A 230686-nucleotide genomic window follows, 5' to 3' on the forward strand; every position below is an offset into this window, starting at 1 on the left:
TTGGACCGTCGGTCGTAGTAACCGTAGTGCAGCTTGTTGCCATAACGGTAAACGGTTTTCAGTTCCGGCTCCGGCTTCAGTTCCTGCTCATAACTCTCCACTTTGTCCTGCAATGCCAGCTGCTCTTTATCAGTACCACTGTTTACCTTTGTCAGGTTATCAGCATCCAGCACTGCCCTGAAGTATGTGCTAATGCCAGGGCCTGCCGGTTGTGTGCTTCCCTGGTTGTAAGGGTCGTAAAAATAGCGGCTGTAATACGGTGAGTTCAGGTAATAGCTCGGAATATTATAAGCCGGTACCCAACGCCCTGGTATCATCATCAGGCCTCTGGAGGTCTGCACATAACGATCTGGTGTGCGCACCAGGCGGTTCCTGTCCTGGTCAAAGCTTCTGCGCTCTTCCGGCGCACTGTAAGAGCCTATGGTAAGCTGCAGGGTGCTATCGGCAAAAGTATCCACTGTAATGGCCGGCACACCGCTTGCCAGGTTCTTCATCACTTTAGAGGTTTTCTCTATCACGGTATTATCCGGAGAGAACAACGCTCTTGCACCGCGCTGGTAAACTGGCGAAGATTTGATGGCAATTTCTTCGTCACCGCTGTACTTATACTCCTTTATTGGCTTCAGAGTAGCGAAATCATAGGCTGTCAGTTTAAACTGATCTTTCTCCAGGTTTACTCTGAATAAAGTATTGTTATACAGGAAGGAGTTGAAGCTTGGCGCATTATGTTGATCGATAGCAGGAAGCGTACGGTACTGGGTCTGGCCTGAATTCCAGTCCAGCGTCAGGATCTCGGTAGTCGTCTCATCACTGTCTTTACCTTTCAGGTAAAAGCCATCAAATATCATATGGATCTTGTCGCCGCGCGAGTAGATCTTGCTGCGATGATAGCCTGTAAAAACATTATGCTGCATATCCGGATGCACATAGATCATATCAGACTCACGAGCATAACGTTCGCGTGTCCGTGGCATCTGATCCGAAGTGAATACTTTGTGCTCCAGGTGCGCCACATTCTCATCGGAGTCGCGGTACAGGTGCATGTTACCGTCTTTATCGGTGTAGAGCATATAGAAGTGTTCTTTGTCACCAAAGCCACCTACAAAGTTCATGTTTCGCTCCACGTCTATCTGCACATCCTGTATACTTCGGAAAGCACCTGTTCTGCGGTTAATGGCAAAAGGACGCAGGTACTCGCGGCGGCCATTCACGTAGCGGCTGTAAAACACAAATTCGTCATCGGTCACACGGGTGCCGAGCAACTGTGGTTCATCGCTAAAACGGTAAGGGATCTGGTGTCGGGCAATTTGCTTTCCATCCGGAGAGAGCATGGCAAAGTTCAGTTCTCCTTTCTGATAGAAATAAATCACCACGTTGCCATCATCATCAGCGAGCGTGACTAAGTCCTCGGCGCGGTTCATGGGCAACTCTATATGGGCAAACTCCTGCTGGGCATTTGCAGCAAACGCCGATAAGCCAACCAGGAGCATACTTAAGATTAATTTACGCATAGTATTAAGAGGTTGAGAATTATACTTTTAAGATGCAAAAATTTGGCCAAAGTATAGAAAAACCCTGTAAAATGTATGAAGAAATTAGTTATGCAAATATTAGCAATCAACTTATAAAACTATAATCAAAAAGCTTGATGGACAGGGACTTTAAAAATTTTTGAAAATAAAAAGCCCGGCCATACCTGGCCGGGCTTTTTATAAAGTATAAATCTTGCCTAAAACTCTGCGCTTTGCGGCGTTCTCGGGAACGGGATCACATCGCGGATGTTGCCCATACCGGTTACGAACTGCACCACACGCTCAAAGCCAAGGCCAAAGCCTGCGTGCGGACAGCCACCAAAACGGCGTGTATCCAGGAACCACCACATGTCCTCCGGGTTAATGCCTACTGCCTTCATGCGTTCTACCAGCAGGTCCATACGCTCCTCGCGCTGTGAGCCTCCTACGATCTCACCAATGCCCGGTGCCAGAATATCCATGGCGGCTACGGTTTTGCCGTCGTCGTTCATGCGCATGTAAAAGGCCTTTATATCTTTCGGGTAATCCGTCACGATCACCGGTTTTTTAAAGTGCTTCTCTACCAGGTAACGTTCGTGCTCACTCTGTAAATCAATACCCCACTTCACGTCGTACTGGAATTTCTTCTTCTTGTAGTGGTTCGAGTTGAGCAGGATGTCGATGGCCTCGGTGTAAGTGATGCGCTCAAATTCATTGTTTACCACCGACTCCAGCTTTTCGATCAGGGTCATTTCCTGGCGCTCGGTCTGCGGCTTGCTCTTATCTTCTTCCGCCTGGCGCTGCGCTAAGAACTCCAGGTCTTCGCGGTTATTTTCCAGCGCATAACGAATAATATACTTTATAAACTCTTCGGCCAGGTCAGCGTTCATCTTCAGGTCGTAAAACGCCATCTCCGGCTCTATCATCCAGAACTCTGCCAGGTGGCGAGTTGTGTTGGAGTTCTCGGCACGGAACGTAGGCCCGAAAGTATAGATATCGCTGAAAGCCATGGCTGCAACCTCGCCTTCCATTTGTCCGGAAACCGTCAGGTTGGTAGAGCGGCCAAAGAAATCCTCTTCAAAATTGATGTGCCCTTCTTCGGTACGTGGCAGGTTGTCCAGGTCCAGTGTTGTTACCCGGAACATTTCGCCGGCACCCTCCGCGTCTGAAGCCGTTATGATTGGCGTGTGCATGTATACAAAGCCTTTCTCGTTGAAGAACTTATGCACGGCAAACGATAACGCATTGCGAACACGGAACACAGCGCCAAAGGTGTTGGTACGGAAGCGCAGGTGTGCGATCTCACGTAAAAACTCCAGCGAGTGTGCCTTCTTCTGCAGCGGGTATGTTTCCGGGTCAGCTTTGCCCAGCACTTCTATGTTTGTAGCCTGTATTTCGTAGGCTTGCCCTTTGCCCTGCGATGCTACCAACTTACCGGTAACAGCAATAGCAGCGCCGGTCGTTACATCCTTCAGTGTCTCTTCGCTGAATTTTTCAGCCTCGGCCACTACCTGCAAATTATTTATCGTAGAACCGTCGTTCACGGCGATAAAATTCACAAACTTATTCCCGCGCTTTGTGCGCACCCAGCCTTTCAGCAGAACCTCTTGGTCTACCTCGGCGCCCTGTAGCAGATCTTTTACTTTTGTGCGTTGCATGTGTAATGGTTATTAAAGAGTATCAGGATACAAGTAGCAAGATGCAAGACTAAATTTACGATCTTATTTTATTCCTCAAACAGTTCAGCAGCTGAACCTGTACGGAGTTGTAAATGATTGCTTCAGGGGGCCTTTTTATAGCTTTTTTTGCCTCTAAAGCTCTTTGTCTTATGTCTTTGATCTTGTATCTCCTGCAAAATCCCTCAAAGTAACGATATTTTAACCTTTTTTGTAAATGCGAGTAAAATTATCCTAAATTTGGAAGTGCACTGAACCGCACTTATTTTTCTATAAAACTATGCAGCGACTCGATTTAAGACAACTTTTATCCCAGAAGCTATCGCCGCAGCAGATACAATTTATCAAGCTGCTGCAGATACCTACTGCTGAGTTGGAGATGCGCATAAAAGAAGAGCTGGAAATTAACCCTGCCCTGGAGGAGGGCCGCGAAGAGCCCGCCGAAGAATACAGCGACACCGACGACTACGAGGATGATTATGGCAAGGAGGAAGAGGTAGACATTAACGACTACCTGAACGATGATGAAATAAGCGGCTACAAGATGCAGGGCGATAGAGGCGGAGACGAAGAAGACCGTGAGATGCCCATTGCCATGACCTCCACGCTTACTGATTCGCTGATGGACCAGCTCGGGTTCCTGGACCTGGATGACAAGCAGTTTGCTATTGGCATGCAGCTGATAGGAAGTATAGACCATGACGGGTACATCCGCCGTGACTTAAGCTCTATTGCCAACGACCTGGCCTTCTCACAAAACATAGAGACCACAGAAGAGGAGATCGAGCAGGTATTGCACATGATCCAGACCTTTGACCCCGCCGGTATTGGTGCCCGCGACCTGCCGGAGTGCCTCTTGTTGCAACTGGTGCGCCGGGAGCAGGACGAAACCACTATACTGGCAGAGCGCATCATAAACGAAGCCTTTGATGAGTTTACCAAAAAGCACTATCAGAAGATCCAGAGTAAATTCAATATCACCGAGGATGAACTGAAGAAGGCAGTAGACCAGATTATTAGACTAAACCCAAAGCCAGGTGGTGCCGGTGCCAGCATGACGCGCATCCAGTACATCATCCCGGACTTTATACTTACCAACGACAACGGGCAGTTGCAACTTTCGCTCAACTCCCGCAACGCGCCTGATCTGCGCATCAGCCGCTCTTATGCCGACATGTTTGATGCTTATGATAAATCAGACAAAAAGGACAAGAAACTGAAGGAAACGGTTACGTTTGTGAAGCAGAAACTGGATGCGGCTAAGTGGTTCATCGATGCCATCCGCCAACGCCAGAACACGCTGCTGCGAACCATGGAGGCGATCATCAAATACCAGCATGATTTCTTTCTGGAAGGAGATGAAAGTGAGCTGCGCCCGATGATCCTGAAAGACATTGCCGAGGAGATCGGGATGGATATCAGTACTATCAGCCGGGTAGCCAACAGCAAAGCCGTGCAGACGGAGTTTGGTATCTACCCGCTCAAGTATTTCTTCTCAGAAGGTATTGCCACAGACTCTGGGGAGGATGCGAGTAGCCGCGAAGTGAAGCATATCCTGAAAGAGATCATCGAAAATGAGAGCAAACGCAAGCCGCTTTCTGATGAAAAGATAGAGAAGCTGCTAAACGAGAAAGGTTATAATATTGCCCGCCGGACAGTAGCTAAGTATAGAGAGCAGCTGAATATACCCGTGGCCCGTTTACGTAAAGAGCTCTAGCTTAACAAAAAAGTAAGCAGCTATGCACGTTTTCGGTGATAAAAACCTGTAAGGAAAAATGGCCGACTTTTGGCGCTGTTATTATCTAACCCCTTAACACTTAAAATTGAACCGTTCTCTGGCAAAGGTGCTTTCAGTGGCTTTTCACCCGCTACTCCTGCCTACTTACCTTTTTGCGTTTATACTCTACTACATGCCGGCCTCTATGCTCACATTTCCGATGCAGAGCCGTTGGGTGGTGTTGGGAATGGTTTTCCTGTCAACTTTTATAGTGCCGGGCATCGGGGCTTATACCATGGTGCGCACGGGGCGCCTGGACTCCCTGGAGATGTACCGGCGTGAGCAGCGCAATATGCCACTGCTTTTTACAGGCGTTTGTTATACTGTTACCGCGTACCTGTTTTACAGCGAAGAGGTGTTTGATGCGATCTTTTATTTTGTAATGGGCATCATCGCCGCATCGGTGTTTATTACCTACCTGGTGTCGCTGTTCTGGAAGATAAGCGCCCACAGTGTAGGTATGGGAGGCGCTTTGGGAATACTGGTAGGATTAAACATGATCGTGCCCGATGCAGGGCTGTTTCTGCCAATAGCTGTTGCTGTTGTATTAACGGGAGCAGTTCTGTCTGCCAGGCTGGCGCTGCACGCACACACGCCCGAGCAAGTTTATGCAGGCTTTGGCTGCGGCCTGATGCTGGCGCTTGTAACCACTTTTGTAGCGCTGTAAAACCTGAGTATTCAAAAAGCTGCTCTTGCCAAAAGCAACTGATTTCTTAACTTTACTTTATTCAAACAAATAACGCAATATGACCTACGAGTGCTTATTATATGATGTGCAGGATGGCGTAGCTACCATCACGCTAAACAGACCAGATGTTTTTAATGCATTTAACGATCAGCAAAGCTACGACCTGCAGGATGCGTTAAAGCAGGTTAATCGCGATGAGAATGTGCGCGTGGTAGTGCTAACGGGTGCGGGCAAGGCCTTCTGTTCTGGCCAGGACCTGAAAGCAATTGCCAGTGCCAGCAAACGTGACTTGTCTGAGTCGCTGGAGAAGCGTTATAACCCGATTATTCGTGCCATGCGCAACCTGCCTAAGCCTATCATCTGTAAATTGAATGGTGTGGCTGCAGGGGCTGGCTGTTCGTTGGCGCTAGCCTGTGATATGGTGGTAGCATCTACGGCTGCAAGTATGATAGAAGTGTTTGTGAATGTGGGGCTGGTGCTTGATTCTGGATCCTCATATTTTCTGCCACGTGTAGTAGGGTCCTTAAAAGCATTTGAACTAAGCACACTGGGTTCTAAGGTGTCGGCTGACGAAGCGCTGCAATTAGGGATGGTAAACAGGGTAGTGGCTCCTGAAGAACTGGATAGCACGGTAGCTGACCTGGCTGCGCGTTATGCGTCTGGCCCAACAAAAGCAATTGGCCTGATGAAGAAAATGTTGAACAAGTCATTCAATTCCAGCCTGGACGAGATGCTGGATTATGAAGCGCACTGCCAGAAGATAGCCGGAAATTCAGAGGATTATAAAGAAGGGGTTACTGCTTTTAACGAGAAGCGTAAACCGCAGTTTAAAGGAGCATAAGACTTTCAGATTTTCATATGATAAAAAAAGGCCAGCCATTTCGCTGGCTTTTTTTATGCTAAAAATTTCAGATTCTACACTTACTTATAAGAGGCTTATACACCTTAAGTAAAACGATCTGATAGCTGTTTGTGATTTGAATCAGTATTTTAACATATTAAAAGTCAGTTTTTTAACTACAAAAATGTCATTATGAAAAGCAGCTTTATAAAATCGCTTTTAGTACTTATCGCTTCTCTTGTCATCATGCCGCATATTAGTGCTGCCCAGGAAGACTGCAGTGATTATATGCTGCTTAATAACAACGCGCAGTACGAGATCATAACCTATAACAACAAGGACAAACTGGAAAGCCGTGCCATGTACCATGTTAAAAATGTAAACAGCAAAAACGGCGCAATTGAGGCGACAATACAGACCAAAGTGTTTGATAAAAGGGATGAAGTAGTATCAGAAGGCGAGTTTATAGTTGGCTGCGAGAAAGGAACGATCTGGATGGACATGCGCTCACTAATGACCCCCGGTATGATGGAAGCTTATCAGAACATGGAGGTGAGTATGGAGGGAGACAAAATGCTGTATCCTGGTAATATGGCAGTCGGGCAGAAGCTGGAGGATGGTACCATGACCATAAAAGTGAAAGACCAAAGCAGTGGCCGTAACATGAGCACGATCACCATGAATGTTGTTGACCGTAAAGTGGAGGGTAAGGAAAAGGTACAGGTACCTGCCGGCACTTACGACAGTTTTAAGATCAGCCAGAATACGGAAATGGAGAACCAGGCAATGGGTATAAAAATGCCTGGCATGCGCATGCAGACCATAGAGTATTATGTGCCTAAGATCGGGATGGTCCGGTCTGAAACTTACCGGAACGGAAAGCTAATGTCGTATAGTGTGCTAAGCAAAATCTCTAAGTGATCTATAAAGGTATTAAAAGCATGAAGGGCCACCATTGATATGGTGGCCCTTCATGCTTTTGACTTTAAGATTTTAATGCAACTGTATGGTCTTTGTTCTTTTGCCGTTGATGGTTACTTCTGCAATATCATCGCAAGGCTCTCCACCTGTTGGGTCGTAATTAAGCTTCAGGGTATTCCCGTTCTCATTTTTAATAACGATTATACCTGAAACAAAATGACGCGCACAACCTGCTGCCATAACTCTTTTTAAAGGCTGCTCTGTTACTGTAGTATAAGCTACACCCCTGCGGTTAACACCTGTTGCTCTCCCGCTAAACAAAAATACATCATCAGAAAGTTGAGGCGTATCTCTGCCGGCTACTCGTTCAATGGTACGTTCGGCAGCCCAGGAAATTGTGCCACCCGGAGTCACAACGCTGGCATCGCGCACAACAACGGTTTTGTTGTGCCGGCTGGTGTAAGTTACAATGCGTGTGCCTGTGTGGCGCATGTCATTCACATAGTAATCTACAAGCGTAGTAGTTACGCGCGCGCCAGCAACACTGGGCTTCGCCTCAAAAACGGATACGATCTTTCCCCGACGGGTTTTTCCGTCGTTGCAAAGACAGTTGGTCGTACCAAAGTCTATTGTCATGGTGTGTGTATCGGTGTTGTAAGAGCGTGTGGCGCAGCTAGGCAAGCTTTCAGGGGCAGCTACACGACCGTTTAACTGAGGCTCCGTGTTTACCATGTCTTCCACAAACCCGTCAACATTACTCATTTCAAGGTCAGCAATAGCATTTGCCTCTGCTGACTCTACATCCACAGACTCCTGCACTTCTTCTTTCTGACAGGCAGTAAAAGCCAGTGCACTGCCTAGCAGTAGCACAAACGGCAATTGTTTTGATAAATGGATTTTCATGAAGTTGACTATTAAGTTTAAATGCCCTTTAGAGTAACACTTATAAAAAAGGTTTAACGCTATATATATAAATTATTTTTACAGCCTCTAAAAAGAATAACCCACGGCCAGCTTCAATTGTGGTAGCGGTACCCAGGACAAGATGGAGTCATTATCTTCCATAAACTTATGCCCGATAATATTATTGTCCAGCAGTTCTCCAGCACCAGTAGCCTTGGCATATTTTATCCTGCCTCCAAGGGAGCCGGCTATTTCAAGTGTTATATGGTTGCTTACTAAAAACTGACGTCCGGCCTGGTAGCTTAGGTCTAAAGCATGTTGATACAACCGGCCTATGTTCCTGGAGGAATCATCCTCGCGCAGCGCATCTTTTTCAAACACCAGAAACCTGTATCCGAAAAGTGGACCATGGGAGAAGCCAAAAGGCGCTTTGTTTTTCTTTGAAGTATAATGGCGCTGGCTCATTCTTATACTTACACCTTTCACGTTTTTCCCGTCAAATGCAAGAAAACCACCATCGCCTTTCAGGTAGGCCTTGTACACATAGCCAATGCCATACTCATTGCTAACCTGGGGGGCGCGTACTTTTTCATAAGAGAAACGCACTTCACCTATTAGCAGGGGCTGCAACTTGTAAGTAAAATCATGCGATTTATCTATGAGCGTGTCGATTGCGGCATCATCCAGGGTATAGTCCTGTGCCTTTAATTGTCCGGCGCACAGTAGGAGTAGGGAGAATAACAGGGTTAGCTTTATTCTGCTTTTTAATTTTTTCATGAAAGGGTAGAGCTTATATAGTATGGATAAATAGCCTTATGCTGAAAGCTACTAAAAGGTTATAAAATTTGTTTGTCATGTGCTTGAGGAGCAGTATCTTCTGTGGTAAAAAGTGCAAAAAAAGAGCTTTTATTAAACCCGCGGCTGCTTTTAGAACTTGCCTGATTGTAGGGCGTATACCTATTCAGTTTGAAAATAAACAATTTAATTTAAACTTGATAGAGCTATGAAAAAAGTATTGTTAAAAGGAATGGTCCTGGGAGGCTTAATATTTGGTGTGGCGGCCTGTAATCAGGAGAGTGGCGCTGTGGAAGAAGCACAGGAAACCAATGAAGAAATGGCCGAAGACACAGGCATGGAAGATCGGATGACAGACATGTCGGAATTTATGACCAAGGCAGCCTCAGGAGGAATGATGGAGGTTGAGTTGGGTAAGCTGGCCCAGGAGAAAGGGCAGATGCAAGAGGTAAAAGACTTCGGGCAGATGATGGTAACAGATCATAGCGCTGCGAATGAAAAGCTGAAGGCGCTCGCAGCTCAAAAAAATATAGTACTCCCTGATAGCATGGGGGAAGAACATATGGATCATGTGCAGGAGCTGCGCAATATGACTGGAGCAGATTTTGACAAAGCATACATAAGCCTGATGGTGGATGACCACCAAAAAGACATTGACATGTTTGAGGATGCTGCCAATGACCTGGAAGATCCGGAAGTAAAATCATTTGCCAGCAATACTGTGCCAACCCTGCGCAAACACCTTGACAGAGCAAAAGAAGTAAAGAACATGGTAGATAAGAAGATGTAACATTTAATTTTTCTTTTAAAACATATAAAAGCATCTGTAAGTAACTATACTTGCAGATGCTTTTGTTTTAATCCCAGATAACCATGAAAAGAACTATACTTACTTACCTTGCTTCAGCGGCTTTGCTTTTTGCCACAGCCTGCGACTCAAACGACAGTATTGAAATAGCAAGTGAGAAAAGCGTACAACAGTACGAGGCTGCGGGCGTGCAGAACATGAAAAACGATGCATTGTTCGCAGCAGAGGCAGCAAGCTCTAATATGCTGCAAATACAGCTTTCTGAGGCCGCTCTAGAAAGAGGCGTTAGCCCTGAAGTGAAAGATTTTGCCCAGGAGATGGTAAAAGATCACCGGCAGATGATGGACGAGCTGCAGGATTTAGCCAGTAAAACCCAACTTGTACTGCCTGAAACCTTAGGGAACGCCCACCAGAAGGTGTATACCGAAATTACCGATAAACAAGGTATTGCCTTTGATGTAGCCTATATCAGGGAGATGGTTGACCAGCACAAAAATCTGCTGGACCGCTATGAGGACATTTCAGAGAACGGTAACAGCATGGAGTTGAAGCAGTTTGCCTCCAAGCAGCTGCCGATCATAAGGCAACACCTGGAGATGGCAGAGAGAATGGAAGAGAAAATTGACTAAAAAAGAGACTGTAAAATAAACTGTGTCAAAGGATTAGGAGTATTACCTTTAACACAGTTGACATGGAAGAAAAAAACGAGCTGGATCTGGAAAAGATCAAGCGCCAGTTCCTGGAAGAGTTTAGGAGCGGCAAACCCACCTTTGGCAAAGACGGCGCCTTAGGCCCTCTGTTAAAACATTTCTTAGAAGCCGCTTTGGACGCGGAGATGGACCTGCACTTGGACGCTGAGCAGCGCCAGCAAGGCAACCGCCGCAACGGCAAAGTATCAAAGCAAGTTCGCACCTCAGATGGAATGATTGAAGTAGAATCATCCCGCGATCGCTCGGCAAGCTTTGAGCCGCAGATCATCCGCAAACGGGAGACGGTGCTGGCCGAGAACCTGGAGCCCCGCATTTTGAGTATGTACGGTTTGGGCATGAGCCTTCGGGACATCTCTTCGCATCTGAAGGAGATGTATGACATGGACATCTCCCACGACACCTTAGCCGCCCTCACCGAGAAGATCGTGCCCCAGGTCAAGGAATGGCAGGCCCGGCCATTGGATGGGCTCTACTGCATTGTCTGGCTAGACGCCATGCACTACAAGGTCAGACAGGAAGGGCGCACCATCTCTAAAGCTGTCTACAATATTCTGGGCATTGACCGCCACGGCCACAAAGAGCTGCTGGGCGTGTATGTATCCGAAAGCGAAGGGGCTACTTTCTGGCTCTCGGTACTTACCGATCTGCAGCAGCGGGGCGTGGAAGATATGCTCATCGCCTGCATTGACAACCTCAAGGGCTTTGCCGAGGCCATCACAAGTGTTTTCCCCCAGACCGAGGTGCAGAGCTGTATCGTGCACCAGATCCGCAACAGCATCAAGTATGTGGGCTCTAAGGACCAGAAAGAATTCATCAGAGACTTAAAGCCCGTGTACCGGGCAGAAACAAAGGAATTGGCCGAGCTGCGGCTATTGGAGTTGGAGGAGAAGTGGGGTAAAAAGTACCCCAAGGTGCTCGAGAGCTGGCAGCGAAACTGGGACAAACTGAGCACGTACTTTAAGTACACCGAGCCGATCAGAAGGCTGATCTATACCACAAACACGATTGAAGGCTTTCACCGCCAGGTCAGGAAGGTGACCAAGACCAAAGGAGCTTTCTCAACGGATATGGCTTTGCTAAAACTGATTTACCTGTCTCACCAGAACATCAGCAAAAAATGGGTCATGCCGCTAAGCAACTGGAGCCAGACGGCCCAGCAACTCTCTATCTGGTTTGGGGACAGAATGCAGCTGGACTTGAAGTGAGACGCACTTTAAAAGTTTGGCCCTGTTGCTGTAAGGATTCACACCAGTACACCAACAGGGCCAATAAATGAAAATATGGAAATGACACAGTTTAAATTACACTCCCCTAAAAAATGAGAGGCCCCTGCTAAACATTAGCAGGGGCCTCTCATTTTTAATCGATCCTATTACACTTCTTCAGCAGGAGTGCTGGCTTCGCGGTAATGGCTGGTCTTAAGTTCTTCTTTCAGGAAGTGTGCCGTATAGCCTTTACCCGCCTTCACTAACTCTTCGGGAGTACCTTTGGCTACAATTGCGCCGCCGCCTTCACCGCCTTCAGGGCCGATATCGATGATATGGTCTGCCACCTTGATCAGGTCGAGGTTGTGTTCGATGATCAGCACTGTATTACCCTTGTCTGTTAGCTTGTGCAGGACGTCTGTCAGGTGCTCAATGTCCTGGAAATGCAGACCTGTCGTAGGCTCATCCAAAATATAAAGTGTCTGGCCTGTATCCTTCTTGGATAGTTCAGTTGCCAGCTTTACACGCTGTGCCTCACCACCCGATAAAGTAGTGGCCTGCTGGCCAAGGGTGATATAGCCTAAACCAACATCATTCAGCGTCTGTATCTTGCGCAGGATGCGTGGCTGACTCTCAAAGAAGTCTACTGCCTGCTCTACGGTCATGTCCAGCACGTCGGTAATGCTCTTGCCCTTGAAGCGTACTTCCAGGGTTTCGCGGTTGTAGCGCTTGCCTTTACACACTTCGCATGGCACGTATACATCCGGCAGAAAGTTCATCTCAATTGTGCGCATCCCGGCTCCCTGGCAAGCTTCGCAACGTCCACCCTTTACGTTAAAAGAGAAGCGCCCTGGCGAATACCCCCGGATCTTGGCTTCCGGCAGTTGCGCAAACAAGCTGCGGATATCCGTGAACACACCTGTATAAGTAGCAGGGTTGGAGCGGGGCGTACGACCAATCGGCGACTGGTCCACCTCAATTACTTTATCAATATACTCCAGGCCTTCTATACTTTTGTATGGAAGAGGCTCGCGCTTTGCCCTGAAAAAATGTGTGTTCAGAATCGGGTAAAGCGTATCGTGTATCAACGATGATTTTCCGCTGCCGGAAACACCTGTTACGCAGATCATTTTACCAAGCGGAAGCTCGAGCGTTACGTTTTTCAGGTTATGGCCGGTAGCCCCTTTTAAGCGCAACTTCTCACCAGTACCCGGGCGTTTAACACGTGGCACTGCTATGCCTCTGCGGTTACTCAGGAAGTCGGCAGTGGTAGTGCCTGCATGCATCATCTCTTCTGGCGTACCGGCAGTTACTACCTGGCCGCCATGGATGCCAGCCCCAGGCCCGATGTCCACTACGTAATCCGCTTGCATGATCATATCCTTGTCGTGCTCCACCACAATAATGGAGTTGCCCAGGTCCCGGAGGTCCTTCAGGGCATTTATCAGGCGTTCGTTATCGCGCTGGTGCAGGCCTATACTGGGTTCATCCATAATATAGAGCACACCCACCAGTTGCGTACCGATCTGGGTTGCCAAACGGATTCGCTGGCTTTCGCCACCTGATAAGGTACGCACAGGCCTGTGCAGGCTCAGGTAATCCAGCCCCACATCCAGTAAAAAGCCAATACGCTTGCGTATCTCTTTCAGCAGCTCCCGGGCAATCACATTCTGGCGCTCGCTTATCCGGTCTTCCAGCCCTTCAAACCAATTGGCCAGCCTGGTAATATCCAGTGTGGAAAGCTCACCTATGTTCTTGCCGTCAATCTTAAAATGAAGCGACTCTTTCTTCAGCCTATAGCCGTTGCATTCAGGGCAGGTATTGGTTTGGGTAAAGTCCTCTACCCAAGAGCGGATGTTGTCTGAATCAGACTCCATCTGATTTTTCAGAAAGTTGATGATGCCCTCAAACTCAACTACATAATTGCCCTTCTTGGTGTTCACCTCCAGGTCTTCTTCCAGGCCATAAAGCAACACCTTCAGCACATCTTCCGGTAAGTCTTTTATCGGTGTAGAAACCGAAACTTTAAAATGCTTGAACAGGGCCTCGATCTGCTTAAAAATCCAGATATCGCGATACTCGCCCAGGGGGGCAATGCCACCGCGGCGTATGCTCAGGCTCTTATCCGGAATAACCGATTCTTCTGTGATCTCCTGTATCTCGCCTAAGCCGTTACATACCGGGCAGGCACCATAAGGGGAGTTGAAAGAAAAGGAGTTAGGAGCAGGGTCGTCGTAGGCAATACCGGTAGCAGGGTCCATGAGGTGACGTGAGAAGAAGTGCGTCTTATCGGTATCCATATCCAATATCAACACCGTGCCCTTACCATGCGTCAGCGCATTTTGTACGGAGCTTGATAAACGGAACCGGTCTTCTTCCTTCACCACGATCTTATCGATCACGATCTCAATGTCGTGGATCTTATAGCGGTCTACCTGCATTTTTGGTGCGATCTCTACCAGTTCTCCGTCTACACGGGCCCGGATAAAGCCCATCTTGCGGATCTGCTGGAACAGTTCGCGGTAGTGCCCTTTACGGCCTTTCACTACTGGTGCCAGCACCACAATACGCTTGCCGTCAAAGTTTTCCAGCATGTGATTCACGATCTGTTCATCGCTCTGGCGCACCATTTTATCGCCGGTCACATAACTGAAGGCTTCGGCGGTACGCGCCCAAAGCAGGCGCATAAAGTCGTATATCTCCGTTATAGTGCCCACCGTTGAGCGCGGGTTGCGGCTGGTGGTTTTCTGCTCAATAGAAATCACAGGCGAAAGCCCTTCGATCTTGTCTACATCCGGGCGCTCCAGGCCACCCATAAACGAGCGGGCATAAGCCGAGAAGGTCTCCATGTAGCGGCGCTGCCCTTCGGCATAGATGGTATCAAAGGCCAACGAGGATTTACCCGAGCCGCTAATACCGGTAAAAACTACCAGCTTATAGCGGGGCAGTTTTATTGAAATGTTCTTGAGGTTATGTTCGCGGGCACCGTATACTTCAATCTGCTGCGCATCGCCGTTTAATGCCGTGATCTGAGAGTTGGTTGCTGTGCCTGTTAAAGCAGTTGGTTGCTCTTGGTTGAAATCCATTCAGGATAATTGGTTTTAAATCGCAATTTACAAAATAATAAGCGCTTGGCACGGCCAAACGTTAACCCTTCTTAACAGAAAATGGTAGTAATTGGTTTAGCCTGAAGAAAGTTTGTTGTAAGGGTTTAATCTGCGTTGCCATAACCGGCAACTTCTCTTTCGTGCAGTTCGGCATGCTGCTGACTGGTGTGCTTGATATCCTCGCGCTGCTGCTTGATATACTTCTGCTTTTGCAGGTACCTGTAAACACTGTAACCGGTCAGTGCCAGTCCTGCAGGCATCAGTATATAGCCAATTATTTCAATGTACAGGTGCTGAGACAGTTTAATGGCGGCAAAGCCACCGCCTATTATTGCGATAGCCGTGCGCAGGTAGGCCATCAGGGTGCGTTCGTTGGCAAAAATAGTGCGCTGTACGGACATCTGGTCGCGTATCTCTGCATTCTTCTTCTCCTGTATCTTTAGTTTCTTCTTGAGCTTTTTGATTTTTTCCTGCTCCTCATTGACCATGGCTTTGTGTTTGGTAGTTGTACGGATTAGACGAATGAAGAATAATATGAATAAAGGTGCTACGCTGCTCAGGTGAAGAAAAGCAGTTAAGCTTTGCCGTTGCCACCGGAGTCTCTGCTGTGTATCTTATCGTGTTCATGGCTGGTTGGGCAGTAGTTTTGATGGTGGCCCTCAATCAGCTTTTGCTTATTCCTGTACCTTATAAAACTATAAACGGCCAAAATTACTCCTATAGGTAAAAGCGTAATACCTGTTAGTTTGAGATAAAGATCGTTGGAAAATTTAATAGCAGCTAATCCACCGGCAATAACAGTTACAGCCGTGCGCAGGTAGGCCATTAGGGTGCGTTCGTTGGCAAAAATAGTGCGCTGTACGGACATCTGGTCGCGTATCTCTGCATTCTTCTTCTCCTGTACCTTTAGTTTCTTCTTGAGCTTCCGTATTTTTTCTTGTTCTTCACTGAGCATGGCTGAGTATTTGAAAAATATACGAACCTAATCAGTGTAAGTATACTTTTAGCTAAACAGGATGGGGCTAAAAGATCACTTACAACAAGCCTTTATAACTCCTGCCAGTTCTCCTAAGCTACCTCCTCAGTTCATAGCAGTAATAGAGTAGCACAAGCCGTTAGCTCCATCGTTGGCATTGTTTGTCTCAAATGCATTCATGATGCTATTCAAATCAATCCCCGTACTACCGAAGTATCAGATATTAGTTTGCTTTTGGCCATGTGCCTGTGCAAAAAGAGAAAGCAAAGTATAGAGAATAGAAAAGCCCCTGCCTGTGGTGGCAAGGGCTTAGATTTGTATTCATAACATGTTGAACTACCTCAGGCTGATGCCCTGCATATCCTCGAACCGGCCCATAATACCCCAGCCGTTGGCCTTGGATGCTAAGGCTATCAATACTGTGTTCTTGCCCTTTTTGAGTGGCAGGTAAATGGCGTTGGTGCGCAGGGTTTTATCAATCTCACCCCGGAAGATCATGTTCTTAGCCCTAAAGCTGTTGTTGCCGAAGTAGATAGGCTGTCCGTTTATGAGTACGTGCGCTTTGTTACTGTATTCGAAGTACAGTTTCTTTGTCTGTTCCTTTTCTGAGTTCAGCTCCAGTTTTACCCACACCATGTCGTCGGAATTATTCTCGAATGCCTCGGCCTCCTGTTTGCTGCGGTATTGGGCAATATTCAGCAAGCCTTGCGCATCCGTAGGCAGGGTGTCCCAGTTCAACTGCTGAAGCTTTGGCCATACTTCTGTTTGCATGTCTTTTGCCGGAAACGCCTGCGATACCTGCCACTTTAGGATAGTATTTGGCGGCACGTCTAAACGAATGGTTTGGCTGGGAGCCGTAGAAGAGTCCAGGGGGGTGTAGTTAAAGTTGCTAAAGTAGGCACCGTTTAAAGTCCAGAGGCCAAACTTGCCACCTTTGCTGCCAAGGCCCAGGTTGGGTATTACCATGGCCGGAACTTCAGAATAATCCAGGTATACTTTTGCCAATGCGCCACGCACTTCTACCTTCAGGTGTATCCACTCGCCAGGCCTGAACACCTGCCTGGACTGGTGCTCCGCGTAGAGTTGCCAGGAGCTGCTGCCGTTAAACACAGGAGTGTACTGCAGCGCATCAGGCTGCCCGGACTTGCCCTGCCGGATGTAAATTTCTTCGTAGTTGTTTTTGCCATCGTGGCGGAAAATGATGCCTGCCAAGCCGCGCGTCGGGTCCGGTGCGATATCTACCTCCAGAATCCCATCCTGCATTTCAGCCTCTCTGTATAGCAGATGGCCACGCTGCAGGTACAAGCTTTCCTGCCCCAGGTACCTTTCAACTTTTGTTTTCTCTCCGTCTTCTACCCAATTGCCTGACCTGAAAGAGAATTTTCCTTCGCTGGCCAGGGCGGCTGCGCCAAAGGCCATGCTCCACAAGAATAAGAACAGCTTTTTCATAGTTATACTTTGTACTGATGTTAATGATCGCAGCTATGTTTCAAACTGCACAGTACAAAGTACGGCTATCGTGTGGTGCGGCAACAGGTCGTTTTCTTGGCAGTTGTGGTCATTTTATGTGCTCGTTGCGGTAAGACTGAGGCGACTGGCCTAGCTGCGAACGGAAAAAGCGGTTGAAGTTAGCTGTGTCAGAGAAGTTGAGACTATAGGCGATCTCGGCTACGGTTTTAGGCGAGTAAAGCAGCTGGCGCTTTGCTTCCAGTATCAGGCGGTTTCTGATAAGGGTAGAGGCTGTGGCGCCGAAATAGCGTTGGGTAATACTGTTGAGGTGTGCGGGAGTAATGTGCAGCAGTTCAGCATACTCCTGCACCTGGTGCTTTTGCATGTAATGCTGCTCCAGTAGTTTTCTGAAAGTATAAATGGTATGATTGCCCTCCGTATCGGAGTTGGTGCCGTGTTGTTGGGCATAGAGGCGGTTAAGGCGAATAAGCAACTGGTACAGCAGCGCGCGCAGCATGTGCGGACTATCATTCTGCAGTTGCTTAAACTCCTGCTCAAGCGCCTGCACCGTTTGCAGGTGCTGTTCAAAGTCTGCTGCAGGTGCCAGTACTCCTGAAGGGCTGGAGGCATTGTTAAAGAACTGAAAGCGGCTCAGGAAAAGGGGATCGTTGAAAAAGGTGGTGATAAAGCCTTCCTCAAAAAACAACGTATAACCTGCCACCTCACTTTCTGTTTTCCATTGCCGTACCTGCCCCGGCGAGGTGAATAAGATTCTTCCTGGCTCCAGCGGGTAAGCGACTCCATCCAGGCTAAAAGTGCCACTGCCTCTTTCCAGAAACATAATGTCGTAGAAAGAGAGTACGTGGGGTGTATCAGAAAGCACGAAGTTCTGTAGCGACTCCATCCGGCCCACATCCAGTAATAGCTCTGTGCCATACTTATTCCGCAGAAAATCGAAGTGCTGCACGTTTTGCTTAGGCATGGGTGGGTAGTTGTGAATGAGATAATGCTGTCATACTTTCTTAGCAAATATAGCACAAAAGCAAAAAGCCCGCTGTGGTTGCAGCGGGCTTTTGTACATGTATAAAGCTTCTTTTCTTAGAAGTTCGGAGACAGCAGGTATTTGCTGTAGAAATCATCGATTACTTTTACGGCTTCTGTGGCGTCGTCCACGATGTGGATCAGGTCCATGTCTTCTGCACTGATATTGTTCTCTACGTTCAGCATCACATCCTCGATCCACTTGAAGAGACCCTCCCAGTAAGAACGGCCAACCAGTACGATCGGGAATGCACCGATCTTCTTGGTCTGGATCAGTGTGATCGCCTCGAACAGCTCATCCAGCGTGCCGAAGCCACCTGGCATAACCACGAAACCCTGTGCATACTTTACGAACATCACCTTGCGAACAAAGAAATAATCGAAATTGATCAGCTTATCAGAGTCGATGTAAATATTGTTGAACTGCTCGAAAGGCAAATGGATGTTAAGGCCTACAGACTTGCCACCCTCTGAGTGTGCGCCTTTGTTACCTGCTTCCATAATGCCCGGACCGCCACCAGTAATTACACCATAGCCATGGCGCACCAGCTTTGCCGCGATCTCTTCGGCCATTACATAGTACTTGTGCGAGTTTTTGGTACGTGCAGACCCGAATACAGAAACACAAGGGCCGATCTTGGCCAGTTTCTCAAATCCTTCCACAAATTCCGACATCACCTTAAAAATCTGCCAGGAGTCGGCTATCTTGATCTCGTTCCAGTCTTTGTCTACAAAGGCCTGGCGGATTTTTTTATCCTCTGGTGAGGCAGGGGCGGCAGTTGTCTGGCCGCTTTCACGTAAGTCGGTTACAGATCTTGCTTTATTTTCATTCACATCCGGCTTCAGGATCGTTTGTCCGCTGCCAGAGTTAAGCTCTTGGTCGTGTAGCTTCGTTTTGCTCGTTTTTCTAAGCTTTGTCATAAAATTTTCTTCATCTTCATCACAGAGGCACTTGCCTCTGGGCGCCATATCGTCAGGCGCACGTCATCTCAATAAATTTAAAAAATATAAGAGGCGCTTTGCATCGTTTTGAGGAAGCCTTGCAAAGCGCTCAACTTGTAAATATAGTTATTTGGAGCGGATCGCAATAACAGGATCTAAATTAGAGGCTAAAACTGCAGGAATAATTCCGGAAAGCATTCCTATCACGGCCGATACGCCAAGCCCAAGTATAATGTTACCTACCGACAGAGACACTTTCATCATGTCCTGGGGGATAAGCGTGAGCAGGAACACCAGCAAAATGCCTATGCCTCCGCCAATTAGGCTCAGGAAAACAGACTCGAACAGGAACTGGAAAAGGATAAAATAATTTTTTGCGCCCAATGATTTCTGGATGCCGATGATGTTTGTCCGTTCTTTAACCGACACGAACATAATGTTTGCGATACCAAAGCCGCCAACAAGTATGGCAAAGCCGCCAATAACCCAGCCGGCCAAACCCACTACCTCAAAGAAACCTCCGATAGCCTGGGTGGCCATTTCAGGGCGGTTCAGTGCAAAGTTATCCTCATCGCGTGGCCGCAGTCCTCTGATGTTGCGCATTAAACCACGGATCTCATACTCCAACTCCAGCAAGCCCTGGTCCTCCTCGCGGCCTTTTACCGCGATCGTGGAGCCTATACCATCCGGGCCTACATCAAACATTTTGGCAAAGGTGCCGTAAGGAACTACTCCCATCTGGTCAAAATTCGGAAGCCCGAACAAACTTTCGCCCTGCTTCTCCATCACCCCGATCACCATTAACTTCTGGCCGGCCACTTTTACTTCCTGGCCCAGCGGCTCAGTAAAAGGGAAAAGCGCTTCAGCCATTTCATGGCCTATGATCACTACATTTCGTGCGGCATCTACTTCCTGAGGTACAAAATAGCGGCCTTTTTCAACCGGAACTTCAGCTACTTTATTGTATTCATAAGTAACACCGATCAGACCTGCTTTTGAAAAGCTGTTGCTGCCCTGCTTAAAAGTATTATTGCCTTTATCTGCAAAAATAGCGGTGCCGGCATCATTTGTAAGGTTACGATCCAGCAACCTGAACTCACGCATATTAGGCTCTGGTCTCTGAAAATATTTCCACCAGGGGTAGTTACCGCCAAATGCCCATGGCCACTTCTGTACATAAATTACTTTGTCGCCAATAAAACTCATGCTGTCGCGCACATTTCGCTCCAGTGAGTCAACCAGCGTAAAGACAGATATAATGGCAAAAATACCAATCGTTACACCTAACAAAGAGAGAATGGTGCGGAGCAGATTAGCACGAAGTGCCTGCCATGCGAACCTAAAACTTTCTGCTATTAAGCGCAGGTATATCATAGTTGTTAATTAAATAGGATATCAAAGACGAAGTAATTTGCTTAAAAGTAAGAATATTTCGGGCAAACTGAGTAAATTTGCGGTCTGATTTTTTGTTTTTAAGTAAATAGATAATATAAAACCCTGTGAGTGGTTTCCCGACCTCTTTTACCGAAAAACAAAAACAGCAATAGACGCCAAATACCGTAATATTTGATTTATGAAATTATCTGAATTTAAATTCGAGCTTCCGGAAGAACTTTTAGCCACACACCCCTCTGAGAACCGTGATGAGTCCCGGATGATGGTACTGCACCGAGAAACAGGTAAAATTGAGCACCGTGTGTTCAAGGATATCCTGGAGTATTTTGATGACGGCGATGTGATGGTGGTAAACGATACTAAGGTTTTCCCTGCCCGCCTTTATGGCAACAAAGAGAAAACCGGTGCTAAGATCGAAGTATTCCTGTTGCGTGAGCTGAACAAAGATATACACTTGTGGGATGTGCTGGTAGATCCGGCCCGTAAGATACGTGTAGGTAACAAGTTATACTTCGGTGACAGTGACCTGGTAGCTGAAGTAATTGATAACACTACTTCCCGTGGCCGTACCATTAAATTCTTGTTTGATGGCACTGATGAGGAGTTCTACAAAACAATAAACGATCTGGGCGAAACGCCATTGCCAAAGTATATCAAGCGTGAGGCAGAGCCGGAAGACAGAGAGCGTTACCAGACAGTGTATGCAAAGAACGTAGGGGCTGTGGCAGCACCAACGGCAGGCTTGCACTTCACGAAAGAGGTAATGAAGCGCCTGGAGATTAAGGGTGTGGATGTAACGCCAATCACACTGCACGTTGGCTTAGGTACTTTCCGCCCGGTAGATGTGGAAGACCTGACCAAGCATAAGATGGACTCTGAGAACTTTATGGTTCCTGCGGAGACTGCAGAGATGGTGAACAGTGCACTTGACAAGAAAAAGCGTGTATGTGCTATCGGAACCACTACTATGCGTGCCCTGGAGTCGTCTGTGTCAGCTAATGGCCGTCTGAAGGCAAACGAAGGCTGGACGGATCGTTTCATTTTCCCTCCGTATGATTTTAAAATTGCCAATGCGCTGGTGACTAACTTCCACATGCCGGAAAGCACCTTGCTAATGATGGCAGCTGCCTTTGGTGGTTATGACCTGGTAATGAAAGCTTACGAAGAGGCTGTTAAAGAGAAATACCGCTTCTTTAGCTACGGCGACGTAATGCTGATCCTGTAAGGTTAAAAGATAACACTGATATTAAAATGCCCCGACCATTCAGGTTGGGGCATTTTATTTTAACTTTGTGCTATGGCTCAACTCCCTGAATACGCAATTATTGTGGCCGGCGGCTCCGGTAGCCGAATGCAGCACAGCCAGCCTAAACAATTTATAGAGGTGGCCGGCAAACCTATTCTGATGCACACTATTGAGCGCTTCCATAAGTACAATGCCGGCATCAGGCTAATTGTAGTTTTGCCTCAGGAGCAGTTAACTACCTGGCGTGAGTTGTGCAAAAAGCACAGCTTTAAATTGTTTCATATGACGGTTCCAGGCGGAACAACACGTTTCGGTTCTGTAAAAAATGGTTTAGGCGCTGTAATGGGAGAGGGGCTTGTGGCTGTTCATGATGGTGTGAGGCCATTTGTGGCGGCTGAGACGATAAAAGCTGCCTTTAAAGCTGCTGCTGAACATGGAAGCGCGGTAGTAGCCGTATCGCCTAAAGATTCTATTCGGGAGCTAACGGAGGAGGGGAGCCGTGCAGTACCAAGAACGAAATATAAACTGGTACAGACACCACAGTGCTTCCAGGCAAGTATTCTTCGCAAAGCTTACGAGCAGCCGGAGCAGGAACATTTCACCGACGATGCTTCTGTGGTGGAAAGTGTAGGCGAACGAATCACGCTGGTAGAAGGCAGCTATCGGAACATCAAAATAACCACCCCCGAAGATCTTATACTTGCTGAGGCCTTTGCTAACACTGATCCTGATAAGCTATAGCACCGGCTGTCGGCCTGTTTCCAGAAAAGCCTGGTTCGCCTGCACCGTTTCTGCCGTAATAGGTTCTAAAACAGGCTCAGGTTTAGAAAGGTTAAGGAGGTATCCCTGCAGTGGCATCAGGTTATAGAGGTCATGCGTGATACAAAGTACTGTTTTGCCTTTTTCAATTGCCCAATCCTGCAGCAGGCTAAATACTTTGTTTTTGTAGTACACATCCAGTTGCTGCGTAGGTTCATCCAGCATTACAATATCAGCATCCTGCAGCATAAGTTGCGCAAGCCACACCAGTTGTTGCTCGCCACCAGAGAGAGTTGTAAAGTCATGATCGATGAGATGAGAAAGCTGCAGTTGCTCCAGCACCTGTGCCGCCTGCTCGTAATCTGCAGCGCCATAATCATCAAAAAAGCGCTTTTTCCGGAATAGACCCATCACCACCAGGTCGTGCACCTTTATCGGGAAGTTAATGATGTTCTTTTGCGGGAGGTACGAGAGAATCCCTTTTTCGGCAGGGTTGGCAAGGTGTTTCAGGTCCTGCCCCTGCACCAGCAGCTGCCCTTTATAAGCAATCTTTTGCTGAAAGGCTTTAAAGAACGTAGTTTTCCCAGCGCCATTATGGCCGATAATGGCAAAAAATGCAGGGGAAGGAATAGAAAAAGAAAGGTTGCGAATCAGGACCCTTTGGCCATAACCCGCAACCAAGTTCTTTACTTCAACGATCAAAGTCAGGTAAATTAAAAATTAGAAAACCAAAATTAGAAATGTGAGGAATAAGTCCATAAGCAATTTCTAACTTCTATTTCATAGTTTCTAATTCTTCTTAGTACTCGTCTTCGTTGAACATGAAATCCTCTTTTGTAGGATAGTCAGGCCAGATTTCTTCGATGTTCTCGTAAGGTTGTCCGTCGTCCTCAAGGGCTTGCAGGTTTTCTACAACTTCCATTGGGGCACCAGAGCGGATTGAAAAATCGATCAGCTCATCTTTAGTGGCTGGCCAGGGTGCATCCTCCAGGTATGAAGCTAATTCAAGTGTCCAGTACATAGTATTTTCTCCTTTAACTTATTGGCTAATTCAAATAGTTTGCAAAAGTATGAATAAATATAAAAACAAAAATTTTTGGCAATAAAAAATTGCTTTTTTTGTCTGTTTTTACCAACACAACGCAAATAAATAACAAATGTTCAAAATGGATAAACTTTTTTCATACAATTTTTAAGCCTCAATAACAGTAGCTGCAGGCGCATTTAAAAAGGCTAGCATAAAAAAGCGCCGGAAGTTAAACTTCCGGCGCCTGGTATTATAAAATATGACCAATATTGGCTGTTGCTTATTTGCTGATGGCACTTAACTGCCCTTTAAACATCTCAATCAGTTCTTTTTTAGTGTTGATCTTGCGGTTAAAGTTACGGATCTTGCCTTGGAGCATGCTACGGAAAGAATCACTGCCCGGGGAGTCGCTTAATTTACCAAGATTGCTTTCCAGCACCTCCAGCTCGCTTTTATCTGATTTTATGAAATCTTTTAGGGCGCTGATGCGGGCCTGCAAGCCATCCTCTTCCGATGGCACTTCGCCGGCTGCCTGCTGGCGCTTTCGGATATAATGTTCCAGGCTGCTCATCTCAAACACTTTGTCGCAGCCTTTAATAAAGCGCTCCCAGATCATGTCTGATACAGAAGGGTGCACAGGGCCAACTTTTTTCCATTCTGCCTGCAATTCCTTTGCACGCCGTACGGCATCGCCCAAGCTGTTTTGCTGTAGCAGCCTTTCAGCTTCGCTGGCCAGCTCTTTCTTGCGCTCAAAATTCTGCTCGTAATACTTCTCCTTCGACTCAGCCTTTTCGTTATTGATCTTTTGCTTCAGGCGGTCAAAAAAGTGGTTATGTGCGCGGCGGAACTCAGACCAAAGGTTGGTGGTAGTTTTGCGTGGCAGGTTGCCGCCCACTTCTTTCCACTGCTGCTGTAACTGCTTCAGCTTGGCAGTGGTTTCTTCCCAGTCTTCGGAGTTCTGCAGGGCTATAGACTTTTGTATAAGCTCTCTGTACCGCTCATACGTGCGGTTGAGCATGCGCTTCTTATCTTCGAAGTAGTTCTTCTTACGCTCAAAGAATTTGTCGATAGCTGCTCTGAAACGCTCTTCGATCTCGTCTGTAAGTTCTTTTTCAATAGGGCCGGTTTTTATCCAAGTAGAACGAAGCTCCTTTAGCATCTCGGTTGCTTCTTTCCATTCAATGCTTTCGCTGTGCGCTTCTGCCTGCCTTACCAGCTCGACTTTAATAGAGAGGTTCTTTTCGCGGTTTTGTTTGATCGTTTCGTTGATCTCTTCCTCAGCCTTGGTAAGCTGATGGTAGATTTTCTCAAAATCGCCTAAAGCATCGTAGTTGCCTACCTGCTCTTTCATGTGCAGCACCTTCATCAAAAAGGAGCCCTTGTTCTCAGAGGTTGCGATACGTTCTAACAGGTTATTTACTTTATCCTGGAACATTTCGAAACGCTTAGCAAAATATACCAGCGAATCATCTTCAGATTCTTTCACATCACCTACCTGTCTGGCAGGGTAGTTCATGAAGGGCTTCAGCCACACTTGCTGGTCCTGAATAAAGCCATACTTCTTGGCTTCTTCAAATAGGTCGTTGTTTTCCATGTTAATGGATCGGGTTTTGCGTCGAAAAATAGGGTAAGGCGATCATTTTAAAACTAACTTTAGCATACGCAGGTTCGTTTGTAGCGTTTGCACTTGCTCCATTCAATGAAAGGTAGAGCAGGGCAGCATACCCCTGAACATGGTGCTAAAGTAAGTCTGGACACACTTTACCCATACAGTTTTTTACAAGTTTAATGATTTCAAAGCAATTTTGTGAACCGTAAACACATGATTTTTTGCGATATTTGTAATTCATTCTAAAATAATTAGAGATAAGATAACCTGTGTACGCTGTCAGGCCCATCGGCTCGGAGTGGTAGTACAGGTTATAAGCATATATAATCGGAAAATTTTAATCTGAAGCATGAGTAACGAAACGATCATTTTCTCGATGGCTGGGGTAAGCAAAATTTACCCTCCCCAAAAACAAGTACTTAAAAATATTTACCTGTCTTTTTTCTATGGTGCCAAGATCGGCGTTCTGGGTCTTAACGGTTCCGGTAAGTCAAGCTTGCTCAAGATCATTGCAGGTGTAGATAAGCAAATTCAAGGCGAAGTGGTTTGGTCGCCGGGTTACTCTGTCGGGTACCTGGAGCAGGAGCCGCAGCTTGACCCTACCAAAACAGTTAGAGAGGTAGTGGAAGAAGGTGTGAGCGAGGTGGTGGCTTTGTTGAAGGAGTTTGACGAGATCAACATGAAGTTTGCAGAAGAAATGACAGACGATGAGATGAACAAGCTTATCGAGCGCCAGGGCGTGGTGCAGGAACAGCTGGATCACCATAATGCCTGGGAACTGGATAATCGTCTGGAGCGCGCTATGGATGCTTTGCGCACACCGCCCGAAGATGCTATCATCGGTAACCTGTCGGGTGGCGAGAAGCGCCGTGTGGCGCTTTGCCGCCTGTTGCTGCAGGAGCCGGACGTGTTGTTGCTGGATGAGCCTACCAACCACCTGGATGCAGAATCGGTAGACTGGCTGGAGCAGCACCTGCAGCACTACAAGGGTACTGTAATTGCCGTTACCCACGACCGTTACTTCCTGGATAATGTGGCTGGCTGGATCTTAGAACTTGACCGCGGCGAAGGTATTCCGTGGAAAGGGAACTACAGCAGCTGGTTAGAGCAGAAAGCTGACCGCCTGGCTAAAGAAGAGAAGACAGAGAGCAAGCGCCAGAAAACGTTACAGCGTGAGTTGGAGTGGGTTAAAATGGCGCCTAAAGCCCGTCATGCCAAATCTAAGGCGCGTATCAGCCAGTATGACAAGCTGGCCAGCGAAGATGCAGGCAAGAAAGAAGAGAAGCTGGAGCTGTTCATACCTGACGGGCCCCGCCTGGGCACACAGGTAGTAGAGGCACACCATGTAAGCAAAGCTTATGGCGATAAATTGCTTTTCGACGACTTAAACTTTTCACTACCTCAGGGTGGTATTGTAGGTATCATCGGCCCGAACGGTGCCGGTAAAACTACTTTATTTAAACTAATAACCGGGCAGGAGAAGCCAGATGCAGGTGAGTTTATAGTTGGTTCTACAGTGCAGATCTCGTATGTGGACCAGGAGCACGCCAACCTTGATCCTACCAAATCGGTGTTTGAGGTTATTTCAGGTGGCACAGAGCACATGATGATGGCTGGCCGACAGGTGGTATCCCGTGCTTATGTAAGTAAGTTCAACTTTTCGGGCGGCGACCAGGAGAAGAAGGTGGAGAAATTGTCGGGTGGTGAGCGTAACCGCGTGCACCTGGCCATGACGCTGAAAGAAGGCGGTAACCTGCTGTTACTCGATGAGCCTACCAACGACCTGGACGTAAACGCGATCCGTGCGCTGGAAGATGCCCTGGAAAACTTTGCCGGTTGCGCCGTGATCATTTCACACGACCGTTGGTTCCTGGACCGTATCTGTACCCACATCCTTGCTTTTGAAGGAGAGTCGCAGGTGTATTGGTTCGAGGGTAACTATACTGACTACGAAGAGAACAAGAAGAAACGCATGGGCGATGTTGAGCCTAAGCGTATCCGGTATAAGAAGCTGGTATAGTTTCAAAATAGCAATACCTGTTATCAGGAGTTTTCCTGATAACAGGTTCTAAAAAGCATAAAAGGCCGCACCAGTTAAGGTGCGGCCTTTTATGTTGTACACAGCCTTTGAGCTGCCACATGTCAGGGGTCGGGCGTACTTATGGGGTACATGAGATGAAAAATAATGGTCAGTTCATCTTTAACTTCCAAACCAAAAATAGATGGTCTCTTGATAGCATAATCCTCTAGCTTTATGATAAACTGGCCGTCTACCAACCTGTTGTTTTCTACCTGCTTTTGCTCTGCTGTCAGTTCTATCTCTTTGGTGATGCCATGGAAAGTAAGTTTACCCTCGATCTTTAATTGATTACCGGAGCTGGTAATGCGGGAGCTTTCAAACTGTATGTCCGGGTATTTCGCGGCCTCAGTTACTTTCCGCATACTTTTGTCGCGCGTTCTGTTGCCGCTGTCAAAGCTTTTTACTGGTACAGTAACACGCCCCGACACAATTTCTTTAGTGCTAGGATTAAGGATGATGCTGCTTTCAACTGCTTCACTAACCCCTTCCACTGTGTGAAATGGATGCTCCAGCACATACGTGATACTGCTCTTTGTCCTGATGTTTCGGACATCAGTTTGTGTAGCAGGGACTGCGGTTGTGGTGCTCATGTACATCAAAGCAATAAATCCGGCCCAGAAGCAAGTTTCAAAGTATAGCAGAAGCATACTAATATATACTCTTGCGCACGCAAAAAGTATCATTCTAAATTTAACCGGGCCAGGTTAGCGCATTAGCTAAGCAGGTGTTGTTTTATAAGAGGAGGAAGGGAGGGTGATGAAGCAAAATAAGGGTGATTGTTAAACCAAACTAATATAAAATTGCAGTCGTATACTACTAATAGCTAGATACTTAATGCCAAAGGGTTGATTTTTCATAACGTTTTAAAGTTTAAAGACATGAAAAAAATTTACCCCAGTAGCGAGGCTGTAGCCTATTGGATAATCGCAGCCTATTTTGCCCTTGTGAGTGCAGTTGCAGTAATAGCAACTTAAGTTAAATCAAAACCTCCCGGATAAGGTATTAGCCATACTTGGCAAACTTTATCCGGGAGGTTTTAAATTTTAGTTATAGTTGCAGGTCCTGCTTTACCTTTTCAAATTTTAACTCATCGAAGTGGAAGTCAGGATTATCTGAGTCGAGTCTCATTTGTGAAATGTTCCCATCTTCTCCTGCTATAAATCTAACATTGGTAGGGTGCAACAGTGCATAATCATTCTTCCAGTCCAGATTAAAGATATCGTGTTGCCAAAAAGTCAAGGTTCCTCCCAGGGTAGGTGCCGGTACAAGCTGTAATTCCAGTTTCCCGTTTCTTAACGTGACTGTGGCATCGCCATAAAGCTCGCTGTGGTAAGTGCCGGCATAGTCTGCCAGTGCACGGTCAGGTTGGTTTCTGGTCTTTTTCTCCTTTTCTTTCTTTGCCAGCTTAGGGGCGGCATCTTCCTGTTCTTTTTTAGCTTTTGCAATAGCATCAAGGGTAAACTGGCTCCAGTCACGGCCATTCTGCACATCCATAAACTGATCAATGGTGTAGTTGGCAATCGGGGCCATTATGCTGCTCATGCTGTTGGTAAGTATCACTACTCCCAGGTTTTCCTCAGGCACCAGCACTGTACGGCTGTTCATGCCTTCGTGGCCACCACCATGGTATACAAGCTTTCGCCCTTCATAATCGCTTACAAACCAGCCCAGGCCAGCGGCAGTAAAGTGTGTGGAAGGAGTAATTTCTTCAGCTTTTACAGAGATCGGAAATGGGTTATGCGCTGTCCACATGTTGCGGCTGGCAGCTTCGCTAAATATCTTTTTACCTTTATATGTGCCGTGGTTCAGTTGCAGGCGCATCCACTGTGCCTGCTGGCTAACGCTGGTAAATATACCTGCTGCCGGATTCCAGCTGTCCCAGGCGGTAAGGGTAGTGGCGTATGGTTTACCATTTTCATCAAAACCGTGTGGAGAGGCTACATTATTTATGCCCTTCAGCTCATTTACAGAAGTATAAGTGCGGTTCATGCCAAGGGGCTGCAGGAAAGTCTCCTTGATATAGTTTTCCCACGTTTTGCCGGTAACGTTTTCAATCACCTTGCCGGCAGTTATAAACATCAGGTTTGAGTAGCCATAGCCATCACGGAACCCGTAAGCCGGCTCCAGGTAGCGCATACGCTTGATGATCTCTTCGCGGCTGTAGGTGGTGTTGTACCACAACAGGTCCCCGCTGAAGGTTTGGAGCCCAACCCGGTGACTGAGCAGGTCCTCTATGGTCAGGTTCTCAGTTACAAACGGGTCGTAAAGCTGCAGATAAGGCACGTATTGTTTTACCTTGTCGGTCCATTTTATTTTACCGGCATCTACCAGTGTGGCAAGTGCAGCTGCTGTATAAGCTTTGGTGTTGGAGGCAATACCAAAAAGTGTGTTGGCATCTACTTTTCCGCCTGCTTTATTGTCCAGTACGCCGTAACCTTTAGCAAAAACAACAGAGTCATCTTTAACAATAGCTATGGCCATGCCCGGTACATTCCAATCTTTTAATGCCTTCTGGTAATAGGCATCCAGTTTGGAAATATCAACCCCGGATTTTGTTTGAGACTGTGCCTGAGAGGTGAAAAGCACAGTTAGGAGCAGCGCCAGCAGGAGCTGTAGCCGCAGGAATGACGTGTTTTTATTCATTTTTTAAGAAATAGCATTTTGATGATGCAGCAATATACTTATTTTTAACCTGACAGGGAAGCGCTGCCCACAGTACATCTCACTATACTTTTGTATCTTGCTGTACCTGAAAAAGCCTATGAAAAAGATGTGGAGGCGAAAAATAGACCCCGGTTTAGGGGAAGAGTTTAGCAGCCTGAACAAACGGCTGCTAAACAAGAATGGAACGTTCAATATTGTAAAGCGCGGCATCGAACCACGGCTTTATGATATATACCAGTACCTGAGCAACGTTTCTTTGGAACGACTTGCCTTGTTCATACTTGGGTTTTACCTCCTGATCAATCTTGTATTCGGGGTGCTGTACTTATTGTGCGGAGTTGAAAACCTGCATGGGGCAGATCCGAACCTTCCTCCCTTCCTGAACGCGTTCTTTTTTAGTGTCCAGACTTTTACCACAGTAGGGTATGGAGTGCTATCGCCGCATGGGATGGCTATGAACTTTATCGTGACGCTGGAGTCGCTTCTTGGTTGGGTCGGCTTTGCGATCATTACCGGAGTAGTGTTCAGCCGTTTCTCTAAGCCTAATGTACGTATCCTGTATAGCAACAACGCATTGATAACCCCCGTTGATGGTGGCCATGTTCTACAGTTCCGGCTAGCTAATAAGCGGAACAACATGCTGATGGAGATGGAGGCGAAGGTGCTACTGATGGTGCAGGACGTAACGTATGAGCGCAACTACTATCACCTGAAACTGGAGCAGGCCTCACAGCATTTCTTCCCGCTTAGCTGGACGATTGAGCACCGGATCGATAAGGATAGTCCGCTCTACAACGTAACACCAGCGCAGCTGAGAGAGCAGCGGGCCGAGGTGCTCGTACTGATCAAAGGCTACGACGAAGCATTCGGGCATCACATCAATTCCCGGTTTTCTTACCGCTACGATGAATTACTCTGGGGCGCCCGGTTTAAGAGAGCATACGATACAGATGAATCCGGGGAGGTAGTATTTAACCTACTTAAGCTGCATGAAACGGAGCAAGTAGAGGGGGAGCCAGCTACATGAGCATTGCTTACCTCCAGCATCATGCAATAGATAAAATCCAATGGGATGCATTGATCACGCAGTCGCCGGAGGGGCAAGTGTATGCTTTGTCGTGGTACCTGGATGTGGTGTCGCCGGCTTGGGAGGCAGTGGTGCAGTTAGATGAGGAAGGAAAGTATAGGATAGTGATGCCTGTGCCGTGGCTCAAGAAACTAGGTGTACGCTATATACAGCAGCCCCTGTTCTGCCAGCAGTTAGGCGTTTACAGCATCAACGGAAGTATAGCAGAAGCCGTATATAACAGTTTTATAAAGGAGCTGGAGCATCGGTTTCGCTACGTTACGGGCTACCAGTTTAACACCAGCAATAAGTTGCCGGCAGCACCACAGCAGGAGCATACTTTTACACTTTACCTGCATCTGAACAAACCCTACGAGCAGTTGCAGCAGCGTTATACCCGCGACAGAAAGCAAAACCTGAAGAGGGCACAGAAGGCAGGGCTGCGGATTATAGAAAGCGAAGATATGGAGCCACTGATAACCTTTTTCAGAACAGAAACTGCTGGCCGGATCTATGGTGGCGTTTCGGAAGAAGCTTACGCTCAGCTTCGGGAGCTGTATGCAGCGCTTAAAACAAGAGGGCTTGCAAGGCTCTACTATACACTTGATCAGCAAGAACGAAAGAATGCAGGCTGCCTTTTTATAATATGGCGAAACAGGATCGTGTATATCTTTAATGCTGCAGCTGGGCACGGGCGAAAACAGAATGGCCGGACACTTATGCTGGACCATGTGATCAGGGAGTACTCTAACCAAGAGTTTATACTTGATTTTGAAAGCCCCGATGAATCTGAGCCGGACATAGTAAATTTCTACAGAAGTTTTGGCGCTGAGGCCATGCCTATACCTGTGTTAAAGTATAACCACTTACCCCAAAGTATAAAGCTGGTGCGGGAGGTTAGGATGAGGCTGGTACAGAGGTTGAAAGGCAAGTAAATTCGGGCTCTTACAGATCACCTTCCTCGCGTGGTTTATGCGGTCCTGTTTCGTACGCTTTCTTTTCCATCTCAAGGCGGTGCAATTCTTCCGGCGACAATGTGCTGGAAAGAGTGCCCAGGTTAGGCTGGCCCGCATCTACCCAGGCGGTGTACCAGTAACTGGCCGTGGCAAGAATGGCTGTGCGCATCTGCCGCTCCACCTGTCCCCTTAACCTGTTGCTATAAGCCTGCGAGAAGTCACGTGAATAGACACGGGTGGTCAAGTTGTTTCGCACCTCAAAGCCATACTTCTTTTCCTCGTCAAACCCCAGGGTTAGCTCTCGCTCAAAGTATAAAACTGAGTCGAGACCCAGATGAGAATCCGTTACCAGTTGCCATGCCTTTAGCTGTGGGTGCTCCAGGTACTGCGCCTGGCCAACAAAGAAATCATAGTGATCGGAGAAGAGCTCCGGCAGCCGGGTTTCCCAGAAGGCGTGTATGCCGCGCTGGCCGGTTAGCTGTCCGTTGTAGTTCTGGGTAGTGTGTAGCGGCACGCAGGCATCTGCTATATAATGGCCGATCTCGGTGCTAAGGCGCAGGATTTTATCCAGGTTCCGTTCTTTAAAGGCCTGCGTGAGCTGATACTTCATAAAGTTGATATGCCAGGGCACGATGCCATAAGCCATCAGTGTATCTTCAGTATACTGCTCTACCGCCTGCTGCCAGAACCGGGGCAGTTTATACAACGCGCTGTCGCCGTACACGTCCAGATCGATGTAATGACGCGGGGCCTCGTTGGCTACGGCATAGCGGCGCTTGTCCGGGTTAACAGCATTCTCGGTGATGTAGCGGATGTGCTTTTTATAGAATCCCACCATCTCGGGAGGCAAGGCAAACACAGCCAGCCTGTTAATGCGCTGATGCGCAAAGAAGCCCCAGCTGTATCCGCAGAATGGAAGCAGAAGGAAGATCAGAAAGAGTACAACGCTGCGCGATTTAGCCATACAGCGGTGTACGTGTTTTGAAAGCCGGTGATTATATCAAGGCTTTATTAGGAAGAGCATTCCTAAAACAGGTCGGCTAAAGGAGGTATAAGCGCAGGGTTAGAAATTCATAAGGAGAGGGAAATGAAATTGTAAAACCTTCGTATATCGTTATCTTTGTATACCATTGTCTCCATTTTTAATAAGCTATAACTACTCGGATGGATACCCTTGATTTCTTCAATAATGTACCGGAAAACATCGTCATCATATCACCGGAGCATAAAATACTGGCAGCAACAAACGCTTACCTGAAAACAACCGGCCGTAAACGTGAAGATATAATCGGCTTGATATTCCTGCTGGAGGCTTTCCCGAACGAAGAGGTGCCTTACGAAGAAAACCCGGTGAAGATATCCATAGACAAAGCCATCCAAACAAAGCAGGTAGATTACCTGGATGTGATTCGCTACGATATAGCAAAGCCGGCAGAAGAGGGAGGAGGCTTCAGTGAACGTTACTGGGAAGCTTCCCATACGCCGGTTTTGGATGAAAAAGGCAATGTGAAGTATGTTATTCAGAATACGCACGATGTAACAGAAAGGGAGAGGGCAAGAATGGCGCAGGCAATCACCGAGGAGAAATTTAAGTTCCTGACAGATGCCGTTCCGCAGCTGATATTCATGCTGGATGCTGAGGGTAATGTTACGTACCTGAACAAGCGCTGGACAGACTATACAGGTCTGCCAGTGGAAGAGGCGCTGCGGGATGCGGGATGGGAGCATGTTATTCACCCGGATGATCTGCCTGTTGTAAAGCGGAAAATGGGTGAGATGATCCCCAAAGGGGAAGAGTACCAGTTAGAGGTGCGTATCCGGAATAAGTATGGTATGTACAGGTGGTTCCTTACTAAAGGCCTCCCGCTAAAGGATAAAGATGGCAATGTGATCCTGTGGGTGGGTAGCTCTTCGGATATCCAGGATGCCAAACAGCTGGCGGAGGAGTTGCTGGAAAGTAATGAGCACATGTCAGTGTTAGCAGACCAGGTGCAGCAGGCCTATAGCAAGGCTGAGGCAGAGCGCCGCACACTGGAACGTTTAATTATGAAAGCTCCTGTTTTCTTCTGTATCCTGAAGGGGCCTGAGCATCGCTTTGAGTTAGTAAATGATAAGTATAAGCAACTGCTGCCGCAAAAGGAGTTACTTGGTAAAACCGTTGCGGAAGTGCTGCCGGAGATAATTGAGCAGGGCTTTCTGAAAACTTTGGATGAAGTGTATACCACGGGAAAAGAGTTTGTGGCTGAAGGTATACCCGTTAAGCTAGACCGCTTTAACACAGGAGAACTAGAGGAGATGCACCTCACCTTTATCTACCAAGCAATTTATGATGAGCAGCAGCAGATTAATGGCATTATGGTCTGCGGGTATGACTTAACTGGTATGTCCGAAAATAAGAATGCCTAATCCCTATCATCAAAAGCTAAGTTATTAAGCCCCCCTTAATTAGATAATGAACCAAGCCCAGGTAGATTTCCAGCAACTTCGGATTAAACATATCCTGTTTAAGTCAAAGGTGCGGTCTGTGCTCTACGGAGGGGAAAAAGATGAGACTTTTTTCTCACGTAGCGGGCCAGTGAATGCATGGTTCAGCTTGATAGGCAGAAGCAGGTATGGCAGCATATCTGAGATGCAGGAGCTTGCACGGGTGCAACAGGACTTGGATTCTACTGCCGACCAATTGTTTCGCCTTTACAAGAACGGACATATTGAGCAGGCCATGGCAGGGCTACAGCAACTAGAAGAACGGTCTGGCAAGTTCCTGGAGCTCTTAGGTAAGTTGGAGGAGAAGGCATCAGCACATGGGGAGTTGTAGCGGCCAGTTACACGTTTTTAAAATCAAACATTCATACAGCAACACTTATTCTGGGGCACCTGCTATTACAACTGTTTTGATGGATCACGGGTATTCACACTTATTAAGCTGAAGCGTGAAGTAATCTGATTCTGAAAAAACAATGGCATGAGCAAAAAGTCTGAGGCGATGAGTTTTAATGCCACCTGGTCTATGGCTGTGGGTGGCATGGTGGGAGGAGGTATTTTTTCTGTGCTGGGTGTGGTGATCGAAACTGCTGGCCAGTGGGCCTGGCTAAGTTTTACCATTGCCGGACTCATTGCTTTGATCTCTGCGCATAGTTACAGCCAACTATCTCTTAAGTACGAGCAAAGCGGCGGGGCTTTTACCTTTCTGAATGACATCAACCACGAAGGTTTAGCAGGCAGTTTATCCTGGGTGCTGATCTTAGGTTATATCCTGACCATTTCAGTTTACGCATTTACTTTTGGCCACTATGTAGCCCATGTGTTTAACATGGGAAACTGGTTGCCGAGGGTGCTTGCATTTTCCATCATTGCTGCGCTTACTTTTGTTAACCTCAGAGGAGTGGGAGATGCTTCTAAGGTAGAGATCATTACTGTTTGGGGAAAGCTGTTCGTGCTCCTGGGCCTGGCATTGTTCGGGATAGTGCAGTGGAGCCCGGAGCAGTTATCGGCAGGTGTTTCAGAAAAACCCTGGTATACGGCGATCATTGGGGCAGCTACTATCTTTATGGCCTACGAGGGCTTTCAGCTGCTGTCGTATGATTATGATGACATTAACAATCCGAAGAAGACCTTGCCCAAGGCTACCATTTCAGCAGTGATCGCGGTTATCTTTATTTATATTCTAGTTGCTTTGGGTGCTGCTATGTTGGTGGGTGCAGGAACAATTGTAGCGCAAAAAGAAGTCGCCTTGTCAGTTGCCGGTAAGCAGGCTCTGGGCACTGCAGGCTTGGTGCTGGTTACAATTGCAGCCGCCTTTTCTACGGGCTCAGCCATTAATGCCACACTGTTCTCCACGGGCAGGCTCATGGAAACAGTTGCCAAAAAGAAAGACCTGCCTCCGTCATTAGCCAAAGAGAATAAGTCGCACATCCCTTATTACGCCATTATGATCATTGCAGGGCTTGCCGCAGCACTGGCTGCTGTCGGTTCGCTGGGCACCTTGGTTGATGCAGCCAGCCTGATCTTTCTGATCACATTCGGGACTGTTAACTTTATAGCTTACCAGCAAAAAGTAAAGTATAGGTTAGTTTGCCTTGCCGGCACTTTCGGATGTATGATTGCCATCGTGTTATCGGCTTACAAGCAAGTGCAGACAAAGCCGATACCGCTGGCTGTTATTGTGGCACTCATCCTGATAGCGGTAGTAGGGCGACCTTACATCTTAAAAAAGATGAACCGTTGAGCCGGGTACCATTACCTATTCCTGCTGTGGCTTTGCTCAATTAACGTCTCTTAGAGGAAGACAACAACACAAAAACATTAATTGCTCCGGCAGGCAGTGTTGCCGGTGAGTTAATGTATAGGCAGCTTTTCTTGGAGTACCGTCGGGAGTTCCATATCCGGCATACTACCCAGCAGCGACAGGGCATGCTTTGCCAGTTCTCTTGGTATTTGGCCGGTTAAGTGTTTGAACCTGCCGCCGTTATCCGGGAACACATCAAAAATGCCATACTCGTTGTTGTCTAGCTTTATGGCAAACCAGGCTGTTGTGTCAGGTTCGTTTCGTGCCAGTGCCTCTGCCTCGGCTAAGAACCGTTCTACTTCCTGGTTGTGCCCCTCCTTTGCCTTAAAGGTCAGCAAGACAGCTTTGGTGTCTGGTTGTGGGGTTACGGTAGTAGGGAGCTTTCTTGCAAAAACATCCAGCCGCTGAATTTTTGGAGGTTCTGAAAACAATGTGTTGATCTGCTGCGTGAGTATTTTTGCCACCGAGCCTTGCAAATGCTCTTCCCGTGCTTCTTCCGTTTCAAACACATCAAAGATGCCATACTCTGATTTCCCGAATCGGATAGCAAACCAGGCAATTGTATTTACCTCCTGCTGAATCATTGGGAGGGCTGACCGGAAAAATGTTTCCACTTCGGCATCCTTACCTGACTTTACTTCAAGTCTAACCAGTAAACCTTTACTTACCATAGCTAATCTCTTTTGATGTGTTATACAATTCTTCCCGCCTGCAGGGGGTATTTAGGTATCGGTTTTGTAAACGGCATGCTTCTTAATTAGTTATGGATGAAAACAGGCGCTAAAGGTAAAGGTTGATATTTCAGACTTAGCTTGAAGTATAGGTGTATAATATTTAGCCCTGCTGAAGTATAATTTTTTAGTGCTGAAATCAGTTATCATATAGTTAGAAAGCTATACTTACTATGAAACTAAAATTCTGGAAGAAAGAAGCTGTAAAAAAGAAGAGCGTTGCCCGTGAGTGGGGTGATGCTGTTATGTTCGCAGTGGTGGCAGCTACTATTATCCGATGGGCAACTTTTGAGGCCTACGCCATCCCGACATCTTCTATGGAGAAGTCGTTGCTGGTAGGCGATTACCTGTTTGTGAGTAAGCTTCATTACGGGCCGCGCACGCCAAGTACCCCGCTGCAGTTGCCACTTACACACCAAACCATCTGGGGTACTGATATAGCTTCTTATTCCGATGCTATTCGGCTTCCTTCTTTTCGTTTTCCCGGTTTTTCAGAGGTAAAACACAACGATGCGGTGGTGTTTCACTATCCTGCTGAAGATAATCACCCGACTGACCTGAAGACATATTATATCAAGCGTTGCGTAGGCTTGGCAGGAGATACGCTTAAGATCCGGGAAGGACAAGTATACATCAACGGCAAAGTAGCCGAGAACCCGAGGGAGAGGCAATTTGAATATTTCGTTTCAACGGACAGGGTGCTGAATAATGATTTTTTTAAGCAGCGCGATATTACAGAAGCCTATGGTGCACAAGGGGGCTATGTTGTTTTTACGTCACCGGCAAAAGCGAAGCAACTGGCAGCACTGGAGTTTATAAATGAGGTAGCATTAAGCAAGCATGAACCCGGAGTAGCGGAGGCAGATGTTTTTCCGCAGGCCCCGACAGTGTATAAATGGAACCGGGACAACTACGGCCCGCTGTACATTCCTAAGCAAGGAGCAACTGTTGCTATTAATGCAAAAACACTTCCGCTTTACAAACGGCTTATACTTGCTTATGAGCACAACGAAAATGCGGCAGTGCACGACGGCAAGTTGTTTATTGATGGTAAAGAGGTTAACAAATATACTTTTAAACAAGACTACTATTTTATGATGGGGGATAACCGCCATAATTCACTGGACTCCCGCTACTGGGGTTTTGTGCCTGAAGACCATATGGTAGGGAAGGCGGTTTTTGTATGGATGTCTGTTGACCCGGAGGCAGGCTTGTTTGACAAGGTGCGCTGGAACAGGTTATTCAGTGTAATTGAGTGATAATGCAGGAGAGGCCTTGAACCTGTGCTTAGAAGTACTAACTTGTAAGTCTCAATTTAAACTTATCATCCTATACAAATTATGGCAACAATTTCTCCGTACCTAACCTTTAAAGGCAACTGCGAAGAGGCTTTCAACTTTTACAGATCTGTTTTTGGCGGCGACTTTCCTTATGTAGGTCGTTTTAAAGATATGCCTTCCGAAACACCAATCCCTGAAGCTGAAGGAAATAAAATAATGCACATTTCTTTACCTATCAGCAAAGAGACTGTTCTGATGGGAAGCGACTCTTCGGAGGCGTTTGGTCATGCAACAGTAATCGGGAACAACTTTTCAATCTCGATCAATGCTGAAAGCGAAGAAGAGGCAACTAAACTGTTCAATGGACTTTCGGAGGGAGGCAAAGTAACGATGCCGTTAAATAAGACCTTTTGGGGAGCCTTGTTCGGTATGTTCACTGATAAATATGATATTCAGTGGATGGTTAACTTCGATTACGAACAGAAACACTAATAAAGTTAAAAAGGCCTGCTACACTCTGTAGCAGGCCTTTTTAACTTTAAAGAAATAAGATAAGGCTTAGCGCTTCTTTGCCAGAGCCGGGAATTTCATTTTATAATCGGCATCTACTTCGCCTTTAGATATCTTGTTTAGCTTATTCTTGATCAGGCGCTTTTTCAGCCCGTTCAGGTGGTCCGTGAAAAGTATACCTTCAATGTGGTCGTACTCGTGCTGGATCACACGGGCAGTCATGCCATCGTAGGTATCTTCATGCTCATTCCACTCTTCATCAAAGTATCGGATAACGATGCGCTCCGGGCGATAAACTACTTCACGTACACCAGGTATACTTAGGCAGCCTTCCTCAAAACCCCACTCTTCACCGGTTTCGTCGATGATCTCCGGGTTGATAAATGCTTTCTTCACACCCTTGCCTTCATCGCCCTCATCCATCATTGGTTCGGAATCAATAACAAACAGCCGGATGCTCTTGCTGATTTGCGGAGCTGCCAGACCAACGCCGTGGGCATGGTACATGGTGGCAAACATATCATCGATCAGTTCCTGCAGGTTCGGGTAGTCCTGCGGAATGTCCTGCGCTTCTTCTTTTAAAACTGGATCGCCGTACGCGGTAATCGGGTAAATCATATAGTTCTGCTTTCTAAATACGATTGTAAAATGATGGCTGCGCTCACCCGGTCAACAGTGGCTTTATCCTGGCGGTCTTTCTTTTTTAGTCCACCGGCCAGCATGGCAGCCTGTGCCATTTTAGAGGTAAAGCGCTCATCCACTAAGTGCACCGGAATACCGGGGAATGCCTTTTGCAGGGTACGATGGAAACCCACCACATGCTGCGTTGCCTGGGTATCCTCCCCTGACAGGCGGCGCGGCATACCCAGCACAAATGCCTCTACGGGTTCACGTTGCACATAGTCCTTCAGGTATGCTAACACATCTTTGGCATGAACGGTTTCTAAAGGGTTCGCGATTATCTGCAGCACATCTGTTGCTGCCAGCCCCACGCGCTTCGTACCGTAATCTATTGCTACTATCCTGCCCATTGTATTTGCATTGCACTACAAAGGTAGGAATTTTAATTGTTGGTTGATAATAGCTTCTTCCACAGTCAAGCCTTACAGCTGAAACTGAAGCGTTACATAATAATTGCGTGCATCCGAAGGGATAATGCCCGGCCCCGGATAGCCAGTGGCGCGGCGGGTAAAATAGTGGTTGTCCGTTAGGTTATTGATGCCCGATTCCAGTGTGAAGCGCTTATAAGTATAGCTGCCGGAAAGGTCCATTACCCAATATGCAGGAATCTGGCCTACCACAGCGGTTGGCTCTGACAACGAATTAGGAGCATCGGTGTATTGCGCTGCAGTGTAAGCGTACTGGTAGGCCAGCTTAAAGCTTTTACGCTTGAACGACAGACCAGCTTTGGCGATAACCGATGGTGCCAACTCTACTTCCTTACCGTTGATGTCGCTCAAAGGGCTGCTGTATTTAGTGTTTACTAAAGTAACATTAGAGAATGCCGAAAGGCTGGTTGGGTGATCTGCGCCAAAGTATAGCTTGAGCAGGTCCGCTTCTATAAAGGTTTCAAGCCCATAGTTATGCGAGTCTCCTACATTGGTACGAATGCGTTGCAATGTGCCAGGCGGGGTAAAAAAGTTGATGCGGTCTTTATAAGCCAGGTAAAAAATGCTGGCATCGTAGTTAAGTAAACCGCTTATGTTGCCTCTGAAACCGATATCTGTGCTGTACCCGGACTCATCGCTCAGGTTCTGGTCTACGGTCTGGTTTGGGTTGATCACGCGCATATCGTTAAAGTTGATGGCGCGGTAATTCTGTGAGAAGTTGGCATAAACCTCCATCTGTAAACTTGGCTTATAGCTTAGTCCCAGGCCCAGGAGCAACACGTTCCGTGAGCTTTCACGTTCTTCCGGCACCACCTCATCCCAGATAATATTGCCTGCCTGGTCAGCTTTAACATTACGATAGCTGCCGTCTGCGTTGGTATTGATCCACTCATAGCGCACACCCGGTGTAAGGCTAAGTGTAGGAGTGATGTTAAAAATGTTCTCGGCAAACAAGGCTATGTTGCGGCTCAGATAATCATAGCTTGATGAGTTAGGAGCACCCGTTTCAGAATAAAAATGGAAATCTGCATCTGCTGCGACGGAGCCATCTCCCTGTTTCTGGTCAGTAAAGCCACGGTAGTAGCGGGTACCCACAAGCAGTGTAGAAAAGGAGTTGCCCAGGTCGTAGCGGTGTATCAATCTGGTTTCGTTACCTATGTTTCTGAACTGGTCCTGCAGCAGGGTGCGGGGCTGAGTAAGGTCGTCTGGGCGGTTGATCTTACCCATATACCCCAAGGCATCGCGTTGCGCCAGCAAACCAAAATTGCGGATATTGAGTTTGGTGCGTTCACTGAAGCGGTAATCCAGTGTCAGGGCCATCAGGTTCCAGTTTACTTTAAACCAGTTCCGGTCACGCACCGACTGGCGTGGATCTGCATTGAAAGCCACATCTGTTAAGCCGCCCGGCTGCTGTGCCAGGTAATCCATGTAAGTATAATTAAAGCCTATTTCCAGCTTGTCAGTTGGTTTATAGTGCAGTGAACCAAAAGCAGTGTGTGCATCAAAGCCGGAGTTATCGCGCCAGCCATCGCCCCGCTTATACTGGTAAAAGCCATAGTAGTGCATTTTACCTTTGCTACCGCCAATGCTGTTAAAGGAGTTGAACAAACCCCAGGAACCCGCTGTCTGGCGTGTAGTCAGTTCAAAAGGCTTGTCTTCCGGACCTTCCTTCATCACGAAGTTGATCATGCCACCAAACTGTGTGCCGTACTGCAGGGAAGCCGCTCCCCGTACTACCTCAATTCTATCTAAAGCCTCAGTAGGAGGGGTGTAGTAGCTTTCAGGGTATCCAAGGGCATCAGCCGAAATATCGTAGCCGTTCTGGCGTGTGTTAAAATTAGAAGTGCGGTTCGGGCTCAGGCCACGGCCTCCGATGCCGAGTTGCAGACCTGCGCCATCGCTTTCCCAGATGTTCAGGCCGGCCACTTTGGCGAATACCTGGCGGCTGTTGTTGGTAGCTTTATTAGCGGTGATGTCGCTCAGCACTACCACTTCACTTTTCTTGCCTTCATAAATAGCAGCACCCTCTACGGAATTTAGCCTGGTGATGCCAAAAGTTTTCTCACGCTCTCCCTTCACGTTCACCTCTTTTAGCTTTCCTTCCAGTGGCTTCAGGCTAAAGTCAAGTACTACATTAGCATTGCTGATGGTTACTTGCTGCGTGGCAGAGCCTAAGCCTACGCTATAGGCGGTGAGGGTATAGGTGCCTGGCGTCAGGTTGCTGATCTGGTAGAGCCCTTTCACATCGGCCTGATGTAAGCTGCCTGAGTTAACAAGCAACACCTCAGCCTGTGGTACAGGTTGCCCCGAGGTTGCATTTGTTATTTTGCCAGAGATAGAAAATGTCTGTGCCAGCACGATGTGCAGGCTGCAAAAGGAAAGTATGATAGTGAGTATACAGCGATGCATCTGTTCTTATTTCTGCCCTACAGCATCCTGCTGCAGTGTTTGTTCATCAAAAGGTAATATCCAGCTTTTTGGCAGGAAGCTGTCTTCTTCGTTGGCCAGGTTAACACCCGGATCTATTAAAAGCCTGCTGCCACGGCCATTCATACTTACATAAACCTCTGCACGTACCTCCGGATCCGGAATGCCTTTACTTTTAAAATCTTCCCGGAGGATATGTGCAAACTGCAACAACATGTCTGGTTGTGTCGCTACCTGCTTCTCCTGGTTTACCGTCAGGTAGGCGCGGTTATTGATCTCTGTTTCTCCTCCGGAGCGCGGGTCACGAATATAAAAGAAAGCAGTGCCTGTTTTCTCCATCAGCATCACGCGCCACGAGAACCGATATCCCTGCTCGGTCCAGAAAAGCTTATCGGGATAAAGTATAAAACGCCAGGGCACCAGCACCTGGAGTATAAAATGCAGTGCCAGCAGGTTAAGGAGTATGGGCTGTGCCGAAACATTTGCCTGCTTCGTGAAAGTTGGCAAACGAGCTCCCGCAGTACTTCTGAACCAGGAAATAACACGCTCGTGGAACTGCTCTGAAAAGAAGATTAACGTGCTCACCATCATAATGTAGGGGAACATGCCGATCTGGAACAGCACAGCCGTGAGCACATGGAAAACCACTACAGTTGCATAAGCCAGCAGACGACTTTTTCGCCAGCTCAGGAAAAATGGAATGGTAAGATCATAAAAGGCTCCGAACCAGCAGAAGAGGTAGGCTACCCATACTTTATCTAGCAGGGGGCCGATGAGCGGCAGGTGCGTGTGTGCCGGTAGCCAATACCGCAGCGGCATCGCCTCCAGCAACCAGTCAGGGTTAAGCTTGGCTACACCTGCATAAAAGTATACCAGCCCCAGTTGCAGCTGAAAGATCAATACCGTCCAGCGTGGTACGTGGCTTACCCAGGTATCCGGCTTCCGCAGTACGTCCAGCGAGAAATGGCGCTGCGCCGGCACCAGTAGCATCAGGAAGGCGACTACACTTACAAAATAATAGTGGTTTAGGTAATTGGTCTTGTCGATCAGCTCTACATAGGTAAAGCTTAGAAAGAACAGGACTGCCGACCAGCGGTAGAACAGCCCCAGCATAATGCCCAGGGCCGAGAGCGCCATCAGGCTGAAGAGCGCATACATGCCTGCTTCGCCCAACGGCTGCACCCACTCAAAGCCATAGTACGGGAAGTATACTTTAGGTAGCACATAGAGCTCCCTTACCCAGCCTTTCAGCATAAAGCGTAAAATGCTAGCCAGCATCATGCCACCGAAAATAACCCGGAACACCGCCAGCGGTGCTGCGGAGACAGGAGCGGTTAAGTATGGCTTCAGCTTCTGGAGCATGATGTGCTGCGTGATTAATTATTAATCGCCGTCGTTATCGGAGTAGGTAATCGTTACACCCAGCGCAGCGGGCATGTCGGTTTTGGTAAGCACGATAAGCTTCTGAAGCTCATCATAAACCTTCGCCACGGCTTGTGGCTGCGTGTTTACAGCCGCTGATAGCGGACCTTGTACGGCATCGACAGCGGCCAGTGCAGCGTCAAACTGTGCCTCAATGGCCTCTGACAATGCAACTCCGTTATATTGGGCATTCACATGGTCCAAGTAATCATCTAAGCCCGGGCCGTTGGCTCCGGAGGCAGACAAGCCCATAAACGCCGCCTTCTCGGCAAGGATCGCTTGTTTTAGCAGTTCCAGCGATGATTGGCTATAGTAAGCCTCTACCTTTTCCGGAAAGGGGCTTCCCCCTGCAAAACGGCCGCTCGGAATACCCACCTTTGCACCTTTAGTAACATCAATATCAGAGTTCAACTCATTTACGAGGTTACCCACAGCACTACCCACGGCTGTTCCGGCAGCTTCCTTAAATGTTTTTGTATAGTTGCCGGTTGTCCAGCCAGTGTAAGTTGCATCAGCGCGCTGACTTACCAGGTTGGCAATATCCTGGAGGTACTTTTTGCGGTTTGCTGCATTCGGAGCAGTAGTATAAAGTGCTACCACCTCGGCATCGGAGGCTTTTGTGTAAAGCAGGTAATCCAAAGCCGGAAAACCCTTCGCAGACATATTTGCAGTTGCCTGAAAATCGTATGAGCCGGACGAGATGTTGCTCTCGATCTGGCTAGTGGTAGTCGGGAAAATGTTTAGGTTGCTGCGCAGCATTTGCTCATCGGCTGGGCCGAATTCATACACACTTACCTGCTGCCATGCTTTATAGGCGTCCAGGTACTCTTTGCGTACGGTTGCCAATGTGGTAGTACTTGGGTTTGCAGTAAAAGCGGTAACAGCAGTGGCCATTTCAGCCGTTTCAGTTTTAAATTTCTGATATGCCGGCACGATCAGGTTCTCGGCATAGTTGGTCAGCATGGTCTGGCGGTCGTAATCGGTGTTAGGGCCAGAGTCGTTATCAGAGCCACAGCTGCTCAGCAGGGATACCCCGGCCAGTATAGCTAATGAGTAATTTCTAAACGCTTTCATCCAGTACTTTTTTTAACGCGAAAGGCAGCAGCTGGACATTTGACTATCGCAGCTGCTGCTCTCTAATTTAAAACACTTATTTTATCAGCTTTTACAGCTGGCCTTTTATAGCATCCATATTATAGGCGCTACTTAAAATATCAATGGCAGCTGCAATATCAGTTCCGGTAGTATTGTAAAGGTTAGTGCCGATCTTTGCCAGGAACTCGTTATACTTTGCAGCAGAAAGCTTGCGGTCAGTTTTGAACTGCAGGCCCATTACAAAGCCAATAGCCTCTGATAAATAGTGGCTCTTTTTAGCCTGATCTGCTACACTTTCTTTTGCTTCGTTCAGTTCATGTATGGCAGAGGCAGCTATTAAACGCTCCCATTCTGTTCTGATAGTAGCAGCGGCTGCATCTTTACCAGCCATGTCTTTAGCCGAGATGGCGGCACGGCCTTTCAGGAAGGCATCCATGATAACTTTGTTGCTGCCCAGCGCTGCATTTACCTGGTTGCTGTAGTTGGCCCAATATTTCAGGTTGTTAAGATTTGTTGGGAAATCTTTTGGTGCTCCGAAATAACCGAACGCCTCATCCCAATGGTGCTCCATGGTGGTGCCCTCGCCAGGTGTTATGGTTGTATTATCTACAGCGGGGCCTATCTTTTCTGTTGTCAGGTATCCTTCTACTGCCTGAAAGTAAAATACACCACCCATCAGGCCTTTAGAAATCACCTGGCCATACTCCAGGCCATTCGCGTCAACCAGGTAAGTTCTTGTACCATCAGCAGAGGTAAGTATGCCTGCTGTGCCGTTGGTGGCTGGTGCACCTGCTGACTGACTGGCAGCTGCTACCTTATCGAACATATTCTCGAAAGTGGCCTGAGCCGTTTCGATAGTTTTGTTCTTCAGCTGTTTAGAAGTAGCCTCATTCAGGCTAGCACTTGCAAACGGAGCATTTGCATTGGCATACATGTTTTTCATCTTCTGCGCATTCAGCACAACGCCGTTGTTTCCTGTCTTTATGTAGTTGCCAAGTTCATCCAGCATGGCAATACGTGTCTCCTGACCAGAGTAATTAACATTAGCGAAGTTATAAGTAGCAGGTACGTCGTAAGACGGAGTATCGTCTTTATCTTCAGAGCATGATGAAAAAGTAATACATGCGGCTAAACCAACAAGGGCTAAAGCTTTGTGTTTTAGTGCTGAAAGCGTCATAACGTGTATAGTTGTTTTTATTTAGACTTATTTTAAATAGTGATGCAAAGCTAAGGGACATCGGAATATTAGGCAAGCCTTATTTAAAATTATTTTAAATAAGCTGGTGTTATAGGTTAAAAGGGGTGGAAAGGTGGCCTACGGCCGCAACCTTAGCAATTTCTACTTGTATAGATGATTAACCCCACTGAAGAATTTGTTAAATTGTTGCTCCTGTTACCCAAAGTCCGGGGAAGATAGCAGGGTACTAGATTTAGATAAGATATGGATAAGATGGAGCATGGAGAAGATCGGAATAAAATCCGCAACTCTTCATTTCAAATAAGGTTGCCATTGTTTATTGCATTGGCCCTGACGGTGGGGGTACTGATTGGTGCAACTACATTTTCGCCATCCACGAATAACCCGCAGGGTACAGCCAAAAGTTACCTTAAATTCAGGGACATTCTCAGCTATATAGATCGTGAATATGTTGACACGGTTGATATTGAAGAGCTATCGGATTATGCCATATCAAAAATGCTGGAAAAGCTGGATCCGCATACCGCATATATACCCGCCGACGAAATGGAGATGGCCCGCTCATACCTGGAAGGGGACTTTGAGGGCATCGGGATTGAGTTCAATATTTTTAAGGATACCATTTATGTTGTTACTCCTTTAAGTGGAGGCCCTTCGGAGGCTGCAGGCTTACAGGCCGGCGACAAGATCATCAAAGTAGATGGGGAAACTGTAGCAGGTACAGGCATTACAAACGAAGGTGTGTTTAAGCGCTTGCGGGGCCCTAAAGGCTCTACTGTTAAGCTCGGTATCTTGCGCAAAGGCAATAAGAAACTTCTCGATTTTAAGATTCAGCGCAGCAAGATCCCGACCTATTCGGTAGATGTAAGCTATATGGTGGATAACAAGACTGGTTATATTAAAGTCAGCCGCTTTTCTGCTACCACATTCGAAGAATTTAAAGAAGCACTGACTGAGTTGCACAAGAAAGGCATGCAGCAACTTGTGCTCGACCTGCGGGGCAACCCCGGAGGATATATGGATCACGCAATACGGATGGCAGATGAGTTCATATCCGGTAATAAGATGATCGTGTATACCGACGGAAAGGGTGATAAGTATGATTCTAAAACATTTGCTCAAACCAAAGGCGAATTTGAAAGTGGCCCGTTGGTGGTGTTGCTGGACGAAGGCAGCGCCTCTGCCTCAGAAATTGTGGCAGGTGCACTCCAGGATAACGACAGGGCACTGATCGTTGGGCGTCGCTCTTTTGGCAAGGGTTTAGTGCAAATGCCTATTCCGTTGAACGACGGATCCGAATTGCGCCTTACCATCTCCCGTTACTATACTCCAAGCGGCCGCTCTATTCAAAAGCCTTATAACGGCGATGCTGAGGAATACCAGAAGGATATGCTGCACCGTTTCGAAAGCGGGGAGTATTTTCATCCGGACAGCAGCCTTTTTGTTGATTCGTTAAAGTATAAAACCCTGAAAGGGCGCCCGGTTTATGGGGGTGGGGGGATTATGCCGGATGTTTTCGTGCCACGCGATACCATGGAGTTCTCTTCTTACCTCACGCAGCTCTATAACAATAACATCATCCGGGAATATACTTTAAACTACTATCGAGATAACCGCAAGACATTGGAGAAAATGCCGTTCGATAAGTTCAGGAAGAATTTTGAGGTATCGGACAAAATGCTTCAGGATGTTGTGCAGATGGCAACAAAAGCAGGAGTCGAGTATAAGGAGGCAGAATTCAAACGCTCCAAGAACTTACTCCGGAATAATCTGAAAGCCTTTATAGCCCGTAGCATCTATGGCAATAAGGGTTTCTTCCCGGTGCTGCACGAATCGGATGAGGAGTTCCAGGAGGCCCTTAAGCAGTTTGGCAGTGCACAACGCCTGGCAAAGGGAGGTGCATAGGGCATTTAAATTTCTTGTGTAAATTGCCTGCGCAAGGGTAAGTAAACAAACCTGATTCAAAAACTAGAGCATAAGGCATGGCTTATTACTATAAGTTAGGAGAGATTCCTCATAAAAGACATACCCAGTTTCGGCAGCCGGACGGCAGCCTGTATGCTGAGCAGCTGGTGGGCACTTTAGGTTTCAGTGGCGTATCGTCGTTGCTGTACCATATTAACCCTCCCACACAGATCAGCCGCATTGGTGAGTCTAAACCGTTCGCCCCAAAAAAGGCAGAGGGTGTAAAACTGGCTCCGCACCACCTGCGCACCCTGCAGGAAAAAACAACAGGCACTGATTACCTGGATGCCCGCAAAACGATGATGTTTAACAGCGATGTGGCCATTTGTATCTGTAATCCATCAGAACGTGAAATGGATTACTCTTATAAAAACGGACAGGCAGACGAGGTGGTGTTTGTACACGATGGCACCGGCGATCTGATCACGCAGATGGGGCGCATCCCGTTTAAGCCAGGTGATTACCTGGTCATTCCACGCACAGTAATTCATAAGTTCCGCTTTGATGAGGGGGATGTACGGTTATTGATCATAGAGTCGTTTAGCCCCATAGAAACGCCGCGCCGCTACCGGAACCATTTCGGCCAGCTGCTGGAGCATTCGCCCTTTTGCGAGCGCGACATCCGTCCGCCAGTAGAACTGATCACTGAAACAGAGCGTGGAGAACACCTGGTGCTAGTGAAAAAAGAGGGAGAACTGCACCAGTTCTACTACGACTTCAGTCCTTATGATGCTGTGGGCTGGGACGGATACTTCTACCCGTATGCATTCTCTATTTATGATTTTGAACCGATAACAGGGCGCATACACCAGCCACCTCCGGTGCACCAGACATTTGAGGCTCACAACTTTGTGATCTGCTCTTTTGTGCCGCGCCTTTTTGATTATCACCCCTTATCCATACCTGCGCCTTATAACCACTCCAACGTAGACTCAGATGAAGTACTGTATTACGTGGAAGGTGATTTCATGAGTCGTAAAGGTGTTGACAGGGCCTCATTTACAGTGCACCCGGGAGGTATTCCGCATGGTCCGCACCCTGGTACGGTAGAGGCGAGTATCGGTAAAAAAGAAACGCATGAGTACGCGGTTATGATCGATACCTTTAAGCCGCTACACCTTACAGAAGAGGCTGTAGCATTAATGGATAAGAATTACCCGATGAGCTGGAACGAAAATGGAAATGACAAGGTTCGTAAAGGCGATATGTTTGATTAATACAATTATTATTCTGTAAATTGCGGCAGGAAAAGTAGTTACAATTACTTACCCTGCCGCAATTATATTTTATACGACCTTTTATAACCCTTTTTAGCACCCTTATTTTATGAAACAACTACTTTTAGCCATTGTAGTGTTGTTCTCTTTTGCCGTTACTTCTTGTAAGCAATTTGATGAACTCCTGTCTTTCCATATCGAGGAAGAGCAAACAATTGAGATTCCGGCCAGCCCGGTAATAGGGCAGGTAGTACCTGTTACGCCAATAACAGTGGACACGAACTCGAGTGAGGAATTTAAAAACAATAAAACCCGCGCCGAGTTGGTAAAAGATGTCGTACTAAATAAACTGGAGCTTAACATCACCAGCCCGCAGGGAGAGAACTTCAATTTTCTTAAGAAAGTCGAGATCTATATTTCGGCAGAAGGCAAAGGCGAAACTAAAGTAGCTTACCTGGATGAAGTACCGCAGGATGTAAGCACTATTACTCTAAAAACAACGAACTCAAAGCTTGATCAATACATTAAAGGTGATACGTACACAATCAGCACACGTGCCACACTGGCTAAGGCTGTTGCACAGAAAGTAACCATTAATGCAAAGATGCGCTTTAAAGTTACAGCAGACCCATTATAAATATGCATACACTACCGATGAGGATTTCTGAGAAGAATACATTGGAGAAAATAATTATTGTTGGCGATCGTGTGCTGATCAAACCTAAAACGGCACGCGACCAAACTAAAAGTGGCTTATACTTACCTCCTGGCGTACAGGCTAAGGAAAAGGTACAGGAAGGCTATATTATGAAAGTAGGCCCCGGCTACCCAATTCCTACCGACTATGGTTTTGATGAAGAACCGTGGGGGCAGGATGAAGAAGAGGTGCGCTACATTCCGCTGCAGGCAAAAGAGGGCGACCTGGCCATTTACCTGCAACGTGATGCAATCGAGATAAACTATCTTGGGGAGAAGTATTTTATCGTGCCACAGTCAGCAGTGTTGATGCTGGTGCGGGAGGAGGATCTCTAAAATTTCTTTATTTATCTGAAGAGCGCGGCTGATAAAGCGGCGCTCTTTTTTTGCCCGATATCGTTCAGTTAGCTGTCCGATATTGGGCACTTTATTTTTATCAAATAACAAGAATGCCTCTTTAAATCATCTGGAGGCATTTTTATTAGTTTGGCATGGCACATGTAGTAGATGAGTAAAATATTGCTTAAAAAATGCTGCTGAAGCAACCATTGCTGCTGTTGCACCATCTTTAGTTTATCTGATAAGCCTAAAGGGCTGTAGCAGCTTATTTTTATCGCACATAAACTATGAAGGAACTATTACTCCTGCTGCGTAAAACGCATCAGCCACTCGTTATTTTACTTTTCTTCGTCTCCAGCCTCTTTTCCCAGGCCTTTGCTCAGGAAAAGAACAAAGAGTATAATTATCCTCAAAAGCAGTTACAGGCGCTTCGGGTTTCAGAGGCACCTAAAATAGATGGTGTACTTGATGAAACCATTTGGCAAACTGCCGAAATAGCGACAGACTTTATTCAGAACAGACCTACTCCCGGGCCACTGGAAAAGCACAAAACAGAAGTAAGGATTTTATATGACGATGCAGCGATCTATGTAGGTGCCATTATGCACGATGTATCTAAGGATAGTATACTTATGGAGTTGGGCCGCCGGGATGACCTTGGCAACACCGATTGGTTCGGGGTTTTTCTGGATACTTACAACGATGAGATAAACGGTTTCGGATTCTTTATTACTCCTGCAGGTGTACAGTTGGATGCCCGTTATTCTTCCAACGGTGAAGATTTTAGCTGGAATGCTGTCTGGGAGAGCAGTGCCCGGCTGGAGGGTACAAACTGGGTGGCGGAACTTAAGATCCCATACTCTGCCATACGCTTCAGCAGCAAGCCCGAGCAAGTGTGGGGCCTGAATTTTATGCGCAACAGACAGTCTACGCGCAAAGGATTTTTCTGGAACTATGTAGATCCGGCAAAGAACGGCTTTGTAAACCAGTGGGGTAAGCTAACAGGGATCAAGAATGTGGAGGCTCCACTTCGTTTGTCGTTATCCCCGTATGTTTCGGCTATCTCCAATAGCTATCCTTATACCCAGGAGGGGAGTGAGGAGATAAAGTATAAGCAGGACTTTAACTTTAGCGGCGGAATGGACCTGAAGTATGGCATTAACGATGCTTTTACGCTAGACATGACGCTGGTCCCTGATTTTAGTCAGGTGCAGTCCGATAACCAGGTACTCAATCTTTCGCCTTTTGAAGTGCAGTTCAACGAAAACAGGCCGTTCTTTATGGAGGGTACAGAACTATTTAACAAAGGCGGGTTTTTCTATTCCCGGCGTATTGGCGGCAGGCCGGTAAATGCATCCATCGATACGAAGGTTAAGTATGCCGGATATGATGTGATAGAAAACCCTCGTGAAACGAAGATGATCAATGGTACAAAAGTTTCAGGACGCACACAGTCGGGCCTTGGGGTGGGCATATTTAACGCAGTGGTTGGTCGTCAGTTCGCGACTCTTGAAAACAGTGAAGGTAACCGGATAGAGGTGGAGACGCAGCCATTAACAAACTACAACATCACTGTTTTAGATCAGTCTTTAAAGAACAACTCCTACGTTACTTTGGTGAATACAAATGTGATGCGGCAGGGGAGTACCTATGATGCTAACCTGACAGGTGCTGTGTTTAGGTTTGCAAACAAAGGCAATAAGTATGCGATAAATGGTAAAGCCGCTCTCAGCCAGCGCTATTTTAGCGATAGCACCGACCTGGGCTACATGTATAGCCTTAAATTAGGTAAAGTTAGCGGCAACTTTACCTATAGCTACAGCCACACTGTAGAGTCTGATACTTATAACCCAAACGACCTGGGAATTCTGTTCACGCCTAATAGCATAGAAGAAAACCCTCATTTGCAGTATAACTTTTACAACCCATTCTGGAAACTGCTGAATTTAAATACCAATATCGGAGCCATCTACGAGCGCAGGTATAAACCTGACGCATTCCAGAATTTTCTTATTTACAGTAACGTGAACGGAACGTTTAAAAATTTCTGGAGTGCCGGCCTTTTTGTAAATATCGAGCCTGTAAAAACAAACGACTTTTTCGAGCCTCGTGTGGCTGGTTATTATTATGAGTTTCCTGTTAATAATAGTTTTGGTGCATGGGTCTCTACCGATTACCGAAAGAAGTTAGCGTTAGACTTAGAGGCAAGTTACCGAGCATTTGATGAGAATGACCGGCATAATTTTAATTTTTCTATCTCGCCACGCTACCGGGTAAATAATCAACTGTCGTTTAACTATAGCCTTAGCCGAAGCTCGAGATATGACGATATTGGATATGCTGAAAGTTTTGACCCGAATCCTGAAAATGACGATAAAACAGAACGTAGAATTATTTTAGGCAAGCGCGATGTTTTAACGACTTCCAATACCTTAACGGGTAGTTACATATTTAATAACCGGATGTCAGTTTCATTACGTGCGCGACACTATTGGTCAAGTGCAAAGTATAATAATTTCTATTGGTTAACGCCAGAGGGGCAATTGCAACCAGATGTATATCCGCAGGGGTATGATGGAAAGTTCGCTGATGCTGACCACAACATAAACTACAATGCCTTTAATGTGGATATGGTGTACTCGTGGTGGTTTGCACCAGGCAGCGAGATCAGCATTGTCTGGAAAAATGCCATACTTGAAAGCGGCAATCGAGTAGAAACGAATTATTTTGATAACGTCTCCCGTACCATTTCATCACCACAAAACAATTCGTTTTCTATAAAGATATTATATTACATCGATTACCTGACCATGAAAGAAAAGCTCAGCAAATCATAATAACGAAGAAATTAGCTATAAACAGAAAGCCCCTGCAATTGCAGGGGCTTTCTGTTTATATAAGGTACTGTTTATGTCTTTTAGTGCTGCACAAGTATTTTTTCTGAGTATAGTGTATCGCCATGGCGAACACGTAATACATACAAGCCAGAAGGGCTGGAGCTAAGGTTAATGAAGCCTTCATACTGTCCGTAGTAGCTTACTACCTTGCCATTCAGGACAGGGTGCCCCAGCATATCCACTACCTCATACTCGATATCTTCCGGCTGACTGGTTTCCAGCTCTATTCTGAAGTGACCTGTGCTTGGGTTTGGAGAAACCACCAGGGCAGTGCCCAACTCCCGTATTCCTTCTTTATAAGAGAAGCTGTATGCCATCGACATTTCAGAGATACATCCGTCCTTAAACACTACCACACTGTAAGAGCCGCTTTCTTTAGGCGCGAAAACCTGACCTGTGGCACCTTCTATTGGCAGGTTATTTTCATACCACTGGTTACCCTCAGCTGCACTGGATACAAGCGTTTGTTCCTTGCGTGAAATTACTGGTTTAGAAAGCGGAGTTCCGCCTTTTACAGCCGCTTCTACACGCGGGCTTGGACAGCCCAGTGAACGCACCTTCATATCATAGAAGTAGTAATAGTAGCTTTGAGGGGTAGTGCTGGCTGAATTTCCTGTGATCGAAACTACATTGCCAAGCTGGAAAGGATACCCTGTAACACCTGCATTATTTCTGAAGATGGTAGCTCCGTCTTCGTACGAAATAGCGATCCTGTAATTACCGGCGGCAGGCAGTTCCAGGCCCAGGTAGTAAACAGCGCCTTTATCATTAGGGTCGTTTTCCTGCACACCAGGAGCCGGAGTTGTCCTGGTAGCCGTAACGTATAATGTCCTGGAAGAAACAGGAGCTCCGTCTTCACTGAATACAGTAAAGTTGATCTTGCCACTATTGCCAATATATAGCCTGGCGCTTTCCAGCAGAACAGGAGCTTTGGTACTTATCAGCACATCCGGTGAAAACATATTGTATCCACCTCCGGAAGCAAAATCTTTATTGGCCGCACCAATTGTTCCTGAAAGATCATTAAAAGCTGCGTATAACTTGCTGCCAACCTGCCCTACCGGAACCAGTACGTTGTTACCGGCTGCTATGGGCTGGCCTCCTGTTGGGTTGTTATACCAGTATACTGTGCCGTTACCTTGTGCCGAAAGAGCATAATTAGGATCAGAGCCACACCTGAATGCAGAGGCATCTACCGGGGCTGCCTCTGGGGTACCAATGGCAAAGCCTCGGGACATCCTGTTGTTTGATTCTAACACATCGTTTGGCAGATCCGAAAGCGCAACAAGTTCATATGTAGCCCCGGACTCAGTGGCAAACGTCTCGCTTAAGATAAGCTCCACTTTTTTGAAAGGCTGTAGTTCGCCATCGTAAACAGCGTTCAGCTGTTTGATCTCCGCTCCATTTTTCAGTACCCGGACAGTAACCGGAATATTTCTTTGTGTAGCCGTTCCGAAGTTGCGTAAAGTTACCATTACACTCTGAGTAGGATTTGCGCAAAGCGAAATCCCAACAGGAGAAACGGAGACAATACCAACATCGCTGGCAGGTTTTTCAAACTGCACAAGGTAATCCTGCGTTTCGCCCCGGCTATACGTGCCACATGGAGCAACGTCTGCCGCAGTGCTTGTTTCCTGCACCACAACGCGCATTCTTACCTTATTGCCCACTGTAACTGCTGAAGGAGCTGTTATGGAAGCGTTAAACACGTCACTACCGTTTATCGGTGCCGACACGGCTACTGTTTCCCCTGCATCTTCAAAGCTGCCGTTGCCATTCCAGTCAATATACACTTTAGCTACCTTCGCTGCGTCGCCCGCACATGAACCAAGGCCAAGCGCTAAGTTTTGCGACTGCCCTATCTCATACCTGACCACATTGTTTGTGAGGTCCTGATAGGTGGTGCATCCGGTTCCAAAAGTTAGAGATGTAGCACCTAATCTAAATGAGGTTATTTTGGCTCCAGCGTCAGAAGAAGCCTTGCTTTCACAGAATGCTACACCACCAGCTCCGCTAACGATCATCGAATATAACTGTGGCCCTTTAATCAGGTTAGACTTATGGCTTACGGTTATAGTATAGCTCTCACCCGGAACAGCGTTTAAAATCTTTATCTGCTCAACGTTATCTAATTTGTTATCTCCGGTTGTAGCCGGAAGTGAAGGTTCCTCCGGGTCCAGCGTCCATGGAAGATACGTCGTGTTACCTTTTGTAACACGTATATCCAGGTCGTTTAGGAGGCGTGCCATTCTATTATTAAGTGCTGGTGACACCGGTGTTGCCTCAGGGTCTGTCCAGGAAATGGTGACAGTTAAGGGCCCAGCGCCAGATGCTCTTACTTGCTGCGTGTACACCTGCCCTTGCTCCAGGGAGTTTTCCTGGAGTAGGTTCGTGTTGTTGGTATTAGAGATGACCTCGGCTGCACGGCGGGTATTTAGCAGGCCCCACCCGAATTTATAGTCAGGCCCAACTGCTTTACCGGCTTCATCTGCCGTGTGAATCGCTAGTCCTTTTAGTGTGGCAGCACGCATTACCTGGCCATTGTGTAAGTTTGAGAAGTGCTCCTGAAGCAGCAAAAGACTACCTGCAACGTTTGGCGATGCCATGGAAGTACCGCTCAGCGAAGTATAGGCTGTGTTACTTTTATCAGAAGTAGAAAGAAGGTTAACACCATTACCTACCAGGTCTGGCTTTATTCGTCCATCATCTGTAGGGCCAAAGCTGCTGAATGCTGATATGACAACATCGGAGGTGTCTCTGTATCCTTCGGAAATAGTATTGACTGCACCCACTGTTAAGATGTTCTTTGCAGTACCGTACGTAGATATAATATCAAACCCCTTATTGTAGCTCAAGGTAGCGCTGCGGCTGGCTACCTTTGTGAACTTGCCGCTGCTGTCGCGCTGGTAATAGGGTTGGCCTTCATTAGGACCATTTTCGCTCCTGTTGTTACCCGCAGATTTTACGATGAGGTAATAGGGTGCATTGTAGGCAATTCTATCCCAGCTTGCTGCCGTTTCATTGTAATAGCCAAACTTATAATCTTCTGTTGCGCTTACATCCGTATCACCCCACCACTCCCAGAAAGGATCTTCGGCAGTACCTTTCCGGTCTGAGTTATAATGCCAGCCTGAGATAGTGCCATAGGAGTGGTTCGAAATCAGCAAATCCTTGGCAGCTGCGGCCATTTCAGCTACGTCGCCGTTAAAGTCATAGGCTATCAGGTGCTTTACCCCAAAGGCCATGCCCTTTGCAACAGGATTAACACCTTTTGCGATCATTGTGCCGGCAACGTGCGTAGAGTGCTCGCTCGTGGAAGATGGATTATCCTTTTGAAGTACGCGATCTTTCAGTTCCTGGTGCGACTCCCTTACACGACCACCATCCCATACGCCAAGCTTCTCGTTTACCGCGTTGCTTGCGCCACTTAAGTTTAAACCAAGTGAACCACCAGCCCACAATGCATCAGTAGCAGTAGTTGCAGCTGCTCTTGTGTTATTGTAGGTAATGTAGTAGATCGGCATGCCCTTTGAGTCGAGACCCTGCAAGGAGATGTGAGAGCCATCAGTAAAGGTTTTCTCAACTACCCATCCATGCTTTTTTGCCAATTGGAGTGCCTTTGAGCGGCTTGCCTTAAAGTCTTTTTCAGCAGAGGTCGCAATACGGTCCAATGCTTTTACATTCGTGCGGACCGTGGAGGCTCCGCGCTGTGCAAATGCCGTTGTTGCCGTTGCCATAGAAACAGCAACAAGCCAAAGGCTCAGTCTTCTCATAAAATGTGTAAAAAAAAGTAATAGAGTAGTAGTTTTAGTTTTTCAATATAAAACAAAATGCTGATAATGACAAAGCAGTTCAATTTGTGCCGGCTAATTTTATACTATAGGTGTTGTTATTAAGCTGGTGTAACAGGTGCAGCAGCGTAATTGGTCAATAAAAAAGCGCACCAGGGAGACTGGTACGCTTTCTGAGAAAAGGTTTTGGAGTGCTATTTTCTCAAGAATTGTGCGTATTCTTTCGCGAAATAAGAAAGTATAACATCGGCACCGGCACGTTTTATACTTAACAGGCTCTCCAGCATTGCTTTCTCGCCATCCAGCCAACCTTTTTCCGCGGCGGCCTTCACCATGGCATATTCACCGCTCACGTTGTAAGCAGCTATTGGCAGGTGTGAGTTATCGTGCAATGCCTTAATAATGTCCAGGTAAGCCAGGGCTGGTTTAACCATCAGAAAATCTGCTCCCTCTGCAATATCCAGTTCAGCCTCTATCAATGCCTCTCTACTGTTGGCTGGGTTCATCTGGTAAGTTTTTTTATCACCTTTTTTAGGGGCAGAGTCCAGGGCATCGCGGAACGGGCCATAAAAGGCGCTGGCATATTTAGCCGTATAGCTCATAATACCTACCTTATGGTAGCCATTTTCATCCAGCACACGGCGTATATGCGCCACACGACCATCCATCATATCCGATGGGCCTACTATGTCGGCTCCGGCCTGGGCTTGTGTCAGAGCCATTTTGCCCAGCACTTCCAGCGTTTCGTCGTTCAGGATCTCTCCGCCTTCTACAATGCCATCGTGGCCATCGGAGCTATAGGGGTCCATCGCAACGTCCGTCATCAATACCACCTCCGGAAAATTACGCTTCACTTCGCGGATAGCGCGTGCATACAGACCGTCAGGATTGTGACTGTCAGTGGCATATTTATCCTTGAGTTGCTCCGGGATGCTGGCAAATGGGGCAAATGCTTTTACGCCCAGGTCAACGCAGGATGCTATTTCTTCTAAAAGGGTATCGATGGAGAAGCGGTTAATGCCCGGCATAGAGGCAACCTCTACGCGCTTGTTCTGGCCTTCTATTATAAAGAGCGGGAAAATAAAGTCATTTAGTGTCAGGCTGGTTTCCTGCACCATATTTCGGATCACCTCGTTCTGGCGATTGCGTCTTGGCCTTCTGATCATACGTGAAAAATCCTTTACAAAAATTGTTCAAAATCAAGTTGCTGCAAAGGTACGGCTAAAGCAGGGGAAATAGAAAACGGAGCGGGTTTAATTGTACAGGCAAATGGTTTTGTGGAGAGCGCCTATTCAGGCAAGTCAGAATTAAATTCCTCCAGAAGTCGCAGGGCCTGCTCGCTGTCGAGGCCTGAAACGATCAGTTTTACCGGGTTAAAACCACCCGATGCTACTTGCCAGGGGGCAATGCTGCCCATGTGCTCGTTCTGCACAAACACATAGATGCCGTGGTTCTCCAGCATGTTCTTAATGATAGACGCCCGGTGGAAGTCACCGGCGAAAATTTGTACTGGTTTTGTCTCTTGCGGCATGTGTTAAAGGTAAAATATTTCAGCCTCTTTTACAGGCTTTAGCAGAATAAAAGATGGATGGCGCTTCATATAAAACAAGAAGAGGGTGAAACCACTGCCTCGCCCTCTTCTTGTAAGCATGGTGATGCCTAAAAATTCATGATCACTTCTTCAATAATATCACAGCACTCATGCAGCTGATCTTCCGTCATAACCAGCGGAGGCGCAAAGCGGATGATGTCACCATGTGTTGGTTTGGCTAGTAACCCTTTGTTCATTAGCTCAACACACACATCCCATGCCGTTTGTCCTTGGTCGTTCGGGTTGATTACGATGGCATTAAGCAATCCTCTGCCGCGCACCAATGTTACGATCTCAGGGCGCTTTTCCATCAGGCGTCGCATGCGGTCCCGGAACAGTTCGCCCAGAACACGGGCATTCTCTGTCAGATTCTCTTCTTTGATCACTTCCAGGGCAGCTATAGCTACAACGGCAGCCAAGGGGTTACCACCAAAAGTAGAGCCATGCTCGCCTGGCTGGATACAAAGCATAATGTCATCGTTTGCCAATACGCAGGATACCGGCAACACTCCACCCGACAGGGCCTTGCCTAGTATAAGGATGTCGGCGTGTACATCGTCGTATTTACTGGCCAGTATTTTGCCTGTACGTCCAATGCCTGTCTGAATTTCGTCGGCCATCAGCAACACGTCATACTCTTTGCACAAGGCATGTGCTTTTGCCAGGTAACCGTCATCTGGGACTACTACGCCGGCCTCGCCCTGTATAGGCTCCACCAGGAAACCACACACATTCGGGTTCTCTTTTAAGGCTTCCTCCAGCGCATGAATGTCATTGTAAGGGATGACCTTGTACCCTGGCATGTAAGGGCCAAAGCCCTTGGTAGAATCAGGGTCAGTAGAGAACGAGATGATTCCCGTGGTGCGGCCGTGGAAGTTATGTTCTACCACAATGATCTCTGCATTATGCGGAGCGATGCCTTTTTTCATATAGCCCCACTTGCGGGCCAGTTTGATAGCAGTTTCTACTGCCTCGGCACCGGAATTCATATACAGGGCCTTATCATAGTTAAAGTACTCGCAGATATATTTCTCTGCTATACCCAACTTGTCATTATAAAAAGCGCGGGAGGTAAGTGTTAGTTGCTTGGCCTGCTCTGTTAAAGCATGGATGATCTTTGGGTGGCAGTGGCCCTGGTTTACGGCACTGTAAGCAGACAGAAAATCGAAGTAATGTTTGCCTTCTACGTCCCAAAGGTGAACACCTTCGCCCCGGGTTAAAACCACAGGCAGTGGATGGTAGTTGTGAGCACCGAACTCGTGCTCTATATCCATAGCCTGCTGGCTCGATGTGATCGTTTGCGTACTCATAGTTTTAGTTTATCAAGTTCTGCATTTCTCTTTTAAACCAGAGAAAAAAAGTATTACAATTTCAATTCTATATTTTGTAAAAATAGTGATTTGCCCCCGACTTAAAAATCTATTCAGTAAAAAGGCTTATTCCACGTAGTTACCTGGCTTGCCTGCACCTCCTGAATACAGCCTGAAACCCTTCGGGGTCATATTCTGCATAGGTGCTTGTCATGAGGCCCATGGTGTTGTCGTCGGCCCGGAAGCCGTAGATCTCACACGCGCCGGTATCTTTTTCCGGGGCTTCTACACGGTGCCTCTCTATAAGAGTCAGCTGTTCGGGGTTTATGGGCTTATTAAGCTCAGAGCAAAACAGCTCCTCGTGCTGAATACTGAATGTATGCGTAAAGCCACGGTCTCGCATGGCACTTATTGCTTCTTTAAAGGTGTTGTATCGGGGCATAGGTACTAAAGAATAGATGGAACATTATATGCCTGTTGCCGGAGCATATACAATAGCATTGTACGGCAGCACCCCCCGGATAGGGTACAGGAGTTTTGGCAGATATGCCTCAATTCACGTAATTTGCACGAAACAAACAGAAACAGAGTGAGTCAGAAGCTAACAGAAGGGGAGGATTTTTACTTTAATGAGCAGCGGTTGATGGTGCTGACGGCCAAATACCTGCAGAAGCGGGGGTACTGCTGTAAGAATGCCTGTAAGCATTGCCCTTATGGCTTTCATGAGCAAAGGTTAAAGGCAAACCAGAAAAAGGAAGTATAAAATATGTGTTAAAAATGCGCCTTGATACAGCGGAATACACAATTTAAGGAAAAATATTTTCTATGCTTTTGAATTTCTGTATCTTTTTACAGATATTTGCACCCCTATTGAAATAATTTAGAAGAAAATACAAGATGGCACGAGTTTGCGATTTAACAGGTAAAAGACCACGCGTAGGTAACAACGTATCTCACGCTAACAATAAGACTAAGCGTAAGTTTTACCCTAACCTTCAGAAGAAGCGTTTCTACATCCCTGAAGAGGATGCTTGGGTAACGCTTAAAGTTTCTACTTCTGCAATCAGAACTATCAACAAGAATGGTATTTCTGCTGTGTTGAAGAAAGCAGTAGAGCAAGGCTACATCATGTACTAATGGCCGCAGCCCGGCTGTGCATATTGCTGCTACTGGCAACTTTTACAGTTGCCACGGCTCAGGTACGCACTAAACCGGCAAAGCCATCTGATACTTTAGATAAAACATTTCACCAGCAACGGAGAGAGCAGCTGCGCAAGCAGTTACCGCATCACTCCGTTGCTGTTTTTTTTGCCGCACCGGTACGTAACCGTGCCAACGATGTGGATTACTATTTTCACCAGGACCCTGACTTTTACTACCTGACCGGGTATGAAGAGCCAAATGCAGTTCTGGTGCTGTTTTCTGAGCCCCACAATGTTGCCGGTGAAGAGGTGAAGGAGGTTCTGTTTGTGCAGCCCAACAACCCGCGTGAAGAGCTTTGGAACGGCAAACGCCTGGGAGTAGCGGGTGCAGCACAGGAACTTGGAATGAGAGCAGAGGAGAATACTGGTTTCGCAGCCTTTACGCTTGATACCGTAGCTTTGCAGCATATCCTCTTTAAGGAACTTCCGCAAGATGTGCGCGACGATGCCTCCGATAACGCCGACCTTTACAGTCTGCTACAGCAGTTTAAGCAGAAAGTAAGTATACCTGCCAGCTTTGATCCTTCCCGCAACATGCTTTATGGCATTGTTCGTGAACAAGGTGCCGCCCAACCTGCGGAGGTGAAAAATTACCTGAACCAGATGCTGCGCTATAATCCAGGGTTGCAGCAGGATAAATACTTAAATAGCTACCTGCAGGCTGCTAATGCCACGGATCGAACAAAAGCCATTGCAGCTGTTCCTGCGAGCAAGCTGGATGCGCACACCCTTGAAAAAGCATTAACTGAGATGAGGGAGATAAAGACTCCCGAAGAACTGCAGCTGTTAAGAAAAGCTGTAAAGATCTCCTGTTTAGGGCAGGTTGAGGTGATGAAGGCTATGCGTCCGGATATGTCTGAGATGGAGCTGCAGGGGATTCATGAGTTTGTGCATAAGAAATATGGCGCACAGCATGTTGGTTATCCCTCCATTGTCGGAGCCGGAAACAATGCCTGTGTGTTGCATTACATCGAAAGCAAAAAACCAACTGTAGGCGATGACCTGGTGTTGATGGATGTAGGGGCCGAGTACAAAGGCTACACAGCCGACGTTACCCGTACCATACCGGCAAACGGCAAATTCACAAAAGAACAAAAGCAGCTATACGAACTGGTGCTAAAGGCGCAGCAAGCCGGCTTTGAGCAATGTAAAGTGGGTAACTCTTTTCAGGCTCCAGGAGTGGCAGCACAGCAAATAATTGCAGATGGCTTACTGAAGCTGGGAATTATCAAAGACAAGGCGGATGTACGGCGTTACTTCCCGCATGGTACCTCGCACTACCTGGGGTTGGATGTGCACGATGCAGGGACCTACGGTGCCTTTAAACCTAACACGGTTATTACAGTGGAGCCAGGTATCTACATACCTGAAGGAAGCCCCTGCGATAAGAAGTGGTGGGGGATAGGCATTCGTATTGAGGATGACATCCTGATCACGGAGAAAGGCTGGGAAAACCTCTCTGAACTGGCTCCGCGTACCGTGGCTGAGATCGAAAAGACGATGGCAGAGTCAAGTGCGCTGGATGATTTTAACCTTCCTAAACTGGACTAGATGCCTGTTGTTTACGCATATGTGTAAAGTTTGAGAAGCTGACGGCGATAGTTTTACAAGAAAGTTTTTACTTTGTTTGTAATTAGAGATTTAAGCTTTTATATTTGCAGTCCTAAATAAAAAATTACTGTTGAGATGGCTAAAAAAGCAAAAGGTAATAGAATCCAGGTAATCATGGAATGCACAGAGCACAAAGCGACTGGCGCACCTGGAACTTCAAGGTACATCACTACCAAAAACAGAAAGAATACTCCTGAGCGTCTAGAGCTTAAGAAGTATAATCCAGTGTTGAAAAAAGTAACTGTACATAAAGAAATTAAATAACCATGGCTAAGAAGGTAGTTGCAACCCTAAAAACCGCCACAGGTAAAGACTGGGCAAAAGTTATTAAAGCTGTTAGATCACCAAAAACTGGTGCTTACAGCTTTAAAGAAGAGATGGTACCTGTTGACAAAGTGCAGGAATACCTTAAAAAGTAATAAGCCTACTCTACTTATACATAGATAACATGAAGAAGTCCCATTAGTGGGACTTTTTTAGTATATTACCGTATCACCGAGAGTCTTCATCCTTACAAATTAAATCGGTATGGGCATTTTTGACTTTTTCAGTAAAGAGAAGAAAAAAGAGTCGCTCGACAAAGGGCTTGAGAAAACCAAGCAGAGCTTCTTTGGCCAGTTAAGCAAAGCCGTTGTTGGTAAATCCACAGTTGATGTGGATGTGCTTGATGAGCTGGAGGAAATCCTGGTGCATGCCGATGTGGGGGTGAGCACTACAGTCAAGATCATTGATCGCATAGAGAAGCGTGTGGCCCGCGACAAGTATGTAAGTACTGATGAACTGGACCGCATCCTGCGCGAGGAGATCGCTGCACTTCTGGAAGAGAACCGTGCCGGAGACGGAGCGAACTTTGAGCTGCCGGAAGGTATAAAACCTTACGTGATCATGGTGGTTGGTGTGAATGGTGTAGGCAAAACAACTACTATTGGTAAGTTGGCTGCACAGTTCCATAAAGCAGGTAAAAAGGTAGTGCTTGGCGCTGCTGATACCTTCCGTGCCGCTGCCGTAGATCAGCTGATCATCTGGGGAGAGCGCGTAGGAGTGCCTGTAGTGTCGCACGGCATGAACACCGATCCAGCCTCTGTGGCTTATGATGCAGTGAAGAAAGGCGTGGAGACAGGCGCAGATGTCGTGATCATTGATACGGCAGGACGTCTGCACAACAAAGTAGGTCTGATGAACGAGCTTTCGAAGATCAAGCGCGTGATGCAGAAAGTTACGGAGGATACGCCGCACGAGGTATTGTTGGTGCTGGATGGTAGTACAGGACAAAATGCCCTGTTACAAGCCCGTGAATTCACCAAAGCTACTGATGTTACCGCTTTGGCCATCACTAAATTAGATGGTACTGCAAAAGGCGGTGTGGTGATCGGAATATCAGATGAATTCAAAATTCCGGTAAAATACATCGGAGTTGGCGAGAAAATTGAGGACCTACAGTTATTCGACAAAAACGAATTTGTAGAGTCTTTCTTTTCACGCAAATAAATTATAAGGCCATGGACAAGTTCCTGCTTCTGCCAATGGTGTTGTTGCTTTCATTTTGCAACGGCTCCAGATCTGCTAATCAACAAACCGATCATCCCCAAAAGATGGAACAGGAGAATAAACAGCAGCAGTCAGCAGCAGGTGGTTCTGCCGATAACCAGCAAACTCCCATAGAGCAAGGTATAAAAGGCCAGGTGCTATGGTTGGCTGGTAACCAAATGCCCTCACCAGACGCACCGCCAAGCAAAGGAAGAGGAGTAGAGCGTACGCTTTACATCTATGAGCTCACTAATAGCAGCCAGGCCAAAACCACAGATGGTGTTTTTCACACCAACATTCAAACTAATTTAGTTACTCAGGTTGTTACAGATGCTAATGGCAACTTTGCTGTTAGTCTGAAGCCCGGTAAGTACAGCCTTTTCTCAAAAGAGGAAAAGGGTTTATTTGCCAGTATCTTTGATGGTGAGATGAACATCAACCCAATAGAAGTGCAGAAGGGGCAGGTAACAAATGTGGAGTTTCTGATCAATTATCAAGCAAGTTATTAATACGTGAAAGTAAGATCGCTAAAGAAGGATAAGGTAAACGTAATCACCCTGGGTTGTTCTAAAAACCTAGTGGATTCGGAAGTACTGATGGGGCAGCTGCGTGCCAATGAAATTGATGTGGCGCATGAGTCTGATAAAGATGATTCTAACATCATTGTTGTAAACACGTGTGGTTTCATCGATAATGCCAAGCAGGAGTCTATCGACACAATTCTCCGTTATGCCGATGCAAAAGAAGCCGGACAGATAGATAAACTGTATGTAACAGGTTGTCTTTCGCAACGCTACAAAGATTCTCTGGAGGCAGAGATTCCACAGGTAGATGCTTACTTCGGCACCTTGGAGCTGCCGCAGTTGCTTAAGAAACTGGAAGCTGACTACAAGCATGAGCTGATCGGGGAGCGTTTGATCACGACGCCTTCGCATTATGCTTACTTTAAGATTGCCGAGGGCTGTAACCGCCCTTGCTCTTTCTGCGCCATACCTTTGATGCGTGGTAAGCACGTAGACCGGCCTATTGAGGACCTGGTGAAAGAGGCGAAGCGACTGGCAAGTATGGGTACAAAAGAGCTGGTGCTAATTGCCCAGGATTTGACCTACTACGGCCTGCAGCACTACGGTGAGCGTAAGCTTGCTGACCTGCTTCGTAACCTGTCCGATGTAAATGGTATTGAGTGGATCAGAATGCAGTACGCTTATCCGTCGCAGTTTCCGATGGATGTATTTGATGTGATGAGCGAGCGCGAGAACATCTGTAAGTACATGGACATGCCGCTGCAGCACATCTCTGATAACATGCTGAAGACAATGCGCCGTGGTATCAGCAAGCGCCGCACCATCGAACTGGTAGATACTATTCGTCAGCGTGTGCCGGATATTGCTCTAAGAACCACCCTGATTGCGGGGCACCCAGGTGAAACAGAGCAGGATTTCCAGGAGCTGTACGATTGGGTAGAAGAGACCAGGTTTGATCGTTTAGGTATATTCACTTACTCGCACGAAGAGAACACACACTCCCATACATTAGAGGATAACGTGCCGGATGAAGTGAAGCAGGAGCGTGCCGATGCGATCATGGAGCTGCAGCAGGGAATTTCTGTAGAGCTGAATGAGGAGAAGGTAGGTAAGACCTATAAGGTGCTGTTCGACCGTAAAGAAAGCGGTTATTTTGTAGGCCGTACACAGTATGACTCTCCGGAAGTAGATAATGAAGTATTGGTGCCAGCTGACAGCAATTACGTACGCTTAGGCGATTTTGCTAACGTTAAGATCACCGACTCTTCTGACTTCGATCTTTATGGCGAGGTAGTGAGTTAAGACTCAGGAGTAAGATATAAAATACAAAAAGCGGTGTAGCAAGAGTAGTTGCTGCACCGCTTTTTTTTATGCGAAACGTGTGTCCACAGATCAAAACAGTAGAAGTCTTTTGTCTTGTTCACCGGGACTTGTGTCTCAATTCCGGTATCTTAAATTCTACTTCAGCACGTATTTGCTAAGCACCCGATACGCTTCATTAATATTATCACCTTTCCGGAAGTCCTGCTTAATGGTAGGTTCTGTTTCACCGGTTAGCCAGATCTTCAGTTCCGCATCCAGGTCGGCAATACCGGCGCTTTCTTTCGAGAACATTTTAATGCTGCCGTAAGGGATGCTCTGGTAGTCAGTTTTGGAGCCGGTAATCCCTTGCTTGTTTACCAGTATAAGGCGTTTATTCGTGAATACCAGCATGTCCCGGATCAGCTTGTATGCCCTTTCAATACGCTCATCATCGATCAGAATCGGCTGAAATTCTTTGGTTATTTTTTCGATAGACACTTCTGAAGCGTGCCCCATCATTCCGCTTAATAATCCCATAGGTTATAAGGTTGATTTATGTGTTAATAAAGTTGCGAGTCGCTGAAGTGACTCATTATATAGCTAACTCTTTCTTGATCCTTTTTTTGTCAATTTTGCCCACACTGGTCTTAGGTATCTCAGTAACAAACTTATACTGCTTAGGTACTGCATAGTGGCTTATCTTACCACTGTCGGAGAAGTGTTCCATGTGGCGGATAAGTTCTTCGGCGGTCAGGTTAGTATCGGCTTTAGGTACGATCAATGCCAGCGGGCGCTCCTGCCATTTTTGATCCGGAATTCCTACTACGGCGGTTTCCTGCACATCGGGATGCTGGGAGATCAAACTTTCTATTAACAATGAAGATATCCACTCTCCGCCAGATTTGATAACGTCCTTTTTACGATCCGTAATAGCTATTACACCGTCAGGGTCTATGGTGGCGATGTCGCCGGTATGTAGATATCCGTGCTGCCATAGTTCGCGGCTGCGTTCCTCGTCTTTATAATACCCCTGCGACAGCCATGGTGCACGAACCACAATTTCGCCTGCTGTTTTACCATCATTTGGCAAAAACTGACCCTCTTCGTTCATTAGCCGCAAGTCTACCATCTGAATAGCCCGGCCTGCTTTAACACGAAGGTCTATTTCTTGATCCCTGGTTAAGTGGCGCAGCGTATTTCTGTTGATATAGGTAAGGGATAATACAGGGCAAGTTTCAGACATGCCGTAGCCTGTAATTACCTCAATGCCTAACTCCATAGCAGCCATTGCCAAACCACGCGGTAAAGCGCTGCCGCCAATAATTACTTTCCAGTTTGTCAGGTCAGCAGACTTTGCCTGCGGGCTGTTTACCAGCATCTGCAGGATGGTAGGCACACAATGCGAAATGGTTACTTTCTCTTTGATAACTAGCCCGAGAAGCATGGCCGGTTCGTAGCGGCCCGGGTAAATCTGCTGCATCCCCAGAAAAGTGGCAAAGTATGGGAAGCCCCAGGCATGCACGTGGAACATAGGCGTGATAGGCATGTATACGTCATTAGAACCTATCTTCATGGTGTTATCCATGGCCCCTAATGCAGTGGCAAGACCAAAAGTGTGTAGTACCAGCTGGCGGTGCGAGAAGTAAACTCCTTTAGGTAAGCCTGTAGTGCCGGTGGTGTAAAAGGTAGTGGCAACAGAGTCCTCGCTAAAATCAGGATATTGGTAAGTGCTGGGCTGTTTTTGCAGTAGCTCTTCATATTCCCCATCAAGCGTCAGAGCTGTTTCTGCCGGTGTTTTAGAATCCGTTAGCAGCACTATTTTTTTCACAGTGTCCATTTTCCCCTGCAACCCCTCCAGTAGCGGGATAAAATCCTCATGGCAAAATATTACAATATCCTCTGCATGATTTATGGTGTAAAGGAGTTCCTCTGGCGATAACCTGAAGTTTATTGTATGCAGTACTGCACCCACCATAGGGATAGCGAAATAGCCTTCCAGGTAGCGGTGGCTGTCATAGTCGAGGAAGGCTACTGTCTGGCCTGCCTCCACCTGCAAATGGTTTGTGAGTAGGTTTGCCAGTTGTGCCACCCGCTTGTTCATTTCTTTATAAGTCAGGCGCACCTGGTCCCGGTACACGATCTCTCTTTCCGGTTCATATTTTAGCGGTTGCTCTAAAATGTTGCGGATAAGCAACTGGGAAGGGTACGCCGCTGGAGTGGGTTGTATGCGTCGGGTTGTGGCCATAGTTATGTTTTAAAAGATGAGAAAGCGTAAGGGGTTGTATTTCAATTTCCTCTATACCTGCTATGGTGGTGTTCAGTTGCGCGATGAACTTAAATGTATAGGGAATCCTGCTGATAGCTGTTGCAGCTTCAGGTACATTGCGCCAGTCAGGCAAAAGAATAAGGTGCCACTCATCTCGCTCCGCCTGCTTTCTATCGTATCATCTGCATAACAAAAAATAAAACCTTTACTTTGTGGCAAAGCAAACCTTTGCTGTAACACAATTCAGGTAAAACTGTTAAAAGGGCTATACCCAATGCCCGATAAGCTGATGGAAGTTTCAACAACTATGAAAATCACCAAAATAGACTACGCAACTACTGGGGCGTTCTCTCAAACTGTATCTGATTACCTCTGCCGTAGCGAAAAGCTGCGACCATTTTATAACCACTTTCCAACCTTAGATGCCTTCGAGGCTCAGCTGAAGGAGAAAAGCTTTACCACAGCGCAGCGTCAGACCTTAAGCCAGGCTTTGCAGCAGCAGTATACTTCGGTTTCGGAACTTCACCCTGCAGTACAGCAGAACCTGGCCCTGCTGAAAGAGGCAAATACCTTCACCGTTACAACAGGCCATCAGCTTAATATCTTTACCGGACCGTTATACTTTGTGTATAAGATTATCACGGCCATTAACACCTGCAGGCAGCTGAAGGAGAAGTACCCGGATCATAACTTTGTGCCGGTTTACTGGATGGCCACCGAAGATCATGATTTTGCAGAGATCAACCATTTCAATTTATTCGGGAAGAAGTATACCTGGAACACCGCGCAAGCAGGTGCTGTAGGCCGGTTTACTACAGAAGGGCTGGAGAAAGTACTGGAGGAGTTGCCGGAAGCATACCCGATTTTTGAAGATGCCTACCGTAAGAGTAACAACCTGGCAGATGCTACCCGTGCCATTACACATGCGCTTTTCGGAGAGTATGGTCTGGTGAGTGTGGATGGTGATGACGCTCTGCTGAAAAAAGCCTTCGTGCCTGTTATAGAGCGTGAACTTACGGAGCAACTATCAAACAAACTGGTAGAAGAAGCCAGTGCAGAACTGGACAAGCTGGGATATAAGCCGCAAGTATATTCTCGTGAGATCAACCTGTTTTACCTGAAGGATAACCTACGTGAGCGTATTGTACAGGAGGGGGAGAAGTATAAAGTGCTGAACACGGATATCAGCTTCAGCAAAAATGAGATTCTGAAAGAAGTAAGCGAGCATCCGGAGCGTTTCAGCCCTAATGTGATTTTAAGACCGCTATACGAAGAGATCATACTTCCCAACCTGGCATACATTGGTGGTGGGGCAGAGGTGGCCTATTGGTTCCAGCTGAAGAAGGTGTTTGAAGCTTTTGATGTAACATTCCCGGTGCTGATGCTGCGGAACTCTGCTTTGTATATTAACCGGGGCAATGCCAGCCGTATGCAAAAGCTGGGGCTACATCCGGAAGAACTTTTTCAGGATTACCAGGAACTGAAGAAGCTGCTGTCGAGCCAGATTCACGAAGAGGAGATTAGCCTGGAGACACAGCGTAAGACCGTGGCTGCTGCTTTTGCCGAAGTAGAGAAACTGGCAAAGGAGATAGACCCTACTTTGGTAAAAGCTGTAGGAGCCGAGGAGCAGAAGGCGCATAATTCGCTGCAAATGCTGGAGAAGAAAATATCCAAAGCCCGTGATAGCAAGCACGAACAAACGTTTAAGCAGCTGGAGAACCTAAAAGATAAGTTGTTTCCAAACGGAAGCCTGCAGGAACGCCAGGACAACCTGCTAACCTATAAAACCAACAACCCGGACTTTATACCTGCTTTGGTAGATGCTTTCGATCCGTTTGATCTAAAATTTACGATACTGGAGGAAGCGTAATGCAGAAGGCTGAGCTACGCAAAAAGATGCTGCAGCAACGGCGGGCCTTGCCTGCCGAAGAAGTTGCTTTGCGCAGTGAGCGAATTGCTGAACGCTTTTTCGAGAATTTCCCGTTACGGGCAGAACAAACGGTGCATGTGTTCCTGCCGATCATCAAAAACAACGAGGTAAATACCTGGCCTATTATTGAGCGCCTGCGGCTGGAGCACCCGGAGGTACGCGTGGCGGTTCCGGTTACGGATGTGGAGCAGAACATACTCACGCACCATCACCTGACAGATGAAGCGGTGCTGATCGAAAACAACTGGGGTATTCCGGAGCCGCAGAATGCGCACATCATACATGCGCAAGAGGTAGATGTGGTATTGATCCCTCTACTGGCTTTCGATAAGGCAGGGCACCGCGTAGGCTATGGCAAAGGCTTCTATGATCGCTTTCTGGCCGACTGCCGACCTGATGTGCTCAAAATAGGTTTATCCTTAGAACCACCCGTGGAAAGCATAGCAGACCCCAATCCCTTTGATGTGCCATTAAACTACGCAATTACACCAGAAGGTATTTGGCCTGAACAGCCCTCATTCTGAAGTTGAGTCCTCACAGGCTTCCTCCAGCCCTTCTTCTATGGTTTCAGTGGCTTCTTGCTGTGTATCTTCATCTGCTGTAGGCTCTACCTGCTCATACTTATTTTGCGGAGCGAAGCTTAACTTTATATAGATCGGGAAATGATCAGAGTCAATATCGCGTAGTCGTTCAATGTGCACCAGCTCGAAGTGATCAGAGTGAAAAATATGATCTAGAGGCCAGCGCAAGAGTGGGTAATTCGCGTTGAAAGTGCTAAAAAGCCCCCTGCCTATGCGCGGGTCTAATAAATGGCTTACCTCCTGGAAAAGCCTGGTAGTCCTGGACCAGGCCACATCGTTAAAGTCACCGGCAACCACTACAGGATACTTAGAGTCGGCAATGTCCCTGCCGATCATCACAATCTCAGCATCCCGCTTTCTGGAGTTAGGGTCTTCGGTGGGCACAGGCGGTTTGGGGTGCACGGCATGCAACTCTACCCAGGTTTCATTTCGGAGTTGGATAAACGTCTTAATGGAAGGAATATCACTTTCGAGTAGGTAAAGCACTCGTTTCTGGCGCAAAGGTAACTGACTGTACAAGTGCATGCCATAGGTGTTCGCAATAGGTATCTCTGCCCTGTACGGATAGTTTTTTGTAACAGGTACCAGTGCCTGCTGCCACACAGAGTCAGATTCTAATAGCAACAAAACATCGGGGTTCTTCTCTTTTGTAAGGGCAATCAGTTTATCATAGCTTTTATTGGTCATGAGTACATTAGAGACCATGATACTAAGAAAAGCTTCTTGCGTTCCATCTTGCAGCGCCTGTTTTACCTGCACCGGAGATAGAAAAGTATACGAGTAGATCTGTATGGCCTGGTATACGACTGCAATAGCAAGCCCTGAAAAAAGAGCAATGTCGCGTTTACGGGTGCGGGTGCCTAGCCATAAGTATAAGATCAGGCACAGCAAAGCCAGTGAAAAGAGCTGAACTCTGGGGTAATCAAATACCCGCACATACCACTCCTCGGCGGTTAGCAGCGGCAGGGCAGTGGCAATTATGGAGAATGTGCCAATTGCCTGTATCGTAATGATCGCTGCTTTTTTCATTTTATGTGGAATAACGTTTTGTGCAGCGGATGCTTTAAAATGGGTAAATGTTTTATTTTTTTATGTAGAAGTACGGATTTTCGGGGGTGAAGTTAAACTGCCCTTACATTTTAGGAAGTGAGCCACCTGTTCGGTTTGTTATTGCAGGTCAGGTAGCTGAATAGGAATAAATCAAAAAGCCCTTCCGTAATACCGGAAGGGCTTTTTGATTTGAAGCCGAGGCAACTACTTCTTTTTCTTAGTAGTGCTCAATGTTTTAAGGTGCTGTACCGGGCCAAACTCTGCCTGCTCCACTGTTTTTCCTTTCAGATAAATTTTACGCAACCGCACTTCTACGGGAGCCATGGTTTTAGTCATGTCAGAGGTAACTACCTTGGTGTAAAACTCTTTAGCCTGAATGCCTGTCCCGCGATCAAAAGAGTGCTTCTGCTCATTTTTGCTTATTGGCAGGCCAGGGATAACCTGGTATGTTGTGCAAACAACTTCATACTTAGGTTGAAACTGCCTGGCAATGCTCTTCCCGAATGCCTGCAGGGGGGTGAATACTGTTTTAAGCTTAGTCTTCATCAAGAATAAAATTGTAAAGGTGTTTCATGCATGTGCAAAATAATACATTATTCAGAAAGTTAAAGTTCGTTATCTAAATAAGTATATAAATGCAAGTGCAACAAGGGGATAGTTATATTTATTGTGAATCTTCAACAGGCTTTACACCCCTTGTCATTTCACGCTTGCCCGGAGGGCCGGGTAGTGCCTCTACTTCAAATCCTGCTGCTTTCAGGCTGCGCTTAAACGAGCCTTTGGCGCAATACGTCACCAGCATTCCACCGGGGCGGGTAGCTTTGTATAGCTTTGCAAACATTTCATCAGACCATAGTTCAGGCTGTTTTTCCGGAGCAAAGGCATCAAAATACACAATGTCGTAGTAAGCAGCGGGTGAGCAGAATTCCTCCAGGGTTTCGTGTATCTTCTGAAGTGTGAAATAAGGAATAATATCTACCGGCTCATTCCAGGGGGCATTATGCATCTGCTGGAACACTTCGTACAGCTCCGGATTAAGTATGGCTTTGTCAAAGCATAGTTGCATGATCACCTTCTTGTCCAGCGGGAACTTCTCCAGGGTGTCGTATTGAATGAACGCCTTTTTAGCCAATGCAAAAGGGTAAGTGAGAATAGCATTCAGGCCGGTACCAAATCCTACTTCCAGTATCTTAATGTCTTTTTTATTCTGGAGCACATTTTCCAGTCCGTGTTTGATAAAAACATGCAGCGACTCCTGCAGTGCCCCATGAACTGAATGGTAATGCTCATTAAGCTCCGGAACATAAAGGGTGTTCGATCCGTCTTTGGTCTGTCGTATTTCGAGGTGCATCTTTTTGGTATTACTTTACAAAAGTAAGCAAAGCAAAGAACAGGCTGCAACAATTAATGATTAATTGGTAATCAATAATGATTAATTATTACCTGCAATCCTTGTTTTGTAATATTGGGCTACAATCTGCAATCAATAATAAAGAAAATGGCAAGAGTTAAAGTAGATATACCCGGGCATGTACATTTTGAGGCAGTCATACCTGTACGGGTTACTGATCTTAATTACGGAAATCACCTGGGGAACGATGCCCTTCTTTCTATCATGCATGAGGCGCGTATGCAGTTACTTGCTCATTTCAGGTGGAGTGAGCTCAATCTGGCTGGTGCCAGCATGATCATGGCTGACGTAGCCATAGAGTACAAGGGCGAAGGGTTCTATGGCGATATACTGCATGTGAAACTAGCTTTTAATGACTTGAATAAGTATGGCTTTGATATAACATATCATATTACGAACCAGGATGGCAAAGAAGTAGCGCGCGCCAAGACGGGTATGCTATGTTTTAATTACAAAGAACGTAAACTAACAAGCCTGCCAGCAGAAGTAAAGGAAAAGATTGAAACTAATGCCTGATGTTTTTTGTAATTTTGCAGTATGAGTTTGATTGCAGATATAAATATCATTAATAAAAAGGACATCCGTAAGCTGACGCTGGATGATCTGAAGGCGTGGCTGGTAGAGCAGGGGGAGAAACCTTTCCGTGCCAAGCAGGTGTACGAGTGGCTCTGGAAGCACTCAGCCAGATCGTTTGCGGAGATGAATAACGTGAGCCTTGCCCTGCGCGAGAAGCTGGAGCAGCATTTCGCCATTAATGCGGTGCAGGTTGCAACTGAACAGGTCAGCAACGATGGCACCATTAAATCTGCTTTTAAACTGCACGATAATAACATTGTAGAAGGGGTGCTGATCCCGCACAATGAGCGTAAAACTGCCTGTGTATCCAGCCAGGTGGGATGCTCTCTTACCTGTAAGTTTTGTGCAACAGGCTACATGGATCGGGTGCGTAATCTGGACGCAGCTGAAATTTACGATCAGGTAGTGCGCATAAACGAGCAAAGCATCAGGCAATACGGCGAAGGCCTCACCAATATTGTTTACATGGGCATGGGAGAGCCGATGCTGAACTATGCCAACGTAATGAAAAGCATTGAGCGCATCACGGCTCATGACGGACTGGGTATGGCTGCGCGTCGTATCACGGTTAGTACGGCTGGTATCGCCAAACTTATCAAGAAGATGGCCGATGATGGCGTGAAGGCTAACCTGGCACTCTCGCTGCATGCTGCCAACGATGAGAAGCGCAACCAGATCATGCCGATAAACGAAACCAACTCATTGGAGGCCCTCACCGATGCTTTAAAGCATTACCACGAGGTAACGGGCCGCATGGTGACGTACGAATACATCGTTTTCGATAATTTTAACGATACCCTGCAGGATGCAGAGGAGTTACTGCGCTTCTCCAGGATAATCCCTTGTAAGATAAACCTGATCGAGTACAACCCGATTGAGAACGCTGATTTCCAGAATACCGACGAAGACCGTTTCCAGGACTTTATTTATTACCTGGCTGACCGGGGCTTGCAGGTAAACGTGCGCCGCAGCCGTGGTAAAGATATTGATGCCGCCTGTGGGCAGTTGGCAGTAAAAGAGAAGAAGGCGGTATAGATTTAAATGATAGTACAAGATCAATTATAAAAGCGGAAGCCCTGTCAGTTTATACCTGGCAGGGCTTTCGCTCTTATAGGTTATTCCTCTTCAAAACGTCCTTCTGAAGGTGGTCTTCCGCTTTTTTGGTCGTAAGGGTCTTCATGCACTTCGCGTTCTTCCACAAAGGTTGCGTACGGTTTAGGGTGAATTCGCTGCCCGAATTTACGCGCGAATTCCTGGGTAAACTCAGCGCCATAAAACACAATAAGCGAGGAGTAGTAGATCCAGACAAGTATAACGATGATAGAACCTGCCGCACCGTAGGCTGAACCCGGATCGCTGGTGCCTATATACCAGCTGATCAAAAACTTACCTATTGTAAACAGCAAAGCCGTTACAAAAGCCCCTACAAGTGTGTCTTTCCAACGGATAGTGGCATCTGGTAAATATTTGAAGATAAGCGTAAAAAGGATAGTTATTATGCCCACAGATACAACAAAATCTATCAGTTTGATTACCCAAACGCCAATCCCTGGCAACATGTCAGAAATATAACCGCTCATAACTGATACAGCTGCACTAACAACAAAAGACACCAACATAAGTAGGGCAATGCTTAATACGATGCCGAAAGAGAAGATGCGTTGTTTCGCCATATGCATTATGCCACTGCTAGGCTTCACCTTCAGGTTCCAGACTGTATTCAGCGACTGCTGTAGAGTTGCAAAAAATGTGGTAGAGGCAAAGATTAACGTGCCGATACCGATCCAGAGGGCAATGCCTCCTGATTCACTAACCTGAGCATTCTGGATGATGTTTTCAACTTCCTGTGCTGCACTTGGGCCAACAGCACTGGAGATCTGTTCTGATAGCTGCCCTGAAACGGCTTTCTCTCCAAACACTGCTCCTGCAATTCGTATGATAATGATCAGAAGCGGAGGGATGGAAAAGATCGCATTAAAGGCAAGCGCCGCCGCCAAACGCAGGGAGTTGTTTTCCATGAATTCACTCGCTGAGTTCTTAAGTAAAGGGAGTGTCTCTTTTATTGTATAATCAGCCATAGGCAAGTATCTTATTTTGATGTTTTTGATACGTCGTCACCTTTTTAAAGTTAATTTTTAAGGGAATATGAATATTACTGCGATGATTTTTTTATGCATTTTGGTTTTCCTACTGAGCGAAATCTCGTATAAACCATCTACCTAAAGACCATTGCATATGCTCCTTAAAAAACAATCCTTCCTTTGCCTGCTGCTTGGGCTTCTACTTTTTCCTTTAGCCCCTGTTCTGAGCCAGAAAACTACCCCAGCCAGCACTGATAAAAAAGCTGCAGAAGTGGCCCATAAAGTAATGAAAAACATGGGAGGCGAGAAAGCTTGGAACGATACCCGCTACCTGGCCTGGACCTTCAATGATCAGTATCAGATATGGGACAAGCACCAGAACCGTTTTCGTTGGGAGCAGGATAGTTTGGTAGCCATTATTGATACCCAGACTAAAAATGGCAAAGTATACGTGGATGGAAAGGAACTGTTAAACCCCGAGGAGAAACAGAAGTTGTTAGACAAGGCTTATTCGCTTTGGATAAACAATTCGTATTGGCTGGTGATGCCTTATAAATTACAGGACCCCGGGGTGAACCTGAAGTACCTGGGTCAGGAAACAACCATGGACGGTACTAAGGCAGATGTGTTGGAAATGACGTTTGAGGGAGTTGGCCTAACGCCGCAGAATAAGTATAAACTTTGGATCGATAAAGATAAAGGGTTGATTACGCAGTGGGCTTTTTTTAGAAATTACAAGGATGCCGAACCAACTTTTACCCGCCGTTGGAAAGACTACAAAAATTACGGGAAGATTAAATTAGCGGGTGACCGTAGCAATCCGAAAAGTGATTTTAAGATCAAAGATATTGCAGCGCCTGCTACTGTACCTGATGCAGTGTTTAATAGTCATAAACCAATTAGTAAGCTTTAAAAGCAAAAGAGGCTGCCAGTATCTGGCAGCCTCTTTTGCTTTTATATAGGTGTGCTACAACTTGTCGATAGTAGCCGTAAGGTTGCCCCTGGCGTTTACAACAGCTTTTATGCCTTCCGGCGTAAGGTAAATATTATCCGGCGTGATGTCTTTTATACTTCCACGCAGCAGTACTGACTCGTTAATGCGGCCCTGCTTGTCGAGGGTGGCCTGCAGCATCTTGCGGGCATTCTCAATTTCGCCTTTTACCGGAATGTTTACCTGCTGCTGAATCATGTCCTTAAACTTGTTCTTAGCTAACCAGCTGGCGGTACTCAGCAGCTTGTCCTTGGTGTCAAGGTCATAATCTACATCCTTCACCTTAATGGATGCCGTTTCCGCATCATAATAGGGGGTACCTCTAAGGTATACTTTACCCACTATCTTTTTAGTAAAGATACCGGCCTTCGTTTTGCCGTTCACATCCAGCATAAGCACCAACTGATCGCCGCCCGGCGTAACAGTTGCATCGTTTATCGTTATCTGGCTTTTGCCATCGTCAAACTTATAGGTTTGCCTGGCAATCTGATCCTGTATCATTTTGCTGGCATGCGCATAGGGGATGTTGGCTGTCATGCCTATCTGTATGTCATCAGACATGCGGCTATCTACGATCAGCTTTGGCAGGTTCTTGTTTAACTGTAACTGTGGCTTGCCGTTGGTGGTAACACTGATATAGGAGGTAATGCCAAGGCGTGTGTTTAAGGTGCCGTTCCTGGCCTGTAATGGGGCAACACGAACCTCTTTGGGTACTACTGACAACCAGGCATCCATGGCATCGTCCAGCTTTACAGGCTCCTGCACCATCTGCCACGCCTCAGATACATATTTCTTCATATCAAGGTGGTTCTGCAGCTCTTTATCCAGCTGCTTGGACAAGGTTGCCAGCTGGCTGCGCAAAGCTGGTTCCACAAAGCGGGCAAGGCCTATTTTAAGGGGGCCTAACTCCAATACAGGTTTGGTATTGCCCCACTCAAAATCACCGCTTGTTATAGTATTTATTTTGTAATCTTCTGTTAAACCGATCTTGCTTTCGGTCTTGATGATCATGTCAAAAGACGTATCCTCTGTTTTATCAATGGCTGGGCATAGCTTGCAGGGATCCCATTTCCAGCGGCCTTTGGCATAGATACGTAGTGGTACGCTAAAGTATATTTTATCTTTCTCGCCACGGATGCTCATTCTGCCATTCTTTGAAACAGTTACGGCTACATTGTCATCCTCTAAATTAGAGTCTTTGTATAAAATACCGGTTACCTCTTTGTTAAGCTTATCTTCCATGGCTGCAATAGAGATAGAAACAGGCACTGAAATAGAGGAAAGCTGCGGCTTATACATAGGTACACCAGTTGCAGAAGTGGCGGGTGCTGCCGTATTCAGTTTATCAGTGCTGGAGCAGGCTTGTATGGTAAAGGTGCTGGCAATAATAAACAACAGAAAGGCAATTAATTGGAGTGGTGATTTCTTCACGTTATAGTCTGATTTTATAAAAGCGGCGCAAGTTAAGCACCTTTTTTATTTCAGCTATAATGTGCAAGAGTTATGCCGTAAATTTCTATAAATGAGCTACTTTAACTTGAGTAGCATCGCTATAATCCCTTCTTCAGAAGAAACAATGCCGCACTCTACCAGGGTGCCGTTGCGGTAGCTCGCAAAAAAAGGTGTGCCTGTCATTTTAACTTCTCTGCTGGAAACAGGATTCTCGGAGGCGTTCATACGCACAAAGGTAATGTCGCTGTAAGCCGGGTTGGCGGAGAAGCTGGAGAAAGAGGGAGCCAGTGCTTTACACAGGTTACAGGCCTCATCCACAAACTTTACTATTACCTTTTCCTTTTCAAATATCAATTGCCTTAGCTCGTTGTCGTTAGATTCTGTTATGGTCATAAAATTGTATTCACTGCTACAGTTGATACATTCTTAGACGAAGTTTCAGGCTGATTAGTTAAAAAAAATGCCCACTGGTTTAGCTGAACCAGCGGGCATTTTTTGTGGGAAAGACTTACAGATTTAGAAAACGAATCCTATTCTCAATCCTCCGGAAGTAAAGCTGTTGAAGTTAATACTATGAGAATCTTCAAAGGTCATATCATTCTTGTAATCATCTTTATAATTAACCTCTACTTCTCCATATTTATTATAGTTTAACCTAACACCTGCTTCAAAACCAATATAAAAGTTCTTTACAACATATAGATCAATACCTGCCAGGCCATCTACTCCTACCCCTACATAGGATCTGTTGCTGCCATACTCTGAGGTAGCGCCTTTCACCTCAACATCTTCGTTTTCAAAATGCCCCTTATTAATCGTAACAGGTATGGCAAGGCCAAGGTATGGAGAAAGTCTTTTTGTGCCTGAAAAGTGCTTTTCAATACCGGGAGCAAAGCTGATGCTCAGGTAATAACTAGTTGCATCCTGAGTTGGCTTATTGTAGTTGTTGGAAGTTGGGTGGCTGTAGTTGTAGGAAGCACTTGTGCTGTAGCGGAAAGCAAGTGTTTCTGTTGAGAACTTTCGGAGTTTTAGTTGTCCAAAAGTAGAGCCATACAGGTTAAGCCCTACTTCCAGCGTCTTGTTGCCTGCAACTGGTTTTAAAATTTCCTCCGAAGCCTGTGCACTTGCTACTAGCGTAACGCAGCATGCCAGCACAGCTAAAATAAGCTTGTTTATCATTTCTTGTATGATTAGATTGTTATATAATATGCAAATATATTAACATACTTGAATATTGTATTAATAAGTATTAGAAAAGTTGAATAAAAGGACTGGCGATGCGTTTTTTGCATGTTATCAGGAATGGACAAGTATTGAGTTATTGAGTTAAGCAGTTATCAGGGAGTATAAACAGAAAAGGGTGACACAACTGTATCACCCTTTTCTGTTTATACTTTAATTTATCTACTACTGCGCCAGCGACTGCTCTTCCTTCATCTTTTTCAGGTTAAGGAGCATGTCAGCTGTCATGGCATCCAGGTTATAGGCAGGTTTCCAGCCCCAGTCTTGTTGTGCAGCACTGTCGTCAATGCTCTGTGGCCAGGAGTCAGCTATCTGCTGGCGTGAGTCCGGCTTGTACACGATCTCGAAATCAGGGATATGCTTCCGGATAGAAGCTGTGATCTCATCCGGTGAGAAGCTCATGGCGCTCAGGTTATAAGAGTCACGTACTTTTATCTGCTCAGCCGGGGCATGCACCAGGTCAAGTGTAGCTTTGATGGCATCTGGCATGTACATCATAGGCAGGTACGTATTCTCGCTCAGGAAGCATTCAAATGTTTCCCCCTCCAGGGCTTTGTGATAAATTTCAACGGCATAATCTGTGGTGCCACCGCCAGGTAAAGCTTTATAGCCGATGAGGCCAGGGTAACGCAGGCTGCGTACATCCAGGCCATACTTCTGGAAATAATATTCACACCAGCGCTCACCAGCCTGCTTACTGATACCATACACTGTATTAGGATCCATTACGGTTTGCTGAGGGGTATTCTGGCGCGGAGTGCTTGGACCAAACACTGCAATAGAACTAGGCCAGTACACACGCTCCACCTTCTGCTCCAGGGCAAGGTCAAGCACATTGAACAACCCGTCCATGTTTAATTTCCAGGCGAACTTAGGGTTCTTTTCGCCAGTGGCAGAAAGTACAGCTGCCAGGTGATAGATCTGTTTGAATTTATACTTAGAGGCCAACTCGCCCATTCCCTTCGTATCCAGCACATCGATCTTCTCGAAAGGGCCAGAGTCACGCAGGTCAGCCTGTTTTGGTGCCGCAATATCCGCCGCCACTACATTCGCTCCTCCATACATATTACGTAGCTCCAGGGTTAGTTCGGAGCCAAGCTGCCCGCAGGCACCTATCACCAATACGGTGTCAGTTGTGTTTGCCATAGTTACTTGTAATTCTTTGCACAAAGTAACCGAATTCAGTGCAATAGTGAAAGTATAACACGTAAGAATGGCAGAGAGGTGACTGTAGAAAAAGCGGGTTGTGCGTAGAAATTGAAAATACCTGCCAAAAGACAGGTATTTTACTACATTCTAACTAACCTAAACTCAGAGTTTTTTTCACTTACCTGGCAGCAAAGGTAAACCCATTTTACAGATGCTGTAACAGTACAAGCGAAGCTTAATAATTTAATAATGTTATATATGATCAGGGAATGCAGCTATCACCTTTGCTAAGGCAGTAATGAAACAGGAACAGGTTTTTCTTATCTTTGTAGAGCGCCTGACCTTGTTGAATAACCAAGATAGCTGTATTTTATTAAACCTCTTCAAAATGCTGTCGCTTGGCAGGTAAAGAAAAGACATTATGACGTACGAAGAATACTTGGTAAAGAAACGTATAGATAAAGTCGCCTTTGAGGCTGGTGACCCTGTGCGCTTTGCAGCCTGGCAGGAAATGTACGCACAAATGCATCCAAACAGCTTTTTGGTAGCTGTTAAAATGCAACTCAATAATGTGCGGCTTCGGTATCATCTGGCCGAAGAGAATATTCCAAAACCAGAACCTGCTACTGCAGCGCCACGGCCTGCCGCCAGAAGGGCTGCTGCTCCTCGTCCGGCGGCTATAGCCCCTGATACGTCAGGTGTTCCACAGGAAACGTCAGAGGAGGCTGCTGCTGCGGCTCCAAAGCCAAGGCCGGTAGTTAGACGTCCGGCTGCTGTTCAAAAACCTGCTGCTACAGAAGCGGGTAATGATAAAGCTACTGAAGAGGCCACGCCAGCAGCAGCGAAACCAAGGCCGGTAATTAAAAGGCCTGTTATCCAAAAGCCTGCTGCAAAAGAAGAAGAGTCAGCTTTAGGTACTCCAAACACGGCAGAGGAAGGGGCAAAGTTATCCAGGCCGAGACCAGTGATAAAACGCCCAGCCGCACTACAGAAACCCGAAGCAGAACAAGAACAGGTAAAGCCAGCTGTTTCTGAAGATGCCACAGCAAAACCGGTTCGCCCACGCCCTGTCATAAAACGCCCCGTTGCGTTGCAAAAGCCAGCAGAGGAAGCAGCAGCAGAAGCCGAAAACACAGCCCCTGTTTCTGAGCCGGAAAATAGTGCTGCGTCTGAGTCAAAGCCGAAACCACCACGACCAAGGCCTGTTATTAAAAGGCCTGCTGCAGCCGCACCCAAGACTGAGGAAACGAGCACAGAAGCTACAAAACCGGAACAGCACGATACAGCAAATGAGCAGGAAAAGCCTAAACCCGTTCGTCCACGTCCGATCATTCGGCGTCCGCCCCCTAAAACAGACGGCGACGAAGGGGCAGGAGTATAAATATGTAAACAACGAATAACGATACACGAAACTATGTACGAGACTTTAAAACCGGATCTGGAAAAACAGCTTGCCGAAATAAAAGAGGCGGGTTTATTTAAACAAGAGCGAATTATAACTACTCCCCAGGGAGCAGACATTGACACGACGCAGCAACCACATGTACTAAACTTCTGCGCCAATAACTACCTGGGCCTGTCGGCTCACCCACGGGTTATCGAAGCGGCCAAAGAAGCCATTGACACACATGGCTATGGCATGAGCTCGGTGCGCTTTATCTGCGGAACCCAGGACATCCACAAAGAACTGGAGCGTAAGATATCTGAGTTTTTAGGAACAGAGGATACCATACTTTACGCTGCTGCATTTGATGCAAACGGCGGTGTTTTTGAGCCTTTATTTGATGCAGATTCTGCCATTATATCTGATGCGCTAAACCACGCTTCTATTATTGATGGTGTGCGATTATGCAAAGCCCAGCGCTTCCGCTACAACCACAACGACATGGAAGACCTTGAGGCCAAGTTACAGGAGGCTGTTGATGCTAATACAAAGCACCGTATCATCGTAACCGACGGTTCTTTCTCGATGGATGGTACTATTGCACAGCTGGATAAGATTGTAGAGCTGGCAGATAAGTATAAGGCTTTGATCATGGTGGATGAGTGCCATAGCTCTGGATTCTTAGGCAAGACAGGCCGTGGTACACACGAGTACCGCAATGTAATGGGCAAGATCGACATCATTACTGGTACATTAGGGAAGGCGCTTGGAGGTGCTATGGGTGGTTTCACATCTGGCCATAAAGAGGTGATTGATATGCTGCGCCAGCGTTCTCGCCCATACTTATTCTCCAACTCTTTGGCTCCATCTATAGTAGGTGCCTCTATTGCTGTACTAGACTTGCTTAGCTCAACAACAGAACTGCGCGATAAGCTGGAATGGAACACCAAATACTTCCGTGAGAAAATCACAGAGGCTGGTTTCGATATTAAGCCAGGCGACCACCCAATTGTGCCTGTAATGCTTTACGAAGCACCGTTAGCACAAGAGTTTGCAGCCCGTATGCTTGAAAAAGGAATTTATGTAATTGGTTTCTACTATCCGGTAGTACCTAAGGGGCAAGCGCGTATTCGCGTGCAGATCTCAGCGGTGCACGACAAAGAACACTTAGATAAGTGTATTGCTGCCTTTACAGAGGTTGGCAAAGAGCTAGGTGTAATAAAGTAAAAGTTTACATTTATTGAGGTATAGTAACAGCTGCTTCCATTGGGGAAGCGGCTGTTTTTTTTAATAGGACAAAAATATTAGGAATATATATATATTATAATTGATTATTATAAACCTTATAAATTGATTAAATATGAAAACTTTTACTCAGATTTTACATTACTTAAAGAAGTTCTCAAAAGGAACATTTGCACTTCTAGTTTTGAACTTAATGTTCGGTGCTAGCTTATTTTACTAAATTCATGTGAAAAAATGGAATATGAAAGTAGCTCTTCAAAATCAGTAAATGATAAATTTATGGCTGCTTTGGATTTAAATAAGTTAACTATAGGTGATGTATCAGTTGCTAAGCAAAGCGATAGAACAATAAGTACTATGTCATATGGATCAACGGTAGATGATTCTTTAGAACCAATTTATTTGAGTTTTCCAAATGAGTTAAGCAATGAAACATATCATACATTTCAACAAACTAGTTCAATTCAAGAACTTTCTGACATAATTTATTATTCTGATGCAACTATTCAATATGAACCTACTACATTAAACTCTGATTACAGAATAGATGTACCTGTTCAGGATATAGTTAATAGCTTAAATCCATTAGTATTAGAATCAAAACAATACTTATATGCTAAAGGGTTTACAGAAAGGGATATCCAGGAGATGATCGCAGAAGAAGGTGGGACGGAACAGGATTTAATTCCATTTGTAATGTTACTAGCGGAAAATGAAAAAAATGATCTAATAGTGAAGAATAATTCAGGGATTTTCATGAATACTGTGTATGCTCGATATAATCTTACAGCTGATGACTATAGTAATTGTGCAATGGCAGCAATTGGAGCTGATGTACTATGGGCTTTAGGAGGCTCATCAGCATCAGCATGGACTATGGCAGCCATGAGAAGCGCTTTTGGCGCTGTAGCTAAAAGAATGCTTGGGCCTGTAGGTGTTGCTATTGCAGTAGTAAGCTTTGGACTTTGTTTACATGCGGCAGGATAAGTAATAGTCATATTATATTGCTAAATACTATGTTAATGTTTTATATTGCGTTGGCACCATTGTTGTTTATAACATTTTACAAGCGTATAAGGAGTTTCTTAGTTGCTGTAAAGGAGAAAAAAAAGGATAAAGTAAAAATTGAATTGTTATTTCTAAGCCTTATTATCCTTGTTAGCATTATTCTGATTGTTACTATTCAAGCAATAGAAACGTAATTTTGATGGGGAAATAGAATTTTAACAAACAAGCTGATAAAGGGCGTCCTGTAATAACATCTTAGAATAAAAATGTTTTGCGTAGCTTATAAAATTCAAAAGCCACTCCTGCTACAGGAGTGGCTTTTGAATTTTATAAATTGTAAGATTGTTTTTCTATACCTTCAGGTACTTAAAGCAAAACCAATAGGAATGGCATTGTTCGCAAAATATCCTCTTGTAATAATCTTGATACTGGCTAACTACCTGTTAGTTGTGTTTAGCATATACCACCTTATCTTCAAAACGCACTATCCCCTGATCAAACGTCTGAACTGGATGGTAATACTCTGGTTAGTGCCGGTTATCGGCCCCATTGCCTATTGGCTCTACTGGAACAGGAGTTAAGTATACCGGAGAAATACAGATAAGGAATGTACTCTCCCCGGTTAAACAGCGCTCACAGATTTTTCTGAGGCTGGTGTAACCGGGGCAGCCCGCTGATCAGTGTCGAACAGGAACTGGTTAAGTTTTACCCGCAGGTCAGAAGAAGAAAGATTGCGGTATACTTCGCCGTTACGCACCAACGCTATCTGTCCCGTTTCCTCCGACACGACCAAAACTACACTGTCTGTAATCTCTGTCAAACCAATTGCGGCACGGTGACGCAGACCCATAGAAGCAGGTATTTCCTGGTTCTCGGATACCGGGAGTATGCATCGCGCCGCTTTAATACGGTTAGCAGAAATAATGACAGCGCCATCGTGCAGCGGACTATTCTTGTTAAAGATAGAGACCAGCAGGCGTTTGGAGATAATCGCATCGATCAGGTCGCCGGACTCAGCATAGTACTTCAGCTCAGAGCTTTTTGCGAAAACGATCAGGGCACCTGTGTTTTTACCTGCCAATGATTTTGAGGCTTCTATAAAAGGGGTGAGGCTCAGTTTTTCAGACTGCTCGCGCCGCCAGGGGAAACCCCGGAAGAAACGATCGTTATTAAAGGCAGTGGTTTTGCCGATCAGCAACAGGAAACGCCTTATTTCGGGCTGGAATAAAATAATAGCCGCCAGCACACCCACGCCCATAAACTGGCCAAGTATAATGCTAAGAAGCTCCATACCCGCCGCACGTACTACCAGGTAGAGCAGGTAAATAGAGAGCAGGCCCAGGAAGATCTTCAGCGCCACACTACCGGTCAGGAGCTTGTACAGCTGGTACAAAAGCACTGTTACGAGCAGGATATCAATAATATCCAGTAGCTCAATCTCTAAAAATCCTATGCTGAATAAAAATATCAAAGTAATGTTTTCGTGTAAAGTTGTATTGTTTGCTTAGCTTCTTTTACGTCGTGAACTCTCAAAATGTCGGCACCTTTGCTTAACGCAATAGTGTTTACAGCTATTGTGCCTGTTAAGGCATCAGCCTGGTCAATGCCTAAAAACTTGTAGACCATGGATTTGCGCGAAAGCCCCGCCAGTACAGGAAGCTCTAAGATACGCAATTCATCCATACGTTTTAACAGTTCGAAATTATGGCCGATCGTTTTGGCAAAGCCGAAGCCAGGGTCAAGTATAATATCCTTCACGCCTAGCTGCTTCAGTTTGGCTACCTGACTTTGTAGTTCATCCAGCACCTCGGTCACAACATCCTCATACTTAGCCAACGTAGTCATGGTCTGAGGTGTTCCGCGCATGTGCATCAATATGTACGGTACCTGCAGCCTGGCCACTGTGGCAAACATATTCTCATCCAGGTTTCCGCCAGAAATATCGTTGATGATGGCAGCACCTGCCGCCACGGCAGCCTCAGCTACAGCTGCCCTGAAAGTATCTATAGAAAGTATGGCTTCCGGGAAAGCTGTATGAATTGCTTCGATAGCTGGTACAACGCGGTCCAGTTCCTCCTGCAAGGATACTTCTGCGGCACCCGGCCGGCTGGAGTACCCGCCAATATCAAGTATGTCGGCTCCGTCGGTTAGCATTTGCCTGGTACGCTTCAGCACCTCGTCCAAAGTGCTAAGGCGGCTGTCTGCAAAGAAAGAATCAGGGGTAACATTCAGGATGCCCATTACCTGCGGTGTGTCCAGAGAGAGGATTTTTCCGTGGCAGTTGAGTGTGGTTTTTTTCTTAAAAAGCGTATCTTTCGCTTCCAATGTTGGCATCTGAGTCAATTGTTTTTAAAATTAAAGCTAAAAAGTTGATTAGTCAAACACTCCAGGAATATAATCAGGTAGTAAACCGCTGCAAAGATACCTTTGTTAAGAAAACGAAAGATTACGGAACTGCCTGGCGTGTGCTAAGGTTGCCCTCCATCACAGACCAGATCTTTATCAAGGCGCAACGCATCCGCTCCATTCAGGAAAAGGGGAAGCAGTTGGTGGAGGATGATATTAATGGGGAATTTGTTGGCATCATAAACTACTGCGTTATCGCTTTAATGCAGTTGAACCTGCCAGCGGATGCACCACTAAGCTTGTCTGCCGACGACGTGGAGCGCGAGTACACGCATCACATAGAAGAGAACATCAAACTGCTGAATGCCAAAAATCATGATTACGGCGAGGCCTGGCGCGATATGCGGGTAAGCTCCATTACCGATATTATCCTCATGAAGCTTTACCGCACCAAGCAGATAGAGGATAACGAGGGGCAGACGCTGATTTCGGAAGGCGTTGAAGCTAATTACCGGGACATGATCAACTACGCCGTATTTGCCTTGATCAAGTCAGGCTTTGCGGAGCAGGTGAAATAGTGTATCCCGCAGGTGTACAGGTGCATTAGCTTTACGTGTAGCTGAGTGCCTGATGATGCTGTAAATTATAAATCCATAGACTTTCTCTCTCAAAATAATGAAATACATAAGCAAATTTTGCTGGCTGTTTGTGGGCGTGTTGTTCATCTTCTCAGGCCTGATCAAAATAAACGACCCGGTTGGCACTGCCATTAAGCTGGAAGAGTACTTTGAAGTATTCTCCACTGATATTGCCCCTTTCTTTAAGTCTCTGGAGCCACTGGCGCTGTTCTTTTCAATCTTTTTAAGTGCCCTTGAAATTGTGCTGGGGGTGGCGCTGCTTATCCGCTGGAAGCTGAAGGAGGTGCTGGTAGCCTTGCTGGTGATGATCGTGTTTTTCACTTTCCTTACTTTTTATTCAGCCTACTTTAACAAAGTAACAGACTGCGGCTGCTTTGGCGATGCCATCAAGCTAACTCCCTGGGAGTCGTTTACAAAAGATATTATACTGCTGGTAATGATCCTGGTACTGTTGTTTACACAGCGTTACCTGAAGCCATTTACTAAGCCTGCTATCGGTGCAGCTGTAACGGCACTTACCGCCATACTCTCAGTTGGCATTGGCTGGTATGCCTATGAGCACCTTCCGTTCATAGATTTCAGGGCATACAAAGTGGGTAACAACATTCCTGTGCTCATGAAAGCGTCGGCTCCGCTACGTTATAAGTATATCATGACGAAGGGTGGCGAAGAGCAGGAGTTTGAAGAGTACCCGACCGATCAGAGCTATACTTTCAAAGAAATGGTAGCCATAAATCCGGAAGATGGCCCTAAGATAACTGACTTTAACGTTTGGAATGACCAGGGAGACTTTACACAGGAGGTGCTGAGCGGTACCAAGCTGCTGATTATTGTGCAGAGCGTGGCCAAAGCAGACCGCGATGACCTGGGTGCTATAAATGCACTGGTGAAAGCAGCAGAGCAGCAGGGGATAACACCTTTGGTAGTTACCAGTAGCAGCGGGCAGGATTTTGAGGTATTCCGGCATGAGGCCAACCTGGCTGTCCCTTACTTTTACGGAGATGGAACAGTTCTTAAAACAATTATCCGCTCTAATCCCGGTATCCTGCTACTCCAGAACGGCACCGTAAAAGGTAAATGGCATCACAACGATACCCCTGAGATAGGAGAAGTGCAGGAGCTGTTAACAAAATAGTGATCACGATCTATTATTCAGCAGGATGAGAGTGTTTTTGATTGGCATGATGGGAAGTGGTAAAACTACTCTTGGCCGTCAATTGGCAAAACTGCTGCAGTACACTTTTGTTGACCTGGATGAGTACATCGAGCAACAAGAGAACAAAACTATTCCTCAGATCTTTCAGGAAGAAGGGCAGCAGCGGTTCCGGCAATTGGAGCGGCAGGCGCTGGAGCGCTTGGTTGCAGCGCAGGATCGGGTGGTGGTTGCGACTGGTGGAGGGGCGCCCTGCTTTTTCGATAACATCAGTTTTCTGAACCGGCATGGAGAAAATATTTTTTTAGATGTGCCACTGGACGAAATTGCTAAAAGATTGCAGCTTGCTGACCTGGAGCAAAGGCCTTTGCTTGCCGGAAAAAGTATGGTAGAGGTTAAGTTGTTTTTAGCCAAAACATTAGAAGAAAGGAAACGGTTTTACGAGCAAGCGAACTACGTTATTAGTGGCACTCACATTACACCAGTGCAGTTGCAATACTTACTCAACCATAAATAAAGCGACTCGTTATAAGTTTATACAAGGTGTTTAACTTATAGCGCCATTTAAAAAAATAAGTAGTTTTGCATCGAAAACGAGTACAGCAAAATCAACTATGAAACCTAACCACAAAGGACGTGCTCAGCTCTTCCAGAATCCGATTCTTGAGAAGATGACCAGAACGCATATTGCCCTTCCAATTTCAATTTTCCTGATCATTGCCGTTGGTCTTATTTACTATGGCCTGACGTACAGCTTTATTAATGTGCTGGAAGCCATTGGCTTCTTCTTTTTAGGCTGGGTTATCTTTACTCTGCTGGAGTATCTGGCCCACCGGTATGTTTTTCATATGGATACCGGCACGCCAACCAGAGAGCGGTTGCAGTACCTGTTCCACGGGAATCACCACGAATATCCAAAGGATAAAAAGCGCCTGGCGATGCCTCCAATCGTGAGCATCCTGTATGCTTCGGCCTTCTTCTTTATTTTTAAATTGATCTTCGGTCAGTTTGTGTTTGGGGTAGTAGCTGGCATGCTGTTCGGCTATGCCATGTATTTATTCGTGCATTATGCCGTGCATGCGTATGCACCGCCTAAAAATTTCCTGAAGCAGCTCTGGATACACCACAGCATTCATCATTACAAAGATCCTAACGTGGCATATGGCGTATCGTCGCCTCTCTGGGACTTTATACTAGGCACTATGCCGAAACGATCAAAATAGGTATAGCAGTGTTATATGAAAAAAGGAGCCGAAAGGCTCCTTTTTTCATATTTTGTACTACCTTCTGATCTTCCTGAATAGCCAGACAATTATCAGCACAACAACCACAATAATGATGAGTGCTGTCCACATACCGGCTTCAAATACATCTCCGATAAAGTCACAACTGCTAAGTGTAAATGTCAGCAGTATGATGATGGCCATTAAATAAGGTCTTATATTCTTCATAGTTTTACTTTTTAAATTGTGTGGAGTAAAAGGCGTGTCCCACGACCAGTAAGCCCGAAGGCTTCAGTCATATGACGATATTACCATGTTATTGTTACTGTGTTACGGCTGAAAAGGTTAAGCCAGGGTTTATAGGATATACAGGTTAGGGTGTTAGTCCGGAGATATTGAAAAAAGTACAACAGCGGATGTAGGGAGTACGGTGTGGTATGCAGAGGTGCTGGTACATTGTGGCGAGGCGCTATTTGAAAAAGTAGCTATAAAGCTGTATATTTAGATGGATCTATACTCCCGTTAGAGCACAAACCCTGAATGAGTATGCGTAATATTACCATCCTGGAAGACCAAGTTTATAAGGTTGACATCCATCTGGCTGAGTCTTTGATGCATGTCACCTGGAAGCAGCACATTGAAGGGGATTTGCTTCAGGAAAAGTTTCTGCAACTACTTGATATCATCAGGAGGTTTAATCCGAGAAATTGGTTTGGAGACGCAAGGGCAACACACTACATAACTATACAGGATGCAAAGTGGTTGTTGCTTAACTTTATACCTTCCCTGATAGAATCATCGGTACTCAAATATGCCCGGCTTGAATCTACAAATAGCTTAATGGTGCTTGACTCCATGAGCCTGCAGGATAAGATCAATGCGCTGCCCCAAAATAAAGCCGGATCATTTGAATTCAGATTTTTTACGGATGAGGACCAGGCGCATCAATGGCTGGCTATCTGAAAAACAAAAAATAAGAATTGCCATCTTCTTCTCCACTAAAGCGCGTGATCCAACTTTCCTTACCCGTAAGGGCATTATAGCGTATGGTTGCAATGTAAGTGGCTGCACCTAAACCCTTCCGGTAGCTCGTGCCAGTTACATAAACTCCTCCAGCATTATCTACAGCAATGGCTGTGGCTTGTGTAATTTGATACGCACGATAGCTTTTTTTCCACAATGTTTTACCTGCAGGCGAGACTTCCTGCAGGCGAGACTTTAAGTATGGTAATACTACTCATTGGCCCATCTTGATACGAGAAGGAGTGGCGGGATGTACTGGTGATGTAGCTGTTGCCTGCAGCATCCATAGCCATGGGAGTAATCATTTCGTTCTGCTTTGGTTATTGTGCAGCAGTACTGAATCTTTATTATAGCGTGTTAGAATATGGAGAGCAGAGGCAGAACAGCAGGGCTACTGGAGCCCTGGGAGTTGCAGGGTATTTTATCTGCAAGGAAAGCAAGTGATTGCAGTAACGAAGTTGCTTAGCACTAAACAAAAAAGCCACTAACGATTTGACTCGTAAGTGGCTTTTGCTCCCCCTCCTGGGCTCGAACCAGGGACCCCATGATTAACAGTCATGTGCTCTAACCGACTGAGCTAAGGAGGAATTTCGGTTAATCATCTGCGACTTTCTCGCTGATTGATGGTGCAATATTACGGCAGTTTTACTTACTACGCAAGTATGGAGCTAAAAAAATCTTTCATAAATCTGTAATTGGCTGTAAATCAAACAGAAATTTTTTAGTTATAAATATACAGCAGGGAGCCATTCAGAGATGTTTTGTACTGCTTAAGCCCATAAACTGCCGGGCCAGCCATTACGTTTCCCTGAAAATCGAACTGAGACCCGCAACACTCATCAACAACAAAGAGATTCGACTGGTCTACTTTTACCTGAGAGCAGGCGGCAGTCGGGTCATAAGGGCAGGCCCTTTCGAAGGCAGTATAGAGTCCGGCGTTCTGGCGCACTACCAGAATTCCTTTATATCCACCATTAAGATATACATACCCGCCATCCTGGCGGAGTTGCGGGTACTGGAGGCTACTGACATTTATTTGTTCGCTTACCGGTACATCAGGTATGGCTGGCCCGTTATAGGTATCCTTACAGGAGCTAACAATACTAAAAAGCACCAGAAACAGCCAGAGTCTATTCATAAGTATAAAAGCCCTTGCCTGTTTTGCGGCCATGGTGCCCGGCATCCACTTTCTGCTGTTGAATACGACTTGGTCTGAATTTAGGATCATAATGAAAAGCCTCGAACATGGAGGTTGTAACCGAGTAATTTGTGTCAACACCGATCAGGTCCATCAGTTCAAAGGGCCCCATCTTAAAGCCACTTGCCTGCATCAGTTTATCGATGGTCTCTACATCTGCCACGCCCTCTTCGAGCAGCTTTAACCCTTCTACATAGAAATGGCGCGCTACACGGTTAACGATAAAACCGGGAGAATCTTTTGCCATAACCGCTGTTTTTCCAAGCTTTTCAGCCAGCAGCTTTACGGTTTCAGCAGTTTCCGGCGATGTGGCAGCTCCAGATATTACTTCTACCAGCTTCATGATGTGGGCAGGATTAAAGAAGTGCATGCCAACCACACGTTCCGGGTTAGGCACGGAAGCCGCAATCTGGGTAATAGGGATAGACGAAGTGTTGGAGGCAAGTATGGTGTCGGGCGTATTGATGTCGGCAAGCTCTTTAAAGACGCTTTTTTTAACTTCCAAACGCTCCACAATAGCTTCGATGATAACATCGCAACTCAACTGCAGGGTTTCTCCTGTAAAAGAAAGATTGTCCAAAGCAGTTTGTTTGTCGGCCTCTGTAAGCTTGCCACGCTCAATGCCTTTTGTCAGGTTTTGGGCGATGGTTTGCTTAGCTTTCTCCAGTACCTTGTCATTGATATCGAAAAGGATAGTTTTGTACCCCGCCTGGGCACATATCTGTGCAATGCCCTGCCCCATAGTACCAGCTCCAACAACACCAATTGTTTTAATGTCCTCTAACGTCATAGCTCTAATTGTTGCTTATAAAAGAGATGAGTGAATGCTTTGCTATACTTGTACGGCAAAACATTCACTCATTCCATCTATCGTTTATTCAAAATTAAATAACCCCTTCAAACTGGCGCAGGAAGCGCACATCGTTTTCAGTGAAAAGGCGCAGATCTTTTATCTGGTATTTTAGCATAGAGATACGTTCTATACCCATACCAAAGGCAAAGCCTGAGTATACCTCCGGATCAATGCCGCTGCTCTGCAACACTGCCGGATCTACCATGCCAGAACCCCCGATCTCTACCCAACCGCTGCCTTTGCAAATGTTACAGCCTTCGCCTTTACAAATAAAGCAGGTAATGTCGATCTCCGCACTTGGCTCCGTGAAAGGGAAGAAAGAGGGGCGGAAACGTATCTGTGTGCCTTGCCCGAACATCTCTTTAGCAAAATAATAAAGCGTTTCTTTCAGGTCTTTAAAGCTCACGCCTTTGTTTACATACAAGCCCTCTACCTGGTGGAACACCATGTGTGCACGTGCTGAAATAGCCTCGTTACGGTACACCCGGCCTGGCATGATGCTGCGCAGTGGCGGCTGGTTATTCTCCATCAGTCGCACCTGCACCGTGGAAGTATGGGTACGGAGTAATTTATCTTTGTCCTCGCTCAAAAAGAAAGTATCCTGCATTTCGCGGGCAGGGTGGTTCTCCGGGAAGTTCAGGGCAGAGAAGTTGTGCCAATCATCTTCCATTTCAGGCCCTTCTGCCACATTAAAACCAATACGCTCAAAAATACGCACGATCTCACGGCGTACCAGCGAAAGCGGGTGGCGGGTGCCAAGCGTGTTTGGTACTGTGGGCAGGCTAAAGTCAAAGCTAGTGTCACCTGACGTGTCAGCAGCGCTGGCTAATTGCTCCTGCGCCTGGTCAAACCGTTCCTGGGCGCGGTTCTTTAGTGTGTTTAACTGCTGGCCTACCTCGCGGCGCTGCTCCGGGGCAACTTCTTTCAGGTTGTTAAACAGGTCAGCTATAAGGCCTTTGCGCCCAATATAGGCTATGCGGAATTGCTCCAGTTCGGCAGCGTTGGTAAGTTGCGCTGCCTCTATCTCTTGTGCTACTCTTTGTATGTTATCCACCATAATATGCAAAGATAAAATTACTACAGGAAATTAAGTATTTTTATACAGGGTAATTGGTTCGTCTCAGTTCCATTTAAATTTCCTTTCTGAACATACGCAACTTGCCAGCTTTGCAACAGGAAATTTGTTCTGGTACCTGCTAGATGCGCTTGCTATATCTTGCTGAGGAAAAGTGGGATGAGTTAAGACTGTATATGGCAATACTACTATATAGTTTGTAGGTTTACCGACCGAAACCCCTCGTTTACCGACTTCTGTTTGGGGTCAGCCTATTTGCTATAGACCTGATGTGGCTTTAGCAGTACATTTGAACAGAAATCAAATACAAAGACTATGGAAAATCAAGATCAGAACCCAAACAACAATTACGGCGGAAACTGGGAAACCCCTCGTCGTGGCAGCAACGGTAAAATTATGGGAGGGCTATTACTTATTACAATTGGCCTGGTTATACTTGCTACAAAGCTGAATTACTTCTTCCTGCCCGGGTGGGTTTTCTCCTGGCAGATGTTCTTGATCGTTTTGGGGCTTTTTATTGGCTTTCGTCACAACTTCAGAAAGCCTTCGTGGCTGGTGCTGATCATAATCGGTACGGTGTTTCTGTTAAACGATCTGATTACCGGTTTTAACATTAAGTTCTATTTCTGGCCAATATTATTGATTGGTATAGGACTATGGGTGATGCTTAAGCCAAAAGGTAACTATTATCGGCATGCCGCACCGCGCAGGCCGCGCAGAAGCATGAGCGAAGACCCGAATGAGCAGGAAGCTTCTTTCAATTTACTGGGCAATGATACTTCCACAGAAGATTATGTAGATTCTACAGCCATATTCGGAGGCGTTAAGAAGAACATTATCTCTAAAAACTTCAGGGGTGGCGAAATTGTAAGCGTTTTTGGTGGAACAGAGTTAAACTTAAGCCAGGCAGACATTCAGCAGCCTGTTGTACTGGAAACCACGCAAATATTTGGCGGCACTACACTGATCATTCCCCCTAATTGGGAGGTAAAGTCCGAGGCAGTAGCCATACTGGGCGGTATAGACGATAAACGCCCTATCTTACACGGCGGCTATGATCCTAACAAAGTGCTGATCCTGAAAGGTACCACCATGCTGGGAGGCCTTAACATCAAAAGTTACTAACGTTTAGGTGCCATATATGTCCTCTGTGCGCGTTCTGTCGATTTACCTGGCCTGGGCATTCTTATGGATGCTGGTCCAAACCACCTTGCTGTGGTGGATGGGGGTGAGTTGGGAAATGGCAGTCGCGGACGCAGTGCTCACTAACCTGTTGCTGGTAGGCAGTGGTTATGCTATGACCCGGGGGCTGCGCTACTATCAGCCAAGCGTAAGAGAAGGGGCTTTTTTATTTGGCTGGAGCCTGGCTCTGGCGGCCATTTGCGTTACCGTATTTTACTGGCTTACCGGGTGGTTATACAGCAGCAACCAAGTATACCTGGCCTTTGTGCATGCTACCCTGCCTGTGCGGCTGGTGTACGCCTGGCTGATGGTGCTGTTGATCCTGCTCTTAAGCTGGATGTGGTTTTATACGCTGGGGCGCCAGCAAGACGAAGACCGCAAAGTTGCTACCGAGAAACTAGCCCGCGAGGCAGAGCTTTATAACCTGCGCCAGCAGCTGCAGCCACACTTTCTGTTCAATAGCCTTAACTCCATCAGTGCGCTGGTGGGGGCACGGCCAGAGCAGGCCCGGAACATGATACAGCAATTGTCAGACTTTTTGAGGGGGACCCTGCGCAAAGATAATCAGCAACTGGTGCCCTTGGCAGATGAGCTTAAGCACCTGCAGCTATACCTGGACATTGAAAAAGTGCGGTTTGGGCACCGCCTGCAAACCACTGTTGATGTGCAGGATGAAACAACTGACATGCAGTTGCCAGCCCTCCTGTTGCAGCCAGTGGTGGAAAATGCCATCAAGTTTGGCCTCTATGATACTATCGGAGACACAGAGATAAGCATTACGGCAACTGCTGAAGACAACCACCTGCTGTTGCAGGTCAAAAACCCATACGACCCGGAAACCGTGCGTCCGCAACAAGGCACTGGTTTTGGCTTAAGTTCGGTGCAGCGCAGGTTATACTTGCTGTACGCACGGCAGGACCTGTTAAAAACCCGGCAGCAGGGGCATACATTTATCGCTACCATCAAAATTCCACAACAACTATGAGTAAGTGCCTGATTATCGACGATGAGCCATTGGCAAGAAGCATTGTGGCCGAATACCTGCAGCAATATCCGGATATAGAAGTGGCACAAGAGTGCGGCGATGGGTTTGAAGGTGTAAAAGCGATCATGCAGCACCACCCTGACCTGATCTTTCTGGATATACAGATGCCGAAGATAAACGGCTTTGAAATGCTGGAACTGGTTGATCAGGCACCGGCAGTTATCTTCACTACCGCTTATGATGAATATGCCATTAAGGCTTTTGAGGCCAGTGCCGTGGATTACCTGCTGAAGCCGTTCAGCAAGCAACGCTTTGACGCGGCAGTGCACAAATGGCAGGAGCAGCGTAAGGTGGCGGCGGCAGGGGAGAAGCTTCAGCAACTGGAGGAGATGCCTGCCAAGCAGCCCGAAGAGCAGGTGCGGATCGTGGTGAAAGTTGGCAACAATATCCGCATCATACCTGTTTCGGATGTGCAGTACCTCGAAGCATATGACGACTATGTGAAGATCCATACGAAAGATGGATCCTTCCTGAAGAAAAAGACCATGAGCTACTATGAAAACACCCTCGACCCCAGGCATTTCGTGCGCGTGCATCGCTCTTACATACTTGCCCTCGCCCAACTCACCCGAATAGAACCCCTGGAAAAGGATAACCACGTGGCGCTGCTGAAAAGCGGTGAACGGATTCCTTTGAGCAAAAGCGGTTACACTAAATTAAGATCTGTTTTAGGATTATAATTTTCTGTGATAAGCTTTGAGTTGCCATGCAGTTTGCCTGGCCTGAATTTCATAGCGTTTGCCTTTCATTTGAGTTTGTAACATGAAACGGGTTCACTCCGGGTAAAGCCACAGGTGAAGCCCTTATATAGCAGTTTTGTATATTATTTAGATACAGCTTGCTAGCGCTTACAATACAAGGAAAAAGGCACAAAAAAACAGCCTTGGAAACTTTGGGGATAAAAAACGTTTCCATAGTTTTGTGGTGTAATGGGTACTGAAGAAAGCACAGAAACTAAAAGTAAGATCCTGCAGGGAGCCTTTGAGCTGTTTTGCCAGCGGGGTGTAAAAAGCGTGTCGATGGATGACATTGCCCAACACTTATCCATGTCTAAAAAAACGATCTACAAGTGGTTCGACAACAAGGATAAAGTGGTGCATGGTGCCTGCAAAGGCTTTTTACATGAGGTGGAGCAGGATTGCGAATGCTCTATGACAGGGGCAAATAACGCAATTGAGGAGCTGTGGAGGCTTATGGAAATGACAAAGCGCATAGTAACCAGGGTGCACCCCTCTATTTTCCACGATGTACAGAAGTATCACGGTGATAGCTGGCAGCTCTGGGTAAACCATAAGTATGATTTTATGCTGGATAAGATTAAGCTGAACATACTCCGTGGCGTGGCCGAAGGCTTGTACAGAGGCGATCTGGATGTAGAGATAATGGCGCGTATGCGCCTGGGCATGATAGAAATGGCCTATGATAATAAACTATTTCCACCTCATGAGTTTAACCTCCAGAAAGTGCAGCTGGATATGCTGGAGCATTATATGTTGGGCATGGCTACCCTTAAAGGGCACAAAATGATCAACGAGTACAAACATATAGTTGAAGAAGAATAAACTACCTACTACTACCTTTTAAATTATGAAAAAGACAATCTGCCTGTTGGTGTCCTGCTTCATCCTGTTAGGTTTGGCAAGGGCTCAGGCACAGGACGCGCAGCCGTTTAGCCTGCAGGAAAGTATAAACTACGCACTGCAGAACCGTGCCAGCCTGAAGGCTACCCGTAACGAGGAGAAAATAGCCAAGGCAAAAGTAGGTGAGATCAGGTCCATTGGTTTGCCGCAAATAAACGGGTCGCTGGATATGGGAGATAACTTTGTGCAGCAGAAGACATTTCTGCCGTCAGAATTTTTTAATGACCCCAACGATCCGAACTCCCCTCCGCCAGGTACCTTCGTGCCGGTTACTTTTACGCCGGCCTATACCGGTACAGCTACGCTAACAGGTAGCCAGATGCTGTTTGACGGTACTTACCTGATAGGGTTAAAGGCTGCTAAGACATACACCGAACTCTCCCGCAAAAGCACCATTCAAAGCGAAATTGAGATAGCGGAGCAGGTATCAAAGGCCTATTATGGCGTGCTTGTAAACCGTGAGCGAATGGAGCTGCTAAACCAGAACCTGACAAGACTGGATACCCTGCTGAGCCAGACCAGGATCATGTTTGATAACGGCGTGGCAGAGAAGCTGGATGTGGACCGCCTGCGGGTGTCGTTAAACAACCTGAAAGTAGAAAAGCAGAAAGCACAGCGCCTGATGGACTTGAGCGAAAGCCTGTTAAAGTTCCAGATGGGCATCGAGCAGAGCCAGCCCCTGCTGTTGACAGATGATCTTGCAGAGGTTGAGGTAAGTATGGCCCAGCTTGCACCTGAGAGCTTTGACTACAACAGCCGCATCGAATACTCCCTGCTTGAAACACAGCGCGAACTGGCAGAGCTTGACCTGCGCAACAAGCGCTCCGGTTACCTGCCAAAGTTATTTCTGAATGCCCGCTATGGTTACAATGCGGCTAACAATCAGTTTAATGAGATAACTAAGCCCGGTAACTGGCTGGAGTATGGCTATGTAGGAGGGCAGCTTCAGGTGCCAATTTTTGATGGTTTGCGCAAACACTATCAAATACAGCAGGCAAAGCTGACGCTGGAGAACACCAAGTTTGGGTTTGAGTCTCTGCGCCAAAGCATAGACCTGCAAATAAAGCAGGCGTTAACGGAACTGACCAATGCCCTGGATGTGCTGGATTCGCAAAAGGAGAACCTGGACCTGGCTCAGGAGATCGCGCGAGTGGCGAAGATCAAGTTCCAGGAAGGCGTAGGCACGAACCTGGAGGTGGTTACCGCCGAGACCGATCTGCGCCAGGCCCAAACAAATTATTACGCAGCCATTTACGATACCCTGATTGCCAAAGTGAACCTGGAGAAAGCTACCGGTTCTTTACTGACTAAATAAAACTATCGAAAAACACCAATTGCTAAAACGGAAATGAAACAAATACTAGGAATATCATTTGTGGCGATCATGCTTGGTCTTGCTTCCTGCAACAGCAACGACAAGGAGGCGAAGCTTCAGGAGCTGAAAGACAAGCAGGCTTCCATTCAGGAGCAGATAGAAGAACTGGAGTCTGAGCTAAAAGCAGAAGGCAAAACAGTAGTTAAAGAGAAAAAAACGGTGCCGGTAAGCGTAGCTTCCCTGGATCAGGATACTTTCCGCCATTACCTGGAGGTACAGGGCAAAGTGGATTTTGACCAGAACGTGCTGGTAAGCGCAAAGGTACCAGGCGTACTGACAAGCGTGCGTGTTGAGCGCGGCGACCGTGTATCCAAAGGCCAGACCATGGCAACCATTGATGCGCAGGTGCTGGAGCAGAATATCGCAGAGCTGAGAACGCGCCTGGAACTGGCAAATATTGCCTTTGAGAAGCAGAAGAACCTCTGGGACCAGAAGATAGGTACGGAAATGCAGTACCTGACAGCAAAAAATAACAAAGAAGCCCTGGAGCGTAGCCTGGCTACCCTGCAGCAGCAACGCGATCAGTACAACGTGAAAGCCCCGATCAGTGGTGTGGTAGATGACGTGATCCCGAACTCCGGTGAGGCAGTAGCCCCGGGTATGGGTATTATCCGCGTGGTAAATACGCAGGGAGGCAAAATTGTGGCAGAGGTGTCAGAGGCTTACCAGGCCAAAATAAACAAAGGTGATGTAGCTGTCGTGTATTTCCCGGACCTCAAAAAAGAGGTGGAAACTACTGTGGATGTGGTTGGTAACTATATTAACCCGACAAGCCGAACCTTTACTGTTGAACTTCGCCTGAAGAACGGCAATGCTATAAACCTGCGGCCTAACATGATAGCTGTTGTCCGCATTCAGGATTATAAAAATGATGAAACCATTGTGCTTCCGATTAACCTGGTGCAGCAGGATGAAAAGGCTGAATATATATATGTCGCCCAAAAGGAGGGAAACCGTTACGTGGCAGTCAGGAAAGAGATCAAAACAGGCATGAGCTACAACGGTAAAGTGGAGGTTCTGAGTGGTTTGTCTGCAAGCGATAAGGTAATTACCGCTGGTTACCAGAATCTAAACGAGGGGCAGCCTGTTGTGTTTACAGAGGGCAATAATAGCCTGACGAATAAGTAAGAGTGCCTTTTAAAGTATAAACTATGAAACAGTTTAAGCCAACCAGTTGGTCCATCGATAATAAGACCAGTATCTATATCGTCACCATCATTATCACGCTGGCAGGTATTTTCTCTTATATAAATCTTCAGAAAGAGAATTTCCCTGATATCGTTATCCCAACGGTATTTGTAAGCACCATTTATGCGGGTACCTCTCCATCAGATATGGAGAACCTGGTAACGAGGCCTATCGAGAAGGAGATCAAAGGTATAAACGGGGTTAAAAAAGTAACTTCTAACTCCGTGCAGGATTTCTCTATGATCACAGTGGAATTCAATACCGATGTAGAAGTAGCGCAGGCAAAGCAGCAGGTGAAAGACGCTGTGGACAAGGTGCGTGTTGACCTGCCCACAGACCTGACGCAGGAGCCAAACGTGCAGGAGGTAAACTTCTCGGAGATTCCGATCATGTTTGTGAACGTGTCCGGTAACTATAGCCTTGACAGGCTGAAAAAGTATGCTGAAGACCTGCAGGACCGCATAGAGGGATACCCGGAAATTACCCGCGTAGATATTGTGGGCGCTCTGGATAAAGAGGTACAGGTAAACGTGGACCTTTATAAAATGCAGGCTGCCAAAGTAACTTTCAATGACATTGCAAATGCCATCGCCCGTGAGAACGTAACCATATCGGGTGGTAATGTTACTGTGGGTGAGGCCAAGCGCTCTGTGCGGGTAGTTGGCCAGTATGTAGACCCTAACAAGATCGGTGATATAGTGATCAAATCTTTGCCCGGTGCCAACATCCAGCTGAAAGAAATTGCCGAGGTAAAAGAAGGGTTTGAGGAGCAGGAAAGCTTTGCCCGCCTGGATAATGCCCCTGTTATTACCCTTAACGTGATCAAGCGAAGCGGCGAGAACCTGATCGAGGCATCTGACAAGATACGCGAAACCATTGATGAGATGCAGGGCACTACGCTGCCAGATGATCTGAAAATTACGGTCACAGGCGATCAGTCTAAAATGACGCGCCACACCCTGAACGATCTGATCAATACCATCATTATCGGTTTTGTGTTAGTAACGCTGGTCCTGATGTTCTTTATGGGCACCACCAATGCCATATTTGTAGGGTTATCGGTACCGATCTCAATGTTCGTGGCTTTTCTCACGTTCTCTTTCTTTGGCATATCGCTCAACATGATCGTACTGTTCGCCTTCCTGCTTGCTTTAGGTATTGTAGTGGACGATGCCATTGTGGTGATTGAGAACACGCACCGAATTTTTCATACTACTAGCTTAAGTATAACCAAGGCTGCCAAGGTGGCCGCCGGAGAGGTATTTATACCAGTGCTGGCCGGTACACTTACCACAATTGCACCCTTCTTTCCGCTGCTTTTCTGGCCGGGTATTGTTGGTAAGTTCATGCAGTACCTGCCCATCACCCTTATCGTGACGCTGGTGTCTTCGTTGTTGGTTGCTTTTATCATTAACCCGGTGTTCGCGGCGTCTTTCATGAAAAAAGATCACGACCACACAAAAGAGGTCGCAACAGGCTCAGGTAAGTTCTTCTGGATTCTGATAGCCGTAGGGTTTGGTATTGCTGTGATCGGTTACATAACGGGCTGGTATGGTACAGCTAACCTGGTGATGCTTGTGGTAGTGTTGGCGCTGCTGAACAAGTATGTATTTACGGGCATGATCAACAAGTTCCAGAACAACCTGCTCCCTCGCTTTATGACGGGCTACGAGAAAATCGTTCGTTGGATGCTGGTAGGTAAAAGGCCTGTCGGAGTGTTTCTGGGAGTGATAGGCCTATTAATTTTTTCAGTTGTTTTAACAGCCATCCGGCCGCCTAAAATGGTGTTCTTCCCATCCGGTGATCCGAACTTTGTGTATGCCTATATTAATATGCCTATCGGTACGGATCAGGCTGTAACAGACTCTGTTACGAAGATCGTAGAGAAGCGCGTTTACAATGTGATAGGAGAGAATAACCCGAATGTTGAGTCCGTGATATCTAACGTGGCGATCGGGGCCGGAGACCAAAATGAGCGCAGTACAACGCCACAATCTCACAAAGGAAAGGTTACCGTTGCCTTTGTTGAGTATAAAGACCGTCAGGACGATGTTTCTACCAGTGATTACCTCAGCCAGATAAGGGAGGCAGTGCAGGGAATACCTGGAGCTGACATTACAGTAGACAAAGAGCAGAGCGGCCCGCCTGTAGGTAAACCGATCTCTGTTGAGATAGCAGGTGAGGACTTTGAAGGACTTATCACATTGTCAAAACAGGTGGAGCAGTACATCGACCAGCAAGGGATTGGCGGCATAGAAGAGCTGCGCTCCGACCTGGAAGACAGCAAACCGGAGATCGTAGTGAACATCGACCGTGAGCGTGCTAACCGGGAGGGCATCAGCACCGGGCAAATAGGTCAGGAAGTACGGACAGCAATCTTTGGTACGGAGGCCTCCAAGTTTAAACTGGACGAAGAGGAGTACCCGATACAGGTGCGTTATGCAGAGCCTTACCGCGACAACATAGATGCGCTGATGGATATGCGCATTACGTACCGCGACATGAATTCAGGGCAGGTGCGCCAGATCCCGCTTTCGTCGGTGGCAAGTATAGATTACTCCACTACCTACGGCGGTATCAAACGAAAGAACCTGAAGCGTATGGTTACGCTGCAGTCTAACGTGCTTGATGGCTATAACCCTAATGAAGTGGTTCAGCAGATAGAGAGCGCTTTGCAGAATTTCCAGACACCGGAAGGTTACGAGGTGAGAATGGGTGGCCAGCAGGAAGAGCAGCAGGAAACGATGGTGTTCCTGATGCTTGCACTGGTAGCAGCCTTCCTGATCATCTTCCTGATATTGGTTACCCAGTTTAACTCGGTGTCGAAGCCGTTCATTATTTTATCTGAAGTCCTGTTCTCGATCATCGGTGTGCTCCTGGGCTTCTCGATATTTGGAATGGATACTTCTGTAGTAATGACAGGGGTGGGTATAGTGGCCCTTGCCGGTATTGTTGTGAAGAACGGTATCCTGATCGTAGAATTTACGGATAAGCTGCTGGAGGAGGGTATGAGCCTGAAGGAAGCGATTGTAGAGGCCGGTAAAACGCGTCTGAACCCAGTATTGCTGACGGCAACGGCTACAGTGCTTGGTCTTATTCCGCTGGCCATCGGTTTAAACCTTAACTTCTTTACCTTGTTCAAGGAGTTTAAAGCAGGTTTCTTCCTGGGCGGCGACAGTGTTGCTTTCTGGGGACCTCTGGCCTGGACGATCATATTTGGCCTGAGTTTTGCTACCCTGATTACCCTGCTGATCGTGCCGGTAATGTATTTGCTGAATGAGAAGCTTAAAGATAAATTAATCGGAAAGAAGAAGCGTGAAGCAGCAAAACTGCAGGCGCAGGAGCTTCCTGTAAACGGAAAAGTTAGAGAAGAATACACAGTTTAAATTACTATGATTGCTACAAATAACGCTATTGAGAAAGAGGTTATCCGTATCATTAGCAAAACAAAAGAGATAAAAGCGGATCGTCTTCAGGCAAGCAGGTTGCTGCAGGACTTCGGGTTCGATACTGTTGACTTAGTAGATATTATCCTGGAGCTGGAGAAAAACTTTCATATAACCATCCCGGATGAGGTTCCCATAGATACAGTAGGTGATTTTATTGACTTCGTGGCCACGCATAGCATCAGAAAGGCCAGCTAGAAGAGAAAGTAAAGTTGTATAACGTGAAAGCCCCGGAGCATGCTCCGGGGCTTTTTTATGCTTTAGTAGGTATAAGCGAATACTGAGTAAGGCTGTTTTAAGTCTGCAACTTGTGCCCGAGCATAGCAGGCTTCACCTAATAGTTGCTGACCACGTGAAGTACTAAAGTAAATCTAATGCAATAGGTTGAGTAAAGTATTTCTATAGCTTGGTGTTTAAAAAATGGAGATCCGGAAGGCCTTTAATTTTTTGTCCAGGGCTTTGGCATTGCCGCAAACGCTGTCCAGCAGTGCCCAGAAATGCGGGCCATGGTTTTTCTCTACCGTGTGGGCCAGTTCGTGCAGGATCACGTAATCGCAGAGAGCTTCAGGCAGGCGCATCAGGTGCAGGTTCAGGTTGATATTGTTCGTATGAGAACAGCTCCCCCAACGGCTCTTTGCATTCTTGATAAACACGTTCTGATATTCAAATCCAAACTTTTCAGCAAAATAAGCTACACGCTGAGGCAGGTACTGCTTAGCCTCCTTGCGGTATGCATCTTCAATGGACTGACGAATGAACTTCTGTACATCAGTGTCGCGTACCTCCTTAAAGGCAGGATAGAACACATTAATATAACCGTTCTGAATCACACAGCGCATGTTATACTGTGCATGCGTCAGCAGGCGAAGCGTGTGGTGCTTCGTCTTAAATTCAGAAGAACCATCGTACACGGTTAGCTGCTGCTCGTGCTGCTGCATGCGTGCCTGGTGCTCCTTTATCCAGTCTGTTTTGGTATAAATAAGTTGTTCTGCTTTCTCAAAGCTGATATGCGGTGGAACTGCCACCCGTATACCTTTCAAAGGCCTCACGCTAATGCTAAGACGCTTTGCTTTGTCGCTCCGCTCAATCAGAACTTTTCCGATGCCGTCGATGTGGACGTTAACAGAAGTAAGTCGTAAAAATGTTGAAGACATTTTACTTTGGCTAAAAGTTAAAATACAAAATCCTCTGGTCAAATATAAAAAATAATTTCCTTAGAAAACTATAGTAGAGAGGCCTTTTATGTTAATTTATGTAAATTTCAGTATTCGTATTGTACTATATTTTAATCTTTTAAGAGATATAGAAATGGGGTGCTGGAGGTATTGAAAGCTATAATAATACAAAAAAAGAATGCCGGCTAAACTACTTTAGCCGGCATTCTTTACTTAAAATTATTTTTAAAACTTTTACCTGATGTTACCACCGGTAGGCTGGTCATCGTGCGGGTTTTTGTGAGAACGGCTGCTATCAGTGGTCGAAGAACGTAATGTTGGCTCTTTACTGCTTGTAGCGGATCCTTTCGCATCTGTGGAATGGCCCTGAGACGAGTGGTCTTTTTTAGGGCTATCCTGCTTCTGGTTCTTAGGTTCTCCCTTCGTAGGATTAGGGTCGTTACGGTTCTTGTCGCTTACATTACGGTATTGCTCACCGGTATGCTTATCCGGAATTCTACCTGTCTTAAGGTCGCCTTTTGCATCCTGTGCAGTTTTTTCCCAATCTTTCTTATCAGTGTTTTTTCCTTTATTTGTTTCCATAGTTTATCTGTGTTTATCGTTATTTATAATTCTTTTCCAGTTTCTATCTGTACAGTTCCCTCAACCTGGTTGCTGTACTTTGGAGTGCCAAAGGAGGTATCTGCATTATGAGCGCCCTCTGTCTGTGGCTGGTGTTTCTCTGTGTCTTTCTGTTGCATCTCCCACTCCTTAAACTTATCAAGCTCTGACTTGATGCTGGTCATAAACCAGGCCAGTAAGCTGGCATCGTCCAGTAAGCCAATTACCGGAATTACGTCCGGAATCAGGTCGATCGGGGACAGAAAGTAAATGAACACGGCAATTCCACCTACAATAGTAGGGGTAGGGATTCCTTTATACTCTCCGGATGTGGCTGATTTAATCAGACGCGAAAGCAATTGCAGGTTCTCCCACACTTCGCCAGCCAGTGCACCAACGCCTTTTTTAGCCGTTGCCTTCTTAAAAGCGTCATTCAAAAGCTTTGCCACCTTCGACGGATGTTTCAGGTAAGTTTCAGCTTTTTCAAGGATCTTTTTGAAGAAAGGGCTTTGTGCAATATTTTTTCCGTCTGGTCTTTGATTCTCCATGATTGTGTACGTGCTTATACTTATTGTGTTTGGTGTACTGTTTAGCTAACCTGCTCGGGGTATTAATGTTTATACGCTAATTATGATGCAATTTGCTGAAAGTAATGCTAACCTACCTATACTTGATGCCAGTAAAATTGTTATGGTAGTGCACAAACAAAAAGCCCTGCAGCTTTTTTGCTGCAGGGCTTTTTGCTGTATAATTTATGTGCTTAGTTTACACGGCCGCCTGCATAGAAATAGTTACGATAGTAAGGTTCATTAAGAGAGCTCACCATCACACCTCCGTTCGTAGCCGAATGTATAAATTTGTTGTTTTTGAGGTAGATGCCCACATGAAAGATAGGCTGCTTAGGGCCCCTGCGGAAAAAGACAAGATCACCGGTCTGCATTTCATCTTTTTTAATATGTTGTACATCCCGGAACATCGATTTTGAGCTTCGGCTGAGGCGTATCCCATATACTTCGCGGTAAATACTGCTAACAAAGCCTGAGCAGTCGGTGCCTTTCCGCGAGCTTCTGCCATAGCGGTAGGGGGTGCCTATCCAGCGGGTTACCGTCTGGGCTAGCTGCCAGCTTTTGGGTTTGGTGAACCGCATGTTCAGCTTTTGCGAATAAAATTCTTCAGCGGCTGCTGTTGCCTCTTCTACCGGCTCGTAAAATTCCATTGCCCGCACCATGTCTTCGCCAGAGTTAATAGCGTAAGGAGTGATTTTAAAAGTGGTGGAGGCATGAGCAGGAGCTGACGACTTTGCCGGTGTTACTTCGTAAAAGTAAGATAGTGTGAGCGAGAGTATCGCAAGGGCACTAAGTACAATGGCTTTTGTCATAGGGTTTAGCTTGTTATTTGCCGGTAAAGGGCATAAACAGTGTCACCTTTGCTGCCCGGGCAGCGTAAAAAAATTGCACCAAAAGTAAGCAACTGACTAAGCTGTGTTTGGCTTTCCAGTTTTTAAGGCTGGCAAATCTACTTACAAAAGTTCAAATGGCCAAACAACGCCAAAAGCTTACCTGTCTGTAAATGTGGTACATCTGTCCGGTTAAGCATTTGTTTTCCTGGCAAAGCCGCCTGGTCAGTGGTGAACATTAAAAAAAGTACTAGCGGGCTTATGCAGCGATGAAATATAAAATTGTAGAAAAATCTTTATTTGCACGAATTGCACGGCTAGTGTTAAAGAGCAAAAACGTTGCCATGGTACTTGGCAAAACAATTCACCTGAGTGGAGTAGATCGCGGTACTTTTCTGAAAGACGAGGGTTGGGTAGCACATGAATTGTGCCACGTGAAGCAGTTTAAAGAGCACGGCTACTTCCGTTTTCTGTGGCTGTATCTGCGGGAGTCGATGCGGGTAGGTTATTATAATAATAAATATGAGGTTGAAGCCCGGCTGGAGGGCATCAAGCACCGCAGGCACATGAGCCCGGCAAAGCGTGCCGATAGTACTGTTACCCCAACTGGACTGCCTTTTCCTGCTGATGAAAAAGAAGGAGAATGACTCACCAATAATACTGTTGACCGAGACCTGTACAGAATTTTCAAATTAACAATTTAGCCCTTCGCCCGTTATTGTTAAAGCGATTTATTGTTAAACCACAAAACAAACTTAAACATGGCGCATAAACTAGACGGCAAAAAGATTGCCATACTTGTAGAAGAAGGATTTGAACAGGTGGAACTCACAAAGCCATTACAGGCTCTGAAAGACGAAGGTGCAGAGGCGCACATCATTTCACCAAATAAAAACCGAGAGATAAAAGCCTGGAACCACACTGATTGGGGAGATAAATTTGAAGTTGATAAGAAACTGAACGAGGTGAGTGCGGATGATTATAACGGCTTACTGTTACCGGGAGGCGTTATGAACCCGGATCACCTGCGTGCAAATAAAGATGCTGTTGCGTTCGTGAATAAATTCATGGAATCAGGTAAACCGGTTGCAGCTATCTGCCACGGGCCCTGGACGCTGATTGAAACTGGCAAAGTAAAGGGTAAAAAAATGACCAGCTACCATACGTTGCAAACAGACCTGAAAAATGCAGGCGCGGAATGGGTTGATCAGGAAGTAGTCGTCGACAATGGTTTGGTCACCAGCCGAAATCCTGACGATATACCGGCATTCAATAAGAAAATGATCGAAGAGTTTGCCGAGGGCAAGCATAATCGTTAACCCCGGTCTGTAACTCTAAAAAGAAAGCCGCACCAACACCTGGTGCGGCTTTCTTTTTAAAGGCCCGGTACCAGCCGGAAAAGCTGTGGTGCATTATATTCAAGCAACACCGCCAGTACCAGGTCCAGCATAAAAAGAAAAAAGCCCTGCAGCACCACTGCTTTACCCCAGCCTAACAGTTTTTCGTTTCTGACAGAGTTTTTAGAACGTTCTTTCAAGTATACTCCCAGCATCATATAACCCAGGTCCAGGCCCACGTTCAGGTATATGATTGTTTTATACCAGCTATGCAGGCGCAGACTCTCAGGTAGTGCGCGTATCAGTGCGTCGTCAGACAGAATATTATGCAATGCAATGGCTGCAATAAGTAGGTTAACCACGTTCCAGTAAAGGTTCATCTGGTAAAAGTGCTTGCTGGCCCTGGTTGAGTTTGTAAGCCTGAAACTGCCTACAAGTATATTCAGGATAGCCCATCCGCCCAGTAGTAATATACCGGTCCGGAGTATATTTTCCTGGTGTATATTAAAGGTGCTGAGGGCTTCACTTTGTGCTTGTGCAGCACTGCTTAAAAGAATTAGAAAAAGCAGACACGACAGTCTTCTCATATTCTGAATTATTTTGCTGCTGCTACCGTACTGGTGCCTGCAACATAAAAGTTTGTAATAGTTTGAATTAGGAGGTAGAAAGGCTATATATGATAGTTACTAATTAGCCTGCGGCTTTGCCACAATGTCTAAACCTATATTTACTTCGGGGTAAATAGTTTTTTCGCCCAGAGAGTTGTCGGAGCGGTATACCAATCCCCATTGAGTGCGGTCGATGTTGAAATTGGCTTTAGCCTTTATCAAGTTATTATCCATGGTTACCTTGGCCGGAAAGGAGATGCTTTTGGTTTTCCCTTTTAAGGTAAGGTTGCCCGTAACTTTGTGCGTTGGGTTTTTAACACGCAGAGCACTGTCTGGGGTTCTAATGGGTAATTCCTGTGGTTTGTTCTTGGTGCTGTCATAGGGGGCAATGCCAGTCAGTTCAAAGACTGCTGTCGGGTACACATTGGTGTCAAAAAAGTCAGGGGACTTTAAATGGTTGGTTAGTTTTGTGTTGCTGTTTACGTCGATTGTCTTGTCACTGGATTGCATATGCGTCATGTCTATAACAATGGTGCCTCCCGATATTAAGCCATTTGTCATTTGCAGCTCACCTTCCTTTATTTTGAAGTATCCGTTGTGCCTGCCGGTCATCTTAGAGCCGATCCAGGTAATCTCACTTTTTGTGGTATCTATTACAAAAGTATGGGAGGGTGTCGCCGTAATTTTTTTAACAATAGCATCTCCTACCGCTGCATTATCTGTTTTCACAGTCGTGTCGCAGGAGCTTAATACTATAAGGCAGGCAAATAGGGATAAGGTGAAGTAGTGCGCTATATGCAAATTCAGTTTGCTCATGTAAAAAGACTTAAGTTGAAGTGTAGCAGCGGATTACAGGTCTATTTGAATACGTTTTTTTAGTTAAAATGATATGACCGGCCTACCTTATGTGTTACCTTTGTAAGTAGGTATCGCTTCCACGCTTTGTTTATCTTTTGATTAACGTCAGAAACCTATGGCTAAGTATGCCTGTAGTACTTTTGGGTGTATATCCAGGTCTGCCCTTTGACCGGTATTATCAACTTTCAGCAGCTTTTCAAAACTTAAGCTGTAGCGTGCACCTGCTATAAAACGATAAACACGTACCTCAAGCCCGGCAGCTGCACCATAGTCAAAGGTGTTGTAATCTTTCAGGGCAACTTCGGTACCTTCTTCTTGTGCTGATACCATAACGTTGACCTGGGGGCCTAAATGCACACTCACATTTTTGGTAAGATTCAGGACCGCAAGTATGGGCACCTCCAGGTAATCGAACCTGAAAACGGAGTCCGCATGTTCATAACCCTTTCGGGAGTAAAGTATTTCCGGGCGTACGGCCAAATAGTTATTCAATCCGATCTGCGCAAATACTCCTGCATGAAAGCTGGTGTGGTTACTTGTCTCCCCCAGTATTGTTTTGTCGTTGCCGTAAATGTCAGAGAAATTTAATCCTGCTTTTACCCCAAGCCAGGAGTTAAGCATGCCTGCCTCCACTTGGGCTGTTGAATCGACCTCCTGTGCATGTACCGCTATTGAGCAGAGCAGCAGCAGGAGAATTATAGATATTTTTTTCATAGTTAATGGTTTGTGTCGCCGTCCGCGCCAGCTTATACCTTTTGCTTCTGTACGTTGTATGATGCTTTATACTTAGTAGGCTTGATGTAAAGTTACGTTGGTTACTTTGGGGGAGTATGCAGTGTGCACTGTGCTGTGCAATAAGGGTATACATGGTAATGGATATGTGTACTTTCGCTGAAGCCTTTACTCAAATTGGATTGGTAAATAAATTAGCAGGGATTGCTAACATAATTTGATTATTTGGCAGGGTAATATGAAAATATTAATAAAATTGAGTTTTTATAACATAAACTTAACATAGAGTAGTGGATAACTATGGGTAATCAACATGGTTATCCACATTTATCCACATCCGGAAACGTTATTATTGAGGTGCTGTGATGCCTGGGTATGAACTTATCCACCAGGGCCTGATACCCTGCTAAATTCTTTAGCTTTTGCACTGTTTCCTGACGCAGGTTTATTTCTACATTTTTGTGAAAGGGCAAGCAAACTTGTAACAGCTGTTTCTTGTTAGCTTTGTGCTATGCTTAAAATTGCCTGGTCCGAAATATTTTCTCACAGCCTGCCGGAGGGCCATCGTTTTCCGATGGCAAAGTATGACCTGCTTCCCGAACAACTCTTATATGAAGGCACTATAACAGCTGATAACTTATTTGTGCCGGAACCGCTACAGGAAAAATTTATACTTGATACCCATTGTGCTGACTATTGGCATCGGTTAAAAATGTTACAACTGACGCCATCTGAGATTCGCAAAACAGGCTTTCCATTATCTGAAGAGTTGGTAAACAGGGAGGTGGTTATAATGGACGGTACTTTACAGGCAGCCTTGTTTGCCTTGCAGTACGGCGTGGGTATGAACATAGCAGGCGGCACACATCATGCATTTACAGACAAAGGTGAAGGCTTCTGCCTGCTAAACGACATTGCCATTGCCGCAAATTACCTGCTCAACTATGAAAGTATAAACAAAGTGTTGGTCGTGGATCTGGATGTGCATCAGGGCAACGGCACTGCGCAAATATTTAAAGAAGAGCCACGTGTATTTACCTTCAGCATGCACGGCGGCCATAACTATCCTTTCCATAAAGAGAGATCCGATCTGGATGTGCCTTTGGACGAAGGCACTGACGATAAAACATACCTACAGCTTCTGAGGTACCACCTGCCGCGGCTGCTAGACCAGCACGAGCCGGAGTTTGTATTTTTTCAGTCGGGGGTGGATGTGCTGGCAACCGATAAGCTAGGCAAGCTGGGCATGAGCATAGCAGGCTGCAAAGAACGGGACCGTACTGTGTTGGAGCTTTGCCACCGGCACCACCTTCCTGTTGCCATAAGTATGGGAGGCGGCTACTCAAAACAAATTGCCCATATTGTAGAGGCGCATGCCAATACTTTTCGGCTAGCCCAGCAGCTGTGGTTTTAAGCGTTTTTGCGGAAAAAATCGTGTACGCTGAGAGGTAGTATTATAGTTTATTCCCTGGTTTTAAGTTTATCAGAATCGTCTTTGCGTCCAGGAATAATGCTGCGCAGGATGATGTAGATAACCGGGGCAAGGGCTAAAACCAGAATAATGTACAGCACGATCTTGAGCGCCTCCAGGAAAAAGGAGATGGCCACAGCCGAAATAGCGACTGAAAGTATAAATAGAAGCCAAAACCTGATATTATCTTTTTTCATATCCTTCTATACCCCAAAAATCAATTTTAGTTAAAGTTTGCTGTGCCCTACTATTCAAGTCACTTGATGTTACTGCGACATATTTTTGCCGAACACCAGCTGCCACCTGAATGCCCACATCCATTTTAGGGAGTAGTTCTGAATACCTGCCTGTGCCAGAAGTTGTTCTAATTCAACCCGCTTAAATGCTCGCCATACTGAAAGTGGGGCATCATTCTTTACGAGTCTTGAACTTGAGAAGAGAGCCGTAATATATTTGATGGAATAATATGCCAGCCAGTGCCGGTGCAGGTCGTTGATGATAATTGCCGTATGTGCTTGCCTATACAATTGCCGGAACATGCTTACTAACTGTGCATCGGTAAAGTGATGGCAAAAGAGGCTGCACACCACCACATCGTACTGCTTCGCGGCAAATGCCTCTGAAAATACATCAAACTGGCTTACGCTAATTTCTGGGTAAGCAGCGCAACGCTTACGGGCAAACTGTACCATAAAATCGTTGGCATCGATACCTTCCAGCTCTACCTTCACGTTTTTACGCCTGGCCCATTTGGTTATACTTTTAAGCGTGTCGCCGCCGCCACAACCGATATCGGCAATACGTAAGGTATGGTTTTGGGGCACATCTAACTTATCCAGCGCATCCAGTACTACGTTATACCCCCCAAGCCAGTGGTTTATAACCTCCAGCTCTTCCAGGTTCTTACGCAACTCTTCGCCTGACATTGTCAGGTCGTCCATCAGTTCGGGCTCGTTAGACCGTAGCTTTAGCATAATGCACTTTTAGCAGCATTGATTCAAGGGTTAGGCCGGGGCCGAAGGCAAAACTTAATACAGGCTCATCCTGCTCCTTTAGTGTGAGCGTATCCATCAATTCTTTTAAGACAAACAGCACCGTGGCCGATGACATATTCCCGAACTCGCGGAGCACCTGGTAAGCAAAACGGTTATCGTCGCGGGTCATGCCCAGTTCCTGTTCGATCACTTCCAGTATGCGCCTGCCTCCGGGGTGTATGGCAAACAGGTTGATCTCAGATATCTTGGTTTTAAGACCTTGTAGCAGCCTTTCGGTGAGCTCTTTTATTCCTTTCTTGATCAGGTCGGGCACGTAAGAGGAGAGGGTCATCTCGAACCCCGTATCGCCAATGTGCCAGGCCATGTCACGTTTGCCTGCCGGCGCCAGGTCGCAGTGGAAGGACTGCAGTTCCAGGCTTACTTCCTGGCAGGGTTTCCCCTGCATCAGCACGGCTGCAGCCCCATCACCAAACAGGGCATTAGAAACTAAGTGATCCTGCTCGGCATGTTTCTGAAAATGAATAGTGCATATTTCTGTGCACACCAGCATTACCTTTGCTTCTGGAGTGGCCTTACAAATAGCATCGGCTAATTTAATGGCATTGAAAGCGGCATAGCAACCCATAAAATTAACTGCCGTGCGCTGCACACACGATGACAGATTCAACCGCTCCACCAGCTCAATATCGAGGCCGGGAGCATACATGCCGGTACAACTAACAGTAATCAGGTGCGTGAGGTCTTCTAAAGGAACAGAAGAGCTTTTGAGGCAGTTTCTAACGGCATCTTCGGAGAGATCAACGGCATGTTTCCTGTAGAGCTCCATTCGTTGCTGCACCGTAGGGAATGGCTCCAGCGTAGGCGTATTGGGGTAAAATGTAAATTCTCCATTCTGCCTGGTATAGTCCTGCAGCACACTATAGCGGTTCCCGATGCCTGACACCCTGTAAAGAGCTTTCAATTTGCGAGTGTCCTGTTCATCAAATTGCAGCGCATTAGCCATGAAATCAGCTATCTGCATCTGTGGTATCTTAAAGGGTGGGTTCGCTGTGCCAATGGCGCAAATGTAGCTTTTCATGTTTGGGTCCGTTTATCGTTACCTGTTCCATATGCCCCTTGTCAGGCTCACTAAGAACAGAGGAGAGGCAGGAAGGTTATGGTAATCTATGTGCCGCACAAAGGGCAACTAGTTTGGCATAAGTACGGAAGCCATCTTATAATAGATATACACTCAAACTAAAAGCGCTTTAAAACGGGCTACCATGTGTCTGCCGCATGATGAGCCGTACAGCCGGAGGTAAAAAACGAAGTGTGTTAACAGCCAGTTCAGATAAAAGGGGGGCACCAAATAAATGCTGTACCAGGCGCCCTGTCTGCAGGCGGGACTTAAACTTTTTCTTCCAGGCAGAGCGATAGCCCAGCTCCATTGAAGCGCGGTTGCGCCCGTTCTCAAAGTATTTTACAACCTGGTCGCTGGCTATTTTACCAGCATGAATGGCCATTGCCATGCCATTGCCACACAAAGGAGTGATCATGCCCGCTGCATCACCGCACATCAGCATATGATCCTCGATGCAGGTCTTGGTGGCAAATGATATCTCATTGATCACTTCGGGTTGCGGATATAAAAATTCAGCCTCCTCAAAAATATGCCTGAGGTGCGGGTTCCGGGAAAGTATAACCTGTTCCATTTTGGGGATGCTGCCGTGTTGCCGCAGGTTTTGCCGGGTGGTAAGGTAACAGAAGCAGTAGCGCCCATTCTCCACGGCTGAAATACCCGCGTAACCATCCTTAAAGTTGTGCAGGGCAATCAGGTTAGCGGGCTGATGCTTGTAGTGGAGGTGGTATTTGACACCGATATAGGGTGAGCGTGATTTAAAAAAGGGCCTGTTCAACTGGCGGTCCAGGGCGCTGCGCTTGCCGTACGCCCCCAGCACAATGCGGGCCTGTATCCGCTCGTTGCCAGTAAGCTCTATTGTAAAGGAATCATTAGCAAAATGCACCTCCTGCACCGTTGTCTGTAACCTGAACTTAACGCCCTGTTGTGCCGCCAACTTGTACAGATAGTTGTCAAGGGTATAGCGGCTAAGGCCAAAGCCACCCAGGTCCAATTTTGTTTCCAGTACTGTACCTTTTGGTGATGACAATAGGAAACGGGAGATGCTGGCTGGTTCAAGGGCGTTGATATCAGCGCCCAGCCAACGGAGATATGGCAACACTTCGTTAGAAATATATTCACCACACACTCTATGGAAAGGGTAGTTCTTTTTCTCGATCACTGTCACGGCAATGCCTGCACGTACCAGGTTAAGGGCACTTGTAAGACCTGCCAGGCCGCCTCCAATGATAACTACATCTTCCAATTACGAATTAATACTTACGTGTATGCTTATAGTACAATAAAACCTGCAAAAAAGTGGTGAACACCCCTCTTTTATTATGTATAATACAAGAACAATTTATAGTTACAGCCGTTCTTAATAATTGGTACATCTTTTGTACCTTTGAATCAAAAGATCAGGACGTTACGATATTATATATATATGAAAAAAATTATACTTACGCTATTATCTTGTATTACAGTGCTCTTCTCCCAGGCACAGGCCAGGACTCCCGTTGCGGCCCATGTTAGCCAGGATGAAAAACTGCAGGTACAGGAACAAGGGAACGAGGAGATCGCTATTTATCCGAACCCTAGTAATGGCGTGTTTACAATTTCTGTTGCGAACCTGGATGCCAAGAAGGCAGAGTTACGCATCATAAACGTTATCGGTAACGAGATTTACCACGAAACGTTGACCCGAACCGAGGGCCAGTTCTCTAAAACCATTGACCTGAGCGGAAAAGCGAAAGGCCTGTATTATATAAAACTGGAGACTGACAGTTATAGCTCCGTAAGGAGAGTAGTGATCAAGTAAAAGTTAAAGTACATTATAAAATCAACAGGCGGCAGTTCTCTAAAGGGCTGCCGCCTGTTTTTTTTAGCAATTCTTAACATTGCCTTTATTTGCTTAAGGGGTGCACTAAAGCTGTAAGTATTATCTTTGCATTCTTTCAAAAAAACAGCCATGCTTAAAACATACCGTTCTATAAAGTTACTTTTAGGCCTGCTGCTGGTGCTTAATGCCTGCCAGCAACCTGCCACTGTTTCAACTTCTAACGCTCAGGAACCGATCACAAAACTGGCATTCGGGTCATGTAACAGGCAGGACCTGCCGCAGCCGCTTTGGTCTGTTATCAACAACAATGATCCGGATGTGTGGGTCTGGCTAGGCGATAACATTTACGGAGACTCTGATACCATGGCAGTTTTACAACGAAAGTACAACATGGTACTTCAGGAGCCGGGTTATAAGGAATTACAGGCAGACACTAAAATTATAGGCGTTTGGGATGACCATGACTATGGTAAGAACGACGCTGGCAAGGAGTTTAAAATGAAAGAGGAGAGCGAGAAGCTTTTCTGGGACTTTATCGGGGAACCAGCCAACAGCCCACGCCGGCAGCAGGAGGGCGTTTACAGTGCCCATACTTACGGCCCGGAAGGGAAACAGGTAAAAGTTATCTTGCTGGACAGCCGCTATAACCGCGATTCACTGGAGCGCATCAATGGCGTTTACCAGGTAAATGCGACAGGTGATATGCTGGGAGAGGAACAGTGGCAATGGCTGGAGAAGCAGTTGCGCGAGAGTAAGGCAGCAATCAATATTATTGGTAACGGGATACAGGTGCTGCCTGAAGAGCAGGTGTATGAGAAGTGGGGCAATTTTCCTAAGTCCAGGGAGCGCCTCTTAAAGCTGATTGCAGATTCCGGGGCTAAAGGTGTGATGCTGTTAAGCGGAGACCGGCACATTGCTGAGATATCTAAAACAAACCTGCCTGGCATGAGCTACCCCCTATACGAGATCACCAGCAGTGGTTTAACACATGTGTACAGAGGCGACAGTATAGAACCAAATAAATACAGAGTAGGTAATCTGGTGAAGCAGCTGAATTTTGGCTTACTCTATTTTAACTGGGGAAAAGAAAATACACAAGTCAGAATGGTAATAAAAGGCGAGGGTGATAAAACGTTGCTTGAAAAGACCGTAACATATTAATACATAGCTAACACCATAAAAAAAGCGACCATGCCTGAGTATGGTCGCTTTTTTTATGGCTTCATTAAACTTTTACTCTTAAGTACTGTCAAAAGATCAAAATCCTAATCAGAGAGAATATGAGAAAGAACAGTATCCTTAAAAGTTTCTTAATACTTGGCATCGGCATGATAACATCGGTTGGAGCCGTGGCACAAAACGGGCAGCAGGGGCAGATGAATCAACAGGAACGTGCAGAGCGCCAGACGGAACAACTGAAAAAGCGCCTGGCTTTAACAGACGAACAGGTGGTAAAGCTGGAGGAGATAAACAAAAATACGGCAGAAACGCTCATGAGCCTGCGCAATGATCAGAGTCTGGATCGGCAATCTAAAATGGATAGGGTGAAAACTATTCGGGATGAGCGTGAAGCAGCAATAGTGGCCTTGCTGACCGATGAGCAGAAACAGCAGTATGAGGTAATGCAGCAGAACAGGCAGGAGAAACAGGTCCAGCGCAAAGGTGGCAGACGAGGATCTAAATAAGTTTTAAATACCTTTTCACAATTGTTTGTTGATTTCGGAAACCTGTCAGGCGCAAGTTTGGTGGGTTTTCTTTTTAGCTTTTGGGCGTCAAAAAAACGTTATTGATTTTCGGGGAGTATGGTTTTAGGAACATATCCCGTCATAGACACAGTGTCTCTTCTGATCCTGGCCTTCACAAAGATGTTATGAGAAGTATCCAGCACCTGTATCTGCTGTGAGGTATCGAAACTGGCAATAGACTTGCTCTCAAAAGAAGGGCTAACGTAAAGTGCGCCACTTACCAAAGGCTTTGTAACAAGGAGTACATCGGCAGGTAAGGATACCTGCTCGCCGGTTTCGCTGGCTACAGTATGTTCTGAAGAATCCTGCTGTATTGTCTCTTGGTTTCTGTCGGTGCACGAAGCGATACCAAGAACAACGGTAAGCAGTACTATCAATACAGTATGCCTCATATGGTAGTACATATACATATTGTAGTATGTATATGCTTATAGGTTGAAAATGTTGCGTTTACCGGAATAAGTTTCTGGCTATGCTGCTAAATTTGTAGTCTTTGTGGCCCCGAGCAGAATCGAACTGCTATCTAAAGTTTAGGAAACTCCTATTCTATCCATTGAACTACAGGGCCGCTTTAAAAAGTAAGCAGGACAAATTTAAACCAAATATAATATTGTGCAAAGGTAAAAGATATCTATAAAGCGCTTTGTGATGGCCCGTAGTATAAAACAGCTATGGCAAAGGCAAATACGGTAAGCACAAGCCCCACCATAAATATAGTATATGAAATGCGCAGGATCTTATACTTCCTCCGTAGCACTTCTCCTAAATAGTAAATGTCGGTGATCATGTTGTTATACAAAGACTTTTTGTCGCGCATGATCTCGTGCATACCATGTTGGAATTCATCGAGGTGCAGGTTAGTGAAGTTTCCGAAAAACAGCAGGTTCACTTTGCGGCTGTTGATCCTGTTCTTGTTAAAAGAGAAACTGGTAATTTCAGGCTGTGCAGATATAATAGCGAAAACGATAGACCCCAGTGTAGTAAGCAACAGCATACCTATAGGAATAATAAGGGTACGATGCTGTACAAACTCAGTACCGGTGGTAGATGATTTAGCACTCAGGTAAGTGATCACAACCGACAGGATGATGGCATTTATACTGATCATCATGTTCGCTTTGTTATCTGCCATACCACTCAGGTCAAGGTGCGTACGGTAGGTGTTGCGGAACATTGTTTCGATACCTCGCTTTGGCTGTGCCAGTGTTTCGCGGTGCTTCTTATCAGATTTTTTCTTCTTCTTTACTTCCTTGTTCAGCCTTTTGCGTTGCTCCTGTATATTTAAACCTAACTGGCCGGCAAACTTGCGTTGGGCCTGGTTTGTATTAAAGGTAGTAGATAACAGGAAGTCTATCTGGAACTGGGCCCACTCGCGGTCTGTGAAAAACTTATCCTGGAATATCTCCCACTCTACGCGCAGCAGTTCTGCCGTAGCAAAAAAAGTTTCTTTGCCAATGTTAGACATATCGGCATCCACCATCAGTTCCTGCAACAAACCCTCCGGCTCTTTGTCGTGCCTGGTTGCGCTGATGATATCATTTATTCGCTGAATACGCTCTTCCGGGTACTGCTTTTCCTTAAGCCATTCCGTTGCCAGGGACATACTTTCTTCCTCATGGCCTTTATAAGCGTTAACATACCCAGTGTCATGAAACCAAGCCGCCAAAGTCAGATCCTGCTGCTCATCTTCTGGCAAATTGCTCAGCTTACCTAACTCTTCAGCTTCGGAAACAGTCTCAAAAGTGTGTTTATAGTTATGGTATACAAGCTTCTTGGAGAGTCTTTCCTTAAAGAGTTTAAAAACATACTCACTGGCCTCTGTTACAATATTTGTATCTTTCATAGTAGTCATGCCTCTGCACTGGGGAAGGGTGATTCCAACACAGTAATGTATAGGGTACAACATGTACCTACAGCTTTTGCGGTTACGTTGAAAATAGCTTTTTGTTAGTAGAATTCATTGTACCGCTAATCCGTGAATCACCTTTCCCGGTAAACAACCTAAATTAATTTCATCTCGTTTATGAATTCCAATCCTGTCGCAGCCCTGCCTTAGCATCCAGAATTACAGCCATTAAACTTTATGCTGCCAAGAGACCGGAGGCTGACGAGGCACAGCTGGATTCGGGTAAGCCATGACCTGTCAGGGCTGCTAAGCGTATGAGAGAATTATGATCAAAAGACTACTGAAAAGGCAACTGCTGCGCATCCCATTTACCTGGCAGGTGCTACTGGTTTTTATAGTAACGGGCTGTGTAACCACAGAGCCATACTTTAGTAAACGTGCCGCTGACTGGGAGCAGAAAGCTCCTGATCCGGCGAGCAAGGTACTATACACGGTATTCCTGATCGGGGATGTGGGAGCGCCGGACCTGGATGGGGAACCATCTATGATTTTGATGCGAAAGCAGATGGAAGAGGCAGGCATGGAAAGCGCTACGATCTTCTTGGGCGATAACGTTTACTACAATGGTCTTCCTCCTGCCGGAAGGTATGACCGCGAAATATCTGAGAAACGACTGAATGCGCAGTTGGATATCTTAAAAGGATACCCCGGCGAGAAATACATGATACCTGGTAACCATGACTGGAACCACAGCGGACGCGGTGGTATTGATGCGGTATTACGGGAGCAGAGGTATGTGAACGAGTACCTCACCGACGAGAATATAGTAGTAGGAGGTGACTTTTATGTGCCCGGCGATGGTTGCCCGGGCCCCTATGAAGTAAAGATCAGTGACGACCTGGTACTGATCGCTATAGATTCCGAATGGTGGCTGCACCCTTTCGACAGGCCTTATGGAGATAACAGCAGCTGTGGCTCCGCAACTGAGGTGGATGTTTTAATAGAGCTGGAAGACATTATTGAGAAAAACAGTGGCAGCGATATTTTAGTAGTTGGCCACCACCCTTTGCTTACAAGAGGTAACCATGGCGGATTTTTTACCCTGCGCGATCACCTTTTCCCATTTACGATGCTCCGCGACTGGATCTATTTTCCTTTACCGGGCATTGGCTCCATTTACCCGTTTGCCAGGAAGTATGGCGGCATTTTGCAGGACATACCACACCCGCGCTATCAGGCATACATCGAAGGCCTGACGAATATATTCAGCAAGTATGATAATGTGGTGTACGCTGCAGGGCACGAGCATGGGCTGCAGTATTTTAAGTATAACGACATCCCCCTTATTGTGAGTGGATCAGGTTGTAAAACGCAATACCTGAAGAACGGAGGCGACTACACAAATTACTTACAGTCAATAAAAGGATTTGCTAAGTTACTTTACTACGAAAATGGCGAGGTATGGACAGAGTTCTGGGTACCCGAAGGAGACGGCTCTACTGGTAAAATCGCTTATAAAACCCAGGTTTACAAGAAAAAGCCACGTAAAGAGGCGCCGCCTATAGTAGATAATACCAACTACGCCGACAGCTCTATAATGATTGCAGCTAACCCGGATTACGAGGCATCTGGTTTGCGTAAGACTTTGCTTGGAGACCATTATCGCGCTGAATGGCGCACGCCGGTAAAGGTGCCCCTGCTTGATCTCAAGAATGAGTTAGGTGGGTTAAGGCCTTACATGAAAGGCGGCGGGAAACAGACCGCTACGCTAAAAGTACGTAACCCGGATGCAAAAGAGTATGTGCTCCGTACAGTAGACAAGGACCCTACCCAGGCGTTGCCGGTATACCTGCGGGAGACCATCGCAAAGGATCTCATACAGGATCAGATCTCAGCACAACATCCTTTTGGAGCGCTTATCATTCCCAAACTGGCGGATGCAGCAGGAGTGTACCACACCAATCCGAAGCTGGTTTACATCCCTAACACGCCTTACCTGCGGCAGTATGAGGACGAGTTTGGAAACACACTGGCTTTTTTAGAAGAGGATGCGGACGAGAACCATGAGGAAATAGCCAGCCTTGGCTTTGCAAAAAACCTGGTAGGCACTGATAAGGTGCTGGAAGAACTGGAGCAGGACAATGATAATGAGGTAGATCAGCAGGAGTATGTGCGTGCGCGCCTGTTTGATATGCTGATCGGAGACTGGGACAGGCATGAAGGGCAGTGGCGCTGGGTAGAGGAGAAGAAAAAGAACGATAAGGGCAAGCTGTATACTCCCGTTCCCGAAGACAGGGATCAGGCCTTCTTTAAGATTGATGGCATTTTACCCTGGCTTGTTACACGCAAGTGGGGAGTAAGAAAAGTGCAGAACTTTGCATACGAGTACCGCGATATTGTGGGCCTTAACCTGAATGGCCTTACCCTGGATCGTACGCTCTCCTCAAGAGTTACCCGTGAGGACTGGATGCGAATTGCAGAGGATATAAAAGCAAGTATGACGGATGAGGTGATACGTGAAGCGGTGAATACCTGGCCAGAGAGCATCCGTGCTATTTCCGGAGACGAGATCATTGCCAAACTGCAGTCCAGGAGAGACAAACTGCCACAGGCCGCCAAAGAGTACTACGACTTTTTAGTACAGTATGTGGATATCTCTGGTAGTGACAAACATGAGCGGTTTGAGATAAACCGTAAGAATAACGACGAGTTAGAAGTAACAGTCTTTAAGATATCAAAAGAAGGGGAAATACTAGAGAAGATATTTAGCCGCACCTTTTATACTGATGAAACTAAGGAAGTGCGCATTTATGGAATGGATGGGCAGGATGAGTTCATCGTTACGGGTGATGTGGATGAGAGCGTTGTTGTACGCATAATCGCAGGTGGCGACAGCGATATAATTGTCGATTCGTCGCATGTGAGCGGCCTTAAGAAGCATACCATTGTGTATGACACTGAAGAAGGAAATGAGTTTAACTTCAGCTCCGAAACAAAGGATAAAACAGAGCCCTATCCGGAGGTTAACTTATACGATCGGGCGAACTATAAAATTCCCTACCTGGGGCCAAGGCTGTCAGCTGAGTATAACGTAGATGATGGCCTGTACCTGGGAGCAGGTCTGCTGCTTCGTACACACAAGTTCCGTAAAAAGCCCTATGCTGCTGAGCACCTGCTGGAAGCAAATTATGCCTTTTTAACTAATTCGTTTAACGTGCGCTATACCGGCGATGTGCGGCAGGTGTTTGAAACGTGGCACCTGGCAATGAATGCAGCCTTGCAGGGGCCGCAGTATCAGCGGAACTTCTATGGCCTGGGCAATGAAACAAAACAAGCAGCTGATCTGGATGATAGTTTTTACAGGGTAAGGTATGAGCGGGTGTCACTTAATGCATCCCTTTATAAAGATATCAGCTCTCTTGTAAAAATCGGAATTGGACCTACGTATGACCGCTTCCGGATAGATATGCCTTCTGATGATACTTATTTGCTTGAGCAGGCGAGGGAGGGTGGTCTGCGAGAGGGTACCTACAATCCTGCAACAGGAGAGTTTGAAGTACAGCATTATGCTGGCGCCGCAGCTTATGCTAACCTGATCGTGCTGGGAGGTGGCAGCACCGTTTCTAATCCTGATATCGGGATGCGCTGGTATAACCGCCTCAGTTATAATCATCAGTTGGGGGGAGAGCAGTTAAGCTATACGCATGTGAGTTCAGAATTCAGTTTCTATGTCAGCCCCAACTTTCCGTTTCAATTAACGTGGGCAGGTAGAATAGGAGGGGCTTATAATTTCGGCGACTATCGCTTTTACCAGGCAAATACTCTTGGAGGTACGGATAACCTGCGTGGTTACCGCCGCACCCGCTATGCCGGTACAGGTAGCATTTATGCCAACGGAGAAGCCCGGGTAGAGCTTTTTGACTTTAACATGTACCTGGCCCCAGGCAAATTCGGGGTATTAGGATTGTTAGATATCGGGCGCATTTACTACGAAGAAGACCCAAAACAAGCTTTCTTTCGTAGTCTACATACTGGCTATGGAGGCGGCATCTGGGTCGATGCCTTAAATAATTCCATTGTTTCTCTGACCTATGCTGTTGGCGAAACGGATAAGCTATGGATGCTTAAGTTTGGATTCTTCTTTTAACGCCGGTAAGAACTATAAATTGAATGAGCACTAAACCTACTCTGCAGGCAAAGGCCTGGAGGACAGAAAACTATGAGAAAACTAACTTTACTACTTGTATTCTGCATTTTTATTTATGAGCAGCACGCACAGGCACAGTCGCCGGAAGTGGAAACATTAGAAGAGTATGCCACACCCAATGTAAGGGGCATGGGCAAGAGCAGAGGTGTGATAGTCGGTTATGAACGCTTGCCAAATTTTGATATTGATTCAGAATCAGATGACCCGAAAATAGGAAACGGGAGTGGCCGCGTGCACCGGCATAATAAGTTCTATGTAAGGGCCTTTGCACCTGCCGTAAACAAACCACAGACAAAAGTAATAGTAGGCATAGACTACAAACTGGAGGAATTTAACTTCTCCGAAATATCACCTTCCTCCTATAGCCTGTACCGTTACCTGGAAGATAAAGACCTGAAAAGCCTTGGCTTACAAGTGGCGTACCTCCACTCCATGGATAACAGGAGATTCTACCTATTCCGAATAAAAGGGGAGCTAAACGGTGATTATACCCGCGACAATATCAGCATACCAGACTACCTGAAAGTTACCCTGGACCTTGCTTATGGCTGGAAGCGTACACCAGATTACGCGCTGGGCATAGGCCTTCAGCTTGGGTATGCGTATGGACGGCAAAGCATTTACCCGGGCATACTTTTCAATAAAACATTTAATGATAAATGGGGTGTGGAGTCCATCTTTCCTGCCAATGCCAGAGTACGTTATAATTTTGACGAAAAGACGCTGCTATATGGAGGATATCGACTGGAGGGGGCCAGCTATGATATATTCGCAAATAGCACCGCTTTACAAGAGTTTGGTGAAATTGAGTTTAGGCGCACCGACATCAAAGGCCTGTTAAGGCTGGAGCGGGAGATATACGACTTTATTTGGTTTGGAGTAGAAGGCGGCTTCCGGCAGTACTACAGGCACAGGATATTTGATGAAGTGGGCTCCCGGGATCCGTTGATAACGAATGATCTGGCTGGTGCAGGTTATGTAAACGTAGAGATCTTCCTGGTGCCTCCGCGCCGGTTTACTGAAAAAGGCAGAAAAAATAACTAGCAAAAAAAATATTAAAAGAGGCCAGCTAATTTTAGCTGGCCTCTTTTAATATCAATACTTCGTGGAGCAAGCCGGATCTGTGTCTGCGGGCACCAAACTGCGCAGGTACTCATATGCGGCGTACTGTGCCCGCACATGTGTAGGTTTTGCCGGCTCTATGTAACTGTTATCTACGTTTCTGGCTTTGGTATCGTCCTGCATCTGCAGGTCCAGTATAGTTCTGAGTTCTTTTATCAATTCTGGTTGCAGCAACGGGAATGCTACCTCCACGCGCCGGTTCAGGTTGCGTGTCATCCAATCGGCGGAGGCAACATAATACTGCTCATCTCCATTGTTATGGAAAACATATACGCGCGCGTGCTCCAGGTAACGGTCAACTATGCTGCGCACGATGATGTTCTCGCTTATGCCTTCTACCCCGGGGGTCAGGCAACATATTCCCCGAACCAGCAGATCAACCTTTACGCCTGCCTGGCTGGCTGTGTACAGCTTCTTGATCATACTTTCATCCTGCAGCGCGTTCATTTTCAGGATCATTCTGGCTGGCAGTCCTTTCTTGGCATTCTTAATTTCCCTGTCAATCATCTTCATAAAACGCTGCCGCATATTGATCGGGGCAACCAGCAGATGATCGAATTTTTTGTCAGGCTGCCTGTCAATGAAAAACTCAAACACCTGCTCCATGTCTTTAGTAAGGCGTGGGTCTGAGGTAAACAAGGCGTGATCGGCGTAAATTTTAGAGGTATCTTCGTTGTAGTTACCAGTGCTCAGATACGCGTAATTCACTAGTTTTCCGTTCTCGTTGCGGGTTATCAAACCTAGTTTGGAATGTACTTTCAGGTCTGGCAATCCAAAAATTACATTGGCACCTGCTTTTTGTAACTTGCCTGCCCAGAAAATATTAGATTCCTCATCGAAACGTGCTTTCAGTTCAACCACCACAGTTACCAGCTTACCGTTTTTAGCGGCCTTTACCAATGCCTTGGCAATGGCCGACTTGGTGGCAACCCTGTATAAAGTGGCACTCATGGCGGTAACCTTTGGGTCATCGGCAGCCTCGTTAAACAGGCGCAACACGTAATCGAACGACTGGTAAGGATAGTGCACCAGGTAATCTTTCTTCTTCATGGCAGCCAGTATACTTTTCTCCTTCTCCAGCTCAGGGTGAATAAGGGTTGGCTGCGGCGTATACTTCAGGTCGGGCAGGTTAAAGTCCGGAAACTGGAAAAAGTCCCTGAAGTTATGGTATTTGCTTCCTTCTACTAATTCTTCTTCAGTTATGGCTGTATGTGCCATCATGCGGTCCAGGAGCTCTTGTGGCGTCTCCGGGTCATACAGGAGGCGTGCGGGGTAGCCCGTTTCCCGCTTCTTCAGGCTCTTGCGTATTTTGGCCATCAGGTTGCCCGAGACTTCTTCTTCTATATCCAGTTCCGCATCCCTTGATACTTTAACCGCATGGGCATGGAAAGTAGCGTAGTCCGGAAACATGATAGGAAGACAAAAGCGTATCACATCGTCAATAAACATTACATACCGATGCCCTTTTACAGTTGGGAGTTTCACAAAGCGGCTGCCATGCTTTTTTGTTGGGATCTCCAGCATAGCGAAACGTTGTGGCTTTACGCTTTCTTTGTTCGGGTTGAGCATCTGGATGCCCAGGTACACGGTCTGGTCTTTCAGGAAAAGGTGCAGTTCGGTATCATCCAGGATAATGGGCAGCAATAGTGGAGCTACTGTTTCTCTGAAATAATTCATTACCCAGGTCTGCTGCGACTTATTTAAGTCGTTTTCAGTAAGCATGTGGATGTCGTGCTCACGCAGGTCGGCCAGTATGTTTTCCCGGAAAACCTTGCCGAACTCCTCCTGCTGGCGGCGGACTTCCTTTATCACCTGCAATAAGGTCTCGGTTGGTTCCTCGTCCAGTTTCTGGCGTGTCTTTTTCTTTAGCTTGATAAGGCGCTTCAGGGTAGCCACCCGTACTTTAAAATACTCATCAAGGTTAGACGAGAAGATCGCCATAAACTTTATGCGCTCCAGCAGAGGCACGCGTTTATCTTTTGCCTCCTGCAGTACTCTATAGTTAAAAGCAAGCCAGCTGAGCTCACGGTTCATGAGTGGGTAATCCGGAGATGCTTTCTGCTCTTTCTCTTTCTCTTTTTCCATCTTATTAATTAGTGTGCCTCCTCTGGAACGGCCTGCAAGGGTTAATTATCGTATTGGCATCGTGCACTGGAGAGGTAAAGGCACTTTACTTGTAGTTTTTAGGGAAGTCGTAAAACAACATCGTTGCTTTATCTTTACTTATATCATACCAGCTATCGCAGTCAAACTCCAGCGCAACAATACCTGCAGTAGGCAGACTGGCAACATGTTCCGGGGATAGCATGTTGGCAAAATCTGAGATGGCCTCGTTGTGGCCAACTATCATGAGGTATTGTACTTCAGATGGGGTCGATCTTACTGTTTCGAGTAAATCTTCTGTGCCTGCTCCATAAATTGCTTCTTTCACAACGATATTGTCAGGCTCATATCCCATCTCTCTGCCGGTAAGTGTGGCCGTTGATATAGCTCTGACTGCGGAGCTGGATATGATCATGTTTGGGTTTACGCCTCTGGAGGCTAACTCCTGCCCTATTAACTGTGCATCACTCCGGCCCCGTTTATTAAGCGGGCGGTCGTGGTCGCTGAGCTCTTCAAACTTCCAGCTTGATTTAGCATGTCTGAGAATATATAGCGTCTTCATATGGTTTCGGTTTTCGCAATCTCACTTTTGTTTAACGGGCAACAATAGTGGCTTTGCTAATTACTGAAACTATAGGTAATTGGTTGTGCGAACAAGGGTGAACGGGTGCTCAGTGGCAGAGAAAAGAAAAAAGGAGCCAACTGTTGCCGGCTCCTTTTTTCCTGTTAAAGTAATTTAAAATTTAAACGTTATTGGGATACCTCTCAAAATGTATGGCTGCCACTCTTTTCTGCAATTCTTCGCGCAACTCATCAATGTTCAGCTTATCTGTTGCAGAAATAAAAAGTGCAGGGGCATGTTCCTTCGCCATATAAGTTGCCTTCAGGTCCGAAATAGAAGGCCGCACATCGGCACCTTCTTCTTTAAGCTCCTGCTCGCGCTGCTCCAGGTATTGGTCAATTTTATTAAAAACCAGCAAAACAGGTTTGTCAGCAGAATTAATATCTTTCAGGGTTTCGTTAACCACAGCAATGTGGTCTTCAAAGGAGGGGTGCGATACATCTACCACATGTACCAGCAAATCGGCTTCACGTATCTCATCCAACGTTGACTTAAACGATTCGATCAGCTTGGTAGGCAGCTTACGGATAAATCCTACTGTGTCGGATAGCAGGAAAGGCACGTTATCGAACACTACCTTACGCACGGTGGCATCTACGGTAGCAAAAAGTTTGTTCTCCGCAAATACTTCCGACTTGGAAAGCAGGTTCATGATCGTGGATTTGCCTACGTTGGTATACCCAACTAAGGCAACACGCACAATACCGGCACGGGCCTTCCGCTGCTCAAAGTTCTGTTTCTCAAACTTTTTCAGGCGCTCACGCAGCAAAGAGATCTTATCACGCACAATACGTCTGTCAGTCTCAATTTCCGTTTCACCAGGACCCTTCATACCGATACCACCTTTTTGTTTGGAAAGGTGTGTCCAGAGATTGGTAAGGCGGGGTAGCAGGTATTGGTACTGCGCCATCTCCACCTGTGCGTGGGCCTGTGCGGTTTTAGCACGAAGCGCAAAAATGTCAAGTATAAGTAAGCTGCGGTCAACGATCTTCACCTGCAGTTCACGCTCAATGTTTCGTACTTGTGAGGGGCTGAGGTCATCGTCAAAGATCACCATGTCTATTTCGTGCTCCTTTACAAAAGCATTGATCTCATCTAGTTTGCCGCTTCCAACAAAAGTAGCCCTGTCTGGTTTATCCAGCTTCTGCACAAAGCGTTTTACAGTTTCTGCGCCGGCAGTTTCAGTTAAAAAAGCAAGCTCGTCGAGGTACTCGTTGGTTTGCTCATCGGTTTGGCGGTAGCCAGGTACGGCCACCAGTACAGCTGTTTCGCGTGGTTTAGCGGTGTCGTAATATTTCTTTTTACCCATTATTGATTTTTAAGAGTCATGGTATAAGCTGCAAGTGCTGCGGCTTCCTGCACGGTGCACTGGTTTCTGATGCCGGGCATCAGGCGGCATCCATTCCGGTTACATTTATACGTTCTTTCAGGCTTAAGTTACTTTTTGTTAACATAGTAGCACTAGCTAAGGCCTTTACCTCGTCAGGACCATTATAGTTAGCAAATGGCAGCAAATTGCCAGCTGTTCTGCTACTACAAGCACATGCTTTTGTAAAGCTGCAACTGTTTTTACATTCAGGGGTTTGATGCCTTGAACTTGCCTGGAAAACGTAAACGCAATTTACTTTAAATTTTCTGATGGTGGTCAATCGTGTTCAGTAACCATGCCTAAAAAGCAGTTTCTGAAACAGCTACCCAGCATTTTGCCTGCACTGTTAAGTGTTTAACGGGTTTATGGTTCTTTTTGCACAGGATTGGTTAACATAGATATTTGTTCTAAAGAATAGTACCTTTGCTGGCCGAGAAAGTAACTATGCGTATTGCCATTGTCATAAACACTTCCTGGAATATCTTTAACTTCCGGTTAAGCCTGATAAAGGCTTTACTGGCAGAGGGGCACGAGGTGGTGGCAATTGCCCCAAAGGATGCTTATTCCGGCAGACTGGTAGCTGCTGGCTGTAAGTTTGTGCCTGTCAAAATGGAGCAGGGCACAAATCCTTTCACCGATCTGCTCCTGGCATATAGGCTCTACAAAACCTATCGACGCGTAAAGCCTGCTGTGGTGCTGCACTACACAATTAAACCTAACATATACGGAGCCATTGCAGCACATTGGGCCGGTGTTCCTGCCATCAACAATGTTTCAGGGTTAGGTACAGTCTTTATTACCAAAGATTATATTTCAGCTATTGCGCTCAGGTTGTATAAGCTGTCTTTCCGGTATCCGGCAAAGGTCTTTTTCCAGAACCAGGACGATCGGAGACTTTTCCTACGAAATAAGCTAGTAAATGCAGATAAAACGGAGGTACTGCCCGGCTCCGGGATAGACCTGCAAGCGTTTGTGCCGGCAGAAAAGTTTAAGCGCAATAAACACTTTACCTTCCTGATGGTGGCGCGTGTGCTGTATGATAAGGGTGTTGTGGAGTTTGTGCAGGCAAGCAAGCTGGTGCAGGCAAAATACCCCGAAGTAAAATGCCAGTTACTGGGGCAGATAGCTGAGCGGAGCCGATCAGGTATTAAGCAGCAAAAGCTGCAGGAGTGGCTGGCTACCGGCGTGGTAGAATATTTGGGTGCCACTGATGATGTGGCCAGTGTGATAGCCGAAGCTGATTGCGTGGTGCTGCCGTCTTACCGCGAGGGTACCCCCCGGACTTTGCTGGAGGCAGCCGCAATGGCTAAGCCTATTGTAGCCACTAACGTTCCTGGCTGTCGTGAGGTGGTACAGGATGGTGTAAATGGCTTGCTTTGCAGGGTACGGAACGTGGAGGATCTGGCAGAGAAAATGCTGCAGGTACTGCAGCTAAATGAGGATGAGTTGGAGCACATGGGGCAGGCCAGCAGGCAGATAGCTGTCTCTAAATTTGATGACCGCATTGTGATAAAAGAGTACCTGCAGGCAATCGAGGATATAAGTAACCAGGTAATAGTGTAGAGGCGGGTTTTTTGATCTTCTAAAAATTTTGAAAACTTACCTCTTCCAATTAAAAAGTACAAGCCTTTTAATCAAGCAGAAGCAAACATATAAAACTTAATGGATCATAAGCTATTCCATATTGAAGGACTGATAGAGTTCTTGCCACGGGTGTTCAGAGATGACAGAGGCTACTTTTTAGAGACTTACAGCGAGAAGTGGTTTAAACCCTTCGGCATTCAACCCAACTTTGTACAGGATAACCAATCGGTGTCTCAAAAAGGAGTTTTACGCGGACTACATTTTCAGAAACCACCACATGCGCAGGGAAAGCTGGTAAGGGTAAGCAATGGCAAGGCCTTAGATGTAGCTGTGGACCTGCGTAGAAATTCCCCTACTTTCGGGCAGCATGTGGCTTGTATATTGGATGCGGAGAAGCACAACCAGTTTTATATTCCGGAAGGCTTTGCCCATGGCTTTGTGGCGCTGGAGGATAACACTACTTTTCTGTACAAGTGCACCGATTTTTATGAGCCTTCAGCAGAGGGCGGTATACTTTGGAATGATCCTGCACTTGGTATAGATTGGGGAATTGCGGAGCCGCTGGTATCGCCGAAAGATGAGGTGTTGCCGTTGCTGAAGCATTTTGATTCTCCGTTTTGATGACATTCAAACAGATGGATCAAGACAACACGACGCATCCTGAGTTTTTAAGTTCCGGAGGCAAGTTCGGAACAGGAATAGAGAATAATCATGCCGCTAGTTTAGCTCCAGCGTAACTGGTGGCTATCTGTGGTGCCAGTTTGTAACTGGCGAAAACCATAAACTAAACTTACGTCTTTACAAACTGGTTTTCATGCCAAACCACCAGTTACTGCTTCGCTAAAACTGGCGGCATTGGAGTATTTGTAATTGGCGTAATCATAAAACGAGAAAGCCAGCAAGTATAATTTGCTGGCTTTCTCGTTTTAAATTTCATGAGAAAATCATGCTTAATTAATTTAATCCTTCTTAATCTGTGGTTCAAGCAGCATTAACCACTGGTCAAGACAACATTAACTCATTCAAAATTACAGCACTTCCAGCAGCGTTTCCAGCCCCATGCCCCTGGAACCCTTTACCAGCACGTAGCTATCTAAAACCGGGTGGTCTTGTAGCCACTGCTGTAGTTCTGGCTTTGTCTCAAAGTATAAAAAGTCGCTGTTAACTTTGGCGGCATATTTCATATCCTTGCCGCAAAGCAGTACTCTGTCTATTGGCTGCGCTGCTACTACTTCGCCCAACGCTTTGTGTTCAGTAGCGCTTTCTGCACCCATTTCAAACATATCGCCCAATATAACTACCTTATGTGGGGCAGTCATACTGCCGAAGTTACGCACGGCGGCGGCCATAGAAGTAGGGTTGGCATTGTAGGCATCCAGCAATATAGTGTTGCTGCCCTTATGCACCACCTGTGAGCGGTTGTTTACCGGACTGTAGTTGGCAATGGCTTCGTTGGCTTTGGCTAGTGGTACTCCAAAGTATTTGCCGATACAGGCTGCCGCAGCCATATTCTCGTAGTTGTAGCTGCCTACCAGCTGCGTTTTTACAACATTGCCTTCTTCGTCTTTATACACCACAAATGGCGAAGCTTCCAATAATTCAGAATGGTAATAGTCGCCGGTGGCAGGGTAGGTTACTTTATTTTCAATGCGGCGGCTCATGCGCATCAAATGCTCATTGCCGGTATTCACGAACACAGTGCCTTTATAGTTATCCAGATGCACATAGATTTCGCTTTTACCTCTGGCAACACCTTCCAGGCTGCCAAATCCCTCCAGGTGCGCTTTACCTATGTTGGTGATCATACCATGTGTAGGTAAGGCAATGCTGCTGAGTAAGGCTATCTCCCCAATGTGATTAGCTCCCATCTCAATGATCGCCATCTCGTGCTCTGGGGTAATGCGCAGCAGCGTTAGCGGCACCCCGATGTGGTTGTTCAGGTTGCCCTGGGTATAGAGGGTTTTGAATTTCTGACTAAGCACCGCATAGATCAATTCCTTTGTAGTGGTCTTGCCGTTGCTGCCTGTTATTCCGATCACCGGGATGCTTAGCTGCTTGCGGTGGTGGCGGGCAAGGTCCTGCAGCGTTTGCAGCGTATCCTCAACCACAAACACATTGTCAGCAGCCATAGTCGGATCATCCACCACGGCATACTTTGCCCCTTTCTCCAGCGCTATTACAGCAAACTTCGCCCCTTTAAAATTAGGGCCGTTAAGGGCAAAAAACATACTTTGATCCTGGGTAGCGCGTGAGTCAGTACTTACATGGCGGCACTCCAGGTACTTTTGATACAGAAATTCGATGCTGTTCGGCATAAAACGCGTATTTTTATCTTGAAAAGATGTTGTTGCAATGGTAGCAATCGTTGTAGTAACAGTTCGCCATTTGGCTGGCAATATACATCCAAAACAGGAAACACGATAAACAATGCCCGGCTCTCCTGTTTATATCTGAAGTATAAAGTTTGTAACGAAAGCTATTCTACTACTCCAACGTATGAAAATAACTCTTACCCTTCTTTTTTTAGTGTTCGCTTACATCCATACGTTAGCACAGGAACCGGAGAAACTGGCTTTTCGCTATCGCCAGGATGTGCCGGTAACTGTTTCCGGGGGAGCATTAACCAACCCCTGGAGCGGAGGACTGAACACACCTCAATTTTCTACCATCGATCTGAATAAAGACGGGCAGCAGGATCTTTTTATTTTCGACAGGCAACTGAAAAAAGTTTTTACCTGGCTGGCTGTGCAGCAAAACGGACAGTGGCAGTATAGTTATGCGCCGGAATATGAAGTGTTTTTTCCGGCAGACCTGGAACATTGGGTGCTACTCCGGGATTACAACTGCGATGGACTAAAAGATATATTTACAAGCACCCCTCTCGGTATCAGGGTATTTAAGCAGGAGGCTACGGCAAATGGGCTGAAGTTTAGCGTAGATGCCGAAACACTCTTCTACAACAGTAGTAAGGTGAACATGCAAATGAACCGGGCCGATATTCCCGCCATTACAGACGTGGACGGTGACGGCGACTTAGATATACTGATAGCGGAGTTCTCGCAGGGCAAAACACTGGAACTTTACCGGAATGTGCAGGCCGAACTTGGTCTGGCTTGTGGTACGTTGCAATTTGTGCAGCAAAGCGACTGGTGGGGGCGTATTACTGAATGTGAAGGGTGCAACAGTTACCTGTTCAATGCTTTTTGTCGTGTAGCCGCGCCGCTGCATTCCGGCCATGACGGTTCTTCGCTTCTGCTGCTGGATATGGATGCCGACGGCGATAAGGAACTGATATCTGGTGGGGTACAATGCGATAATCTGATTTTAATGGAGAATGAGGGCAGTGCTGCAAATGCCGTGATGACAGGCTTTTCACCCGTATTCCCGACTGCTAGGCCTGCAACATTCAACAAATATCCTGCTGCTTACTACGAAGATGTGACTTTTGACGGAGTGCCTGATCTGCTTGTGGCACCCCAGGTAACCCAGGACATTTGGGACATTGATTTTCAGAACTCCTCCTGGCTCTATAGAAATACGGGAGCCGCCAATAATCCAGGTTTTAATTTTGTTCAGGACAACTTCCTGCAAAGCCAGATGATCGACTTAAGCGAGGGAGCTTTCCCTGCCTTTGCTGATCTTGATGCGGACGGGGACCTTGATATGCTGCTGGGAAATATTGCCTCTTATAAAAATAACAGCTATAGTGCCTCAATTAGCTTTTACCGCAACACCGGAACAATTACTTCGCCTGCGTTTGAGTTAGTGACCGACGATTACCTGGAGCTAAAGAACAAGCAGTTGTTTTGTATAAAACCAGCCTTTGCAGACCTGAATAATAATGGTACTCCTGACCTCGTCCTGACATATAAAGAACTGGGAGCGGGCACAACGCGCGTAAGTTTTATACCAAACAAAGCCGCTAAAGGGCAGGCTGCCGGGTATGATTTTGCCGAGATAAAGGTGTTACAGGCGCTACTGGATGGGGCTGCACCTGCAGTAGCTGACGTGGACGGTGACAATGATCCGGACCTGTTGGTGGGAATGGCTGATGGTAGTCTGGCTTTTTACAGAAATACCGGTACTGCAGCAGCGCCGGCTTATACGTTAGAGAACAATAGCCTGGGTGGTTTGGGTTTTAATTCGTCACGCAGAAGGTTGTTCCCAACAGTCGCTGACCTGGATGGAGAAGGCACTCCAGATCTTATCACAGTTGATGATAGTGGCATTATGCAGGTTTACCGCAATTTTACAAAACAACTTGGCAGCACATTTACAGCTGAAAGCAAGCTACTCGAAAACAAACTAACAGCAGATTTGCAGGTAACCCGGTTAGGCAAAGGGTTAAGTATAACTGTTGCGCCATTGGGAGGGGAAAATAAGCTGTTCGCGGCCATTGGCTCTCTGGGCGGAGGCCTATACTTACTGGAGCAAACAGCAGGCAACATGGCCGAAACTGTTGATCCTTCGGCCGGCCTGAAACTGGAGGTTTACCCGAATCCTGTGGCTAAAACCGGACGTAACGCTGTGTCTGTCAAAGCATCTGAGCCGGTGCAGTTAATAGCGTATGACGCTATTGGCCGGCTGGTGTACCACAGCGCAGGCAACTACAGCCGCAACCACAGTTTACCTGTTGCTACGTTCAAGGCGGGGATGTATATTATCAGGGCTACAGCTACAACTGGAGCGCAAGTTTCTGTAAAACTGGTTGTAGAGTAATGGAGTCTTTTCTTTATATCAACTTAACGCATACCAATGCCTACCAACAGCCTGTGCCGGAACGCATCAAAGCTGCTTTTCCTGGTATAGCTATACTTGACCTCGATGCACGATCCGGGGAGTTAGTGCAGCATTATGCCCTGCGTCTGCTCCGCGATTCTGAAAAGGGAGTAGTATGTATAAAAGTGGACGATAGCACGACGGATATTGCGGTTCTGATGCCTTTACTCGAGGAGCTGTTTGAAGAACATGCGCAAAGACTGGTATTGCTGCAGGGGCAGCATGCAAGGTTGCAGCGGATGTTCGGAGCAAGGCCTGACATTGAGTATGCTGTCGTGGAAGAAGATGAAGTTTTAAGAGCGGTAGAACGATTCCTGCAAAACGATTAATTTAAATAGCGCTAGCGTCCTTGCGCGCGACTAAAATCTAAAGTTTTGAGTCTAGACTAAAGAGATCGGCATCCAGATGTGCCGGGAAAGCTTCTCTAAAATCCTCCAGCTCTTTTTTGCTCAGCCTTACTGTGTGCACCCCCTCTGCCTCACTTGTCTCCAGTAAATGGAAACCCTTTGGATGGATAATCGCAGAGTCGCCGGAGTAAGGATGGTTATTGCCATCAATGCCTGTCCGGTTTACCCCAACCACATAAGCCAGGTTTTCTATAGCACGGGCCTGTAACAGAACACGCCATGGCTGACTTCGGACTTTGGGCCAGTTAGCCACATAGAGCAGCAGGTCATAGGAATTGCTGGCGTTGCGGCTCCAAACCGGAAAGCGCAGATCGTAGCATACCATCGGGCAAATTTTCCAGCCTTTCAGATCTACTATCAGCTTTTTATTTCCGGCTGTATACGTATGATGCTCTTTTGCCAGCCGGAAAAGGTGGCGCTTATCGTACGTTTCGTAGCTGCCATCGGGGCTAACCCAATACAGGCGATTATAATAGTTAGCATCCTCCCTTACTATCACACTACCAGTTAGCACAGCCTGGTGCTTTCGCGCCTCTTGTTGCATCCAGCTTAGCGTGGGCCCATCTGATTCTTCAGCCAGGTCAGGCGCATTCATGCTAAACCCGGTCGTAAACATCTCTGGCAGCACGATCAGGTCTGTTTGAGGAGCAGCTGCATTTAATTTTTCAGAGAACATACCTCTGTTCGCCTCAGCGTTTTGCCACTGAAGTTCTGTTTGTACTATGGTAATGTGTAGATCCATGCTGAGCGAAATCAATAAAGCAGAATAAGGGTTTTTTAAAAACTGACCAGGGCCTTTGTAGTATAAACGAAAGTAATTTTAACAGGAATGGGAAGAGCTAAAGCTTAGCCAGCTTTTCACCAGCTGCCCGTAGCGTAGCCTCACTTTTTGCAAAACAAAAGCGCAGGTATTTATTATCTGTTTTGTTGTGATAAAAGGCCGAAACCGGAATGGCAGCCACACCAATTTCCCTGGTCAGGCGCTTTGCAAAATCAAGGTCATATTCTTCAGAAATTGTGTCATACTTTACCAACTGGAAGTAAGTGCCTGCCGCTGGAATAACGTCAAACCTGGTATGCTTCAGCTGTTCCAAAAAGAAGTCGCGTTTCGCCTGGTAAAAGTCAGGTAGCTGTAGGTAGTGGCTTTCCTCTTCCATAAAATCTGCAATGGCGAGTTGAAGTGGGGTAACAGCACAGAACGTTATAAACTGATGCATCTTGCGCAGTTCGTTTGTAAGTGGAGCAGGCGCCACGGCATAGCCTATTTTCCAGCCGGTGGTGTGGTAGGTTTTACCAAAAGAAGAGATCACAACGCTTCGCTCGCGTAACTGTGGGTGCTGTAAGGCACTGTAATGCTGCTTCCCGTCAAACACCATGTGCTCATACACCTCATCGCTGATAACCAGGATATCGGTGCTTTCAATCAGCCTCGCAAGGGTATCCATGTCCTGCTTGGTCATGACGGCGCCGGTGGGGTTATGGGGCGTGTTGATGATGATGAGCCTGGTCCGGGATGAGATACTCTTTTTTACCAGGTCCCAGTCTACGCTAAAATCTGGTAAGGCCAGCGGAACGTAGATCGGGGAACCACCGCTTAAACGGATAGCAGGAGCGTAGGAGTCGTAGCAGGGCTCCAGCACCACTACCTCGTCTCCGGGCCTTACCACAGCTGTAATGGCTGCATATAGCGCTTCTGTTGCCCCGGATGTTACCGTGATCTCCGTGTCTTGATTAGGGCGGTAGCCATACATCTTTTCCGTTTTGAGGCTGATCTTTTCCCGTAGCTTCAGTACCCCTGGCATGGGGGCGTACTGGTTAAAACCTTCGTGCATATACTGTGTCACGAGCTGTATAAGTGGCTCCGGGCAATTAAAATCAGGAAAACCCTGGGAAAGGTTTATAGCCTGGTACTCGTTTGCGAGACCTGACATAACCGAGAAGATGCTGTTGCCAACATCAGGTAATTTGCTGTTCGGGTAGCTTATCATGTAGTATAGGGGCTGCTAAAGTTTGGAGCAACGAAAATTGCTTTTTTAAGTTTTGAAAAGCAAGTCTTTTACCAGCTGTTGCAGGGCTGGTACGGCGTCTGCCTCAAACCATGGGTTTTTCCGGAGCCAGAAATGGTTCAGGGGGGATGGGTGTGGCATGGGCATGTATTGTGGCAGGTACTCATGCCAGTGGGCCACTGTTTCAGTTAAGGTTGGCCTGGCTGACTTGCCCAGGAAATAGTTCTGGGCATACTTGCCTACCAACAGCGTGAGCTCTATGTTGGGGAGCTGACGAAGCAACTGCTGGTGCCAGTGCTGGGCACACTCCGGGCGGGGTGGCAGGTCGCCGCTTTTGCCTTTGCCCGGATAGCAGAACCCCATAGGCACGATCGCTACCTGTGAGGCATCATAAAATACCTCAGGACTTAGTGCCAACCACTGCCGCAGGCGCTTGCCGCTCTGATCGTTCCAGGGGATGCCCGTGGCGTGTACTTTGGTGCCTGGTGCCTGCCCCACAATTAGCAACCTTGCACTGGTACTGGCTGCTAATACAGGCCGCGGCCCCAGTGGCAGATTTTCTTCGCAAATGCGGCAAGCGCGGATCTGCTGCAGTAAACTTTCCAGTGCCTCCATAGTATAGCTTAGGAAACAAAGGTACAAACTTAAGCGCAGTAGTGGCAGCATCAGGTTGCCCGAAAGTGTAAGAAGAATGCAATGGTGTTTTAGGTTTTATATCGTTCTAATAGCATTGTTCTGGTGCCTGCCAGCAGCGGAGGCACAGGATTGGGGCGGGTATAAGAACAGCTTAACTGTTAAGTTCTTTGGACTTTCGCTGCACTTGAAAGAAAGCCCTTATCCCGAAATATTTCCGAACAGGCTTGATGATAAAGGGTATGCTGCTTTAAACTACGGCAGTATAATAGGTTATGAACGCTTTCTAGTACGCAATGACATTAGCGTGCGGGTAGAGCAGGGAATTTATGCTGACTGTGCCGGCAAACTAGCTGGTTTTACACACCTGGGGTGGCGCGGCACCATTTTCCGTAAAAGCCGACACTCCCTTAATGGCGGTTTTGGACCAACATTAGTATACCGGCATAGCTGGACAACAATTGAAAAGTATGAGGATGACGGTTATTTTAATAAGAGCGGCAACTGGCAGTATAAATTTTACTGGTATGGCGGAGAGTTCGAGTATAATTATCAGTTAAACAATAACACGGACCTATCTGTAAATCTTGTTCCCGGCATCCCGGAGCTAATCTCATTTGGGGTAGGTGTTCGGAAGCATTTTTAACGTTAAATCGTAGCATTAAAAAGGGCCGGAGTTTGTGCTTCGGCCCTTTTTAATGCTGTATAATACTATTCGCGATTTCGCTCATGCCAATAGGCATCTCTCGGGTCGCGTTTACGGCGTCGTGATTCGGGGTGTGGCAGAAGAGGGTCTTCGTACCAACGGTCTTCCACACGCTGGTTGCTGCTGTCAAAGTGTATGTCGCGCTGGCGCCAGACAGGCTCCTGGTAATGCTGTTGCTCCCCCTGCCTGTGTTGGTGTTGCCTGCGCTGGTTTGGTAACCATTCTTCCCGATGATACCTGCCTTGATCTTCAAAGCGGCCAACATCTCCGTGTTGCCATTCTTCCTGATGATTCAGGTGAATGTATGGGCTTGGTTCGCCCCAGCGGCTTCTGAAATCATTAAAATTATCCTCGCGCGCATGATTGGGATGTTGCTCCCGCCGGCGATGCTGTGCACGATAGTGTATATGCCTTGGGTCATGTTCGTCGTGATGCATGTTGTGGTTTTTTAGGTGAGACAATCGGTTCCTGATGGGGCGTCTATAATCTATGTACGCTCTGATAATCAGGATGTTTGGTAAGAATATAGACAAAAAAAGAATTAAAACCAAGAAAGCCGGCATAGTCTGCCGGCTTTCTTGGTCACTAACTAAAACTAATCTATTACCAAATCTACCTAATCAGGCATTTATACGACTTATCTTCGATAGCGTTGAGTTCGGTCTATATCTTTGTAGTAATCATCAGAGCCAGTGTCTGTTTCATCTGCCCAGCGAGGCCCTCCTTCGTAGCCTCTGTCAAAGTTACGGTCACGGTACGGCTCTGACCCATGGCGCTCAGCCGGATCAATTCTCTCAGCCCGCGACTCATAATGACGATGCTGCTGATATTCTGGGTCATCGGAATGCCAGATATCATTCCAGGTGTCCTTTACCTTGGTAAAAAAGCCCCGGTGGTCGTGAGATTGATTGTGTACGTCTGGAGTGTACCTGCCTTCACGGTACCAGTTATGTGATCCGCTGCCATACCGGAAGTCGTCTTCTTTATAACGGCTTCTGCTGCCAGGGCCTTCGCGCCAGATATTATTCTGGTAGTCTGTCCTGTCGGAGGTGGTCCCTTGCAGCGCCCCGCCGGGTGCGTGTGGCCTGCGCATGCTGTGTTGCTCGCTGTGCCTGTACTCATCTCCATGATCCAGGTAGCTGCGCTCGTTGCGGTAAGGGCTGTTGGGGCGACTGCCATAGTGATCTCTCAAATGGGCGTTGCGGCCCTGGGCATAGGTGCTGTTTCGATCGTGCTGATAGTTCTCACCATACTTGCGTTCGGGTGTTTCCTGGGCACCGCGTGGGCTAGGACCAGTGTGGAAGTAATTACCTTCGTCCCATTCGCGGTTATCATGGCCACGATAGCCGTAGCGTTTCTGTAGTTCTTTATCTTCCTGATGCAGTTTTCGGCCCATGCGCCAGTTCTCTTCTTCATGGCCGCTGTATCTGCCTGTCATGTTTGCCATAGTTTTATGTTTTATGGATAGTTTACAATATAAACCCGCACAGTACGGGTTTATATTTACGTTGTTGAGGGATTGATAGTTAGAGGCGACGGCAGCGGTAAAATGACAACGGCACCCCCTGTTAAAGGAAGTGCCGCAGAAATATAAGGTACGCAGTTACTTAAAAATACTCCCGCATTACGTCGCGAACGTCACCCTCGGTTAGAGGCTTGGAGTAGTGCTGGCGCACATCAGGGAACTGCTTTAGTTTTTCAAGGTCATAAAAACTGGCAGAAGAGGTTAACATTAACATTACAACCTTATCTTTATCCTGTTGGTCAAGTTGCTGATACTCCTCCAAGAACTCAAACCCATCCATTACCGACATCTTGATGTCTACAAAGATCAGATCGGGACGAGGGTACTCAGGTTCTCCTGCAAAGGCCTTGTTCAGATAATTTAATGCTTCCTCGCCGTTTGTAACTACTCTTATATCCGGCGCTACCTCCATACGGGTAAGCAGGCGGTGGTTAAGGTAGTTTGTAGTCTCATCATCATCAATGAGCAATATTGTGTTCAGCGATTTCATGGTACTATTCAGTTTAATTCTTTATCTTATTATGCTTGAAATAGAGTAAAAATGTTGTGCCTTTTCCTAAACTACTTTCCACATTAATGTAACCCCCATGGTTTGTCAGGAGCCTGTTTACAATATACAAGCCTAACCCTGATCCGTTTACATGGTTATGAAAGCGCTTGAACATCTGAAACAATTTACTCTGATGTTTGTTCATATCCAGCCCAAGTCCGTTGTCCGAAATCCTGAGCTCTACAAAGTTATCCTTTATTTTGGTGCTTATTTTTATTTGTGGCGTGCGGTCTTGTGCCCTGTACTTAATGCTGTTGCTGATAAGGTTGTAGAGCACACTTTTCAGACTGCCTTTGGTAAAGTAAACGTAAGGAGCCTCGGCAAAGTCGGTGGTAATTTGTGCATATGTTTCCGTAATCATGTTCTGCAGGCTCAGGGCCACATCCTGTACTACAGCTCTTATAGGTACTTCTTCCAGATCGCGGCGCTTTGTTTTCTGCACTTTTACCACTTCTGATAGTTCGTGGATGGTATTATGGATCTGTTGAAGCGACTTGTTAAACAGTCCTATCATTTTAGGCGCTTCAGGATCTGAAAATTCGGCGCTTTGAATAAGTTCTTCAAAGATGCCTGCCATATTAATAATGGGCAATTTCAAGTCATGCGAAGCAGTATATACAAAGCCGTCCAGGTCTTGGTTGATGTGCTCCAGTTCCAGATTCTTTTCTATAAGGCCTTCCTCTGCTCTTTTATGATCTTCTATGTCGATACAGGAGCCAACCCACTTTTCAATTCTGCCCTGTGCATCACGCAGGGCAACACCTTTGCCCAAAAACCAGCGAAAAGGACCCTGTTTGCCATTCCTGATACGGTATTCTATTTCATAATTTATACCGGAGTTCACTGATTCCATCCAGCGCTCTATGGTGCGTTGCTGGTCTTCGGGGTGTATGGCGCTTAGCCAGGAGTCAAAGCCCAGACTTTCTGCCTGCGTTAGCCCCGTGTACCTGATCCATTGCTCATTAAAATATTCAGTAATGCCCTCGGGCGTGGCAGTCCAGGTCATATGCGGCAGTGAGTCGAGTAGCTTACGCATCCAGTTTAACTGGCTTTCCCGTTCTTGCTCAATCTTCTTCTTCTCAGTTATATCCAGCATAGCGCCAACCATACGGGTGGGTTTATCAGAAGCATCCCTGATTACATAGCCCTGGTCATGTATTATCTTATAACTGCCATCGGCACATTTAAAACGGTACTCCTGCTCCCAGAATGTTTCATTGGAATTGATAAAACTATTAATACTATCCTTCACGCTGGCGGCATCTTCCGGATGTATCCGCTCGGTCCAGAATTCGATTGAGGTAGTTGACTTGTTTTCGTAGCCAAACAAGGTATAAATACCTTCATTCCACCAAAGCTTATCGTTGTGCAGGCTCCAGTCCCAGATCACGTCATTCGTTGCCATGGCAATACGCTCAAATCGTTGATTACTTTCCCGGAGTTCCTGCTCCCGTTGCTTTTGCTGCCCCAGGTCAACCATGGAGCCCAGCATGCGCTCTATGTTACCTGCTTCATCATAAAAGATGTAGCCATGATCGAGCACCTCTGCATAAGTGCCGTCTGCACGTAAAAAGCGGTACTTGCCTGTCCAGGTCCTGCCTTTCGTTTGTTTTACCAGTTCCAGGTCAGCTATGATGCGTTCATAATCTTCGGGATGAACATTTTTATCCCACTCCTCTAAACTCGTTAGTAGTTCCTGGTCAGAATAGCCGAAGTTGTTTTTATAAGAGGGACTCCAGATAAGTTGGTTCTTAGGTATGTTACACTCCCACACAACCCCGCCAATGCCTTCTGTTAGTGCACGAAAGTGGTCAACTGACTTCTCGGCTTCGCGCTCCGTGATTAGCTCTGGCGTATAGTCGCGTAATTCCTGTAGTATGTAAAGCAGGCTGCCAGTGCTGTCTAAGATTGGGGTAAGTGTGCTTTCCCAGTATTTTTCTTCTACACTGTTAACTGTTTCACCGGAATTCCTGATATCGTAACGAAGCAGAGGCCCCTGGAGAGGCTTTTTGTGCTCGATCACCCGCAAATAGGCTTCTTTTGCATTTTGAATAGCCTTTAGCTGTAGTGAATTCGGATTATCCGTGAATACATCAAATACATAACGCCCGATAATTTCTTCTCGCGTTCTTCGGACGGCTCTCAGGTAGCTGTCGCTTACTGCTAAAATGTGCAACTCAGGAGAAAACACTATACTCGGGCTATGCAAGGCCTGAAAAATGAGTTCGAAGTTGGCGACTGTATTTAAAGCGAGTGGACTTTCCATAATCAAGTAGCACCCTGACTTTTGACAGGTGCTAAGCTAATTTAGAGGATTGAAAAGGAAGGTAAGGACAAATTTTTAAAACAGCAGCAGCTATTAAAAAATTAGCGTCAGATGAAAAGCACTATCTTAAAAAAATTATTAGAAGACCAATTGGTCAGGAAATAATTTTCTGAAGCCTTAGTGCCATTTCTGCGGCTTCACGTTTGGCTTTAACAGCCTCCGTTACTTCTACTGCCGATATTAATACGCCTTCTATGTCTCCTGAATTATCCAGGATCGGCTGGTATTTAATATCGAAATATACTTTTTCAGAGTTACCGTGCTGGTGGCGGTCATATAATGTAGAATACTCATCTATCTGCACAATTTCTCCCTTGTGGTAGACCTGGTTTAGCAGGGCAATAAAACCGGACTCCTTAAACTCCGGCCACAGTTCGGCTGCGGTTTTTCCGATATAGCCACGGCTGCCATAGATGCGGTATACGCCAGGAGAAACATAGCGGCAAACGTGGTTAGGGCCTTCCAGCAAGCACATATGAGCAGGGGACAGCTTCAGGATGTTTTCCAGTTGCTGGTCTTTAAAACGGATCTTCTCTAGTATCTGCTTTTGTTCTTCTATATCTGTGTAAGTGCCTATCCAAAGTTTTACATTGCCATTCGGGTCATACATAGGCACCCCCCGTTCCAAAAAGGTGCGGTATGTGCCGTCCATAAAATCCCGGATCCGGTACTCTATTTCATACAGGTTGCCTGTGTTTATAGCCTCGTACCAGGCGGTCAGCACATCGGCTGTATCTTCGGGGTGGATAACGTTAACCCAGCCCTCAGTCTGGCCTTTTTGCATGCCCGTGTAGCTGTACCAATTATCATTAAAATAAAGCACTTTGCCTTTCGGGTCTGCAGTCCAGGCCATGTGGGGCAGGTTTTCCAACAAGTGTCTGAAGCGGGAATCGCTTTCCTTTAAATCCTCTTCCACACGCTTGCTACGCGACAGGTCAATGATGGAACCTATCGTTCGAGTGGGCTGGCCCTGGCAATTGTATATAATATAACCCTGGTCTAATACATGCGCATAGTCTCCATTCGCTTTTCTAAACCTGTATTCTCCAGTCCAGATCTTTTTGCCGGTAGAAGTAGCTTCATATATACTGCTTTGTAGTGCTTTAAAATCATCAGGGTGTACACGACTGTCCCAGGACTCACCACCTGGGCCCATCTCTTCAGGTGTATAGCCAAAGACTTCAAAAAGACCTTGGCCCCATGTTAACCTGTTATTTACCATATCGTATTCCCAGGCTACAGCATTCAGGGCACTGGTAAGCAGGTGCAGGCGTTCGGTATGGTGTTCACGGGCCTCTTCTGTTAACACCTTTTCAGTTATATCGCGTGCCTCGTGCAGCAGGTAAATAAGCTTGCCTTCTGCATCGAAGATCGGTGAGTTGGTGGGGCTCCAGTAGCGCGTTTCAAAAGCATTGCTATTACCTTCTGCTACAGGCAGGTCATAGCGAAGCACTGGCATAGTATGTGGCTTTTGTTCCTGCAACACAAAGCGTAGCGAGTGTTCGAACTCACCTGCCGAATCCAGGGTAGGCGTGGCAGGGTTATTTGGGAACACATCAAAAAAATATTTGCCCGTAATCGCTTCCCTCGTAACCATTGTTGCCTGTAAATAAGCGTCTGTGGCATCGAGAATTGTAAGGTCATGATTGAGTATCAGATACACACCCGGTAAAGCTCGGAATACAGGTCCTAATACCGATGTAGAATGTGAGATGTTTGATGGCATCAGGACACGTAGCTGAAAGGGTAAATAAAATAGGTTTAAAGCCGAAAACTAAATTAAGTAAAAATGCTTAGTCCGGCAATAAAAAGTATGGGTTAAATTATATTTTAAGGTTATAACTTTAGTTAGAGCGGTACGACTTAGGGTAAAAGTGTTAAAGGGAGTGCTTATAAAAAAGCTTTAGTTCTTATACTAATGACAAGAGCAGATAAAAAAAGAGCAGGAATTTAAATCTATTCCTGCTCTTTTTTATGAAGTAGTATGGTTGCGATATCTTAAACAGATATCGCCTCTTTTACTCCAAATCCTTCGAACACCTCTTTGGCATCAATCAGGTTCTGGATGTCTTCCACAATTACGATAAGCTTATTTTTTGCTTCTTTCAGGCGCGAACGGCGCGGATGCTGCTGCACATACTTCAGGATGTTTCCAAAGGTATCTGACTGGAAGTACTTGTCGTTGTTCTCGCTTGGCAGATAGCCTTTCAAAACTTCTTTTTTAATTGTGAGTTTCTCAAAGCCCAATTGTTGCGCCTGCCAGCGTAGCTTCACTATTTCTACGAGTTGCTGGACCTGCTCCGGCAGCGGACCGAATCTGTCTACTATACTTGTGCGGAGCTTCTCCAGTTCCTGCAGGTCTTTGGTGCTGTCGAGTTTGCTGTAGAGGTTCAGGCGTTCCGAAATATTGCTCACGTAACTCTCCGGAATCAGCACTTCCATATCTGTCTCGATATTACACTCCAGCACTGGCTCCATAAATTCTGCCAGGTTATCACCCAAAAACAAGTCCCTGAACTCAGTTTCTTTTAGCTCTTTTATGGCATCGTCGAGCACCTGGTGATACATTTCAAAGCCCAGGTCGGTGATAAAGCCGCTTTGCTCTCCACCCAGCAAGTTTCCTGCTCCACGGATATCCAGGTCGCGCATCGCGATCTTAAAGCCTTCGCCCAGATCAGAGAATTCCTCTAGTGTGCTCAGGCGTTTACGTGCATCGGAAGGTAGGCCGGCTACAGGTGGTGTTAACAGATAGCAATATGCTTTTTTGTTTGATCGCCCCACGCGGCCACGCATCTGGTGCAGGTCCGATAAACCGAACATATGGGCGCGGTTGATAATGATAGTATTGGCATTCTCGATGTCCAGGCCCGACTCAATGATGTTAGTGGACACCAGCACATCATACTCGCCATTTACGAACTTCATCATGCGCTTCTCCAGTTTCTCCGGTTCCATCTGCCCATGAGCATATGTTACCCGGGCATCCGGTACATGGCGCAGGATCATATCCGCTATGGCTTCAATGTCTTTGATCCTGTTATGCACGAAAAACACCTGGCCGCCCCGTTTCATTTCATTTACTACGGCATCCCTTATAAGGCCTTCGTCGAATACATGCAGCTCTGTTTTTACCGGCTGGCGGTTTGGCGGAGGGGTAGCAATTACAGAGAGGTCTCGTGCACCCATCAGCGAGAAGTGCAGCGTGCGCGGAATAGGCGTAGCAGTAAGCGTAAGTGTATCCACATTTATGCGCATCTCCTTCAGCTTGTCCTTTGTCTTCACCCCAAATTTTTGCTCCTCATCTATTATAAGCAGCCCAAGGTCCTTAAACTTTACATCCTTGCTCACAATGCGGTGCGTGCCTATTAATATGTCTATTTTCCCTTCGGCTACGCGTTTTAAAGTTTCTTTTGTGTCTTTTGCCGTTTTAAAGCGGTTCACATAGTCCACTGTTACCGGGAACTGCTCCAGCCTGTCGCGGAAGGTACGGTAATGCTGCATGGCCAGGATCGTGGTTGGCACTAGTATGGCCACTTGCTTTCCATCACAAGCTGCTTTAAAGGCCGCACGTATGGCTACTTCGGTTTTACCGAAACCTACATCACCGCATACCAGCCTGTCCATCGGGTGCGGCTGCTCCATGTCGGCTTTCACATCTTCCGTAGATTTAGCCTGGTCCGGGGTATCCTCATAAATAAACGACGACTCCAGCTCGGCCTGCAAAAAGCCATCCCGTGAATAAGCATAGCCTGGTGCTGCCTTGCGTTTGGCATACAGGCTAATAAGCTCGTGAGCAATATCCTTAACCTTGCTTTTAACCTTTTTCTTCTTGTTTTCCCACTCCGGCGAACCCAGTTTGCTCATGCTCGGCGGACCACCTTCTTTGCCGCTATACTTTGAGATCTTATGCAGCGAGTGAATACTAACGTACAGCAGGTCGTCGTCGCGGTATACCAAACGAATCGCCTCCTGTAAACGTCCTCCAACTTCTACCTTTTCCAGGCCGGCAAAGCGGCCGATGCCGTAATCGACGTGTGTTACATAGTCTCCGGGCTGCAGCGATCGCAGCTCTTTCAGGGTCATGGCCTTGGTTTTGGAATGCCCTTCCTTAGCCTTATGCTGATAGAACCTGTCGAACAGCTGGTGATCGGTATAGCAGGTTAATTTAAGCGTGTGGTCGATGAAGCCTTCGCGCAGGGAAACCGGCAGATGCTGGAATCTAACATCGTGGTCCAGTTCATCAAAAATGAGCGTGAGACGGTTGATCTGGCGGGGTGAGTCCGTTGCGATCACGTTAACAAAACCATCGCCCTGGTGCTCATGCAAATCTTTTACCAGCCTGTTAAAGTCTTTGTTAAACGATGGCTGGGGCTTAGCCTGCAGCTGCATAACTTCCGCAGACTTAAAGTGGAAGCGCTTGCCGATCTCTACGATAGTATATTTATCCAGCAGCTTTTTGAACTGCTTCTGCGTCTGGAACAGTTGCTCGGGGTCCGACACGATCTGCGTGCCGCCGCTGCCTGCCATCAGCTTCTCGAAGTTATGCGATGCCTTATCAAAATACTCATCGATCACATCCAGCGTCAGGCGCACATCCTTAAACCAAAGCGTTGTATTTTTAGGAAGGAAATCCAGGAAAGCCTCCCTTGTTTCCTGTAGTAGTTTTGTCTGTACGTTAGGTATGATAGAGATCGCTTTCTTCGTTTCTACCGATAGCTGTGTATCGGGGTCGAAGGTGCGTATACTCTCTATTTCATCTCCAAAAAGTTCTATACGATAGGGCAGGTCGTTGGCATAAGAATACACATCCACAATACCACCGCGCACCGCATACTGGCCTGCTTCATATACAAACTCGGTTCGCTCAAAACCATACTCAGCCAGCATTTCGCTTAAAAAGGCTGTATCTAGCTTTTCACCTACCTTGGCCCCGAGCGTGTTCTCGACAAGCGATTTTTTATTGATCACCTTCTCTGTCAACGCTTCCGGGTAGGTCACGATCAATTCACCTTTACCAGTTTTCTGGTTCAGGCGATTGAGCACCTCCGCCCGCATCAGTATGTTTGCGTTCTCGGTATCGTCGAAGCTATAAGGCCGCTTATAAGAAGTAGGGAAAAGGAGGATCTCCTTCTCTTCGCCAAGCAGGTTTTTAAGATCGGTATAGAAATAGGCAGCCTCTTCTTTATCGTGCATCACGAAGAGTTGGTGCCCGTAGTTCAGGGTATAAACTGCCGATGCCAGCACAGCATCCAGGCTGCCCGCCATCCCTTTGATCTGCAGGCGGTAAGGTTCGTCTGCCTTCAGCCGCTGGGCAATGGTCTGCACCACACCATCGAGGCGGTAAAGCTCTAAAAAATCAGTTACTTTCATTTAACTAAATAACAAAACAGCAAAGGCAGAACACAGGGCTTATATAATAAGTCGTGTTCTGCTTTTAGTTCTTCTACAAAGATACTACAAGTTAATGTTTTATCAGAACAGGATGAAGGGGGAGAAGGTTGCGGAGGGAGATATTATTGTTCAGCACTTTAGATATTGTTTCTTCGCAAACTCTAAATGAGTTTCATATGATCATGCTTTCCATAATTTTAATATTACTATTTCTTTATAAACTATTGGTTTTATAAGTCGTAAATAGGAAAACATAAGTTCTGAAGTACTTGATCTCATTTATAAGCTTACTGATTATGGATAAAAATTTTTACAAAATTGTAAGGGGTTTAATTCACCCAAAGCTTGAGTATTATTTAGAGAAGGTGGAGTTAAAATACATAGCTTCATTTGTTATAACACTCTTCTTGTGTACACAGCCCCTGCTGGCTCAGACCACTCTTGTTAAGGTGTGGGATAAGACCTACGGTGGAAGCCAGTTTGATTATCTGTCTTCCGTTATACCAACTTCAGATGGAGGCTATTTGCTGGCAGGAACAACTGAACCAGGCGTCAGCAGCGATAAAACGGAGGGCTCCCGAGGTGGGCAGGATTATTGGGTAGTAAAGCTGAACGCTGATGGCAGCAAAGCCTGGGACAAGACCTACGGAGGAAGTGGGAATGACTGGCTGGCTGCAGCAATTGCTACCTCTGATGGTGGTTACCTCATCGGGGGATACTCTTATTCCGGGAAAAGTAGTGAGAGGACCGAGCAATCCAGGGGCGATGCAGACTATTGGGTGGTGAAGCTGAACGCTGATGGAAGTCAAGATTGGGATAAAGCTTATGGAGGAGCAGCATATGATGAATTAACAGCCTTAACGGCAACCGCTGACGGAGGATATTTATTAGGGGGGCGCTCTTTGTCAGGGATAAGTGGAGAAAAGTCAGAAGCGTCCAGAGGAGGTGCTGATTACTGGTTAGTAAAGATTACTGCTGATGGCAGCAAGGTCTGGGACAAGACCTACGGAGGGGATGGAACAGACTGGCTGCATGCGCTGACAAAAACGTCTGATGGGGGGTATGTACTGGGCGGATCCTCTTCTTCAGGAGTAAGTGGGGAAAAATCAGAGGCATCTAGGGGTAACTCAGACTATTGGGTGTTGAAGCTGAATACTGACGGTAGCAAGGTATGGGATAAGACCTATGGAGGTAGCAAATTAGATGATTTCAGGGCATTAACTATTACTATGGATGGTGGATACCTACTGGCAGGTTTATCAGAATCAGGAATAAGTGGAGAAAAGACAGAGGAATCAAGGGGTGGTGAAGATAGTTGGGTAGTAAAGCTGAACGCTGATGGCAGTAAGGCCTGGGACAAGACTTACGGTGGTAGCGCCAATGACTGGTTTAGTGCTATTGTCGCGACTACCGACGGTGGCTTTTTGCTGGGAGGTGGCTCAGGTTCAGGTGCTGCCGGAGACAGAACGGAGGCCACTAAAGGAGGGTATGACAACTGGGTAATTAAATTAAATGCTGATGGCAGCAAGGCCTGGGACAAAGCTTTTGGTGGTGACGGCGATGACTGGATCGAATCTATTGCCAGCACCTCAGACGGAGGTTACATACTAGCGGGAGCATCCGACTCTGGCATAAGTGGCGATAAGTCTGAGCCTGGCAGGGGGGATAAGGATTATTGGGTGATAAAAGCGAATGTTGGCACGCTAAGCGCCGGTTCGCCCGAAAAGAACAGCCAATATCTGGAAGTATATCCAAACCCTAGTATAGGTGATGTTAACCTTGCTTTTAAAGATCTAAAAGGCAATCCGGGTACTGTACAACTAACAATTTGTAATAGCACCGGACAGGCTGTTATGCAGCAGGCTATTGCTGCACACCAGTTACAAACTGGTGTGCAGCTTTCTACAGATGGTTTGGCCAGTGGTATATACTTCCTCCGATTGCAGGTTGCAGGAAAAGAAATCACTAAAAAGCTTGTACTACAGAAATAGCAGCATAACTATTCTTTGCAGAACCTATTTTTATTAGCGGCACCCTCTGAGGCTACGGCAGCGGAACAAGGTGCCGCTGATGGTTTATAAGCAGGTATAAGAGAGTGATGTTCCTTACTCCACCGTTATACTTTCATCCATCTATACCTTGGTAGTTCTACTCTAAACGATATTTGTATAGCACAGTATACTGTTGTAGGTGGTTAAACTATAAGGGTTAGTTGCGCGCATGAGGGTTGTTGATGGCTACATAGACATTGAGAAGCTCGCCCCATTCAAATACCTGAGGGAGGCGGGGTTGCCCTTGCTTAAAGAGTCGATTGAAACGTTTCTGAATTGCAAAGTCACTTTTCTCTTAAATCCTGTTGAACAGGTCCGAACAAAATATGGAGTAACACTCTCTTCGGGCTCTGAGCAGGGCTGTTATCCCATCGATGACGATACTTTTCTTATCTATGCCAGGATACTGGATGCTGACGAGCCTATTTCCGGACTTGGTATTTTGCTAAAGGGCAAACCAATTGGCTCTTATAGAGGAATCATCCAGGTGTTGGAAAAGGCTGTTACAGATAAAATGAGCAGCAGCTATAAAAAGGACTTTACAGACTGCAGCAGCTTGTTCGGCGATGAGATAATCATTCACACAATTGCTAACTATTCTGTACAGGGGCACATTGACTATCAGGCTTTTCAGCACCTTTTGCTCTTTTTTCAAAAGCTTAAATCCACCACTTTCGAAGGTAAATCTTTTAGTACAGGGTTGGTTATCACAAAAGCACATTACACCAATACTAAACGAGGCAAAGGGGAACCACACCGCGAGATCGTTCCGCTTGCAATCACAAAGAACATTAAATCTACCCTTGAAATAGACCGGCGGTTCTGGTACCTGGTTGATGGCAAGCATACTTATTTTGTAGCTAACAAGGACCTGGAAATACAGCACATGATGGTGATGGAGCCAACAGGGCCTGAGCAGGAGTATGTAGACAGTAACGCCCTCTCCGCTACCCTGCAAACCGGCGACGTAATGTTTAGAGTGGAAAACGAGAAGCAGTTCTCTATTTTATGTTCTGATGGCGTAGAGTTTGTGTACCTGGAGAACCGCTGGCGTATCCGGGATTACAATATTATTAAGAGCTATATACACCGGGTTGTAGCAGATAAGAGGGTTGTAGACAGAATTTTATACTTTGCCTTATACTGCTCCAGAAGAGGCATAAGCGCTGTAATATGGGTACCTGAGAATATAAGTAGTATTCAGGATTTTGTTAAGCCGGAGAGCCTGCACACCTTGGTTTACCAACCGGTTTCTATAAGCGAAGTTAAATATGTGAACCAGATACTTCGGTATATTTCCAGTGATGGAGCTGCAGTGATAGACTCGAAAGGGTATCTCAGATACTTTGGCTGTATCGTGGATACCAGTAAGCTACGCGTGACCGAAATCAAAGGTACTGGCGAGGCGGCTGCCGAAGTGCTTTCCCGAAACGGTCTTTCGATCAAAATATCACATGATGGTACTATAAAGTTATTCCTGCCCGACGAAGATAAGCCTATACTAATTTAACTGATCTGCTAAAGTGTACACAAGACAGTACTTGCTACACACTTTCCGTTTTTTCAGAACTCTAACTTAAAAAGTAGCGCATTTGTATAAAAATGTTCTTTTCTTGTAAGCCTAAACCGCAATAGCAATATGAAAAAGGTTAGCTTTTATGTATCTAATCTGGTAAAGCGCGTGCTTAACTACGGTAAGTTCAAGAATGAATTCCTGAAGAGGCTGCCAAAGGAGTTTCACGGGGCAGCCAGGCTGTTGTTCTACCACACGTTTACTCCGGCTGAAAAGGAACTGGCCAGCAAGATAGAGAGCTTCCGGTCCAGAATTCCAGAACTAAGCTCAGCCAAAGAGATATACAGTTATACTTCGCCGCACTCTAACTCCTTCGCAACAGATGAGCAGGGGAATGCTTTGCCCGGTGAATATTTGGGCAGTGCTGTCGAGGCACACATGAAGACAGGTTCGTCTACGTTTAACGGCATATTGTTGCGCCGCATTGTAGAAGGGGCAGGGGTGAAGCGCATACTGGAACTGGGCACGAATACCGGCTTTTCTGGATGCTACTTTTTGTCTGTGCCAGGTACAGAACTTGTCACGATAGAAGGCTCTGATGCACTATGCGAAATTGCCAAACAGAACATGGACCGTATTTCTGATAAGCACCGCATCATGAACATGCTTTTTGATGAAGCCATTAGCAAGCTGATAGAGGAAAAAGCCACTTTCGATTGTGTGTTTATAGATGGTCAGCATGAGCAGAAGGCTACTTTGCACTATACCCAGCGTGTGTTGCCACTCCTAAAACCCGGTGCCCTGATTGTGCACGACGATATCTACTGGTCAGAGGATATGCATGCAGCTTGGGAGCAGATGGTGCAGGACCCGAAGTTCTCACAGACGGTGGACCTTTTTTATAAAGGCATTTGTGTGCTGGGGAACGGAGCAGAAAACAAAGCACATTATGACATGGGCGAATACCTGCCCAGGCCGGAAATATTCAGAAAGAACTGGTAGTTTTACTTCAAGATCACCCGGATCATGTGCGGGTCGTCCTGTAGTGTGCGGAGATTTTGTTTGAGCTGCTCCAGTTCGTTGGTCAAACCTTCTTTAGCTGATTTAAACTTCTGGTCCATTTGCCTGCCAGTACCACAAAAGCGGGTATAAAAGTCAGCATCAGGGCCTGTTATAAAGCTGTTGAGTTCTGCTTTTAACTCATCTACCTGGTCTGTCAGGATTCTTACATAATATTGCAGCTGTTCTTCGGGTAGCCTGTCAAGTTCCTGGCCCTGCTCCTGCAAAAACTCCAATTGCAACCGTAGCAGCTCAAAAAAGTCGTCGTGGTGGTAGGCTTGGGTAACGCGTTTCATGGCCTCTTCTTTCCAGGCGCGCTTGGTTTCGTCCTGCTCCTTGTCGGGGTGCAGCTGCTTGGCTAATTCGGTGTATACACGGCGGCTGGCTCTGCTGATGTTGTTAAGCTCAGCCTTTGCCTGTGCTTCCTTGGCAAGCTGTGCTTTTGTTTTGCGGTTTTTCTGGCGGTTCTGCTTTTCCTGCGCGCGCTGCTCTTCCTCGCGGTCCAACCGGGCCTGTATACGCTCAAAATCATCCAGGTCGGAATAGGCATCCTCAGCATCTGTCTCATCATCAACTATAGCGTCATCCGGAACGGTTTCAGTGTAAGCTTTTTGTTCTGAATAAGTGACAGCGGCATACCTGTCATGTAACTCCACCATGTCCTTCCGTTCATAATTTTCGATCAGGTCAAAAGTGATATTTTCAATCAGGGAGGCAAGCTTTTCTTTTTCGCGATAGCTAAAGATGGCGAGCGCATGCGCCGCATCAAGCAGATGGGCTAGCTCAACTCTCTTTTCAAGCTGCTTCTTAATAATTGGCCGTAGCTCCTTTTCGATTCGGTTTTGCGCCAGGTTTATGCTTTCCCGTCGGGTAGCCAGTTCCTTTTTCAGTTGCTCTATCTGCTCCGTTTTCAAATTGAATTCCTGCTGTAGCTTACTCAGTTGCCGGTTATCCGGTGAAGTGATCTGCGGGGTGAGAGAAGGAACGGGTTTATTGGAAGCTGACATGCAAAAAGTAAAGTATAAGAATCAAAAGAGTGCAAATAGTATAGAACACAAAAGTAGACCTTTTTGTCGGGATAGCCTTTCATGAGAGGCCATAGCCTTAAGGAAGCCAGGTTTTAGGCCTTATTATTTTTGCTGCAGCCATAAGCTATCAGAGTATAAACTGCCTGTGTAAACTTTACGACCTGGTATCTGGCTGGCTATTCTCTATGAATTTTGCTTCCACGGGAACACCATCCGGATCAATAAACTGCACTTGCTGGCGTGGATATACCGGAATGATTTTCTCGGTATACTCCGGTTTATTCACCTCCATGGTAATGCGCAGTGTAAGCTCACTTTTCCATTTACGACGCTCACGGGCGCCAACCAGGTACCGTATGGTTACATTTGTCCAGGAGTCAGCCAGTGAGATGAAAACCTGTGGCTTATCCGGTATGTGATAGTCTAAGCCGGATCGCTTAAGGAGCTTTGAGTAATTACGGGCTGGCTCCACCATGTAATTTCCCAGGAGGTCTTCCGCAACACCTTCCAACACCTGTATTGAAAGCGGTATGTCTGATTCGTTGGCAACAGCAATGGCTAACTCATCCCATACAAATGGGAAATCGCCGGTCAGGTTTGTCACTGTGCCGGTTAGTATTTCGTTGTTGGGGAAGGTAACGAGACGGCCGGTTGGCTGCTCCGCCTGTACAAAGCCGGGCTGGTACGGGTCACCTATTTCCCAGACAGTAGTGGTCAGGAAGTCGATGCGGTACACATCTCCAAACACATCCCCTACCCGGATGCGGTCTCCTACCCGGTAATAAGCTTTAAAAGAGTTCATCAACCACCCGGTAAAACTCTCAATGGGAGTCTGTAACGACCACGATAAAGCCAGACCTATTAAGCCCAATGATCCAACCAGAGCACGTATATCACCGGCAACTACGCTTATGGCAACGCCTATTGCCAACAACCACACACCAATCGAAACCAGTGAGATGATAGCACTGGAGCTTTGCCAGCGGCCTAATGTTCGGTTCAGAATCGCTTTTATTCCCTTTATCAGGAACCAGGCCAGCACAAGTGTGCCAAGTGCTATCAGCATTTTGGGAAGATTGTAAAAGAAGCTGTCCCAGAGACCCTGGAGCGCGCCTATTGCTTCGTCTGCTGCCTCTTTGCTGGATGCAATGGTAGATGTATCGGCGGCGGTGGCAGGTGCCAGGGTTGTGTCTGTGACGGCGGATGTATCTGCTGTCAGTGCTTGCAGTGAGGTGTCATTCTGGGCTACGGTAGCTTCGCTTGGGGCAAACAACAGCATGATAAACCCGGTGATGGCCACGGCCAGAATAGAGGCTTGCCTGAAGTTTTTTAGTTTGTTTTCGGCTCCTTTTACAGCATTTTCGCCGCTTACTCTTTTTCTTGGGTTTCTGATACGGCTATTCTGCCTGCCTCGGATGGGGCGCGTGTCCGGGGTGCGCTGACTGCTGCGTGTTGTTTTTGTCCTTGACCTGTTTACCCTGTTTCTGCTGTATGAAGTCATTTTAGTGAACTGTTTACATTTGAATCCCTGGCAATCCGGTTTAGCTTTTATGTCTGTTTTGCCTGCTACCACTCCTATACGCAGGAATGCATAGTTTACGGTTACAGAACCGCCTTATATAGAAAGTGTTTTGTTCTGGGGCCTCAAGCTAGAGAGGCAGGCCTGATCAGTCGTATGGCAGGAGGAATTGGTAAAATGGCAAAATTATTTAAAACTATTTAAAGATTTTGTTACTTTGGTACTTGTTGCTCTGCAAGTTATGATAAAGGGCAAAAACATACTATTGGAGTACCTAAGTCGTTTTACATCAATACTTAACCATACAAAATAGCTTATGAAAAATACACGGATTTTAAGTCTGCTCGCTATGCTGGTAATCGGCATGCTTTTTACAACAAGCGTTATGGCGCAGGATCAGGATAAGTCTAAACGCCCAAGTCCGCCTGCAAAGGCTACGGGTAAAGTAGGGGGTGCCATGGTTACAGTAGATTATAGTAGCCCTGCGGTTAAAGGCCGCACCATATGGGGAGATCTGGTGCCTTACGGAGAGGTGTGGCGTGCAGGAGCTAACGAGGCCACAACAGTTACGTTCGATAAAGATGTGATGGTAGAAGGTCAGCCATTGCCGGCAGGTACTTACAGCTTTTATACAATACCTGGCGAAGATCAGTGGACAGTGATATTTAATAAAGTGGCCAAGCAATGGGGCACAGAGTATGATAAAGGGCAGGATGCGCTTCGTGTGATGGTGAAGCCAAAAAAATCGGCTACCATGAACGAGCGCCTGAAGTATGAAGTTACCAAAGATGGCCTGGTACTGTTATGGGAGAATCTGGAAGTACCTGTAGTGGTTACTGCGAAGAAGTAGCCATCGGAATATAAATGAAAGCGGCGGTTACTGTGAAGTAACTGCCGCTTTTTTATTAGGTAAGGATAGCTAAATAAAGTAATTTTCATATATTAATGAAATTAACTAGCAATTGTACCAATCATTATTTCCTTTCGCATGTTTAAATCTGTACCCTATCACCTGAATCAAACAATTACGGACCTTCGGGCTTTTCTGAAGAACCCTGTTGACAGGGCAAATACTGCCTTAAGTACTTCAGGTAAGGTACGGGTGCTCCTGCTGGTGTTTCTCCTGGATATTGCTATTTGTATGGCACTTACCGGAGTAATAGGGCTAATCGAAACGCTGGGCTGGTACAACATGGATAATCATGCCTTAGCGGAACTGATGCGTACGATGCCGGTTTGGGGTTTTCTGCTGGCAGGTATAGTAGTTGTACCTTTTTTGGAAGAGTTCCTGTTCAGATATGGCTTACGGTTCAGTAAAGGCTACCTGGTGTTCTTCTTTGTAGCGCTGCTGCTGGTAAGTGCAGGTTACGCTTATTCCGTGCTACCACTTACCTGGGCTTTGGTGGTACTGGCAACGTTTGGTCTGTTGCTTATACTTTTCCTGAGCTATTCCTCAACTATAATCGGTGAGTTTTTGCGGCCAAGATGGGCCCGGATGTATAAGGTCATTTTTTATGTGGTCGCCCTGCTTTTTGGCTTTGTGCATCTCACAAATTTCGAGTACTCTACTACACTTCTGCTGCTGTCTCCGCTCCTGGTTGCTCCTCAACTGGTCGGTGGGTTATTATTTGGCTATATACGTGTGAGACAAGGCTTTTTCTGGGGTTATGCGCTGCATGCAGGCCATAATGCATTTTTCTTCACGATAGCCTTGCTTGCTATGAATGGAGTAGAGGAAAAGATAAACATCAGCAACGATAAGTATGCTCTGAAAGTGGAGGAGCACATGCTGAAAGCGCCAACCACTCAAACAGCTACTTATGGCCAAAATGACTCTGTTGTATCTGTTAGTTTTACAAACATGAAACTGGACGAGGTAATTGGCAACCTGCTTCGAAAAGAACAGGTGTCAGTGCAGTTTGGAGAGAATGGCCACTTGAACAGAACCATAAACCTGACCTATAAAGGGTATAACGAGGACTTTAAGCAAGGAAACAAACGCATGCTGGAGGGCCTTCAAAAGCTCTATCATTTTGATATTGCCACTTCAAGCTATGAAAAAGAAGTATGGGACATGGCCATTACGGACAGTAGTAAGTTGGACCACCATGCCGTGGCTGCCGACGGTTTGTTAAAAACTGTAGTAGAACCCAAAACCATCATCCTGGAAAATGTAACCCTCAATGACCTGCTTAAAACAGTGGGTGAGGCATATAATGTTACACTTGTAAATCAAACTGAAGACACTGATAAGTATAATTTTACATTTGCCAGGGCAGGATTTGAGCAACTAAAAGAAGAGCTAAATGCCCGTTATGGTATAAGTGTGCAGGCGCGGAGGATAATGGCTGAGCAGGCGCTCGTGACTTTTGAAAAATAAGCTGCTGCCGGTGTGTTAGCCGTAGCTTTTCGAAGATTTTAATTTTGAGGCTTTGCAATGAAGCAAGAGATAAATCGTGCGCTGATCCATATCATAGCCAGGCACAGCAATTGGAAAGCAGCTGGTATAGATGCCAGACTGCGGCAGATGGAGGTTTACCCTACCTCCCGAAACTGGGCTGCTTTTATCCGGCTGTTCCTCCTCGGGATCGGGGCCAGCTTTACCATTGCCGGCATCATCTTCTTTTTTGCCTACAACTGGGCAGACATGCACAAGTTTCTGAAGCTCGGACTCCTGGAGCTTCTGCTGTTAGCCACCACCGCAGCCGCACTTTTTACACACCTCAACCAGACAATTAAAAATGTGCTGTTAACAGCCAGCGCCATGTTGGTAGGAGTGCTTTTTGCCGTTTTCGGGCAGGTATACCAAACCGGGGCCAACGCGTTCGACTTCTTTTTCGGGTGGACCTACTGCGTGGTGCTATGGGTGCTGGTGGCAAACTTCCAGCCGCTGTGGTTTATTTTTCTGGCGCTGCTAAATACCACCTTTTGGCTGTACACGCAACAAGTAGCCACCCACTGGACATTTGCTGTGGTTTTAGATGTACTTTTTATCCTGAACGCAGCTGCTGTAATTGCGTGGGAGTTTTTAAGGGCTAATGGAAAGGTGCAGGAGCAGCACAGGTGGTTTCCCCGGATCGTGAGCCTGTTTGCGCTCATTGCGATCACAATAAGTATGATCTCCCTGCTCTTTACCGGTTTGGCAGAGGATTACGGCGCGGCCTATGTACTTGGCCTAGTCATGTATGGCAGCGCGATCTGGTACGGGCATAAAATCAGAGAGTTGTTTTACCTGTCTGCTGTTCCGTTCAGTGGCATTGCCGTTGTTACCGCAATAATAGTGAAGTTAGGTGAGAACGTGCCTGAGCTTATCCTGCTATTGGCTACGCTGTTTGTGATGGCAAGCATTACCTTGCTTATTCAGTACCTGGGCAAATTAAACCGACAATGGCATGGAAAGTACTAAAGCGCAACAAATAGAGGCGCTTCTGCACGATATTGAGCGGGAGCAGGATGGCTTTATTTACGATAGAGCTGGTATTGACCAAGAAGTGGCCCGGGATAACGGTGCAGTTGTAAAGAAGCTGCCGATAAAAGTGCTGACAATTTTAGGTGGCTTGCTGGGCACCTCTACTTTTGTTGGCTTTTTCCTTTCTGCAGGGCTTTATGAGTCTGGTTTAGGGCTGTTGCTCTTTGGCTTGGGGTTTCTGGTAGGGGCTGAGTTGCTGATCAGGTATAAGGAAGACGCTACAACAGATTCTGTGGGTGTAGCGCTTTATATCACCGGGTATGTGCTGTTGGCTATAGGAACAGGGCAATTATCTGATAGCGGAAGTATAGTTGCCTTAGTACTTGCCTGCGCATCTACGCTAGCTCTGTTACTGTCAAGGAGTGCCATAAGCGTTTTTATGGCGGTGCTGGTGCTTAATGGTAGCCTGCTCGGCCTGATCTTCCTGCAAAAGCTATACGATCTATCGCATGTGTTGCTGGTAGTTTTAGGCACCACCCTTACGTATATGAGCCTGAACGAGTCAAAGTTAGTGGCCTCATCTTCTAAGCTAAATTTAAAGTATGGGTCACTCAGGATGGGAGTTATCTTTTCTTTAGTGGCAACTTTGGGACTTTTGGTGCATCAAAAGTTTTTATCCACTTCCATAGAACATTATTGGGTATCAAGCCTGGCTTTGAGCGTTTGTCTGTTGCTGCTGGTTTACAAGGTGCTACAAGATGCGGCTCCTGCCAATTCCAAAATGCAGCTCCTTGTCCTGGTTAGCTGCTGCATTGTGCTTGCCCCGACTATATTTACACCATCGGTCCCTGGTGCACTGCTTGTTCTGCTTTCTAGTTTTTATATAGGCCACAAAACAGGTTTCTGGGTAGGATTGGTGGCGCTGGCATACTTTATTTTTATGTACTACTATGACCTGCACATGACCCTGCTTGCAAAATCAGCTGTGTTGGTGGCAAGCGGACTGTTGTTCCTGTTATGTTTTTGGGTGGTTAACAAACTTATTAGATCCTATGCTGACTAAAAGAGGCATTGTTATACTTGTAAACCTGCTGCTGGTGCTAGGCCTTTTTAACTGGTCGGTAGTAGAGAAGGAGGAAACCCTGGCCGAAGGAAAACTGGTGCTTCTGAAATTAGCTCCCGTAGATCCGCGTTCCCTGATGCAGGGCGATTACATGCAGTTGAATTATGCCATTAGCCAAACCGAAGATCCGGATAAACTTCCAGCCAAAGGGTATGCCGTCGTGAAACTGGATGAGCAGGGGGTGGCGCAACTGCTGCGATACCAGCAAGAACGAACGCCCCCGCGCCAGAGCGAACAACTGATAAAGTATAACAAAGTTGAACAGCGGGTTACCATTGGTGCAGAAGCATACTTTTTTGAGGAAGGGCAGGGGAGATTTTTTGAGCAGGCTGAATACGGAGGCCTTAAGGTAGATGATAAGGGCAACAGCATCTTGGTGGGGCTTTTTAATAAAAAGAGACAGTTAATTCAGCCCGGAAACTAATATCAAATTTTTAAATCAACATCATAAAATGAACTTAGCAGCATATTAAAATGGAGATGAGTACAGCCGTATATACTTACAATACAGGAAAATATTTCAGTTCAGCAGTCAGGGCGTTTGGGTGGATCTCCACAATTTTTGCACTACTTTTTATATGGGATGGTTCCATCACCGCCTGGCTATTTTTACCGGCCTGCCTTATCACACAATTTACCTATTATCAGTTAACATTCGACCTGCAACACATGACTTACCGCGAAGGGGGAACTCTTGCAGGAATCACCTTTGGAAAAAAAATACCATTGCAAGGCTTTGAGTTTCTGTACCTCAAAAAAAATAAGTATAGTAAAATAATGGAGTCGAGGGGCTCAATGGCTGGTACGACAATGGAAAAATTTGACGGCTACCTCCTGTTGACAGATGGCACCAAGCTGCACCTGCTGCAACGGGACAAAAAAGAAAAAGCCCTGCAAGAAATGGTGCAGATTGCACAAGACCTGAGTTCAGAATTACGTGACCTGACAGAGATGAAGTATTATTAGTCGGTTAATGAGACATCACTTAATATAAGCGGCAATAGAAAGATGTAGGAGGGTAGGTGACCTGCCAGTTAGCACGTGATTGCCGGGAAAGAAAGTTCACATCTAGCGTGTTTTGACAAAAGGTATTTCCGTAGCTTTACATGGCCTGCCTGAGGGATTAAATAGCCCTTCAGATAGTGATAAGATATTTCCAGGTGTAATGAAAATGGGAAGATAGTTGGGTATTGGGTTGGGTTGAAGGTACTACCAGGAACATCAGCAAATAATAGAACTATATTTTAAACCATCCCATTATGCAAACTATACTTGGGGCAGGTGGTACCATCGGTATACCGCTTGCCAAAGAACTCCTGACATATACAGACAAGGTAAGGCTGGTGAGCCGCAAACCTGAAAAAGTAAACCCTTCTGACGAGCTTTTTCCCGCAGACCTGACCGATGCCGGGCAAGTTGAACGTGCTGTGGCGGGTTCAGAAGTAGTTTATTTAGTTGCCGGGTTAGCGTATAAGGCCAGCGTTTGGCAGGAGCAATGGCCACGCCTGATGCGTAACGTGATTGATGCCTGCAAAAAGCATGGTGCTAAGCTCGTGTTTTTCGACAATGTGTACATGTACGACCCCTCGCACATGCACCACATGACCGAGGAAACTCCCATAAACCCTATCAGCAAGAAAGGAGAGGTAAGGGCAAGAATAGCTCAGATGCTGCTGGATGAAGTAAGCCAGGGGAACTTGACCGCCCTGATTGCACGTGCAGCTGATTTTATTGGCCCATCTGATAAAAGTGTGCTGGTAGAAACAGTAGGTAATAACTTAAGGAAGGGTAAAAAGGCCATGTGGTTTGCTTCAGCAGACAAAATTCACAGCTTTACCTTTACACCTGAGGCCGCTAAAGCCACTGCTCTGCTTGGTAACACCCCAGATGCCTACAACCAGGTATGGCACCTGCCAACCAGCCATAAGCAGCTAACTGGCAGAGATTGGGTAAAGCTTTTTGCAGAAGAACTTCATAAAGAACCGCGCCTGACCGTGTTGCCAAAGTGGATGATAGGAATGCTTGGCCTGTTCATGCCGATAATGCGCGAATTCAGGGAAATGCTGTACCAATATGACAGGGATTACTTTTTTGACAGCTCCAAGTTTGAGAAACGTTTTGGCTATGTACCTGTTGCCCCGGAAGAAGCTGTAAAAGCGGTAATGTCGGCAGGTAGTTAATGAGGCAATTTTAGGCGCGGGTTATAAAGAAGTTGTATTGTTCATGTCTGTTATTTGCGCTTCGGTGCTCCATCCTTTGCGGTCTTTCAACGCCTGTATCTGAGCCAGGTGGTGCTCTCCGTGCCAGGCGTAAACACCAATATTTTGCCTGATCGTGCACTCCCCTGACTCAGGGTGTATGAGCCTGCGGTTCAGCTGTTCTGGTGTAAGGGTCTTTAAGAGTAGAACCCAGCGCATATGTAAAGCTGCAAGCAGCGAAAGCGATATCTCCGGATCCCCCTGTGTACTATCGAGCAGCTCCGCCCACTCTTCCTGGTTATAGGTGCGGATAGTTGGTATCTCTTCTGTGAGGGCAATTTTTAGCCGGGTATAGCCATTTAGGTGGCTATCAGGTATATGATGGATTACCTGGCGAACTGTCCAGCCATCCGGGCGGTAAGGAGTGTCCCACTGCTCCGGGGTCATGTTTCCCAGCGTCTGGCGAAGTTTAGCTGGTAACTGCCCGATAGATAGTATAAACTGTTCCACGTGCTCATCTGTAATATGCTGTTCCATATTAAACTTACCAATTGGGTAACGTAGTTTTTCCAGTTCTTCTTCTGACATGGTATTAGGTGTTAAAATGAAAGAGATAGCAACAGCTCAGCTCTGTTTTACGAATTCTAAACAAACTAATCCACCTTTTCCACCTGCAGGTTCAAGGCGTTATCCAGGGTATACACAATGGTGTGTTTCCCACCGGTAGGGCAGCAGTTTGGGTCTGTGTCAAGGTAAACAGGAAATGTGCGCACAAGGCGATTGCCTACCACTTCAAATTTATCGTGCCCCATGTAATCTTTCTGTAAAGCAGGACTAAGCTCCGGCAACTTTAACTGCCCCCAGTACTCCCGCTCAAACTCATAGCCGTACAGTTGGCCATAACTGCCGCTGCCTCCACTATCTACAAACACCAGCACCTCAGGCTTTTTATTCTGGTTCAGGTCGGTTACCGCGGTGTTTGTAACAGAGCCTTCTATTGCTTCATCTATACGGGTTGATGGCTGCTCGTCGCGCTCCGCCACCACCGTCAGGTTACGCATCGATCCCATGCCGGTCGTGCTGATATTAAATTTCATGCCGCCGGCTTTTAAGCTTTCCTGGTAGCTGATCGCATCAACAGGTGTTTCAGCCTCAGCTGGTACGGCAGTTTGAATATTTTCGGTTTCTTCTGCGGTTGCTTCTTCTTTCCCGTTCTCAGTACCACAGGCAAAAAAGGCAGCACACATCAGCAAAAGCACTAATTGGTTTAAGCTCTTCATGTATTAATTAAATTGCATTACTGTAACGTAAAAAAAGTCGTTTAAGCCATTTGCGGCTAAAAACACAGCGGCAGAACGTATGTCCTGCCGCTGTAGTATTATTCATTAGGTATATGATTAAAATTAAAATTCGATCCGGTAATTCAGCACCGGTATCATACCGTTCTGGTAAATAGTGATGATGTCTTTTTTAGTGTTGTCGTAATAAGTGCCATACACGTTTAAGCGGTTGGTAATATTTTGTATGTCTAGGGAGATGATGTAGGATGCTTTCGGATTGTTCTTGCGGTAACTTACCCGGATATCCGACCTGAAATAGTCATCGGCCTGTATGGAGTAAGGCTGATCTTTTTGCAGTTGCTCATGGCCCGATTCTATAGAGCTTTGCAGGTCGACAGGAGTGTAACGGTTGCCGCCAGCTGCCATTAGTTTTATGTTGGTGCTGATCAGGTTTTGCTTGTTCCGGCCAACCTTAAACTCCTTTCCGGCCAGGAAATTAACAATGTACTGTCCGTTGAAGCGGGTGCTGCGCTCTACTCCATCGGCTGCCGTATACTTGGATTCATACAAGGAAGAGGTAAGCAGGAAGTAATAGTTATTTGTAAAAAATTTCTCCAGCGTGAGCTCAAGGCCATAGTTGCGGCCGGTACCTTTATTTGTAAGGCTGTCAGTGGTAAAACCGTCTTCGTAGTTGATCGAGGAGAAAGTGCTGTTCGGTCCGACCCCGATCGGCACATTGAACAGGTGCTGATAATACGTCTCAACTTTCAAGCGTAAGTCTTCGCGCAGCATCTGGTCATAGCCCAGCACATAATGAGCTGCACGAGTAAAGCCCAAGCCTTTGTTTGGTAATGTATAAGCATCCCCTTTTAGGTTTTGCCGCGTAAAGTAAGTCGACATAGCTTCGTGTCTGCTGTGCAAGCCAAAGCCGGCACTGAAAGATCGGGCAGCATTCACTTGCCACTTAAGGCCAAGGCGTGGCTCCAGGCTCGTGTTTCCGTTTAGGCCCAGGTACATGGTGTGCAAACCTGTGTTAAAAGTAAACTTTTCTGTCAGGCGGTATTTCCATTGCGCATAAGCCTGGGTGAGGTAGGTGTTTCCTTGTTCTTCAATAAAACGCTCCTGCTCGAAATCATCGTTCTGCCCCTCCGCAAATGCGTTGTAGCCAAGTCCGCTCAGGATAAAACCTGTTCTGAAAGTATGGCGGTTGTTTACTTTGCGGTTGTAAAGCGTTGAAAAGCGTACTGCGTTGTAGCTAAAGTTCTGGTGGTAAAAAGGGAAGTTGTTGAAATCTGTTGACAGGGAATCTGCTGTTATCTGGTTGTTGTTGCCAGACATTGTCAGGGATGTCTCCAGGTAAGCGTCCTTGTCCATGAAAAGCATATGTGATATCCCGGCTGCCCCCATGCTGCCTGTAAAGCGCTGATCAAAACGATCCCAGTGTCCTTCCCATTCGCTTGTGTCACGGGCAGCGTTCATATCCTGTCTGCTGATGCCGCCAAGCCCCCAAAAAGAGAAAACGCCTGCCTTTGGAGTTGGTACATGCACTTTAAATGAGAAATCCTGAAAAACAGGTACGGACTCACCAGTAACTGCTACACCAAGTTTGTTAAGCATAGCCAGGGTGGAGTAACGGTAGTTAGCCAGATAGGACGCTTTTGATCCTTTCTTGAACGGGCCTTCTACTGCGAAGTCAACACCCAGCAAGCCGGCCTGAAACGCATACTCACGCTTCTCATTGTTACCATTGCGTAAGCGAATGTCGAAGATGCCTGACAGAGCGTTGCCATACTCGGCAGGAAAAGCACCTGTGTTGAAATCAGAGTTGTCAAGCATGTTAACACTCAGGATACTGACGGCGCCACCTGCTGCACCTTCTTCGGCAAAATGGCTGGGGTTGGGTACTTCCACGCCCTCAATGCGCCACAAAACTCCACGAGGAGAGTTACCACGCACTACAATTTCGTTGCTGATATCCTGGCTGATACCAACACCGGCGTAGTTCTGGGCAGCACGGGCAGGATCGTTTAAACTGGCGGCATAGCGCTTTGTCTCTTCCACGGCAATGGAGCGGGAGCTGATCATTGCCATCTCATTTAACGGATTGCCCTTGCTTTGCTCCTCTGCATTGATCACAACTTCCTTCAGGGTTTTAAAAGACTCGCCCAAACCTATAGTAAGTATAAGCTCTTTACCCGATCCCAGTAGAAGTTCGGGAAGCACCTGCTCCTCATATCCTACATAACTTACGCGTAACGTATGGCGACCAACGGGCACTTTATCTAACCGGAAATTACCCATGGCATCCGTTGAAGCACCGACAGGGGGATTAGTGGTCACGATGGCAATGGTAGCACCTATCAGGGGTTCCTGGGACTCTTTATCGATGATGCGGCCGCGGATGGTTTGGGTCAATTGCTGCCCAACAGAGGCAAAAGGGAGGCACAGTAGTGCCAGCACAAGCAGGTGCCTGAGGTAAAAATTAATAGTCATAGTTTTATTTGGTAGTGGTTATTCGCGTTTCAGGCCGCAAAGGTAAGTATAAGATTAGAAATTCAATAAATGGGAAGGGAATTATGCCAATGTGTTTGGTGAAGCTCCAGGTTTGAAAAGGAAGTTAACTGTTATGAGGGGTGTATAGTATGGATGTAACTAAACAACGGGCATCTGTATCAGGCTTTTTGCTGAACCTGATACAGATGCCCGTTGCTATCATGGATGAGAAACGAGTGGACTATTTATTTAACGGTGCACCAACTGCTACAGAACAATCATGGCCTGGCTGTCCGTGCGGTGGGTTTATTCCGGATGCTGCTACTGCTTTAGATGCTTCCAATGGCGGTGGTGTAAACGATTGTGGCACGTTTAGCCTGGGCTGAGCCGGCATACTTAATGGCACGCCCACTGGAATGTCGCAGCGATGATTTGGTTGTCCATGTGCTGGATTTAAAGGCTCTGCTGCTTGTGCTGTGCTACCAGTTGCTTGAGCAGGGGGTGTAGCATTAAGGGGTGCAGTTGTAGTAGTAGCGCTTTGCTCTTTCTCAGAGCAGGATAAAAGTCCTGCAAAGGCAGTAAACAACAAATACTTGTATAGTTTCACCATAGTTGTCTTTAGTTCGGTGCTTTATGATTTGTTTGATATATTCAAATAATAAGAGAATTATTAATACGAAAGGTTGGTGCGATGGTTCCTGCTCATTGGGTGCTTTCTGATTACTGTCCTTTCTTATTCCCAAGAAGGAATCTAACCGGGGTTGCCAGCCTTTTCCTCCACGCTCGTTCCGAATGATCTTCTCCTTCAAACTTCTTCGTGATCCAGCTCTGTGAAGTATAGCCCTTTTCCTTCATGATCTCATCTACCTGTTTTTGATAAGGTTCGTAAAGGGCATCCAGTGTTTCTGTGCCGTAATCGAAATATATCCGGTGAGTTTCCGGAGAGGGCAGGTTTTCTTTCAGATAGGCCATAAAGGCTGCAGGTATCGGGTTGTTCCGGGTTGTGAAGGTGCCAATCCAGTGAGTAGACAAACACGCTGCCCCACCGAATACTTCGGGATATTCGCAGATAGCGTACGCCGAGACCAGCCCACCCATACTGGAGCCAAGTATAAAGGTGTTTTCTCTGTCAGGTTTTGTTGAGAAGGTGCTGTCAATATAGGGTTTTAGTTCCGTTACCAGGAATTTGAGGTATTTGTCAGACTGCACTCCGGAAGAGAAAAGGATCATCTCTTTAATCCCTTTTGGTATCACTGTTAACTGATCCTGGTAATCCTGCGGCAGACTCTCAAAGGGCTTTTGCGGAAAGTAGTCTGAGTGCCTGCTTTTGCCGGAGTTCCAGATTCCTACTACAATGCAATCTTCGATCTTATTTTCCTGCATCAGCCGGCTCATGGTTTCATCTACTCCCCATTCCTGATTATTCCAGGTGAGTGTGGAGTCAAATAGCATTTGCCCATCATGCATGTACACAACCGCATATTTTTTACCGGGATTATAGCTGGCCGGCAGCCATACATCTACATTGCGAGGTGCGACATACTTTGAATTAAAGTTCTCCAGCCGCTTTATCTGGCCTGCAGACACATGAGGAATTTGAGCAAAAGCAGTGACAGGCAGAATAAAACATATAAAATGGCAAAGTAGGATGAGTTGTTTCATGTTTGAATTTTTCCTAACCATTATCTCTATATACGGCCGATAACAGCTACTGATGGCTGCACTGCAACAGCTATTGATTACTATAGCCTCCCGGCTTACACCATCAATAACAACTCTGATCCGTTTTCTCCAGCTGCTCCACCGGGAAACCCTTGCTCTTTGCCTGTTGCACCATCAGGTTGTAAACAGCTTCGTCCAGCACAGGAGTTCGGGAGAGGATCCAGAGACTTTCCCGATCCGGTGAGCCCACAAGTACGTGCTGGTAGTCGGGGTCTAGCTCCAGTATCCAGTAGTCGCCCCGGAAGGGCCAGAAGAACTGTACCTTTAACTTGCTGTTGTTGCTGCCTTCTACCGGAAAAGCTTTTCCTTGTACACTCTTTTCTTTGCCTTCCGGGCCACCTTTGCGGCAGTAGTTATACACCTCTACATATCCTTCTGGATTTTGTTTATACTCTGCATAAACACAGTGGCAGCCTTTTTCGAAACGCTTCGGCAGCGAAGCGAACTCATACCAACGGCCTTCATACTTGTTCAGGTCCACGTTTGGCACAGTTTCTAGTGGCAAATTTTTTTTGCTGCAGCTGCTGATAACCCATGCCCCTAAGGCCAGGGCACCGGCACTAATGAGTAATCTGGTGTTCTTCTTCATTGCCAAAACAGGTATATTAAAGCTGCTTGGCCATTTTATAGTGTTGAATGGAGCCAAACAGCAGGTATGATTCTTCCACTACCTGATACCCGTTGCGGCGGTAAAAGTTTACAGCATTCTCACGTGCATGCAGCATTATGTTCGTTGCACCCATCTCACGGGCGCGCTGCTCCACATACTGCATTAGCTGATCGCCGAGTTTTTTTCCCTGCATGTCGCTTCGGATGCCCATAAAGCGCACCTGCGCCTCCTGTGGCGTGCTGAGGTGCACCCGGCAAACACCTATAGCATCGCCGGCGTTAGTTACCATCATGGCGTGTGTGGCAGTAGCATCGTCTGCTGCCTGCTCACTGCCCTGGGGCTGCCCCCACGGCTGGCGCAGGGTTTCAAAGCGGAGGCGGTAGTATTTCTCAAACTGCTCAGGGGTGGTAGGTTCAATTATATGCATTTGACAATATAGCTTCTTCACATCAAAAGAATAACTTTGTCAGGTTAAGATAGGTAAAATCAATTTTCAAAGTATAAAGTATTAAAAACACTATGGCATCTTTTGATATTGTAAGTAAAGTGGATCCGCAGATCATGGATAATGCTGTGAACGTGGCACGCAAGGAAATCATGAACCGTTATGACTTCCGCGATACCAAAGGCACATTGGAGTACGATAAAAAGAACAGTGAGGTGCACATCAGCATGGAAAACGAAATGCGCGTGCAACACACCGAGGATGTGCTGATCGGTAAAATGGTGAAGCAGGGGTTAGATGCAACAGCACTTGACTTCTCAAAAGAAGCTTACCAGTCTGGCGCGATGGTGAAAAAAGACATCAAAGTAAAAGCAGGTATCGACAAAGAGACTTCCAAAAAGATCATGAAGATCATTAAGGATAGTAAGATGAAAGTGTCGGCGGCCATGATGGATGAAACCATTCGGGTAACCGGGAAAAAAATTGACGACCTGCAAGAGGTAATCGCCCTGATGCGAAGCAACAGTGAAGAAATAGGCATGCCGTTGCAGTATGTGAACATGAAAGGTTAATACGACCTCGTAAACTACTTTTTAGTTGCTTGTTTTGGTCCAGCAACATGGGTGTTTCTTGTTCTCAATACATGTAAACGTGCTAATTGATCGCTTTGCTTAGTGCAGAATAATTTTTAATAAGTTTAATATGGAAATTTTTGCTAATCCGGATACGTGGATAAGCTTGCTCACCTTAACCTTTATGGAGGTGGTGTTGGGTATCGATAATATTGTATTCATTTCGATTGTGATAGGCAGGCTACCTCATGAGCAACAGGCAAAGGGGCGCACTATCGGCCTTTCGTTAGCCTTGGTTTTTCGTATTATACTGCTGCTGTTTATTTCCTGGATAGTTGGGGCAAGCGCTCCGTTATTTAGTATAAATCTGCCGTTTACCGAATCTGATTTTGCGGTGTCATGGCGAGATATCATCCTTTTTGCCGGAGGGTTGTTCCTGCTGGCGAAGAGTACTACTGAAATACACAATAAACTGGAAGGCGAGGAAGAAGAACCTGGCAAAGCTAAGGTGCATGCCACCATGGGTAAAATACTCGTGCAGATCGTAATCATCGACATCGTCTTCTCATTCGACTCTATCCTTACAGCAGTAGGACTGGCACAGGAAGTGATCATCATGATAATTGCTGTTATACTGGCTATGGGTATTATGCTGGCGTTCGCAAAGTATGTCAGTGATTTCGTGAACAAACATCCTACTGTTAAAATGCTTGCCCTGGCTTTTCTTATATTGATTGGCTTCATGCTGGTAGTTGAGGCGCTGCATCAGCACATACCTAAAGGTTACATTTATTTTGCAATGTTCTTCTCGCTGTTAGTGGAAATGCTGAACATGCAGTTACGCAAAAAAACTGTTCCTGTGCATCTGCGCCAGAACGAGGTGCTTGAACCGGAAGAAGAGGAGAGAGTTGTATAACTGTTTCATACAAAACTAAAAGCGGCGGCATCTGTCAGGGGTGCCGCCGCTTTTAGTTTAAGGTAAAACCTGCTATATGCTTTATTGATTTTTATAATTACTTTAGGGTATCTATAGCAACACTCTAAACCAATAGGTTATGCAGTTCCGACACCGCGCCATTGCAGTTTTTGTACTCGTGGCCGTAACAAGCCTGGCTCTTCTGAGCATCTACCTGCTTCAACCTCCTGCCCCAAAACCCGCCAACGCACCAGTAACAGCATTCTCAGCAACACGGGCCATGGAGCACGTGCAGCATATAGCAGGTAAACCCCATGCTATGGGTACCGCTGAACACGCAAAAGTGCGAACATACCTGCTCCAGGAAATGCAGAAACTAGGCCTGGACCCACAGGTGCAGGAAGCAGCAGCAGTGAATGATATGAATGGGGTAGCTTATGTGGGGCATGTGTACAACCTGATCGGCAGGTTGCGTGGAACGGGTAAGAAGGGCAAAGCTATCCTGCTGATGGCCCATTACGACTCACAACCCAATGCCCGTGGGGCTGGCGACGATGCTTCGGGGGTGGCTGCTATTCTGGAAACAATACGGGCTTTAAAGCAGAACGGCACACCTGCGCACGACGTGATCGTGCTGCTGACAGACGGGGAGGAGTATGGCTTGTATGGTGCAAAAGCATTTATGAAACACCCCTGGGCAAAGCAGGTGGCGCTTGTGCTAAATGTAGAGGCCCGTGGTAATGCCGGGCCAAGTATGACTTTCGAGCTGAGCCCTGAAAATGGTTGGGTGGCGAAGCAGTATATACGTGAGGCACCTTATCCGTTCGTCAGTTCTCTGGCTTATGAAATATACAAGCGCATGCCAAACGACACTGACTTTACAGTGTTTAAAGATGCCGGTTACAGTGGCTTGAACTCTGCCTTTATTGATGGATTTGTACATTACCACAAAGCAACTGACTCACCGGAAAACCTGGATATACGCAGCCTGCAGCAGCATGGCAGCAACATGCTTGCGTTAACAAAGCATTTCGCTAATATCCCGCTCAGCCAGACAAAAGCTCCTGACTCTGTATTTTTCAATTTTATAGGAAGCTGGGTGATCAATTATCCGCAAGAACTTAATGTGCTTTGGGTAGCGCTAATTACGCTGTTGCTGTTGGTAACGGTTAAGGTAAGCAGGCAGAAAGGAGGACTTACCATACGGCAGGTGCTCATCAGCTTCTTTGTATATGTAGTAGTGCTCGTGCTGGTGGTAGTAATGATTATGCTCATCAACAACCTGGTGCTGGCTGAGCTGCCATTTTCGCACCGGTCAAACGGGGTATACAGTGCACATGAGTTTTTTATCGCCTACCTGTTGCTGGCTTTAGGCTTTTTTCTGTTGCTAAGCTGGTTTGTCTTGCGCTGGCTGCGCTTGCTTGCATTGTTCATGGGCTTAATTCTGGTGCAGTTCGTGCTGATGATGGTGCTGTTCCTGATCATTCCAAATGCTACCTACCTGCTGCTGTTTCCGCTCCTGTTCAGCATGGGAGGGTTGTTACTTGTTTTGTTATTGGGTCTGCATGAGGTGCCGAGGGTAGACCTGCGCTATACGTTAGTAATGTTGTTTGCTTCTGTTCCTGCCATTTTCCTGCTTATGCCCATTGTGCAGGTCGTGTTTGTTGCTTTCGGACTACAACTGCCTGCCGGCCCTATTGCTTTGTTCGTGCTTTTACTGGGGCTCTTGCTGCCTCTGCTTTGGATCGTAGAACAGAGCCTTGGTTGGCGGCAGGTGCCTGTACTGCCATTGGTTCTTCTGCTGCTGGGGGGCATCCAAACCTATAGGGCGGTAGGGCATGAGAAGCCTTCTGAAGAACGGCCACTCCATAGCCATATAAGCTACTATTTAAATGCTGACACCGGTAAGGCGCAATGGGCCACTTATTACCAGACAACCGACGACTGGAACAGGCAGTTTTTTACGGAAGCGTCAAGAAAGACCTTATCAGATATGTACCCACAGGCCACCCTGGAATACCTTGTGAGTGATGCCAGGAGTATTGATGTGCCAGCGCCTGTTGCAGAAGTGGTTTCTGATACCATAATTGCTAATGAGCGGGTGTTGCAACTAAGGCTTGCGTCACGTCGCGATGCAGCGCACCTGGAACTGGTGTTGCAGCCGAAGGACACAGCATCATTGCATGAGGTAAAGCTGGCTGGTGAAGAGCTGGACCTGAAGCCTTTAGACACCAAAGAAGGAAAAGTTTACTATGTCCGGCTTCATGGTCTGCCGGTGAACAAGCAAGTAGAACTGGAGCTGCACCTGGCACCAGATACTCCTCTTACGTTGCACCTGTATGACCAAAGTATAGGCTTGCCACAGGAACTGGTGAAAAAACCAAAGCCGGCTCATGTTATTGCCGAACAGGGTGGTACGAGTAATATCACAGTTGTCCGGAAATCGTATTCCTTCTGATCATCAGGCCCTGCCAATAGAAGCATGCAAAGGCAGTGCTGCATTTTTCGTTGGAATTGGCGTTTGGCGCTAACCAATTTTTAAGGATGCGTAGTATAGGGAATACACACTTATACACGCATCCTTAACATGTTTATAGATAAAGTAATTTCCCTTGCTTTCGGCTTGGTCTTCCTGTTTGTTTTATCCTGCGATGGCCCTACTTCTGATACTGTAGTAGAGGAAGGCACGCCAGTAAGCAAGAATAAAACCTTGCGCGATAACCCTGTTTTCTGGGACTATGCAGCCAGCAGTAATATGCTGCAGACAGAATTAGGAAAACTCGCAGCAGAAAAAGGCAGCACGGAAGAAATAAGATTGATAGGTCAGAAAGCAGCCGATTTCCACTATAAAGCGCTGGAACAGCTTCGCAGTCTGGTAGCCAGTCAAACAAAAGTGCATGTGCCGGACAGCCTGGGTGCGGCAGACCACGATCTGGTAGAAGAGTTTAAGCTACTGAAAGGGGAGGATTTTGATACCCGCTACCACGACTATATACTTAACTCCCACAAGATGCAACTGGAGCGATACCAGGAGGCGCTTAGTATAGCTGAAAATCAGGGAACAAGAAAATGGCTACAGGCGATGCTGGTGCATTTGAGGGAACAACTGAATTCCGTTGCAGCTACAGATTCTGTAACACATCAGCCATGATAGTACAGCGTAACCCATGAAGAGGGGCTAATCCTTAAGTGTTGAATAAGCAGGGCTGCTAAAACTAAAAGATCTTGGATTAATTGGAAAGCTACTTCCAGAGTTCAGCCGCTTTGCGGGCCATCCTAAAAAACAGGTCTCGCTCTAAACCGGCTACCTGTCGTGCTTCGCAATCAGAATAACCGTTCTCTATAGCATTGAGGTAGTCGTAATAAAGTTGTGCCATCTCCAGCGAATCATCCTCAAAGCAATCTGCCAGCTCTTCTTGTGTGGCTTTTTTGGGTTCGAAAACTTTAGATGGGTACAGCTTGTCCAACTGGTAGATCAGGTATTTCTGCTGAGTCTTGTTTTGGCGGCCTCCAAAGAACTGCTCAATGTCCATGTCGTCCTCATCCTCAAATTCTTCCAGGTCATCTTCAACGGCAAGAGGTTCATAAACAATTATATCGTGGCAGGTTAGCTCCAGGTACTCGTCAAATTTCTCTTTAATAGGAATTATGGTGGGTGTATCGTAAGGCTTGTTAAGAACATCGGCCATGTGCAGCGCAATCTCCTTGCCTTTTTCGCCGGCAGCGATCAGTATCTGGTTAAACTGTGTAAAGTCGCAACCCATGTAGATAAACTTGTACTCATCGTCAAGCACAGTGAAACACCAGAGCGTTATAAATTCCGTATCATCGATCACTACAGTATCGATGTACAATTCATTTATCTGTACGTATAACGGCGAGTATTCCTGAGCATCCATGGGCATGGCCTTTGAGTGTACAAGTCTGTTTAGCTGCCTGTACGTTAAGTAACAGGTATTGTTAGTAGTTATACGGACTTTTGTGGACCAATGATAAAGCACATTGTCCAATCTTATACCCTAAACAGCTGGAGAGAATGGCTTTAAATCTATAAATGTTTTTATAAATTATTGATTTACTTTGATTTATGTAAAATGCAGGGCCACGAAAAGAGAATTCTCTCTTGCTAAATTTTAGTATGATTTTTTTCAGGTGCTTTTATTATTTGCATAAGCCGGTAAAAAAGTACTGAATCTGACACTTTTTTAACTGGTTTCGATTGGGCTAGTTTCCTGAGAAACAAGTAAACTGAAGTTTTTGCAGCATAAATTACTACTGTTTTTAGATGTGGGTTTCCTGAGAGTAGTAACTGCTTTACCCGCTCGCCCACAAGTCAGTGATGAAACGCTGGGCATTCCGGTATGCTAGTTTCTCCAGTTGTTCCTTGGTTAGCTGCTCCTTTAGCTGATTAAGCACATAGTTGTAACTGGTACTGGCTTGCTCATGCTCTTTAAAGTAGTAGGGTATGCGGCTAAGGTCGGTGCTGTCGGCGGTATAGAAGAAGTCGGCTCCGAAACAGATTACATCACCTGCTCCTTTACTGAAGCCATACAGAATGTGGTGCAGTAGTGCTTCCGGGTCTTCGTTATTTACAAAGGCTCTTAAGAAGTTCATCCCGATCAAGCCTTTGCGTCGAATAATTTCCTGGGTTAGTTCATCTGGCAGGTTGCGGTTGTGTTCCCACACAGGCCTGAAGTTAGAATGACTGGCGATGATCGGGATATCCAGTTTTTCCTTGTCAATGTGCGTGAGCATGTCAAAAGCCAGGGCATCGCTTGTGTGTGAAAAATCAACAGCTATTTTTCGGCCGTGCAGGTAGTCCAGGAGCATTTTGCCATCTCTCGTGATGCCCTTACCGGTCATGTTGCCTCCTCCGAAGCGGTTCTCAGTATGATGTGTGAAACTGATGTAAAGCAGGCGCTCACACACCTCTATCATTTTCTCCAGTTTCTTGAAACCGTCCTCCAGCGACTCATGCTCCTCACAGAAACCGGCTGCGTTCTCCACGGCAGCCACCATGCCTGTAGCTCCTTCTTGCTGCATTACCTGCTGCATGCTTTCTACATTCGTTACAGCAGTCAGGCCGTTGTCTGCATCCGCCAGCTCTCTGAACTTGTCGCGCTGCAGGGCGGCATACTGCGTACTGCCGGCGCCTGTTGCGCTATACATGGCCATTACCTGTAGCTTCACATTGCCTTCTTTCAGGTTCGGTAGCGAGCACCCGATTTCCTCTGCTTTGTTCATGTCCGAATCAGGTACATCCGTCAGGTATACCAATAAGTCACAGTGCATGTCAACGATCGGCAGGCGTGGGGTAGTACTGTTAGAAGCCATAGATTTATCTTTTTATAGAAGTACGGATAAGCACAACACTTAAGTTGAGAATTTCTACAAGCCAGCAGCTATCTGATGCTTTCTGGCTTTAAAACAGAACAGCCGGAGCAAATGCCCCGGCCATTAAGCATTATAAAAACAGGTGCGTTAAAAGTCATCATCTGCATCTCCGCCCCGGTCCTGCTGCTGCTGGTCCCGGCGACGTTGTTTTTCTCCGTCGCTGTTTATGCGGTAAGTAAAGCCTAAGTACACAATGCGGCTTTGCCTGCGGTTCTCGCTTTCAGTTCTGAACTCCGGTCCAAAGCTCAGGAAGTTATACTGGCGGGTATTGAAGATATCTGAAACCCGTAGCGATACGGTTCCCTTCTCATTCAGGACTTCCTTTTTCATACCTAGGTCCATGCTGAACATTTGCTCCATCCGGCCCTGGATATCGGCCATCGGTGCACGGTAAAAGCCTGAAAGTTGTATGTCAAGGTCTTTCCACACCGTCATGGTAGAGTTAAGCTTGGATGTCCAGCTGATGCGACTACTGCTTAACTCTGTATCGCCTTGCGTAGTGTTCAATTGTGTTCTGAAACCCGATACGCTTCCGTTCAGGCGCCACCATTTGGTAACCGGGTGATTAAAACCGAGTTCTACGCCATAAGAAGAATTGCTGGAAAGATTCAGGAAAGTAACCTCATTGGCTGGTATGGAGTCGCCATTCACTACCACAATCGTAGTGGTTCTGAAGCGCTCAATTTCATCGGTGGTATGGCGGAAAAATGCGGTTGCGTTGAGAGAAGTGTTGCCCCAGTAACGCAGGTAGCCTAACTCGAGCGAATTAACAAACTCCGGCTTCAGGTCGGGGTTGCCGTACCGCACGCTAAAGCGGTCAGACCGGTCAACAAAAGGATTTAGAAAACGGCTCCTGGGCCTGTTAATGCGGCGGCTGTAGCTGAACTGAACCTTGTTGTCGTCGTTGAAGTCGTTGGTGATAAAGATCGTCGGGAAAAGGCTGAAGTAGTTGTTATTTGCTACAATATCCTGTGTCCGTTGATCCGCTTTTGTAAGTGTCTGCTCCGCCCGTACACCAACCTGGTAGCTGATGGATTTATACTTGTTGCTGTAGTTGCTGTAAAGGGAATATACCTGCTGGTCGTAAACAAAATGATTGCTCAAAGCCACATCATATACATAACTGCCAGCAGCGCTGTCGAAGTTAAAGAAACGTGAATCCTCATCCAGGCGCTCATAAGAACTTCGGAATCCTGCCTCAAAGCGGCTGTCTTCTGAGATCGGGTGCACATAGTCGGCTTTGGTCACAAGTTCATAGTTTCCGTCATCCACTAAAGTTTGCTGCAGTTCAGGTGAGGCTTCAGAAAGCAGATCATGTTCGCTGAACATACTTTCCTCTTCATCCACATTGGTATTGTAAACGATGTCAGCTGTAAGTTCCTGCCCTTTGCGCTCAAAGGTCTGCCGGTAACCCAGTGTCAGGTCCATGGCTTTTTCATCTTCATTTTCAGTAGTGTTTCTGAGGCTGGAGCTTGTCTGCAGGCGGTTCTCGTTCAGGAAACGGTAAAGTATAGAATTCCTGTCCTTATCCTGGCCAAAGCGGTAAATACCCGAAGCTGATAAAGTATGACGTGGAGTAAGGTAGTAGTCGGCTCCCAGGCGGAAGTTGTGCGAAACGTCCGTGCTGTTACGATCGCCGGTTTGTGAGCGGTAGCTGGTGCTGTCTGTCTGCCCTTGCTCGTTCAGGTAAAAATTCTCCGTAAAGCTGTTGCGGGTGCCGGGCCTGTTACGTTGTCTGAAATCATAGCCCCCGGTAACCGACCACTTATCGTAGCGGTAGTTCAGGTTAAGGGAGCTGTTGTAATTATCATAAGTGCCGGCAGTAACCGAAGCAGAGCCATTGAAGCCTGGCTTTTTCTCTTTCTTTAACACGAGGTTAATGATGCCTGATGTGCCTTCGGGGTTATACTTGGAAGAGGGGTTTGTGATAAGTTCAATACTCTCGATAAGGTTAGCTGGAATCTGGTCCAGGGTGAGGTTAGAAAGCGCAGAGCGCTTTCCGTCTATCAGTATCGTAACGTTTGAGCTGCCCCGCATACTTACGTTGCCGTCTATATCAACCGTAACAGAGGGCAGATTTTGCATTACTTCGGCCACAGAGCCACTTTGTGCGTTAATATCCTGGCTTACGTTTACCACTTTCTTGTCCAGCTCATAGTCCACGAGTTGCTGCTCGGCCACTATTTCTACTTCGCTAAGTTTTGTCGAAGATGCCTTTAAAGTTATATTTCCCAAAGCGACCTCAGGCTTTTGGGGTGAAATGATGATGTTAGGAACGTAACGGGTCGGGTAGCCCACCATCGAGGCACGAAGTATAAAGCGGCCGTTGAGTACGCGTTCAAGTAAAAAGTATCCTTCTACATCGGTGGTAGCGCCGGTCACTAGGCTTGAGTCTTTGGCTGAAAGCAACACAACGTTAGCAAACCCTATAGGTGCCTTGGAGTCGCCTTGAACTAAAGTGCCGGATATTTTGCCGCGGGTGGTAGTTTGAGGCTGCTGTGCCTGTAGTGCAAATGGTAATGTGTTGGCAATGGAAAACAGTAATAAAAAATGTAATAAATTTATTCTCATAGTTAAGATGGAGCTCTGACAGAAAGCTTCCAAAATCAGGTTAAACATTGATTTTGTCTGCAAAAAGAGATCACGCCCTTGCCAAAGAACAAGCCTTTAGATTTATTAAAGACGCAATAACCTTATAAACTAGACTAAGAATGTGCAGCAGGGTTTAGTGTTGTGGAAAACTTTATGGCTTTCGTGGGTTGGATATGGGAACAACAAGAACAGGCAGAACTTGTTTTATTGTTCTCCCTGTTCTTGTTTATACTATCAGAATTTAGCTTAGTTAAGCCTATTGCGCGAGTGTTTTGCTCAGGAAGTCCCATACAACCACACCCGTGGCGACGGAAATATTAAGGGAATGTTTGGTGCCAAACTGGGGGATCTCCAGCACCACATCAGAAGCGCTTACCACATCCTGCTCCACACCAAAAACTTCATTGCCCAATACAAAAGCATAGGGTTGACCAGGCTCCGGCCTGAAATCATTCAGCATCGTGCTATTCTCGGCCTGCTCCACCGAGCAAATTTTGTAACCATCTGCCTGCAGTCGCTTGATCAGCTCAAGCGTATCAGGTACATGCTCCCACGCAACAGACTCCGTGGCTCCGAGTGCTGTTTTCTCAATGTCGCGGTGCGGAGGGGTGCCGGTAATGCCGCAGAGGTATACTTTTTCAGCCATAAACGCATCGGCTGTCCGGAAAACAGAGCCAACATTATTCAGGCTGCGCACATTATCGAGCACCAAGACTAACGGTATTTTTTTCTTATTTTTGAATTCTTCAACCGAATCGCGGTTGAGGTCGTCCATCGAAAGTTTACGCATTCTTTTATAGACGCAAGACTGAAGATACAAGACACAAGACCTTGTTTTGCCAGCGCTGCTGCAAAGGTCAGGCTGATTTTGGCAAAAGTCAAACCTAGGTCGGTTGTTAATCCGATGGAAGGTCAAATTATCGGCTTAAAATTGGAAACAAGGAGGTATTCTTCTGCTGTTCCGGATGTATGCATCCGGAACTATACCAATGGCGGATGTTTCTGCGCGTTTTATTTCTGAAACAGGACCTAGGAAATATTATGTTTTCAGACTGACAAGTCAGAAAGAGCGCTTAATTTATAAATGGAGTAGGGGTGAGTAAAAAGCACCTTTAACTTATAACTCAGAATTCAAAGTTACTAGATATAGTATGAAAGGAGAAGGCACAGTAACCCCTTTGATGAAGCAGTACAACGCTATAAAGGCGAAGCATCCGGGAGCCTTGCTGTTGTTCAGGGTTGGAGACTTTTACGAAACATTTGGCGAAGATGCCATCAGGGCCAGTAAGATTCTGGATATCGTACTGACAAAGCGCGGAGCCGGCTCGTCATCTGAAACAGCCCTGGCTGGTTTTCCGCATCACTCACTCGACACGTATCTGCCAAAGCTGGTTAGAGCCGGAGAGCGTGTGGCCATCTGTGATCAGCTGGAAGACCCAAAAACAGTTAAAGGCATTGTGAAGCGCGGCGTTACAGAGCTCGTAACACCGGGTGTTTCCTTTAACGACCAGGTGCTGGAGCGCCGCAGCAATAACTACCTGGCCGCAGTGCATTTCGGTAAAACGGAGACAGGCGTTTCCTTTCTGGATGTCTCTACCGGTGAGTTTATCACAGCACAGGGCGATAAGAATTATGTTGGCAAGTTGTTGCAGAGTCTGGCTCCTTCGGAGGTGCTGTTCTGCAAACGCGAGAAAGAAACCTTTACGGAGCGTTACGGCCCTGACTTCCGCTATTATGCGCTGGACGAGTGGGTATTCAAGTATGATTTTGCTTATGAATCCCTGACACGCCAGTTTGGGACGGCCTCCCTGAAGGGTTTTGGCATTGAAGGTATGACCGAGGGTATTATTTCTGCCGGGGCTATCCTTCATTATCTTTCTGAAACACATCATCATGAGATCAGCCACATTGCTACCATTTCCAGGCTGGAAGAAGACAAGTATGTATGGCTGGATAGATTTACGGTTCGTAACCTGGAGCTGGTATTTCCGCAGCACCAGGAGGGTGTGCCGCTTATCCAGGTGCTGGATCAAACCGTAACCCCCATGGGTGCCCGTTTACTGAAGAAGTGGGTAGTGTTACCGTTAAAAGATGTAACTCAGATACGCCGCCGTTTGGATACGGTAGAGGCGCTGACACAGCACAGGGAGCTACTCGAGGAGCTAACGCAGCACCTGAAGCAGATAAATGACCTGGAGCGCCTTATATCTAAAGTGGCAGTGCGACGGGTTAACCCAAGGGAGTTAGTGCAATTGTCGAAAGCCCTGGATGCTATTCTGCCTATTCAGAAAGCATTGGCTCTAAGTGATATTGCTCCCCTGCAAAAACTGGCTGCTCAGCTGGCCCCCTGCGACGGACTTCGTGAAGAGATCAAGAATGTGCTGAAGCCGGAGCCGCCTATGCTCACAAACCAGGGCAACATGATCAACGATGGCATTCATGCGGAACTGGATGAGCTGCGTGCTATTGCTTTCTCCGGTAAAGATTACCTGGCGCAGGTACAGCAGCGTGAGGTTAAGAATACGGGAATTACATCGCTGAAGATAGCATACAACAAGGTGTTTGGCTATTACCTGGAGGTAAGCAATGCACACAAGGAGAAAGTGCCGGCCTCCTGGATACGCAAACAGACGCTTGTAAATGCAGAACGCTACATTACCGAAGAGCTCAAGACATACGAAGAGAAGATACTGAATGCCGAAGACAAGATCTATAGTATAGAATTCGGCCTGTTTAATGAGCTGGTACTACATGCCCTGGATTACGTGGCACAGGTACAGCAAAATGCCAAGGTGATCGGTGTGATAGACTGCCTCTCTTCCTTTGCAGGTACAGCGTTGGCCAGTAATTATGTGAAGCCTGATGTGAACGACAGTCATGTGCTCGATATTAGGAAAGGGCGTCATCCGGTTATTGAAAAGCAGCTGCCTTTGGGAGAAGCTTATGTGCCCAACGATATTTTCTTAGATAACGAAGAGCAACAGGTGATCATCATCACAGGTCCTAACATGGCCGGTAAAAGTGCGCTGCTTCGCCAGACGGCCCTGATCGTGCTGATGGCACAGATAGGATGTTTTGTGCCGGCAGATGCGGCAAGTATTGGGATTATCGATAAGATATTTACCCGTGTGGGTGCTTCGGATAATTTATCTAAAGGTGAGTCTACTTTTATGGTAGAGATGACGGAGACGGCCAGCATTCTGAACAACCTGTCGGACAGAAGCCTGGTGCTGATGGATGAGATCGGGCGCGGCACAAGTACGTATGATGGTATTTCCATAGCTTGGGCTATTGTAGAACATCTCCATAACCACCCCAAGTATAAAGGCAAAACGTTATTTGCCACGCATTACCACGAACTGAACCAGTTGGCAGAGGAGCTGCCACGTGTAAAGAACTTTAATGTGTCAGTGCGCGAAGCAGGAGGCAAAATTCTGTTCATGCGTAAACTGGTGCCCGGGGGCAGTGAGCATAGCTTTGGTATTCATGTGGCTCAAATGGCAGGTATGCCAAACAGCGTGGTGCTACGTGCCGATGAGATCATGCACCACCTGGAGAAGGAGAAGGTGTCAGAAGATGCGCCGCAACAACGCATGAAGACGGTTCCGAAGCAAAACTACCAGTTAAGCATGTTTGAGGTAAATGACCCGCAGATGCAGCGCGTGAAGGAGCTGATGGAGCAACTGGATATTAACACGATTACCCCTGTAGAAGCCCTGCTAAAATTGAATGAACTGAAGCTTCTGCTGCAGGATAAAAAGCAGGAGGCGCTTCGATAGTTTACATACTTGTGCCTCGCCTGTAGTACATTTATGCCTTGTGCAACACCGGGTGAATCTGTTTGAAGAACTTTTTTGAATTTTTTCTTCCTGAAAATCAGCCTAAAAGGGCAGGGGGTGATAAATTTTTACGGCAGGCTATTGACATGTTAGATTTTGTCTATATCTTTGCAACACTAAATCACTACGGCGGTTTGGTGATAACAAAAGCGGGAGTAGCTCAGTTGGTAGAGCGCGACCTTGCCAAGGTCGAGGCCGCGGGTTCGAATCCCGTCTCCCGCTCAGGCAAAATACGAACAGGAGACGTTGTCTAATAACAACGTCTTTGTTTTTTGCAGAATTCACTTCAGAGAACGCTCTGAAGGTTGCCGGGATGGTGGAACTGGTAGACACGCAAGACTTAAAATCTTGTGAGCGCAAGCTCGTGCGGGTTCGATTCCCGCTCCTGGTACTAATTTTTAACAAAAAGCCCCTGTGAATAAAATTCACAGGGGCTTTTTGTTTCTATCTGGCAGCTGCCGGTTTCTCTCACAGCTTCAAAATTCAGATCTTATACACCTATAAATAACAAAGGCTCCCTTACCGGGAGCCTTTGTTATTTATTTTTGAAAGGTTCATTTAAATGTAAACTTTTCAACTTTTAGCCAATCTGTTTTACGGGAGTAACAGTTGAAAAGTTGTTGTTTTATAAAAAATATGCGATTTATTTTTATAACTCATTTACGCTTATGGGGCAGATCAGAAGTAACAATAAGTATTTTTTAATACTACTCCACATTACCAACTACTAGTGCAAATTCATTTTCTCTTCAAAATGCAATTTAGAAGTTGAAGCAATAATCATATTAGCTATATAAAAAAATATAACAATTTATTAGTTTAATAGTAAGTGTTTAAATGTACCATGTTATCTCTGTACCCGATGCACCTTAGTGTGATATGGTACACAACATTATTAAAGTTGAATGAAGCCACTTAACAGCCCAGTTATGAGAATAAAAGAACTTGACGCGTTGCGAGGGCTTGCTGCCTTAGGTGTTTTTCTATTTCACTTCCAGCTGTTTGACTATGGGTACCTTGGTGTTCATTTATTCTTTATTATTTCAGGGTTTGTTATTTTCCTGACAGCCAATAGCGTAAAGAATTCCTCAAAATTTGTGATAGGTCGTTTTTCAAGGTTATATCCAACCTTCTGGGTATGCCTACTGATAACCTCCTGTGTTCTGTTTTTTAGCGGACAAAGCATCACTACTTCCCAGATTGCCGGAAATTTCACTATGTTTCAAGCTTTTTTGGGAATCGAGAACATTGATGGAGCTTATTGGAGCCTGACTGAAGAACTGGTGTTTTATATGATCGTTTTCGTATCGCTAGCTTTAGGCATAATAAAGCGTGTAAAAGTTTGGGCAGGTTTTATGTTGTTGGCTGCTCTGGCAGGCTTAATGTTAAATACCGAAATACTGTTGCAGAAGAACCTGCAGGATGTTGTGAAGTATTTTGGCCTTTTTGTGGCTGGAATTATTTTCTATAAAGTGCATGCCGTCCAAAAGCTTAGTCTGTTAAGTTGCACGGGGTTATTAGTTTGCCTTGGCATTACAGTGCAGTATTCTTTCGGAAAGCACCTTGCTTATTTTAACCCGCTTTACGAGACACTGATCATAATGACCTTTTTTGGGTTATTTACGCTGTTGGTGCTCGGAAAACTGGCTTTCCTGAACAAATTTAAAGGGCTGTTATTCTTCGGTAAAATATCTTACCCTTTTTATCTATTGCACCAGGAAGTAGGGCTGGCATTCCGTCACCTCTTTGAGACAGAAAACATACTAGTGCACATTGGTTTAGTGGTATTGATCTTTGCTGGCATAACATTGTTAGCCACTGCTATAAACAGATACATTGAGAACACGGCTTCTTACGCTCTAAAAAAGTATCTGCAATCCAGGGAACCAGGGAAAGTATGGAATCAACTGCTCTTCAGGAAAAAAAATACAGCTACTCCAATAGTAGTAGCCCAAACCAATAATATAGATGATACAACAACCGCCACCAAACGCCTGATGTTGGAGAGGATTAAACGGAGCTAGGGAGTGTTAATTACCTGGATAAGTCCTTGGAGCGATTGGCATCAATAGCGATAAGGATATAAAGCAGAATAGTGAATGACCACAGCGATGATCCTCCATAACTAAAGAAAGGTAGCGGAATACCAACTACAGGTGCAAGGCCAATCGTCATGCCAACATTAACCAGAAAATGGAAGAAGATGATGGAGGCCACACAATACCCATAGGTTCGCCCAAAAACAGACCTTTGGCGTTCTGCAATGGCTACGATCCGTGTAAGAAGCAGTATAAATATACCGATCAGGACAGTGCTCCCTAACCAGCCATGTTCTTCCCCGATGGTACAAAAGATAAAGTCAGTGCTTTGTTCTGGCACAAAGTCAAATTTGGTCTGAGTGCCCTCCAAAAAACCTTTCCCCCAGAAACCACCGGAGCCGATAGCAATTTTAGACTGGGTAACATTCCAACCATAGCCCAGAGGGTCCGCCTCCGGATTAATAAGGGCCTGAATACGGTTTTGCTGGTGCGGCTGCAGGATGTTATTTACAAAATAGTCCACACTGAAGATCATTCCCACCACTAACAGGAGCATCGCTACCATCGTTTTAATGCGGCGTAGCAGTCGATAATCTAAAGCAATTGCAAGGCCCATCAGCGCCGTTATCCCCAGGATCAGGTATAGCTTTGGCACCAGCAGGGTAAGTATGAAAATAGCGGCTGCAGAGCCTCCGATGATCAGTATCAGCGGTGACATCCCTTCCCTGAAAAAGGCAAGTATAAACGCGCCAAACACAAGGGCAGAACCTGTTTCGTTTTGAAGGATGATGATAACCGGCGGTAAAAAGGTGATAGCAGCCAGAACCATCTGGTCCTTAAATTTTTGCTGTCGCAGGTTTATACTACCCAGATACTTGGAGACAGCCAGGGCCGTAGCGAATTTTGCAAGCTCAGCGGGTTGTAAACGTATGCCTCCTCCCAGGTCGAGCCAGGACCTGGAGCCGGCAATAGGCTTAGCAATGACCAGCGTTACGAGCAGCAACAGAATAATGCCCCCATAAATAGGGTAAGCGAGGTGCTCATATACTTTATAGTCAACAATGAGGATAACCAGTATCAGGAATAGCGAAAGGCCAATCCACAGCAGCTGCTTGCCCGAGTTAATATCCATGCTAAAGATATTAACGATGTTATCAGGGCTATAAACAGCGGCATAGATATTCATCCATCCCAGGGCCACCAGCAGGAAGTACAACAGGATCGTTACCCAATCCATGTGCTCAATTATTCGACGCGAGGTACGGCTGCTGCTTGGCGCTACTAGTCTATCTCCAAGTACTTTCTGCTCAACACCCATTGTTCCATTGATTTTCTAGACACAGAGTCTGTTAAATATTTTTCTATCATCAGTCCGGCAATAGGTGCCGCTGACTGTGCGCCAAAGCCTGCATTTTCTACATACACAGCAATAGCGATCTTCGGATTTTCTCTTGGTGCAAAGGCAACAAATACGGCATGGTCCTTACCCTGCGGGTTTTCTGCGGTTCCTGTTTTGCCACACACAGCAATACCTAACTTTTCAAGAGAGGCATTACGGCCCGTACCCGACGATACTACCTGCGCCATACCTTCGATAACTGGTTCAAAATGCCTTGCCTCTACAGCAGCGTAATGCTTTTGCTGATACTCTGGCAGCGGCTTTCCATTTTCGCCTATGGAGCGGATGATGTGCGGTGTCACATAATAGCCTCTGTTTGCAATGGTTGCCATAAAGTTTGCCATCTGCAGGGGGGTAACACCTAACTCTCCCTGGCCTATACTTAGTGAATAGATAGTAGAGAACTTCCAGCGGTTTTCGCCATATATTTTATTATACATGGCAGGTGAGGCAATAATGCCCTGTTTTTCATTTGGAAGGTCAATACCGAGTTTTGTGCCGAAGCCGAAGCTTGTAATTTTTTCACGCCAGTCACCAAGACCAATTGCTGTGTCTTTAAAGGTATTGCCAGACTTGCCCTGGTTAACAACCGCCCTGAATACCTGGTAAAAGTATGGATTGCAGGAGGTCTTGATTGCTATGGAAAGATCTGTTGGTGCCTGGTGTGCATGCGAACACTTTACCAGGCTCTGGTTACATGGGAAGCCCGTATTGGGAGTAATGATGCCATCCTGTAAGGCAATAAGTGCCTGCGCCAGCTTAAAAATAGAGCCAGGAGGGTTACTACTCGCCATGATCGGACGATTGAACATCGTTTTGTTAGGGTCGGACAGCAGGGACATGTAGTTCTTGCCGTAGTCTTTACCGGTAAAGAGGTTAGGGTCATAAAAAGGAGAGGAGACATAGGCCAGCACTTCACCCGTTGAAGGCTCTATAGCTACCACACTCCCTTTAGCTCCGTTCATTAAAAACTCGCCATAGGCCTGGAGGTCCAGGTCAATGGTGCTTACAAGGTTTTCGCCGGCTACGGAAAGGGTATCATAGGCACCATCTTTAAAAGGCCCTTTTTCTATACCCCGTACGTTCACCATTTTATACTTTACCCCTCGCTTACCCATCAGGAAGTTCTCGTACTCCAGTTCTATACCGCTTTTTCCGATATAGTCACCGGGCCGGTAGCCCTGGTAGGTAGAGTCTTCCAACTGCTTTGGGCTGATCTCAGCAATATACCCTAAGGCATGTGCCAGGCTCTGATGCGGGTAGCCGCGGGCAGTACGTGCGTTAATGTAGAAACCGGGAAAATCGATCAGGTTATCCTGAATATGGGCAAAATCCTGTGTGGTAAGTTTCTGATAGAAGATAGAAGGTTGCACATACGAGAAGGTGCGCGCCTTTTTAAGACGTTCACGAATGTCCTCGAGAGGCAGCTGCAGTAAGTTGCTTAGCCGAAGCGTATCCAGTTGTTTTACCTCCTTCGGGATTACCATCAGGTCGTAAACAGGGGTGTTTTGGACCAGTAACTTCCCTTTGCGGTCGTAGATCAGGCCCCTAAACGGGTATTGGATAATGGTTTTGATGGCATTGGTCTCAGCGGCCTGCTTGTAGCTGCTGTCTACAACCTGGATGTAAAAAAGGCGCAGGGCATACACGACGCCTACCAGTAAAAAAATGCCTTGTATGACGTACTTTCTATTCTCTAGGTATTTCATTTATATTCTACTAGTTCTCTTGGGTGAGAAGAACAGTAACTGTAGTATGATTACAACTACTCCGGTGAATAGGGTGCTAACCACTATCTTTAACAGCGTGTAGAACAAATCATCAAAGCTTATCTTTTCCAGGAAAAATACAGCTGCGTGATGTATAAGTAAGAGTATGAATGTATAGGTTAAAAACCAGCCTTTGCCCATCACATGAATGTTCACCGAGTCATTGATGTCGTAACCGTCGCGGGGGGTAAGAAGGTTCAAAATATGAGGCCGGAGAAAAGCGAGTAAGACGCTGGCAGCTGCATGGATTCCCATGGTGTCATAGAGCACATCAATTGTAAAACCCAGCAGAAAACCTAAAAAGAGTAACAGCAGGCGATTGATACCCAAAGGCAGAAAAAGCAGAAAAGCTACATAAATATAGCAGAAGCCTGTTCCATAGAGCACCAGGTTATCCATCAGCAGGATCTGCAGTGCTACAAACAGGATAAACTGTAAGATGTTCGTTAAACCTAAGCTACTCTTCATTTGGAAGTATACCTGCGTTTTGTTCTAATTCTTCACGCTCCTCTTTTACCGTATTCTCGATCACGTACACATAAGAGAGCTGTGCAAAATCTACGGCCAGTTTTACACGGATAGTATAAAAACTCTTATCCTGCTCCTTTTCTATAGAACTGATAGTGCCTACTAGTATGCCTTCCGGAAACACAGTGTTATAGCCGCTGGTAACAATAGTGTCGCCTTTAGCCGGCTTAACGTGTAAAGGGATGTAATCTAGCAGGGCAGTCCGGTAGTCGCCTCCTGTCCATTTAATGGTGCCGAAGGTATTATTTTTCTTTATTTTGGCAGAGATCAGCATCTGCGAATGCAGCAGCGAAGTGGCTGTAGAGTAATTTTTAGATACTGTTTTGATCCTGCCAACAACTCCATTAGGAGAAATTACCCCCATGCCAGGCTGAACGCCGTCTGCGGTGCCTACTGCAAGGGTCAGGGTATTATTAGAACGCCGGATGGAGTTATTGATAACACGCCCGGCATGCAAAATATAAGGACTAGCCTGTAGTGTATCTGTTAAAGCGAAGAAAGTGCTATCCAGGGTGCTGGTGCTGTCCACTAACGCAGCTTGCTTATAGCGCATTACCTCTCCCCGAAGGGCAGCGTTCTCCTTGGCTAACGTCCGGTTTATAGTCGTTAGCCTGAAATAATCGGTGATGCCACTCTGAAAATCAAGTACCTGCCCCACGTATTTGTTTGCTGAATTAAAGAAGGCTGCCCCCTGATACGTGTTATAGCGCACGATCATGATAACACACAGCACTTCCAGCAATACAAATACAAGGAAAGCACGGAACCGGTATATAAAAGCAAATAGATTCCGCATTTAGTCCCCTTATGTTAGCAGGACGTTCTTAAACCCTTCAATATTTTTGATGGCAGCTCCCGTACCACGCACTACTGCTCTAAGAGGATCCTCGGCAATGTGAATCGGAAGCTTGGTTTTAGCTGCCAAACGCTTGTCAAGGCCACGCAGCATGGCGCCACCACCTGTCAGGTGAATACCATTGTCGTAGATATCGGCAGAGAGTTCCGGTGGTGCAATTTCAAGTGCTTTCAGAACAGCCTCTTCAATTTTAGATACCGACTTATCCAGGGCAATAGCGATCTCCTGGTAAGTTACCTTGATCACCTTCGGGATGCCGGTCATCAGGTCACGGCCACGGATCTCATAGTCAGCCGGAGGGTTCTCTATTTCTGTAAGCGCAGCGCCTACTTCAATTTTGATCTTCTCGGCAGAACGCTCTCCGATCAGCAGGTTGTGCTGGCGGCGCATGTAATCTAAAATGTCTTTTGTAAACACGTCACCGGCAATGCGGATAGACTGGTCGCAAACGATACCGGAAAGGGCTATTACGGCAATCTCTGTCGTACCACCCCCGATATCCACGATCATAGAGCCGATTGGTTGCTCTACATCAATACCGATACCGATAGCTGCTGCCATTGGCTCCTGTATCATCCATACCTCTTTGGCACCGGCATGTTGCGCAGAGTCACGAACGGCACGTTTCTCAACTTCAGTGATGCCAGACGGAATACAAATTACCATGCGGTGCGAAGGCTGGAACAAACGGCGGCCTGTATCGATCATTTTGATCATACCACGAATCATTTCTTCGGCAGCATGGAAGTCGGCAATTACACCATCTTTCAGCGGACGAATTGTTTTAATGTTTTCGTGTGTCTTTTCGTGCATCTGCATGGCGTTGCGGCCAATAGCAAGTACCCTTCCCGTTGTCCGGTCAACTGCAATGATCGATGGCTCGTCTACTACAATCTTATCATTGTGAATGATAAGGGTGTTGGCAGTGCCCAAATCAATCGCTATATCACTAGTTAAAAAATTGAAAAGTCCCATTTTATAGAAGTGCAGGCGCGTCCAGCCCGTTTATATTTTAAATATACAATATTTTTAGTCAAAAACTTGCGGCAAAATTAGTGAAATTCAGCGGAATTAATAGTGTTACTGATGTTCCAATAATTTAATCCTGCATTTTTATTTATCTGTTGCTACTTAACAACAGGCGTATTGTAGCATACAACGCAGATAAATGCGTAAAATTTAAAAAGAGTGCCTTAATTGATACAATTATTTTAAATTTTCTCATTAAAAAGAAGCCCCGGTCTATTTTTAGACCGGGGCTTCTTTTTAATGAGAAGTGCAATTTTTTAATGCTTAAAGTGACGGACTCCAGTCATGACCATCGCCATATTGTGGGCGTCGCAGTAGTTAATGGAGTCCTGATCTTTGATAGAACCTCCAGGTTGCACTACCGCTTTAATCCCTGCTTTGTCGGCTATCTCCACGCAATCCGGGAAAGGGAAGAAAGCATCGGATGCCATAACTGTCTTGCTAATATCAAAGCCAAAGCTTTTTGCTTTGTCAATGGCCTGCCGTAATGCATCCACGCGCGATGTCTGGCCAACGCCGCTGGAGAACATCATTTTGTCTGTGGCCAATACGATGGTGTTAGATTTTGTGTGTTTGCAAACCTTGGCCGCAAAAACCAACGCTTTTTTCTCCTCCGGAGTTGGCTCCCGCTTGGTTACTGTTTTGAAGTCAGCTTCTGTTTCGGTGGCCAGATCCTTGTCCTGTTCTATCACACCGTTCAGCAATGTCTTGAACTGCTTTTTCGGAAGTTCAACATTGTTTTGCTTTAGCAGGATGCGGTTCTTCTTTGACTTAAGCAGTTCCAAAGCGTCGGCATCAAATGCTGGCGCAATCAGCACTTCAAAGAACAACTTATTCAATTCTTCGGCTGCAGGCAGGTCTATGGTTCTGTTCGCGATGATCACCCCTCCGAAAGCAGACACAGGATCAGAAGAAAGCGCAAGCAGATAGGCCTCTTTAATTGTTTCGGCAGTAGCGCAGCCGCAGGCATTGGTGTGTTTTAGAATAGCTACAGCCGGTTCTTCGAACTCAGCTCCTAAGGCTACAGCTGCATCTACGTCAACCAGGTTGTTGTAAGAAAGCTGCTTGCCGTTCAGTTGCTCGAAAAGCTCATCCAGTTTGCCATAAAAGGTGCCTTTCTGGTGCGGGTTCTCCCCATAGCGCAACGGGGTGGCCTCACGAATACTTTGCTTGAATACCTGCTCTTCTTCACCGGAGTTCAGGTAAGTAAAGATATGTGTATCGTAGTGCGATGAGATGTCGAAGGCTTTGGCGGCAAAACGCTTGCGGTCTTCCAGTTCAGTGGCGCCGTTTTTGTTTTTTAAAAGTTCCACCACTTCCCCATACTGGTCTCTGGAGGAGACAATCAGTACATCCTTGAAATTTTTGGCTGCTGCACGGATAAGTGAGATTCCACCTATGTCAATTTTCTCGATCACATCTGCCTCTGATGCTCCTGATGCCACTGTTTCCTCGAACGGGTATAAATCTACAACCACCAGGTCAATTGGCGGGATCTCAAACTTTTCGCGCTCCGACAGGTCGCTGTCGTTGTCGCGGCGGTGCAGGATGCCGCCAAACACTTTTGGGTGTAATGTTTTTACACGGCCTCCAAAAATAGAAGGATAGGCAGTCAGGTCTTCAACAGCTACTACATCAGCTCCTTGTTCTTCGAGGAACGTTTGCGTGCCCCCGGTAGAATAAATGGTAACATTGTGCTGTTTCAGAAGCTCAACAAGTGGCTCCAGGCGGTCTTTGTAATAAACCGAAATAAGTGCGGATTTAATTTGAACGGGTTGCATGGGTTTGCTTGTATGGGTTGATGTTGGATTTACAATTCGTCTTTTTCGAGCAACAGTTTTTCTACCACCAGGGGCAGGTACTTATGCTCCAGTTGCAGAACGCGGGCTGCCAGCTCTTCCGGGGTATCTTCCGGGTGTACCGGGCAGTATTCCTGAAGTATAAATTCGCCTTTGTCATACTCTTCGTTAATGCGGTGGATGGTAATACCAGACTCTGAATCACCTGCCTGAACCACAGCAGTATGTACGTTAAGGCCATGCATCCCTTTGCCGCCATACCTCGGGAGCAGGGCAGGGTGTATGTTAATGATCTTGTCAGGAAAAGCGTGGAGCAGGCTTTGAGGCACCAGCCAAAGGAAACCAGCCAGAACAATAAGGTCAGGTTTAAACTGCTGTACTTGCCTGAGTACTTTATCGGAGTTGTAAAACTCGTCCCTGGAAAACAAAAGAGCCGGGACGTGGTACGTCTCGGCTCTTTGAAGGGCATAGGCTTTCGGGTTGTTGGAGAACAGTGCAGCCACACGTATCTCCGGGTGGCGCTCGAAATGCTCCAGCAGACGCTGGGCATTGCTCCCCGAACCTGAAGCGAAAATGACTATATTTTTCTTATCTGGTCGTTTCAAAAGTATAAAATTGCTATGAAGCTGCAAATATAGCGGGTTTAGCTATAGTTTGAGCAAGCATACTGCATGTTTTATAAGGAAGCGCTTTAAATAATAGGTCTACTACTAAAACAGAACGGGAGCACTTTTGAAAGCGACTATGACTGCCTGCCGTTATAGTTCAGCTATATATTTCAGCAACTGGCTTAAATCCTCCTTCTCATTTAAGTTAAATTTCTGATTTTTTATGTATTTCTTGATCTCTGACTTATGTTCCGGAAACATTCTCAGTATACTGGCCCGGGTAGCAGGCATGTATTGGGTTTTATCTGCAATAAAGTAAGAAGACTTAGCGGAGTAAATGAGGCTTTCGTTTTGCTTTAACCTGTTCTGAGTGTCACCGATATTCTGGTTGCTACTGGAACTTGTAGGAGATGTTGTACTGGATTCCATGCCAAAAGCTCCTACGTTTTTTATGTTAGTTAATTCATACCTTTCGTTTACAAAAAGCTTCTTGTCATCGTATTCTTCCAGCAGTTTTAACAGGTTTTCGCTCTCCGGATCATAATAAAATATATCTGTTCCAAAAATGGCCTGAGTAACATCATACATGTTAGCTAATGCCAGCGTGTCCTTTTTACTGTTGATAAATTCTATCTCTCCGGTAAGCATGTTATAGTTCAGGTTGCCTACAGTGGTTCTGCCATTTCTGAACGAAACAGTCCCATCCTGAAAATCAGGATAATAATAGGCCTCACTTCTGATGTCAGCGCTAAGTTTGCCTGAGGTGGGCTTTACCTTGATCTTATCAGGCCTTTGGGCATGTGCCTGGCCTGCGGCTATGCAAAGCAGGCATAGCATGATTCCACTGAGCTTGTAGAGTAGTTTTGGATGAAGCATAAGTATATGTTTAGGTGAGATTGAACCGATAGGTAAAGGCTTTGGCTGATATACCTGCTAAAGTAAGGTAACGGCAACTATTCGAATCTACGGAATTTGTAGGAGTTCGACAATTGTTATGGTTTTAAATTGCTGCTGGTCAGGAAGGTTTGCACCCGCTTATAAGCATTAACCCCGGGACGGGCTTTTTGCTTTTAAAGACCAGGTAAATCTGAATTCGGCTACCTGCTCGTTTTGTTCATCTATACCCCTGCTTGTGGCAACTACTGTAACACCTTCACCGGTAGCTTTCGTATGGTCGGCGGCTTCCTGCACACGTTTTCCGTCTTCGCAGATAAAGGTGATCCTGCCTACTGCCTTCTTCGTGAAATCAGCCTCCATGTGCACAACAAGCATTGATACAGCCGGGTCAGATTTATACACGTGCATCATACACAGCACACCCGTAGAAAGCTCAGCGGCCATGCTCAGGCATGCAAAGTAAATAGAGCCAAAAGGGTTTTTGGTAAGGTATTTATAAGGTATGGACACCATGGCGCGCTCTTCAGTCAACGACTTTACCCGCAGATCGGCCATATAGGCCATTGGCAGCTTCGCGAGCATGAACAGGCGGAACTTAGCGGGTGAGGCTACGAGTTTCTGAAAAGCTGCTACTGATTTTGTTGGTGTTGCCATGGTATAGGATGTTTTGCCTGCCCGTTTATACTAGTAATACAAAGCTTGTGTGAGTTAACGGTACTGTAATATACTATTTTATGGCAATAAATGGCACTGGCTGCCACAAAAGAGGTCAGGTTGCTGTATTGCAATACTTACACACCCCCTGAGCAGAAAAGTGCAGGCGCTCGATCTGGTATCCATCGGGTAGGGCAGTGGCAGGGATCAGCACTTCATCGAGGCAGAAAGTTTGTCCGCAACTGTTGCAGTTAAAATGGATATGGTTATCGTGGTGCTGATGAAGAGAGCATGCCTCTTTGCAAAGGGCATACTTCACAGAGCCGCTTACATCGTTTATACTATGCACCAGTCCCTGCTCTTTAAATGAATATAAAGTGCGGTACAGCGTTACCCGGTCATAGTCATCTCCCAGAAGCTTTTCCAGGTCAGAGTGCGATAAGGCAAACGGATTTTGCAGAAAAAGCTCCAGCACATCTACTCTACATCCTGTTTTGCGCAGGTCATATTTCAGCAGTAGTTCCTGCGCCTGTTTTCTGAGTTCCTTTTGTTGCTGTACCATATTATCACAAATATAACGTTGTCCCTGATTATTCAATCAAGAGGAGCCTTAAATCCATTGTAACGAGAAGCAATGGAAGGCTTGAAAATGAATAGTTTAAAAAATATGCATTGATTATAAGTGATTTATAGACTTTTTGCTATATATACTCCATTTTTTTGAATCAATATTCAGAATGTACGTATGTATACAGGCAGAACAAGTATGGCTGCTATATTAAGATTAATCAAATATTTATATCATCGAAAACCTTTTCAAATGAAAACATCTCTACGTATTGGAATTACTTTACTATTAGCAATGGTGGTGCAGGGATACGGATTCGCCCAATCTGTTGCAACAACCCTGGGAGGACTTACAAATGTAAGAACTGGTATAACCGAAGAATTCACTGTAACCACGCAAGGAGGCAGTGAGCAGATGGTAAGAGGTAAATTTGACTTCACCCCTTACCAGGAAGGCGACATTGTGCTGCAATACAAAGCTCCCGGCGCTCAGGAATATACTACCCTGGCAACTGACCCTACCGGTATTATTATGTTTGGACCAGAAACCGGCTTTACTTTTCCGGCAACTGCCACAACACATGATTTTAAGATCTTTATTAACAGAGCCGACACCTACAACTATACACTTGATCTGGTAACGGTAGAAGCAACACCGCAAACAGTAGCTACAACAAATGGCGCTGTTACTGTAACTACTCCTACTCAGTTCCCTACTATAGATGGTACGCTCGATGTCGTGGCACAGCAGAAAGGCCTTGTAGTTAATCAGGCGGATGAGTGGCAAATACTAGTAAATGCCAATGAGTTTGCAGGGGTTAAAGGTAATATACAGGTAGTATTGGCAAACCCTGCGCAAAGCGCAAACATAACGCTGCTCTACGATGCCAAAAGAGCTACCACCACAGGCGGCGATCCTGACTTTCAGCCTTTAACTTTTAATGAGCAAGGTATTGCCACTATCGGACCTGCAGAAGGAGAAGTATTAACTGCCGATGGAATTAACCAACTCATGAAAGCCAGCTTCACGCAAGCAGGTACCTACTCTTATACTTTACGATTCAGAAGAGACGAAGGCACTACTCTTGCTTCAGTGCAAGAGACAGTAACTGTATCAATTGTAGCTGGCATTGATGATATGATCGGCAACAGCCGCATTACGGTTTACCCAACTATCACCAACGGCAGCGTACGCATTGATTTGGGTGATGTACGCAATGCCAGCATTGCTGTAACAGACATGTTGGGCAGAACGGTGCTTCGAGTTGATAGTGCCGCGGGTTCTGTACAGCTGAACACAGCGGAATTAGCTAAAGGAACTTACTTCATCAAGGTCATCAAAGGAAATGATGTTGCCGGAAGCCGCTTCATTGTAAGATAAACCTCATTACATAATGGATATTCTAAAAGCCTACAGAGAACTCTGTAGGCTTTTAGCTGTGTAGTATACCGATCAAATATAATACTATGACTTCTTTTGTTTTGATCATGACCATGCGTATTGATAATTTTAATTAAATAATTTATATATTTGAGTATAGTAGTATCTATACTTATGACGAATTTTTTAAACTTAGAAACAAAATTTATGAAAACACTTCTACGCTACATGGCGGTTGTTCTGCTACTTGTAAGCTTAGTAACGCAGGTGCAAGCAAGGGTAACCACTGCAACCGTCAGCACCACCCTGGATGATCTAAGCGTTGTCAGAGCTTTGGCGCCTACCCCATTTGTTTTAAGCATCAGGAAAGGCGACGTACCTGAAGGTACAGAGTTTAAAGGTGTAGTAAAGCTTACCGGTGATAACGCTGCTGCACAAGCATCGGAAGTAAATCTGGAGTATAGCCTGGATAAAGGCCTGAACTGGGTCTCCCTGCCCCTGAATGCTACCGGGGAGGCTACCTTTGGTAATTATCCCATCAATGACTACGACATCGATTTCAGAGTAACATTTCAGAACATTGGTACCTACAATTATGCATTAGAATTACAGGATGTCGCAACTACTGCGGTGCTAGCCTCACAGGCCGAATCAGTGACAGTAACTTTTAACGAGCCGACCATCAACAGCACGTTGGATAACATCAGCCAGAATGATGTTATTGCCACCGGTGCCGATGTATTATTTGAGGTATTTTTAAAAGCAGAAGGTAGAGCCGGTGAAACTGTAACAACAAAGCTCATACTCGATAACCCTGCTGATCGCAGCAAGTTTAAATTAAAGTATGCCACTAACTTAGCAGAAACCGAATTTGAAACCCTGCAGATTGGTGAAGACGGTGTGGCTGTCTTCGGCCCTGCAGAAGGATTTACCCTGGCGGACATGGAACAGCTTTTCAAGATAAACTTCTCCGAACCGGGGACTTTTTCTTATACTATACAGGTGCTGAAGGGGGAGGACGTGCTAGGTTTCTCAAACGAGACGATTACAGTTGTTGAGGGCAACGCTTCCATTGCCAGTACCCTGGATGATAAGATAATCAGGAAAGACGTTGTACATAACTTTACAGTAGAAATAGGCAAAGGAGCCTGGGGAGCAGACACGAAGTACCGTGTAAGAGTTACACTTGCTGACCCGGCGCAAAGAGCAGCCTTTAGTCTGGCAACTGCCGAAGGCACTCCGGTTAGTCTGGCCTTTAACGACAATGGTGTCGCTTATTTAGGTGATGTAGAGGGTTTAGCGCTTACCGAGGATGTTGCTATAACCCTGAAAGCAACTGCAACGGAATACGGAGTATACAATTATACGCTGGAACTGCTCCGGGTAATAGCAGACCGTGACCCACAGGTTATTGCAAAAGCTGAGGAAAACGTAACCGTTGCCTACGTTGATGCAACCATTGCCTCGACGCTTAACCAAAGGGAAAATGTTAAAACTACAATGCTGCAGGATGTAAATGTAACAACTGTGGCAAACGACGACGCTGGTGCTACTGTACGTGTAAAACTGACGTTGGCAGATGCCACGCAGCGTGACAATGTAGCCCTTAAATACCGTACGGATGAAGGAACATTCGCCCCACTACCAATCAACGAAAATGGTGTAGCTTACTTTGGTCCTGCAGAAGGTTTCCCGTTAACAGATGCAACAACAGCTATCAGGGCTACTTTTAACGAAGCGGGTACTTATGTTTATACCTTAGCCGTTGTAACTGCAGGTGGTACCGAGACAGTTGTTGCCTCCAAAGAGGAGCGTGTACTCGTTGCTGCTTTCCAGGATGCTACTGTAGCAACTACGTTGGCCAACCAGCAAATCAGCAAAGACGCTGCTACGATGTTCTCTATTACCTCAACTGCTGGTGATGTTGCTCCGACCACATTGGTGCGAGGCCGCCTTACCCTGGCTACTCCTGCTAATGCCACACATGTTATGCTGGAATACCTGGATGCGGATGGGACAACTTACCGACCTATCACTATTGGTGCCGATGGTGTTGCGCTGATAGGGCCTGAGGCAGGCATGGCTCTTAGCCAGATAAACGGTTCTGCTTTCAGAGTGGCCTTTGATGCTGCCGGATCTTATACGTACACACTGAGTTTGTATGAAGTAGACGGAGGTAAGGTGGTAGCAACTGCAACTGAGAGCGTGGAAGTTGTCGCGCCAACTGCAATTACCAAGGGGACTGAGAAGAGTGGCTATGCCATTTACCCAACACTTGTAACAAGTATTGTAAAAATTGATCTGGCTGATGCCAGAAACGCCAGCATCCAGATAATTGACATGATGGGGCGTACCATTATTTCAAAAAGCAATGTGGGTGGTATTGTAGCTCTCGATCTGAGCCAAGTTGCGAAAGGAACTTACGTGGTGAAGATCCAGGATGGTAGCCGCGTAAATACACAGCGTGTGGTAGTGCGTTAAGTATAAAGATTGCTTCTACAATAAAGGCTGACGATATATCGTCAGCCTTTATTTTTATGTTGAGTCCGTAGTTTACCTGACAAATAGCATCGAAAGAATGCCGGTAAGCATAATAAGCTTGTTCAGGTTGCTGAGGTAAGTGAAGTCTCTTTTCTTGTCAGCACGTGTCAGTTTTATGATCAGCCATATGCTCGGAAGCAATACCAGCAGGAACATGTAAACATCAAAAAACAACCTGGTTTTAGGGTGTAGTATCACTACAATTAAAAAGGAGAGAAAAATAGTGATCAGCGGGTAAAGCACAAGTTTTGTATTGCGCAGGCCCGCGACAATAGGCAGGGTGCGGCAGTCAAACGAAGCATCTCCTTTTACATCTTCCATGTCTTTGATGATCTCGCGGATAAGTGAGATAAGAAAGGCAAACAAGGCATATCCAAGCGTTATCTTGTTAAGCGTATCAGCATAAACGGCTACTACAAGTAACATGGAGGCAGAAAGCAGGGCAACTACCACATTGCCGATCAACATCATTTTTTTAAGCCTGGCAGAGTAGCCCCAAAGTAAAAGTACCGCCCCCAGGTTTATCAAGCCAACAGGTATGGTCAGGTAAAGACCTATTGCCACACCAATAAAGGAAAGTATGATGTGGGCAAACATAGCTCTGCGGCGGCGAATTGCTCTACCCACTAAAATGCGGTCCGGTCTGTTGATCGCATCTATCTTCACATCATAGTAGTCATTGATGATGTAGCCCGCAGCGGCAATACACACAGTAGCGAAGGTAAGGAGAAGGAATTCTGTTTCCAGCACTTTCCCCCAGTTCACCCCATCTCCTAACAAACAAGCCTGCACCAATGCCTGGCTGAGAATGACCAGTACAAGATTGGGAAAACGGATTAGGTGTAGTAATGCTTTCACTGATGAGGTTTTATGACGCTTGTAAAGTTACGCCACAGCAGTAAAAAGACAAGTGAGTAGTCCTGAAATAGGTTGACTATTTATTGATTGCACAAACATTGTTAAAAAAGCTCAAACATCCACCAAAGGTGTTTGAGCTTTTTTGTTGTAGGACTTAAGTTTGATTTCCTTTTGCTGATGCATTTGGACCGGTGTTAGCATGTGGCAGCTCAGGTGAGGTCTGCTATTGTTATAGACACTAATGCTTTGAGCAGCTTGCTGCATTGCTTCGCTGATGTTGTTAAGTTGCTGTGATAAGCCGAACTCATCTTTGAGGATGCCATTTACGCGTTCTGCAATCGCGTTCTCGTACGGATCGCCGTTCTCGGTCATGCTAATGGTGATGTGGTTATCCTTCAGGTGGTCCGTGTACAGCTTACTGCAGTACTGTAGCCCTCTGTCGGAATGATGTATAAGTGCCTGGTCATTGTATCTCCTGTTCATGATGGCCATTTGTAGCGCTTTCAACGTAGAGGCAGCCTCCATGTTTTCGCATAGTTCATACCCCATGATCTGCTTGGAATATGCATCTGTTATCAGGTGCAGATACCCATGGCCGTCTTCACTAGTGTCGATATAAGTTATGTCAGCGACCCATACCTGTTCAGGCCGGACAAGCTCAATGTCTTTGATGAGATTGGGGTACTTGCGCATCCAATGCTTTGAGTTGGTGGTGACCGTATAGCGCCTTCTTTGGCAGACGAGCAGTCCTTCCACCCTGAGCAGGTCAAACAACTTATCTCTACCGATGCCAATCTCATTTTTCAGCAGAAAATGCAGCTTTCGGGTTCCCAGCCGTGGCATCTGCCGGCGCAGGCCAAGCACTAGCTCCCTGGCTCGTTGCTGCTTGTTCATTACTGAAGAATGCTGGGCTTGCGCTTTATAATAAGCTTGTTTGCTATAGCCAAACAACGCACAGAACGTGTTTACTTTTCTTGGGTAGGTTCTGGCAAGCTCCCGGATTGTTTGGCTCCGTCTTTTTTTAAGATACTGATCCCTTCTTCTTGTTCGGCAATCTCGATCAGCTTTTCATAGGCAACCAGCTTCAGCTTGGCGTCTGCCAGCTGTTTCTCCAGGTCTTTGATTCGTTGCTTTTGCGGGTCTTTCATCGGGCGGCCCAAGGCACCTGCTTTTGGGTAGTGCAATTTACCATACCTGCGGCACCATTCCAATACCCGCGAGTTGCCTTTGATGCCATACTTGGCCTGGATTTGGTCTTTGTTCAAAAGCCCTTGCTCATACTCGGCCACTACAGATCGCCTGAAGGCCTCACTGTACTTAAACTGCGGGGCCGCGCCTTTTACTTTGATTACTTTGTAACTCATGCTGTTGACTGTTTTTTAGTCAACTTTTTTTAGGACGTGACAAAGAAATAAAAAAAGCCCTTGTGTTTAGCAAGGGCTTTTCTGAAACGGTGAAGTATATGACTAAGATATTCTTTTCACGTTTACAGCGTTGATTCCTTTTTTACCTTCTTGAGTATCAAACTCAACGCGGTCATGCTGCTGAATCTGAACGCCGTTAAGGCCGGTAACATGCACAAAGAAATCTTCATTTGTATCGTCTTCAGTGATGAATCCGAAACCTTTTGATTCCATAAAGAATTTTACTTTTCCTGTCTTCATAAAAGTTAAAAAATTATTGGTAATTAATTCCTTCGTAAACTAAAAATTTATTTTAATATATACAATAGGATATTAAAATAAAATTTATATTCAATTGTATGAAAAGGATAACACAGGATTACCAGGTATCCTGCGCTTTCATAATTTTTTCTATCAGTTCACGCACAGCTCCTCTTCCTCCATCTTTCGTTGCGATGAACGTTGAGATCTCTTTTATGTCATCTGCTGCATCAGCCGGACAGGCCCGGAACCCGCAGCGTTGCATCACTTCAAAGTCTGGCATGTCGTCGCCCATATAGGCTACCGTGGCCGGGTGTATGCCCTGCATGTACAGGTAATCTTCGAAAACCTCAGTTTTCTCATCTATTCCCAGGAAGATGTTTTCGATACCTAGCTGCTCCAGGCGCTTCCTGACTCCAGGTTCGTTTTTGCCGGATATAATAGCCACATGATAGCCCTGGCTAATGGCATGTTTAATGGCAAAGCCATCCTTGATGTTAAATGCCCGCACCTGCTCCCCATCTGCGAAGCTATACAGAAAGCCATCGGTTAAAACACCGTCAACATCAAATATAAAAGTGTTGATGCGGGTAAGGTCAGTTTGAGTTATCGCCATAATACAGGAAAATAAAAAAAGGTTCTTTACAAGAAAGAACCTTTAAAAATATATAATTTATACGATATTCATACAATGAGCAGGATGTAAATTAATCCTGGTTGTCGCGCCACTCGTACACCCAGGCTGCCTGTATCTGCTCCAGGTGCCCTTCATTGGCCTGCTCTCTTGTGCCTTCAAAGTTTGGCAGCGATAGTACCCATTCCAGCAGTTCTGTAAAGCGAATGCGATATATTTTAGATTCCGTGAAATCGTCGCCAAACTTCTCATACAATGCCATGGCTATGTCTTCATAGTCATTCCAGTGAATTGGCGGTTCGTAGCTTTTGTTCATCTCTTTATTAATTTACGTTTATCGTTGCTGATAAACGGGTACAAGTAGTTGATTGAATTTGTTAATGACCCAGAAAATCCTGCTCCGGAACAGTTACTACAATGTCTTCGTTGCCCTGCACTACACACTGGCAACCTAACCTGGAGTTAATGCGCGGATCTACGGCACGGTCAATATAGTCTTCTTCTTTGTCAGAAATCTCCGGAAGGTCATCCATGCCGGCTTCAATGTATACATGGCAGGTGCTGCATCCGCACACGCCACCACAGTTGTGCTGCAGCTTGATGTCATTGTTAAGGGCAACATCCAGTACCGATTCTCCCTCTACCGCAGGGTGAACCTCATCTGGTGAGCCGTCAGCAAACTTAAATGTTATATTTACAACTTTCATCTCTTTTTCTATTTAGGCTGCAATTTACGAAGCATGATAGCCGAATCAAAGTAAAGGATTGGCTTGGGTACTGTACTTTAACAGGTATGGTACTAAATAGTTGTGCCTGCTGAATGCCCCTTTTTCCCTGTTTCCTGAATACTGACTGTTAAATTCTGGTACAGCGCCTGCAGGTCCGGGTGCCGCTGCAGCATCTGCAAATGTGCCTGAATTACATTTGCATCGTGCCGGATGGCTGGGCCTGTTTGTACTGTGTACGGGTTCTGCTGCGCCGCTTTTGCAATGGTTTCTTTGATAAGTGGAAGTAACAATTCTGTAGGCAGGCCTGCCTCCTGCAACAGCTGCTGACTGATGCCCAGCAGGTGATTAGTGAAATTGCAGGCGAATACAGCGGCTAAATGAAGCTGCTGTCGGGCTGCGGAGTCTACTGGAAGTACACGGTGGCTGATACTTAGGGCAAGTTCTTCCAATTCCAGCTGCGTATGCTCGTGGGTAGCCTCAACCAGGATAGGGACCTGAGCCAGGTCTATGGGTTTTACTTTCGAGAATGTCTGCAAAGGGTAAAAAACTCCTGTGCTGGCCCCTGCAATGTTACCCAGCATGCTTAGCGGTTGCGAGCCGGATGTGTGAGCTACAACAGTGCCGGGTTTTACTTTTATTTGCTCAGCTACAGTAGCCAGGGCTGCATCCGGAATAGCAATCAACACTATTTCAGCTTCAGTTTGGTGCAGATCGAGTGAGGTGGTCGGCTGTGCGTCGGGCAACCTATATGCCAGCGCTTTACTGCCAGCCATTGTGCGGCTGTAAACGGATATGATCTGATGACCTGTAGTTGCCAATGCCTGTGCCAGGTGCCAGGATACGTTTCCAGCGCCAATAAATGCTATTTTCCTGCTCTTTACCGCTAACATAAAACTATTATACTGTGCTAAATTAAGAGGTATAGGTCTGTAAAGCAAAAAGCCCTTGCTGTGGCAGCAAAGGCTTTTTGAGTATAAGAATAGTTTTTAAGCTGTCTGTACTTTCTTGTTTTGCTTAAACTTACCACTTACTTTTTTCTTATCGGTACCCTCCTGGTTGCGTCGGACAATAGCCATTATAAAGCCTATAGCCATAATGATTGTTCCGATCCAGAGGATGTTGACGAAAGGCTTTTCCATTGCCTTCAGAATAACATAATCCTTTTGGGTAGCATTAACGCCTATCTTAAACTTGTTACTCTCTGTATCGATGTTCATAAAGGTGATGCGTAGACCCAGGTCAGCTACTTCTTCCGGTAAGCGGCCCATCATCTGGTCTTTGATCAGAAGTACCGGGTGTGCATGGTAGTTCTTGTTCTCACCCATTATCTTCATGTCTGCTTGCACAGCCACATCACCTTTCTTAAGCTCAACACCCGGCACTTTTTCAATCCGCTCGATGCCATTGAAAATAGCAACGTAATCGTTCAGGATAAGTGTGTCGCCGGCTGTTACTTCATACTCTTTCAGCTCGCCCCAGTCTTTTTCTTCGTTAGGGTTAGGCACAGAGGATATGTGTGTGTACAAGTCTTTGTCAGCAAAGTGTTTGATGTCCGGTGAAGCTAACAATCCCATGTTTGGGTTAACCTGTGCGCGTGGGTAAAGCGTAAATGTTTTATCGCCCTCACGCTCTTTGTACTTCACCTGGTAGAAGATATTTTCAGGTGACAATAACTCCAGGGTATCCCCGGTTTCAAAGTATACTTTATCGCCTGCTTTTATCTGGCCCCGTGCAATTGCTTTATATTCATCTGCTGTCGGGAAAAGGAGTTCGCGGTTTACGTATCCTGGCACGCCAATAATCTCCTGAAACTGCCCATGGTAGCTTACGCTATACTTATCCATGTTTACAGGTGTATTGCGCCACAGCAGTACGTTGTCACGGTTCACATCATCCGGAAACTCACGCGAGTAAACCATGCCTGATGTATTCTGCGAGATAATATTAGAGTAACCCGAAGAGAAAAGTATACCGATCAGCATCAGGGCAATACCAATATGCGATACGGCACCACCTGAAAGAGATACCTTTTTGTGCAGCAGCGTCAGGATGATGCTTAGGTTTGCGAACACGGCAAATAAGGCAGCAACAAGTAGTGTGATATAAACCGGGTTGTCAATAGTTTGATTGTTAAGCACCCCTAGCTTAGACAGTACTATTACAAGGCTGGCAAACAATAAGGTAAGCATTCCCGGAAGCATAACAGCATCCAGAAAACTGCCTTTCTCACCTTTTCTCCACCACAACAACTGACCAATGCCTGTAAGTATGGCTACACCTACACCTGCCCAAAGCTGGAATTTAGTATAGTGTGCGATCTGGTCTGCAGGCAGGGCAATATTAGAGTCGATGCCGATAAAGCCGAGGAATGAGTTGTATACCGGAATGGAAGTAGTGACCAACACCTGGAAACCTGCCAGGCACAACACTGCAGCCCCGATAAATACCCAGAATTCACCACTATAGGTTGAGAGCTCCTTATCAGTTGTCGGTATCTTTTTCCAGTTGTAAGCAAGCAGGGCAACAGCCATTACGGTGAAAACTGCCAGGTACGCGAACAGCTGTCCTGAAAGGCCTAAGTCAGTGAAAGAGTGAACCGACGCATTGCCAAGTATACCGCTACGAGTCAAGAAAGTAGCATAAAGTACAAGTATGAAAGAGGCAATTACCAGTATGTAAGATGCGATCAGTCCGGACTTGCCACGGCGATACGCTATCATTGTATGTATTGCGCCAACCAGCACAAGCCAAGGGATGTAAACAGCGTTCTCAACAGGGTCCCAGTTCCAGTAACCACCGAAGTTAAGTGTCTCGTATGCCCAGTAAGCGCCCATAACGGTACCTACACCCAACACAACACCGGCAAACAAAGACCATGGGAGTGCGGGCTTCACCCACTCTGTTAATTTGCCTTTCCAGAGGCCAGCCATTGCAAAAGCAAAGGGAACCAGGGTAGCAGCGAATCCTAAAAACAGGGTAGGAGGGTGAATCACCATCCAGTAGTTCTGTAGCAGGGGGTTAAGACCTGTACCATCTTTTGGTACAAAATCAGGGTCCATGGCAAACACGGGAGCGTCTGTCATGAAGTCGCGCATTAGTATAAAGGGAGAAGAGCCGATCTTAAGGTCACCTATCACCACACCCAGAATCATGGACGTGAGGAAAAGCTGCACAAAAGAGAACATGGCCATAACCGGTGCTTCCCATACTTTGTTCTTCTTGCCGCCATTGATCAATACTACTCCCAGTACTACATGCCAGAATATCCAGAGCAGAAAAGAGCCTTCCTGGCCTTCCCAGAAGCAGGAGATCATGTAATAAACTGGCAGATGGTTAGAAGAGTGGCTCCAGGCGTAATAATATTCGTATCGGTGCTCGTAAATAATATTGAACAGCGAGAAAATAATCATAAGAACGGCGGCCCCGTGAACATAAAAGGCGCCACGTGCCATGTTACGCCAGCTTTTGTCGCCGGTAGCCTCTACTGTGGCCCTGGACGCCATAAAATATGCGTAAGAGGATACAATTGCCGCCACAAAAGCGACGATCACACTCACATGTCCAATATCCCCGATCAGCGTATTAATCATTTTTAAGAGTTAAAAGTTTATGGTTGAGAGCTATGAGTTGAAGAAGTATAAGAGCTATCACTACTAACTCTCCACTCTCAACTCTTAACTGAATTTACAGGCTTGCGGTATTTTGTTGAATTTCTTTTTCCACATACTTGGATGGGCACTTCAGGAGGATCTTATCGGCCACAAACACATTGTCGCGGATGTTACCAGTAATAACAACCTGTTCTGAGCGATCAAAGTCCTGTGGTTTTGGGTTATAATAAACAACCTGCTGCTCTACGCGGTTTGTGTCAACGAGCATGAAAGTAAAGTAATTGGGGTCTACCACAGGGTCGTAGTTCATGCCCACAATATGCCCCTGCGCATCTTTCTTCAGGCGTCCTACCACATGCACTTTAGTCATGTCTCCGTCCTGTGCACGTTCAATGGCTTCGCCAAAGGAAACGTATGTACTGGCATCGCCAACCGACGACATGATGATGATGATCGCAACTGCAATTACTAAAATCCCGATGATGTGTGACTTTTTCATCTATTCTAAAATAAGTGTTCCGTTTTTCTGGTAGCTTAACACGCTTCCGGATAATATAAATCCATTGCTTATCGCTTATTTTGTAATGCGGCCACACGCACAGATGCTACTCCCCAAGTCAGCTCTTTCCGTTGCTATGAACCGGCACATTGCCTAATAAGCACATTACTTTTCTTTTGTCCTGCTCACTAAGCTCTGTATATAACTCGTCGGAGTCCAGAAGCTTGTATGCCCGCAGGTGGCGCTGTGAGATAAACCAGATCTCGTTCAGTGTATTACTAATTATAAAAAAACATTCCGATGTTTCGCTGGCATTGTATGCGCCCAATACTTTATAAGCAAAGGCGGGGTCAAAGCGGCCATCGTTTATCGGGTGCGGTTTTAGGTGCTCTAAAGGCTGAAGGGTAACGTACAGTCTTGGGTTCAGGGTGATGCTCATTCTAAATATAATCTATGGTTGAATGAGCCTATTTACGTAAACTGCGTTACCTGCGGCTGTTTAATCCCGCATTTGCTTTTCAAGTTTACCTACCTTGCGGTCTAAGGCAACAAGGTATACGATCAGGCCTGCCAGGATAGTAAGCAGCACCACGACCACAACATAGATCTTGCCATCCTGACGAAGGGTGTCCGCCATTTCTACCTGTGGCTCAGCGGTGGCTGTAGTTACAGCGCTTTCCGCTTCGGGAGCCTGCGCGTATACTTGCTGCATCCCTAGCGAACCGAAAAGTATAAAGCACCATAGAGCCAGTATTCTAAACAGTTTCATATAAGTGTTGTCTGATTAATTCTAATCTTGATTTTACGTTCACGATCCAGATGCCCAGCAGCGTCCAACCTATTACAGCGGGGTAGAAAACCATGCGCAGGCGGTTGTCCAAGTCGTATGAGTTAAAGCCCGGGTTGCCTCCATTGCCAGGGTGCAGCGAATCGGTAAGGCGCGGCAGGATAAACAGTAGCGGAATAAGTGCCGCAAAAGCAAAAATATTGTATACCGCACTGATCCGTGCACGCTGCTGCTGCTCATTAAAAGAGCTGCGGAGTACCAGGTAAGCAAAATAGATCAGCAAGCCTATGGCCGCACCATTCTGTTTAGGGTCGTTGCTCCAGAACTCGCCCCATGTAAATCGTGCCCATTCCATACCTGTTATAATACCCAGCACCCCGAAGAGGATGCCAACTTTGGCTGCTTCGTGGGCTATCACATCGTTCTTGATGGTTGGCTTGCGCAGGTACTTAATAGAGTACACAACCGATACCAACAGAATCAGGATCATGCCAAACCACATGGGCACGTGAAAGTACAGGTTCCGGATGGTTTCGTTAAGTATGGCCAGCCGTGGGACTTCTGTTAACATACCGGCTACCACAGTAAAAACTAATAGTAGGATTGCCAGTATTTTCCACCAGTTCTTCTTCATCTTTTTAATAAGTCTTCAGCATTTTATTAGGTGTCCGTGGTATAAACACATTTAAAACTCTTTTGTCTCCATAATATCCAAAAAAGCTGAGCTACCATTTAAGATCACTGTTACGCCATGCCTTACGAACGCCAAAGGTACGGGAATAAGATATAAGAAACAGTGACTACGATCATGTTTATGGCAAGCAGCGTAAGCAGTTCGTCGAGGCTGGTGCTACGGTCCAGGCCATCAAGGGCATTCTTTGACATTTTGATGAGCATCAACAGCATGGGCACAATAACCGGGAAGCTTAGTACTGCCATTAGCGTACTGCTATTGGCAGCTTTGCTGGCAATGCCCGAGATCATGGTAAGCGAGGTAGAGAACCCGATAGCACCCAGAAGTATGGTAAGCAGGAACATTGGCACATCCTGTACCGGGTTACCCAACACAAAGCCATAAAATACAAAGCATATTACTGCCAGTATCAGCATAAGCAGGGCATTGTAAATGATCTTGGCCAGTATAACCCCCTGCGGGCTAACAATGGAATAGAAGTATAGCAGCCGCCCCCGGTTTTCCTGCATAAAGCTCTTGGCAATGGCGTTAACAGAGGTAAACAGAAGTATAATCCAGAGCACAGCATTCCAAACAGGCACTGTTAGCACATTAGATCGCAGGCCAAAGCTCAGATAACAGACAAATACCGTGCTGCTGACGTATAGGATCATGCCATTAAAGGCGTACTTCTGTCGCCACTCCAGCACCAGGTCCTTCTGTATCAGGTATAAAACTTCTTTAAATAGCACTGTGCGTAAATTTTGCTGCAAAGGTACGGCACAAATCGCTGATTTGCTAAAGTGTTAAATGGCTGGGGTGCTGAATGGTGGTTGGCAGTATGTGATGTCGATAGGTAATAGTGATTTTCACCTGCGGCAAGTTTAGCGGAGGGTAACTTGCGACAGGTGAATTTCTACACAACAAAAAGAGCATGAACCTTTTTGGCTCATGCTCTTTTTGTTAATAGTATATGGACCGGTAACGGCTTACTTTGCCTTCCCGTTGTCGCCGTTCTTCTTCTTTTTCTTGTCCTGCCGGTGCTTTACTACTTTGGCTTCGCGGTAAAAGATAACCTCCTCAGCAATGTTGGTAACCTGGTCGCCTACACGCTCCAGTTTCTTAATGATAGAAAGCAGGGCCAGCGCCTCAGAGATTCTGTCGGGGTGCTTGGTCATGTATTTGGTTACAACGCTATCTGATTTTCGGTAGATCTTGTTCAGGATCTTATCACGCTTTATAAGGTCTTTTGCCAGCTTAGGGTCATTGTTTTTAAAAGCACCGCGGCAATCTTGTAGCATAGCAAGTGCTTCTGCATACATCGGCAGTACCTGTGTCGATTCTAGCAGTTCCGGTTCTATCTGTGCCTCCAGTTTCTGGGCAAAGCGGGCAATGCCTTCTGCTGTGTCGCCGATGCGCTCCAGGTTTGCATTGATCTTAAGCACTGCCAGTACCATGCGCAGGTCTACGGCCACAGGCGTAAACAGGGCAAAGAAGTTCTCGCACATGCGATCTATCTTTATATCGAACTGGTTTACTTTTTTATCTCGCTTAACAACCATTTTTGCCAGTTCTTGGTCTGCATTAACCATCGCCTCACGGCCGCTTTGCAGTTGGTACTCCACCAGGTCCCACATCTCAAGGAGTTTGGATTTTAAGCGCTCAAGTTCTGTATCTATATGTGGCATTTTTTCCTTTTATAATTACGGGTGAGAATCAAAACAAACAAGTGTCACTGTAGTAAGGATCAACCAAAACGGCCAGTAATGTAATTTTGGGTGCGTTCATCCTTCGGACTTGTGAACATGGTCTTCGTTTTGTTAAACTCTACCAACTCACCCATATAAAAGAAAGCTGTATAATCGCTAACGCGGCCGGCTTGTTGCATGTTGTGCGTAACGATCACAATTGTATAGTCACTCTTTAGCTCATATATTAATTCTTCTACTTTGGCTGTAGAGATAGGGTCAAGAGCTGAGGCTGGTTCATCCATCAAAAGTATAGACGGCGATATAGCCAGGGCACGTGCAATGCAAAGGCGCTGCTGCTGCCCACCTGACAGGGCCAGGGCCGACTTGTGCAGCTTGTCCTTTACCTCGTTCCAGAGTGCAGCGCGTTTCAGAGATGTTTCTGCAGCTTCCTCGAGAACCGATTTTTTGCTCACCCCTTGTATCTTAAGGCCATATACCACATTTTCGAAAATGCTTTTCGGGAAAGGGTTGGGCTTTTGGAATACCATGCCCACCTCTTTGCGGAGTTCATCTACGCGTACATCCTTCTGATATATGTCTTTGCCATTTATCAGAATTTGTCCCTCTACTTTAAACCCGTCGATGTAGTCATTCATCCGGTTAAAGGTTCGCAGAAATGTAGATTTACCACAGCCAGACGGACCGATAAAAGCTGTTACAGCCTTCTCTTCCATTCCAATATTGATGCTTTTCAAGGCATGGAAATCACCGTAGTATGCGTTGAGGTCAACAGCCTCCAGTTTATTTATTTTCTTACTCATGGTTATGTGTTACCACTTAATTTTCTTTTGCTGCCTGTTGCGCAAGTATACAGCTATACCATTCAGCATAAAAGTGATGATCAAAAGTACTATAATCGCGGCAGCGGCATTTGTCTGAAACTCCTCTTGCGGCCTAGATGTCCAGTTAAAGATCTGAATAGGCAATACCGTAAACTCATCCAGCGGTGTGGATGGCATAAAGGGAACGTATGCAAGTGCGCCAATCACAATTAAAGGGGCTGCTTCACCCACTGCCCTTGACAGGGCTAAGATAATACCTGTAAGGATACCGCCAAAAGAGGCAGGCAACACCTGGTGCCAGACTGTTTGCCATTTAGAGGCACCCAATGCAAAAGAGCCATCGCGGATGCTGCGCGGTACTGCTTTGATAGCTTCCCGGGTAGTTACAATTATTATTGGCAGAATTAGCAGTGACAAAGTAAGTGCACCCGCCAGTAAACTACCACCCAGGTGCATCTGGCGAACAAAGATCTCCAGACCGAGCAAACCATATATGATAGAAGGCACACCGGCCAGGTTGGCGATGTTGATCTCAAGGAAATTTGCCAGCTTCGTCTTTTTAGCATACTCTTCCAGGTAAATTCCTGCCGAAACGCCCAGCGGGAAGGCAATGATAGTGGTAAGCACCAGGATCCAAAGTGTACCGACCCAGGCTGTAAGTATGCCTGCGCGGCTAGCTCTTCTGGATGGCAAGCTTACCAGGAAGTCCCAGTCAATTCGGGCTGCGCCCTCCAGTATTATATCAAATAGGAAGATGCCCAGTACCACCAGCCCTATCAATGTGCAAAAGATGCCAAAAACCTGGAAGGCTTTGTCTTTGAGCCTGTTTTTGTCAGAATTAGTCATATTTTTCCTGGTATTTCTTTTTGATCCAGAAGCTCAGGTTGTTTAGCGCAAACGTGAAAACGAATAGCGTAATACCTGCTGCAAAGATCGTTTTATACTCCAGAGAACCTTGCGGAACGTCGCCCAGGCTCACCTGCACAATGTAGGTGGTGATGGTTTCTATCGGTACTAAAGGGTTTAGCGTCAGGCGCGGCTGCTGGCCTGCTGCAATAGCTACGATCATGGTTTCGCCTACTGCCCTTGATATAGCAAGTATAACAGATACTACAATACCTGATGAGGCTGCTGGCACCATTACGCCGAAGGAGGTTTGTAAACGCGTTGAGCCCATGCCGTACGCAGCTTCGCGTAAAGAACGGGGCACCGAACTGATGGCATCCTCACTTAGTGAAGAGATCATCGGGATGATCATGATACCCATCACAATACCCGCAGAGAGCGCGTTAAAACCAGCCAGTGATGGAATAATTGTCTGAAGAAAGGGGGTAACCACCGTTAAGGCAAAGAAGCCATACACTACTGTTGGTATGGTTGCCAACACTTCCAGCAAAGGCTTTACAACCTGCTTCATGTTAGCGTGTGCATACTCGTTCAGGTATACGGCTATTGTTAAACCAATCGGAAGCGCTACGGCAATGGCTACGGCAGTAGTAAGCAATGTGCCTGCTACCAGCGGCATAATACCGAATTTCTTATCAGCGAATAACGGGGTCCACTCTTTTTCAGTTAAAAAATCACTTAAAGGAACAACCTGAAAGAAGCTGATAGACTCTGAGAGCAGTACCCAGATGATGCCAATGGTGATGAGAATTGTGATTACCGCAGATAACCACAATAAGCCCTCGATAATTTTTTCGGATACTCTCAAGGTGCAGTATAGTTTAAAATGCCGCTGCAATAACCATAAAAGCTATTGCAGCGGCATTGGTTTAAGCGTAATATATAATTATTTTTTTGATGAGCTCTGCACAAACTGCTTAAACTTTGCCTTTTGCTCTGTATACTTCTCAGCAGGCAGCGGAATGTAACCTACTTCTTTGCTCAATTCCCCGGCATTATCAATGTAAAAGTTTACAAAGTCTACTGTAGCAGGGTTGTTTGTTGCCTTAGAGTTCACATAGATAAACAATGGGCGGGAAAGTGGTGCGTAAGAGCCATCCTTCACAGTTTCAAGGGACGGTGCAATAGCGCCTGCTCCATTGCTATCGTTCATGTCATTAACCGGTACAACTTTTAACTTGTCCTGGTTTTCTTCATAATAAGCAAATCCAAAGAAACCAAGAGCGTAAGGGTCTGTAGACACACCTTGTACCAATACGTTGTCATCTTCAGAGGCAGTATAGTCTCCACGGCTTGCACCGCTTTCTCCTACTACTGCTTCGGTAAAGTAATCATAAGTACCTGACTCTACACCAGGGCCATATAAGTGAATTTCTTTGTCAGGCCATTCCGGACGGATCTGGTTCCATCTTTTGATAGTGCCTTGTGCCGCTGGTTCCCAGATCTTCTTAAGTTCTTCTGTTGTAATGTCCTTTACCCAGTCGTTTTCAGGGTTGATAACCACTGTCAGGCCATCGTAAGCCACCGCAAGCTCTACATAAGAGATGCCGTTTGCTTTGGCAAGGCTATCTTCTGATGGTTTCATCTGGCGCGAAGCATCCACAATATCAATGTCACCGCGGGTGAACTTCTTCATTCCACCACCAGTGCCAGATACACCAACTGTTACTTTAACATCCGGAGCCTCTGCACGGTATTCTTCCGCAACAGCCTCTGTGATTGGATAGACAGTAGAAGAGCCATCGATCTGGATGCTGCCAGCCATTTCTCCGTTGCTCCCTTCTTCTACGTTGTTGCCGCCGCAGGCACTAAACAGAAGCGTTGCGCCTATAAGTACTGCTGCATTTAGTTTTACACTAGTAAGCTTTAACATAAGTCAGAGTTGGATTTGGTTTGAGGTTATTTTAATTTCTTTTTATTCGTCTGATTAACTTTTGTTGATATACTAAAATGTTTATCAACTAGTTGTAATAACAGCTTTCGGGTTTAGCACGCAGCCGTTTTGGACTGCAAAGAGATGCATAAGCCACTACAATAAGAACTAAGCAATGTTAACTTATTGTTAAGCTTTTTTTAACTTAAAGCGCCAGTTCCATCTGAAGCCTGAACAGGTAGCTGTTTTCTCTGCCTGGCTGGTCCTGAAGCGTTACATCGCTCTGTACTTTTAAGCTATGGCCCACAATATACTTTGACACACCCAGTGTATACTGCTCCTGTGGGTGAAGGCTGGTTACTTTCTCAGGGTTGTAAGTTGTATAGCGCCCAGCCACTTCCCAATTACTCGGGAAAAGGTAGCCAGCCTGTACGTTAAAAGCATTTCCGGTTACAAAAGTCTCGGCAACAGTTCCTTCAGGGGTGCGCGTTACTACTGGTCCGTTAGAAGCTGTACTGTTTGCGTATTCTGCCATCGATGAGAAGCCTCTGTACTTAAACATAGCATCAACGAACACGGTGCGCAGGTCGCGCTGATCGCTCAGGAAGCTGCCTAACTGCCCTCTGGCACGAGTTGCATTATCATTAAAGTCATAAGCAGCTGCAATGGCCAGTTTAGGAGTTTCTTCGCGATAGATATCGCTGCCCACATAAGCGCCGTCGCCCTCAAACTCGCCAAAAGGCATGATCTCAACTTTAGCAGTGTAATCGTAACCGCCTGCGTTGTTTACAGTAATGTCGCGACCCTCGCCCATTGCTACGGAAGCAATCTCCCGCACTACAACATTGCCGAACGTATGCTCATGGTGCAGCTGTGCACCTGCGTCACGGTCTATGTTAAAGCGTGAGTTTAACAGGCTTCGGTCTACAAACTGCATTTTTTGAGATGATACAATTCGCTCACGATTACCCGGCAGCTTTGTTTGGCCTACCCACAGCTCCCAGTTCGGAGCGAAATTCCATTTTGCAACCGCATCCAGAATAATGTTATCAGCATTGTTGAACATGGTAGGGTCATCGTTGCCTATGTCGCTATTGCTGAGGCCCAGTTCAATTTTATATTCCAGCTTTGGAGAGTATGCAAAGCCTTCAAACTTGAGGCGCGCTCTGCGAATCAGAAAGCGGTCATCAAGCTGATCAGTGGTGGTGTTGATACCTCCCTGGTAAAGCATCTGGAAACGAGTGCTGAATTTCAGGCTGAAAGAAGAGTCGGCTGCAATAAACTGCAGCCCTTTGCCAAACCTTGATTTATTAATGCTCTGCGCGTGGGAGGCATTAACCATGAATAGAATGAAGAGCGCAATGAATGCTCCTTTTAATTTGGTGTTCACGATTCTTAACAGTTTTTAGTGAGAATAAATACTTAAGTCGTGACTAGAAATATGTTACACGGTAAGCTGATCTAAAATATAGTATGGCTAAGAGCGTGTAGAAATTTGCACTTTTAACTTCAGAGCAGTTAGTCAGGCTGCTTTGAATAGGTGAGTTAAATTTCACTGCAAAGTACCGGGATTTTGTACAATGAGGGGTTCGAAGGTGTGTTATCAAATTGTTAAAAAACCACACTGCGCATTTTGGCCTGTTTTGCGCAGGATGGGATATTTTCTTTTACGCAGCACTGCCGCACCCGGGCTTACTGCTGCTCAACAGACCAGGCAGGTAACATAAGGGTAACATTAAAGTAACCTTTTGTTAGCATTTGGAGCTGCGACTCAGGTTTGTATACCGGAAAAAATGAAAACAGTAAGAGGAGTGTCAAATTTAGGCGATTCCTTCATGTTAACAGGGTATTAAGACAAGGTTAATTTAATGATATCTCTAAAAAGAATGATTCCAGATGCGTTTTATGCACATAAGTGCAGCTTGTATTCTATAATTTGCCGCTGGAGGAAGGGTTTGGAGCAGCCTGAAAACCGGTCTCTTAATACTGGCTTAATTTTAAGATAACCTTATGTTTATACTAACTCCCTATTTTTAACACAATGGTAACTCCTATGTAAACATGGCATAATCCTGCTGTTCTACTTTTGCAGCGAGACTAATTAAAAGTAGAACCAAATGAAATCATTACTTACAATTCTCACCATTCTTGCTGCCACACTATCCAGTTTTGCACAGCAAGGTACATTAAAAGGTAAAGTAACTGATAAGGCAACCGGCGAAGATATTATAGGAGCCGTTGTATTTATTAAAGGCACTTCCAAAGGAACAACAACAGATTACGAAGGTAACTTTACATTGCCACTCGAGCCGGGTGTATATAATGTGTCGGTTACCTTTCTTTCTTATAAACCATTTGAGAGTACAGGTATAACAGTTAAGCCAGGTCAACCTGCCACGCTTAATATACAGCTTGAGGAAAATACGACTCAGTTACAGGCAGTGGAGATTGTTGGAACACGCCAGACGAACACCGAGGTGGCTGTGCTGGAAACCATGCGCCAGAGCGAGGTGGTGGTAAGCGGTGTGGCCGGTGAGCAGATAGCTAAATCCATGGACCGTGACGCAGCTGAGACAGTGAAGCGTATACCGGGTGTAACTATCCTGAACGATCGTTATGTGGTGATCCGGGGCATGAACCAACGCTATAATACAGTGCAGCTAAACGATGCACTCACACCAAGTACAGAGCCGGATCAAAAAGCATTCTCTTTCGATATACTACCAACCAGCGTGATAGATCGCATCATGATCTATAAGAATGGTTCTCCGGAATTGCCTGGTGAGTTTGCAGGTGGTGTTATTAAGATATACACGAAAAACGTAGTGGACGAGAATAAGACTACCCTTGGGGTGTCTGGATCTTACCGTGCGGGCACTACTTTCGGTAATTTTCTGTCAGACACAAAAGGCAGCACCGACTTCCTTGGCTTTGATAATGGTGATCGTGCCATACCAGCAGGTGTACCAGCTAGTCTTGATGCAGTTAAGGGGCAGGAGAAGTTTGCCAACATTGGCAGGATTTTTCCAAATAACTGGGCTCCCAAGTCAGGTACAGCAACTCCGGACCTGAGAATGTCGCTTGGTCTTAACCGTCGTTTTGATCTTGGCGATGTAAGAATGAGCACGATCTCAGCAATTTCTTATAGCAATACACAATCAGTAACAGAAGGCACAAGAAATTCATATGGCCGGTTTGATCCGGAAGTAGGCGCAAGCACTCCTTACCTCAGTTTTAATGACAATGTGTACACAAACAGCGCCCGCTTAGGGCTTGTTAGTAACTGGTCTGCTCGCCTGAATAACAATAATAAGATCGAATTCAGAAACCTGTTTAACCAGTTAGGTAGCAACGAGGTATTAGAGCGGGAAGGAACAGATTTTACAAACGGTGAGCAGTTGCAGCGTAATTATGCCCTTCGCTATGAGAGCCGTACGATCTACTCTGGCCAGTTACAGGGTACGCACGATTTTAACGATAACAGATCAACCCTTACCTGGACAGGTGGTTACAACTATACTAACAGGAACGAGCCGGACTACCGCAGACTACGCACTGTTTACGACGAGAATGCGCAGGCTTACAAAGTGCAGTTTCAACCGGAAACCAACCCAAGTCTTCAGGATGCAGGTCGCTTTTACTCAAACCTGAATGAGCATGTGCTAATGGCAAGCGGGCAGTACGAGCACCGATTCACTTCTGCCGACTCAACAGCCGAGAACGCTCCGAAGATTAGAACAGGCTTTTATGCTGAACGTAAGAACAGAGACTACTTCTCCCGCTACTTCTCATTTGGTTATACAAAGGATGGCGTTTTTGATAACTCCATTGCTTTTCAACCGCTAGACCAGGTTTTTGCACCTGAAAACATCAACAGGTCCAATGGACTTGTGCTGGTAGAAGATGCCAACCCACAGAACAATTATAAAGCAGCTAATACTAATGTTGCCGGTTATGTAGGTGGGGCAGCCCCGCTTTCTGATAGACTTTCGGCCTCAGGTGGTGTGCGTGTGGAGTTTAACAACCAGGAGCTTTCTTCAAAAGGTTTCGATGGTAGCCCGATCGTGAAAGATAATCCGGTACTGAGCGTATTGCCTTCAGCCAACTTTACATATACTTTAACCCCTCGCGCTACACTGCGTGCCGGTGGAAGTGTAAGTGTAAACCGTCCTGAGTTTCGTGAGATAGCCCCGGCGCCATACTTCGACTTCGTGAACCTGCTGGAAGTAATTGGTAACCCGGACCTGGGCATAGCTACGATCTATAACGGTGATATACGCTATGAATTCTATCCAAACCCATCTGAGATAATCTCTTTCGGAGCATTTTATAAATACTTCAACAAGCCGATCGAGTCAGTTTTCGAGAATACCCCTGGTGGTAATACGATCACCTTCGAGAATGCAAAGAACGCTTACAGCTATGGAGTAGAGGCGGAAGTCAGGAAATCGTTACTTGACCTTTCAGCGTCAAGCTTCATCCAAAACATGACACTGGTGTTGAATGCCGCTTTAGTACAAAGTGAAGTGAAACTAACAGAGGACAGAGCTGCTTATCAGCCAGGCAAACGTGCCATGGTTGGCCAGTCTCCTTACGTGGTAAACACAGGTATTTACTACCAGGATGATGCCCGCAAACTACAGTTCAACGTGCTGTACAATGTAATTGGTAAGCGCATTTTCGCAGCGGGTAGCAACCAGCGCCAGACAGTTTATGAAATGCCGCGCCACCAACTGGACCTGTCCTTAACAAAAGGTATAGGAGAGCATTTCGAGATCAAAGCAGGTATCCAGGACCTGTTAAACCAAAAAACACGCCTGATCCAGGATTCTAATGATGATCAGAAAGTAACCACAGTAGATGAGTCTTTCAGAGAATTCAGCAAAGGCCAGTACTCTACTTTGGGCATTACCTACAAGTTTTAATAACCAAGAATCAAACTTCAAAACCTTATACACTTTTTAACAACGATTATGAAAAAGTTACTTAATCTATTTTTTGTGGCTGTTCTGGCTGTTTCATTTGTTGCCTGCGACGATGATACAACACCTACTACACCAGTAAGTAAAGGGCAGGAGTTTACGACGGAGCAATCGAATGGCATGACTGTTATTTCAGGCTCAACGGAAGAGAATTTTACAATGAAGGCCGATACAAAATACATGCTTAAAGGTTTTGTATATGTAAAGAGTGGTGCCACGCTTACAATTGAGCCCGGTACTATAATCAAAGGAGATAAAGCAACAAAGGGTACACTGATCATAGAGCGAGGCGGTAAGATCATGGCTAATGGTACAGCTTCTAAGCCAATTGTGTTTACATCTGCTCAGCCTGCCGGCTCACGTGCTGCCGGTGACTGGGGTGGTATTATCATCCTGGGCAAGGCTCCTGTAAACCTGGGTTCTTCTGCCAAAATAGAAGGTGGTGTAGACAGAGAGTTTGGTGGCGCTGATGCTGCTGATAATTCAGGCTCACTGAAATATGTACGCATTGAATATCCAGGTATTGCTTTCCAGCCGGATAATGAGATCAACGGTCTTACATTAGGTGGTGTTGGTTCAGGTACTGAAATAGACTATGTGCAGGTTTCTTTCTCTGGCGATGATTCTTATGAATTCTTCGGAGGAACTGTTAACGTAAAGCACCTGATCGCTTACAAAACAGTAGACGATATGTTTGACACAGACAATGGTTATACTGGCAAGCTTCAGTTCCTGCTAGGTATTGCTGACCCTAATATAGCGGATGCTTCCGGTTCAAATGGCTTTGAGTCTGATAACGATTCTCAGGGTACTACTGCAACACCTATCACTGCCCCTACATACTCTAACGTTACACTTTTCGGCCCTTATGGTACTAACTTAGCAGCTAACATTAACTCTAACTTCAAGCGTGGCCTGCACCTACGCCGTAACAACAAGACGAAGCTTTACAACTCTATCGTAATGGGCTGGCCTGTTGGTTTGCTTTTGGACGGAACTGCTACAGAGCAGAATGCTACTGCTAATGAGTTTGTGATCAAAAATACGATCATTGCTGGCATCCCTGCAGGTAAGGCGCTTACAGTTGCCTCTGGTAGTACTTTTGATGTAGCCACTTGGTTTAATGCTTCAGCTAAAGGAAATGCAGTAGTAGACAATGCTGCCAGCCTTAACATTGCAGGCGCATATAATGCCTCTCCAAGTTTTGTGAAAGCAACAACAACTGTGCAGCCAGGCTTTACTGGCCTGGACAGCTTCTTTACGCCAGTGGATTATGTAGGTGCTTTCGGAGCCTCTGACTGGACAAACGGCTGGGCTAACTTTAACCCACAGAACGTAGCGTACTAAAACCACAAATACACTGGCTGCTCATGTATGGGTGAGAAACATCGTGGCAGTCAGCTGCAGTCCGGATTAGTCTCCCGGGCTGTCCGAAACCCGCCAAAAGCGGGTTTCTTTTTAAAACAGAAGAGCCGCTGCTAAATTTAGCAGTGGCTCTTCTTATACTACAGCTTCTGTGTGAAAAGCTTTTCAACTTATTTAAAACGGATTGCTTTTAGCCCTTCAAGCCACCATTAACTGATTGGAACTTTGCGAAGTATGGCTTCAATAAAATCTTTCGAAGTTATTCCATCTGCCTCGGCCTCATAATTGAGAATGATACGGTGGTTCATAACATCATGCGCTACTTCTTTTATATCCTCAGGCAGCACATAATCTCGCTCATCGAAGTAAGCAATGGCTTTGGCAGCGCGGTTTAAGGCTATACTTGCACGAGGCGACACGCCAAATTGTATATAAGGCGCAAATTCAGGCAGATCGTACTCTGCTGGCCTACGGGTGGCAAAAACCAGTTCAATTATATACTTTTCCAGTGTTTCTGAAAGCTGCACCTGGTTTATGTCGTTTCGAATGCTAAAGATATCCTCCTTCGACAGCACTTTCTCTACGGTGTCGTTGAAAGACATATTCGCCATACGGCGCATGATTTCCAGTTCATCGGCCTTTTTTGGGTAATCGATGTATACTTTCATCATAAAACGGTCAACCTGAGCCTCTGGGAGCGGATAAGTTCCTTCGTGCTCTACTGGGTTCTGCGTGGCAAGTACCAGGAAGGGGAGGTCAAGTTGAAATGTTGTTTCACCAATAGTTACCTGCTTCTCCTGCATCGCCTCCAAAAGGGCAGACTGCACCTTGGCCGGCGAGCGGTTCACTTCGTCAGCAAGTATAAGGTTGGCAAAAATAGGACCTTTCTTTACTTCGAACACGGAAGCGTTCTGGTTGTAGATCATCGTCCCGATCAGGTCTGACGGGAGTAAGTCTGGCGTAAACTGAATGCGCTGGAAGTCCAGCCGGAGCGCTTTGGACAGCGAGTTAATGGTTAGCGTTTTTGCCAGGCCAGGAACCCCCTCTAACAGGATGTGACCACCTGTAAAGAGCCCGATCAGTAAACGGTTCACCATATACGTCTGACCCACAACAACTTTGCTCACCTCACTAAATACCCGCTTTATCTTTTCTTGGTGCGCCTTCACATTGTCTGTGTAAATTAAATCTTCTGCTGGCATATTGCTACAGGATGTTAAACCCCTAAATATAGTAATTATTACGTTTCGGGGGACAAGATATTGCCTGCTGAAGCAGCGCAAGAAAAAAGCACCTGCTCAATGGTGCTTTTAGATGAGATATGTGGCGTATAGCTAATTTCCAGTAACTGGTGTCGTTGCTAATTGCGATTTGCGATTCTGCTGCGCCTGACGAACCATATCAATCAAGTTTGACATGCGTTTCTCTTCCACTTCAAGAGGCAAAATAACTACCCCATGCGTAGATTTTACATGTACACGGCGTTGGCGGGTCATCATGTAAAGCATTAAAAAGAAGCCACTTAACAGGGCGAATGAGTCATTGAAGTACACCATAAAGGCCATGGTAAGGCTTAGCCCAAAGTAGAGGTTCTTGCTGGTTTTTTTCATCTCCCAGCTAATGATGTCCTCTAACATTAAAGATTTTTGACCAAAATATGCCCAATGGCTATATTTTACCATGAGCCGATGTGTGGTAAGAGCTAATTTCTTATCCACTGTTTGAATAAGAAGTTGCTCTCCGTTTAATAGGGCTGAGTTAACCATTTTGTACGGTGTATTAAGCTTGTTTGTTTTTGGGTAGCGTAGTAATGTCAATATCACAGTAATAGAGTCTTTTTAGATGTCTACTTATTAGATTCCTAAAAGAGAAAAAGGGTTGCATACATATGCAGAAGCAAATATATTATTTTTAAATTTATAAATAGCTGTGTAAAAAAAGTAATTAGTGTTTTGACATGTAAAATTTATCTTAAAAAATTGCCAAATATTAGGTGTTTTTAATACGAGCTCTTGAAAATCAGGTATATAAATAAAGAAGCCCTCCCTGTTTAAGACAGGGAGGGCTTCCGATATTTTTTAGTAGATGCTACGTTAAATAGAAGTCACCTTCATGGCCATGAGCACGCTGATTCTTAAAACGGGCGATATCTGCCTGCATGTTATCGTATATCTCTTCGATCTCTTCAGACTCAGCTGTAAGCGGCTTAATGTGCTCGCTTAAAAGCTTTGCTGCCAACGGATAAAATTTAGAGTCGTCCGTGTTTTTTGCATTTACTTTAAAGGAGCTTACGGCACTTTCAAGTTTTTTCAGTTCAGGATACTTTCCCTTAAATTCCTGAATAGTGTCACGTAGTTTCTCCCGTATCATCAAATACACATCCTCTTCGAACGTCATTCCGAAGTCATCGTCATCCTCTTCTTCGTCATAGCTTTGGGCGAAGTCGTCATCGTAGTCAAAATCGTCTCTCATGGCTGGTAATAAGGTTCTTTATTTTATTGTTAGTACGGGTTAAGTTTCTGTTTGTGTCGACAAACTTTGTATTTCCCCTGAAAATTCAATCTATTTCAGCAAGGTCTCAAAGCTCAAACCAATGAAATAGTTGCATAATTACCATTTCACAATCTTTTTTGCAAGAACGGCGATGATCACATGCATTACTTTTCTTTAGTTTTTGCAATAAAGCCTGGAAGTGCCCATGGTGCGCCTGCTGAAAATGAGCCTTACATTGAGTAGTCCTGAAATAGGTTGACTATTTATTGATTGCACAAACATTGTTAAAAAAGCTCAAACATCCACCAAAGGTGTTTGAGCTTTTTTGTTGTAGGACTTAAGTTTGATTTCCTTTTGCTGATGCATTTGGACCGGTGTTAGCATGTGGCAGCTCAGGTGAGGTCTGCTATTGTTATAGACACTAATGCTTTGAGCAGCTTGCTGCATTGCTTCGCTGATGTTGTTAAGTTGCTGTGATAAGCCGAACTCATCTTTGAGGATGCCATTTACGCGTTCTGCAATCGCGTTCTCGTACGGATCGCCGTTCTCGGTCATGCTAATGGTGATGTGGTTATCCTTCAGGTGGTCCGTGTACAGCTTACTGCAGTACTGTAGCCCTCTGTCGGAATGATGTATAAGTGCCTGGTCATTGTATCTCCTGTTCATGATGGCCATTTGTAGCGCTTTCAACGTAGAGGCAGCCTCCATGTTTTCGCATAGTTCATACCCCATGATCTGCTTGGAATATGCATCTGTTATCAGGTGCAGATACCCATGGCCGTCTTCACTAGTGTCGATATAAGTTATGTCAGCGACCCATACCTGTTCAGGCCGGACAAGCTCAATGTCTTTGATGAGATTGGGGTACTTGCGCATCCAATGCTTTGAGTTGGTGGTGACCGTATAGCGCCTTCTTTGGCAGACGAGCAGTCCTTCCACCCTGAGCAGGTCAAACAACTTATCTCTACCGATGCCAATCTCATTTTTCAGCAGAAAATGCAGCTTTCGGGTTCCCAGCCGTGGCATCTGCCGGCGCAGGCCAAGCACTAGCTCCCTGGCTCGTTGCTGCTTGTTCATTACTGAAGAATGCTGGGCTTGCGCTTTATAATAAGCTTGTTTGCTATAGCCAAACAACGCACAGAACGTGTTTACTTTTCTTGGGTAGGTTCTGGCAAGCTCCCGGATTGTTTGGCTCCGTCTTTTTTTAAGATACTGATCCCTTCTTCTTGTTCGGCAATCTCGATCAGCTTTTCATAGGCAACCAGCTTCAGCTTGGCGTCTGCCAGCTGTTTCTCCAGGTCTTTGATTCGTTGCTTTTGCGGGTCTTTCATCGGGCGGCCCAAGGCACCTGCTTTTGGGTAGTGCAATTTACCATACCTGCGGCACCATTCCAATACCCGCGAGTTGCCTTTGATGCCATACTTGGCCTGGATTTGGTCTTTGTTCAAAAGCCCTTGCTCATACTCGGCCACTACAGATCGCCTGAAGGCCTCACTGTACTTAAACTGCGGGGCCGCGCCTTTTACTTTGATTACTTTGTAACTCATGCTGTTGACTGTTTTTTAGTCAACTTTTTTTAGGACGTGACAATAAAGCAAAAAATCCCCGCCTGAGACACAGACGGGGATTTGTATAAGTTAGCAGAAGCCACTTAGGCAAATTTTCTTTCAATCAGGCGAAGCAGTTTGTTGACATGCTCTTGTTTATGGCTCCAGTTATACTTTTGGGCCAGGTCCTCTGTCACAAATTGTTTGGCAGTTTGTACATCCTGGTGCTCATCCAGTGTTTTGATCACATTGTAATACGACATGTTGTCTCCATCAAATAACTCGTTAATAAAACTGAACCGCTGGTTAATAGAGATAGAGTTTTTCAAGGAGTCAATCTTACGGTTGCTATGTGAGTCTGCCAGAGATGAAGAGGCCGCTTTCCGGAAGTTGTCGTTGAGTGTAGGGCGTGCATTAGGTGCAGGCTCATCTTCGGAATCCTCGTCAGGTGCGTAAACCACGTGTTTGGAAACAGGTGCAGATGCTTCACGCTGTGCATGATGTATAGGGGCAACTACTTCTTTTTCTGTGATCGGTGCTGCAGGCGTTGGCTTTGCCGTCAGCGGTTGAGGCGATAATGTGCCAAGCAACTCGGCCTCAGAAATTGGAAGCAATGGGTTGAATTGTTCTATTACTGCGCTCAAAGAGGTGCGGGCGCTTAAGTTTGCATTAACATACAGCTTAAACCTGCTAAGTATGTACTCTCTGTCGCGGCTACTCGGAGATAGGGTCTCTATAAAACCGGCAAAAAGTTGTTTGTCAATATCTATGTATTTCAGGTTCTCCTGCAGCTTGGGCAGTGTAATTTCTTCCTGTATGCGCAGGAATTTTTCTTCGAATGTAGTGACAGGAGCCAGAACAACCAGGAACGTATCATAAATGGCCTTCTGCAGCAGTGGCTCAAAAGCATTCCGCTTCATGAGTATCTTGCGCGAGAGCACATTCATAAAGTTTAGTAGTGCTTCTTTTACTTCTTCGTGCTCATAATCAAAATAAGGGCTACGCAAGTTGGCCATTTCGTGGTGCCACTTTAGTAACAATTCCTTTATAATAAACAGATTTACCTGTTTTACAGGGGTAAAGCCAATCAGTTGTGGGCCATTCAGGGTGTCGTGACTTGCAAAATGCCTGTCGCAAAGCAGATTTGCTAACTGTTTGCTGTAACGATCCAGGTGTAATTGATTATATTTGTCTTCCATAGGGAGTCTCTTTCTTCTGTAAAGTTATAAAATTATGCCGAAGTTGACTGTGCAAAATCTGGCCCACCTTGAAGTTAAAGTGGGGCAGGGGCAGACGTTGCTCAAGGCACTGCAGAACCAGAACATCGACTGGATGCACGCCTGCGGAGGCAAAGGCCGTTGCACTACATGTCGCCTTATTGTGCTGGAGGGCATGGAGCATTTCGGCCCGCTTACCGAGAGCGAGGTTCGCTATAGAAACAACAGCCGCCTGAAGGATAACGAACGTTTGGCCTGCCAGTGTACATTAGTAGACGGAGATGCCGTAGGGAAGGTCCCTGACCAGACAAAGCTGCCGCACATGACTTATAGCAGTTAAAGTACCAGAAAGGTAAGTCTACAGGTCACTTTTATTGACCATCAGTATACCTGATCAGCAGTTAATGCAAAAGCAAGGCAAAAAGTACAGAACTTAAAACCACATTACTATACTATATAATGTTTATTGAACCACGCGTAGGCAACAAAAACTACGTTAACAGGAAGGGATGGATTGAGGTGATCTGCGGATCTATGTTCTCAGGCAAAACTGAAGAGTTGATCAGGAGACTGAACAGGGCGCTGATTGCGAAGCAGAAGGTGGAAATATTTAAACCTGCTTTGGATAAGCGCTATCATGATGAGGATGTTGTATCCCACAATGCCAACTCGATACGCTCTACTCCCGTTGATTTTGCACAGGATATGCTGCTACTAGGGGGCAGCTGTGATGTGGTTGGTATAGATGAAGCGCAGTTTTTTGACGAAGGACTTGCTGAAGTATGCGTGAAACTTGCAAATAGCGGGGTGCGTGTAATAGCCGCCGGGCTTGATATGGACTACCTGGGCAAACCATTTGGGCCAATGCCGGCTTTAATGTCGGTGTCTGAGTATGTTACAAAAGTACATGCCGTTTGCGTGCAATGTGGTGATATTGCCAACTACTCCTTTCGTAATGCTGCTTCCGAACAGCAAGTGCTGCTCGGTGAAACGGACTCGTATGAGGCACGCTGTCGCCACTGCTTTGTTGAAGGTCTGAAATCCAAGAAATAGGTTAAAACCAGTGAGTAGAACTTTATAAATGGGCGCAACAAGAAGAGTATCTGCCAAAAGTTGCCTGCACAAGCTCAAGTGCAGGCTTTATATTTGTTTACTCTTTTTTTGCGGCACTGTCTATGGCCAAAGTAATGTGCCCCTTGGCAGCTGGCGTGTGCATGCACCATACCGGCAGGGAATAGCAGTGGCTGATGCTGCAGACAAAGTTTATGTTGCTGCAGAGCGTGGGCTGTTTTACTACGATAAAGAATTTAATACAACTCAGGCCATATCTAAAGTGGATGGCCTCCGCGAGCAGCAGATAAGCACCATCGCTTATGATAGCGGTACCAAAACCCTGGTCGTGGCTTATGCTAATACTAATCTTGACCTGATCCGGGACGATAAGATCACAAACATTAGTGATATTTTCCGGAAAGCAATTTCAGGTGAAAAGCTTATCAACCACATCAACATTTATAATAAACAAGCCTATATCTCCAGCACTTTTGGGGTAGTTGTACTCGACCTTGTTAAGCTGGAGATCCGGGACACTTACATGAACCTTGGCCCTAACGGAGAAATTGTTAATGTCAAGTCATCGGCCATATTAGGCGACAGTATTTTCCTGGCGACTAACATGGGTGTATTAGGTGCAAAGCGGCAGGGGGTGAACCTTCAGGACTTTCATAGCTGGGGGAATTTGAGTGCTGGTTTACCTTTAACAGGTGCTTCTGAAATGGTAGCTTTTAATGAAAAGCTTTTTGCCACCACCAACAATGGGTTGTTTTCATTGAGCGGCAAAAAGTGGTCTGCTGAGCCATGGGCTGCCAATAATAACTTCAATGCTGTTACGGCCTCTGTAAATTATCTGAGCCTTACATCCGACGATAAAGTTATGCTGCTAGATAAAAGCGGAAAGGTACGTACGCTGAGTAACGCACTTCTTACTTCTGCTAAAGAGGCTGTTGTTGGAAATTCAGAAGATTGGGTATGGGTCGCAGATAATTCAAAGGGCCTCGTTCGCCTGAAACCTGATGGTTCAGATGCTGCTGCTTTCGCGCCTGATGGCCCTTATTCAAGTGATAGTTTCAGAGTATATGCCAATAATGGTTCTGTTTATGTTTTAAGTGGCGGGTTTAGCGAGGTATACTTAAATAATGGCAGTTGGAATGGGTTCTATGTCTTTTCTGAAGGAGAATGGAAAAGCTTTAATAAGTATGTGTTCCCAACTACTTCCTTTGTTAAGGGCAATGATATTGTTGATGCTGTTTTTAATCCTGTCACCGAGAAGCTTTACCTGGCAAGTTATGGCGCTGGGCTTATTGAGTGGGGAGGACCAGATAATTCTAAATTATACAATGGCTATAACAGCCCTTTGCTTAGTGCGCTTTCGTCGGCTGATAAAGAAGCATACGTGCGTGTAACAGACGTTGCTGTTGATACAGATGGCAGTGTGTGGGTAGTAAACCGGAACTATTTCTCTAATTCCCCTGGCTTGCACGAGCTTCGTCCTGATGGCAGCTGGAAGTCTTTTGTCCTGCCTAATTTTGCTGACGGTAGCAATCTTGACCAAGTTCTTATTGATGATTATGGTCGGAAATGGCTTTCTATTGCCCGAAGGAGCAACAAGGTTGGCGGTTTGGTAGTGTTTGATGAGACAGAGAATAAGTTAAAGCACCTTTCCATCGGGGAGGGAGCGGGGGGCTTGCCAAATGCGGATGTGTATGCGCTTACAAAAGACCTGAATGGCGACATATGGGTAGGTACTGCCGCCGGAGTAGGCGTATACTATAACCCGGGCATTGTGTTTTCTGAAAGCCGGTACGATGCACGTGTTCCGATCATAGACCGTAGGCCTTTGCTGGACGGGCAGGTAGTGCGGAGCATTGCAGTAGATGGCGCTAACCGTAAATGGATGGCTACCGACAATGGCCTGTGGCTTTTTAACCCGGATGGAGATAAATTAATCCACCATTTTACAGCTAGCAATAGCCCGCTTCCTTCGGATAAAGTGTTGTCGGTGGCTGTAGAACATAAAACCGGGGATGTATTCGTGGCCACAGACGCAGGAGTGGCATCTTACCGGGCTGAGGCGACTATTACTGAAGCCACACCGGAGTGTGCAGTAGTTTTTCCGAACCCTGTGAGTGCATCATATACTGGCCTGGTGGGCGTTTCTGGTTTGCCAAACAATGCGGATGTGCGCATAACAGATGTGGCTGGCGCGTTGGTTTATAAAACAAAAGCGACAGGAGGTACTTTGGCTTGGGATGCCCGCGATTATAACGGTAAACGGGTAAAGGCTGGCGTATATCTTGTTATGAGTTCCAGCGAGGACGGACAACAAACCTGTATCAGTAAAATAGCCGTACTGGATTAAATGTTAGTCAAGACAAGGGGGATCGTACTTAACCATATCAAGTACCGTGAGTCATCCATTATTGCAAGGGTATATACTGAGCAGCTCGGTATTCAATCTTATATTATTAACGGATTGCGCAAAAAAGGTACAGGCTCCCGCATTGGCCTTTTCCAGCCATTTACCTTGCTGGATATGGTGGTTTATACCTCTCCTAAAGGAGGGCTTACCCGTATCTCAGAATACAAAAGCGCCTATCCTTTCCATAGTATTCCATTTGATATCCGGAAAAGCAGTATAGTGTTGTTCCTTTCTGAAGTTGTGTCCCGCACTATTAAGGAAGAAGAAGAGAACGCTGCCTTATTTAGCTTCCTGTACCATTCCATTATATTGTTTGATGAACTGGAAAGCGATTTCGAGAATTTTCACCTGCTCTTCCTCCTGCAGTTAAGTTCTCATCTGGGTTTCGGACCAAGTTCCGGTGCTGAAATAGTAGAACAGGTGGCTTTTTCAGGAAATACACAGAGCAATACTTCTGCGCCATCGGTACTCGTGTTACAGGTGCATGAAGCGTTATTTAATGGGCTGTTACACCAGCCCGATCAAGCTGTTATTCCAAACGGAAAGGTGCGTAGAGAGCTTTTGTCTATCATTATTCGATATTATCAGCTGCATGTAGATAAGCTGGGAGAAATAAAATCTCTGGCTATACTTTCAGAAGTGCTATCTGAATAGAGATTCATAAGCAATAAAAAAGGGTGCCGAATTAACTTCAGCACCCTTTTTTTGTTTAGTAGTGGCTCTTATTTCTTGCGAATAACTTTTATATCGAAAATAAGCACTGCATTAGGAGGGATAGAGCCGGTGCCCCGATATCCATACCCCAAATAGGATGGTATGTACAAACGAGCCTCTTCCCCAACCTGCATAAGTTGTAGGCCTTCATCCCAACCAGCTATAACCTGGCGTGCTCCCACTGTAAAAGGAAAGGAGGTGCCTCTGTCGTATGAAGAATCAAAGATGGAGCCATTAGTCAACTTGCCTATATAATTAACTTCCACTAAATCGCCAACCTTAATATCTGCGCCTGTTCCTGGTGTAAGGTTCATGTAATATAAACCAGAAGCAGTTTTGGTTACCGCTGTTGTGTCAACGTTGTTATCGCGGAAGTACTGGCGAATTACTTGCTCATCAATCTTCTTCTGCCCCTCTACATCAAAAACATAGGGGTTAACTTCTTCGCCGCAGCCTGAGAAAGATGCAGCCATAAGCACAAAGAGGAACATCGATAGCAAATTTTTGCCTCGGGCAGCCCATTGGATAACGGTTTGCATTTTCATAAAAATAAACTTGTTACTGTTTTTCAACTTTTACCAGCTCCACATCAAAGCGAAGAATAGAGTTAGCCGGCATATCCGGTCCACGATCCTGCTCGCCGTAAGCTAATGGAGAAGGTACTAACAAAGTAGCTTTGCTGCCTTCTTTCAATTTCTGAATAGCTTCATCCCATCCTTTAATTACCTGGCCCTGGCCAAGCGTAAAAGTGAAAGGCTGACCACCAGACATTGGGTTGTCATACGACGATTCTACTTGCTTGCCATCCAGGAAAGAAAGCTTGTAGTGTACAGAAACCTGATCACCAGCATTTGCCTGCGGACCTTTACCTGGCTGTGTTACGGTGTAGTACACCCCAGATTCTGTTTTCTGCATGTTAGATAAACCTTCAGCTTTGATATACTGCTGAATCTTATCATCGTCGATCTTGATCTGCTTTTCGGCTCTAACCTGAGCCTCTTTCATTTGCTGCTCAAACATTTTCTGCTGGTCAGCAATGGCAGCTTCTTTAGACTGAATTTTTTCAGCTTTGATGAAGAAAGTAAGTTGAGATCCAGGCTTGATGAAAGGAGGAAGCGGCTGGTTGAATGTCTTAGCGAAAAGAGAGTCAGCGCTAACCTTAAATACACCACTGTCACCAGGAGTCATAAGCATCAGAGCATTTTCCAGGCTTCCCTTAAACGTTGGCTCCATTACCGGGATCATGATCGGTTGTTTTTGCTCACGCGAATCAAAAAGTACAGAGTCATCTGCATTTTTGTACATCATCTGCATTGTTACTACCTGGCCA

General features: G+C 46.2%; 212 protein-coding genes and 4 tRNA genes (2 of these 216 cut by a window edge). 93 read left to right on the plus strand and 123 right to left on the minus strand.

The window, feature by feature from the left end; translation table 11 throughout:
- Both ACSX1A_RS17965 and asnS read right to left on the minus strand, forming a co-directional pair.
- Positions 1-1511 carry the 5' portion of a hypothetical protein gene (locus tag ACSX1A_RS17965; RefSeq protein WP_439881020.1) on the minus strand. The gene continues 64 nt to the left of window position 1, outside the view, so 1511 of the gene's 1575 nt are visible here — the first part of the coding sequence; the start codon lies at positions 1509-1511; its stop codon lies beyond the left edge, outside the window.
- Positions 1512-1729: 218 nt separating this feature from the next.
- The gene (gene asnS, locus ACSX1A_RS17970; RefSeq protein WP_439881021.1) at positions 1730-3169 is read right to left on the minus strand and encodes an asparagine--tRNA ligase; all 1440 of its coding nucleotides are present in this window, start codon (positions 3167-3169) and stop codon (positions 1730-1732) included.
- Positions 3170-3467: 298 nt separating this feature from the next.
- Between asnS and rpoN the strand changes: the two genes are divergently transcribed.
- From rpoN to ACSX1A_RS17990, 4 genes are all read left to right on the plus strand, one after another.
- Positions 3468-4904 (plus strand): RNA polymerase factor sigma-54, encoded by a 1437-nt coding sequence (gene rpoN, locus ACSX1A_RS17975; RefSeq protein ID WP_439881022.1) that lies wholly within the window; start codon positions 3468-3470, stop codon positions 4902-4904.
- A 106-nt stretch (positions 4905-5010) separates the two neighbouring features.
- Positions 5011-5631, plus strand: coding sequence for a hypothetical protein (locus ACSX1A_RS17980; protein WP_439881023.1), 621 nt, complete (start codon positions 5011-5013; stop codon positions 5629-5631).
- Between the two features lie 79 nt (positions 5632-5710).
- Complete coding sequence (locus tag ACSX1A_RS17985; RefSeq protein ID WP_439881024.1) at positions 5711-6493, plus strand: enoyl-CoA hydratase-related protein; 783 nt, start codon at positions 5711-5713, stop codon at positions 6491-6493.
- A gap of 192 nt (positions 6494-6685) precedes the next feature.
- Positions 6686-7414 carry a TapB family protein gene (locus tag ACSX1A_RS17990; protein ID WP_439881025.1) on the plus strand — a complete coding sequence of 243 codons (729 nt, stop codon included), beginning with the start codon at positions 6686-6688 and terminating at the stop codon, positions 7412-7414.
- Positions 7415-7486: 72 nt separating this feature from the next.
- Here the strand turns inward: ACSX1A_RS17990 and ACSX1A_RS17995 are convergent, their stop codons facing one another.
- Complete coding sequence (locus tag ACSX1A_RS17995; protein WP_439881026.1) at positions 7487-8317, minus strand: hypothetical protein; 831 nt, start codon at positions 8315-8317, stop codon at positions 7487-7489.
- A gap of 87 nt (positions 8318-8404) precedes the next feature.
- On the minus strand, positions 8405-9094 hold the full coding sequence (locus ACSX1A_RS18000; RefSeq protein WP_439881027.1) for an ABC transporter ATP-binding protein: 690 nt from the start codon (positions 9092-9094) through the stop codon (positions 8405-8407).
- 226 nt (positions 9095-9320) lie between these two features.
- Between ACSX1A_RS18000 and ACSX1A_RS18005 the strand changes: the two genes are divergently transcribed.
- The 3 genes from ACSX1A_RS18005 to ACSX1A_RS18015 all read left to right on the plus strand — a co-directional run bounded on the left by ACSX1A_RS18005 (position 9321) and on the right by ACSX1A_RS18015 (position 11835).
- The gene (locus tag ACSX1A_RS18005; RefSeq protein WP_439881028.1) at positions 9321-9902 is read left to right on the plus strand and encodes a DUF4142 domain-containing protein; all 582 of its coding nucleotides are present in this window, start codon (positions 9321-9323) and stop codon (positions 9900-9902) included.
- An 83-nt stretch (positions 9903-9985) separates the two neighbouring features.
- Positions 9986-10549 carry a DUF4142 domain-containing protein gene (locus ACSX1A_RS18010; RefSeq protein ID WP_439881029.1) on the plus strand — a complete coding sequence of 188 codons (564 nt, stop codon included), beginning with the start codon at positions 9986-9988 and terminating at the stop codon, positions 10547-10549.
- A gap of 62 nt (positions 10550-10611) precedes the next feature.
- Complete coding sequence (locus tag ACSX1A_RS18015; protein ID WP_439879586.1) at positions 10612-11835, plus strand: IS256 family transposase; 1224 nt, start codon at positions 10612-10614, stop codon at positions 11833-11835.
- A 167-nt stretch (positions 11836-12002) separates the two neighbouring features.
- Here the strand turns inward: ACSX1A_RS18015 and uvrA are convergent, their stop codons facing one another.
- From uvrA to ACSX1A_RS18050, 7 genes are all read right to left on the minus strand, one after another.
- Entirely contained in the window at positions 12003-14921 is a 2919-nt protein-coding gene (gene uvrA, locus ACSX1A_RS18020) for an excinuclease ABC subunit UvrA (protein WP_439881030.1), read from the minus strand.
- Positions 14922-15046: 125 nt separating this feature from the next.
- Positions 15047-15430, minus strand: coding sequence for a YidH family protein (locus tag ACSX1A_RS18025; RefSeq protein WP_439881031.1), 384 nt, complete (start codon positions 15428-15430; stop codon positions 15047-15049).
- Between the two features lie 86 nt (positions 15431-15516).
- Positions 15517-15897 carry a YidH family protein gene (locus tag ACSX1A_RS18030; protein WP_439881032.1) on the minus strand — a complete coding sequence of 127 codons (381 nt, stop codon included), beginning with the start codon at positions 15895-15897 and terminating at the stop codon, positions 15517-15519.
- 357 nt (positions 15898-16254) lie between these two features.
- On the minus strand, positions 16255-17367 hold the full coding sequence (locus tag ACSX1A_RS18035) for a family 16 glycoside hydrolase (protein ID WP_439881033.1): 1113 nt from the start codon (positions 17365-17367) through the stop codon (positions 16255-16257).
- A 109-nt stretch (positions 17368-17476) separates the two neighbouring features.
- Positions 17477-18349 (minus strand): AraC family transcriptional regulator, encoded by an 873-nt coding sequence (locus ACSX1A_RS18040; RefSeq protein WP_439881034.1) that lies wholly within the window; start codon positions 18347-18349, stop codon positions 17477-17479.
- A gap of 116 nt (positions 18350-18465) precedes the next feature.
- The gene (locus ACSX1A_RS18045) at positions 18466-19329 is read right to left on the minus strand and encodes a TIGR00730 family Rossman fold protein (protein WP_439881035.1); all 864 of its coding nucleotides are present in this window, start codon (positions 19327-19329) and stop codon (positions 18466-18468) included.
- A 147-nt stretch (positions 19330-19476) separates the two neighbouring features.
- Complete coding sequence (locus tag ACSX1A_RS18050; RefSeq protein WP_439881036.1) at positions 19477-20724, minus strand: ABC transporter permease; 1248 nt, start codon at positions 20722-20724, stop codon at positions 19477-19479.
- A 199-nt stretch (positions 20725-20923) separates the two neighbouring features.
- On the opposite strand from ACSX1A_RS18050, the gene queA reads away from it, so the two are divergent.
- Both queA and ACSX1A_RS18060 read left to right on the plus strand, forming a co-directional pair.
- Positions 20924-21970 (plus strand): tRNA preQ1(34) S-adenosylmethionine ribosyltransferase-isomerase QueA, encoded by a 1047-nt coding sequence (gene queA / locus ACSX1A_RS18055; RefSeq protein ID WP_439881037.1) that lies wholly within the window; start codon positions 20924-20926, stop codon positions 21968-21970.
- A gap of 72 nt (positions 21971-22042) precedes the next feature.
- On the plus strand, positions 22043-22732 hold the full coding sequence (locus ACSX1A_RS18060; RefSeq protein ID WP_439881038.1) for a 2-C-methyl-D-erythritol 4-phosphate cytidylyltransferase: 690 nt from the start codon (positions 22043-22045) through the stop codon (positions 22730-22732).
- Here the strand turns inward: ACSX1A_RS18060 and ACSX1A_RS18065 are convergent.
- The 3 genes from ACSX1A_RS18065 to ACSX1A_RS18075 all read right to left on the minus strand — a co-directional run bounded on the left by ACSX1A_RS18065 (position 22727) and on the right by ACSX1A_RS18075 (position 25371).
- Positions 22727-23452, minus strand: a complete 726-nt coding sequence (locus tag ACSX1A_RS18065) for an ABC transporter ATP-binding protein (protein WP_439881039.1) — start codon at positions 23450-23452, stop codon at positions 22727-22729. The two genes, ACSX1A_RS18060 and ACSX1A_RS18065, sit on opposite strands and share 6 nt — an antisense overlap.
- Before the next feature lie 97 nt (positions 23453-23549).
- The gene (locus ACSX1A_RS18070; protein WP_025608825.1) at positions 23550-23771 is read right to left on the minus strand and encodes a DUF2795 domain-containing protein; all 222 of its coding nucleotides are present in this window, start codon (positions 23769-23771) and stop codon (positions 23550-23552) included.
- A gap of 286 nt (positions 23772-24057) precedes the next feature.
- Positions 24058-25371 (minus strand): DUF349 domain-containing protein, encoded by a 1314-nt coding sequence (locus ACSX1A_RS18075; protein WP_439881040.1) that lies wholly within the window; start codon positions 25369-25371, stop codon positions 24058-24060.
- A gap of 364 nt (positions 25372-25735) precedes the next feature.
- Here ACSX1A_RS18075 and ettA point away from each other — a divergent pair, with 364 nt between their 5' ends.
- Positions 25736-27406: an energy-dependent translational throttle protein EttA gene (gene ettA / locus ACSX1A_RS18080; protein ID WP_439881041.1), complete on the plus strand. Its 1671-nt coding sequence runs from the start codon at positions 25736-25738 to the stop codon at positions 27404-27406.
- Positions 27407-27528: 122 nt separating this feature from the next.
- On the opposite strand, the gene ACSX1A_RS18085 is transcribed toward ettA, so the two are convergent.
- Positions 27529-28056 carry a YceI family protein gene (locus ACSX1A_RS18085; protein ID WP_439881042.1) on the minus strand — a complete coding sequence of 176 codons (528 nt, stop codon included), beginning with the start codon at positions 28054-28056 and terminating at the stop codon, positions 27529-27531.
- Between the two features lie 457 nt (positions 28057-28513).
- Complete coding sequence (locus ACSX1A_RS18090) at positions 28514-30109, minus strand: serine hydrolase (RefSeq protein WP_439881043.1); 1596 nt, start codon at positions 30107-30109, stop codon at positions 28514-28516.
- Positions 30110-30227: 118 nt separating this feature from the next.
- On the opposite strand from ACSX1A_RS18090, the gene ACSX1A_RS18095 reads away from it, so the two are divergent.
- Both ACSX1A_RS18095 and ACSX1A_RS18100 read left to right on the plus strand, forming a co-directional pair.
- Entirely contained in the window at positions 30228-31157 is a 930-nt protein-coding gene (locus ACSX1A_RS18095; RefSeq protein ID WP_439881044.1) for an ion channel, read from the plus strand.
- Positions 31154-32131 (plus strand): GNAT family N-acetyltransferase, encoded by a 978-nt coding sequence (locus tag ACSX1A_RS18100; RefSeq protein ID WP_439881045.1) that lies wholly within the window; start codon positions 31154-31156, stop codon positions 32129-32131. The genes ACSX1A_RS18095 and ACSX1A_RS18100 overlap by 4 nt, the downstream gene beginning before the upstream one ends.
- Before the next feature lie 10 nt (positions 32132-32141).
- Here the strand turns inward: ACSX1A_RS18100 and ACSX1A_RS18105 are convergent, their stop codons facing one another.
- Positions 32142-33116: a zinc dependent phospholipase C family protein gene (locus ACSX1A_RS18105; RefSeq protein ID WP_439881046.1), complete on the minus strand. Its 975-nt coding sequence runs from the start codon at positions 33114-33116 to the stop codon at positions 32142-32144.
- 200 nt (positions 33117-33316) lie between these two features.
- On the opposite strand from ACSX1A_RS18105, the gene ACSX1A_RS18110 reads away from it, so the two are divergent.
- The 3 genes from ACSX1A_RS18110 (at position 33317) to ACSX1A_RS18120 (ending at position 36377) form a co-directional block, all read left to right on the plus strand.
- Positions 33317-34558 (plus strand): PAS domain-containing protein, encoded by a 1242-nt coding sequence (locus ACSX1A_RS18110; protein ID WP_439881047.1) that lies wholly within the window; start codon positions 33317-33319, stop codon positions 34556-34558.
- Between the two features lie 46 nt (positions 34559-34604).
- A complete protein-coding gene (locus ACSX1A_RS18115) occupies positions 34605-34967 on the plus strand; it encodes a histidine kinase (RefSeq protein WP_439881048.1) in 363 nt (120 codons plus the stop codon).
- Between the two features lie 147 nt (positions 34968-35114).
- Complete coding sequence (locus ACSX1A_RS18120; protein ID WP_439881049.1) at positions 35115-36377, plus strand: APC family permease; 1263 nt, start codon at positions 35115-35117, stop codon at positions 36375-36377.
- Between the two features lie 110 nt (positions 36378-36487).
- On the opposite strand, the gene ACSX1A_RS18125 is transcribed toward ACSX1A_RS18120, so the two are convergent.
- On the minus strand, positions 36488-37108 hold the full coding sequence (locus tag ACSX1A_RS18125; protein WP_439881050.1) for a putative quinol monooxygenase: 621 nt from the start codon (positions 37106-37108) through the stop codon (positions 36488-36490).
- 233 nt (positions 37109-37341) lie between these two features.
- Here ACSX1A_RS18125 and lepB point away from each other — a divergent pair, with 233 nt between their 5' ends.
- Positions 37342-38427 carry a signal peptidase I gene (lepB, locus tag ACSX1A_RS18130; protein ID WP_439881051.1) on the plus strand — a complete coding sequence of 362 codons (1086 nt, stop codon included), beginning with the start codon at positions 37342-37344 and terminating at the stop codon, positions 38425-38427.
- Positions 38428-38508: 81 nt separating this feature from the next.
- A complete protein-coding gene (locus tag ACSX1A_RS18135) occupies positions 38509-38940 on the plus strand; it encodes a VOC family protein (RefSeq protein ID WP_439881052.1) in 432 nt (143 codons plus the stop codon).
- Between the two features lie 66 nt (positions 38941-39006).
- Here the strand turns inward: ACSX1A_RS18135 and def are convergent, their stop codons facing one another.
- The 6 genes from def to ACSX1A_RS18165 form a co-directional block, all read right to left on the minus strand.
- A complete protein-coding gene (gene def, locus ACSX1A_RS18140; protein WP_439881053.1) occupies positions 39007-39576 on the minus strand; it encodes a peptide deformylase in 570 nt (189 codons plus the stop codon).
- Positions 39573-39989 (minus strand): Holliday junction resolvase RuvX, encoded by a 417-nt coding sequence (gene ruvX / locus ACSX1A_RS18145; protein ID WP_439881054.1) that lies wholly within the window; start codon positions 39987-39989, stop codon positions 39573-39575. Before ruvX ends, def begins: the two co-directional genes overlap by 4 nt.
- 72 nt (positions 39990-40061) lie before the next feature.
- Positions 40062-42476 carry a TonB-dependent receptor domain-containing protein gene (locus ACSX1A_RS18150; RefSeq protein WP_439881055.1) on the minus strand — a complete coding sequence of 805 codons (2415 nt, stop codon included), beginning with the start codon at positions 42474-42476 and terminating at the stop codon, positions 40062-40064.
- Positions 42477-42482: 6 nt separating this feature from the next.
- Positions 42483-43856: an HTTM domain-containing protein gene (locus ACSX1A_RS18155; RefSeq protein WP_439881056.1), complete on the minus strand. Its 1374-nt coding sequence runs from the start codon at positions 43854-43856 to the stop codon at positions 42483-42485.
- 21 nt (positions 43857-43877) lie between these two features.
- Entirely contained in the window at positions 43878-44990 is a 1113-nt protein-coding gene (locus ACSX1A_RS18160; RefSeq protein ID WP_439881057.1) for an imelysin family protein, read from the minus strand.
- Between the two features lie 91 nt (positions 44991-45081).
- Positions 45082-46188, minus strand: a complete 1107-nt coding sequence (locus ACSX1A_RS18165) for a DUF4856 domain-containing protein (protein WP_439881058.1) — start codon at positions 46186-46188, stop codon at positions 45082-45084.
- Between the two features lie 273 nt (positions 46189-46461).
- Between ACSX1A_RS18165 and ACSX1A_RS18170 the strand changes: the two genes are divergently transcribed.
- The 5 genes from ACSX1A_RS18170 to ACSX1A_RS18190 all read left to right on the plus strand — a co-directional run bounded on the left by ACSX1A_RS18170 (position 46462) and on the right by ACSX1A_RS18190 (position 53263).
- Positions 46462-48114: a S41 family peptidase gene (locus ACSX1A_RS18170; RefSeq protein ID WP_439883569.1), complete on the plus strand. Its 1653-nt coding sequence runs from the start codon at positions 46462-46464 to the stop codon at positions 48112-48114.
- Between the two features lie 77 nt (positions 48115-48191).
- Complete coding sequence (locus ACSX1A_RS18175) at positions 48192-49391, plus strand: homogentisate 1,2-dioxygenase (RefSeq protein ID WP_439881059.1); 1200 nt, start codon at positions 48192-48194, stop codon at positions 49389-49391.
- Between the two features lie 109 nt (positions 49392-49500).
- Positions 49501-50028 carry a hypothetical protein gene (locus tag ACSX1A_RS18180; protein WP_439881060.1) on the plus strand — a complete coding sequence of 176 codons (528 nt, stop codon included), beginning with the start codon at positions 49501-49503 and terminating at the stop codon, positions 50026-50028.
- Positions 50029-50030: 2 nt separating this feature from the next.
- Complete coding sequence (locus ACSX1A_RS18185; RefSeq protein ID WP_439881061.1) at positions 50031-50423, plus strand: co-chaperone GroES; 393 nt, start codon at positions 50031-50033, stop codon at positions 50421-50423.
- A 290-nt stretch (positions 50424-50713) separates the two neighbouring features.
- Positions 50714-53263: a DUF5916 domain-containing protein gene (locus ACSX1A_RS18190; protein WP_439881062.1), complete on the plus strand. Its 2550-nt coding sequence runs from the start codon at positions 50714-50716 to the stop codon at positions 53261-53263.
- An 80-nt stretch (positions 53264-53343) separates the two neighbouring features.
- Here ACSX1A_RS18190 and ACSX1A_RS18195 read toward each other — a convergent pair whose 3' ends face one another.
- The 5 genes from ACSX1A_RS18195 to ACSX1A_RS18215 all read right to left on the minus strand — a co-directional run bounded on the left by ACSX1A_RS18195 (position 53344) and on the right by ACSX1A_RS18215 (position 60457).
- Positions 53344-57096, minus strand: a complete 3753-nt coding sequence (locus ACSX1A_RS18195; RefSeq protein WP_439881063.1) for a S8 family serine peptidase — start codon at positions 57094-57096, stop codon at positions 53344-53346.
- Between the two features lie 212 nt (positions 57097-57308).
- A complete protein-coding gene (hemB, locus tag ACSX1A_RS18200) occupies positions 57309-58280 on the minus strand; it encodes a porphobilinogen synthase (protein ID WP_439881064.1) in 972 nt (323 codons plus the stop codon).
- Between the two features lie 122 nt (positions 58281-58402).
- Positions 58403-58645, minus strand: a complete 243-nt coding sequence (locus ACSX1A_RS18205) for a putative signal transducing protein (RefSeq protein WP_439881065.1) — start codon at positions 58643-58645, stop codon at positions 58403-58405.
- A gap of 128 nt (positions 58646-58773) precedes the next feature.
- Positions 58774-60015: an ornithine--oxo-acid transaminase gene (rocD, locus tag ACSX1A_RS18210; protein WP_439881066.1), complete on the minus strand. Its 1242-nt coding sequence runs from the start codon at positions 60013-60015 to the stop codon at positions 58774-58776.
- 139 nt (positions 60016-60154) lie between these two features.
- Positions 60155-60457 carry a hypothetical protein gene (locus tag ACSX1A_RS18215; protein WP_439881067.1) on the minus strand — a complete coding sequence of 101 codons (303 nt, stop codon included), beginning with the start codon at positions 60455-60457 and terminating at the stop codon, positions 60155-60157.
- 147 nt (positions 60458-60604) lie between these two features.
- Here ACSX1A_RS18215 and ACSX1A_RS18220 point away from each other — a divergent pair, with 147 nt between their 5' ends.
- From ACSX1A_RS18220 to rimO, 8 genes are all read left to right on the plus strand, one after another.
- Positions 60605-60778 carry a DUF5522 domain-containing protein gene (locus ACSX1A_RS18220; protein WP_439881068.1) on the plus strand — a complete coding sequence of 58 codons (174 nt, stop codon included), beginning with the start codon at positions 60605-60607 and terminating at the stop codon, positions 60776-60778.
- 134 nt (positions 60779-60912) lie between these two features.
- Entirely contained in the window at positions 60913-61152 is a 240-nt protein-coding gene (gene rpmB / locus ACSX1A_RS18225; protein ID WP_439881069.1) for a 50S ribosomal protein L28, read from the plus strand.
- A complete protein-coding gene (locus ACSX1A_RS18230; RefSeq protein ID WP_439881070.1) occupies positions 61152-62768 on the plus strand; it encodes an aminopeptidase P N-terminal domain-containing protein in 1617 nt (538 codons plus the stop codon). Before rpmB ends, ACSX1A_RS18230 begins: the two co-directional genes overlap by 1 nt.
- A gap of 135 nt (positions 62769-62903) precedes the next feature.
- Positions 62904-63092 (plus strand): 50S ribosomal protein L33, encoded by a 189-nt coding sequence (gene rpmG / locus ACSX1A_RS18235; RefSeq protein WP_377503579.1) that lies wholly within the window; start codon positions 62904-62906, stop codon positions 63090-63092.
- Positions 63093-63094: 2 nt separating this feature from the next.
- Complete coding sequence (locus ACSX1A_RS18240; RefSeq protein WP_377503578.1) at positions 63095-63247, plus strand: DUF4295 domain-containing protein; 153 nt, start codon at positions 63095-63097, stop codon at positions 63245-63247.
- A 109-nt stretch (positions 63248-63356) separates the two neighbouring features.
- The gene (ftsY, locus tag ACSX1A_RS18245) at positions 63357-64316 is read left to right on the plus strand and encodes a signal recognition particle-docking protein FtsY (protein WP_439881071.1); all 960 of its coding nucleotides are present in this window, start codon (positions 63357-63359) and stop codon (positions 64314-64316) included.
- Between the two features lie 11 nt (positions 64317-64327).
- The gene (locus tag ACSX1A_RS18250; RefSeq protein ID WP_439881072.1) at positions 64328-64864 is read left to right on the plus strand and encodes a carboxypeptidase-like regulatory domain-containing protein; all 537 of its coding nucleotides are present in this window, start codon (positions 64328-64330) and stop codon (positions 64862-64864) included.
- Between the two features lie 3 nt (positions 64865-64867).
- Positions 64868-66181 (plus strand): 30S ribosomal protein S12 methylthiotransferase RimO, encoded by a 1314-nt coding sequence (rimO, locus tag ACSX1A_RS18255; RefSeq protein WP_439881073.1) that lies wholly within the window; start codon positions 64868-64870, stop codon positions 66179-66181.
- Positions 66182-66337: 156 nt separating this feature from the next.
- On the opposite strand, the gene ACSX1A_RS18260 is transcribed toward rimO, so the two are convergent.
- Both ACSX1A_RS18260 and ACSX1A_RS18265 read right to left on the minus strand, forming a co-directional pair.
- The gene (locus tag ACSX1A_RS18260; RefSeq protein WP_439881074.1) at positions 66338-66718 is read right to left on the minus strand and encodes a PH domain-containing protein; all 381 of its coding nucleotides are present in this window, start codon (positions 66716-66718) and stop codon (positions 66338-66340) included.
- A 55-nt stretch (positions 66719-66773) separates the two neighbouring features.
- Complete coding sequence (locus ACSX1A_RS18265) at positions 66774-68426, minus strand: fatty acid--CoA ligase (RefSeq protein ID WP_439881075.1); 1653 nt, start codon at positions 68424-68426, stop codon at positions 66774-66776.
- 16 nt (positions 68427-68442) lie between these two features.
- On the opposite strand from ACSX1A_RS18265, the gene ACSX1A_RS18270 reads away from it, so the two are divergent.
- The 3 genes from ACSX1A_RS18270 (at position 68443) to ACSX1A_RS18280 (ending at position 70901) form a co-directional block, all read left to right on the plus strand.
- The gene (locus ACSX1A_RS18270) at positions 68443-68637 is read left to right on the plus strand and encodes a hypothetical protein (protein WP_439881076.1); all 195 of its coding nucleotides are present in this window, start codon (positions 68443-68445) and stop codon (positions 68635-68637) included.
- A 117-nt stretch (positions 68638-68754) separates the two neighbouring features.
- A complete protein-coding gene (gene bshC, locus ACSX1A_RS18275; protein ID WP_439881077.1) occupies positions 68755-70317 on the plus strand; it encodes a bacillithiol biosynthesis cysteine-adding enzyme BshC in 1563 nt (520 codons plus the stop codon).
- The gene (locus ACSX1A_RS18280; protein ID WP_439881078.1) at positions 70317-70901 is read left to right on the plus strand and encodes a 5-formyltetrahydrofolate cyclo-ligase; all 585 of its coding nucleotides are present in this window, start codon (positions 70317-70319) and stop codon (positions 70899-70901) included. The genes bshC and ACSX1A_RS18280 overlap by 1 nt, the downstream gene beginning before the upstream one ends.
- On the opposite strand, the gene ACSX1A_RS18285 is transcribed toward ACSX1A_RS18280, so the two are convergent.
- The 3 genes from ACSX1A_RS18285 to mnmD all read right to left on the minus strand — a co-directional run bounded on the left by ACSX1A_RS18285 (position 70893) and on the right by mnmD (position 73359).
- Positions 70893-71987, minus strand: coding sequence for an endonuclease/exonuclease/phosphatase family protein (locus tag ACSX1A_RS18285; RefSeq protein WP_439881079.1), 1095 nt, complete (start codon positions 71985-71987; stop codon positions 70893-70895). The genes ACSX1A_RS18280 and ACSX1A_RS18285 overlap by 9 nt on opposite strands.
- 225 nt (positions 71988-72212) lie before the next feature.
- On the minus strand, positions 72213-72554 hold the full coding sequence (locus ACSX1A_RS18290) for a hypothetical protein (RefSeq protein ID WP_439881080.1): 342 nt from the start codon (positions 72552-72554) through the stop codon (positions 72213-72215).
- 118 nt (positions 72555-72672) lie between these two features.
- On the minus strand, positions 72673-73359 hold the full coding sequence (gene mnmD / locus ACSX1A_RS18295; RefSeq protein ID WP_439881081.1) for a tRNA (5-methylaminomethyl-2-thiouridine)(34)-methyltransferase MnmD: 687 nt from the start codon (positions 73357-73359) through the stop codon (positions 72673-72675).
- A gap of 147 nt (positions 73360-73506) precedes the next feature.
- Between mnmD and ACSX1A_RS18300 the strand changes: the two genes are divergently transcribed.
- On the plus strand, positions 73507-73935 hold the full coding sequence (locus ACSX1A_RS18300; protein WP_439881082.1) for a thioesterase family protein: 429 nt from the start codon (positions 73507-73509) through the stop codon (positions 73933-73935).
- 21 nt (positions 73936-73956) lie between these two features.
- Positions 73957-75030 carry a 23S rRNA (adenine(2503)-C(2))-methyltransferase RlmN gene (rlmN, locus tag ACSX1A_RS18305; protein WP_439881083.1) on the plus strand — a complete coding sequence of 358 codons (1074 nt, stop codon included), beginning with the start codon at positions 73957-73959 and terminating at the stop codon, positions 75028-75030.
- An 80-nt stretch (positions 75031-75110) separates the two neighbouring features.
- On the opposite strand, the gene ACSX1A_RS18310 is transcribed toward rlmN, so the two are convergent.
- Positions 75111-76073 (minus strand): YihY/virulence factor BrkB family protein, encoded by a 963-nt coding sequence (locus ACSX1A_RS18310; RefSeq protein ID WP_439881084.1) that lies wholly within the window; start codon positions 76071-76073, stop codon positions 75111-75113.
- A 157-nt stretch (positions 76074-76230) separates the two neighbouring features.
- Between ACSX1A_RS18310 and ACSX1A_RS18315 the strand changes: the two genes are divergently transcribed.
- The gene (locus ACSX1A_RS18315) at positions 76231-76989 is read left to right on the plus strand and encodes a hypothetical protein (RefSeq protein ID WP_439881085.1); all 759 of its coding nucleotides are present in this window, start codon (positions 76231-76233) and stop codon (positions 76987-76989) included.
- 54 nt (positions 76990-77043) lie between these two features.
- Here ACSX1A_RS18315 and ACSX1A_RS18320 read toward each other — a convergent pair whose 3' ends face one another.
- The 4 genes from ACSX1A_RS18320 to ACSX1A_RS18335 all read right to left on the minus strand — a co-directional run bounded on the left by ACSX1A_RS18320 (position 77044) and on the right by ACSX1A_RS18335 (position 80907).
- Positions 77044-78498, minus strand: a complete 1455-nt coding sequence (locus tag ACSX1A_RS18320; protein ID WP_439881086.1) for a DUF4403 family protein — start codon at positions 78496-78498, stop codon at positions 77044-77046.
- Between the two features lie 96 nt (positions 78499-78594).
- Positions 78595-78912, minus strand: coding sequence for a thioredoxin family protein (locus ACSX1A_RS18325; protein WP_439881087.1), 318 nt, complete (start codon positions 78910-78912; stop codon positions 78595-78597).
- A 123-nt stretch (positions 78913-79035) separates the two neighbouring features.
- Positions 79036-79698: a hypothetical protein gene (locus tag ACSX1A_RS18330; protein ID WP_439881088.1), complete on the minus strand. Its 663-nt coding sequence runs from the start codon at positions 79696-79698 to the stop codon at positions 79036-79038.
- Between the two features lie 228 nt (positions 79699-79926).
- Positions 79927-80907 (minus strand): NAD-dependent epimerase/dehydratase family protein, encoded by a 981-nt coding sequence (locus tag ACSX1A_RS18335; RefSeq protein ID WP_439881089.1) that lies wholly within the window; start codon positions 80905-80907, stop codon positions 79927-79929.
- Positions 80908-81331: 424 nt separating this feature from the next.
- On the opposite strand from ACSX1A_RS18335, the gene ACSX1A_RS18340 reads away from it, so the two are divergent.
- From ACSX1A_RS18340 to ACSX1A_RS18355, 4 genes are all read left to right on the plus strand, one after another.
- Positions 81332-82291: a hypothetical protein gene (locus tag ACSX1A_RS18340; RefSeq protein WP_439881090.1), complete on the plus strand. Its 960-nt coding sequence runs from the start codon at positions 81332-81334 to the stop codon at positions 82289-82291.
- Between the two features lie 33 nt (positions 82292-82324).
- On the plus strand, positions 82325-83521 hold the full coding sequence (kbl, locus tag ACSX1A_RS18345; protein WP_439881091.1) for a glycine C-acetyltransferase: 1197 nt from the start codon (positions 82325-82327) through the stop codon (positions 83519-83521).
- 252 nt (positions 83522-83773) lie between these two features.
- Positions 83774-84526, plus strand: coding sequence for a hypothetical protein (locus ACSX1A_RS18350; protein ID WP_439881092.1), 753 nt, complete (start codon positions 83774-83776; stop codon positions 84524-84526).
- 407 nt (positions 84527-84933) lie between these two features.
- Entirely contained in the window at positions 84934-85128 is a 195-nt protein-coding gene (locus ACSX1A_RS18355) for a PLDc N-terminal domain-containing protein (RefSeq protein WP_439881093.1), read from the plus strand.
- Between the two features lie 41 nt (positions 85129-85169).
- On the opposite strand, the gene cdaA is transcribed toward ACSX1A_RS18355, so the two are convergent.
- Both cdaA and folP read right to left on the minus strand, forming a co-directional pair.
- Entirely contained in the window at positions 85170-86018 is an 849-nt protein-coding gene (gene cdaA / locus ACSX1A_RS18360) for a diadenylate cyclase CdaA (protein WP_439881094.1), read from the minus strand.
- Positions 86015-86872 carry a dihydropteroate synthase gene (folP, locus tag ACSX1A_RS18365; protein ID WP_439883570.1) on the minus strand — a complete coding sequence of 286 codons (858 nt, stop codon included), beginning with the start codon at positions 86870-86872 and terminating at the stop codon, positions 86015-86017. Before folP ends, cdaA begins: the two co-directional genes overlap by 4 nt.
- Positions 86873-86916: 44 nt before the next feature.
- Here folP and ACSX1A_RS18370 point away from each other — a divergent pair, with 44 nt between their 5' ends.
- The 4 genes from ACSX1A_RS18370 to ACSX1A_RS18385 all read left to right on the plus strand — a co-directional run bounded on the left by ACSX1A_RS18370 (position 86917) and on the right by ACSX1A_RS18385 (position 89907).
- Positions 86917-87471 carry a DUF1599 domain-containing protein gene (locus ACSX1A_RS18370; RefSeq protein ID WP_439881095.1) on the plus strand — a complete coding sequence of 185 codons (555 nt, stop codon included), beginning with the start codon at positions 86917-86919 and terminating at the stop codon, positions 87469-87471.
- 97 nt (positions 87472-87568) lie between these two features.
- The gene (locus ACSX1A_RS18375) at positions 87569-88666 is read left to right on the plus strand and encodes a BT_3928 family protein (protein ID WP_439881096.1); all 1098 of its coding nucleotides are present in this window, start codon (positions 87569-87571) and stop codon (positions 88664-88666) included.
- Positions 88667-88691: 25 nt separating this feature from the next.
- Positions 88692-89201: a shikimate kinase gene (locus ACSX1A_RS18380; protein WP_439881097.1), complete on the plus strand. Its 510-nt coding sequence runs from the start codon at positions 88692-88694 to the stop codon at positions 89199-89201.
- Positions 89202-89298: 97 nt separating this feature from the next.
- Positions 89299-89907 carry a sterol desaturase family protein gene (locus ACSX1A_RS18385; RefSeq protein WP_439881098.1) on the plus strand — a complete coding sequence of 203 codons (609 nt, stop codon included), beginning with the start codon at positions 89299-89301 and terminating at the stop codon, positions 89905-89907.
- A 57-nt stretch (positions 89908-89964) separates the two neighbouring features.
- Here the strand turns inward: ACSX1A_RS18385 and ACSX1A_RS18390 are convergent, their stop codons facing one another.
- On the minus strand, positions 89965-90135 hold the full coding sequence (locus ACSX1A_RS18390) for a hypothetical protein (RefSeq protein ID WP_439881099.1): 171 nt from the start codon (positions 90133-90135) through the stop codon (positions 89965-89967).
- Positions 90136-90453: 318 nt separating this feature from the next.
- Here ACSX1A_RS18390 and ACSX1A_RS18395 point away from each other — a divergent pair, with 318 nt between their 5' ends.
- Positions 90454-90870 (plus strand): hypothetical protein, encoded by a 417-nt coding sequence (locus ACSX1A_RS18395; RefSeq protein WP_439881100.1) that lies wholly within the window; start codon positions 90454-90456, stop codon positions 90868-90870.
- Here ACSX1A_RS18395 and ACSX1A_RS18400 read toward each other — a convergent pair.
- The 6 genes from ACSX1A_RS18400 to pheS all read right to left on the minus strand — a co-directional run bounded on the left by ACSX1A_RS18400 (position 90863) and on the right by pheS (position 94038).
- A complete protein-coding gene (locus tag ACSX1A_RS18400) occupies positions 90863-91087 on the minus strand; it encodes an SBBP repeat-containing protein (RefSeq protein ID WP_439881101.1) in 225 nt (74 codons plus the stop codon). The two genes, ACSX1A_RS18395 and ACSX1A_RS18400, sit on opposite strands and share 8 nt — an antisense overlap.
- A 4-nt stretch (positions 91088-91091) precedes the next feature.
- Positions 91092-91235, minus strand: a complete 144-nt coding sequence (locus tag ACSX1A_RS18405) for a hypothetical protein (RefSeq protein ID WP_439881102.1) — start codon at positions 91233-91235, stop codon at positions 91092-91094.
- Positions 91236-91443: 208 nt separating this feature from the next.
- Positions 91444-91517, minus strand: a tRNA-Asn gene (locus tag ACSX1A_RS18410).
- A 134-nt stretch (positions 91518-91651) separates the two neighbouring features.
- On the minus strand, positions 91652-92068 hold the full coding sequence (locus ACSX1A_RS18415) for a hypothetical protein (RefSeq protein ID WP_439881103.1): 417 nt from the start codon (positions 92066-92068) through the stop codon (positions 91652-91654).
- Complete coding sequence (locus ACSX1A_RS18420) at positions 92061-92918, minus strand: 3-hydroxyacyl-CoA dehydrogenase NAD-binding domain-containing protein (protein WP_439881104.1); 858 nt, start codon at positions 92916-92918, stop codon at positions 92061-92063. The genes ACSX1A_RS18415 and ACSX1A_RS18420 overlap by 8 nt, the downstream gene beginning before the upstream one ends.
- A gap of 94 nt (positions 92919-93012) precedes the next feature.
- Positions 93013-94038: a phenylalanine--tRNA ligase subunit alpha gene (gene pheS / locus ACSX1A_RS18425; protein ID WP_439881105.1), complete on the minus strand. Its 1026-nt coding sequence runs from the start codon at positions 94036-94038 to the stop codon at positions 93013-93015.
- 333 nt (positions 94039-94371) lie between these two features.
- Here pheS and ACSX1A_RS18430 point away from each other — a divergent pair, with 333 nt between their 5' ends.
- The 8 genes from ACSX1A_RS18430 (at position 94372) to ACSX1A_RS18465 (ending at position 104130) form a co-directional block, all read left to right on the plus strand.
- A complete protein-coding gene (locus ACSX1A_RS18430; RefSeq protein ID WP_439881106.1) occupies positions 94372-95181 on the plus strand; it encodes a LiaF transmembrane domain-containing protein in 810 nt (269 codons plus the stop codon).
- Positions 95182-95197: 16 nt separating this feature from the next.
- Entirely contained in the window at positions 95198-96223 is a 1026-nt protein-coding gene (locus ACSX1A_RS18435) for a sensor histidine kinase (RefSeq protein ID WP_439881107.1), read from the plus strand.
- A complete protein-coding gene (locus ACSX1A_RS18440) occupies positions 96220-96963 on the plus strand; it encodes a LytR/AlgR family response regulator transcription factor (RefSeq protein WP_439881108.1) in 744 nt (247 codons plus the stop codon). Before ACSX1A_RS18435 ends, ACSX1A_RS18440 begins: the two co-directional genes overlap by 4 nt.
- A gap of 249 nt (positions 96964-97212) precedes the next feature.
- A complete protein-coding gene (locus ACSX1A_RS18445; protein WP_439881109.1) occupies positions 97213-97845 on the plus strand; it encodes a TetR/AcrR family transcriptional regulator in 633 nt (210 codons plus the stop codon).
- 25 nt (positions 97846-97870) lie between these two features.
- On the plus strand, positions 97871-99238 hold the full coding sequence (locus tag ACSX1A_RS18450) for a TolC family protein (RefSeq protein ID WP_439881110.1): 1368 nt from the start codon (positions 97871-97873) through the stop codon (positions 99236-99238).
- Positions 99239-99271: 33 nt separating this feature from the next.
- Entirely contained in the window at positions 99272-100426 is a 1155-nt protein-coding gene (locus ACSX1A_RS18455; protein WP_439881111.1) for an efflux RND transporter periplasmic adaptor subunit, read from the plus strand.
- Between the two features lie 23 nt (positions 100427-100449).
- Positions 100450-103872, plus strand: a complete 3423-nt coding sequence (locus ACSX1A_RS18460) for an efflux RND transporter permease subunit (RefSeq protein WP_439881112.1) — start codon at positions 100450-100452, stop codon at positions 103870-103872.
- A gap of 6 nt (positions 103873-103878) precedes the next feature.
- Entirely contained in the window at positions 103879-104130 is a 252-nt protein-coding gene (locus tag ACSX1A_RS18465) for an acyl carrier protein (protein ID WP_439881113.1), read from the plus strand.
- A gap of 215 nt (positions 104131-104345) precedes the next feature.
- Here ACSX1A_RS18465 and ACSX1A_RS18470 read toward each other — a convergent pair whose 3' ends face one another.
- The 4 genes from ACSX1A_RS18470 to ACSX1A_RS18485 all read right to left on the minus strand — a co-directional run bounded on the left by ACSX1A_RS18470 (position 104346) and on the right by ACSX1A_RS18485 (position 107085).
- On the minus strand, positions 104346-105086 hold the full coding sequence (locus ACSX1A_RS18470) for a M48 family metallopeptidase (RefSeq protein ID WP_439881114.1): 741 nt from the start codon (positions 105084-105086) through the stop codon (positions 104346-104348).
- Positions 105087-105341: 255 nt separating this feature from the next.
- Positions 105342-105689, minus strand: a complete 348-nt coding sequence (locus ACSX1A_RS18475; protein WP_439881115.1) for a hypothetical protein — start codon at positions 105687-105689, stop codon at positions 105342-105344.
- 23 nt (positions 105690-105712) lie between these two features.
- Positions 105713-106255 carry a YkvA family protein gene (locus tag ACSX1A_RS18480; protein WP_439881116.1) on the minus strand — a complete coding sequence of 181 codons (543 nt, stop codon included), beginning with the start codon at positions 106253-106255 and terminating at the stop codon, positions 105713-105715.
- A gap of 212 nt (positions 106256-106467) precedes the next feature.
- Positions 106468-107085 carry a C40 family peptidase gene (locus ACSX1A_RS18485; RefSeq protein WP_439881117.1) on the minus strand — a complete coding sequence of 206 codons (618 nt, stop codon included), beginning with the start codon at positions 107083-107085 and terminating at the stop codon, positions 106468-106470.
- A gap of 287 nt (positions 107086-107372) precedes the next feature.
- Here ACSX1A_RS18485 and ACSX1A_RS18490 point away from each other — a divergent pair, with 287 nt between their 5' ends.
- Both ACSX1A_RS18490 and ACSX1A_RS18495 read left to right on the plus strand, forming a co-directional pair.
- Complete coding sequence (locus tag ACSX1A_RS18490; protein ID WP_439881118.1) at positions 107373-107750, plus strand: hypothetical protein; 378 nt, start codon at positions 107373-107375, stop codon at positions 107748-107750.
- Between the two features lie 114 nt (positions 107751-107864).
- Positions 107865-108422, plus strand: coding sequence for a type 1 glutamine amidotransferase domain-containing protein (locus ACSX1A_RS18495; protein ID WP_439881119.1), 558 nt, complete (start codon positions 107865-107867; stop codon positions 108420-108422).
- A 56-nt stretch (positions 108423-108478) separates the two neighbouring features.
- Here the strand turns inward: ACSX1A_RS18495 and ACSX1A_RS18500 are convergent, their stop codons facing one another.
- From ACSX1A_RS18500 to ACSX1A_RS18510, 3 genes are all read right to left on the minus strand, one after another.
- Positions 108479-109027 carry a DUF6992 family protein gene (locus ACSX1A_RS18500; RefSeq protein WP_439881120.1) on the minus strand — a complete coding sequence of 183 codons (549 nt, stop codon included), beginning with the start codon at positions 109025-109027 and terminating at the stop codon, positions 108479-108481.
- Positions 109028-109126: 99 nt separating this feature from the next.
- Entirely contained in the window at positions 109127-109864 is a 738-nt protein-coding gene (locus tag ACSX1A_RS18505; RefSeq protein WP_439881121.1) for a YceI family protein, read from the minus strand.
- 147 nt (positions 109865-110011) lie between these two features.
- Positions 110012-110620 (minus strand): porin family protein, encoded by a 609-nt coding sequence (locus tag ACSX1A_RS18510; RefSeq protein ID WP_439881122.1) that lies wholly within the window; start codon positions 110618-110620, stop codon positions 110012-110014.
- A 529-nt stretch (positions 110621-111149) separates the two neighbouring features.
- On the opposite strand from ACSX1A_RS18510, the gene ACSX1A_RS18515 reads away from it, so the two are divergent.
- Positions 111150-112052 carry a histone deacetylase family protein gene (locus ACSX1A_RS18515; protein WP_439881123.1) on the plus strand — a complete coding sequence of 301 codons (903 nt, stop codon included), beginning with the start codon at positions 111150-111152 and terminating at the stop codon, positions 112050-112052.
- A 47-nt stretch (positions 112053-112099) separates the two neighbouring features.
- Here the strand turns inward: ACSX1A_RS18515 and ACSX1A_RS18520 are convergent, their stop codons facing one another.
- From ACSX1A_RS18520 to ACSX1A_RS18535, 4 genes are all read right to left on the minus strand, one after another.
- The gene (locus tag ACSX1A_RS18520) at positions 112100-112306 is read right to left on the minus strand and encodes a hypothetical protein (RefSeq protein WP_439881124.1); all 207 of its coding nucleotides are present in this window, start codon (positions 112304-112306) and stop codon (positions 112100-112102) included.
- Between the two features lie 69 nt (positions 112307-112375).
- Complete coding sequence (locus ACSX1A_RS18525; RefSeq protein WP_439881125.1) at positions 112376-113083, minus strand: methyltransferase domain-containing protein; 708 nt, start codon at positions 113081-113083, stop codon at positions 112376-112378.
- Complete coding sequence (locus ACSX1A_RS18530) at positions 113064-114182, minus strand: type III polyketide synthase (protein ID WP_439881126.1); 1119 nt, start codon at positions 114180-114182, stop codon at positions 113064-113066. Before ACSX1A_RS18530 ends, ACSX1A_RS18525 begins: the two co-directional genes overlap by 20 nt.
- A gap of 169 nt (positions 114183-114351) precedes the next feature.
- Positions 114352-115467 (minus strand): NAD(P)/FAD-dependent oxidoreductase, encoded by a 1116-nt coding sequence (locus ACSX1A_RS18535; RefSeq protein ID WP_439881127.1) that lies wholly within the window; start codon positions 115465-115467, stop codon positions 114352-114354.
- 180 nt (positions 115468-115647) lie between these two features.
- Between ACSX1A_RS18535 and ACSX1A_RS18540 the strand changes: the two genes are divergently transcribed.
- The 3 genes from ACSX1A_RS18540 to ACSX1A_RS18550 all read left to right on the plus strand — a co-directional run bounded on the left by ACSX1A_RS18540 (position 115648) and on the right by ACSX1A_RS18550 (position 117728).
- Positions 115648-116022 carry a T9SS type A sorting domain-containing protein gene (locus ACSX1A_RS18540; RefSeq protein ID WP_439881128.1) on the plus strand — a complete coding sequence of 125 codons (375 nt, stop codon included), beginning with the start codon at positions 115648-115650 and terminating at the stop codon, positions 116020-116022.
- A gap of 150 nt (positions 116023-116172) precedes the next feature.
- Entirely contained in the window at positions 116173-117204 is a 1032-nt protein-coding gene (locus ACSX1A_RS18545; protein ID WP_439881129.1) for an alkaline phosphatase D family protein, read from the plus strand.
- A gap of 119 nt (positions 117205-117323) precedes the next feature.
- Positions 117324-117728: a hypothetical protein gene (locus ACSX1A_RS18550; protein WP_439881130.1), complete on the plus strand. Its 405-nt coding sequence runs from the start codon at positions 117324-117326 to the stop codon at positions 117726-117728.
- A gap of 98 nt (positions 117729-117826) precedes the next feature.
- Here ACSX1A_RS18550 and ACSX1A_RS18555 read toward each other — a convergent pair whose 3' ends face one another.
- The 3 genes from ACSX1A_RS18555 to ACSX1A_RS18565 all read right to left on the minus strand — a co-directional run bounded on the left by ACSX1A_RS18555 (position 117827) and on the right by ACSX1A_RS18565 (position 119631).
- Positions 117827-118180: a hypothetical protein gene (locus tag ACSX1A_RS18555; protein ID WP_439881131.1), complete on the minus strand. Its 354-nt coding sequence runs from the start codon at positions 118178-118180 to the stop codon at positions 117827-117829.
- Positions 118181-118284: 104 nt separating this feature from the next.
- Positions 118285-118356 (minus strand) — tRNA-Arg (locus ACSX1A_RS18560).
- A 63-nt stretch (positions 118357-118419) separates the two neighbouring features.
- The gene (locus ACSX1A_RS18565) at positions 118420-119631 is read right to left on the minus strand and encodes a Pycsar system effector family protein (protein ID WP_439881132.1); all 1212 of its coding nucleotides are present in this window, start codon (positions 119629-119631) and stop codon (positions 118420-118422) included.
- Between the two features lie 328 nt (positions 119632-119959).
- Between ACSX1A_RS18565 and ACSX1A_RS18570 the strand changes: the two genes are divergently transcribed.
- Both ACSX1A_RS18570 and ACSX1A_RS18575 read left to right on the plus strand, forming a co-directional pair.
- Positions 119960-123781, plus strand: coding sequence for a metallophosphoesterase (locus ACSX1A_RS18570; protein ID WP_439881133.1), 3822 nt, complete (start codon positions 119960-119962; stop codon positions 123779-123781).
- Between the two features lie 72 nt (positions 123782-123853).
- Positions 123854-124885: a DUF6268 family outer membrane beta-barrel protein gene (locus ACSX1A_RS18575; protein WP_439881134.1), complete on the plus strand. Its 1032-nt coding sequence runs from the start codon at positions 123854-123856 to the stop codon at positions 124883-124885.
- 51 nt (positions 124886-124936) lie between these two features.
- Here ACSX1A_RS18575 and ppk1 read toward each other — a convergent pair whose 3' ends face one another.
- From ppk1 to hflX, 3 genes are all read right to left on the minus strand, one after another.
- Positions 124937-127048: a polyphosphate kinase 1 gene (ppk1, locus tag ACSX1A_RS18580; protein WP_439881135.1), complete on the minus strand. Its 2112-nt coding sequence runs from the start codon at positions 127046-127048 to the stop codon at positions 124937-124939.
- 85 nt (positions 127049-127133) lie between these two features.
- The gene (locus ACSX1A_RS18585) at positions 127134-127628 is read right to left on the minus strand and encodes a SixA phosphatase family protein (RefSeq protein WP_439881136.1); all 495 of its coding nucleotides are present in this window, start codon (positions 127626-127628) and stop codon (positions 127134-127136) included.
- Between the two features lie 181 nt (positions 127629-127809).
- A complete protein-coding gene (gene hflX / locus ACSX1A_RS18590; protein ID WP_439881137.1) occupies positions 127810-128997 on the minus strand; it encodes a GTPase HflX in 1188 nt (395 codons plus the stop codon).
- Positions 128998-129501: 504 nt separating this feature from the next.
- Here hflX and ACSX1A_RS18595 point away from each other — a divergent pair.
- Together ACSX1A_RS18595 and rfbC are read left to right on the plus strand one after the other, a co-directional pair.
- A complete protein-coding gene (locus tag ACSX1A_RS18595) occupies positions 129502-130620 on the plus strand; it encodes a glycosyltransferase family 4 protein (RefSeq protein WP_439881138.1) in 1119 nt (372 codons plus the stop codon).
- 99 nt (positions 130621-130719) lie between these two features.
- On the plus strand, positions 130720-131262 hold the full coding sequence (gene rfbC, locus ACSX1A_RS18600; protein WP_439881139.1) for a dTDP-4-dehydrorhamnose 3,5-epimerase: 543 nt from the start codon (positions 130720-130722) through the stop codon (positions 131260-131262).
- 407 nt (positions 131263-131669) lie between these two features.
- Here rfbC and ACSX1A_RS18605 read toward each other — a convergent pair whose 3' ends face one another.
- Positions 131670-132956, minus strand: a complete 1287-nt coding sequence (locus ACSX1A_RS18605) for a UDP-N-acetylmuramoyl-tripeptide--D-alanyl-D-alanine ligase (RefSeq protein ID WP_439881140.1) — start codon at positions 132954-132956, stop codon at positions 131670-131672.
- A gap of 181 nt (positions 132957-133137) precedes the next feature.
- Between ACSX1A_RS18605 and ACSX1A_RS18610 the strand changes: the two genes are divergently transcribed.
- Both ACSX1A_RS18610 and ACSX1A_RS18615 read left to right on the plus strand, forming a co-directional pair.
- Positions 133138-135360: a T9SS type A sorting domain-containing protein gene (locus ACSX1A_RS18610; RefSeq protein ID WP_439881141.1), complete on the plus strand. Its 2223-nt coding sequence runs from the start codon at positions 133138-133140 to the stop codon at positions 135358-135360.
- A complete protein-coding gene (locus tag ACSX1A_RS18615) occupies positions 135360-135749 on the plus strand; it encodes a hypothetical protein (protein WP_439881142.1) in 390 nt (129 codons plus the stop codon). Before ACSX1A_RS18610 ends, ACSX1A_RS18615 begins: the two co-directional genes overlap by 1 nt.
- 37 nt (positions 135750-135786) lie before the next feature.
- On the opposite strand, the gene ACSX1A_RS18620 is transcribed toward ACSX1A_RS18615, so the two are convergent.
- The 3 genes from ACSX1A_RS18620 to ACSX1A_RS18630 all read right to left on the minus strand — a co-directional run bounded on the left by ACSX1A_RS18620 (position 135787) and on the right by ACSX1A_RS18630 (position 138448).
- Positions 135787-136569 carry an amidohydrolase gene (locus ACSX1A_RS18620; protein ID WP_439881143.1) on the minus strand — a complete coding sequence of 261 codons (783 nt, stop codon included), beginning with the start codon at positions 136567-136569 and terminating at the stop codon, positions 135787-135789.
- 97 nt (positions 136570-136666) lie between these two features.
- Positions 136667-137815, minus strand: a complete 1149-nt coding sequence (locus tag ACSX1A_RS18625; RefSeq protein WP_439881144.1) for a pyridoxal phosphate-dependent aminotransferase — start codon at positions 137813-137815, stop codon at positions 136667-136669.
- A 45-nt stretch (positions 137816-137860) separates the two neighbouring features.
- Entirely contained in the window at positions 137861-138448 is a 588-nt protein-coding gene (locus tag ACSX1A_RS18630; RefSeq protein ID WP_439881145.1) for a uracil-DNA glycosylase family protein, read from the minus strand.
- A gap of 76 nt (positions 138449-138524) precedes the next feature.
- Here ACSX1A_RS18630 and ACSX1A_RS18635 point away from each other — a divergent pair, with 76 nt between their 5' ends.
- The gene (locus ACSX1A_RS18635; RefSeq protein ID WP_439881146.1) at positions 138525-139112 is read left to right on the plus strand and encodes a hypothetical protein; all 588 of its coding nucleotides are present in this window, start codon (positions 138525-138527) and stop codon (positions 139110-139112) included.
- 65 nt (positions 139113-139177) lie between these two features.
- On the opposite strand, the gene ACSX1A_RS18640 is transcribed toward ACSX1A_RS18635, so the two are convergent.
- From ACSX1A_RS18640 to mfd, 6 genes are all read right to left on the minus strand, one after another.
- A complete protein-coding gene (locus tag ACSX1A_RS18640) occupies positions 139178-139609 on the minus strand; it encodes a hypothetical protein (RefSeq protein ID WP_439881147.1) in 432 nt (143 codons plus the stop codon).
- Positions 139610-139809: 200 nt separating this feature from the next.
- Positions 139810-140619, minus strand: coding sequence for a hypothetical protein (locus tag ACSX1A_RS18645; RefSeq protein WP_439881148.1), 810 nt, complete (start codon positions 140617-140619; stop codon positions 139810-139812).
- Between the two features lie 160 nt (positions 140620-140779).
- Positions 140780-141187 (minus strand): response regulator, encoded by a 408-nt coding sequence (locus ACSX1A_RS18650; RefSeq protein ID WP_439881149.1) that lies wholly within the window; start codon positions 141185-141187, stop codon positions 140780-140782.
- Positions 141188-141200: 13 nt separating this feature from the next.
- Positions 141201-143513: a PAS domain-containing sensor histidine kinase gene (locus tag ACSX1A_RS18655; protein WP_439881150.1), complete on the minus strand. Its 2313-nt coding sequence runs from the start codon at positions 143511-143513 to the stop codon at positions 141201-141203.
- A 154-nt stretch (positions 143514-143667) separates the two neighbouring features.
- A complete protein-coding gene (locus ACSX1A_RS18660) occupies positions 143668-145299 on the minus strand; it encodes a PAS domain-containing protein (protein ID WP_439881151.1) in 1632 nt (543 codons plus the stop codon).
- A 272-nt stretch (positions 145300-145571) separates the two neighbouring features.
- The gene (gene mfd, locus ACSX1A_RS18665) at positions 145572-148943 is read right to left on the minus strand and encodes a transcription-repair coupling factor (RefSeq protein ID WP_439881152.1); all 3372 of its coding nucleotides are present in this window, start codon (positions 148941-148943) and stop codon (positions 145572-145574) included.
- Between the two features lie 317 nt (positions 148944-149260).
- Between mfd and ACSX1A_RS18670 the strand changes: the two genes are divergently transcribed.
- The 3 genes from ACSX1A_RS18670 (at position 149261) to ACSX1A_RS18680 (ending at position 153530) form a co-directional block, all read left to right on the plus strand.
- Positions 149261-150955 carry a T9SS type A sorting domain-containing protein gene (locus tag ACSX1A_RS18670; RefSeq protein ID WP_439881153.1) on the plus strand — a complete coding sequence of 565 codons (1695 nt, stop codon included), beginning with the start codon at positions 149261-149263 and terminating at the stop codon, positions 150953-150955.
- Between the two features lie 229 nt (positions 150956-151184).
- The gene (locus tag ACSX1A_RS18675; RefSeq protein WP_439881154.1) at positions 151185-152525 is read left to right on the plus strand and encodes a hypothetical protein; all 1341 of its coding nucleotides are present in this window, start codon (positions 151185-151187) and stop codon (positions 152523-152525) included.
- A 129-nt stretch (positions 152526-152654) separates the two neighbouring features.
- Positions 152655-153530, plus strand: a complete 876-nt coding sequence (locus tag ACSX1A_RS18680; RefSeq protein WP_439881155.1) for an O-methyltransferase — start codon at positions 152655-152657, stop codon at positions 153528-153530.
- Between the two features lie 2 nt (positions 153531-153532).
- Here the strand turns inward: ACSX1A_RS18680 and ACSX1A_RS18685 are convergent, their stop codons facing one another.
- Positions 153533-154594, minus strand: a complete 1062-nt coding sequence (locus ACSX1A_RS18685; protein ID WP_439881156.1) for a J domain-containing protein — start codon at positions 154592-154594, stop codon at positions 153533-153535.
- Positions 154595-154769: 175 nt separating this feature from the next.
- Positions 154770-156116, minus strand: coding sequence for a mechanosensitive ion channel family protein (locus ACSX1A_RS18690; RefSeq protein WP_439881157.1), 1347 nt, complete (start codon positions 156114-156116; stop codon positions 154770-154772).
- 334 nt (positions 156117-156450) lie between these two features.
- Here ACSX1A_RS18690 and ACSX1A_RS18695 point away from each other — a divergent pair, with 334 nt between their 5' ends.
- The 7 genes from ACSX1A_RS18695 (at position 156451) to ACSX1A_RS18725 (ending at position 162846) form a co-directional block, all read left to right on the plus strand.
- Entirely contained in the window at positions 156451-156984 is a 534-nt protein-coding gene (locus ACSX1A_RS18695; protein WP_439881158.1) for a DUF2911 domain-containing protein, read from the plus strand.
- Positions 156985-157122: 138 nt separating this feature from the next.
- Positions 157123-158514 (plus strand): CPBP family glutamic-type intramembrane protease, encoded by a 1392-nt coding sequence (locus ACSX1A_RS18700; RefSeq protein WP_439881159.1) that lies wholly within the window; start codon positions 157123-157125, stop codon positions 158512-158514.
- Positions 158515-158571: 57 nt separating this feature from the next.
- On the plus strand, positions 158572-159540 hold the full coding sequence (locus ACSX1A_RS18705; RefSeq protein ID WP_439881160.1) for a DUF2157 domain-containing protein: 969 nt from the start codon (positions 158572-158574) through the stop codon (positions 159538-159540).
- Positions 159527-160606, plus strand: a complete 1080-nt coding sequence (locus ACSX1A_RS18710; protein WP_439881161.1) for a DUF4401 domain-containing protein — start codon at positions 159527-159529, stop codon at positions 160604-160606. Before ACSX1A_RS18705 ends, ACSX1A_RS18710 begins: the two co-directional genes overlap by 14 nt.
- The gene (locus ACSX1A_RS18715; protein WP_439881162.1) at positions 160596-161090 is read left to right on the plus strand and encodes a GDYXXLXY domain-containing protein; all 495 of its coding nucleotides are present in this window, start codon (positions 160596-160598) and stop codon (positions 161088-161090) included. Before ACSX1A_RS18710 ends, ACSX1A_RS18715 begins: the two co-directional genes overlap by 11 nt.
- Before the next feature lie 56 nt (positions 161091-161146).
- On the plus strand, positions 161147-161632 hold the full coding sequence (locus ACSX1A_RS18720) for a hypothetical protein (RefSeq protein WP_439881163.1): 486 nt from the start codon (positions 161147-161149) through the stop codon (positions 161630-161632).
- 293 nt (positions 161633-161925) lie between these two features.
- Entirely contained in the window at positions 161926-162846 is a 921-nt protein-coding gene (locus tag ACSX1A_RS18725; protein ID WP_439881164.1) for an NAD-dependent epimerase/dehydratase family protein, read from the plus strand.
- Positions 162847-162867: 21 nt separating this feature from the next.
- On the opposite strand, the gene ACSX1A_RS18730 is transcribed toward ACSX1A_RS18725, so the two are convergent.
- The 3 genes from ACSX1A_RS18730 to ACSX1A_RS18740 all read right to left on the minus strand — a co-directional run bounded on the left by ACSX1A_RS18730 (position 162868) and on the right by ACSX1A_RS18740 (position 166637).
- On the minus strand, positions 162868-163452 hold the full coding sequence (locus ACSX1A_RS18730) for a YfiT family bacillithiol transferase (RefSeq protein ID WP_439881165.1): 585 nt from the start codon (positions 163450-163452) through the stop codon (positions 162868-162870).
- Between the two features lie 65 nt (positions 163453-163517).
- A complete protein-coding gene (locus ACSX1A_RS18735) occupies positions 163518-164144 on the minus strand; it encodes a hypothetical protein (protein ID WP_439881166.1) in 627 nt (208 codons plus the stop codon).
- Between the two features lie 123 nt (positions 164145-164267).
- Positions 164268-166637 carry a TonB-dependent receptor gene (locus tag ACSX1A_RS18740; protein WP_439881167.1) on the minus strand — a complete coding sequence of 790 codons (2370 nt, stop codon included), beginning with the start codon at positions 166635-166637 and terminating at the stop codon, positions 164268-164270.
- Positions 166638-166786: 149 nt separating this feature from the next.
- On the opposite strand from ACSX1A_RS18740, the gene ACSX1A_RS18745 reads away from it, so the two are divergent.
- Positions 166787-167023, plus strand: a complete 237-nt coding sequence (locus tag ACSX1A_RS18745) for a hypothetical protein (protein ID WP_439881168.1) — start codon at positions 166787-166789, stop codon at positions 167021-167023.
- A gap of 334 nt (positions 167024-167357) precedes the next feature.
- On the opposite strand, the gene ACSX1A_RS18750 is transcribed toward ACSX1A_RS18745, so the two are convergent.
- The 3 genes from ACSX1A_RS18750 to ACSX1A_RS18760 form a co-directional block, all read right to left on the minus strand.
- On the minus strand, positions 167358-168299 hold the full coding sequence (locus ACSX1A_RS18750; protein WP_439881169.1) for an alpha/beta hydrolase: 942 nt from the start codon (positions 168297-168299) through the stop codon (positions 167358-167360).
- 103 nt (positions 168300-168402) lie between these two features.
- Positions 168403-168948: a lipocalin family protein gene (locus ACSX1A_RS18755; RefSeq protein ID WP_439881170.1), complete on the minus strand. Its 546-nt coding sequence runs from the start codon at positions 168946-168948 to the stop codon at positions 168403-168405.
- Between the two features lie 16 nt (positions 168949-168964).
- A complete protein-coding gene (locus ACSX1A_RS18760) occupies positions 168965-169396 on the minus strand; it encodes a GNAT family N-acetyltransferase (RefSeq protein ID WP_439881171.1) in 432 nt (143 codons plus the stop codon).
- 92 nt (positions 169397-169488) lie between these two features.
- Between ACSX1A_RS18760 and ACSX1A_RS18765 the strand changes: the two genes are divergently transcribed.
- The 4 genes from ACSX1A_RS18765 to ACSX1A_RS18780 all read left to right on the plus strand — a co-directional run bounded on the left by ACSX1A_RS18765 (position 169489) and on the right by ACSX1A_RS18780 (position 174053).
- The gene (locus tag ACSX1A_RS18765; RefSeq protein WP_439881172.1) at positions 169489-169986 is read left to right on the plus strand and encodes a YajQ family cyclic di-GMP-binding protein; all 498 of its coding nucleotides are present in this window, start codon (positions 169489-169491) and stop codon (positions 169984-169986) included.
- 130 nt (positions 169987-170116) lie between these two features.
- Positions 170117-170902, plus strand: a complete 786-nt coding sequence (locus ACSX1A_RS18770) for a TerC family protein (RefSeq protein WP_439881173.1) — start codon at positions 170117-170119, stop codon at positions 170900-170902.
- A 139-nt stretch (positions 170903-171041) separates the two neighbouring features.
- On the plus strand, positions 171042-173360 hold the full coding sequence (locus ACSX1A_RS18775) for a M20/M25/M40 family metallo-hydrolase (protein WP_439881174.1): 2319 nt from the start codon (positions 171042-171044) through the stop codon (positions 173358-173360).
- Between the two features lie 129 nt (positions 173361-173489).
- Complete coding sequence (locus ACSX1A_RS18780) at positions 173490-174053, plus strand: DUF4142 domain-containing protein (RefSeq protein WP_439881175.1); 564 nt, start codon at positions 173490-173492, stop codon at positions 174051-174053.
- Between the two features lie 91 nt (positions 174054-174144).
- Here the strand turns inward: ACSX1A_RS18780 and ACSX1A_RS18785 are convergent, their stop codons facing one another.
- From ACSX1A_RS18785 to ACSX1A_RS18800, 4 genes are all read right to left on the minus strand, one after another.
- The gene (locus ACSX1A_RS18785; protein ID WP_439881176.1) at positions 174145-174801 is read right to left on the minus strand and encodes a hypothetical protein; all 657 of its coding nucleotides are present in this window, start codon (positions 174799-174801) and stop codon (positions 174145-174147) included.
- A 415-nt stretch (positions 174802-175216) separates the two neighbouring features.
- The gene (locus ACSX1A_RS18790; protein WP_439881177.1) at positions 175217-176236 is read right to left on the minus strand and encodes a dipeptidase; all 1020 of its coding nucleotides are present in this window, start codon (positions 176234-176236) and stop codon (positions 175217-175219) included.
- Positions 176237-176383: 147 nt separating this feature from the next.
- On the minus strand, positions 176384-178867 hold the full coding sequence (locus ACSX1A_RS18795; protein WP_439881178.1) for a TonB-dependent receptor domain-containing protein: 2484 nt from the start codon (positions 178865-178867) through the stop codon (positions 176384-176386).
- Positions 178868-179144: 277 nt separating this feature from the next.
- Positions 179145-179678 (minus strand): RNA methyltransferase, encoded by a 534-nt coding sequence (locus ACSX1A_RS18800; protein WP_439881179.1) that lies wholly within the window; start codon positions 179676-179678, stop codon positions 179145-179147.
- A gap of 361 nt (positions 179679-180039) precedes the next feature.
- On the opposite strand from ACSX1A_RS18800, the gene mutS reads away from it, so the two are divergent.
- From mutS to ACSX1A_RS18820, 4 genes are all read left to right on the plus strand, one after another.
- Positions 180040-182667: a DNA mismatch repair protein MutS gene (gene mutS, locus ACSX1A_RS18805; protein ID WP_439881180.1), complete on the plus strand. Its 2628-nt coding sequence runs from the start codon at positions 180040-180042 to the stop codon at positions 182665-182667.
- A gap of 209 nt (positions 182668-182876) precedes the next feature.
- A tRNA-Gly gene (locus ACSX1A_RS18810) sits at positions 182877-182949 on the plus strand.
- An 85-nt stretch (positions 182950-183034) separates the two neighbouring features.
- Positions 183035-183118 (plus strand) — tRNA-Leu (locus tag ACSX1A_RS18815).
- A 538-nt stretch (positions 183119-183656) separates the two neighbouring features.
- A complete protein-coding gene (locus ACSX1A_RS18820) occupies positions 183657-184751 on the plus strand; it encodes an acyltransferase family protein (protein ID WP_439881181.1) in 1095 nt (364 codons plus the stop codon).
- 10 nt (positions 184752-184761) lie between these two features.
- On the opposite strand, the gene rodA is transcribed toward ACSX1A_RS18820, so the two are convergent.
- From rodA to ACSX1A_RS18870, 10 genes are all read right to left on the minus strand, one after another.
- Positions 184762-186084 (minus strand): rod shape-determining protein RodA, encoded by a 1323-nt coding sequence (gene rodA / locus ACSX1A_RS18825; protein ID WP_439881182.1) that lies wholly within the window; start codon positions 186082-186084, stop codon positions 184762-184764.
- On the minus strand, positions 186048-187874 hold the full coding sequence (gene mrdA / locus ACSX1A_RS18830) for a penicillin-binding protein 2 (protein WP_439881183.1): 1827 nt from the start codon (positions 187872-187874) through the stop codon (positions 186048-186050). The genes rodA and mrdA overlap by 37 nt, the downstream gene beginning before the upstream one ends.
- Positions 187875-188402 carry a hypothetical protein gene (locus ACSX1A_RS18835; protein ID WP_439881184.1) on the minus strand — a complete coding sequence of 176 codons (528 nt, stop codon included), beginning with the start codon at positions 188400-188402 and terminating at the stop codon, positions 187875-187877.
- Positions 188392-189258, minus strand: coding sequence for a rod shape-determining protein MreC (gene mreC / locus ACSX1A_RS18840; protein WP_439881185.1), 867 nt, complete (start codon positions 189256-189258; stop codon positions 188392-188394). The genes ACSX1A_RS18835 and mreC overlap by 11 nt, the downstream gene beginning before the upstream one ends.
- A gap of 9 nt (positions 189259-189267) precedes the next feature.
- On the minus strand, positions 189268-190293 hold the full coding sequence (locus tag ACSX1A_RS18845; protein WP_439881186.1) for a rod shape-determining protein: 1026 nt from the start codon (positions 190291-190293) through the stop codon (positions 189268-189270).
- Positions 190294-190604: 311 nt separating this feature from the next.
- Entirely contained in the window at positions 190605-192128 is a 1524-nt protein-coding gene (gene purH / locus ACSX1A_RS18850) for a bifunctional phosphoribosylaminoimidazolecarboxamide formyltransferase/IMP cyclohydrolase (RefSeq protein ID WP_439881187.1), read from the minus strand.
- 29 nt (positions 192129-192157) lie between these two features.
- Complete coding sequence (purN, locus tag ACSX1A_RS18855) at positions 192158-192751, minus strand: phosphoribosylglycinamide formyltransferase (RefSeq protein ID WP_439881188.1); 594 nt, start codon at positions 192749-192751, stop codon at positions 192158-192160.
- A gap of 153 nt (positions 192752-192904) precedes the next feature.
- Positions 192905-193630 (minus strand): hypothetical protein, encoded by a 726-nt coding sequence (locus tag ACSX1A_RS18860; protein ID WP_439881189.1) that lies wholly within the window; start codon positions 193628-193630, stop codon positions 192905-192907.
- A gap of 168 nt (positions 193631-193798) precedes the next feature.
- On the minus strand, positions 193799-194305 hold the full coding sequence (locus ACSX1A_RS18865; RefSeq protein WP_439881190.1) for a PaaI family thioesterase: 507 nt from the start codon (positions 194303-194305) through the stop codon (positions 193799-193801).
- A 115-nt stretch (positions 194306-194420) separates the two neighbouring features.
- Positions 194421-194867, minus strand: coding sequence for a Fur family transcriptional regulator (locus ACSX1A_RS18870; protein ID WP_439881191.1), 447 nt, complete (start codon positions 194865-194867; stop codon positions 194421-194423).
- A 258-nt stretch (positions 194868-195125) separates the two neighbouring features.
- Here ACSX1A_RS18870 and ACSX1A_RS18875 point away from each other — a divergent pair, with 258 nt between their 5' ends.
- Together ACSX1A_RS18875 and ACSX1A_RS18880 are read left to right on the plus strand one after the other, a co-directional pair.
- Entirely contained in the window at positions 195126-196253 is a 1128-nt protein-coding gene (locus ACSX1A_RS18875) for a T9SS type A sorting domain-containing protein (protein WP_439881192.1), read from the plus strand.
- A 207-nt stretch (positions 196254-196460) separates the two neighbouring features.
- Positions 196461-198734, plus strand: a complete 2274-nt coding sequence (locus tag ACSX1A_RS18880; protein ID WP_439881193.1) for a T9SS type A sorting domain-containing protein — start codon at positions 196461-196463, stop codon at positions 198732-198734.
- Between the two features lie 72 nt (positions 198735-198806).
- Here the strand turns inward: ACSX1A_RS18880 and ACSX1A_RS18885 are convergent, their stop codons facing one another.
- The 19 genes from ACSX1A_RS18885 to ACSX1A_RS18975 form a co-directional block, all read right to left on the minus strand.
- Entirely contained in the window at positions 198807-199652 is an 846-nt protein-coding gene (locus ACSX1A_RS18885) for a geranylgeranylglycerol-phosphate geranylgeranyltransferase (protein ID WP_439881194.1), read from the minus strand.
- Positions 199653-199763: 111 nt separating this feature from the next.
- Positions 199764-201016, minus strand: a protein-coding gene (locus ACSX1A_RS18890; protein WP_439881195.1) for an IS3 family transposase whose coding sequence is annotated in 2 segments (ribosomal slippage) — positions 199764-200668 and positions 200668-201016 — 1254 coding nt in all. Because the reading frame shifts where the segments join, the coding sequence is not laid out codon by codon here.
- A 102-nt stretch (positions 201017-201118) separates the two neighbouring features.
- Positions 201119-201316 carry a cold-shock protein gene (locus ACSX1A_RS18895; RefSeq protein WP_439881196.1) on the minus strand — a complete coding sequence of 66 codons (198 nt, stop codon included), beginning with the start codon at positions 201314-201316 and terminating at the stop codon, positions 201119-201121.
- A 118-nt stretch (positions 201317-201434) separates the two neighbouring features.
- Positions 201435-201932: a KdsC family phosphatase gene (locus tag ACSX1A_RS18900; RefSeq protein ID WP_439881197.1), complete on the minus strand. Its 498-nt coding sequence runs from the start codon at positions 201930-201932 to the stop codon at positions 201435-201437.
- Positions 201933-202023: 91 nt separating this feature from the next.
- Positions 202024-202266, minus strand: a complete 243-nt coding sequence (iscX, locus tag ACSX1A_RS18905; RefSeq protein WP_439881198.1) for a Fe-S cluster assembly protein IscX — start codon at positions 202264-202266, stop codon at positions 202024-202026.
- A 61-nt stretch (positions 202267-202327) separates the two neighbouring features.
- Entirely contained in the window at positions 202328-202657 is a 330-nt protein-coding gene (locus tag ACSX1A_RS18910; RefSeq protein WP_439881199.1) for a 2Fe-2S iron-sulfur cluster-binding protein, read from the minus strand.
- Positions 202658-202749: 92 nt separating this feature from the next.
- Positions 202750-203568 carry a Rossmann-like and DUF2520 domain-containing protein gene (locus ACSX1A_RS18915; RefSeq protein WP_439881200.1) on the minus strand — a complete coding sequence of 273 codons (819 nt, stop codon included), beginning with the start codon at positions 203566-203568 and terminating at the stop codon, positions 202750-202752.
- A 96-nt stretch (positions 203569-203664) separates the two neighbouring features.
- The gene (gene ccsA, locus ACSX1A_RS18920) at positions 203665-206268 is read right to left on the minus strand and encodes a cytochrome c biogenesis protein CcsA (RefSeq protein WP_439881201.1); all 2604 of its coding nucleotides are present in this window, start codon (positions 206266-206268) and stop codon (positions 203665-203667) included.
- A 94-nt stretch (positions 206269-206362) separates the two neighbouring features.
- Positions 206363-206788: a cytochrome c maturation protein CcmE domain-containing protein gene (locus ACSX1A_RS18925; protein WP_439881202.1), complete on the minus strand. Its 426-nt coding sequence runs from the start codon at positions 206786-206788 to the stop codon at positions 206363-206365.
- 118 nt (positions 206789-206906) lie between these two features.
- Positions 206907-207227, minus strand: coding sequence for a hypothetical protein (locus ACSX1A_RS18930; RefSeq protein WP_439881203.1), 321 nt, complete (start codon positions 207225-207227; stop codon positions 206907-206909).
- A gap of 60 nt (positions 207228-207287) precedes the next feature.
- Positions 207288-207557 carry a CcmD family protein gene (locus ACSX1A_RS18935; RefSeq protein ID WP_439881204.1) on the minus strand — a complete coding sequence of 90 codons (270 nt, stop codon included), beginning with the start codon at positions 207555-207557 and terminating at the stop codon, positions 207288-207290.
- Positions 207544-208209: a cytochrome c biogenesis protein CcsA gene (ccsA, locus tag ACSX1A_RS18940; RefSeq protein ID WP_439881205.1), complete on the minus strand. Its 666-nt coding sequence runs from the start codon at positions 208207-208209 to the stop codon at positions 207544-207546. Before ccsA (ACSX1A_RS18940) ends, ACSX1A_RS18935 begins: the two co-directional genes overlap by 14 nt.
- 122 nt (positions 208210-208331) lie before the next feature.
- Positions 208332-208973 (minus strand): heme exporter protein CcmB, encoded by a 642-nt coding sequence (locus ACSX1A_RS18945; protein WP_439883571.1) that lies wholly within the window; start codon positions 208971-208973, stop codon positions 208332-208334.
- A gap of 264 nt (positions 208974-209237) precedes the next feature.
- Entirely contained in the window at positions 209238-209936 is a 699-nt protein-coding gene (gene phoU, locus ACSX1A_RS18950; RefSeq protein ID WP_439881206.1) for a phosphate signaling complex protein PhoU, read from the minus strand.
- A gap of 59 nt (positions 209937-209995) precedes the next feature.
- Positions 209996-210760, minus strand: coding sequence for a phosphate ABC transporter ATP-binding protein PstB (pstB, locus tag ACSX1A_RS18955; RefSeq protein ID WP_439881207.1), 765 nt, complete (start codon positions 210758-210760; stop codon positions 209996-209998).
- A 9-nt stretch (positions 210761-210769) separates the two neighbouring features.
- Positions 210770-211627 carry a phosphate ABC transporter permease PstA gene (gene pstA / locus ACSX1A_RS18960; protein WP_439881208.1) on the minus strand — a complete coding sequence of 286 codons (858 nt, stop codon included), beginning with the start codon at positions 211625-211627 and terminating at the stop codon, positions 210770-210772.
- Positions 211620-212495, minus strand: coding sequence for a phosphate ABC transporter permease subunit PstC (gene pstC, locus ACSX1A_RS18965; protein WP_439881209.1), 876 nt, complete (start codon positions 212493-212495; stop codon positions 211620-211622). Before pstC ends, pstA begins: the two co-directional genes overlap by 8 nt.
- Positions 212496-212573: 78 nt before the next feature.
- On the minus strand, positions 212574-213560 hold the full coding sequence (locus ACSX1A_RS18970; RefSeq protein WP_439881210.1) for a PstS family phosphate ABC transporter substrate-binding protein: 987 nt from the start codon (positions 213558-213560) through the stop codon (positions 212574-212576).
- 205 nt (positions 213561-213765) lie between these two features.
- Positions 213766-214950, minus strand: a complete 1185-nt coding sequence (locus tag ACSX1A_RS18975; protein ID WP_439881211.1) for a porin — start codon at positions 214948-214950, stop codon at positions 213766-213768.
- Positions 214951-215677: 727 nt separating this feature from the next.
- On the opposite strand from ACSX1A_RS18975, the gene ACSX1A_RS18980 reads away from it, so the two are divergent.
- Entirely contained in the window at positions 215678-218485 is a 2808-nt protein-coding gene (locus ACSX1A_RS18980) for a TonB-dependent receptor domain-containing protein (RefSeq protein ID WP_439881212.1), read from the plus strand.
- A 48-nt stretch (positions 218486-218533) separates the two neighbouring features.
- Positions 218534-219889: a T9SS C-terminal target domain-containing protein gene (locus ACSX1A_RS18985; protein WP_439881213.1), complete on the plus strand. Its 1356-nt coding sequence runs from the start codon at positions 218534-218536 to the stop codon at positions 219887-219889.
- 227 nt (positions 219890-220116) lie between these two features.
- On the opposite strand, the gene ACSX1A_RS18990 is transcribed toward ACSX1A_RS18985, so the two are convergent.
- The 5 genes from ACSX1A_RS18990 to ACSX1A_RS19010 form a co-directional block, all read right to left on the minus strand.
- Positions 220117-221109, minus strand: a complete 993-nt coding sequence (locus ACSX1A_RS18990) for an AAA family ATPase (RefSeq protein WP_439881214.1) — start codon at positions 221107-221109, stop codon at positions 220117-220119.
- 132 nt (positions 221110-221241) lie between these two features.
- Entirely contained in the window at positions 221242-221730 is a 489-nt protein-coding gene (locus tag ACSX1A_RS18995; RefSeq protein ID WP_439881215.1) for a hypothetical protein, read from the minus strand.
- 265 nt (positions 221731-221995) lie between these two features.
- The gene (locus tag ACSX1A_RS19000) at positions 221996-222379 is read right to left on the minus strand and encodes a hypothetical protein (RefSeq protein ID WP_439881216.1); all 384 of its coding nucleotides are present in this window, start codon (positions 222377-222379) and stop codon (positions 221996-221998) included.
- A gap of 315 nt (positions 222380-222694) precedes the next feature.
- Positions 222695-223947, minus strand: a protein-coding gene (locus tag ACSX1A_RS19005; RefSeq protein ID WP_439881195.1) for an IS3 family transposase whose coding sequence is annotated in 2 segments (ribosomal slippage) — positions 222695-223599 and positions 223599-223947 — 1254 coding nt in all. Because the reading frame shifts where the segments join, the coding sequence is not laid out codon by codon here.
- 104 nt (positions 223948-224051) lie between these two features.
- A complete protein-coding gene (locus ACSX1A_RS19010; protein WP_439881217.1) occupies positions 224052-225146 on the minus strand; it encodes a hypothetical protein in 1095 nt (364 codons plus the stop codon).
- Between the two features lie 34 nt (positions 225147-225180).
- On the opposite strand from ACSX1A_RS19010, the gene ACSX1A_RS19015 reads away from it, so the two are divergent.
- The 4 genes from ACSX1A_RS19015 (at position 225181) to recO (ending at position 229296) form a co-directional block, all read left to right on the plus strand.
- On the plus strand, positions 225181-225504 hold the full coding sequence (locus tag ACSX1A_RS19015) for a 2Fe-2S iron-sulfur cluster-binding protein (protein ID WP_439881218.1): 324 nt from the start codon (positions 225181-225183) through the stop codon (positions 225502-225504).
- A 119-nt stretch (positions 225505-225623) separates the two neighbouring features.
- Positions 225624-226217 carry a thymidine kinase gene (locus tag ACSX1A_RS19020; RefSeq protein ID WP_439881219.1) on the plus strand — a complete coding sequence of 198 codons (594 nt, stop codon included), beginning with the start codon at positions 225624-225626 and terminating at the stop codon, positions 226215-226217.
- Between the two features lie 28 nt (positions 226218-226245).
- The gene (porZ, locus tag ACSX1A_RS19025) at positions 226246-228582 is read left to right on the plus strand and encodes a type IX secretion system anionic LPS delivery protein PorZ (RefSeq protein WP_439881220.1); all 2337 of its coding nucleotides are present in this window, start codon (positions 226246-226248) and stop codon (positions 228580-228582) included.
- The gene (gene recO / locus ACSX1A_RS19030) at positions 228583-229296 is read left to right on the plus strand and encodes a DNA repair protein RecO (protein ID WP_439881221.1); all 714 of its coding nucleotides are present in this window, start codon (positions 228583-228585) and stop codon (positions 229294-229296) included. It begins immediately after the preceding gene.
- A 68-nt stretch (positions 229297-229364) separates the two neighbouring features.
- Here recO and ACSX1A_RS19035 read toward each other — a convergent pair whose 3' ends face one another.
- Together ACSX1A_RS19035 and ACSX1A_RS19040 are read right to left on the minus strand one after the other, a co-directional pair.
- Positions 229365-229901 carry an FKBP-type peptidyl-prolyl cis-trans isomerase gene (locus ACSX1A_RS19035; RefSeq protein ID WP_439881222.1) on the minus strand — a complete coding sequence of 179 codons (537 nt, stop codon included), beginning with the start codon at positions 229899-229901 and terminating at the stop codon, positions 229365-229367.
- Positions 229902-229914: 13 nt separating this feature from the next.
- A protein-coding gene (locus ACSX1A_RS19040) for an FKBP-type peptidyl-prolyl cis-trans isomerase (protein ID WP_439881223.1) crosses the window boundary here: on the minus strand, positions 229915-230686 show its 3' portion. The gene runs 188 nt beyond the window's last position; 772 of the gene's 960 nt are visible here — the last part of the coding sequence; its start codon lies beyond the right edge, outside the window; its stop codon occupies positions 229915-229917.

Source organism: Pontibacter sp. MBLB2868 (assembly GCF_051904785.1).
In the GTDB taxonomy this organism is placed as follows: Bacteria; Bacteroidota; Bacteroidia; order Cytophagales; family Hymenobacteraceae; genus Pontibacter.

What these genes read in the sequence shown, in the direction of transcription:
- ACSX1A_RS18520 (WP_439881124.1), bottom strand. Translation starts at nt 112,306, where the DNA reads ATGAAAAAAGATAATATCAGGTTTTGGCTTCTATTTATACTTTCAGTC.
- ACSX1A_RS18775 (WP_439881174.1), top strand. Translation starts at nt 171,042, where the DNA reads ATGCAGTTCCGACACCGCGCCATTGCAGTTTTTGTACTCGTGGCCGTA.
- ACSX1A_RS18720 (WP_439881163.1), top strand. Translation starts at nt 161,147, where the DNA reads ATGAGTACAGCCGTATATACTTACAATACAGGAAAATATTTCAGTTCA.
- ACSX1A_RS18865 (WP_439881190.1), bottom strand. Translation starts at nt 194,305, where the DNA reads ATGGCAACACCAACAAAATCAGTAGCAGCTTTTCAGAAACTCGTAGCC.
- ACSX1A_RS18330 (WP_439881088.1), bottom strand. Translation starts at nt 79,698, where the DNA reads ATGATAAACAAGCTTATTTTAGCTGTGCTGGCATGCTGCGTTACGCTA.
- ACSX1A_RS18335 (WP_439881089.1), bottom strand. Translation starts at nt 80,907, where the DNA reads ATGGCAAACACAACTGACACCGTATTGGTGATAGGTGCCTGCGGGCAG.
- ACSX1A_RS18525 (WP_439881125.1), bottom strand. Translation starts at nt 113,083, where the DNA reads ATGCTAAAGCTACGGTCTAACGAGCCCGAACTGATGGACGACCTGACA.
- ACSX1A_RS18645 (WP_439881148.1), bottom strand. Translation starts at nt 140,619, where the DNA reads ATGGCAAACATGACAGGCAGATACAGCGGCCATGAAGAAGAGAACTGG.
- ACSX1A_RS18570 (WP_439881133.1), top strand. Translation starts at nt 119,960, where the DNA reads ATGATCAAAAGACTACTGAAAAGGCAACTGCTGCGCATCCCATTTACC.
- ACSX1A_RS18780 (WP_439881175.1), top strand. Translation starts at nt 173,490, where the DNA reads ATGTTTATAGATAAAGTAATTTCCCTTGCTTTCGGCTTGGTCTTCCTG.
- ACSX1A_RS18860 (WP_439881189.1), bottom strand. Translation starts at nt 193,630, where the DNA reads ATGCTTCATCCAAAACTACTCTACAAGCTCAGTGGAATCATGCTATGC.
- ACSX1A_RS18420 (WP_439881104.1), bottom strand. Translation starts at nt 92,918, where the DNA reads ATGACGTTAGAGGACATTAAAACAATTGGTGTTGTTGGAGCTGGTACT.
- ACSX1A_RS18785 (WP_439881176.1), bottom strand. Translation starts at nt 174,801, where the DNA reads ATGGATGCTCAGGAATACTCGCCGTTATACGTACAGATAAATGAATTG.
- ACSX1A_RS18175 (WP_439881059.1), top strand. Translation starts at nt 48,192, where the DNA reads ATGGCTTATTACTATAAGTTAGGAGAGATTCCTCATAAAAGACATACC.
- ACSX1A_RS18485 (WP_439881117.1), bottom strand. Translation starts at nt 107,085, where the DNA reads ATGACAAAAGCCATTGTACTTAGTGCCCTTGCGATACTCTCGCTCACA.
- ACSX1A_RS18630 (WP_439881145.1), bottom strand. Translation starts at nt 138,448, where the DNA reads ATGGAGGCACTGGAAAGTTTACTGCAGCAGATCCGCGCTTGCCGCATT.
- porZ (WP_439881220.1), top strand. Translation starts at nt 226,246, where the DNA reads ATGGGCGCAACAAGAAGAGTATCTGCCAAAAGTTGCCTGCACAAGCTC.
- ACSX1A_RS18895 (WP_439881196.1), bottom strand. Translation starts at nt 201,316, where the DNA reads ATGAAGACAGGAAAAGTAAAATTCTTTATGGAATCAAAAGGTTTCGGA.
- ACSX1A_RS18515 (WP_439881123.1), top strand. Translation starts at nt 111,150, where the DNA reads ATGCTTAAAATTGCCTGGTCCGAAATATTTTCTCACAGCCTGCCGGAG.
- ACSX1A_RS18475 (WP_439881115.1), bottom strand. Translation starts at nt 105,689, where the DNA reads ATGGAAACAAATAAAGGAAAAAACACTGATAAGAAAGATTGGGAAAAA.
- ACSX1A_RS18495 (WP_439881119.1), top strand. Translation starts at nt 107,865, where the DNA reads ATGGCGCATAAACTAGACGGCAAAAAGATTGCCATACTTGTAGAAGAA.
- mutS (WP_439881180.1), top strand. Translation starts at nt 180,040, where the DNA reads ATGAAAGGAGAAGGCACAGTAACCCCTTTGATGAAGCAGTACAACGCT.
- ACSX1A_RS18690 (WP_439881157.1), bottom strand. Translation starts at nt 156,116, where the DNA reads ATGACTTCATACAGCAGAAACAGGGTAAACAGGTCAAGGACAAAAACA.
- ACSX1A_RS18440 (WP_439881108.1), top strand. Translation starts at nt 96,220, where the DNA reads ATGAGTAAGTGCCTGATTATCGACGATGAGCCATTGGCAAGAAGCATT.
- queA (WP_439881037.1), top strand. Translation starts at nt 20,924, where the DNA reads ATGAAATTATCTGAATTTAAATTCGAGCTTCCGGAAGAACTTTTAGCC.
- uvrA (WP_439881030.1), bottom strand. Translation starts at nt 14,921, where the DNA reads ATGGATTTCAACCAAGAGCAACCAACTGCTTTAACAGGCACAGCAACC.
- ACSX1A_RS18760 (WP_439881171.1), bottom strand. Translation starts at nt 169,396, where the DNA reads ATGCATATAATTGAACCTACCACCCCTGAGCAGTTTGAGAAATACTAC.
- ACSX1A_RS18505 (WP_439881121.1), bottom strand. Translation starts at nt 109,864, where the DNA reads ATGAGCAAACTGAATTTGCATATAGCGCACTACTTCACCTTATCCCTA.
- ACSX1A_RS18290 (WP_439881080.1), bottom strand. Translation starts at nt 72,554, where the DNA reads ATGAAGACTAAGCTTAAAACAGTATTCACCCCCCTGCAGGCATTCGGG.
- ruvX (WP_439881054.1), bottom strand. Translation starts at nt 39,989, where the DNA reads ATGGGCAGGATAGTAGCAATAGATTACGGTACGAAGCGCGTGGGGCTG.
- ACSX1A_RS18790 (WP_439881177.1), bottom strand. Translation starts at nt 176,236, where the DNA reads ATGGCTTCTAACAGTACTACCCCACGCCTGCCGATCGTTGACATGCAC.
- ACSX1A_RS18615 (WP_439881142.1), top strand. Translation starts at nt 135,360, where the DNA reads ATGGAGTCTTTTCTTTATATCAACTTAACGCATACCAATGCCTACCAA.
- recO (WP_439881221.1), top strand. Translation starts at nt 228,583, where the DNA reads ATGTTAGTCAAGACAAGGGGGATCGTACTTAACCATATCAAGTACCGT.
- ACSX1A_RS18930 (WP_439881203.1), bottom strand. Translation starts at nt 207,227, where the DNA reads ATGAGCATCACCCTGAACCCAAGACTGTACGTTACCCTTCAGCCTTTA.
- ACSX1A_RS18165 (WP_439881058.1), bottom strand. Translation starts at nt 46,188, where the DNA reads ATGACGCTTTCAGCACTAAAACACAAAGCTTTAGCCCTTGTTGGTTTA.
- hflX (WP_439881137.1), bottom strand. Translation starts at nt 128,997, where the DNA reads ATGGGTAAAAAGAAATATTACGACACCGCTAAACCACGCGAAACAGCT.
- ACSX1A_RS18025 (WP_439881031.1), bottom strand. Translation starts at nt 15,430, where the DNA reads ATGGTCAATGAGGAGCAGGAAAAAATCAAAAAGCTCAAGAAGAAACTA.
- ACSX1A_RS18745 (WP_439881168.1), top strand. Translation starts at nt 166,787, where the DNA reads ATGGATGTAACTAAACAACGGGCATCTGTATCAGGCTTTTTGCTGAAC.
- ACSX1A_RS18900 (WP_439881197.1), bottom strand. Translation starts at nt 201,932, where the DNA reads ATGGCGATAACTCAAACTGACCTTACCCGCATCAACACTTTTATATTT.
- ACSX1A_RS18845 (WP_439881186.1), bottom strand. Translation starts at nt 190,293, where the DNA reads ATGGGACTTTTCAATTTTTTAACTAGTGATATAGCGATTGATTTGGGC.
- ACSX1A_RS18530 (WP_439881126.1), bottom strand. Translation starts at nt 114,182, where the DNA reads ATGAAAAGCTACATTTGCGCCATTGGCACAGCGAACCCACCCTTTAAG.
- rpmG (WP_377503579.1), top strand. Translation starts at nt 62,904, where the DNA reads ATGGCTAAAAAAGCAAAAGGTAATAGAATCCAGGTAATCATGGAATGC.
- pheS (WP_439881105.1), bottom strand. Translation starts at nt 94,038, where the DNA reads ATGGTGGATAACATACAAAGAGTAGCACAAGAGATAGAGGCAGCGCAA.
- ACSX1A_RS18285 (WP_439881079.1), bottom strand. Translation starts at nt 71,987, where the DNA reads ATGAAAAAAGCAGCGATCATTACGATACAGGCAATTGGCACATTCTCC.
- ACSX1A_RS18070 (WP_025608825.1), bottom strand. Translation starts at nt 23,771, where the DNA reads ATGTACTGGACACTTGAATTAGCTTCATACCTGGAGGATGCACCCTGG.
- kbl (WP_439881091.1), top strand. Translation starts at nt 82,325, where the DNA reads ATGTACGAGACTTTAAAACCGGATCTGGAAAAACAGCTTGCCGAAATA.
- ACSX1A_RS18835 (WP_439881184.1), bottom strand. Translation starts at nt 188,402, where the DNA reads ATGAAGAGTAGCTTAGGTTTAACGAACATCTTACAGTTTATCCTGTTT.
- ACSX1A_RS18050 (WP_439881036.1), bottom strand. Translation starts at nt 20,724, where the DNA reads ATGATATACCTGCGCTTAATAGCAGAAAGTTTTAGGTTCGCATGGCAG.
- ACSX1A_RS18770 (WP_439881173.1), top strand. Translation starts at nt 170,117, where the DNA reads ATGGAAATTTTTGCTAATCCGGATACGTGGATAAGCTTGCTCACCTTA.
- rfbC (WP_439881139.1), top strand. Translation starts at nt 130,720, where the DNA reads ATGGATCATAAGCTATTCCATATTGAAGGACTGATAGAGTTCTTGCCA.
- hemB (WP_439881064.1), bottom strand. Translation starts at nt 58,280, where the DNA reads ATGATCAGAAGGCCAAGACGCAATCGCCAGAACGAGGTGATCCGAAAT.
- ACSX1A_RS18610 (WP_439881141.1), top strand. Translation starts at nt 133,138, where the DNA reads ATGAAAATAACTCTTACCCTTCTTTTTTTAGTGTTCGCTTACATCCAT.
- ACSX1A_RS18870 (WP_439881191.1), bottom strand. Translation starts at nt 194,867, where the DNA reads ATGGTACAGCAACAAAAGGAACTCAGAAAACAGGCGCAGGAACTACTG.
- ACSX1A_RS18280 (WP_439881078.1), top strand. Translation starts at nt 70,317, where the DNA reads ATGCAGAAGGCTGAGCTACGCAAAAAGATGCTGCAGCAACGGCGGGCC.
- ACSX1A_RS18735 (WP_439881166.1), bottom strand. Translation starts at nt 164,144, where the DNA reads ATGAAGAGCTTAAACCAATTAGTGCTTTTGCTGATGTGTGCTGCCTTT.
- ACSX1A_RS18910 (WP_439881199.1), bottom strand. Translation starts at nt 202,657, where the DNA reads ATGAAAGTTGTAAATATAACATTTAAGTTTGCTGACGGCTCACCAGAT.
- ACSX1A_RS18430 (WP_439881106.1), top strand. Translation starts at nt 94,372, where the DNA reads ATGGAAAATCAAGATCAGAACCCAAACAACAATTACGGCGGAAACTGG.
- ACSX1A_RS18125 (WP_439881050.1), bottom strand. Translation starts at nt 37,108, where the DNA reads ATGGTAAGTAAAGGTTTACTGGTTAGACTTGAAGTAAAGTCAGGTAAG.
- ACSX1A_RS18350 (WP_439881092.1), top strand. Translation starts at nt 83,774, where the DNA reads ATGGAATATGAAAGTAGCTCTTCAAAATCAGTAAATGATAAATTTATG.
- ACSX1A_RS18605 (WP_439881140.1), bottom strand. Translation starts at nt 132,956, where the DNA reads ATGCCGAACAGCATCGAATTTCTGTATCAAAAGTACCTGGAGTGCCGC.
- mrdA (WP_439881183.1), bottom strand. Translation starts at nt 187,874, where the DNA reads ATGAAATACCTAGAGAATAGAAAGTACGTCATACAAGGCATTTTTTTA.
- ACSX1A_RS18155 (WP_439881056.1), bottom strand. Translation starts at nt 43,856, where the DNA reads ATGCTCCAGAAGCTGAAGCCATACTTAACCGCTCCTGTCTCCGCAGCA.
- ACSX1A_RS18725 (WP_439881164.1), top strand. Translation starts at nt 161,926, where the DNA reads ATGCAAACTATACTTGGGGCAGGTGGTACCATCGGTATACCGCTTGCC.
- ACSX1A_RS18250 (WP_439881072.1), top strand. Translation starts at nt 64,328, where the DNA reads ATGGACAAGTTCCTGCTTCTGCCAATGGTGTTGTTGCTTTCATTTTGC.
- ACSX1A_RS18510 (WP_439881122.1), bottom strand. Translation starts at nt 110,620, where the DNA reads ATGAAAAAAATATCTATAATTCTCCTGCTGCTGCTCTGCTCAATAGCG.
- ACSX1A_RS18455 (WP_439881111.1), top strand. Translation starts at nt 99,272, where the DNA reads ATGAAACAAATACTAGGAATATCATTTGTGGCGATCATGCTTGGTCTT.
- ACSX1A_RS18355 (WP_439881093.1), top strand. Translation starts at nt 84,934, where the DNA reads ATGGCATTGTTCGCAAAATATCCTCTTGTAATAATCTTGATACTGGCT.
- ACSX1A_RS19035 (WP_439881222.1), bottom strand. Translation starts at nt 229,901, where the DNA reads ATGAAAATGCAAACCGTTATCCAATGGGCTGCCCGAGGCAAAAATTTG.
- ACSX1A_RS18085 (WP_439881042.1), bottom strand. Translation starts at nt 28,056, where the DNA reads ATGAGCACCACAACCGCAGTCCCTGCTACACAAACTGATGTCCGAAAC.
- ACSX1A_RS18755 (WP_439881170.1), bottom strand. Translation starts at nt 168,948, where the DNA reads ATGAAGAAGAACACCAGATTACTCATTAGTGCCGGTGCCCTGGCCTTA.
- ACSX1A_RS18765 (WP_439881172.1), top strand. Translation starts at nt 169,489, where the DNA reads ATGGCATCTTTTGATATTGTAAGTAAAGTGGATCCGCAGATCATGGAT.
- iscX (WP_439881198.1), bottom strand. Translation starts at nt 202,266, where the DNA reads ATGAACAAAAGCTACGAACCGCCAATTCACTGGAATGACTATGAAGAC.
- ftsY (WP_439881071.1), top strand. Translation starts at nt 63,357, where the DNA reads ATGGGCATTTTTGACTTTTTCAGTAAAGAGAAGAAAAAAGAGTCGCTC.
- ACSX1A_RS18105 (WP_439881046.1), bottom strand. Translation starts at nt 33,116, where the DNA reads ATGGCTAAATCGCGCAGCGTTGTACTCTTTCTGATCTTCCTTCTGCTT.
- ACSX1A_RS18705 (WP_439881160.1), top strand. Translation starts at nt 158,572, where the DNA reads ATGAAGCAAGAGATAAATCGTGCGCTGATCCATATCATAGCCAGGCAC.
- def (WP_439881053.1), bottom strand. Translation starts at nt 39,576, where the DNA reads ATGATTTACCCGATTACCGCGTACGGCGATCCAGTTTTAAAAGAAGAA.
- ACSX1A_RS18680 (WP_439881155.1), top strand. Translation starts at nt 152,655, where the DNA reads ATGAAAAAGGTTAGCTTTTATGTATCTAATCTGGTAAAGCGCGTGCTT.
- ACSX1A_RS18135 (WP_439881052.1), top strand. Translation starts at nt 38,509, where the DNA reads ATGGCAACAATTTCTCCGTACCTAACCTTTAAAGGCAACTGCGAAGAG.
- ACSX1A_RS18820 (WP_439881181.1), top strand. Translation starts at nt 183,657, where the DNA reads ATGAGAATAAAAGAACTTGACGCGTTGCGAGGGCTTGCTGCCTTAGGT.
- ACSX1A_RS18075 (WP_439881040.1), bottom strand. Translation starts at nt 25,371, where the DNA reads ATGGAAAACAACGACCTATTTGAAGAAGCCAAGAAGTATGGCTTTATT.
- ACSX1A_RS18405 (WP_439881102.1), bottom strand. Translation starts at nt 91,235, where the DNA reads ATGATTACTCCCATGGCTATGGATGCTGCAGGCAACAGCTACATCACC.
- ACSX1A_RS18800 (WP_439881179.1), bottom strand. Translation starts at nt 179,678, where the DNA reads ATGCGTAAACTTTCGATGGACGACCTCAACCGCGATTCGGTTGAAGAA.
- ACSX1A_RS18670 (WP_439881153.1), top strand. Translation starts at nt 149,261, where the DNA reads ATGGATAAAAATTTTTACAAAATTGTAAGGGGTTTAATTCACCCAAAG.
- ACSX1A_RS18180 (WP_439881060.1), top strand. Translation starts at nt 49,501, where the DNA reads ATGAAACAACTACTTTTAGCCATTGTAGTGTTGTTCTCTTTTGCCGTT.
- ACSX1A_RS18315 (WP_439881085.1), top strand. Translation starts at nt 76,231, where the DNA reads ATGCTCCTTAAAAAACAATCCTTCCTTTGCCTGCTGCTTGGGCTTCTA.
- ACSX1A_RS18000 (WP_439881027.1), bottom strand. Translation starts at nt 9,094, where the DNA reads ATGAAAAAATTAAAAAGCAGAATAAAGCTAACCCTGTTATTCTCCCTA.
- rlmN (WP_439881083.1), top strand. Translation starts at nt 73,957, where the DNA reads ATGAGTTTGATTGCAGATATAAATATCATTAATAAAAAGGACATCCGT.
- rocD (WP_439881066.1), bottom strand. Translation starts at nt 60,015, where the DNA reads ATGAGTACGCAAACGATCACATCGAGCCAGCAGGCTATGGATATAGAG.
- ccsA (WP_439881205.1), bottom strand. Translation starts at nt 208,209, where the DNA reads ATGAAGAAGAACTGGTGGAAAATACTGGCAATCCTACTATTAGTTTTT.
- ACSX1A_RS18710 (WP_439881161.1), top strand. Translation starts at nt 159,527, where the DNA reads ATGGAAAGTACTAAAGCGCAACAAATAGAGGCGCTTCTGCACGATATT.
- ACSX1A_RS18985 (WP_439881213.1), top strand. Translation starts at nt 218,534, where the DNA reads ATGAAAAAGTTACTTAATCTATTTTTTGTGGCTGTTCTGGCTGTTTCA.
- ACSX1A_RS18750 (WP_439881169.1), bottom strand. Translation starts at nt 168,299, where the DNA reads ATGAAACAACTCATCCTACTTTGCCATTTTATATGTTTTATTCTGCCT.
- ACSX1A_RS17990 (WP_439881025.1), top strand. Translation starts at nt 6,686, where the DNA reads ATGAAAAGCAGCTTTATAAAATCGCTTTTAGTACTTATCGCTTCTCTT.
- ACSX1A_RS18490 (WP_439881118.1), top strand. Translation starts at nt 107,373, where the DNA reads ATGAAATATAAAATTGTAGAAAAATCTTTATTTGCACGAATTGCACGG.
- rpmB (WP_439881069.1), top strand. Translation starts at nt 60,913, where the DNA reads ATGGCACGAGTTTGCGATTTAACAGGTAAAAGACCACGCGTAGGTAAC.
- ACSX1A_RS18675 (WP_439881154.1), top strand. Translation starts at nt 151,185, where the DNA reads ATGAGGGTTGTTGATGGCTACATAGACATTGAGAAGCTCGCCCCATTC.
- ACSX1A_RS18170 (WP_439883569.1), top strand. Translation starts at nt 46,462, where the DNA reads ATGGAGCATGGAGAAGATCGGAATAAAATCCGCAACTCTTCATTTCAA.
- ACSX1A_RS18700 (WP_439881159.1), top strand. Translation starts at nt 157,123, where the DNA reads ATGTTTAAATCTGTACCCTATCACCTGAATCAAACAATTACGGACCTT.
- ACSX1A_RS18650 (WP_439881149.1), bottom strand. Translation starts at nt 141,187, where the DNA reads ATGAAATCGCTGAACACAATATTGCTCATTGATGATGATGAGACTACA.
- bshC (WP_439881077.1), top strand. Translation starts at nt 68,755, where the DNA reads ATGAAAATCACCAAAATAGACTACGCAACTACTGGGGCGTTCTCTCAA.
- ppk1 (WP_439881135.1), bottom strand. Translation starts at nt 127,048, where the DNA reads ATGGAAAAAGAGAAAGAGAAAGAGCAGAAAGCATCTCCGGATTACCCA.
- mreC (WP_439881185.1), bottom strand. Translation starts at nt 189,258, where the DNA reads ATGCGGAATCTATTTGCTTTTATATACCGGTTCCGTGCTTTCCTTGTA.
- ACSX1A_RS18120 (WP_439881049.1), top strand. Translation starts at nt 35,115, where the DNA reads ATGAGCAAAAAGTCTGAGGCGATGAGTTTTAATGCCACCTGGTCTATG.
- ACSX1A_RS18990 (WP_439881214.1), bottom strand. Translation starts at nt 221,109, where the DNA reads ATGCCAGCAGAAGATTTAATTTACACAGACAATGTGAAGGCGCACCAA.
- ACSX1A_RS18715 (WP_439881162.1), top strand. Translation starts at nt 160,596, where the DNA reads ATGCTGACTAAAAGAGGCATTGTTATACTTGTAAACCTGCTGCTGGTG.
- ACSX1A_RS18195 (WP_439881063.1), bottom strand. Translation starts at nt 57,096, where the DNA reads ATGAGAAGACTGAGCCTTTGGCTTGTTGCTGTTTCTATGGCAACGGCA.
- ACSX1A_RS18480 (WP_439881116.1), bottom strand. Translation starts at nt 106,255, where the DNA reads ATGGAGAATCAAAGACCAGACGGAAAAAATATTGCACAAAGCCCTTTC.
- phoU (WP_439881206.1), bottom strand. Translation starts at nt 209,936, where the DNA reads ATGCCACATATAGATACAGAACTTGAGCGCTTAAAATCCAAACTCCTT.
- purH (WP_439881187.1), bottom strand. Translation starts at nt 192,128, where the DNA reads ATGCAACCCGTTCAAATTAAATCCGCACTTATTTCGGTTTATTACAAA.
- ACSX1A_RS18740 (WP_439881167.1), bottom strand. Translation starts at nt 166,637, where the DNA reads ATGACTATTAATTTTTACCTCAGGCACCTGCTTGTGCTGGCACTACTG.
- ettA (WP_439881041.1), top strand. Translation starts at nt 25,736, where the DNA reads ATGAGTAACGAAACGATCATTTTCTCGATGGCTGGGGTAAGCAAAATT.
- ACSX1A_RS18205 (WP_439881065.1), bottom strand. Translation starts at nt 58,645, where the DNA reads ATGCCGCAAGAGACAAAACCAGTACAAATTTTCGCCGGTGACTTCCAC.
- mnmD (WP_439881081.1), bottom strand. Translation starts at nt 73,359, where the DNA reads ATGCACCTCGAAATACGACAGACCAAAGACGGATCGAACACCCTTTAT.
- lepB (WP_439881051.1), top strand. Translation starts at nt 37,342, where the DNA reads ATGAAACTAAAATTCTGGAAGAAAGAAGCTGTAAAAAAGAAGAGCGTT.
- ACSX1A_RS18695 (WP_439881158.1), top strand. Translation starts at nt 156,451, where the DNA reads ATGAAAAATACACGGATTTTAAGTCTGCTCGCTATGCTGGTAATCGGC.
- ACSX1A_RS19015 (WP_439881218.1), top strand. Translation starts at nt 225,181, where the DNA reads ATGCCGAAGTTGACTGTGCAAAATCTGGCCCACCTTGAAGTTAAAGTG.
- ACSX1A_RS18640 (WP_439881147.1), bottom strand. Translation starts at nt 139,609, where the DNA reads ATGCATCACGACGAACATGACCCAAGGCATATACACTATCGTGCACAG.
- ACSX1A_RS18300 (WP_439881082.1), top strand. Translation starts at nt 73,507, where the DNA reads ATGGCAAGAGTTAAAGTAGATATACCCGGGCATGTACATTTTGAGGCA.
- ACSX1A_RS18110 (WP_439881047.1), top strand. Translation starts at nt 33,317, where the DNA reads ATGGATACCCTTGATTTCTTCAATAATGTACCGGAAAACATCGTCATC.
- ACSX1A_RS18935 (WP_439881204.1), bottom strand. Translation starts at nt 207,557, where the DNA reads ATGAAACTGTTTAGAATACTGGCTCTATGGTGCTTTATACTTTTCGGT.
- ACSX1A_RS17985 (WP_439881024.1), top strand. Translation starts at nt 5,711, where the DNA reads ATGACCTACGAGTGCTTATTATATGATGTGCAGGATGGCGTAGCTACC.
- ACSX1A_RS18160 (WP_439881057.1), bottom strand. Translation starts at nt 44,990, where the DNA reads ATGAAAGCGTTTAGAAATTACTCATTAGCTATACTGGCCGGGGTATCC.
- ACSX1A_RS18625 (WP_439881144.1), bottom strand. Translation starts at nt 137,815, where the DNA reads ATGATAAGCTACCCGAACAGCAAATTACCTGATGTTGGCAACAGCATC.
- ACSX1A_RS18380 (WP_439881097.1), top strand. Translation starts at nt 88,692, where the DNA reads ATGAGAGTGTTTTTGATTGGCATGATGGGAAGTGGTAAAACTACTCTT.
- rodA (WP_439881182.1), bottom strand. Translation starts at nt 186,084, where the DNA reads ATGGGTGTTGAGCAGAAAGTACTTGGAGATAGACTAGTAGCGCCAAGC.
- ACSX1A_RS18875 (WP_439881192.1), top strand. Translation starts at nt 195,126, where the DNA reads ATGAAAACATCTCTACGTATTGGAATTACTTTACTATTAGCAATGGTG.
- ACSX1A_RS18655 (WP_439881150.1), bottom strand. Translation starts at nt 143,513, where the DNA reads ATGGAAAGTCCACTCGCTTTAAATACAGTCGCCAACTTCGAACTCATT.
- ACSX1A_RS18385 (WP_439881098.1), top strand. Translation starts at nt 89,299, where the DNA reads ATGAAACCTAACCACAAAGGACGTGCTCAGCTCTTCCAGAATCCGATT.
- ACSX1A_RS17995 (WP_439881026.1), bottom strand. Translation starts at nt 8,317, where the DNA reads ATGAAAATCCATTTATCAAAACAATTGCCGTTTGTGCTACTGCTAGGC.
- ACSX1A_RS18150 (WP_439881055.1), bottom strand. Translation starts at nt 42,476, where the DNA reads ATGCATCGCTGTATACTCACTATCATACTTTCCTTTTGCAGCCTGCAC.
- ACSX1A_RS18460 (WP_439881112.1), top strand. Translation starts at nt 100,450, where the DNA reads ATGAAACAGTTTAAGCCAACCAGTTGGTCCATCGATAATAAGACCAGT.
- ACSX1A_RS18035 (WP_439881033.1), bottom strand. Translation starts at nt 17,367, where the DNA reads ATGAAAAAGCTGTTCTTATTCTTGTGGAGCATGGCCTTTGGCGCAGCC.
- ACSX1A_RS18265 (WP_439881075.1), bottom strand. Translation starts at nt 68,426, where the DNA reads ATGGCCACAACCCGACGCATACAACCCACTCCAGCGGCGTACCCTTCC.
- ACSX1A_RS18310 (WP_439881084.1), bottom strand. Translation starts at nt 76,073, where the DNA reads ATGGCTGATTATACAATAAAAGAGACACTCCCTTTACTTAAGAACTCA.
- ACSX1A_RS18115 (WP_439881048.1), top strand. Translation starts at nt 34,605, where the DNA reads ATGAACCAAGCCCAGGTAGATTTCCAGCAACTTCGGATTAAACATATC.
- ACSX1A_RS18555 (WP_439881131.1), bottom strand. Translation starts at nt 118,180, where the DNA reads ATGAGGCATACTGTATTGATAGTACTGCTTACCGTTGTTCTTGGTATC.
- ACSX1A_RS18980 (WP_439881212.1), top strand. Translation starts at nt 215,678, where the DNA reads ATGAAATCATTACTTACAATTCTCACCATTCTTGCTGCCACACTATCC.
- rpoN (WP_439881022.1), top strand. Translation starts at nt 3,468, where the DNA reads ATGCAGCGACTCGATTTAAGACAACTTTTATCCCAGAAGCTATCGCCG.
- mfd (WP_439881152.1), bottom strand. Translation starts at nt 148,943, where the DNA reads ATGAAAGTAACTGATTTTTTAGAGCTTTACCGCCTCGATGGTGTGGTG.
- ACSX1A_RS19010 (WP_439881217.1), bottom strand. Translation starts at nt 225,146, where the DNA reads ATGGAAGACAAATATAATCAATTACACCTGGATCGTTACAGCAAACAG.
- ACSX1A_RS18575 (WP_439881134.1), top strand. Translation starts at nt 123,854, where the DNA reads ATGAGAAAACTAACTTTACTACTTGTATTCTGCATTTTTATTTATGAG.
- ACSX1A_RS18045 (WP_439881035.1), bottom strand. Translation starts at nt 19,329, where the DNA reads ATGACAAAGCTTAGAAAAACGAGCAAAACGAAGCTACACGACCAAGAG.
- ACSX1A_RS18915 (WP_439881200.1), bottom strand. Translation starts at nt 203,568, where the DNA reads ATGTTAGCGGTAAAGAGCAGGAAAATAGCATTTATTGGCGCTGGAAAC.
- ACSX1A_RS19000 (WP_439881216.1), bottom strand. Translation starts at nt 222,379, where the DNA reads ATGAGAGACGATTTTGACTACGATGACGACTTCGCCCAAAGCTATGAC.
- ACSX1A_RS18090 (WP_439881043.1), bottom strand. Translation starts at nt 30,109, where the DNA reads ATGAATAAAAACACGTCATTCCTGCGGCTACAGCTCCTGCTGGCGCTG.
- ACSX1A_RS18390 (WP_439881099.1), bottom strand. Translation starts at nt 90,135, where the DNA reads ATGAAGAATATAAGACCTTATTTAATGGCCATCATCATACTGCTGACA.
- ACSX1A_RS18880 (WP_439881193.1), top strand. Translation starts at nt 196,461, where the DNA reads ATGAAAACACTTCTACGCTACATGGCGGTTGTTCTGCTACTTGTAAGC.
- ACSX1A_RS18500 (WP_439881120.1), bottom strand. Translation starts at nt 109,027, where the DNA reads ATGAGAAGACTGTCGTGTCTGCTTTTTCTAATTCTTTTAAGCAGTGCT.
- pstB (WP_439881207.1), bottom strand. Translation starts at nt 210,760, where the DNA reads ATGAGTAAGAAAATAAATAAACTGGAGGCTGTTGACCTCAACGCATAC.
- ACSX1A_RS18450 (WP_439881110.1), top strand. Translation starts at nt 97,871, where the DNA reads ATGAAAAAGACAATCTGCCTGTTGGTGTCCTGCTTCATCCTGTTAGGT.
- ACSX1A_RS18635 (WP_439881146.1), top strand. Translation starts at nt 138,525, where the DNA reads ATGCAATGGTGTTTTAGGTTTTATATCGTTCTAATAGCATTGTTCTGG.
- ACSX1A_RS18470 (WP_439881114.1), bottom strand. Translation starts at nt 105,086, where the DNA reads ATGTCTTCAACATTTTTACGACTTACTTCTGTTAACGTCCACATCGAC.
- ccsA (WP_439881201.1), bottom strand. Translation starts at nt 206,268, where the DNA reads ATGATTAATACGCTGATCGGGGATATTGGACATGTGAGTGTGATCGTC.
- ACSX1A_RS18925 (WP_439881202.1), bottom strand. Translation starts at nt 206,788, where the DNA reads ATGAAAAAGTCACACATCATCGGGATTTTAGTAATTGCAGTTGCGATC.
- ACSX1A_RS18375 (WP_439881096.1), top strand. Translation starts at nt 87,569, where the DNA reads ATGAAATACATAAGCAAATTTTGCTGGCTGTTTGTGGGCGTGTTGTTC.
- ACSX1A_RS18795 (WP_439881178.1), bottom strand. Translation starts at nt 178,867, where the DNA reads ATGAGAATAAATTTATTACATTTTTTATTACTGTTTTCCATTGCCAAC.
- ACSX1A_RS18395 (WP_439881100.1), top strand. Translation starts at nt 90,454, where the DNA reads ATGCGTAATATTACCATCCTGGAAGACCAAGTTTATAAGGTTGACATC.
- ACSX1A_RS18340 (WP_439881090.1), top strand. Translation starts at nt 81,332, where the DNA reads ATGACGTACGAAGAATACTTGGTAAAGAAACGTATAGATAAAGTCGCC.
- ACSX1A_RS18685 (WP_439881156.1), bottom strand. Translation starts at nt 154,594, where the DNA reads ATGTCAGCTTCCAATAAACCCGTTCCTTCTCTCACCCCGCAGATCACT.
- ACSX1A_RS18260 (WP_439881074.1), bottom strand. Translation starts at nt 66,718, where the DNA reads ATGGGATTATTAAGCGGAATGATGGGGCACGCTTCAGAAGTGTCTATC.
- ACSX1A_RS18545 (WP_439881129.1), top strand. Translation starts at nt 116,173, where the DNA reads ATGCTTAAAACATACCGTTCTATAAAGTTACTTTTAGGCCTGCTGCTG.
- ACSX1A_RS18565 (WP_439881132.1), bottom strand. Translation starts at nt 119,631, where the DNA reads ATGAAAGATACAAATATTGTAACAGAGGCCAGTGAGTATGTTTTTAAA.
- ACSX1A_RS18465 (WP_439881113.1), top strand. Translation starts at nt 103,879, where the DNA reads ATGATTGCTACAAATAACGCTATTGAGAAAGAGGTTATCCGTATCATT.
- ACSX1A_RS19020 (WP_439881219.1), top strand. Translation starts at nt 225,624, where the DNA reads ATGTTTATTGAACCACGCGTAGGCAACAAAAACTACGTTAACAGGAAG.
- ACSX1A_RS18215 (WP_439881067.1), bottom strand. Translation starts at nt 60,457, where the DNA reads ATGCCCCGATACAACACCTTTAAAGAAGCAATAAGTGCCATGCGAGAC.
- ACSX1A_RS18010 (WP_439881029.1), top strand. Translation starts at nt 9,986, where the DNA reads ATGAAAAGAACTATACTTACTTACCTTGCTTCAGCGGCTTTGCTTTTT.
- ACSX1A_RS18015 (WP_439879586.1), top strand. Translation starts at nt 10,612, where the DNA reads ATGGAAGAAAAAAACGAGCTGGATCTGGAAAAGATCAAGCGCCAGTTC.
- ACSX1A_RS18585 (WP_439881136.1), bottom strand. Translation starts at nt 127,628, where the DNA reads ATGAAGACGCTATATATTCTCAGACATGCTAAATCAAGCTGGAAGTTT.
- ACSX1A_RS18270 (WP_439881076.1), top strand. Translation starts at nt 68,443, where the DNA reads ATGAGAAAGCGTAAGGGGTTGTATTTCAATTTCCTCTATACCTGCTAT.
- ACSX1A_RS18435 (WP_439881107.1), top strand. Translation starts at nt 95,198, where the DNA reads ATGTCCTCTGTGCGCGTTCTGTCGATTTACCTGGCCTGGGCATTCTTA.
- ACSX1A_RS18040 (WP_439881034.1), bottom strand. Translation starts at nt 18,349, where the DNA reads ATGCCTAAGCAAAACGTGCAGCACTTCGATTTTCTGCGGAATAAGTAT.
- ACSX1A_RS18540 (WP_439881128.1), top strand. Translation starts at nt 115,648, where the DNA reads ATGAAAAAAATTATACTTACGCTATTATCTTGTATTACAGTGCTCTTC.
- ACSX1A_RS18060 (WP_439881038.1), top strand. Translation starts at nt 22,043, where the DNA reads ATGGCTCAACTCCCTGAATACGCAATTATTGTGGCCGGCGGCTCCGGT.
- ACSX1A_RS18230 (WP_439881070.1), top strand. Translation starts at nt 61,152, where the DNA reads ATGGCCGCAGCCCGGCTGTGCATATTGCTGCTACTGGCAACTTTTACA.
- ACSX1A_RS18660 (WP_439881151.1), bottom strand. Translation starts at nt 145,299, where the DNA reads ATGCCATCAAACATCTCACATTCTACATCGGTATTAGGACCTGTATTC.
- ACSX1A_RS18190 (WP_439881062.1), top strand. Translation starts at nt 50,714, where the DNA reads ATGAAGGAACTATTACTCCTGCTGCGTAAAACGCATCAGCCACTCGTT.
- ACSX1A_RS18550 (WP_439881130.1), top strand. Translation starts at nt 117,324, where the DNA reads ATGAGAAAGAACAGTATCCTTAAAAGTTTCTTAATACTTGGCATCGGC.
- ACSX1A_RS18620 (WP_439881143.1), bottom strand. Translation starts at nt 136,569, where the DNA reads ATGGATCTACACATTACCATAGTACAAACAGAACTTCAGTGGCAAAAC.
- ACSX1A_RS18970 (WP_439881210.1), bottom strand. Translation starts at nt 213,560, where the DNA reads ATGTTAAAGCTTACTAGTGTAAAACTAAATGCAGCAGTACTTATAGGC.
- ACSX1A_RS18595 (WP_439881138.1), top strand. Translation starts at nt 129,502, where the DNA reads ATGCGTATTGCCATTGTCATAAACACTTCCTGGAATATCTTTAACTTC.
- ACSX1A_RS18415 (WP_439881103.1), bottom strand. Translation starts at nt 92,068, where the DNA reads ATGAATAGACTCTGGCTGTTTCTGGTGCTTTTTAGTATTGTTAGCTCC.
- ACSX1A_RS18095 (WP_439881044.1), top strand. Translation starts at nt 30,228, where the DNA reads ATGAAAAAGATGTGGAGGCGAAAAATAGACCCCGGTTTAGGGGAAGAG.
- ACSX1A_RS18100 (WP_439881045.1), top strand. Translation starts at nt 31,154, where the DNA reads ATGAGCATTGCTTACCTCCAGCATCATGCAATAGATAAAATCCAATGG.
- ACSX1A_RS18240 (WP_377503578.1), top strand. Translation starts at nt 63,095, where the DNA reads ATGGCTAAGAAGGTAGTTGCAACCCTAAAAACCGCCACAGGTAAAGAC.
- ACSX1A_RS18030 (WP_439881032.1), bottom strand. Translation starts at nt 15,897, where the DNA reads ATGCTCAGTGAAGAACAAGAAAAAATACGGAAGCTCAAGAAGAAACTA.
- ACSX1A_RS18730 (WP_439881165.1), bottom strand. Translation starts at nt 163,452, where the DNA reads ATGTCAGAAGAAGAACTGGAAAAACTACGTTACCCAATTGGTAAGTTT.
- ACSX1A_RS18185 (WP_439881061.1), top strand. Translation starts at nt 50,031, where the DNA reads ATGCATACACTACCGATGAGGATTTCTGAGAAGAATACATTGGAGAAA.
- ACSX1A_RS18325 (WP_439881087.1), bottom strand. Translation starts at nt 78,912, where the DNA reads ATGACCATAACAGAATCTAACGACAACGAGCTAAGGCAATTGATATTT.
- ACSX1A_RS18445 (WP_439881109.1), top strand. Translation starts at nt 97,213, where the DNA reads ATGGGTACTGAAGAAAGCACAGAAACTAAAAGTAAGATCCTGCAGGGA.
- ACSX1A_RS18005 (WP_439881028.1), top strand. Translation starts at nt 9,321, where the DNA reads ATGAAAAAAGTATTGTTAAAAGGAATGGTCCTGGGAGGCTTAATATTT.
- asnS (WP_439881021.1), bottom strand. Translation starts at nt 3,169, where the DNA reads ATGCAACGCACAAAAGTAAAAGATCTGCTACAGGGCGCCGAGGTAGAC.
- pstA (WP_439881208.1), bottom strand. Translation starts at nt 211,627, where the DNA reads ATGACTAATTCTGACAAAAACAGGCTCAAAGACAAAGCCTTCCAGGTT.